The sequence below is a fragment of the Priestia megaterium genome (assembly GCF_023824195.1).
Taxonomy (GTDB): domain Bacteria; phylum Bacillota; class Bacilli; order Bacillales; family Bacillaceae_H; genus Priestia; species Priestia megaterium_D.
Genome location: NZ_CP085442.1, coordinates 698,358 through 929,043 on the forward strand (window position 1 = coordinate 698,358; position 230,686 = coordinate 929,043).

The 230,686-nt window shown below is 38.1% G+C and carries 228 protein-coding genes, 1 tRNA gene, 1 pseudogene and 3 riboswitches (1 of these 233 running past the window's edge); of the genes and pseudogenes, 157 read left to right on the forward strand and 73 right to left on the reverse strand.

What is annotated here, in order from left to right:
- Positions 1-279: 279 nt before the first annotated feature.
- From mecA to pepF, 4 genes are all read left to right on the forward strand, one after another.
- Positions 280-960 (forward strand): adaptor protein MecA, encoded by a 681-nt coding sequence (gene mecA / locus LIS78_RS03685; protein WP_013055427.1) that lies wholly within the window; start codon positions 280-282, stop codon positions 958-960.
- Between the two features lie 214 nt (positions 961-1,174).
- Positions 1,175-2,692, forward strand: a complete 1,518-nt coding sequence (gene cls / locus LIS78_RS03690) for a cardiolipin synthase (RefSeq protein ID WP_116076732.1) — start codon at positions 1,175-1,177, stop codon at positions 2,690-2,692.
- A 119-nt stretch (positions 2,693-2,811) separates the two neighbouring features.
- The gene (locus LIS78_RS03695) at positions 2,812-3,993 is read left to right on the forward strand and encodes a competence protein CoiA (protein WP_252284656.1); all 1,182 of its coding nucleotides are present in this window, start codon (positions 2,812-2,814) and stop codon (positions 3,991-3,993) included.
- A gap of 163 nt (positions 3,994-4,156) precedes the next feature.
- Positions 4,157-5,974 carry an oligoendopeptidase F gene (gene pepF, locus LIS78_RS03700; protein WP_116076728.1) on the forward strand — a complete coding sequence of 606 codons (1,818 nt, stop codon included), beginning with the start codon at positions 4,157-4,159 and terminating at the stop codon, positions 5,972-5,974.
- Between the two features lie 31 nt (positions 5,975-6,005).
- Here the strand turns inward: pepF and LIS78_RS03705 are convergent, their stop codons facing one another.
- From LIS78_RS03705 to LIS78_RS03725, 5 genes are all read right to left on the reverse strand, one after another.
- Positions 6,006-6,185, reverse strand: coding sequence for a hypothetical protein (locus LIS78_RS03705; protein WP_195781185.1), 180 nt, complete (start codon positions 6,183-6,185; stop codon positions 6,006-6,008).
- A 300-nt stretch (positions 6,186-6,485) separates the two neighbouring features.
- Complete coding sequence (locus tag LIS78_RS03710) at positions 6,486-7,337, reverse strand: ClpXP adapter SpxH family protein (RefSeq protein ID WP_028412354.1); 852 nt, start codon at positions 7,335-7,337, stop codon at positions 6,486-6,488.
- A gap of 26 nt (positions 7,338-7,363) precedes the next feature.
- Entirely contained in the window at positions 7,364-7,774 is a 411-nt protein-coding gene (locus LIS78_RS03715) for a globin domain-containing protein (protein ID WP_013055433.1), read from the reverse strand.
- Between the two features lie 286 nt (positions 7,775-8,060).
- On the reverse strand, positions 8,061-8,750 hold the full coding sequence (locus LIS78_RS03720) for a lytic transglycosylase domain-containing protein (protein ID WP_209150975.1): 690 nt from the start codon (positions 8,748-8,750) through the stop codon (positions 8,061-8,063).
- Positions 8,751-8,754: 4 nt separating this feature from the next.
- A complete protein-coding gene (locus LIS78_RS03725) occupies positions 8,755-9,345 on the reverse strand; it encodes a CYTH domain-containing protein (RefSeq protein WP_252284657.1) in 591 nt (196 codons plus the stop codon).
- A 216-nt stretch (positions 9,346-9,561) separates the two neighbouring features.
- Between LIS78_RS03725 and LIS78_RS03730 the strand changes: the two genes are divergently transcribed.
- The 4 genes from LIS78_RS03730 to LIS78_RS03745 all read left to right on the forward strand — a co-directional run bounded on the left by LIS78_RS03730 (position 9,562) and on the right by LIS78_RS03745 (position 12,378).
- Entirely contained in the window at positions 9,562-9,948 is a 387-nt protein-coding gene (locus LIS78_RS03730; RefSeq protein ID WP_014461567.1) for a UPF0738 family protein, read from the forward strand.
- Positions 9,949-9,975: 27 nt separating this feature from the next.
- Positions 9,976-10,611, forward strand: coding sequence for a GTP diphosphokinase (yjbM, locus tag LIS78_RS03735; protein ID WP_014461566.1), 636 nt, complete (start codon positions 9,976-9,978; stop codon positions 10,609-10,611).
- A gap of 61 nt (positions 10,612-10,672) precedes the next feature.
- A complete protein-coding gene (locus tag LIS78_RS03740; RefSeq protein ID WP_025749877.1) occupies positions 10,673-11,470 on the forward strand; it encodes an NAD kinase in 798 nt (265 codons plus the stop codon).
- Positions 11,471-11,484: 14 nt separating this feature from the next.
- Positions 11,485-12,378 carry an RluA family pseudouridine synthase gene (locus LIS78_RS03745; RefSeq protein ID WP_209150977.1) on the forward strand — a complete coding sequence of 298 codons (894 nt, stop codon included), beginning with the start codon at positions 11,485-11,487 and terminating at the stop codon, positions 12,376-12,378.
- A gap of 34 nt (positions 12,379-12,412) precedes the next feature.
- On the opposite strand, the gene prpE is transcribed toward LIS78_RS03745, so the two are convergent.
- The gene (prpE, locus tag LIS78_RS03750; protein ID WP_209150978.1) at positions 12,413-13,153 is read right to left on the reverse strand and encodes a bis(5'-nucleosyl)-tetraphosphatase PrpE; all 741 of its coding nucleotides are present in this window, start codon (positions 13,151-13,153) and stop codon (positions 12,413-12,415) included.
- Positions 13,154-13,330: 177 nt separating this feature from the next.
- On the opposite strand from prpE, the gene mgtE reads away from it, so the two are divergent.
- The 4 genes from mgtE (at position 13,331) to LIS78_RS03770 (ending at position 18,006) form a co-directional block, all read left to right on the forward strand.
- Complete coding sequence (gene mgtE / locus LIS78_RS03755) at positions 13,331-14,707, forward strand: magnesium transporter (protein WP_014461563.1); 1,377 nt, start codon at positions 13,331-13,333, stop codon at positions 14,705-14,707.
- Positions 14,708-14,865: 158 nt separating this feature from the next.
- A complete protein-coding gene (locus tag LIS78_RS03760; RefSeq protein WP_209150979.1) occupies positions 14,866-16,725 on the forward strand; it encodes a monovalent cation:proton antiporter family protein in 1,860 nt (619 codons plus the stop codon).
- A 355-nt stretch (positions 16,726-17,080) separates the two neighbouring features.
- Positions 17,081-17,593 carry a CotO family spore coat protein gene (locus tag LIS78_RS03765; RefSeq protein ID WP_209150980.1) on the forward strand — a complete coding sequence of 171 codons (513 nt, stop codon included), beginning with the start codon at positions 17,081-17,083 and terminating at the stop codon, positions 17,591-17,593.
- 77 nt (positions 17,594-17,670) lie between these two features.
- Positions 17,671-18,006: a DUF1360 domain-containing protein gene (locus LIS78_RS03770; protein ID WP_034267630.1), complete on the forward strand. Its 336-nt coding sequence runs from the start codon at positions 17,671-17,673 to the stop codon at positions 18,004-18,006.
- A gap of 47 nt (positions 18,007-18,053) precedes the next feature.
- On the opposite strand, the gene LIS78_RS03775 is transcribed toward LIS78_RS03770, so the two are convergent.
- Positions 18,054-18,884 (reverse strand): OmpH family outer membrane protein, encoded by an 831-nt coding sequence (locus tag LIS78_RS03775; protein WP_209150981.1) that lies wholly within the window; start codon positions 18,882-18,884, stop codon positions 18,054-18,056.
- A gap of 138 nt (positions 18,885-19,022) precedes the next feature.
- A complete protein-coding gene (locus LIS78_RS03780) occupies positions 19,023-19,760 on the reverse strand; it encodes a BMQ_0737 family morphogenetic spore coat protein (RefSeq protein ID WP_209150982.1) in 738 nt (245 codons plus the stop codon).
- A 261-nt stretch (positions 19,761-20,021) separates the two neighbouring features.
- Here LIS78_RS03780 and LIS78_RS03785 point away from each other — a divergent pair, with 261 nt between their 5' ends.
- The 5 genes from LIS78_RS03785 to spoVIF all read left to right on the forward strand — a co-directional run bounded on the left by LIS78_RS03785 (position 20,022) and on the right by spoVIF (position 21,501).
- A complete protein-coding gene (locus tag LIS78_RS03785; protein WP_209150983.1) occupies positions 20,022-20,408 on the forward strand; it encodes a hypothetical protein in 387 nt (128 codons plus the stop codon).
- A 70-nt stretch (positions 20,409-20,478) separates the two neighbouring features.
- A complete protein-coding gene (locus tag LIS78_RS03790; RefSeq protein WP_245210647.1) occupies positions 20,479-20,658 on the forward strand; it encodes a hypothetical protein in 180 nt (59 codons plus the stop codon).
- 61 nt (positions 20,659-20,719) lie between these two features.
- Positions 20,720-20,899, forward strand: coding sequence for a hypothetical protein (locus tag LIS78_RS03795; protein ID WP_209150985.1), 180 nt, complete (start codon positions 20,720-20,722; stop codon positions 20,897-20,899).
- 88 nt (positions 20,900-20,987) lie between these two features.
- Complete coding sequence (locus LIS78_RS03800; protein ID WP_013055448.1) at positions 20,988-21,110, forward strand: YjcZ family sporulation protein; 123 nt, start codon at positions 20,988-20,990, stop codon at positions 21,108-21,110.
- A 133-nt stretch (positions 21,111-21,243) separates the two neighbouring features.
- The gene (gene spoVIF, locus LIS78_RS03805) at positions 21,244-21,501 is read left to right on the forward strand and encodes a sporulation-specific transcription regulator SpoVIF (RefSeq protein ID WP_013055449.1); all 258 of its coding nucleotides are present in this window, start codon (positions 21,244-21,246) and stop codon (positions 21,499-21,501) included.
- Between the two features lie 47 nt (positions 21,502-21,548).
- On the opposite strand, the gene LIS78_RS31250 is transcribed toward spoVIF, so the two are convergent.
- From LIS78_RS31250 to LIS78_RS03820, 4 genes are all read right to left on the reverse strand, one after another.
- Positions 21,549-21,680 carry a hypothetical protein gene (locus LIS78_RS31250; RefSeq protein WP_280640302.1) on the reverse strand — a complete coding sequence of 44 codons (132 nt, stop codon included), beginning with the start codon at positions 21,678-21,680 and terminating at the stop codon, positions 21,549-21,551.
- 67 nt (positions 21,681-21,747) lie between these two features.
- Positions 21,748-22,341: a M48 family metallopeptidase gene (locus tag LIS78_RS03810; RefSeq protein WP_245210649.1), complete on the reverse strand. Its 594-nt coding sequence runs from the start codon at positions 22,339-22,341 to the stop codon at positions 21,748-21,750.
- Between the two features lie 175 nt (positions 22,342-22,516).
- Positions 22,517-22,660, reverse strand: a complete 144-nt coding sequence (locus tag LIS78_RS03815) for a hypothetical protein (protein ID WP_245210650.1) — start codon at positions 22,658-22,660, stop codon at positions 22,517-22,519.
- A gap of 117 nt (positions 22,661-22,777) precedes the next feature.
- Entirely contained in the window at positions 22,778-25,096 is a 2,319-nt protein-coding gene (locus tag LIS78_RS03820) for an ATP-dependent helicase (RefSeq protein WP_252284658.1), read from the reverse strand.
- Between the two features lie 378 nt (positions 25,097-25,474).
- On the opposite strand from LIS78_RS03820, the gene LIS78_RS03825 reads away from it, so the two are divergent.
- Positions 25,475-25,726, forward strand: coding sequence for a hypothetical protein (locus LIS78_RS03825; protein ID WP_209150987.1), 252 nt, complete (start codon positions 25,475-25,477; stop codon positions 25,724-25,726).
- Between the two features lie 76 nt (positions 25,727-25,802).
- Here LIS78_RS03825 and LIS78_RS03830 read toward each other — a convergent pair whose 3' ends face one another.
- The 5 genes from LIS78_RS03830 to LIS78_RS03850 form a co-directional block, all read right to left on the reverse strand.
- Complete coding sequence (locus tag LIS78_RS03830) at positions 25,803-26,480, reverse strand: DUF421 domain-containing protein (RefSeq protein WP_252284659.1); 678 nt, start codon at positions 26,478-26,480, stop codon at positions 25,803-25,805.
- Positions 26,481-26,569: 89 nt separating this feature from the next.
- Positions 26,570-27,004 carry a GNAT family N-acetyltransferase gene (locus LIS78_RS03835; RefSeq protein WP_209150989.1) on the reverse strand — a complete coding sequence of 145 codons (435 nt, stop codon included), beginning with the start codon at positions 27,002-27,004 and terminating at the stop codon, positions 26,570-26,572.
- A gap of 5 nt (positions 27,005-27,009) precedes the next feature.
- Positions 27,010-27,522 carry a YjcG family protein gene (locus LIS78_RS03840; RefSeq protein ID WP_013055455.1) on the reverse strand — a complete coding sequence of 171 codons (513 nt, stop codon included), beginning with the start codon at positions 27,520-27,522 and terminating at the stop codon, positions 27,010-27,012.
- Positions 27,523-27,604: 82 nt separating this feature from the next.
- Entirely contained in the window at positions 27,605-28,330 is a 726-nt protein-coding gene (locus LIS78_RS03845; protein WP_028407496.1) for an alpha/beta hydrolase, read from the reverse strand.
- Positions 28,331-28,492: 162 nt separating this feature from the next.
- Positions 28,493-28,879 carry a hypothetical protein gene (locus LIS78_RS03850; RefSeq protein ID WP_029324785.1) on the reverse strand — a complete coding sequence of 129 codons (387 nt, stop codon included), beginning with the start codon at positions 28,877-28,879 and terminating at the stop codon, positions 28,493-28,495.
- 173 nt (positions 28,880-29,052) lie between these two features.
- On the opposite strand from LIS78_RS03850, the gene LIS78_RS03855 reads away from it, so the two are divergent.
- Positions 29,053-29,589: a phosphatidylglycerophosphatase A family protein gene (locus LIS78_RS03855; protein ID WP_013055458.1), complete on the forward strand. Its 537-nt coding sequence runs from the start codon at positions 29,053-29,055 to the stop codon at positions 29,587-29,589.
- 125 nt (positions 29,590-29,714) lie between these two features.
- Here the strand turns inward: LIS78_RS03855 and LIS78_RS03860 are convergent, their stop codons facing one another.
- Together LIS78_RS03860 and LIS78_RS03865 are read right to left on the reverse strand one after the other, a co-directional pair.
- Positions 29,715-30,194 (reverse strand): GNAT family N-acetyltransferase, encoded by a 480-nt coding sequence (locus tag LIS78_RS03860; protein ID WP_195781172.1) that lies wholly within the window; start codon positions 30,192-30,194, stop codon positions 29,715-29,717.
- A 169-nt stretch (positions 30,195-30,363) separates the two neighbouring features.
- Positions 30,364-31,209: a MurR/RpiR family transcriptional regulator gene (locus LIS78_RS03865; protein ID WP_013055460.1), complete on the reverse strand. Its 846-nt coding sequence runs from the start codon at positions 31,207-31,209 to the stop codon at positions 30,364-30,366.
- Between the two features lie 150 nt (positions 31,210-31,359).
- On the opposite strand from LIS78_RS03865, the gene gnd reads away from it, so the two are divergent.
- From gnd to LIS78_RS03890, 5 genes are all read left to right on the forward strand, one after another.
- Positions 31,360-32,259, forward strand: coding sequence for a phosphogluconate dehydrogenase (NAD(+)-dependent, decarboxylating) (gene gnd / locus LIS78_RS03870; RefSeq protein ID WP_195781171.1), 900 nt, complete (start codon positions 31,360-31,362; stop codon positions 32,257-32,259).
- Positions 32,260-32,284: 25 nt separating this feature from the next.
- On the forward strand, positions 32,285-33,826 hold the full coding sequence (gntK, locus tag LIS78_RS03875) for a gluconokinase (RefSeq protein ID WP_209150991.1): 1,542 nt from the start codon (positions 32,285-32,287) through the stop codon (positions 33,824-33,826).
- Positions 33,827-34,104: 278 nt separating this feature from the next.
- Positions 34,105-35,631 carry an NCS1 family nucleobase:cation symporter-1 gene (locus LIS78_RS03880; protein WP_028412331.1) on the forward strand — a complete coding sequence of 509 codons (1,527 nt, stop codon included), beginning with the start codon at positions 34,105-34,107 and terminating at the stop codon, positions 35,629-35,631.
- Positions 35,632-35,900: 269 nt separating this feature from the next.
- A complete protein-coding gene (locus LIS78_RS03885; RefSeq protein WP_195781170.1) occupies positions 35,901-37,229 on the forward strand; it encodes a GntT/GntP/DsdX family permease in 1,329 nt (442 codons plus the stop codon).
- 152 nt (positions 37,230-37,381) lie between these two features.
- The gene (locus tag LIS78_RS03890; RefSeq protein ID WP_209150992.1) at positions 37,382-37,993 is read left to right on the forward strand and encodes a DUF1349 domain-containing protein; all 612 of its coding nucleotides are present in this window, start codon (positions 37,382-37,384) and stop codon (positions 37,991-37,993) included.
- Positions 37,994-38,032: 39 nt separating this feature from the next.
- Here the strand turns inward: LIS78_RS03890 and LIS78_RS03895 are convergent, their stop codons facing one another.
- Complete coding sequence (locus LIS78_RS03895; RefSeq protein ID WP_209150993.1) at positions 38,033-38,653, reverse strand: YitT family protein; 621 nt, start codon at positions 38,651-38,653, stop codon at positions 38,033-38,035.
- A gap of 172 nt (positions 38,654-38,825) precedes the next feature.
- On the opposite strand from LIS78_RS03895, the gene LIS78_RS03900 reads away from it, so the two are divergent.
- Complete coding sequence (locus LIS78_RS03900; protein WP_195781167.1) at positions 38,826-39,275, forward strand: Lrp/AsnC family transcriptional regulator; 450 nt, start codon at positions 38,826-38,828, stop codon at positions 39,273-39,275.
- A gap of 27 nt (positions 39,276-39,302) precedes the next feature.
- On the opposite strand, the gene LIS78_RS03905 is transcribed toward LIS78_RS03900, so the two are convergent.
- Together LIS78_RS03905 and LIS78_RS03910 are read right to left on the reverse strand one after the other, a co-directional pair.
- A complete protein-coding gene (locus LIS78_RS03905) occupies positions 39,303-40,058 on the reverse strand; it encodes an arylamine N-acetyltransferase family protein (protein WP_195781166.1) in 756 nt (251 codons plus the stop codon).
- A 20-nt stretch (positions 40,059-40,078) separates the two neighbouring features.
- Positions 40,079-40,690, reverse strand: coding sequence for a DsbA family oxidoreductase (locus LIS78_RS03910; protein WP_209150994.1), 612 nt, complete (start codon positions 40,688-40,690; stop codon positions 40,079-40,081).
- A 130-nt stretch (positions 40,691-40,820) separates the two neighbouring features.
- Between LIS78_RS03910 and LIS78_RS03915 the strand changes: the two genes are divergently transcribed.
- The 3 genes from LIS78_RS03915 to LIS78_RS03925 all read left to right on the forward strand — a co-directional run bounded on the left by LIS78_RS03915 (position 40,821) and on the right by LIS78_RS03925 (position 43,200).
- Positions 40,821-40,892, forward strand: a tRNA-Val gene (locus tag LIS78_RS03915).
- A gap of 168 nt (positions 40,893-41,060) precedes the next feature.
- Entirely contained in the window at positions 41,061-42,506 is a 1,446-nt protein-coding gene (locus LIS78_RS03920; RefSeq protein WP_209150995.1) for a DEAD/DEAH box helicase, read from the forward strand.
- Positions 42,507-42,570: 64 nt separating this feature from the next.
- Positions 42,571-43,200: a copper homeostasis protein CutC gene (locus tag LIS78_RS03925; RefSeq protein ID WP_209150996.1), complete on the forward strand. Its 630-nt coding sequence runs from the start codon at positions 42,571-42,573 to the stop codon at positions 43,198-43,200.
- Positions 43,201-43,232: 32 nt separating this feature from the next.
- Here LIS78_RS03925 and LIS78_RS03930 read toward each other — a convergent pair whose 3' ends face one another.
- Entirely contained in the window at positions 43,233-44,567 is a 1,335-nt protein-coding gene (locus LIS78_RS03930; RefSeq protein ID WP_209151704.1) for an amino acid permease, read from the reverse strand.
- A 506-nt stretch (positions 44,568-45,073) separates the two neighbouring features.
- Here LIS78_RS03930 and LIS78_RS03935 point away from each other — a divergent pair.
- The 12 genes from LIS78_RS03935 to lrgB all read left to right on the forward strand — a co-directional run bounded on the left by LIS78_RS03935 (position 45,074) and on the right by lrgB (position 56,647).
- The gene (locus tag LIS78_RS03935; RefSeq protein WP_252284660.1) at positions 45,074-45,412 is read left to right on the forward strand and encodes a YflT domain-containing protein; all 339 of its coding nucleotides are present in this window, start codon (positions 45,074-45,076) and stop codon (positions 45,410-45,412) included.
- Positions 45,413-45,696: 284 nt separating this feature from the next.
- Complete coding sequence (locus LIS78_RS03940) at positions 45,697-46,419, forward strand: MBL fold metallo-hydrolase (RefSeq protein ID WP_209150997.1); 723 nt, start codon at positions 45,697-45,699, stop codon at positions 46,417-46,419.
- A 4-nt stretch (positions 46,420-46,423) separates the two neighbouring features.
- The gene (locus tag LIS78_RS03945) at positions 46,424-47,002 is read left to right on the forward strand and encodes a TetR/AcrR family transcriptional regulator (RefSeq protein ID WP_195781160.1); all 579 of its coding nucleotides are present in this window, start codon (positions 46,424-46,426) and stop codon (positions 47,000-47,002) included.
- Positions 47,003-47,262: 260 nt separating this feature from the next.
- Positions 47,263-49,212 carry a BglG family transcription antiterminator gene (locus LIS78_RS03950; RefSeq protein ID WP_209150998.1) on the forward strand — a complete coding sequence of 650 codons (1,950 nt, stop codon included), beginning with the start codon at positions 47,263-47,265 and terminating at the stop codon, positions 49,210-49,212.
- 160 nt (positions 49,213-49,372) lie between these two features.
- Complete coding sequence (locus LIS78_RS03955; RefSeq protein ID WP_209150999.1) at positions 49,373-49,678, forward strand: PTS sugar transporter subunit IIB; 306 nt, start codon at positions 49,373-49,375, stop codon at positions 49,676-49,678.
- Positions 49,679-49,691: 13 nt separating this feature from the next.
- Positions 49,692-51,050 carry a PTS cellobiose transporter subunit IIC gene (gene celB, locus LIS78_RS03960; protein WP_195781158.1) on the forward strand — a complete coding sequence of 453 codons (1,359 nt, stop codon included), beginning with the start codon at positions 49,692-49,694 and terminating at the stop codon, positions 51,048-51,050.
- A gap of 13 nt (positions 51,051-51,063) precedes the next feature.
- Positions 51,064-51,393, forward strand: coding sequence for a PTS lactose/cellobiose transporter subunit IIA (locus LIS78_RS03965; protein WP_114894216.1), 330 nt, complete (start codon positions 51,064-51,066; stop codon positions 51,391-51,393).
- The gene (locus tag LIS78_RS03970) at positions 51,390-52,718 is read left to right on the forward strand and encodes a 6-phospho-beta-glucosidase (RefSeq protein WP_209151000.1); all 1,329 of its coding nucleotides are present in this window, start codon (positions 51,390-51,392) and stop codon (positions 52,716-52,718) included. Before LIS78_RS03965 ends, LIS78_RS03970 begins: the two co-directional genes overlap by 4 nt.
- Before the next feature lie 124 nt (positions 52,719-52,842).
- A complete protein-coding gene (locus LIS78_RS03975; RefSeq protein ID WP_195781155.1) occupies positions 52,843-54,594 on the forward strand; it encodes a sensor histidine kinase in 1,752 nt (583 codons plus the stop codon).
- A 1-nt stretch (position 54,595) separates the two neighbouring features.
- Entirely contained in the window at positions 54,596-55,336 is a 741-nt protein-coding gene (locus tag LIS78_RS03980; protein WP_195781154.1) for a LytR/AlgR family response regulator transcription factor, read from the forward strand.
- Between the two features lie 162 nt (positions 55,337-55,498).
- Positions 55,499-55,933 (forward strand): antiholin-like murein hydrolase modulator LrgA, encoded by a 435-nt coding sequence (gene lrgA / locus LIS78_RS03985; RefSeq protein ID WP_195781153.1) that lies wholly within the window; start codon positions 55,499-55,501, stop codon positions 55,931-55,933.
- A 33-nt stretch (positions 55,934-55,966) separates the two neighbouring features.
- Entirely contained in the window at positions 55,967-56,647 is a 681-nt protein-coding gene (gene lrgB, locus LIS78_RS03990; protein ID WP_013055484.1) for an antiholin-like protein LrgB, read from the forward strand.
- 51 nt (positions 56,648-56,698) lie between these two features.
- Here the strand turns inward: lrgB and LIS78_RS03995 are convergent, their stop codons facing one another.
- A complete protein-coding gene (locus LIS78_RS03995) occupies positions 56,699-57,133 on the reverse strand; it encodes a hypothetical protein (RefSeq protein WP_016763097.1) in 435 nt (144 codons plus the stop codon).
- 337 nt (positions 57,134-57,470) lie between these two features.
- Between LIS78_RS03995 and nirB the strand changes: the two genes are divergently transcribed.
- Both nirB and nasC read left to right on the forward strand, forming a co-directional pair.
- Positions 57,471-59,816, forward strand: coding sequence for a nitrite reductase large subunit NirB (nirB, locus tag LIS78_RS04000; protein ID WP_252284661.1), 2,346 nt, complete (start codon positions 57,471-57,473; stop codon positions 59,814-59,816).
- 19 nt (positions 59,817-59,835) lie between these two features.
- A complete protein-coding gene (gene nasC / locus LIS78_RS04005; RefSeq protein ID WP_195781151.1) occupies positions 59,836-61,986 on the forward strand; it encodes an assimilatory nitrate reductase catalytic subunit NasC in 2,151 nt (716 codons plus the stop codon).
- 50 nt (positions 61,987-62,036) lie between these two features.
- Here nasC and LIS78_RS04010 read toward each other — a convergent pair whose 3' ends face one another.
- Positions 62,037-63,218: an MFS transporter gene (locus LIS78_RS04010; protein ID WP_209151002.1), complete on the reverse strand. Its 1,182-nt coding sequence runs from the start codon at positions 63,216-63,218 to the stop codon at positions 62,037-62,039.
- A gap of 369 nt (positions 63,219-63,587) precedes the next feature.
- Between LIS78_RS04010 and speE the strand changes: the two genes are divergently transcribed.
- A complete protein-coding gene (gene speE / locus LIS78_RS04015; protein WP_042992322.1) occupies positions 63,588-64,475 on the forward strand; it encodes a polyamine aminopropyltransferase in 888 nt (295 codons plus the stop codon).
- 3 nt (positions 64,476-64,478) lie between these two features.
- On the opposite strand, the gene LIS78_RS04020 is transcribed toward speE, so the two are convergent.
- A complete protein-coding gene (locus LIS78_RS04020; RefSeq protein WP_195781149.1) occupies positions 64,479-65,153 on the reverse strand; it encodes an N-formylglutamate amidohydrolase in 675 nt (224 codons plus the stop codon).
- 245 nt (positions 65,154-65,398) lie between these two features.
- Here LIS78_RS04020 and LIS78_RS04025 point away from each other — a divergent pair, with 245 nt between their 5' ends.
- Genes LIS78_RS04025 through LIS78_RS04050 form a run of 6 tightly spaced genes read left to right on the forward strand, consistent with a single transcriptional unit; the run spans position 65,399 to position 74,344 of the window.
- Positions 65,399-68,020: a putative amidoligase domain-containing protein gene (locus LIS78_RS04025; protein ID WP_195781148.1), complete on the forward strand. Its 2,622-nt coding sequence runs from the start codon at positions 65,399-65,401 to the stop codon at positions 68,018-68,020.
- Positions 68,017-69,426, forward strand: coding sequence for a Mur ligase family protein (locus tag LIS78_RS04030; RefSeq protein WP_209151003.1), 1,410 nt, complete (start codon positions 68,017-68,019; stop codon positions 69,424-69,426). The genes LIS78_RS04025 and LIS78_RS04030 overlap by 4 nt, the downstream gene beginning before the upstream one ends.
- Positions 69,427-69,439: 13 nt before the next feature.
- Complete coding sequence (gene aepX, locus LIS78_RS04035) at positions 69,440-70,957, forward strand: phosphoenolpyruvate mutase (protein WP_209151004.1); 1,518 nt, start codon at positions 69,440-69,442, stop codon at positions 70,955-70,957.
- On the forward strand, positions 70,950-72,080 hold the full coding sequence (aepY, locus tag LIS78_RS04040; protein ID WP_252284662.1) for a phosphonopyruvate decarboxylase: 1,131 nt from the start codon (positions 70,950-70,952) through the stop codon (positions 72,078-72,080). The genes aepX and aepY overlap by 8 nt, the downstream gene beginning before the upstream one ends.
- A complete protein-coding gene (locus LIS78_RS04045) occupies positions 72,073-73,914 on the forward strand; it encodes a 2-aminoethylphosphonate aminotransferase (RefSeq protein ID WP_209151006.1) in 1,842 nt (613 codons plus the stop codon). The genes aepY and LIS78_RS04045 overlap by 8 nt, the downstream gene beginning before the upstream one ends.
- 7 nt (positions 73,915-73,921) lie before the next feature.
- A complete protein-coding gene (locus tag LIS78_RS04050) occupies positions 73,922-74,344 on the forward strand; it encodes an NUDIX hydrolase (protein ID WP_195781144.1) in 423 nt (140 codons plus the stop codon).
- A gap of 111 nt (positions 74,345-74,455) precedes the next feature.
- Here LIS78_RS04050 and budA read toward each other — a convergent pair whose 3' ends face one another.
- The 6 genes from budA to LIS78_RS04080 form a co-directional block, all read right to left on the reverse strand.
- Positions 74,456-75,169, reverse strand: a complete 714-nt coding sequence (gene budA / locus LIS78_RS04055) for an acetolactate decarboxylase (protein ID WP_209151007.1) — start codon at positions 75,167-75,169, stop codon at positions 74,456-74,458.
- Positions 75,170-75,185: 16 nt separating this feature from the next.
- On the reverse strand, positions 75,186-76,865 hold the full coding sequence (gene alsS / locus LIS78_RS04060; RefSeq protein ID WP_425334717.1) for an acetolactate synthase AlsS: 1,680 nt from the start codon (positions 76,863-76,865) through the stop codon (positions 75,186-75,188).
- 226 nt (positions 76,866-77,091) lie between these two features.
- Positions 77,092-77,256 carry an aspartyl-phosphate phosphatase Spo0E family protein gene (locus LIS78_RS04065; RefSeq protein WP_014461503.1) on the reverse strand — a complete coding sequence of 55 codons (165 nt, stop codon included), beginning with the start codon at positions 77,254-77,256 and terminating at the stop codon, positions 77,092-77,094.
- Positions 77,257-78,111: 855 nt separating this feature from the next.
- Positions 78,112-78,309 carry a YwbE family protein gene (locus LIS78_RS04070; protein ID WP_013055498.1) on the reverse strand — a complete coding sequence of 66 codons (198 nt, stop codon included), beginning with the start codon at positions 78,307-78,309 and terminating at the stop codon, positions 78,112-78,114.
- Positions 78,309-78,488: a hypothetical protein gene (locus tag LIS78_RS04075; protein ID WP_013055499.1), complete on the reverse strand. Its 180-nt coding sequence runs from the start codon at positions 78,486-78,488 to the stop codon at positions 78,309-78,311. Before LIS78_RS04075 ends, LIS78_RS04070 begins: the two co-directional genes overlap by 1 nt.
- A gap of 84 nt (positions 78,489-78,572) precedes the next feature.
- On the reverse strand, positions 78,573-78,935 hold the full coding sequence (locus tag LIS78_RS04080; RefSeq protein WP_195781141.1) for a winged helix-turn-helix transcriptional regulator: 363 nt from the start codon (positions 78,933-78,935) through the stop codon (positions 78,573-78,575).
- A 329-nt stretch (positions 78,936-79,264) separates the two neighbouring features.
- On the opposite strand from LIS78_RS04080, the gene LIS78_RS04085 reads away from it, so the two are divergent.
- The 9 genes from LIS78_RS04085 to LIS78_RS04120 all read left to right on the forward strand — a co-directional run bounded on the left by LIS78_RS04085 (position 79,265) and on the right by LIS78_RS04120 (position 87,976).
- The gene (locus LIS78_RS04085) at positions 79,265-80,464 is read left to right on the forward strand and encodes an MFS transporter (RefSeq protein ID WP_116076550.1); all 1,200 of its coding nucleotides are present in this window, start codon (positions 79,265-79,267) and stop codon (positions 80,462-80,464) included.
- Between the two features lie 57 nt (positions 80,465-80,521).
- Positions 80,522-81,478: an LLM class oxidoreductase gene (locus LIS78_RS04090; protein WP_209151009.1), complete on the forward strand. Its 957-nt coding sequence runs from the start codon at positions 80,522-80,524 to the stop codon at positions 81,476-81,478.
- Positions 81,479-81,599: 121 nt separating this feature from the next.
- Positions 81,600-81,722, forward strand: a complete 123-nt coding sequence (locus LIS78_RS31255; RefSeq protein WP_268241081.1) for a hypothetical protein — start codon at positions 81,600-81,602, stop codon at positions 81,720-81,722.
- Between the two features lie 156 nt (positions 81,723-81,878).
- Entirely contained in the window at positions 81,879-82,805 is a 927-nt protein-coding gene (gene mdcH / locus LIS78_RS04095; RefSeq protein ID WP_209151010.1) for a malonate decarboxylase subunit epsilon, read from the forward strand.
- A 37-nt stretch (positions 82,806-82,842) separates the two neighbouring features.
- A complete protein-coding gene (mdcA, locus tag LIS78_RS04100) occupies positions 82,843-84,495 on the forward strand; it encodes a malonate decarboxylase subunit alpha (RefSeq protein WP_252284663.1) in 1,653 nt (550 codons plus the stop codon).
- Between the two features lie 5 nt (positions 84,496-84,500).
- Entirely contained in the window at positions 84,501-85,367 is an 867-nt protein-coding gene (locus tag LIS78_RS04105) for a triphosphoribosyl-dephospho-CoA synthase (protein ID WP_209151012.1), read from the forward strand.
- Between the two features lie 23 nt (positions 85,368-85,390).
- The gene (locus tag LIS78_RS04110) at positions 85,391-85,693 is read left to right on the forward strand and encodes a malonate decarboxylase subunit delta (RefSeq protein WP_209151013.1); all 303 of its coding nucleotides are present in this window, start codon (positions 85,391-85,393) and stop codon (positions 85,691-85,693) included.
- A complete protein-coding gene (gene mdcD / locus LIS78_RS04115) occupies positions 85,680-87,380 on the forward strand; it encodes a biotin-independent malonate decarboxylase subunit beta (protein ID WP_209151014.1) in 1,701 nt (566 codons plus the stop codon). Before LIS78_RS04110 ends, mdcD begins: the two co-directional genes overlap by 14 nt.
- On the forward strand, positions 87,368-87,976 hold the full coding sequence (locus tag LIS78_RS04120; protein WP_209151015.1) for a malonate decarboxylase holo-ACP synthase: 609 nt from the start codon (positions 87,368-87,370) through the stop codon (positions 87,974-87,976). Before mdcD ends, LIS78_RS04120 begins: the two co-directional genes overlap by 13 nt.
- A gap of 39 nt (positions 87,977-88,015) precedes the next feature.
- Here LIS78_RS04120 and LIS78_RS04125 read toward each other — a convergent pair whose 3' ends face one another.
- Positions 88,016-88,954 (reverse strand): response regulator, encoded by a 939-nt coding sequence (locus LIS78_RS04125; RefSeq protein WP_252284664.1) that lies wholly within the window; start codon positions 88,952-88,954, stop codon positions 88,016-88,018.
- A 4-nt stretch (positions 88,955-88,958) separates the two neighbouring features.
- The gene (locus LIS78_RS04130) at positions 88,959-90,209 is read right to left on the reverse strand and encodes an ATP-binding protein (protein ID WP_195783325.1); all 1,251 of its coding nucleotides are present in this window, start codon (positions 90,207-90,209) and stop codon (positions 88,959-88,961) included.
- A gap of 281 nt (positions 90,210-90,490) precedes the next feature.
- Between LIS78_RS04130 and LIS78_RS04135 the strand changes: the two genes are divergently transcribed.
- Complete coding sequence (locus LIS78_RS04135) at positions 90,491-91,480, forward strand: glutaminase (RefSeq protein ID WP_195781132.1); 990 nt, start codon at positions 90,491-90,493, stop codon at positions 91,478-91,480.
- Positions 91,481-91,583: 103 nt separating this feature from the next.
- Positions 91,584-93,015: pseudogene (locus LIS78_RS04140) on the forward strand (alanine/glycine:cation symporter family protein).
- A gap of 30 nt (positions 93,016-93,045) precedes the next feature.
- Here the strand turns inward: LIS78_RS04140 and LIS78_RS04145 are convergent.
- From LIS78_RS04145 to LIS78_RS04155, 3 genes are all read right to left on the reverse strand, one after another.
- Positions 93,046-94,545, reverse strand: a complete 1,500-nt coding sequence (locus tag LIS78_RS04145) for a sodium:solute symporter family protein (RefSeq protein WP_209151016.1) — start codon at positions 94,543-94,545, stop codon at positions 93,046-93,048.
- Complete coding sequence (locus LIS78_RS04150) at positions 94,545-94,748, reverse strand: DUF3311 domain-containing protein (RefSeq protein WP_013055514.1); 204 nt, start codon at positions 94,746-94,748, stop codon at positions 94,545-94,547. Before LIS78_RS04150 ends, LIS78_RS04145 begins: the two co-directional genes overlap by 1 nt.
- Before the next feature lie 373 nt (positions 94,749-95,121).
- On the reverse strand, positions 95,122-95,721 hold the full coding sequence (locus LIS78_RS04155; protein ID WP_080754378.1) for a cupin domain-containing protein: 600 nt from the start codon (positions 95,719-95,721) through the stop codon (positions 95,122-95,124).
- A gap of 385 nt (positions 95,722-96,106) precedes the next feature.
- Positions 96,107-96,185: riboswitch (ZMP/ZTP riboswitch) on the forward strand.
- A gap of 55 nt (positions 96,186-96,240) precedes the next feature.
- Here LIS78_RS04155 and aimA point away from each other — a divergent pair.
- From aimA to LIS78_RS04185, 6 genes are all read left to right on the forward strand, one after another.
- Positions 96,241-97,836: a glutamate/serine transporter AimA gene (aimA, locus tag LIS78_RS04160; RefSeq protein ID WP_195781130.1), complete on the forward strand. Its 1,596-nt coding sequence runs from the start codon at positions 96,241-96,243 to the stop codon at positions 97,834-97,836.
- A 182-nt stretch (positions 97,837-98,018) separates the two neighbouring features.
- The gene (locus LIS78_RS04165; protein ID WP_229754660.1) at positions 98,019-99,059 is read left to right on the forward strand and encodes a DUF5105 domain-containing protein; all 1,041 of its coding nucleotides are present in this window, start codon (positions 98,019-98,021) and stop codon (positions 99,057-99,059) included.
- Positions 99,060-99,210: 151 nt separating this feature from the next.
- Entirely contained in the window at positions 99,211-99,720 is a 510-nt protein-coding gene (locus LIS78_RS04170) for an acyl-CoA thioesterase (protein WP_013055518.1), read from the forward strand.
- A 462-nt stretch (positions 99,721-100,182) separates the two neighbouring features.
- Positions 100,183-102,951 (forward strand): phosphoenolpyruvate carboxylase, encoded by a 2,769-nt coding sequence (gene ppc, locus LIS78_RS04175; RefSeq protein ID WP_252284665.1) that lies wholly within the window; start codon positions 100,183-100,185, stop codon positions 102,949-102,951.
- A gap of 217 nt (positions 102,952-103,168) precedes the next feature.
- Positions 103,169-103,612: a hypothetical protein gene (locus LIS78_RS04180; protein ID WP_209151019.1), complete on the forward strand. Its 444-nt coding sequence runs from the start codon at positions 103,169-103,171 to the stop codon at positions 103,610-103,612.
- Between the two features lie 391 nt (positions 103,613-104,003).
- A complete protein-coding gene (locus tag LIS78_RS04185; RefSeq protein WP_195781126.1) occupies positions 104,004-105,011 on the forward strand; it encodes an aromatic ring-hydroxylating dioxygenase subunit alpha in 1,008 nt (335 codons plus the stop codon).
- 30 nt (positions 105,012-105,041) lie between these two features.
- Here LIS78_RS04185 and LIS78_RS04190 read toward each other — a convergent pair whose 3' ends face one another.
- The 3 genes from LIS78_RS04190 to LIS78_RS04200 form a co-directional block, all read right to left on the reverse strand.
- Positions 105,042-105,797: an ABC transporter permease gene (locus LIS78_RS04190; protein WP_209151020.1), complete on the reverse strand. Its 756-nt coding sequence runs from the start codon at positions 105,795-105,797 to the stop codon at positions 105,042-105,044.
- On the reverse strand, positions 105,794-106,531 hold the full coding sequence (locus LIS78_RS04195) for an ABC transporter ATP-binding protein (protein WP_195781124.1): 738 nt from the start codon (positions 106,529-106,531) through the stop codon (positions 105,794-105,796). Before LIS78_RS04195 ends, LIS78_RS04190 begins: the two co-directional genes overlap by 4 nt.
- 97 nt (positions 106,532-106,628) lie before the next feature.
- Complete coding sequence (locus LIS78_RS04200) at positions 106,629-107,936, reverse strand: homocysteine synthase (protein WP_252284666.1); 1,308 nt, start codon at positions 107,934-107,936, stop codon at positions 106,629-106,631.
- Between the two features lie 344 nt (positions 107,937-108,280).
- Between LIS78_RS04200 and yknW the strand changes: the two genes are divergently transcribed.
- From yknW to LIS78_RS04220, 4 genes are read left to right on the forward strand one after another with little or no spacing between them, the layout of a single operon-like run.
- Positions 108,281-108,967 carry a YknW family membrane protein gene (yknW, locus tag LIS78_RS04205; protein ID WP_195781122.1) on the forward strand — a complete coding sequence of 229 codons (687 nt, stop codon included), beginning with the start codon at positions 108,281-108,283 and terminating at the stop codon, positions 108,965-108,967.
- A complete protein-coding gene (locus LIS78_RS04210) occupies positions 108,968-110,098 on the forward strand; it encodes an efflux RND transporter periplasmic adaptor subunit (RefSeq protein WP_195781121.1) in 1,131 nt (376 codons plus the stop codon).
- Positions 110,095-110,784, forward strand: a complete 690-nt coding sequence (locus tag LIS78_RS04215) for an ABC transporter ATP-binding protein (RefSeq protein WP_209151022.1) — start codon at positions 110,095-110,097, stop codon at positions 110,782-110,784. The genes LIS78_RS04210 and LIS78_RS04215 overlap by 4 nt, the downstream gene beginning before the upstream one ends.
- Positions 110,781-111,977, forward strand: a complete 1,197-nt coding sequence (locus tag LIS78_RS04220; protein WP_209151023.1) for an ABC transporter permease — start codon at positions 110,781-110,783, stop codon at positions 111,975-111,977. The genes LIS78_RS04215 and LIS78_RS04220 overlap by 4 nt, the downstream gene beginning before the upstream one ends.
- A 69-nt stretch (positions 111,978-112,046) precedes the next feature.
- Here LIS78_RS04220 and LIS78_RS04225 read toward each other — a convergent pair whose 3' ends face one another.
- A complete protein-coding gene (locus tag LIS78_RS04225; protein ID WP_209151024.1) occupies positions 112,047-113,033 on the reverse strand; it encodes a S8 family peptidase in 987 nt (328 codons plus the stop codon).
- Positions 113,034-113,386: 353 nt separating this feature from the next.
- On the opposite strand from LIS78_RS04225, the gene folP reads away from it, so the two are divergent.
- The 3 genes from folP (at position 113,387) to LIS78_RS04240 (ending at position 115,923) form a co-directional block, all read left to right on the forward strand.
- Positions 113,387-114,238 carry a dihydropteroate synthase gene (gene folP / locus LIS78_RS04230; RefSeq protein WP_209151025.1) on the forward strand — a complete coding sequence of 284 codons (852 nt, stop codon included), beginning with the start codon at positions 113,387-113,389 and terminating at the stop codon, positions 114,236-114,238.
- A 115-nt stretch (positions 114,239-114,353) separates the two neighbouring features.
- On the forward strand, positions 114,354-115,487 hold the full coding sequence (locus tag LIS78_RS04235; protein WP_209151026.1) for a zinc-dependent alcohol dehydrogenase: 1,134 nt from the start codon (positions 114,354-114,356) through the stop codon (positions 115,485-115,487).
- Positions 115,488-115,728: 241 nt separating this feature from the next.
- On the forward strand, positions 115,729-115,923 hold the full coding sequence (locus LIS78_RS04240; RefSeq protein WP_013055532.1) for a hypothetical protein: 195 nt from the start codon (positions 115,729-115,731) through the stop codon (positions 115,921-115,923).
- Between the two features lie 26 nt (positions 115,924-115,949).
- Here the strand turns inward: LIS78_RS04240 and liaG are convergent, their stop codons facing one another.
- Positions 115,950-116,819, reverse strand: a complete 870-nt coding sequence (gene liaG / locus LIS78_RS04245; protein WP_195781115.1) for a LiaG family protein — start codon at positions 116,817-116,819, stop codon at positions 115,950-115,952.
- A gap of 387 nt (positions 116,820-117,206) precedes the next feature.
- A riboswitch (purine riboswitch) is annotated at positions 117,207-117,308 on the forward strand.
- A gap of 138 nt (positions 117,309-117,446) precedes the next feature.
- On the opposite strand from liaG, the gene LIS78_RS04250 reads away from it, so the two are divergent.
- The 6 genes from LIS78_RS04250 (at position 117,447) to LIS78_RS31260 (ending at position 123,457) form a co-directional block, all read left to right on the forward strand.
- Complete coding sequence (locus LIS78_RS04250; protein ID WP_013055534.1) at positions 117,447-118,640, forward strand: NupC/NupG family nucleoside CNT transporter; 1,194 nt, start codon at positions 117,447-117,449, stop codon at positions 118,638-118,640.
- Positions 118,641-118,954: 314 nt separating this feature from the next.
- The gene (locus tag LIS78_RS04255) at positions 118,955-120,391 is read left to right on the forward strand and encodes an amino acid permease (RefSeq protein ID WP_013055535.1); all 1,437 of its coding nucleotides are present in this window, start codon (positions 118,955-118,957) and stop codon (positions 120,389-120,391) included.
- A gap of 138 nt (positions 120,392-120,529) precedes the next feature.
- Positions 120,530-121,093 (forward strand): biotin transporter BioY, encoded by a 564-nt coding sequence (locus LIS78_RS04260; protein WP_195781114.1) that lies wholly within the window; start codon positions 120,530-120,532, stop codon positions 121,091-121,093.
- Positions 121,094-121,124: 31 nt separating this feature from the next.
- The gene (bioD, locus tag LIS78_RS04265; RefSeq protein ID WP_195781113.1) at positions 121,125-121,847 is read left to right on the forward strand and encodes a dethiobiotin synthase; all 723 of its coding nucleotides are present in this window, start codon (positions 121,125-121,127) and stop codon (positions 121,845-121,847) included.
- Positions 121,828-123,201 (forward strand): adenosylmethionine--8-amino-7-oxononanoate transaminase, encoded by a 1,374-nt coding sequence (gene bioA, locus LIS78_RS04270; RefSeq protein ID WP_252284667.1) that lies wholly within the window; start codon positions 121,828-121,830, stop codon positions 123,199-123,201. Before bioD ends, bioA begins: the two co-directional genes overlap by 20 nt.
- 121 nt (positions 123,202-123,322) lie before the next feature.
- Positions 123,323-123,457, forward strand: coding sequence for a hypothetical protein (locus tag LIS78_RS31260; protein ID WP_268241078.1), 135 nt, complete (start codon positions 123,323-123,325; stop codon positions 123,455-123,457).
- A gap of 82 nt (positions 123,458-123,539) precedes the next feature.
- Here LIS78_RS31260 and LIS78_RS04275 read toward each other — a convergent pair whose 3' ends face one another.
- Positions 123,540-123,722 (reverse strand): YolD-like family protein, encoded by a 183-nt coding sequence (locus tag LIS78_RS04275; protein WP_060744868.1) that lies wholly within the window; start codon positions 123,720-123,722, stop codon positions 123,540-123,542.
- A 376-nt stretch (positions 123,723-124,098) separates the two neighbouring features.
- On the opposite strand from LIS78_RS04275, the gene LIS78_RS04280 reads away from it, so the two are divergent.
- A complete protein-coding gene (locus LIS78_RS04280; RefSeq protein ID WP_195781111.1) occupies positions 124,099-124,764 on the forward strand; it encodes a TerC family protein in 666 nt (221 codons plus the stop codon).
- 36 nt (positions 124,765-124,800) lie between these two features.
- On the opposite strand, the gene LIS78_RS04285 is transcribed toward LIS78_RS04280, so the two are convergent.
- Together LIS78_RS04285 and LIS78_RS04290 are read right to left on the reverse strand one after the other, a co-directional pair.
- Positions 124,801-126,069, reverse strand: a complete 1,269-nt coding sequence (locus LIS78_RS04285; RefSeq protein WP_013055541.1) for a dicarboxylate/amino acid:cation symporter — start codon at positions 126,067-126,069, stop codon at positions 124,801-124,803.
- A gap of 145 nt (positions 126,070-126,214) precedes the next feature.
- On the reverse strand, positions 126,215-127,228 hold the full coding sequence (locus LIS78_RS04290) for a DctP family TRAP transporter solute-binding subunit (RefSeq protein ID WP_434092355.1): 1,014 nt from the start codon (positions 127,226-127,228) through the stop codon (positions 126,215-126,217).
- Positions 127,229-127,381: 153 nt separating this feature from the next.
- On the opposite strand from LIS78_RS04290, the gene LIS78_RS04295 reads away from it, so the two are divergent.
- The 4 genes from LIS78_RS04295 (at position 127,382) to gdh (ending at position 131,532) form a co-directional block, all read left to right on the forward strand.
- Positions 127,382-128,950 (forward strand): ATP-binding protein, encoded by a 1,569-nt coding sequence (locus LIS78_RS04295; protein ID WP_195781110.1) that lies wholly within the window; start codon positions 127,382-127,384, stop codon positions 128,948-128,950.
- A 12-nt stretch (positions 128,951-128,962) separates the two neighbouring features.
- Positions 128,963-129,649: a response regulator gene (locus LIS78_RS04300; RefSeq protein WP_115653111.1), complete on the forward strand. Its 687-nt coding sequence runs from the start codon at positions 128,963-128,965 to the stop codon at positions 129,647-129,649.
- A 219-nt stretch (positions 129,650-129,868) separates the two neighbouring features.
- Positions 129,869-130,729 carry a RhaT/GlcU family sugar-proton symporter gene (locus LIS78_RS04305; protein WP_028407570.1) on the forward strand — a complete coding sequence of 287 codons (861 nt, stop codon included), beginning with the start codon at positions 129,869-129,871 and terminating at the stop codon, positions 130,727-130,729.
- Between the two features lie 17 nt (positions 130,730-130,746).
- Complete coding sequence (gene gdh, locus LIS78_RS04310; protein ID WP_195781108.1) at positions 130,747-131,532, forward strand: glucose 1-dehydrogenase; 786 nt, start codon at positions 130,747-130,749, stop codon at positions 131,530-131,532.
- Here the strand turns inward: gdh and LIS78_RS04315 are convergent.
- From LIS78_RS04315 to LIS78_RS04340, 6 genes are all read right to left on the reverse strand, one after another.
- A complete protein-coding gene (locus LIS78_RS04315) occupies positions 131,509-132,144 on the reverse strand; it encodes a ferric reductase-like transmembrane domain-containing protein (RefSeq protein WP_252284669.1) in 636 nt (211 codons plus the stop codon). The two genes, gdh and LIS78_RS04315, sit on opposite strands and share 24 nt — an antisense overlap.
- A complete protein-coding gene (locus LIS78_RS04320; protein WP_195781106.1) occupies positions 132,119-133,042 on the reverse strand; it encodes an FAD:protein FMN transferase in 924 nt (307 codons plus the stop codon). Before LIS78_RS04320 ends, LIS78_RS04315 begins: the two co-directional genes overlap by 26 nt.
- Positions 133,043-133,054: 12 nt before the next feature.
- Entirely contained in the window at positions 133,055-133,477 is a 423-nt protein-coding gene (locus LIS78_RS04325) for a hypothetical protein (protein WP_195781105.1), read from the reverse strand.
- Between the two features lie 214 nt (positions 133,478-133,691).
- Complete coding sequence (locus tag LIS78_RS04330; RefSeq protein ID WP_195781104.1) at positions 133,692-134,162, reverse strand: DUF2178 domain-containing protein; 471 nt, start codon at positions 134,160-134,162, stop codon at positions 133,692-133,694.
- On the reverse strand, positions 134,152-134,370 hold the full coding sequence (locus LIS78_RS04335) for a helix-turn-helix transcriptional regulator (RefSeq protein WP_013081870.1): 219 nt from the start codon (positions 134,368-134,370) through the stop codon (positions 134,152-134,154). The genes LIS78_RS04330 and LIS78_RS04335 overlap by 11 nt, the downstream gene beginning before the upstream one ends.
- Before the next feature lie 148 nt (positions 134,371-134,518).
- The gene (locus LIS78_RS04340; protein ID WP_013081871.1) at positions 134,519-134,701 is read right to left on the reverse strand and encodes a YolD-like family protein; all 183 of its coding nucleotides are present in this window, start codon (positions 134,699-134,701) and stop codon (positions 134,519-134,521) included.
- Positions 134,702-135,093: 392 nt separating this feature from the next.
- Between LIS78_RS04340 and ltaS the strand changes: the two genes are divergently transcribed.
- A complete protein-coding gene (gene ltaS / locus LIS78_RS04345; protein WP_195781103.1) occupies positions 135,094-137,022 on the forward strand; it encodes a lipoteichoic acid synthase in 1,929 nt (642 codons plus the stop codon).
- A 76-nt stretch (positions 137,023-137,098) separates the two neighbouring features.
- On the opposite strand, the gene LIS78_RS04350 is transcribed toward ltaS, so the two are convergent.
- Both LIS78_RS04350 and LIS78_RS04355 read right to left on the reverse strand, forming a co-directional pair.
- Positions 137,099-137,299, reverse strand: coding sequence for a YolD-like family protein (locus LIS78_RS04350; RefSeq protein WP_074893948.1), 201 nt, complete (start codon positions 137,297-137,299; stop codon positions 137,099-137,101).
- Between the two features lie 229 nt (positions 137,300-137,528).
- Complete coding sequence (locus tag LIS78_RS04355) at positions 137,529-137,999, reverse strand: GNAT family N-acetyltransferase (protein ID WP_252284670.1); 471 nt, start codon at positions 137,997-137,999, stop codon at positions 137,529-137,531.
- A 111-nt stretch (positions 138,000-138,110) separates the two neighbouring features.
- Between LIS78_RS04355 and pdxR the strand changes: the two genes are divergently transcribed.
- From pdxR to LIS78_RS04405, 10 genes are all read left to right on the forward strand, one after another.
- Positions 138,111-139,508, forward strand: coding sequence for a MocR-like pyridoxine biosynthesis transcription factor PdxR (gene pdxR / locus LIS78_RS04360; RefSeq protein ID WP_350495070.1), 1,398 nt, complete (start codon positions 138,111-138,113; stop codon positions 139,506-139,508).
- 135 nt (positions 139,509-139,643) lie between these two features.
- Positions 139,644-140,579, forward strand: a complete 936-nt coding sequence (mmuM, locus tag LIS78_RS04365; protein WP_252284672.1) for a homocysteine S-methyltransferase — start codon at positions 139,644-139,646, stop codon at positions 140,577-140,579.
- A gap of 111 nt (positions 140,580-140,690) precedes the next feature.
- Positions 140,691-140,936, forward strand: a complete 246-nt coding sequence (locus LIS78_RS04370) for a hypothetical protein (protein ID WP_252284673.1) — start codon at positions 140,691-140,693, stop codon at positions 140,934-140,936.
- A 45-nt stretch (positions 140,937-140,981) separates the two neighbouring features.
- Entirely contained in the window at positions 140,982-141,614 is a 633-nt protein-coding gene (locus LIS78_RS04375) for a fumarylacetoacetate hydrolase family protein (RefSeq protein WP_252284674.1), read from the forward strand.
- Positions 141,615-141,925: 311 nt separating this feature from the next.
- Positions 141,926-142,387 (forward strand): CBO0543 family protein, encoded by a 462-nt coding sequence (locus LIS78_RS04380; RefSeq protein WP_195781097.1) that lies wholly within the window; start codon positions 141,926-141,928, stop codon positions 142,385-142,387.
- Between the two features lie 226 nt (positions 142,388-142,613).
- Positions 142,614-143,177, forward strand: a complete 564-nt coding sequence (locus LIS78_RS04385; protein ID WP_195781096.1) for an ImmA/IrrE family metallo-endopeptidase — start codon at positions 142,614-142,616, stop codon at positions 143,175-143,177.
- Positions 143,178-143,504: 327 nt separating this feature from the next.
- Complete coding sequence (locus LIS78_RS04390; RefSeq protein ID WP_195781095.1) at positions 143,505-144,809, forward strand: CitMHS family transporter; 1,305 nt, start codon at positions 143,505-143,507, stop codon at positions 144,807-144,809.
- A gap of 152 nt (positions 144,810-144,961) precedes the next feature.
- Positions 144,962-146,551, forward strand: coding sequence for an ATP-binding protein (locus LIS78_RS04395; RefSeq protein WP_252284675.1), 1,590 nt, complete (start codon positions 144,962-144,964; stop codon positions 146,549-146,551).
- A gap of 27 nt (positions 146,552-146,578) precedes the next feature.
- On the forward strand, positions 146,579-147,250 hold the full coding sequence (locus LIS78_RS04400) for a response regulator (protein WP_195781093.1): 672 nt from the start codon (positions 146,579-146,581) through the stop codon (positions 147,248-147,250).
- Between the two features lie 24 nt (positions 147,251-147,274).
- Entirely contained in the window at positions 147,275-148,243 is a 969-nt protein-coding gene (locus LIS78_RS04405; RefSeq protein WP_252284676.1) for a tripartite tricarboxylate transporter substrate binding protein, read from the forward strand.
- 38 nt (positions 148,244-148,281) lie between these two features.
- Here LIS78_RS04405 and LIS78_RS04410 read toward each other — a convergent pair whose 3' ends face one another.
- Entirely contained in the window at positions 148,282-148,461 is a 180-nt protein-coding gene (locus LIS78_RS04410; protein ID WP_252284677.1) for a hypothetical protein, read from the reverse strand.
- A 129-nt stretch (positions 148,462-148,590) separates the two neighbouring features.
- Positions 148,591-149,463: a LysR family transcriptional regulator gene (locus LIS78_RS04415; protein WP_013055563.1), complete on the reverse strand. Its 873-nt coding sequence runs from the start codon at positions 149,461-149,463 to the stop codon at positions 148,591-148,593.
- A gap of 140 nt (positions 149,464-149,603) precedes the next feature.
- Here LIS78_RS04415 and LIS78_RS04420 point away from each other — a divergent pair, with 140 nt between their 5' ends.
- Positions 149,604-150,722, forward strand: a complete 1,119-nt coding sequence (locus LIS78_RS04420; protein WP_252284678.1) for an AbrB family transcriptional regulator — start codon at positions 149,604-149,606, stop codon at positions 150,720-150,722.
- Between the two features lie 64 nt (positions 150,723-150,786).
- Entirely contained in the window at positions 150,787-151,560 is a 774-nt protein-coding gene (locus LIS78_RS04425; protein WP_252284679.1) for a class I SAM-dependent methyltransferase, read from the forward strand.
- Between the two features lie 37 nt (positions 151,561-151,597).
- Here the strand turns inward: LIS78_RS04425 and LIS78_RS04430 are convergent, their stop codons facing one another.
- Genes LIS78_RS04430 through LIS78_RS04440 form a run of 3 tightly spaced genes read right to left on the reverse strand, consistent with a single transcriptional unit; the run spans position 151,598 to position 154,540 of the window.
- Positions 151,598-152,443, reverse strand: a complete 846-nt coding sequence (locus LIS78_RS04430; RefSeq protein WP_252284680.1) for an ABC transporter permease — start codon at positions 152,441-152,443, stop codon at positions 151,598-151,600.
- Positions 152,436-153,641 (reverse strand): quaternary amine ABC transporter ATP-binding protein, encoded by a 1,206-nt coding sequence (locus tag LIS78_RS04435; RefSeq protein WP_013081886.1) that lies wholly within the window; start codon positions 153,639-153,641, stop codon positions 152,436-152,438. The genes LIS78_RS04430 and LIS78_RS04435 overlap by 8 nt, the downstream gene beginning before the upstream one ends.
- Before the next feature lie 35 nt (positions 153,642-153,676).
- Positions 153,677-154,540 (reverse strand): glycine betaine ABC transporter substrate-binding protein, encoded by an 864-nt coding sequence (locus LIS78_RS04440; protein ID WP_252284681.1) that lies wholly within the window; start codon positions 154,538-154,540, stop codon positions 153,677-153,679.
- Between the two features lie 596 nt (positions 154,541-155,136).
- On the opposite strand from LIS78_RS04440, the gene LIS78_RS04445 reads away from it, so the two are divergent.
- The 14 genes from LIS78_RS04445 (at position 155,137) to LIS78_RS04510 (ending at position 171,157) form a co-directional block, all read left to right on the forward strand.
- A complete protein-coding gene (locus LIS78_RS04445; RefSeq protein ID WP_097824250.1) occupies positions 155,137-155,724 on the forward strand; it encodes a TetR/AcrR family transcriptional regulator in 588 nt (195 codons plus the stop codon).
- Between the two features lie 135 nt (positions 155,725-155,859).
- A complete protein-coding gene (locus LIS78_RS04450) occupies positions 155,860-157,347 on the forward strand; it encodes an aldehyde dehydrogenase family protein (protein ID WP_252284682.1) in 1,488 nt (495 codons plus the stop codon).
- Positions 157,348-157,372: 25 nt separating this feature from the next.
- Positions 157,373-158,749, forward strand: coding sequence for a putrescine aminotransferase (locus LIS78_RS04455; protein ID WP_057239260.1), 1,377 nt, complete (start codon positions 157,373-157,375; stop codon positions 158,747-158,749).
- Between the two features lie 122 nt (positions 158,750-158,871).
- Positions 158,872-159,828, forward strand: coding sequence for an agmatinase (gene speB / locus LIS78_RS04460; protein WP_195781085.1), 957 nt, complete (start codon positions 158,872-158,874; stop codon positions 159,826-159,828).
- A gap of 299 nt (positions 159,829-160,127) precedes the next feature.
- Positions 160,128-161,507: an APC family permease gene (locus tag LIS78_RS04465; protein WP_252284683.1), complete on the forward strand. Its 1,380-nt coding sequence runs from the start codon at positions 160,128-160,130 to the stop codon at positions 161,505-161,507.
- Positions 161,508-161,620: 113 nt separating this feature from the next.
- Complete coding sequence (locus LIS78_RS04470) at positions 161,621-162,280, forward strand: HAD family hydrolase (RefSeq protein WP_014461428.1); 660 nt, start codon at positions 161,621-161,623, stop codon at positions 162,278-162,280.
- A 307-nt stretch (positions 162,281-162,587) separates the two neighbouring features.
- Complete coding sequence (locus LIS78_RS04475) at positions 162,588-163,973, forward strand: LLM class flavin-dependent oxidoreductase (RefSeq protein WP_252284684.1); 1,386 nt, start codon at positions 162,588-162,590, stop codon at positions 163,971-163,973.
- Positions 163,970-165,151 carry an acyl-CoA dehydrogenase family protein gene (locus LIS78_RS04480; protein ID WP_252284685.1) on the forward strand — a complete coding sequence of 394 codons (1,182 nt, stop codon included), beginning with the start codon at positions 163,970-163,972 and terminating at the stop codon, positions 165,149-165,151. Before LIS78_RS04475 ends, LIS78_RS04480 begins: the two co-directional genes overlap by 4 nt.
- Positions 165,152-165,258: 107 nt before the next feature.
- Positions 165,259-166,392, forward strand: a complete 1,134-nt coding sequence (gene ssuD / locus LIS78_RS04485) for an FMNH2-dependent alkanesulfonate monooxygenase (protein WP_252284686.1) — start codon at positions 165,259-165,261, stop codon at positions 166,390-166,392.
- Positions 166,393-166,407: 15 nt separating this feature from the next.
- On the forward strand, positions 166,408-167,598 hold the full coding sequence (locus tag LIS78_RS04490; RefSeq protein ID WP_252284687.1) for an acyl-CoA dehydrogenase family protein: 1,191 nt from the start codon (positions 166,408-166,410) through the stop codon (positions 167,596-167,598).
- Positions 167,599-167,723: 125 nt separating this feature from the next.
- Positions 167,724-167,903, forward strand: a complete 180-nt coding sequence (locus LIS78_RS04495; protein WP_209151036.1) for a hypothetical protein — start codon at positions 167,724-167,726, stop codon at positions 167,901-167,903.
- 173 nt (positions 167,904-168,076) lie between these two features.
- A complete protein-coding gene (locus LIS78_RS04500; protein ID WP_209151037.1) occupies positions 168,077-169,021 on the forward strand; it encodes an ABC transporter substrate-binding protein in 945 nt (314 codons plus the stop codon).
- Between the two features lie 79 nt (positions 169,022-169,100).
- Positions 169,101-170,135: a FecCD family ABC transporter permease gene (locus tag LIS78_RS04505; protein WP_195781077.1), complete on the forward strand. Its 1,035-nt coding sequence runs from the start codon at positions 169,101-169,103 to the stop codon at positions 170,133-170,135.
- Positions 170,136-170,140: 5 nt separating this feature from the next.
- Positions 170,141-171,157 (forward strand): FecCD family ABC transporter permease, encoded by a 1,017-nt coding sequence (locus tag LIS78_RS04510; RefSeq protein ID WP_209151038.1) that lies wholly within the window; start codon positions 170,141-170,143, stop codon positions 171,155-171,157.
- A gap of 26 nt (positions 171,158-171,183) precedes the next feature.
- Here LIS78_RS04510 and LIS78_RS04515 read toward each other — a convergent pair whose 3' ends face one another.
- A complete protein-coding gene (locus LIS78_RS04515; protein ID WP_252284688.1) occupies positions 171,184-172,185 on the reverse strand; it encodes a DUF3231 family protein in 1,002 nt (333 codons plus the stop codon).
- Positions 172,186-172,434: 249 nt separating this feature from the next.
- Between LIS78_RS04515 and nei the strand changes: the two genes are divergently transcribed.
- The 13 genes from nei (at position 172,435) to LIS78_RS04580 (ending at position 184,945) form a co-directional block, all read left to right on the forward strand.
- On the forward strand, positions 172,435-173,253 hold the full coding sequence (gene nei, locus LIS78_RS04520; protein WP_252284689.1) for an endonuclease VIII: 819 nt from the start codon (positions 172,435-172,437) through the stop codon (positions 173,251-173,253).
- A 104-nt stretch (positions 173,254-173,357) separates the two neighbouring features.
- Positions 173,358-173,735, forward strand: coding sequence for an FAS1-like dehydratase domain-containing protein (locus tag LIS78_RS04525; protein ID WP_195781074.1), 378 nt, complete (start codon positions 173,358-173,360; stop codon positions 173,733-173,735).
- Positions 173,736-173,951: 216 nt separating this feature from the next.
- Positions 173,952-175,331, forward strand: a complete 1,380-nt coding sequence (locus LIS78_RS04530; RefSeq protein WP_252284690.1) for a DUF6612 family protein — start codon at positions 173,952-173,954, stop codon at positions 175,329-175,331.
- Between the two features lie 156 nt (positions 175,332-175,487).
- Positions 175,488-176,393, forward strand: coding sequence for an N-acetylmuramic acid 6-phosphate etherase (gene murQ / locus LIS78_RS04535; RefSeq protein WP_195781072.1), 906 nt, complete (start codon positions 175,488-175,490; stop codon positions 176,391-176,393).
- Between the two features lie 12 nt (positions 176,394-176,405).
- Positions 176,406-177,260 carry a MurR/RpiR family transcriptional regulator gene (locus LIS78_RS04540; protein WP_252284691.1) on the forward strand — a complete coding sequence of 285 codons (855 nt, stop codon included), beginning with the start codon at positions 176,406-176,408 and terminating at the stop codon, positions 177,258-177,260.
- 89 nt (positions 177,261-177,349) lie between these two features.
- Positions 177,350-178,711, forward strand: coding sequence for a PTS transporter subunit EIIC (locus LIS78_RS04545; RefSeq protein WP_252284692.1), 1,362 nt, complete (start codon positions 177,350-177,352; stop codon positions 178,709-178,711).
- A complete protein-coding gene (locus tag LIS78_RS04550; RefSeq protein ID WP_252284693.1) occupies positions 178,708-179,718 on the forward strand; it encodes a MupG family TIM beta-alpha barrel fold protein in 1,011 nt (336 codons plus the stop codon). Before LIS78_RS04545 ends, LIS78_RS04550 begins: the two co-directional genes overlap by 4 nt.
- A gap of 219 nt (positions 179,719-179,937) precedes the next feature.
- Positions 179,938-180,040: riboswitch (TPP riboswitch) on the forward strand.
- 114 nt (positions 180,041-180,154) lie between these two features.
- Positions 180,155-181,441, forward strand: coding sequence for an acetylornithine deacetylase (locus LIS78_RS04555; protein WP_195781068.1), 1,287 nt, complete (start codon positions 180,155-180,157; stop codon positions 181,439-181,441).
- Positions 181,438-182,109 carry a thiaminase II gene (gene tenA, locus LIS78_RS04560; RefSeq protein ID WP_195781067.1) on the forward strand — a complete coding sequence of 224 codons (672 nt, stop codon included), beginning with the start codon at positions 181,438-181,440 and terminating at the stop codon, positions 182,107-182,109. Before LIS78_RS04555 ends, tenA begins: the two co-directional genes overlap by 4 nt.
- Positions 182,102-182,866: an ABC transporter ATP-binding protein gene (locus tag LIS78_RS04565; protein WP_252284694.1), complete on the forward strand. Its 765-nt coding sequence runs from the start codon at positions 182,102-182,104 to the stop codon at positions 182,864-182,866. The genes tenA and LIS78_RS04565 overlap by 8 nt, the downstream gene beginning before the upstream one ends.
- Positions 182,863-183,606, forward strand: a complete 744-nt coding sequence (locus LIS78_RS04570) for an ABC transporter permease (protein WP_028407613.1) — start codon at positions 182,863-182,865, stop codon at positions 183,604-183,606. The genes LIS78_RS04565 and LIS78_RS04570 overlap by 4 nt, the downstream gene beginning before the upstream one ends.
- Positions 183,603-184,613, forward strand: a complete 1,011-nt coding sequence (locus LIS78_RS04575; RefSeq protein WP_195781065.1) for an ABC transporter substrate-binding protein — start codon at positions 183,603-183,605, stop codon at positions 184,611-184,613. The genes LIS78_RS04570 and LIS78_RS04575 overlap by 4 nt, the downstream gene beginning before the upstream one ends.
- A gap of 86 nt (positions 184,614-184,699) precedes the next feature.
- Positions 184,700-184,945, forward strand: a complete 246-nt coding sequence (locus tag LIS78_RS04580; protein WP_252284695.1) for a ferredoxin — start codon at positions 184,700-184,702, stop codon at positions 184,943-184,945.
- Positions 184,946-185,347: 402 nt separating this feature from the next.
- On the opposite strand, the gene hxlB is transcribed toward LIS78_RS04580, so the two are convergent.
- The 3 genes from hxlB to hxlR all read right to left on the reverse strand — a co-directional run bounded on the left by hxlB (position 185,348) and on the right by hxlR (position 187,179).
- Positions 185,348-185,905, reverse strand: coding sequence for a 6-phospho-3-hexuloisomerase (gene hxlB / locus LIS78_RS04585; RefSeq protein WP_195781063.1), 558 nt, complete (start codon positions 185,903-185,905; stop codon positions 185,348-185,350).
- Between the two features lie 10 nt (positions 185,906-185,915).
- Positions 185,916-186,545: a 3-hexulose-6-phosphate synthase gene (gene hxlA, locus LIS78_RS04590; protein ID WP_028407617.1), complete on the reverse strand. Its 630-nt coding sequence runs from the start codon at positions 186,543-186,545 to the stop codon at positions 185,916-185,918.
- 268 nt (positions 186,546-186,813) lie between these two features.
- Complete coding sequence (gene hxlR, locus LIS78_RS04595; protein WP_195781062.1) at positions 186,814-187,179, reverse strand: transcriptional activator HxlR; 366 nt, start codon at positions 187,177-187,179, stop codon at positions 186,814-186,816.
- Between the two features lie 262 nt (positions 187,180-187,441).
- Between hxlR and LIS78_RS04600 the strand changes: the two genes are divergently transcribed.
- Both LIS78_RS04600 and LIS78_RS04605 read left to right on the forward strand, forming a co-directional pair.
- Positions 187,442-188,023 carry a hypothetical protein gene (locus LIS78_RS04600; RefSeq protein WP_043980198.1) on the forward strand — a complete coding sequence of 194 codons (582 nt, stop codon included), beginning with the start codon at positions 187,442-187,444 and terminating at the stop codon, positions 188,021-188,023.
- 16 nt (positions 188,024-188,039) lie between these two features.
- The gene (locus LIS78_RS04605) at positions 188,040-188,363 is read left to right on the forward strand and encodes a DUF3243 domain-containing protein (protein ID WP_252284696.1); all 324 of its coding nucleotides are present in this window, start codon (positions 188,040-188,042) and stop codon (positions 188,361-188,363) included.
- Between the two features lie 43 nt (positions 188,364-188,406).
- On the opposite strand, the gene LIS78_RS04610 is transcribed toward LIS78_RS04605, so the two are convergent.
- From LIS78_RS04610 to LIS78_RS04620, 3 genes are read right to left on the reverse strand one after another with little or no spacing between them, the layout of a single operon-like run.
- A complete protein-coding gene (locus LIS78_RS04610) occupies positions 188,407-188,592 on the reverse strand; it encodes a FeoB-associated Cys-rich membrane protein (protein WP_013081918.1) in 186 nt (61 codons plus the stop codon).
- 15 nt (positions 188,593-188,607) lie between these two features.
- Positions 188,608-190,578: a ferrous iron transport protein B gene (feoB, locus tag LIS78_RS04615; RefSeq protein ID WP_252284697.1), complete on the reverse strand. Its 1,971-nt coding sequence runs from the start codon at positions 190,576-190,578 to the stop codon at positions 188,608-188,610.
- Positions 190,575-190,805, reverse strand: coding sequence for a FeoA family protein (locus LIS78_RS04620; RefSeq protein ID WP_013055605.1), 231 nt, complete (start codon positions 190,803-190,805; stop codon positions 190,575-190,577). The genes feoB and LIS78_RS04620 overlap by 4 nt, the downstream gene beginning before the upstream one ends.
- A gap of 175 nt (positions 190,806-190,980) precedes the next feature.
- Between LIS78_RS04620 and LIS78_RS04625 the strand changes: the two genes are divergently transcribed.
- The 3 genes from LIS78_RS04625 (at position 190,981) to LIS78_RS04635 (ending at position 194,936) form a co-directional block, all read left to right on the forward strand.
- Entirely contained in the window at positions 190,981-191,466 is a 486-nt protein-coding gene (locus LIS78_RS04625; protein ID WP_078081507.1) for a GNAT family N-acetyltransferase, read from the forward strand.
- Between the two features lie 187 nt (positions 191,467-191,653).
- The gene (locus LIS78_RS04630) at positions 191,654-193,987 is read left to right on the forward strand and encodes a YhgE/Pip domain-containing protein (RefSeq protein ID WP_043980187.1); all 2,334 of its coding nucleotides are present in this window, start codon (positions 191,654-191,656) and stop codon (positions 193,985-193,987) included.
- Positions 193,988-194,084: 97 nt separating this feature from the next.
- Entirely contained in the window at positions 194,085-194,936 is an 852-nt protein-coding gene (locus LIS78_RS04635) for a class I SAM-dependent methyltransferase (protein WP_252284698.1), read from the forward strand.
- 57 nt (positions 194,937-194,993) lie between these two features.
- On the opposite strand, the gene rpoN is transcribed toward LIS78_RS04635, so the two are convergent.
- Together rpoN and LIS78_RS04645 are read right to left on the reverse strand one after the other, a co-directional pair.
- On the reverse strand, positions 194,994-196,328 hold the full coding sequence (gene rpoN / locus LIS78_RS04640; RefSeq protein ID WP_252284699.1) for an RNA polymerase factor sigma-54: 1,335 nt from the start codon (positions 196,326-196,328) through the stop codon (positions 194,994-194,996).
- A gap of 215 nt (positions 196,329-196,543) precedes the next feature.
- Positions 196,544-196,891, reverse strand: coding sequence for a winged helix-turn-helix transcriptional regulator (locus LIS78_RS04645; protein ID WP_034668472.1), 348 nt, complete (start codon positions 196,889-196,891; stop codon positions 196,544-196,546).
- Positions 196,892-197,054: 163 nt separating this feature from the next.
- Here LIS78_RS04645 and LIS78_RS04650 point away from each other — a divergent pair, with 163 nt between their 5' ends.
- A complete protein-coding gene (locus LIS78_RS04650) occupies positions 197,055-198,038 on the forward strand; it encodes a zinc-binding dehydrogenase (protein WP_252284700.1) in 984 nt (327 codons plus the stop codon).
- 131 nt (positions 198,039-198,169) lie between these two features.
- On the opposite strand, the gene LIS78_RS04655 is transcribed toward LIS78_RS04650, so the two are convergent.
- Together LIS78_RS04655 and LIS78_RS04660 are read right to left on the reverse strand one after the other, a co-directional pair.
- Positions 198,170-199,954 carry an ABC transporter ATP-binding protein gene (locus tag LIS78_RS04655; protein ID WP_252285320.1) on the reverse strand — a complete coding sequence of 595 codons (1,785 nt, stop codon included), beginning with the start codon at positions 199,952-199,954 and terminating at the stop codon, positions 198,170-198,172.
- Positions 199,955-199,970: 16 nt separating this feature from the next.
- Positions 199,971-201,713 carry an ABC transporter ATP-binding protein gene (locus LIS78_RS04660; protein WP_286676941.1) on the reverse strand — a complete coding sequence of 581 codons (1,743 nt, stop codon included), beginning with the start codon at positions 201,711-201,713 and terminating at the stop codon, positions 199,971-199,973.
- Positions 201,714-201,839: 126 nt separating this feature from the next.
- Between LIS78_RS04660 and LIS78_RS04665 the strand changes: the two genes are divergently transcribed.
- Positions 201,840-202,325, forward strand: a complete 486-nt coding sequence (locus LIS78_RS04665; RefSeq protein WP_057239197.1) for a DUF6985 domain-containing protein — start codon at positions 201,840-201,842, stop codon at positions 202,323-202,325.
- 40 nt (positions 202,326-202,365) lie between these two features.
- Here LIS78_RS04665 and LIS78_RS04670 read toward each other — a convergent pair whose 3' ends face one another.
- Together LIS78_RS04670 and LIS78_RS04675 are read right to left on the reverse strand one after the other, a co-directional pair.
- On the reverse strand, positions 202,366-203,916 hold the full coding sequence (locus LIS78_RS04670) for a solute symporter family protein (protein WP_013081928.1): 1,551 nt from the start codon (positions 203,914-203,916) through the stop codon (positions 202,366-202,368).
- A gap of 16 nt (positions 203,917-203,932) precedes the next feature.
- Positions 203,933-204,268 carry a DUF485 domain-containing protein gene (locus LIS78_RS04675; protein WP_034275644.1) on the reverse strand — a complete coding sequence of 112 codons (336 nt, stop codon included), beginning with the start codon at positions 204,266-204,268 and terminating at the stop codon, positions 203,933-203,935.
- A 497-nt stretch (positions 204,269-204,765) separates the two neighbouring features.
- Between LIS78_RS04675 and LIS78_RS04680 the strand changes: the two genes are divergently transcribed.
- The 4 genes from LIS78_RS04680 to LIS78_RS04695 all read left to right on the forward strand — a co-directional run bounded on the left by LIS78_RS04680 (position 204,766) and on the right by LIS78_RS04695 (position 207,787).
- Positions 204,766-205,074 carry a hypothetical protein gene (locus LIS78_RS04680; RefSeq protein WP_195781055.1) on the forward strand — a complete coding sequence of 103 codons (309 nt, stop codon included), beginning with the start codon at positions 204,766-204,768 and terminating at the stop codon, positions 205,072-205,074.
- 215 nt (positions 205,075-205,289) lie between these two features.
- Positions 205,290-206,045, forward strand: a complete 756-nt coding sequence (locus LIS78_RS04685) for an IclR family transcriptional regulator (protein ID WP_045294925.1) — start codon at positions 205,290-205,292, stop codon at positions 206,043-206,045.
- 31 nt (positions 206,046-206,076) lie between these two features.
- Complete coding sequence (locus LIS78_RS04690; RefSeq protein ID WP_252284701.1) at positions 206,077-206,904, forward strand: aldo/keto reductase; 828 nt, start codon at positions 206,077-206,079, stop codon at positions 206,902-206,904.
- A 121-nt stretch (positions 206,905-207,025) separates the two neighbouring features.
- Positions 207,026-207,787 (forward strand): SDR family oxidoreductase, encoded by a 762-nt coding sequence (locus tag LIS78_RS04695; protein ID WP_252284702.1) that lies wholly within the window; start codon positions 207,026-207,028, stop codon positions 207,785-207,787.
- Between the two features lie 93 nt (positions 207,788-207,880).
- On the opposite strand, the gene LIS78_RS04700 is transcribed toward LIS78_RS04695, so the two are convergent.
- Positions 207,881-208,336, reverse strand: a complete 456-nt coding sequence (locus tag LIS78_RS04700; protein WP_016763199.1) for a MarR family winged helix-turn-helix transcriptional regulator — start codon at positions 208,334-208,336, stop codon at positions 207,881-207,883.
- A 352-nt stretch (positions 208,337-208,688) separates the two neighbouring features.
- On the opposite strand from LIS78_RS04700, the gene LIS78_RS04705 reads away from it, so the two are divergent.
- The 18 genes from LIS78_RS04705 to LIS78_RS04790 all read left to right on the forward strand — a co-directional run bounded on the left by LIS78_RS04705 (position 208,689) and on the right by LIS78_RS04790 (position 225,240).
- Positions 208,689-209,327 carry a biotin/lipoyl-containing protein gene (locus LIS78_RS04705; protein WP_028412179.1) on the forward strand — a complete coding sequence of 213 codons (639 nt, stop codon included), beginning with the start codon at positions 208,689-208,691 and terminating at the stop codon, positions 209,325-209,327.
- A gap of 42 nt (positions 209,328-209,369) precedes the next feature.
- Complete coding sequence (locus tag LIS78_RS04710) at positions 209,370-210,995, forward strand: DHA2 family efflux MFS transporter permease subunit (RefSeq protein WP_195781052.1); 1,626 nt, start codon at positions 209,370-209,372, stop codon at positions 210,993-210,995.
- An 18-nt stretch (positions 210,996-211,013) separates the two neighbouring features.
- Positions 211,014-211,544 carry an NAD(P)H-dependent oxidoreductase gene (locus LIS78_RS04715; RefSeq protein WP_013055626.1) on the forward strand — a complete coding sequence of 177 codons (531 nt, stop codon included), beginning with the start codon at positions 211,014-211,016 and terminating at the stop codon, positions 211,542-211,544.
- Between the two features lie 8 nt (positions 211,545-211,552).
- A complete protein-coding gene (locus LIS78_RS04720; protein WP_252284703.1) occupies positions 211,553-211,948 on the forward strand; it encodes a hypothetical protein in 396 nt (131 codons plus the stop codon).
- Positions 211,949-212,110: 162 nt separating this feature from the next.
- Positions 212,111-212,536: a MarR family winged helix-turn-helix transcriptional regulator gene (locus LIS78_RS04725; RefSeq protein WP_013055628.1), complete on the forward strand. Its 426-nt coding sequence runs from the start codon at positions 212,111-212,113 to the stop codon at positions 212,534-212,536.
- A gap of 116 nt (positions 212,537-212,652) precedes the next feature.
- Positions 212,653-213,642 carry a LacI family DNA-binding transcriptional regulator gene (locus LIS78_RS04730; RefSeq protein WP_252284704.1) on the forward strand — a complete coding sequence of 330 codons (990 nt, stop codon included), beginning with the start codon at positions 212,653-212,655 and terminating at the stop codon, positions 213,640-213,642.
- On the forward strand, positions 213,635-214,513 hold the full coding sequence (rbsK, locus tag LIS78_RS04735) for a ribokinase (protein WP_209151047.1): 879 nt from the start codon (positions 213,635-213,637) through the stop codon (positions 214,511-214,513). Before LIS78_RS04730 ends, rbsK begins: the two co-directional genes overlap by 8 nt.
- Positions 214,514-214,903, forward strand: coding sequence for a D-ribose pyranase (rbsD, locus tag LIS78_RS04740; protein ID WP_013055631.1), 390 nt, complete (start codon positions 214,514-214,516; stop codon positions 214,901-214,903).
- Between the two features lie 14 nt (positions 214,904-214,917).
- Complete coding sequence (locus tag LIS78_RS04745) at positions 214,918-216,399, forward strand: sugar ABC transporter ATP-binding protein (protein WP_195781050.1); 1,482 nt, start codon at positions 214,918-214,920, stop codon at positions 216,397-216,399.
- Between the two features lies 1 nt (position 216,400).
- Positions 216,401-217,360 (forward strand): ribose ABC transporter permease RbsC, encoded by a 960-nt coding sequence (rbsC, locus tag LIS78_RS04750; protein WP_025749709.1) that lies wholly within the window; start codon positions 216,401-216,403, stop codon positions 217,358-217,360.
- Positions 217,361-217,371: 11 nt separating this feature from the next.
- A complete protein-coding gene (gene rbsB / locus LIS78_RS04755; protein ID WP_014461376.1) occupies positions 217,372-218,292 on the forward strand; it encodes a ribose ABC transporter substrate-binding protein RbsB in 921 nt (306 codons plus the stop codon).
- Between the two features lie 439 nt (positions 218,293-218,731).
- Complete coding sequence (locus LIS78_RS04760) at positions 218,732-220,000, forward strand: 3D domain-containing protein (protein ID WP_025749708.1); 1,269 nt, start codon at positions 218,732-218,734, stop codon at positions 219,998-220,000.
- 116 nt (positions 220,001-220,116) lie between these two features.
- The gene (locus LIS78_RS04765) at positions 220,117-220,299 is read left to right on the forward strand and encodes a hypothetical protein (protein WP_195781049.1); all 183 of its coding nucleotides are present in this window, start codon (positions 220,117-220,119) and stop codon (positions 220,297-220,299) included.
- 107 nt (positions 220,300-220,406) lie between these two features.
- Positions 220,407-221,018, forward strand: coding sequence for a flavin reductase family protein (locus LIS78_RS04770; protein WP_195781048.1), 612 nt, complete (start codon positions 220,407-220,409; stop codon positions 221,016-221,018).
- A 355-nt stretch (positions 221,019-221,373) separates the two neighbouring features.
- Positions 221,374-222,651: an ABC transporter substrate-binding protein gene (locus LIS78_RS04775; RefSeq protein WP_195781047.1), complete on the forward strand. Its 1,278-nt coding sequence runs from the start codon at positions 221,374-221,376 to the stop codon at positions 222,649-222,651.
- A gap of 72 nt (positions 222,652-222,723) precedes the next feature.
- Complete coding sequence (locus LIS78_RS04780) at positions 222,724-223,578, forward strand: carbohydrate ABC transporter permease (RefSeq protein WP_195781046.1); 855 nt, start codon at positions 222,724-222,726, stop codon at positions 223,576-223,578.
- A 68-nt stretch (positions 223,579-223,646) separates the two neighbouring features.
- Complete coding sequence (locus LIS78_RS04785; RefSeq protein WP_013055640.1) at positions 223,647-224,453, forward strand: carbohydrate ABC transporter permease; 807 nt, start codon at positions 223,647-223,649, stop codon at positions 224,451-224,453.
- Between the two features lie 52 nt (positions 224,454-224,505).
- Positions 224,506-225,240, forward strand: coding sequence for a sugar phosphate isomerase/epimerase family protein (locus LIS78_RS04790; protein WP_195781045.1), 735 nt, complete (start codon positions 224,506-224,508; stop codon positions 225,238-225,240).
- 30 nt (positions 225,241-225,270) lie between these two features.
- On the opposite strand, the gene LIS78_RS04795 is transcribed toward LIS78_RS04790, so the two are convergent.
- Positions 225,271-225,786, reverse strand: a complete 516-nt coding sequence (locus LIS78_RS04795) for a GNAT family protein (protein WP_060744920.1) — start codon at positions 225,784-225,786, stop codon at positions 225,271-225,273.
- A 485-nt stretch (positions 225,787-226,271) separates the two neighbouring features.
- Between LIS78_RS04795 and LIS78_RS04800 the strand changes: the two genes are divergently transcribed.
- The 4 genes in view from LIS78_RS04800 to LIS78_RS04815 are tightly spaced (each overlapping or abutting the next) and all read left to right on the forward strand, a layout consistent with a single transcriptional unit that may run on beyond the window.
- Positions 226,272-227,879 (forward strand): GGDEF domain-containing response regulator, encoded by a 1,608-nt coding sequence (locus LIS78_RS04800; RefSeq protein ID WP_252284705.1) that lies wholly within the window; start codon positions 226,272-226,274, stop codon positions 227,877-227,879.
- Entirely contained in the window at positions 227,880-228,929 is a 1,050-nt protein-coding gene (locus LIS78_RS04805) for a HEAT repeat domain-containing protein (RefSeq protein ID WP_252284706.1), read from the forward strand.
- Positions 228,919-230,328 carry a glycosyltransferase family 2 protein gene (locus LIS78_RS04810; RefSeq protein ID WP_043980132.1) on the forward strand — a complete coding sequence of 470 codons (1,410 nt, stop codon included), beginning with the start codon at positions 228,919-228,921 and terminating at the stop codon, positions 230,326-230,328. Before LIS78_RS04805 ends, LIS78_RS04810 begins: the two co-directional genes overlap by 11 nt.
- Positions 230,325-230,686 carry the 5' end (the start) of a hypothetical protein gene (locus tag LIS78_RS04815; RefSeq protein WP_252284707.1) on the forward strand. The gene runs 2,887 nt beyond the window's last position, so only the first 362 of its 3,249 coding nucleotides appear in the window; the start codon lies at positions 230,325-230,327; its stop codon lies beyond the right edge, outside the window. The genes LIS78_RS04810 and LIS78_RS04815 overlap by 4 nt, the downstream gene beginning before the upstream one ends.

Consider the following 230,686-nt stretch of genomic DNA (forward strand, 5'->3'; position numbering starts at 1 on the left):
GTAAAGAGATTATGTATATAACAAAGTAAGGTGTAAGGTGGCTATGAGTTGTCAGAGTATTTTTTATTTCCTTTCTTTCGCATTTTGTCATAAAATAGATATACAAGGTTCACTCAAATAGTGTATGCTTGTATATCCCAAGTTAGAATGCTTTACAAAGTAAGAAAGTACATGTAATATTGCTTTAACACGGGGGTAAAATAGTCCCTTCATCGTTTAGGGGTAATGTTCGAAATGGCCGGATTACCTTCACTGATTTTTCCGAAGGGAGAGATGATAATGGAAATCGAACGCATTAATGAAAACACAGTAAAATTCTTTGTCACTTACGTAGATATTGAAGAACGTGGATTTGATCGCAATGAAATTTGGTTTAGCCGAGAGCGCAGTGAAGAGCTATTCTGGGAGATGATGGACGAAATTCATCAAGAAGAAGAGTTTGTAGCAGAAGGTCCTCTTTGGATTCAAGTACATGCGCTTGAGAAGGGGCTAGAGGTTATTGTAACAAGAGCACAAGTTTCAAAAGACGGTCAAAAGTTCGAAGTACCTGTTGGTGAAAATGATAAAATCGATATCCCTGTAGATGGAAAAATTGAAGCGTTGCTTGATCATCAAGCGAATCAAAATAAAAAAGCTGATTTTGAAGAAGAAATTATAGAAGACGAAGGGCTACAGTTCGTCGCACGCTTTCAAGACTTAGAACATTTAATTTCCTTAAGTCACCATTTAGAGTTAGATGATATCATCAACAGCATGTACGTGTTTGAAGGGAAATATTATTTATACGTTGAGTTTACAGATGATGAAGACTTTGTAGCTGAAATTGATAACATTTTAAGTATCATTTTAGAATATGCAAATGAATCAAATGTAACAGTTCATCGTTTAATGGAATATGGAAAAGAATTAATCAGTGAAAATGCACTTGAACAAGTAAAGCAGTATTTTCCTTTACGATAATAGCAGCCGATTTCATGTATATGAAATCGGTCTTTGTTTTGCCCTCTTTTTTGGAAATGCTCTCCGTTCATATCGAACAATATAGGTGGAAAAAGCAGGCGGCTGGTTCCTACACAGGAAAGTGTAGTGTTAAAATAACAAGTTTGAGGATAATAACGGTATAGAGACCTGTTATTAATGATGAAAGATTGGTTTTAGGATAGGTGAAAACAAGTTGAAAAATAGATTACAGCTTTTAATTTTTGTTATTGGTATTATTGCTTTGCTTTATTTTACAAAAGGGTATTGGGACGGTAAATTTATTGGCGTGCTAAGTATCTTAATTACGATTAGTGTTGTTTTCATCGGTCTTGTTATTTCATTAGAAAACCGTCATCCAACTCAAACGCTAACGTGGCTCGTAGTATTAGGCGGTTTCCCGGTAATAGGGTTCTTTTTTTATTTGTTATTTGGACGCAATACGCGAAAACGGCGTTTATTTGCTAAAAAAGCAAAGCTGGATGAACAGGTGCTTTTAAAGATGGAAAGAGATTCCGGTATATTAGAAAATCACTTTGAACAGTTGGGCACAAGTAGAAAGCAAATGCTGAAGCTAGCCGTCAGGCTTGGCAAGAGCCCAATTTCTTTTTCATCAGATACGCGCGCATTGACCAATGGAAAAGAGACGTTTCACGAAATTATGGAATCATTAAAGCATGCAAGGCATCATATCCACTTAGAGTATTACATCGTACGACATGATCACTTAGGAGAACAAATTAAAGATATTTTAATTCAGAAAGTACAAGAAGGAGTTTATGTACGTTTCTTATATGATGCCGTGGGCAGTTTTCAGCTTTCACCGCATTATATTCACGAGTTAAGAAACGCGGGCGTAGAAATGATTCCATTCTTGCCGGTCAGACTTCCATTTCTCAATAATAAAATCAACTTCCGTAATCATCGTAAAATTGTAGTCATTGATGGAACAATTGGATTTGTAGGGGGTTTGAATATTGGTGATGAATATCTCGGAAAAAGTCGGCATTTTGGTTTTTGGAGAGATACCCATTTGATGGTGAAGGGTGAGGCAGTCCGTTCATTGCAGCTTATTTTCTTGCAAGACTGGTATTATATGACAGGTCAGACGATGCTTACTCAAACGTATCTATCGCCTGATTTAATTGACATTGATATGGAAAAGTGCGGCGGTGTTCAAATGATTGCTGGCGGACCAGACCGTGAGTGGGAAATTATCAAACACTTATTTTTTGCGATGATTACGTCTGCGAAAGAGTCCATTTGGATTGCTTCTCCTTACTTCATACCTGATGAAGATATTTTTACTTCCCTCAAAGTAGCTGCTCTAAGCGGTATAGATGTAAGGCTTCTTGTACCTCAGAAGCCAGATAAAAAAATTGTTTTTCATGCATCACGCTCTTATTTTCCGGAGCTGCTAGAAGCAGGTGTGAAAATTTACGAGTATAAAAAAGGATTTATGCACAGCAAGATTGTGATTGTTGATAGAGAAATTGCCTCTATTGGAACAGCTAACATGGACATGAGAAGCTTTCATTTGAATTTTGAAGTAAATGCTTTTTTATATCGCACGGCTAGTACCCAAAAGCTCGTATATGAATATATGCAAGATTTAGAAGAAACGAGTGAGCTTCACTTTAAAGACTTTGAAAAGCGGCCATTTATACAGCGGCTATTTGAATCAACAGCCCGTTTGCTTTCACCGCTATTATAATTACTGTAAACCACATTGCGTATGCTGCAATGTGGTTTTTTTCTGAAAGAAAAGGGTTTAGTAGAAAGGTGTCGAATACAAGGATATAGCTCGCTACTATAGGAAGGAGAAATGTAAGATTGTTAGTTGCCCAAACAGAAGAAGGCCTCATTTCACTAGCTCAGCGCTTTTCGCTTGAACAGCTTAAGCTGTGGAAAAAAGAAAAGCAGTTCTACTGTCCCTCTTGTCAATCCCCTGTACAGTTAAAGGTAGGTACAAAAAAAATCCCTCATTTTGCTCACTTGAAAAAAACGTGCGTCGCTCAGCATGAAGGTGAAACAGATTATCATCTCGACGGAAAGCGAAAGCTGTTTCACTGGTTTAGTTCTCATCTTGAAGTCGAGTTGGAAAGTTATCTTCCTGAAATTATGCAGCGTCCAGATCTTCTTGTAGATACGCCCTCGCAAAAATATGCAATCGAATTTCAATGTGCTTCCTTATCCTCCTCAGTGCTAACCAAACGTTCTATTCATTATGAGAAAGGAAATTATATGCCCCTTTGGATTATGGGGGCAAAAAGAATGAAGCGCTTATCCACTTATATGTATCAGCTTTCTTTTCAAGAGTGGCAGTTTCTTACTCTTTCCGATTATACGCCCACACTTCTTTATTTTTCACCTTCTACTAATCAACTGTTGAAACTTGAACATCTTATTCCTTTTTCATCTCAGATTTGTTATGCACAGCTTGTCGTGCTCTCTCCTCACGAGCATACCTTTCATGATCTTTTTTCTACACATACACAACCTCAATTTTTCTCTTCATGGATAAAGAAAAAGAAGGCATGGAGAACGCATTATATCCTCTATCCTAATCAGAAGCTTCAGCCTTTTTTACACGCTCTTTATGAAAACAATATTCCTCCCTCCCATATTCCAGCAGAAGCAGGCATGCCGCTGACTTCTTTATACATGGTTGAAACGTCTGCTGCTATATGGCAAACGTGGCTGCTTCTTGATTTAATGCAGCAGAAGCAAGTAGGGGATTTAGTTACAGAAAAAGAGTTATGCCGGCTATGGCTCTACAGAATTCATCAGAGGCATATTGTATTTCGGTCTTTGCCGATGGCCCCTGTTGCTGTGGAACAGCCCCTGTTTGAGTATATAGAGGTATTATGCCGGCTAGGGATGCTAACGTATATAACTTCTGGGGTATACAAAATCAGAAGGTCCTACACGATTCCAAAGCAAACATCTGATGCTTTTTTAGAAGATGGACAAATGATGAAAAAGTGGTTAAATCAAGCAAAAGAAGTGACATAATCACTGAAAATCAGTACGCTTAAGAAAGAATCCTTTTTTCAAAAGCGTACTGACTTTTGATTAATTCTTTTAAAACAACATACAATAACGAAAGAAATAAAAAGGATTCGCCTTAGAAAAAGCGAACAGTTATAGACAGGTAGAAAAAGATGGAGGGATGACCATGAGTGAACAATCAAAAGTAAAAAAGTTACCAAGTAGAAGCGAGATAAAAGTAGAAGATACGTGGAAACTAGAGGATATTTTTGCTTCAGATGACGCATGGGAAAAAGAATTTGAAGAAGTAAAAGCTCTTATTCCGCAAATGGAAAAATTCAAAGGGAAGCTTGGAGAGTCGGCTCAAACTTTGTACGACGCTCTTCAAGAACAAGACGAGCTCACAATGCGCGTTAGTAAACTTTATACATATGCTCATATGCGCTACGATCAAGATACCACTAACTCTTTTTATCAAGGGTTAAATGATCGTATCAAAACACTTTATACCCAAATTGCAAGTGCACTATCGTATGTAACACCAGAAATTTTGTCTATTGAAGAATCAAAAATTAAACAATACATGACGGAACATAAAGAGCTAAAGTTATATGCTCACGCGTTAGATGAAATTACTCGCGAGCGTCCGCACATTTTATCAGAAAGTGAAGAAGCGCTTCTCGCTCAGGCTTCTGAAGTGCTAGGATCTTCAAGCAACACGTTTGGAATGCTAAATAACGCAGATTTAGAGTTCCCTTCCATTAAAGATGAAAATGGAGAAGAAGTAGAAATTACGCACGGGCGCTATATTCGCTTTTTAGAAAGCAGCGATCGCCGCGTACGAGAAGAAGCATTTAAAGCGGTGTATGAAACGTACGGTAAATTTAAAAATACGTTTGCAAGTACGTTAAGCGGCACGGTGAAAAAAGATAATTTTAGTGCCCGCGTTCGTCACTATAATTCAGCTCGTCACTCAGCTCTTAGCACAAATAATATTCCAGAAGAAGTATACGATAACTTAGTTAAAACAGTGAACGATAATTTGCATTTATTGCATCGATATATTGATTTACGTAAGAAAGTATTAGGAATTGAAGAGCTTCATATGTATGATCTCTATACGCCTTTAGTAAAAGACGTAAAAATGGAAGTAACCTATGAAGAGGCAAAAGATTATATTTTAAAAGGTCTGAAACCACTAGGTGAAGACTACCTTAACGTGTTAAAAGAAGGATTTGAAAATCGTTGGGTAGATGTTCATGAGAACAAAGGCAAGCGAAGCGGTGCTTATTCTTCAGGAACGTACGGCACCAATCCTTATATCTTAATGAACTGGCAGGATAATGTAAATAACTTGTTTACACTAGCCCATGAATTTGGCCATTCTGTACACAGTTATTACACAAGAAAAACGCAGCCATATCCTTACGGAGATTATTCAATCTTTGTTGCAGAAGTAGCTTCAACGTGTAATGAAGCGCTTCTAAACGATTATTTACTAAAAACGATTGATGATGAAAAGCAGCGCTTGTACTTGCTTAACCATTATTTAGAAGGATTCCGCGGTACGGTATTCCGTCAAACGATGTTTGCTGAATTTGAGCACGATGTGCACGTGCGTGCTCAAAACGGAGAGCCGCTTACACCTGAATTATTAACAAAATTATATTATGACTTAAATAAAAAGTATTTTGGAGACAACTTAGTAATTGACGAAGAGATTGGATTAGAATGGGCTCGTATTCCTCATTTCTACTACAATTACTATGTTTATCAATATGCTACAGGATTCAGTGCAGCAGCGGCATTAAGCAAGCAAATCCTTGAAGAAGGAGATGCAGCTGTTGAGCGCTATGTAGGTTTCTTAAAGTCAGGAAGCTCTGATTATCCAATTGAAGTGTTGAAAAAAGCAGGAGTGGACATGACAACATCTCAGCCTATTGAAGAAGCGCTAGCTGTATTTGAAGAGAAATTAACGGAAATGGAACGTTTATTAAATCAATAAAATTAAAATGAAGCAGGAGCTGTATCCTGCTTCATTTTTTAAATCCTCGAAATTTGTTGTGATTGTTAAGCAATGTAAAAATAATAAGAATAGCTAAAAATAAGAGAGGGCCTGCGATAATGAGAGGAACAAGCTGCATAAGAGATAAAATATAGAATAAAAAAGAAAACAAAAGGATAACGATACCTAGAGTAATTCCAGCAATTTTCATAGTTAACACCTCTATTAAAAGCATAATTGGTTGTACTATATGAGTGAATCTGGCTGTTTATGAAGTTTTTTTATAAAAAAGTGAATAAAATTGAAAAAAGGGGTTGCCAAAAGTCGACATAATTTGCTATAGTATTAATCGTGAAGTTTATCACAAAACAAACATATACCCCTTTGTTTGACCGTGAAAAATTTCTCCCATCCCCTTGTTGTCTTAAGACAAACGAAAAGACTTGGCGAAAGCCAAGTCTTTTTTGTTTAGTCGATGCTTATATATTGGATAAGTATCGATATTTAATGATTAACAGCTCTTTTCAGTACTTCTCCAAAAGGTTCCGTATTTGACAGGAACTCTCTCAACAACTTGCTGAAGCTGAAGTTTTTTCAATTCTTTTTCAGCCTCTTCTAATGATAAACCATACACAACCGCAACTTCTTTTGAAGCAACAAATTGAAAATAGCTTAAAAATGAACGAAGAGGCGGAAGACAAGCTGGATCTGGGTCAATTTCTAACATCTCTTTAATGATGTGTACATATGTTTCGTACGAATAATATCCTGATATCTTAATGCCTTCTTCTTCAACTTTTTCGTTAAAGAACACAAGAGTTGGAATCTCATCGACATCCATTTCCGACGTGATTTTTAAATCACATTGAAAGGCCTTCGCAGCGTAATCTGAATGCAAATCTTTTACAAATTCATTAACATCTAGCCCCACATGTTTTGCACATTGTATTAAGACAGATTCTTCTGTAACATTTTGTTTTTCTAAAAATACTACTTCTTGAAGTCTTCTCAAAAAGCGAATGCCCTGTTTCTTTCCTTGCAGCCCGGCCGCTTTAATTGCAATTGATGCAGCGTAAGGAGTATCGATTGGGTTTTCAAGCCACAGATTGCCGTCACATGACATACCGGAGCGGCTTCCAGTCTTCTCCCACGATTTTGCAATATGTTCAAATCTCTGCTGTGCTCCAATATTTAATTGCTGCAAGTTTCCGCCAAGCACATGCTTGAGGGATAACAGCTGACCATATTCTATTTGTAACTTCTTTAGAATAGGCTCGAGTGCCCAGCATTCCGGGCAAAGAGGGTCAACAAATACATAGATTTCAAGCGGTTTTTTATTTGAACCTTGACAAAGCTGATGCAAGGATGGGTATTGGCTATTTAGATTACTCAATGTGAAAATCCTTTCTCATCTGTCTGTTCCGGTGAATTAATCATGTGTTGGGCAGTTAAAATAAGACGATGATAAAGTTCATCTCTCTCAGGGCCTTCTAAATTAATTTCGTCCATTGCTTCATGCATACACGTCAGCCAGGCTTTGGCTCTTGACGGTGTAATTTCAAAAGGAAGATGCCTAGCTCTCAGCATAGGGTGACCATGCTCTTCAGTGTATAACGAAGGCCCTCCTAAATATTGTGTCAGAAATTGCTTTTGCTTTCGTGCTGTTTCTGTTAAATCATCAGGAAAAATTGGCGCGAGCTCAGGATGTTGTCCAACGCGTGTATAAAAAGCATCAACAAGTTTTGAAATCGTATGTTCACCGCCTAATAATTCGTAAGGGGAGTGGATTTTTTCTCTCATGTTGATAACTCCTTTGTTATAAGAAATATACGTCTTAACTCTTTGGTGTTTTTTACTTTCCTTAATTTTAGCAGTGTCATTTCGTTAACTCAAACTATCCGCTTACTTCTTCTACTGGAAAAGAGATAAAGTGGACTTTTACATAAGAAAAGTCTATGATGCTGTGGCGAATCACTAATTATGAGAAACAAAGGAATACTTCCACAAACGTTTCCTTCTATTTATATAGTGTAACCTCGACAAACTACAGCCATTCCATGTTCGAGTGGCGAATGATTGGACTCTTTTACACAAGATAAGAAGACATAATTTTATTTACATATTTTTGCGTTTCTTGAAAAGGAGGTACTCCGTCGTATTTATCGACATTACCTGGTCCAGCATTATAGGCCGCCAACGCTAATTTCACGTTTCCGTTGTATTTATCTAACATTTGTCGAAGATATTTGGCTCCTCCAAATACATTTTGCTTGGAGTCGTACGGATCTTCTACACCAAGAGCTTTAGCGGTTGCTGGCATTAGCTGCATAAGCCCAGCCGCTCCGACAGAACTTTTGGCAGATGGATTAAAGTTTGATTCTTGTTTAATAACAGAACGAATAAGTTTAGGATCCAGCTGATAGCGTGCAGCTGCTTCTGTAATTATCGTTTGTACATCCTGAGAACTGGCCTTTGCCGTTTCGTTTTTTTGTGCAGGTAAGGCAGCATTTGAAGCCACTGCCTTACCTGAGGAAGAAACAGATGGCTCGGACTGCATTTGAACCGCCGTAGATGGAAACATCTGCGCTGCCTTCAAGTAAAGATTGGTACTCATTTGAGGCTCTTGATTGACGTAGTCTTGAAAAAGCTGAGCAAATACAGAGAGTAAAGTTGTACCAAGCATCACGTTAGCTGTCGGCAGCTGGTTGTTAACTGAAAATGGCTGAGTTCCAGGAAATTGAACGGAAGACATGTAATTGTTAATATTCATGCTCATGAATTTATTCTCCATCCATTAACGTATACTTTCGCTTGTAAAACCGTCGAATTTTGTTTTCCGTTGGTTTCTTTTTAATATCAAGCTCCGTAAGCAATTGCTCAAAATATTTTGCTCCTTCATTGGCATCGGTTACTTCGTATTCAAGTTCATAATCCTCAGTACCTAGATAAAAGCTATGATCGAGTACAAGTAACCCGTTTTTATATGGAATTTCTGCTCGACTTGTACGCAAAGTGCCAAAATAAGTTAGCGCATGGCTATCGACTTGTAAATCAGTAATAAGCTGTTGAATTGTTGACGGAATCTTGGCGCTGCCATCTAGCAATTCTTTAGCTTGTTCATTTGTTAATGCTTCATGTGTTTCTAAAAGACCCTCTTGATGAGGCTGTTTGAGCGTGAGAACGGACTTATCCTTTTTGCTTCGAATTCGCAGGGCAGCCCCGCAGTCTTTTAACGAGAAAGCAGGTGTATCAAAATAGTGGTTTTCTTGAGAAACAAACTGATCTTCAGTTAATTGAAAGTGTGAGCGGAGACGACCAAACTCTTCTTTCGTTACTATATTTTTAAATTCAATTTCAATTTCTTGTTTCAATGAAATCATCCTTTTAATTTAGGTCTTTTGGTAAGGCACTTTCCATCTTAATTTATCACACTTTTTGAGACAGTAAAACTACATTTCCTAACAGGAATATCCATATGGGGAACTTGGAAAATGAAGAAATACGGATTGTTTAGGTTTTACCTTTATTAAACGTTCCTGGAATGTGTTAAAATAGTAACGAATTGTATAGTTGGAAGGAGTTTATTTATGCACAATCGAATTGACATCACTACCTGTGTGATGAAATCAAATGAATTACATTTAAAAGCAGACCCTATTGAGACGGAAATTGAACAATTGGAAGATACAAAACAAATGCTTGTTGACTCAGATAACATGTCATTTGTATATGTTGTAGATATTAATGATCAATTTATGTATGTTGGCCTTAGTGATAATATTTGGGCGAATTTAAAGCACGTCTTACATAAAGATATGAAAGTATTTTTAGAAATTAATAAGGAAGTAATTGAGCTATCAGCCGTTAAAGAAGAGCTATCTTATCTCATCAGTAACATCGAAGGAAATGTGAATTATGGAGACGAGATGGTAGCAAGAGTAGAGGAAGTTTTTTTAGATAAAGAAAATAAGTAATAGAGAGAAAAAAGGGGGGTGTTATTAATGATCAGGCATTGGGATTTATTTTTAGCACCGTATAAACAAGCCGTTGAAGAACTTAAGGTGAAATTAAAAGGAATTCGTTCACAGTATGATATGAAGTCTACGCATTCACCTATTGAATTCGTGACGGGACGAGTAAAGCCTATCGCCAGTATTTTGGATAAAGCGACTCGAAAAGGAATTTCTCTCGATCGCTTAGAGGAAGAGATGCAGGACATTGCGGGACTCCGTATGATGTGTCAATTTACGGACGATATTAAAGCGGTCGTAGAGCTCCTTCGTCAGCGCACAGACTTTGAATTGATTGAAGAAAGAGATTATATTCTTCATAAAAAAGAAAGCGGCTATCGTTCATATCATGTGGTCGTATGTTATCCTGTTCAGACAATTAAAGGTGAAAAGAAAATTTTAGTGGAAATTCAAATTCGTACACTGGCTATGAATTTTTGGGCTACAATTGAGCATTCTTTAAATTATAAGTACAGCGGGAAATTTCCTGAGAATATCAAAAAGCGACTTCAGCGTGCTTCTGAAGCGGCTACTCAGCTCGATGAAGAAATGTCTCAAATACGAGGTGAGATTCAAGAAGCCCAGGCTATTTTCTCACGAAAAAAAGAATCGGCGGAAGAATCTTAGGTATGACTCAGCAACAGCTTTGTACATTGGATGGATAGGGGGAGAGAATTAGGTGGAGAAAATAAAATTTGCTATTACATCAAAAGGCAACCAAATATCAAATACGCTTATGCAAAAAATGAAAACGTATTTATTAGATTTTCATTTAGAATATGATGAAAACCAGCCTGATATTGTAGTGTCAGTAGGAGGGGATGGAACGCTTCTCTACGCGTTTCACCGCTATCGAAACCGACTTGACAAGACGGCTTTTATTGGGGTTCATACCGGCCATTTAGGCTTTTACGCAGATTGGACACCTGATGAGATTGAGAAGCTGGTGATTGCTATTGCAAAGACACCCTATCAGACTGTAGAGTATCCACTGCTCGAAGTGATTATTCGCTATACAAACGGTGGACGCGAAGCTCGATACTTAGCTCTGAATGAATGTACGGTAAAAAGTGTAGAAGGTTCTTTAGTAATGGATGTGGAAATTAAAGGGCAGCGTTTTGAGACATTCCGAGGAGACGGCCTTTGCGTATCCACTCCCTCGGGAAGTACAGCTTATAACAAATCCCTTGGAGGCGCGATTTTACATCCTTCGCTTCAAGCTATTCAAATTGCTGAAATGGCTTCTATTAACAATCGAGTGTTCCGTACGATAGGTTCTCCATTGGTTCTTCCTGGACATCATACAGCGCTGTTAAAGCCTGTCAACGACGCAGACTTTCAAATTACCATTGATCATTTAACTCTTTTACATAAAGATGTAAAGTCGATTCAATTTCGGGTAGCAAGCGAAAAAATTCGATTTGCTCGCTTTCGTGCGTTTCCTTTCTGGCAGCGTGTCAGAGACTCTTTTGTATGTGATGATTAAAGGCAGGGAAGAGAATGAAACAAGTTTTTACGTTGAGTTGGACCGTAGATAATTCTTTCGAGGGTGTAGCGGTTCGTGAATTTTTAAAAGAACATGATATTTCCAAAGCTTCTCTGACGGACATTAAGTTCAGAGGAGGAGCAATTGAAGTAAATGGAAAGCATGCAACGGTTCGATATATTCTGCAAAAAGGTGACGAAATCAAGGTGGCGTTTCCACCAGAAAAAGCAAGTGAAAGTCTTCTTCCTAAAGCTATACCTTTGGATATTGTATACGAAGATGAGTATATATTAGTTTTGAACAAGCAGCCAAACATGCCAAGTATACCTTCTCGAGAACATCTAACGTGGTCACTAAGTAATGCTGTGCTCTATTATTATGAGAAAAATAACATTAACTCGACTGTTCATCTTGTGAATAGGTTGGACCGAGACACATCTGGGCTGCTTATTGTCGCTAAGCATAGGCACGTTCATTACTTATTCTCTAAAGCACAAAAAGAACATGAAATTAAACGCGTGTACCGAGCTTTTGTTCATGGTAAGCTTGTTGGCAAGGAAACGATAGAGGCACCGATTGGCCGAAAAGAGTCAAGTATCATCGAACGGGAAGTAAGAGAAGATGGGCAGTTTGCTATTACACACTATACGGCGCTTCGTCAGTATTCTTCTTTTACAGAAGTTGCTCTTTCGCTTGAGACGGGGAGAACTCACCAAATTCGTGTTCATATGGCTTATAAAGGATATCCACTGCTTGGAGATACCTTATATGGCGGAACGAATCATCTTATTTCTCGTCAAGCTCTCCACAGCTATGAGCTCACTTTTTTTCATCCTTTTTTACAAAAAACTTTGTCTTTTAAAGCACCTTTGCCGCCAGATATGCAGAAACTTCAAATCGTAAAATAAAAGTCGCTTTTTTTAATGAAAAGCGACTTTCTTTTTACACGAAGTGATTAAATTTTTCCTCTACATAAGGCATAGATGAAGGCACCGATATAATATTCCCTTCAGGATACTGAAACGCCGTTAAAGCCCCTCCAAAAACTGCGCCTGTATCAATATTAATGGTATTATGAATTTTTCTGGCTTTTACTACGGGTGTATGCCCATACACGATAAAAGGTTTTCCGTTATAATGTTTGGCCCAATCCCGTCGGACAGGCATGCCGTTTAGATGTTTTTCACCCGTAATATCTCCGTATAGCACAAAGGTTTTTACTTTTTTATCCGTTCTGCCGATGTATTCAGCTTTAAGACCGGCGTGAGCAATAATTAATTGGTTTTGATCAAGCTGCACATATAGAGGTGATTGTTCATAAAGCTCAATGAACTTTTTTTTAATGAATTTCTGTTCTCTTGAAGGCAAAGCTTCGTACTCAGCAACGGTCGTTTCTAACCCATGAGTAATTTGCACTTTGCTACCGCAAAAGAAGCGATATAGCTTATTGCAGTGATTGCCTGGACAGTAGTAAGCTTGCTGATGCTTTATTACAAGTGACCATACGAGCTCAATCACTTTTAGTGAATGAGGTCCTCGGTCTGTTAAATCACCTACAAATCCAAGGCGCCGTCCGTCAGAGTGGACAGGAATCCCGTCTTGCCACTCATAGCCAAGTTTTTCTGTTAACGCTTTTAATTCATCATAGCACCCATGGATATCGCCTATTATATCTACTTTCATCTTTTATCCACATCCTTAAAAGGTTTTTCCTTTGACGATATAAAATTACCCTTATATGGAGCAAACTATGTGTAGAACTTATATATTATTGGGAAAAGAGTAAAGAGCTGTGAGTTGAAAAAAAACAAAATTCATCATAAAGTTAAATGGGTTTTGTGCGACAAGGAGGTTGAAGACATGACAGATTCAATTGAAAAAGAAGAAAAGGCATGGTTCGCCGAACATTTATTATCACTTTTAGAAAAAAATGAAATCGATGCATTTCGTGAAGAATTTTTACATATGCATACGTATGACCAAGCTCAATTTTTTGAAGAATTAGATGAGCCTTCAAGATTTGCGCTGTACGAGATGTTATCTCCGGAAGAAATGGCGGATATCTTTGAAAATGTAGAGATACGAGAAGAAGATTATCAAGAAATTCTCTCAGAGATGCATCCCAATTTTGCAGCAGACATGCTGTCAGAAATGTCGGCGGATGATGCCGTTGACGTATTAAATGAATTGGATAAAGAACAGGTAGCGAGCTATTTAACGATTATGGATGAAGAAGCAGCCGATGAAATTAAAGAGTTGCTTCATTACGAGGAATATACCGCTGGAAGTATTATGACGACTGAGTTTGTGGCCATTCGTGAAAATCAAACCGTACATTCAGCTATGCACATTCTACGCAGGGAAGCTCCAGAAGCGGAAACGATTTATTATGTATTTGTTATTGATGAACAAAAGCATCTAGCAGGTGTTATTTCTCTTCGTGATTTAATTATAGCAGATGAAGATACGATGATAAGCGAAGTTATGAATGAACGAGTCGTATCCGTGTCAGTAGCAGAAGACCAAGAAGAAGTTGCGCGTATTATGCGCGATTACAACTTTCTTGCGCTTCCAGTTGTTGATTTTCAGCAGCATCTTCTCGGGATTATTACGGTTGATGATGTGATGGATGTTCTTGATGAAGAGGCATCGGATGACTATTCTAAATTAGCCGGTATTAGTGATGTAGATGATACGATTGACCACAATCCTTTAGTAGCGGCCAAAAAGAGGCTGCCTTGGCTTATCATTTTGCTGTTTTTAGGAATGATGACAGCGAGTTTAATTGGACGTTTTGAAGATACGTTGAATCAAGTAGCTATTTTAGCTGTATTTATACCTTTGATTGGCGGTATGGCTGGTAATACAGGAACACAGGCACTAGCCGTTGCGGTTCGCGGACTGGCGACGGGAGAAATTGAAGAAGAAAGCAAATTTAAGCTTTTAATCCGAGAAGCAGCTACCGGAATGATTACGGGCGCATCATGCGGACTTTTAGTTGTATTAATTGTTTATATTTGGCAAGGAGATCTTATTTTAGGCGCTTTGGTAGGCGTCTCTGTATTTTCAACATTGATTGTGGCTACACTCGCAGGAGCGTTTATCCCGCTTCTCATGCACAGGTTCAAAATTGACCCTGCAGTCGCATCAGGACCATTTATTACAACGATCAATGATCTTATCAGTATTTTAATTTACTTCGGTCTAGCGACAACATTTATGAGTTATTTAAAATAATGAAGGGACTTTAGAATTCGGCATGAGTAATCATGTCGGATTTTCATTATCAGTTCATATAGTTGACAGAGAACCTTCAAGCTTTTATGATTAACCTTTAATTTTGAATAGTAACGTCTTCGTTTTATAAATAGCGAAGGTAAAAGGAGGGGAATCTAATGGAACAGCACGCGTCTTTTACATCACTTGTTATCGTCATTAGTTTGGCCTTTTTAACGCCTATACTGTTGCATCGGTTTAAACTCAACATCATACCTGTAGTCGTAGCTGAAATTATTATGGGATTAATTATAGGGAAAAGTGGTTTTGATCTTGTGGAGCAGGATATGTGGCTTGAAACACTTTCCACTCTAGGCTTTATCTTTTTGATGTTTTTAAGTGGTTTAGAAATTGATTTTTCTGCTTTTGCTGTAGGAAATTCAAAAGACAAAAAGGCATCAGGAGCGAAGGTGCCAAACGCTTTTTCCATTTCTATACTAGTGTTTGCAGCTATCTTTGCGGTTTCACTATTTTTGTCCTATGTTTTTGTATGGACAGGTTTTATTGATAATGCCTTTTTGATGACGCTTATTATTTCTACCATTTCACTAGGAGTAGTAGTGCCCACATTAAAAGATGCACAGATTATGAAAAAGCCGATTGGACAAACCATTTTACTGATTGCGGTTATTGCGGACTTAGTCACGATGATTTTACTAGCCGTATTTGCTTCCGTCTATGATAAATCAGGAAATAGTAATACATGGTTGATTTTAATTTTATTTGGAGCAGGAGTGATTTTATACTTCATAGGGAAGCAGTTTAAAAACCGATCGTTTCTTGAGACAATGTCTAAAGGTACAATTCAAATCGACACGCGCGCCGTATTTGCACTCATTATCATTCTAGTGGGCCTTTCGGAGTCAATTGGTGTTGAAAACATTTTAGGCGCTTTTTTAGCGGGATCACTCGTTTCTCTTCTTGCGCCTAACAAAAACTTAGTTCATAAATTAGATTCGTTTGGCTACGGATTTTTAATTCCTATCTTTTTTGTGATGGTAGGGGTTAAGCTTGACGTTTGGTCATTGTTCAGTGATAAAAAAGTGCTGATTTTAATGCCTTTATTATTCATTGCCTTATTGATATCCAAGCTAGTCCCAGCGTTAATCTTAAAAAAATGGTATGATATGAAAACCGTTTTGGCATCGGGTTTTCTTTTAACATCGACTTTATCACTTGTTATTGCGGCAGCAACGGTTGGTGAAAATATCGGTGTTATTGATTCACAAATGTCCGGTGCGCTGATTTTGGTGGCGATTATTACATGTATTATTACACCTATTATCTTTAGAAAGCTGTTTCCAAAGCCAGAAATTAGTGACAAAAAGCTGAAGGTTAATATGCTCGGTGCAAATCAATTTACACTCCCGGTTATTCGAGAAATGGATCTTGATTTATATGATGTTACGATTTATCATCATACTCAGGACAAAATTGAAAACCGTACGTCGGATTCCATTTTTAATATCGTGGACATCGATGGATATAGTAAGGAAACTTTAATACGTATGGGAATTTTAGATGCGGATGTATTAGTTGTAACAACAGGGGAAGAAGAGAGAAATAGCGACATTGCTCTATTTGCAAAAGAATATGGTACAGAACGGGTTATTGCCCGCGTAGAGAGTCCTGTATTAGATGAAAAGATGAAAGAAAATAACATTGAAGTTTTTTCTGTGCTGTTATCTACGACTGCATTGCTAAAAGCTTTAATCGAATCGCCAAATATTTTAAATATCTTAACGAATCAAGAAACAGCACTTTATCAAATTAATATGCGTAACCCTAAATACGAGGGGGTAGAGCTTCGTAAGTTCCCATTTACAGGAGATGTGATTTTTGTTCGAATCTTTAGAGGCAAAGATTCCATTGTACCTCATGGCGATACAGAGCTTGAATTTGATGATCGTTTGATTGTAACGGGCTCTCGTTCGTATGTGAATGAATTGCGTATGCTTCTTGAGTATAAAATTAGATAAAGGTATCTAGGTAGGTTTAGTTTTCTACCTTATTGAATGAGAAGAAGAGGCTGGGACAAAAGTATTTTAGCTCAAGTGAAAAACGAACCACTGATCAAAATGTTTGATTAGTGGTTCGTTTTTTTTGTTGCGGTGTAACAAGCGGTTCAGCTCATGTATCTCATTTGTGCGTCTTTAGATTGAATTAATTTCGTTATGTCTCAACCTCTTTTATTGTGTTTTCTCAAATGCTGGAAACAAAAGTACAGCGCTGCTTTTGGTGTTGAAAAGGCTACCGCAAAAAAATAAACAAGTTTTTCCGTGTTCAAGCATACATTTTTAAAAGAACGATAACAAGCAATTGGAGGTATGCTTCATGACTAACTCAAAATCTAAGTCAGAAGAAAACGAGCCGTTAATGTACATTGTCCAGCCAAACGCTACGCAAAACCAGCGTTCTATGCAATATTATTTTAGTTCAAAACAGCAAGACAATAAAGGAATAGAGAAAGAGCATGTATTAAAAGAAGAGCCCAGCTTTTCTTCCATTCAAGAAGTCAAAGAGCCTGACGTAGAAAAAGTGGAAGAGATTAAGCAAGAAAAAGAGGGAGAGCGTTCAATTGTTCCCGTGGATATACCGCAGTCAGAGACTAAAAAGCCAAATAAAATGTTTCAGTCTATGACAATTAAAGAAAAAGTTGAATTTCTATGCAGCTTCCCGCCTCATATGTCTCAGCCAATTTGTGAAATTACGTGTCAAAACCAAAAATATATAGGAACAATTTTAGAATTAAAAGAAGGAAGTTTATATGTAAGCGTTCCTCCTAATAAAGAGAAAACAGTATTGGCATTTCATGATATTCAGACCATATCTATCATTAAAATTTAAGTAACTCTAAAAGCTAACAGTGAAGAAGCACGTTAGCTTTTATTTTCATAAGTTTGTGAATGCACGGAGGAATGAAGATGACATGGATTTATCTAACATTATTTGTCTTTGCGACGTTTCGACTTACTCGTCTAATTGTTTTTGATAAAATTACAGCGTTTATTCGTAAACCGTTTCATAAAATCGTAGAAGATCAAGATGAACAAGGAAATACGGTAACTTACCTAGAGATAAAAGGGAAGGGACTGCAAAAGTGGATTGGAGAGCTGCTCAGCTGTTATTGGTGTACGGGCATATGGTGTGCGGTAGGGATTTATTTTAGTTATGTAGCGGTCCCGCATATTGCTATTCCTATCATTACAATCTTAGCTATTGCAGGATGTGCAGGGATTATAGAATCGTTTATGAAATAAATGGACGAGTTAAAAGACATATTGAACATCAATATGTCTTTTAATAATTAAGGGAAATTTAGCACAACTTTATTTAAAAAAGGAATGCCTTCTTGCCACTCTTCGCTATAAAAAAACCCTTCTAGAATAAATGCAGTTGTATCAGAGGACAGCGGAATGACTACTTGAAAAGAGTCAAATAGTAATTTGTCTTTTGGCTTTAATACGGGCTTAATAGGTTTGATCCAATATTCACCGTCATTTTGAATTTTTTCGTTCCATTTTGGATGAGCATAGCGCCATTCTAAAGAAGAAGAGGGGATACTAGAAACTTCAATGTCTTTTTCATCAATGATCTTCCCGCTTAATATAGCCGAAGCAGTGGGTTTCATTTTTAAGCAAAGCACCGGAGAGCGTAAAGTACTGCTCGTTTGATTTTGAATAATTACGTTGCCGAATATCATCAGCTCGCTTTCATCTTGTTCTGGCAGCAGTATAGAATGTTGAAAGAAACAGAGGATATCACTCTTTTCAAACCTTTCCACAGGTTTTTCCACAATTTTTTCGATTACTTTTTCCACAATCTTTTCTTCAATAACGGGCTGTTTTCTCGAGGCTTTTTCCCGAAATGCTTCTGCAATAATTTTTTGTTCAGAAAGCTCGTTTCTTAGTAAATCCAGCTCTTTTTCTAATCCTTCAATTTCTACTTCTTTTTCAGATGTAGAAAGCGTCTCAGCGTGTTTTTTCTTCCAAAACGATGTATTTTCTTTTTCTCGTTCTAAAGCTCGTTCATAGCTTTTTAATTGGTTTTGTACGTGCCGAATTTCCGATTTATAGTGAATGAGCTTTTGTTTTAATTGAGTTAAATCATCTTTAGGGGAAGGGGAGTTACGACTCATCTAGTAGTCTCCTTTCCTGCTGAGCTATGAATTAAGTTTGTAAACCTGAGCTGCCCACAGCAGTTTTATTTATATGTATGCACAAAGCTTGTAAACGATGAAAAAAGAGGAGAAATATTCTCCTCTGAGGGTATCTAATTAATCAAAATCTGTTTCAAAAGAACTTTCGTAGCTACTACTTTCCTCATCATCGTGATGGCGTCTTCCAGGGAAGAGAGCTTCACATTGAGGTGGATATTCAATAGGTGCGCAACCACTGGCTGAATCTATAATATCAGGACGAGGATAGCAGAAGCTACCTTCCACTTCAATTTTTACATCTTTTTCAATTTGTACGCTGAAACATAATACGAGCTCAAAGCTTAACAGCTGTAAATCACAATGTGATAATCTGATAGAACCACCGGATCCTTCAAAAGAATCAAGGTGAACAACTGGCTCTGTACCTTCTGGAGCACAAAGGTAAAACGTTTGATGTGTCTTCCATGGAATATTACAAGAGGTAATGCTATGATGCTTGTGATGACCACCTAAATCAATTATCTTAATTTTATAGAAGCCACTGATCGATAATCTAACTTCATGAAGAATAACCACTTCTCCATCCGGTAAAACGATTTTTCTAGAGCGGCGACCACCGTGTGGTACAAGTTCAATTACTTTATCCAGTGCATCTTCATCTGAAGGATCCACAGGTTTACCGTCACTATCTGTTAAAATAATTTCAACGTCTGCGTCATGCCCTAAATCTTTAAGTGCTTCTTCATCAAATAATGAAGTGTCGTTAGTAAAGATTTGTGGTAAAACAACTTGACGTCTAACCCAGTCGTACACTTTAGGTACGCGGATACATAATGATTCAAAAAGTTCTCCCATTTTTAAACCTCCTAATTGTAATTGTCCTTCCTTTACGCTTTTCGTTACTAGGTATCGGACTACTATAGTGTATGAATGATCTGCTTTTATGTTCCTTAGTAAAAGCGGAATTTATCGGAATAAATTCTAGTGGGAACGAGCATAAAAAATGAAGGAAATAATAAACTCAATTACAGCATATTCATGTTAATAAAAAGTGTTATTCATCTTTAACTGATTTTTTAGAAGTGGTGGGTTATTTATAATGAAGGAGTGAAGGGCATGAGTGAGGAAAAAACAAAACAATATATTGCTTCATTGAAGTCAGAACTGGCTTTTTATAAAGAAGAATATCAAAAATTCAAGCATCAAGAATTTGAGTATGAAGATATTAAGGAAGAATTAGTGGAATTAAAGCAAAAGCATGAAGAAGAAAAAAGAAAACTAGAGGAAAAAATAGATTGGCTTAAAGCATGCGTCAATGAACAAAAATCAAAAACCGAACAGTCCATTGTACAGTACAATCATGAAGCGCAAGGAACCATTCGAGAGCTGCAAAATCAGCTGCGTGAAGTGACAGCGCAAAAAGGAGGAGAAAGATCGAGAGCAAGGAAGCCAAAAAACAGCACGGATTTATTTTTGTCCATGCAGCGCAAAATGGACAAATAAGAGAGAACGTCTTTCTTTAGTCCTGAATATAATGTTATAGATAGGATGCTGTGAAAAGGAGGGAAACATGATGTATTATCATTACAATTATAATCCTAATCATAATCAATACCCTCAGCCACTGCCTTATCATCCACAACCAATGAAAAAACAATCGGTGAAGAAAGGGCAGCCTATTCCTAAGCCAGTCCAGTACCCTTCTCCAAAACAAGGTGGTTGCGGCTGTGGTTCAAAGTTACCAAAGCGATAAGCAATAGAAGCATTGTCACTCCGACAATGCTTTTTTACATGGAGTGAAGAGAGGTTTAGATATGCCGGATTTTTTCGATGAATTTGAACGTTTTTTTGAACAACATATGATGGGAGAACATCGAAGAAGAATGAAAGAAGTAGAAAAAACAGAAAAGCAGATGGAACAGCAAGAGAGGAAACTGCAGCAAAATGTAAAAAGACTTGATGAGCAAGATGCTGAAGATCCGTTTGGACAATGAAATTTAATGTACACAGTTGAAAAGTCCATACAAAATCATTTGAGTGAACATACAGTATAGAGAGTAAAACAGAGGGGGGGGTAATATTATGGGCTGCGGATTTGGCTACGGTGGTTGTGGTTACGGTGGTGGCTACGGCGGTGGTTTTGCGTTAATCGTTGTATTATTCATTCTATTAATTATTGTTGGGTGTGTTTGTTTTTACAATTAATCCCTTCTATGAATAAGGCACCGAAAAGTGCGGGTGAAGTTTCACTCGCACTTTATTTTTTTATTAAATGTAAAGGGCACCATCTAGGCACATGGTGCATACGATAAAGTATAAATAAAGGAGGTCATGCAAAATGGATAATAATATGTTTAAAAATATAGAAAAGAAAACAGGCGTTAATATGAAGGATATTTTTGAACTTGCGAATTCTGTACAAAATGCTAATTTTAAAGATGAGCAAACGGTGCGTAATATTGTGAAGCGAGTAGCACAAATTGCGAATAAGCCAATTTCAAAACAAAAAGAAGAACAAATTGTTAAGGCGATTGCAAACAATAATCAATCCATTGATTTTGCGACCATCGCTAAAATGCTAAATGAGAAAAAATAATTTAATGTTTTCATATAAAGCCCTGACGTGTCAGGGCTTTTTTCCATTTATGCAGTTTCATTTGTTTGAAATGCGTTAGAATCAAGATCAAACAGTTCCGGATGCTGTGCTAAGTAATTAATTTCTTTAATACGATGAGCGATAGGGGGGTGAGTTGAAGTAGCTTGATTCAACCACATAAAAAAACCTTTTTCCTGTGAGTGCGTATGAACAAATTCCTCCTGATTTACTTTTTTATTTAGACAATTACCAACCGCAAGTATAGTGAGTGCTTGCGTGGCAGCTTTTGTTTGCATCACCAATCGCAACGGAAGCTATGCGATCACACGTATATTCACAGGCCCTAGAATAAGCTTTTCCTAAAAAAGGAACCCAAAGAGCAGCTAGAATAAGTGAGTGGTAGAGTATATGCTTACGTTTGATATGAACTAATTCGGGGGCAATAATAAAAGAAAGTTCTTTTTCTTGATTATCTTCAATCATTTCAACAATGTCGGAGTATAAAACGACAAAGTGACGTCCAAAAAAACGTGTAGCAAATGCGTTTAACAAGCAGCCTGATTGAACAATATAAATATCAGGCAGCTCTAAATCCAGCTCTAAAGATAAATGTTTTGCCTGATGATAAGTTTGCGGGAACTGCTTCTCTGTCAATCTAACCCCATTATTGCGAATTTGAGCAATAGAGAAACCGTGGAGTATAAATATAATTAAAAAACCGATTACAAGGTAGATAATACCAACGAGTGAAATAATTAAAAAGAAATAGGTTAATAAGCTGATAACCATACACAGAATGAAAAAAATCTTTTCATTTTCATGAATAAGCTTTGCGTTCAATAATGGAGCCCCCTAAAATATAGTAGTACAGTACATAACGTAGTGTAACGCATCTACTTATGAATATCTACCTCTTAATGGAACATTTGATTAATAATAGATGATGAGAATATTAGTTATGGACGCTAGCTTGAAGTAAGAAAAAGAGGTTGAAACATAACTACAGGAATCCAATTTAAAGACGAACAATCTGGATACATGATCTGGACTCCTTGCTCGACCGCTGTTGCTTTCCATGGGCTCCTCGTCGCTTGCGCTCCTGTGGGGTCTCATCTGTCCCGCTGTTCCCACAGGAGTCTTCGCCTTGCCCTCCAACCAACAGCTAGAAGCACCTGCGTTCACCATGAGTATAAAAAAACGAACTATTTATCCGTTTTTGATAGATAGTTCGTTTTTCACTTTAATGAAACTACTTTTGTCCCAGCCTGTTTTTCCTTTACACTTTTTTTATAAACGTCTTCAGGAATCTTGAAGGATAAGCAGTTTTACCTCTTCTAGTTTGCGGAACGGATAAGTAAAGTGAATTTTGTGCACGCGTCATTGCTACATATAAAAGGCGGCGTTCTTCTTGAAGCGGCATATCATCTCCGCCTCGATAAGCTTCGAGTGCATAATCATGAGGCAATCCTCCATCTACACTGCTCAGTACGTATACATGCTTATATTCAAGACCCTTTGCTCGGTGAATTGTGGTTAGCTGAATACTTTCATTAAATTGCTTGCTTAAAGCCTTCATCTCTGTGTTCATGGCAATCATATGATCCACATGCTCTAAGAGTTCAGGGACGGTTTTGAATTTACGTGCTACAACTTTTAAATCCCGCACGTCATCCGAACCTTTTTCCATCATATTTCCTTCATTTCCGCGTTTTTTAACAAAATCATCGAATCCCATATCTTTAGAAATGGTCTCAAGTGCCAAAGAAGGAGACATTGATTTTAGCGACTTGAATAAAGGAATTACTTTCTTGAGCTTTTTTTGCTGAAACGGTTTTAAATCTTGAAGATATTCAAGCGCATCAATAAATGTACCATCATGAAGAATACTTGCTGCTTTTAAGTCATTGACCGCTGTTTTCTTTAAAAAGAGCGCGTTTACTAAATCTTGTAGCGAACTTGCGTCATTTGGATTCACGCTCAAGCGTAGAAATGAAAGTAAACTTCGAACCATTCGTCTTTTATAAAACGAATCCGCATCTTGTTCGATTGAAAATGGCAGGTTTGACTGCGATAAACGTTCAAAGATGGCGCGTGAAGAAGCGTGAGTTCGGTACAAGACCGCGAAGTCAGTTGGAGAAGCCCCTTGCTTAATCTTTTCTTTCATATCCGTTACAATCATTGTTGCTTCTTCTTCTTCGTCGTATGGAAAGAAGAATGTAGGTCGCAACTCATTGTCAAACTGGGCAGCCATTTCTTTTTGTCGGCGCGCTGTATTTCGTGCAATGACTTTATTAGCGGAAGAAACGATGGCGTGAGCTGAACGATAATTTTGGTTTAACGTAATAACAGTTGTATTAGCAAAATCTTTTTCAAAGTTTAAAATGAACGAAGGGTCGCTTCCGCGGAAAGCGTAAATTGATTGATCATCATCTCCTACGACACACAAGTTTTTAGAGTCTTCACTTAGCATTTTCATAATTTTATATTGAACTTTATTGATATCTTGAAATTCGTCAATTAAAAAATAGCGAAACCTTTTTTGATAACGAGTTAGTAAATCGGGATTTTGTTTTAGCATTTCATAACATCCATACAGCATGTCATCAAAATCGAATAGCTGTTTTTGTTTTTTGACTTCTTCATAGCGACGATATAAAAAGTGCACATCTTGTTCCCATTTGTCTTTTGGGCGAACATCTTTCACGCCAACAAGCGTGTTTTTCCAATAGCCGATTTGCTGAAGTGCCTGATCAAACGGAAAATCTTTTTCATCCACGTGGAGCTCTCTTGCTGCTTCTTTCACAATCTGTTCTTTTTGCCAATCCCATTTTAGCAGGCGGTCCATTTGCCACGCTTGAGGATTATGATGAACAATCATACGTAAGAAAATGCTGTGAAAAGTTCCAACTAGCATTTGACGAAGATGTAAGCCGGACATCTTTGGGTATGTAGCCAATCGTTCTTTCATTTCTTTAGCTGATTTAGCCGTGAAAGTCACCAGCATAATGGATTTTGGATCAATTTGTTTTTCTTGTATCATATATGCGGTGCGAGCTGTTAATACACGCGTTTTTCCGCTTCCTGCACCGGCTAGAATAAGGAGCGGTCCTTCTGAATGTGTAACAGCTTTCCATTGGTTCGAATCTAATTCAATACCGCTCTCTTTAAATTCATTTAAATAAGGAGAGTCAGAGTGTTTAGGAACAGCTGGTTTTAAGCGAAAAGCAGGAACACTTGAAAAAGGTGCGGAAGACCTCCATGTCGCTTTCTCTTTTACAGTTGAACTTTTCTCACCAATAGCTCGTCCTTTAGGAATACGAAATCCATTGGTTTCTCTGTATTCAGCCGGATTTTCTTTTATTTGTTGTACAGCTGTTGTTTCTGATAGTGTGTCTGAACACTCTTCTCTTTCATGGGGAACTTGAGCATGATAAAAGTAAGGAGAATGCTCAATCCCCAGATATAATTTAACTGGTTCTCCGCAGTGAGCACATGTCATTTCTCCTCGGAGACTAGCTTCATATAAATATTGAAATCGGTCTCTAGCCGTTATAGCGAGATTAAGTATCTGATTTTGATAAAGTGCACGTTGCAAAAAACATGGCCTCCTTTTTAAAACATGAATAATCAATAGTAAATAAGAGGGAGTTAAAGCAAGAAGCCGCTCTCGTTCTACATCGATATAGATGTGTGTATACGCACAGTTTTTGTTTTATAGTCAAAGTCTATCATATCAAAATCATCTTTTTTTAAAAAGAGCACGGATATTTTTGGAGGGATAGGATGTAAAAAAGGGTATATATTGAATAAGACATCACATATGTTCAAAAAAGGCGGTATAGATACAAGGTGCCATCTGTTTTGAACAAGTCTAAAGTAGAGGGTTTAAGTGAGCTGTTTTAATGTCGATAATTCTTGAGAAAAATACTGAGGTCTGGGAGTAGAAGGTATCTTGAAAAAGAGGAGGGTCCATATGGGATATATACTGCCCGTCACACCTTATCAATCTATTCAATATGCAAATCGCCTTCAAAAAAATAATGCTTCTTTTTCAAATCGTATTTGGCCTATTGAGAAAAAAAGCTTTGACGAAGAGTTTGAATCGCGTTCTCACTCACTGGAATTGACGCCAAGTTCATTACAAAAGCGAAAAAAGCTTCAAGCAGCAGAGCGTGTATACAGCAAGCTAACAAATAAGGGCCTAGTGATTAATACACGTGTCTAATAGAAAAAATCGTGAACGCAGCAGAATGAATGCGCTCACGATTTTCTAACAAAGTAATGAACAAGTAAAAAACATCTTAGTAAGATTCAATAAAAAGTGTACTGCCCTCCTGCCATTCAGCATAAAGCACCTGTTTATAGTCGGTAAATCCCTGTTTTTTCAACTGTGTCTTTAACCAGTCTTCATCAAAACCTGACTGAATCAAGTTTTTCAAAAGCAAACGTCCATCACTGACGAAGGCGATAGATAAAACAGGTTCAGAAGGAGGCAGCTGTAGATCGCTTCTTGTTGGCTTAGCATAATCAGATTTTGGCAATACGCTTAGTGATCCATTTGTTTCTAAAATCGCATATTCAACTTCACGAATGGAAAATATGTCTTTTGAACGAAGCATATGAAGAAGCTGATCGATATCTAATCGATTTTTGCTAAGTTCTTTGTACGAAATTTTCCCTTTTCGAATAATAATAGATGGCCGTCCTTCTAAAAACAAACGCAGGCGAATATTTTTTTGAGTAATAACTTCGGTGACATAAATAAGCGCTCCCCAAAAGATAACAGAAAATAAAATTTTGCCTATTCCTACTTCTGAGTCATATAACGCATTTCCTACTAACTCTCCTAATACAAGAGCAGAGATAAAATCAAAAGTGGTAAGCTGAGTGATCGTCGCTCTACCTAAAAATTTAGTTAAAATAAACAAGCAGATAAATCCGATAAAGAGTTCTAATGCAATTCCGATAAGTTCATCCATATTTTCACCTAATTCACATGATTAGGTATTAGTATAAGCGAAGCAAAGGTTCTTATCCTTTAAAAAAGCAAAAACACCAGGTTCAATTCCTAGTGTTTTTTACTTAGTTTCTTTACCATCTCTACATGTGGAATTCCAGCATCCATAAATTCACCTGAAACCGTTACGTAGCCTAGCTTTTTATAAAATCCTTCCGCATGCGTTTGAGCATGCAGCTTAATCTTTTCAATCTCATGCTCTGCTGCGAGCGCTTCTAACTTATCCATCAAAAGCTTTCCTACACCGTCTTTTCGATAAGAAGAAAGAACGCAGATTCGTTCGGCTTTTCCATAGTCCTCTACCATACGGAAGCGTCCTGCCCCAATTGGTGCAGTTCCTTTGTATACAACTAAATGCAGGGCTTCGGAATCGTATTCATCGATTTCTTGCTCTACATCAACCTGCTGTTCTTCTACAAATACTTTTTGACGTACGAAGTAAGCATCAGAATGATCTTGCTTGTTCGTTAGTACTTTGATGTTCACGTATCTTATCCCTTTCCAAGACGAAATGTTTCAAACACAGTCCATGTTTCATTTTCAAGCTGGTACATTAAATGAAAGCGATCCACTGTTTCTTCATGAGCGACATCTACAAGCTTCAACTGGCTATACACGTCTAAGTGCTCATCATCTGAAAGGCGTTGACCAATAGTGATGTGCGGAATAAATGAATACTCAGTTGGCTGTTCGAGATTGCCTTCATGAAGTTTATTGTAAAGTGACGTCAGTTCTGGTTTTTGTTCCACTTTTAAGTAAATAACGTTATTGGCTGGTGAAAATGAGCTTACTTTCGTTACATTTAATGTAAATGGATTTGTTTCTTCGGCAATTTTACGCAAGTTAGCCGCAATTTCATCAATTTGGTCTTCTGTAGCTTCAAAGACTTCTTTTAATGTAAGATGAGGCGGAATTAATGAATAGTGAGAATCATAGCGCTTTCGATAAGAATTCGCTACATCTTGCAATTTTTTAGATGGAAAAAGTACAACGCCAAATTTCATAAAAAATCCCTCCAAAGTAAGATCATAAAATATGTATAAAGCGAGCTTATTATAACAAATTTTCAAAAAATATGATATCTTTCTACTTCAACATATATTGAAGCGAACGCTTTACGTCTTTTTGCCAGTATTTCCACGTATGATTTCCATTAAATTCTTCGTAGAAAACAGAATATCCACGCTGCTTCATTTGTTCGTGCAACAGGCGGTTAGGCTCAATAAAATTCAATATACCATCTTGTGTTGTTTTTACATCCGTTTCTTCAGTTCCAATAACATGATACAAATCCAGAAGTGAAGGAGAAGCAAATGAGTTGACCGTTTGTAATACAGCATCGTTCACGAAAGGAGAATGCATAATTACTTTCCCGAACGTGTGAGGATACGCAATTGCCGTCAGCAGGGAAACTGTAGCAGCAAGCGAATCACCAATTAGAACACGCGATTTTCCCATTTGATATGTAGGATATGTTTTGTCCAAAAATGGCACAAGTTCATGTGCTAAAAAGCGAATGTAAGCATCTACTTGATTTCCTTCTGGATGATACTTATCGCGTCTGTCTTCCACGCTTTTATATGGAATTCCAACAAAAATAGTACGATCGATTTCCGACTCGTTCATTAAATCATCAATTAAACGAGGTGTCCGTCCGTACATAACATAATCTTTTCCGTCTTGGGCAATAAGTAAGGAATACTTATAGAGCGTAGAATAGTTTGACGGCAAATAGACTAGTAACGTGACATCTTCTTGCAGTGCGTCACTATAAAAAGAAATTTCTTCTAACTTCCGCTTACTTTCTGACATGAATAATCGACTCCTATGCATTTGAATGAAAGCGTTACCTTTATTGTAACACATTTTCTAATAACCGTTCTTTATTTTATTGTAACGAATTTTTTAGCGAATGACGAGAAAGAGGCATGCATCATTAAAAAAGCGCTTCAGAATCGACTGAAGCGCTTTTGGTTAGTCTAATTTTTTCATTTTTTTAAACATAGCTTTTTCTGCTTGGCTGGCTTTTTCTAGCGGCTTCTTCGTATATTCCTCTTCTTTTTCATCAATCGAAACCAATTCTGTGTCATTTTTTACATAGCTTCGGATATTGCGAGCACCGAAATAGCCGTTTACATCTTCTAAAATAGGCTTGTTTTCTTTTTGATCATAAAGAGTATATGAATTCTCTTCCTTAACGATAGCGTAGTGATTCCCTGCTAGCAGAGCTACGGCTTCTTTTTCGCTTTTTCCAAAAGTAGACATGAGAAACAGAACGATTAAGACGATAAAGAAAAGGGCTGTTGCGCCAATGAAAAATAATAATAAGCCTCTGCTAAATTTACTTTGTTTTTCTTCCACAGTAGACAAACCTCCTGATTAGATAATTTCATTATAGCAAGTAAATGTAATGAGCGCCTAAAGAGATATGTGACGAGTTTATGAATTCAGGTGGATGAAACAAAAAAGGTTTTTAGCTCCTCTCATCGAATTTAATATAAAGAGAGACAACAACTTGAAAAGGAGAGAGAGACATGACAGCGAAAAAAATCCCAACGAGCAAAGAAGTAGCAAAGGCAACATTTGATTTGCTAGAAGAGCGTGGCGTAACAGTTTTGGATATTGCTGAAATTGTGTATGATTTACAGCTTCCTTATCATCCAGCTCTAACCATTCAGGAATGCGCTGAAAGCGTAGAAAGAGTACTGCAAAAGAGAGAAATTCAGCATGCGCTTCTAGTTGGAATCGAACTTGATAAGTTAGCTGAGCAAAATAAATTATCAGAACCTCTTCAAAGTATTGTAGAACAAGACGAAGGGTTGTTTGGTGTTGATGAAACGATTGCTTTAGGTGCCGTTTTAACCTATGGCAGTATCGCTGTTACGACCTTTGGCTATTTAGATAAAGTAAAAGTAGGCATTATTGAAAAGCTGGACTGTAAAAAAGAAAAAGGAGTTAATACCTTTTTAGATGATTTAGTAGCGAGCGTAGCTTCTAGTGCGGCAAGTCGTTTAGCTCACCGTCAGCGTGATGAACAAGAACAGCTGCAAGAAGGCAATCCGGCTACGTAATAAACTTCTTTTAGTATGTATATAAGCTGCGTAAATTAACACGTCGAAATGATTTAGTCTTTTATTTGAATAACGGAGACTAGGCACGTATCACCTACGTGTCTAGTCTCCGTTAACGGAACGATTTATGACTGTAGTGAAGTAGTCATAAGGTAGCTTAAGTTTTTCAGCCCAAGACTTTCATAAAAAGCACGTGCTTTCTCGTTAAATGCCCATACGGTAAGCTGGAGGTCATTTGCTCCTTTTTGTACAGCCCACTGTTTCGTAGCAGAAAAAAGACCTTTTCCTACGCCATAATTTTGAAAGCCTTTCTTAACGCCAAAATATTGGATGTACGCTGTGTAGGAAAGAGGAGCTAATGTGGTGGGAGGGTTATATTTTAATTCAACAACAGACGCCCCAATAATTTGATTTCGATATTGAGCTACAAGAATATCAATGGTTGCATAATAAAGAGTAGCTTGATATTGTTCAGGAGATAAAACAGCCATTTGATTATCAAACATAGAAGGAAGCGCATTTGCGTGGAGTTCTAGTGATTCCCCTAATATTTTATTTACTTCTGTATAATCATCTAGTTTTGCAGTGCGATAGATAATATCCATACACACTTCACCTACTTTTTAAAAGTTGTGCTTTATCATATGTAGCAACTTAGAAAATGTTAAATGAGAATTGAAACCTGAAAATTTTAAGCGAAGAACTGCACTAAACAGAGCATATATTCTATGCTCTGTTTGATGTTATAGTTGAAGAATATATAAGGGCGAAACATTAAATTCTAGTTTCAGCAATGGCATCGCGTACTTTTTCAAGTGAGTGTTTAGAGGCGTCTTTATTCGCAATCATCACATTAACGTACAAAGCATCAATGAGGCTTAGCTGTCCAATTCTCGAGGCAAGAGCTTCAGATCGATATTCTGTTTCTTCTGAACTCGTATAAAGAGAAACATCGACATTTTGGCTTAATGGAGATTTAGGAAAACCCGTAATACCGATCGTTTTGGCACCGTTCGCTTTTGCTGTATTTAAAATGTTCATCGTGTCTTTATTTGTTCCAGAATGAGAAATCACTACCGCTACATCTTGTTTCGTTAATTGAGAAGCGGACATAAGCTGGAAGTGGGAATCAATAAATGCAAACGTTTTAATTCCTGTTCGAACAAATTTATGAAAAGCGTCCATAGCCACCACTGAAGAGCCTCCCGTGCCATAAAACTGAACTTTATCCGCCTTCATAAGAAGTTTGACGGCTTTTTCAATAGCGTTGCTTTCTAGTATTTGTAATGTATTTTCAAGCGTTCGCACATTAGAACGAAAGATTTTTTCAGCAATCGTTTTTTCATTATCCGTTTCAGCAATTTCCTCGTGAATCTGCTGAATAGGCGTCATAATTTCAGCAGCCAGCGCTATTTTCATCGCTTGATAGCCCTTGAAGCCAATTCGTTTACAAAAGCGAAAGACTGTTGCATCAGCTACATTTAAATCATCTGCCACTTCGTTAATGGTACTGTGAATAATTTGTTCCGGCTGTTCTAAAATATAATTTGCTATTTTTTTCTCTTTTTCACTGAATCTAGCATAGTGAGAACGAATTTTTCCTAAGCAATTTTGCGTCATAACTGATGTTCCTTTCCACGAATTTAGTAGTAAAAAGAGTATAGCACAAAAATATGAGTGAAAAAAATTTTCTTGTAAACGATTGCAAAATGAAAAATAATTCGTATAATAGAGGTAATGTGAAATTTTTTTTCAAAGGGAGTTTGTAAAATGAAAATTGGATTAATCGGTTTAGGAAAAATGGGATATAATTTATCATTAAATTTAATGGACAACCATCATGAAGTAGTAGCTTATGATGTAAATAAAGAAGCGGTAGAAAAACTTTCAAATGAAGGAGCAGCTGGTGCCTTTACTGTTGAAGAGTTAGTCAATGAACTGCCCCCTTCACCTAAAGTTGTATGGATTATGGTTCCGGCTGGAGAAGTAACGGAAAATGTTATTACAGAACTAAAAGAACTTCTGTCAGAAGGAGATATTATAATAGATGGAGGAAACTCTAATTATAAAGAATCCGTTCGACGTGCTCATGATCTTCAGGAAAAAGGTATTTACTTCTTTGATGTAGGGACAAGCGGCGGAATGGAAGGCGCAAGAAACGGAGCGTGTACAATGATCGGCGGAGATGCGGAAGTATTCCGTACAATTGAACCGATTTTTAATGATATTTGCGTAGAAAATGGATTTATGTACGCAGGTAAAAGCGGAAGCGGTCACTTTTTAAAAATGGTTCACAATGGTGTAGAATATGGAATGATGCAATCCATTGCTGAAGGATTTGAAGTTCTGGAAAAAAGTCAGTTTGATTTCGACTATGAAGCCGTAGCGCGCGTTTGGAATAACGGATCTGTTGTTCGTTCTTGGTTAATGGAACTAACGGAAAATGCGTTTTCAAAAGATCCTAAACTAGATAGTATTAAAGGAGTCATGCAGTCTTCTGGTGAAGGGAAATGGACCGTAGAGACTGCTCTTGATCTTCAAACGGCAACTCCTGTTATTGCTTTATCGCTAATGATGCGCTATCGTTCATTAGAGGAAGATACATTTACAGGAAAAGTTGTAGCAGCACTTCGAAATGAATTCGGCGGTCACGGTGTTGTAAATAAGTAAAGTAGTAAAGTAGGGGGACAGCAGCATGAGCAAAAAATATGCAATAGGTGTAGATATCGGAACAACGAGTACAAAGTCTGTATTGTTTTCAGTAGACGGTACAGTCATTGCGAATCATGGGATTGAGTATCCATTATACTCGCCGACGCCCGCGATGGCTGAGCAAGATCCTGAAGAAATTTTTCAAGCAGTTGTACGTACAATTCAAACGGTTGTAAAAACGAGCGATGTAAAACCTGAGGATATTTTATGCGTTTCATTCAGCTCAGCTATGCACAGTGTTATTGCCGTTGATCAGCAGGGAAAACCGCTGACAAAATGTATCACGTGGGCGGATAATAGAAGTGCAGAATGGACGGAAAAAATTAAAAATGAATACAACGGTCATGAGATTTATTTACGTACGGGTACGCCTATTCATCCGATGTCGCCGCTTTCCAAGCTAACATGGCTTTCTAATGAACAGCCTGAATTAGTGAAGGGAACACATAAATTTATTTCGATTAAAGAATATGTATTCTTTAAGTTGTTTAACGAATATGTTATCGACTATTCGATTGCATCAGCAACGGGTTTGTTTAATCTGAAAAATCTTGCGTGGGATGAAGAAGCACTTAAAGTAGCAGGTGTTACAACTGATCAGTTATCCACTCCTGTTTCAACAATGCATCAGTTAAAAGGGTTAAACCCAGAACTTGCAGTTGACATGCATTTACTTCCAGATACGCCCTTTATTGTAGGTGCAAGTGACGGTGTATTATCAAATTTAGGCGTAAATGCAATTGAACCAGGCGTTGTTGCTGTGACAATCGGGACAAGTGGAGCTATTCGAGCAGTGACTGACAAGCCAGTAGTCGATCCTAAAGGTCGTATTTTCTGTTATGCGTTAACAGAAGACCACTGGGTAATTGGCGGCCCTGTAAATAACGGAGGCATGATTTTCAGATGGGCTCGCGATCAGTTTGGAGCGTCCGAAATAGAAACAGCTAAACGCCTTGGAAAAGATCCGTATGAAGTATTAACGGATATTGCGGCTTTAGTGAAACCAGGAGCAGACGGCTTATTGTTTCATCCATACCTTTCAGGAGAGCGTGCGCCGCTTTGGGATGCAAATGCTAAAGGCTCATTTTTTGGCCTAGGTTTGCATCATAAAAAAGAACATATGATTCGTGCCGTACTAGAAGGCGTTATTTTTAACTTATATACGGTGTTATTGGCACTTGAAGAGTTAATTGGAGAGCCTACAAAAATCCAGGCAACAGGCGGATTTGCACGTTCTGCACTTTGGCGTCAAATGATGGCAGATATTTTTAACCAAGAAGTGTCCGTGCCGGAAAGTTTTGAAAGTTCATGTCTAGGAGCAGTTATCCTTGGCTTATATAGCCTTGGCGAAGTTGACTCATTAAACGTTGTTTCTGATATGGTTGGAGCGACTAATCATCATTATCCAATCAAAGAAAACAGTGAAGTATATAAAGAGTTAACGGCTATCTATATTCGTTTGGCTCGCTTATTTAAAGAAGAATACGAAAGCATTACGGCTTTTCAAAAAAAATACGTACATTAAGTTCAAAGATCATCGCTTGAAGCTTTCAGGCGATGATTTTTTGTGTGTTAGGTTATCTAACAACCAAAAGAGTTGACACTACACAATATATAAAAGTTCCCTCAAATAATGTTACAATTTGTCCAGTGTATCCCCGTTTCTCATTAAATATAATAAGGGATAACGTTAGTATTTATCACATACTAGAAGGAATCGTCACAAACGCCTTTATATTTCAGAAAATTCAAACAAAATTTGTTTTTTGGAATGAACTTATTTTATGAAAAGGGGTTTTATGGATGAAAACACAAATCGAGCAAGATGGAATTGTGACGCTCACAGATGAGACGCACAATCAGCTGAGCGGCAGTGACCTTTGGAATGAGGATTTACGTCCGACTACGATGAAAGAGCATTCTTGGAAAGGAGTTAACTTTGCCACGCTTTGGATTGGGATGTGTCTGTGTATTCCAGCTTACACAATGGCGAGCGGAATGATGACGCTTGGAATGAACTGGTGGCAAGCAATTGGTACAATCTTTTTAGGAAATGTTATTGTTCTTATTCCTATTTTGCTTAATTCTCACGCTGGAACCAAGTTTGGCATTCCTTATCCAGTATTTGCACGCCTGTGGTTTGGAGATAAAGGAGCACATATCCCAGCACTGGCTAGGGCCATTGTGGCTGCTGGGTGGTTTGGAATTAATACATGGATTGGAACGGAAGCAATTGATACACTGCTAAGCGCTTCGTTTTCGTCTTGGAATGGTTTAGCTGGTCATACAGCCATTGTATTTGCTCTCTTTTGGCTTTTAAATGTAGGAGTGGCATATAAAGGACCGCAAGCGATTAAAGTATTAGGAGCGATTGCTGCTCCGGTTATTGGTATTTCAGCTATTATTCTTTTTATATGGGCTTATACAAACTCGGGAGGGTGGGGCCCCATTTTATCTACGCCTTCTAAATTTACATCAACCGGAGAATTTCTAGCTGTATTTTTCCCTGCTTTAACCGGAGTCATTGCATTTTGGGCGACGCTCGCTTTGAACATTCCTGATTTTTGTCGATATGCTAGAAGTCAGAAATCTCAAATGGTTGCGCAAACCTTCTCTTTGCCATTGACGATGAGTATTTTTTCATTTATTGGAATTGCTGTTACCTCAGCAACAATTGTTATATTTGGAGAAGCTATTTGGGATCCAGTGGCGTTAGTAGCTAAATTCCCTCCGTTTATCATTTTCTTAGGAACAATCGTTATCGTGCTTTCTTCTTTAACGATTAATGTGGGAGCAAATATTGTCGCGCCAGCCCGTGCAATTGAGAATCTGAATCCAAAGAAAATCACGTTTGCGATGGGGGCGCTAGTGACCGGTATTTTTGCTATTTTACTTCAGCCATGGTACATTATGTCTAATTTCGGGAACTATATCTTCGGCTGGCTTGGAACATACGGAGCGCTGCTTGGTCCTATAGACGGCATCGCCATTGCTGACTACTGGCTTGTAAGAAGGAGACAAATGGCATTAAAGGATTTATATGAGGTAAACGGTCGCTACAGTTATTCAACAGGTTTTAATAAAAATGGTATTTATGCATTAGTAATTGGCGTGGCCATACCCGTTTTAGGCTTACTGATTCCCGGACTGCGCTTTTTATGGGATAATGCCTGGACATTTGGTCTATTCATTTCTATCATTGCTTATACGTATCTCATGAGAGGAGATAAAAGTGTATTAGCGCCGGGGGAATATGAAGAAATAACGTTAAAAACAAGCGAAAAACCGATTATCGACAGTCAAACGGCTGATCCAACCATCACCAAATAAATAAGGTGAATCCAATCATTAACATGATTGGATTTTTTTATGTGTTAAAACTGTATGGAAGAAAATTGATAAAATTTTTTTGAGTTTTTTTATTGATTTAAGAATTTTTTTTTCATATAATTTAAGTAATAAAAAAATGAAATCGTTTTCTAAATTAATTAATGTAAACGATTTCGATAATTGGAACTTATTTTTAAAAAATTCACAGGGTGTAGAGCTTTTTTGCTACATAGAGAAAGCGTTTACTTAAAGGGAAGGTGGAAAGCAAGATGGATGCATACTTATTAGCTATTACAGTTGCCGCAATTGTTATTGTTATTGTAGGTGTTTCAGTTTTTAAATGGCATGCGTTTATTAGTTTAACGGTTGCGAGTTTGTTTTTGGCAATTGCTTCTGGGTTATCAATGGATAAAATTGTTGCCGCTTACGAAACGGGAGTGGGCGGTGTTTTAGGCCACTTAGTAGGAATTTTAGCGCTGGGAACAATTTTAGGTAAGCTGATGGCCGATTCAGGTGCTGGCATGCAGGTAGCGGATTATTTCGTAAGAATATTCGGTGTGAAAAGACTGCCATGGGCGATGCTAGTAGCAGGTTTCATTATTGGTATTCCTGTTTTCTTTGAAGTAGGAATTTTAATTCTACTGCCTTTAGTTATTTCCATTCATAAAACAACAAAACAAAATATATTATTGATTGCTCTGCCGGTTATTGCAGGATTATCAATTGTTCACGGTCTCGTTCCTCCTCATCCAGGAGCGATGGCAGCTATTAGTATTTACGGAGCAAATACGGGGAAAGTGCTTTTATACGCATTAATCATTTCAATTCCAGCTGCAGTTATCGCTGGACCAGTTTTTGCAAAATGGGTTCACAAACGAGTGATTCCAGAAGGAGAACCTGATCTAATTCGTATTACGACAACATCAAAAGATCTTCCTGGTACAGGCGTTTCATTCTTTGTCATTTTACTGCCCGTTCTATTAATGGTCTTAGCAGCTATAGCACCTGTTATTAGCGGATTGCCAAGCGGCGTAGTGAAGTTTGTAGAATTAATAGGAAGTCCATTAATTGCACTTTTAATTGCTTGTTTTGCAGCGTTTTACCTGCTTGGAAAACGTCAAGGTATGACAAAAGATGTGATTAAAAAACTAACGGAAGAATGTTTGCTTCCTGTAGGATCTATTGTCTTAATTATTGGTGCAGGCGGTGGCTTCAAACAAGTATTAATCGATAGCGGAGTAGGTACAACGATTGGTCAAATGTCTGAACATCTATCTCTATCACCACTTGTACTTGCATTTTTAATTGCTGGATTAATCCGTATTGCTACAGGTTCAGCAACAGTTGCATTAACAACAGCGGCTGGTATTGTCTCACCAATCATTGAGCACATGTCCGGTGTTAACTTAGAACTGCTTGTTATCGTTACGGGTGCGGGTTCACTAATGTTCTCTCACGTTAATGATGCTGGCTTCTGGATGGTGAAGGAGTACTTAGGGTTAACAGTAAAAGAAACGTTCAAAACATGGACCGTTCTGGAAACGCTTCTATCCTTTATTGCTTTTGCAGGAGCACTTATTCTAAATGCATTAATTTAAAAATAAGACTCTTTTACTCTATGTAAAAGAGTCTTATTTTTTATGAAAGAAAAGAATTTACTAGAAAATAATCAAAATATTTTATTTATTCGTTAAATTATGGCAAAATAGAAATAGAAGAATAATAGCTTCTAAGAAGGGAATGACAGAGAGTGAGTAATCAACTAGTATTTTTCACAAACTTTTCAGAAGGAAAATTAGATTCAGAAGTTTCTTGGTATTGTCCACCAGCTCAATTTCAAATTGATACAGAAACGAATCGATTAGTGATTAAAACAGACGCTAAAACAGATTTTTGGCAGCGTACTCATTATGGCTTTGAAGCGGACAATGGACACTTTCTTTACCGTGAAGTAGAAGGCGACTTTGAAATCATGACAAAGGTGCATACATATCCAGTTAATCGCTACGATCAAGCAGGTCTCATGATTCGTGTATCAAAAGATACGTGGATCAAAACGTCAGTTGAATACAATCCCGATGGTCCTAACCAATTAGGAGCAGTCGTAACCAACCAGGGCTTCTCAGATTGGTCCAGCCAAAATTTTACTCAAAACAAATCAGCGCTTTACTTTAAAATCCAGCGCAAAAACGATGATTACACCGTGTGTTATTCAAGTGATGGAGATTCTTGGACTCAGCTCCGACTCACTCACTTATTGCACTCAACCAAAGAACCTGTTCAAGTTGGCATTTATGCTTGTAGTCCTCAAGGAGAAGGATATGAAGCCCAATTTGATTTTATAAAAGTAGAAAAAATGTAAATAAAAAACACGATTTAGCCACAGCTAAATCGTGTTTTTTTATTTAGAAAGTACATTATCTAAAGGCTGTGTCGCAGAAGCGTATGTCGGTTGATTGTGTAAAGCAATCTTTTGCTTGAAATAGCTGATGACAAACCCTGTAATCGCAATGGACATAACCGAGAAAATTCCTTTTGAAAGTCCAATTGAATACATGCTCGACAGCACGACAAGGAAATCAAATGAAAAATTCACTTTTCCAGGGTCCCAACCGAATTTTCGCTGCGCGAATAATGCGAGAATATTAGCACCGCCGAGAGAAGCTCCGTTCATAAATAAAATGGATAAGCCAAGGCCGGCAATTAGTCCGCCCGTAACAGCACCCATCAGGCTGGGAAGTGTAAAAGAAGGAAGCAAGTGATCGAGTGAAGTGAGAAGTGATAGCAAAGACACTGACCCTATAGTTGTGGCGGTAAATTTCCATCCCATTTGAAAGAAGGAAAAGAGATAAAAAGGAATATTAATTAGAAAAAAGATCACCGCAAACGATAAGGGAAGGGCATATGACAAGCTAAGAGACAGACCAGCTGTTCCCCCCGTCACTACGTGAGAGTGCCGCAAGATAAGAACACCAATACTTGCAATCGTACATCCAAGAATAATCCATAAAACTTTTCGCATAAATAAACCCCTTTGTTTGTTTTTTCGGAATTTTCATTTTCAATCATCTACTTTAATGATAGGATATTAAATAAAGAAAACACATGTATAAATGAAGGAAATAATACTTGTTCTGTTATCAACTTGAATAAAGATTTTATTTATTATATTCATTTTGAAAGGAAAGGTTTGTATGGATCAAATCGATGCACAATTATTGTCTATTTTGCAAAGGGACGGGCGTATGACGATTAGTGATTTATCAAAAAAGCTGGCTCTTAGCCGTCCAAGCGTATCAGAAAGGCTGCAGCGTCTTCAGGAACGAGGAGTGATCCAGCGTTTCAGCGCTACGGTGTCTCCGAAAGCTTTAGGAAGAGATACACAGCTGTTTATTCAAGTAAGCGAATTAAAAAGAAAACCAGAGGAATTTGAAGACTTTATTGAGCAAAATGAAGATGTACTTGAATGTCATCGCGTAACGGGGCCGGTTTCTTATTTTATCAAAGCAGCCGTGTCTGGAATGGATGGACTTAGAATGCTAGTGGATGAACTGATTCCTTATGGAAATGTGAATACCTCAATTATTTTAAAGTCGCCTGTAGAAAACAGGATGATTACTCCTGTGCAAAAACCGACCCCATAAGAGGCCGGTTTTTCGTGTAAGGACATATTAATAAAATCCTTTAATAATATAAAAATGATTTTGTAAAATATCAGGTATTTCTTCTTCTGAAACGTTCCTTTTCGTCTTTTTTTCGCCATCTGTGACAGTTAGCGTTTCACCAGAGAGGGTAATGCGCCCTGTAGGTGTTGCAATCGTAACAAGACGTTTGTGTACAAACGGAGAATCGGCTGACGTTTGATTGAACTCACACATGGGAGTAAAGTCAGTCAGTTTCTTAGGAAGCGTAGACACACGGTACAACGTTTTCCATACATCATCTTCCCATCGCTGCAAATCATACGTATGTTCAGCAACGTTTGTCATACGATAAGAGCCGCTTACATCTTTCACTACTTCGCCATTTAGAGGCATTGGTTTGCGAACAGAATCCCCAAATCCAACGTCTACGATGTAAGACTGATTTTCAATCGTCACCAGGTTTGTAGCGTGACTTCCTTCAATGGTCCACGTGCCGTCGGGTTTTTTGACGGTAGCTGAAACGTAAGAGACTTTATATCCGCTTTCTTTTAACAGCCAGCCAAATAGACCGTTTAATTCGTAGCAGAATCCTCCACGCAAATTTACAATTACTTTTTGAAAAATTCGTTCTAAATCAATTATAATAGGGGTTTGAGACAGAACATCTAAGTTCTCAAAAGGAACATGAAGCATGTGTTTGTTCTGTAAAGCAGCTAAGCTTTCATACGTTGGGCTATCCGGTTTCTTAGCTAAAAACCGACTAAAATAATAATTAATATTCATCAAATGCACCTCTTAGTAAATCATTTCTCTCTGTCTTTAGCAGAACGTTCATGTAACAGCGCTTTTTCGATTGTCTCTTTGGAAGCGAATCCTTGAAGTACACGGCTGCCAATTTTTAAAGTTGGTACTTTCGTTACATGAGCATCTTCATACGCATGAACTAAGCTATCTTTATGAACTTGTTCGAACGTCCGGTCTTTTAAGATACGTGTAAATATTTCTTTATCTAAATGCAAGGAATCAGCGATTTCTGCTAAGACTTCAATCTGGCTAATATCTTTTTCATCTTCCCAATAAGCTTTAAAAACAGCATCTACATAGGCACTTTCTTGACCATGTTTTTTAGCAAAATGAAAGCCTTCATGCGCTAAATGAGTGCGCGGGACTGAGGACATGTCCGGCATATTTATTTCTATGTGTAGCTGTTGTGCTAAGGGAGCTATCGATTGATTCCAAGGTCTCTCTAAAAAATCTTCTATTTGCTCCATCTGCTGGGCTGGCTCAGGACAAAGTTCAAAAGGCTTCCATTTAATCTCAGCTTTTTGTTCTTTAATGACTTCTCTTAAAGGCTTAGTGGCTAGAAAACATAGTGGACAGACAAAATCAAAATAAAATTCAATATGCGCTTTCATACCGTCACGCTCCTTTATGGCATGTTCTTATTTTATCAAAACTAAAGACGATCCTTCCAACTTGGGAACTGTGGAAAAATAGTTGACAAAATTGGATAACTCTTTCTATAATATAGTCAATACATATCACGAGCGATTAGTTCAGTGGGAGAATACATCCTTGACAGGGATGGGGTCGGGGGTTCGAATCCCTCATCGCTCATACCAAAGCCGTTTTCTTATTAATAAGAGAGCGGCTTTTCTCTTTCGTTTGACAAACCAATGCTATATTAAATCTTGAGCGCGTATAGAAGAATTAAAGTATAATGAAACATAGTGCATCAGGTCATGATAAAGATAATCACTAATTTAAAATAAATGAGGGTACAAAATGAATCAAAGAAGTTTTAGTCAATATGGTCTTAGTGACAAGGTAGCTAAGGCGCTTTCTAGCCTGCAATACAACCATCCTACGGAAGTACAGAGCAAGGTGCTTCCCATTGCGCTAGAAGAAAGAGATGTTGTCGTGAAGTCTCAAACAGGAAGTGGAAAAACGGCTTCCTTTGGCATTCCACTGTGTGAATTAGTTAACTGGGAAGAAAATAAGCCCCAAGCCTTAGTGTTAACACCTACACGAGAGCTGGCTGCGCAGGTAAAAGAAGACATTACAAATATCGGCCGTTTTAAGCGAATTAAAGCAGCAGCTGTCTACGGAAAATCACCATTTGCCAAGCAAAAAGTAGAATTAAAGCAAAAAACACATATTGTTGTAGGTACGCCTGGACGAGTGCTTGATCATATAGAAAAAGAAACGCTTGCATTAGAGAAAATTCGTTATTTGGTTATTGATGAAGCAGATGAAATGCTAAATATGGGTTTTATTGACCAAGTGGAAGCAATTATTCAACATCTTCCTAGTGAGCGTGTAACGATGCTTTTCTCCGCTACGCTTCCTGAAGATATTGAAGAGCTTTCTCGCAAATATATGAAGAAGCCGGTGGATATTGAAATCAAAGCGAATGGATTGACGACAAGCACGATTGACCATTCTGTTATATCAGTAGAAAATGAACGTAAATTTGAACTGCTGAAAGACGTAACCACAGTAGAAAACCCGGACAGCTGCATCATTTTTTGCCGCACGCAAGAGCAGGTAAATACGCTGTTAGATGATTTAGATGATCTTGGGTATCCTTGTGATAAAATTCACGGGGCAATGGTGCAAGAAGACCGTTTTGAGGTTATGAATGATTTCAAAAAAGGTAAATTCCGCTATTTAGTGGCGACAGATGTAGCTGCGAGAGGCATTGATATTGATAATATCACACATGTTATTAACTACGACCTTCCGTTAGAAAAAGAAAGCTACGTTCACCGTACAGGAAGAACGGGACGTGCCGGTAAAAAAGGAAAAGCTATCACATTTGTAACGCCTTATGAAGAGAGAATGCTATCGGAAATTGAAGAATATATTGGTTTTTCGATTCCCGCATCTACTCCTCCTTCTAAAGAAGAAGTACAGCAGGCAGCATCCGCTTTTAACGAAAAAATCAATGAGCGTCCAGAAGTTAAAAAAGATAAAAGCGAGTCATTAAATAAAGACATTATGAAGCTGTATTTTAACGGAGGAAAGAAAAAGAAAATTCGAGCAGTCGATTTTGTAGGAACAATTGCGAAATTAGACGGAGTAACCGCAGACGATATTGGAATTATTACAATCCAAGAAAATGTCTCGTATGTAGAGATTCTGAATGGAAAAGGTCCCAAAGTGTTACAAGCAATGAAGAACAAAACAATTAAAGGAAAGAAATTAAAAGTTCATAAAGCGATTAAATAGCAGAAGGAAGTCCATCTTTTTAAAGATGGGCTTTATTTATACAGCCAATAAAGGAGTTGAGAGTATGAAGTACATAAAAGAAGCGTGTGTAGAAGGGTATGAGCAGGCAAAAAAAGCAGAAAAGCTAGGAGTAGACCGCATTGAATTATGTGACAATCTCAGTCAAGGAGGCACTACGCCAAGTTACGGCACCATTCAATATGCAAGCGAACATCTTGATACAGATATCAACGTGATTATTCGCCCAAGAAGCGGCAACTTTGTATATTCGGAAGCAGAATTTCAAATTATGAAAAAAGACGTTAAAGCATGTAAAGACCTTGGAGTAAATGGAGTAGTATTCGGCATATTAACAGAAAAAAGTGAAATCGACTACGGGCGTACTAAAGAGTTAATAACAGAAGCTCGTCCTTTAAGCATTACGTTTCATATGGCATTTGATGAGATTAAAGATAAATACAAAGCCATTGATATACTTAGTGAATTGGGAGCAGACCGTATTTTGACAAAAGGAGGGAAAGGATCTGCTTTGCAAAATCTGCATATGATCCGAGAATTGATTACATATGCTAATGACCGTATTATTATTTTGCCCGGCGGAGGAATTCATGAAGGCAACGCAGAGCGGGTTATGAAAGAAACAAAAGCAACTGAATTACACGGAACAAAAATTGTAGGAGATTTATCCTGTTAAATAAAAAAGCTGTTCCAAAAGGAACAGTTTTTTTATTTTGATGTATTTTCTTTTGCTGCTAAGCTGCTCGTCACTTTTGTACGTTGAAAGAAAAAAGAACCTACGACGAGTACAGCAATTAAAAGAGTTAAGAAGAACTGAGAACGTAATGAATCAATAAATGCCATGGCAATAAAAATACTAGTGATGGCAAGGATTGTAGCGTAAGTTAAGTAAGGAAATAACCACATTTTAATTTTTAATGCTTCGGGATTTTCTTTTTCATATTTTTTTCTCATTTTAATCTGTGAAAATGCAATAACAAGATATACAAGAAGCGCTACGCCGCCTGATGCATTGACTAAGAACAAAAAGATTTTGTCCGGTGAAATGTAGTTAAAGATGACGCTAACGTACGAGATAACTGTACATGCTAATATCGCGCTAACCGGCACGCCTTTTTTATTTAATTTTGAAAAGCTTTTTGGCGCATCACCGTTTTGAGACATGGAAAACAGCATGCGAGAACTTGTATACAGACCAGAATTCAGACAGGAAAGAACGGCTGTTAAAATAATAAAGTTCATAATTTGAGCTGCGGCCGGTATATTCACTAATTCAAGAATAGATACAAATGGGCTTTTCATTAGGTTTGACGAATTCCATGGAAGAACCGTTACTAAAATAAAAATAGATCCTAAATAGAAAAACAAAATGCGATAAATAACGGTATTGGTCGCAATGGTAATGGCTTTTTCAGGCTGAGACGATTCACCTGCTGCGGTTGCGACAATTTCTGTTCCCATAAAGGAGAACATGACAAGGGCAATTCCTAAAAATACAGAGCTAATTCCATTCGGTAAAAAGCCGCCTTTGTGCAAAAGGTTGGAAGTACCGGGAGAATCAATTCCTGGAATGAATCCACAAATAATAGCTATACCTAAAAGTAAAAAAAGAACGATACTGACGACTTTAATGAGGGAAAACCAATATTCAAATTCTCCGAAAGATTTAACAGAGTACAGATTGGTCATCGTTAATAAAAAAGTAAGAGCCAGGCTTACTCCCCAAGACGGTAAAGACGGGAACCAGTATTGAATAATATTTGCACCTGCAATGGCTTCAACAGCAATAACGATAACCCAGAAAAACCAGTAGAGCCAGCCAATCGTGTAGCCGGCCCAAGGACCTAATGCCTCTTTTGCATAAGTGGAAAAAGAACCGCTCGAAGGATTTGCAGTAGACATTTCGCCAAGCATTCGCATAACTAAAATAACGAGCAAACCGGCAAATGCGTACGAAAAAATAGAGCCCGGTCCAGCGGTGTTAATGAGTGATCCGCTTCCGATAAACAATCCAGCCCCAATAATTCCTCCAAGAGAAATCATGGTGATGTGCCTGATCTTTAACTCTTTTTTTAACTGTGGCTGTGTATCGCTGTTCAATCGTAAAACCCCCTAATGTAATCTGAATTTTTAGTTAATATAGAGAATTATAGTATGTTGTCAGGCATAAGGACAGGATATTGTTAGAAGTTCTTTCATATAAAAAACCGGATATGAATTGTTGCATTCATATCCGGCTTACTCTGACACAGACATTCATTATGCGTATAAAGTACCTGATTAGCGTCTTTTTTCTTTACTATGATAAGCAATCTAGATGAATGTCTTATGAATGTTAGCTGAAAATCAGCTGAATGATCGTTTTAGATATTTTAATCGAAAGAGGTATAAATCCAAGTAAAGGATACTGCAGAATAAGTTTCAAACTCTCTGCAAAGCGTTAAATGCGGGTTTCCCTTTCTGAAAACGGGTATATATAGTAGTAAGAAGTTTATTCTTTTGCTAAGTATAAAAGAAAGATGTGCGATAGAAACAGGAGGTTATAAATAATGAAACATGTTGAAGTAGTAGAAAACGGAGCGAATATTAACGAAGCAGTTAATCAATTTGCAGATAAAGGTTTTGAGAAAAATGAAGTATACGTGTTTACCTATGACAAGGAAAATTCTAAAAATTTAACAGAAGTAACGGACACAAATATTATTCGACTGTCTGAAGAAGGTCCTTTACATTCAGCAGCGAGTTTATTTTTAACAAGAGAAGATGAGCTTCGAACAAAAATGGCTTCACTAGGCTTATCAAAAGCCGAAACAAAAAAATATGAAGAAGAGTTAAAGAAAGGCAGTGCGATTGTAGTGGCTGCTACAGGAGAAAGAAAAGACGTTTAATTTTAATAGAGGCTAGGGCAAAAGTAGTTTAGTTGAAGGAAGATCCGAACGCGTTTGATTCTTGATGGAGAATCAAACGTGTTCGGATTTTTTTATGGGGACGGTGTAACAAGTGATCTATACGAGCTCCTTTATCCCATTTGTTCGTCTTTAGATTCAATTGATTTCGTTATGTCTCACACTCTTTTTTGTTTTTTCCAATATATGATTGATAAAACTAATGGTATTAGTTAAAATGAAAACTAATACCATTAGTTTTTATTTTGATAATAGGGGATGAGGAAATGAGAATAGTTCGTGAGAGAATGTTGTATCAACTGACGTTTTTGCCTCGCTTTTTTCCAGTGAATTGTTATTTAGTCGAAGAGAAAAACAGTCTTACATTAATTGATGCAGCTCTTCCTTACAGCGCGTCAGGTATTTTGAAAGCTGCAGATCAAATTGGAAAACCGATTACTCGAATTGTTTTTACACATACTCATGAAGATCACATCGGAGCGATTGATAATTTGAAGAAAAGTTTGCCGAATGCTTCTGTTTATATGTCGCAAAGAGATTATCGATTATTTTCAGGAGATTTCACACTCGATTCTGAAGAACCTCAAAACCCAATCCGTGGAGGAATACCAAAACTAGGAAAGATTTCAACTAAAATTGATCATTTCATCGAAGAAGAGTCTTATATAGGCTCACTTGCTCCTATTTTTACACCTGGACATACACCTGGGTCTATGTCTTTTTTAGACCAGAGAACGAACGCATTAATTGCCGGAGATTCTTTCCAAGTGCGAGGAGGAATTGCGGTATCAGGTCAGTTAAAACCGCTGTTTCCGTTTCCTGCCTTTGGAACGTGGAGCAAAGAGCTAGCGCTTAAAAGTGCAGAAAAGCTATATGAACTAAACCCGTCACTTCTTGCTGTTGGACACGGAAGAATTCTTTCTCAGCCGCTAAAATTGATGGAAAAAGCAATACAACAAGCAAAAGTAAAAATAGAAAAAAGGAGATGAAGGGATGTCGCCACGACAAGGACTAGATTTCAAAAAGGTTATTCAAACAGGTGAAAATTTAGCCAATCGTGAAGGATTTTATGCTGTTACAATTGCTTCATTAGCCAAAGAATTAAATGTTCGTCCACCGTCTTTATATAACCATATAAAAGGGTTAGAAGAGCTGCGCAAAGAACTGGCTTTAAGTGGACTGCAGCAGCTATATCATCTTTTAAAAAGTGCTGTTGAACATGCTTCTGCAGAAGACGCTGTTTATCAGCTAAGTAAAGCGTACGTTTCATTTGTAAGAAAGTCTCCGGGAATATACGAAGCAACGGCAACGGTAGCACCAAGGATACAGGATGAAGAAGTACAAAAAGCATCTGATAACATTGTGCTTTTAGTGCTGGATGTGTTGAAACCGTATCATCTTCCGGAAAATGAAGCCCTTCATGCTGTTAGAAGTCTTCGCAGCATTTTACATGGGTTTTCTTCTTTGGAGCAGAAAGGGGGATTTGGAATGTCATTAAGTACTGATGAGACACTAGATTTTTTAACCCGTACGTTTGTATTAGGGCTACATCGGTATAAACAGACCACATAAATTTCATTAATGCCACTAAGCCTAATGCTTTAGTTGAAATTGAAAAAAAAGAGAAAGAATGATAGATTACAAATAAAGACATTTATTCCTATCGTTTTAGGGTTGTTACTGATGAAGCAGGCAAAACCTAAGCTGCAAGGACAGAAAAAGGTAGTTTCTGTTTGTTGCTGTTTAGGTATTTTTTGTTTTTATTTAAAATAACCAGCCCTTTTCATTTGTTTTATAAGGGGGAAATCTTCTGAGAATGGAGAGAAGCAAACATGCTTAATTCAAGAATGATCGTCATATTAAGAGAACTAATGTCCGTACAGTCTACATTATCAACCGTTACGAGTGAATATTTAGCAACAGTAAATCAAGTATCTTCTCGAACTATTCGAACGGATATAAAACAGCTAGATGACATTTTGTCTCAGTACGGAGCTAAAATTAAATCAGCTCGAGGGACAGGATATGAACTTAGCGTTTTAGATGAAAAACAGTTCCATCACCTATTAAAAGAACTTTCGGCTAATCAATTATTTGATGCAACTTCTATTCCAACCGTTCCTGATGACCGCGTGCAGTATTTAATCAAAAGATTGCTGCTAGCAGACGAATATTTGAAGCTTGAAGATTTAGCAGACGAGTTGTATATTAGCAAGTCAACGGTTCAAAACGATTTAAGAGACGTTAAAAAACAGCTGTGTAAGTATGATATTCTTTTAGAAAAACGTCCTAACTATGGCTTGAAAGCTAAAGGGGACGAAATGAAAATGAGATTTTGTATGTCTGAGTACATATTCAACCGAAAAGATAAAGAAATAGATATGGTATACAATAAAATCTCTATCCTGCCCCAAGAATCAATCTTAACGATTAAAGCCCACATTTTAAATCAAATAAAACGATACAATATTATGGTTTCAGATATTGGATTAAACAATTTAATCATTCATTTAGCTATAGCTTGTAAGCGAATACAAGAAGAAAATTTTATCTCTTTGTATTCAGAAGATCTGCTCGAGATTATGGAGCACAAAGAATATGAAGTAGCAGCTGAAATTGTGCGAGAGATTGAAAATGCATTCAACATTCGTTTTCCGAAGTCAGAAACGGCATATATCGCCATTCATTTGTTAGGTACAAAAATGCTCAACAATAGCAATCATGAAGAAAAAGAAGTGAAGCAGTTTATTGACACAAATATTTATGAATTAACAGCAGCTATATTAGAAGCAATTGAAAAAGAGCTTCATTTAGGAATTAGTGAAGATTCAGAGCTGATCTTTGGCATGAGCTTGCATTTGAAACCGGCTATCAACCGCTATAAATATGGAATGAATCTGCGAAACCCGATGCTTGAAGGAATTAAGAGTCATTACCCTCTAGCTTTTGAAGCTGGGATTATAGCTGGGAAGGTTTTGAAAAATTGCCTTGAAATCGACATGCATGAAACGGAAATTGGCTATTTAGCTTTACATATTGGAGGGGCCATTGAACGTCGGAAAATTATCAATCAGCCTAAGCGCTGTTTGATTGTATGCGCATCGGGAGTAGGGAGTGCCAAGCTATTATCGTATAAGCTGCAGGCTACTTTTGGATTAAATCTGACTATTTTAGGAACAACGCAGTATTATAAGCTTCACCAAATGTCGCTGCACTCTTTAGATTTTATTGTTAGTACCATTCCAATTCCAGATCATCTTCCTGTTCCTGTAGTACAAGTAAGTACTATTCTAGGAAACAGTGATTTTAAAAAAATTGATTGTTTAATGAAGAACAAACCGCAGCCTTCATTAGAATACACAAAAAAAGAATTGGTATATTTACAGCAAGAATTTCAAACGAGAGAAGAAGTGCTTCATTTTTTAGGAGAGAAATTAACTCATCTAGGACTAGTTCCTTCTCAATTTATAGAATCTGTTTTTGAAAGAGAAGCTGCATCACCAACAAGTTTTGGCAATCTCGTTGCGATTCCTCATCCTATGGTTCCTCAAACGGATACGACGTTTTGGGCCATTTGTACGTTAAAAAAACCGATTATGTGGGAAGGAAACCTCGTACAATTTATTTGCCTTTTAAGTGTAAAAGCGAATAATCAAGGCGATTTGCAGAAGATGTACAGTTTGTTAGTCCGCGTTGTGGATGATAAGCAGGTCGTGCAGCGCTTAGTAAAGTGCAAGGATTATGAGGAATTTATAGAGGTGTTTATGAAAAATATTAGATAAAAAAAGAAGTCTAAGAGAGGGGCTTCTTTTTTATCTGAATGTTCAAACATAATTTTTCCGTTAGTAGCGGAAAAAGGTTGTGTATAAATGTAAGCGCTTTTATTTTAAGATAAAACTATCAACAAAACAGATAGCAAAATAAAAAACGGGGGAATGACAAATGAATATTCTATTATGTTGTGCAGCTGGAATGTCTACAAGTTTACTAGTAACAAAAATGGAAAAAAGCGCTCAGGAGCAAAGCACGGAGTATAAAATTTGGGCGGTTCCTGGTGACTCTGTTCGCAACCATATTGATCAAGCAGATGTACTTTTATTAGGACCTCAAGTGCGCTACTTATTGCCGCAGTTTAAGAAGCTAGGTGAAGAAAAAGGAGTGCCAGTTGACGTTATAAATCCTGTTCACTACGGAACGTGTAATGGAGAACAAGTGTTAAAATTTGCGGTTCAACTAGTTTCAAAATAGGAGTGTGGACTACATGAGCAAATTTAATAGTATGCTTGAAAGCAAAGTAATGCCTATCGCGGGAAAAATGGCGGGTCAACGCCATTTACAAGCACTTCGAGACGGTATTGTTCTGACAATGCCGCTCATTATTATCGGTTCAGTATTTTTAATACTGTCGAATTTACCGATACCAGGTTACAACGACTTTATGGCAGGGATTTTCGGAAAAGAATGGGCAACAAAAATGGCCTATCCAGTTGGAGCTACATTCGATATTATGGCGCTGCTTGCTTGTTTCGGAATAGCCTATCGGTTAGCTGAAAAATACGGAGTAGATGCTTTGTCCGCAGGGGCTATTTCACTTGCTGCTTTTTTACTTGCTACTCCGTATAAAGTGTCCTTTCTCCCAAGTGGAGCCAAAGAAGCTATTTTAGTAGACGGCGGAATTCCAACCGCTTTAATGGGAAGTAAAGGACTCTTTGTAGCAATGATTGTCGCGATTCTCTCTACGGAAATTTACAGATGGTTTATTCAAAAAGACATTGTCATTAAGATGCCTGATGGAGTTCCTCCCGCTGTTGGAAAATCGTTTGCTGCTCTTATTCCTGGCTTTACGGTAATAGCATTTATTTGGATTTTACGTTTGTTAGTAGAACAAACGCATTTTGGAAGTCTGCATAATATCGTTGGAGAATTGCTCGGAAAGCCTTTAGGTGTGTTAGGCGGCAGTTTAGGCGGTACGCTAGTTGCCGAGCTTGTTATTATGCTCATGTGGTCTTGTGGACTTCATGGAGCGAATATTGTCGGTGGAATTATGGCTCCCATTTGGTATGGAGCTATGGATGAAAACCGAATTGCATTTGCTAATCATGAAGCATTACCAAATATTTTTACACAGCAGTTCTTTGATATTTGGATCAATATCGGAGGCAGCGGAGCAACGTTAGCTCTAGTTGTAGCTATGATTTTAAAAGCACGCAGTCAACAAATGAAGCAGCTTGGTAAGTTAGGGATAGGGCCAGCTCTTTTTAATATCAATGAGCCGATCATCTTTGGACTTCCGATGGTGATGAATCCAATGATGCTTATTCCGTTTATTATTACCCCTCTTGTGACGGTAGTAGCAACCTATATTGCAATGTCGACAGGACTGGTAGCAAAACCAGCAGGTATTGCGGTTCCTTGGACAATGCCTCCGATTATTTCTGGTTATTTGGCAACAGGAGGGAAATTATCGGGTGCAGTTATGCAAGCTATTAACATCGGAATTTCTGTTTGTATTTATTATCCTTTCTTTAGAATGTGGGATAAACAAAAATTTGCCGAAGAAAATGGGACACAGCCTACAGTTGAAGAGGTACCAAGTGATACACAGAAAGATATTGTGTGAGGAGGGATAAAGAATGGAAAGCGTTCAAGAATATATTTTTAAATTAATCTTACACGGTGGAAACGGGAGAAGTTCAGCAATGGAAGCGATAGCAGCTGCCAAAAGCGGAAATTTTTCAGAAGCACGTGAAAAGCTTACACAAGCTGCGGAAGAATTAAATGCTGCTCATCATATCCAAACGTCGTTAATTCAAGGTGAAATTAGAGGGGAAAGCACAGAAATTTCTCTGCTCATGATTCATGCTCAAGATCATTTAATGAATGCGATGACAGTAAAAGAAATGGCTACTGAATTTGTAGATTTATATGAGGCAATCAAAATTTCCGGGGGGATTACATTATGACAAAAGGTATTAAGATTGTAACGATTGGCGGAGGTTCAAGCTATACGCCTGAACTAATAGAAGGGTTTATTAAACGATATTATGAACTTCCAGTTCGAGAACTGTGGCTAGTAGACGTGGAAGAAGGAAAAGAAAAATTGGAGATTGTTGGGAATTTAGCGAAGCGAATGGTGAAAAAATCAGGTTTGCCAATTGAGGTTCATTTAACGTTAGATCGAAGAGAAGCACTAAAAGATGCGGATTTCGTAACGACTCAATTTCGCGTTGGTTTGTTAGATGCACGAGCGAAAGATGAAAGAATCCCGCTTAAATACGGGGTGCTTGGTCAAGAAACAAATGGACCGGGCGGACTATTTAAAGGACTTCGCACGATCCCCGTTATTTTAGATATCTGCCGTGACATTGAAGAGTTATGTCCAGAAGCTTGGCTGATTAACTTCACAAATCCTGCAGGCATGGTAACAGAAGCTGTGCTCCGCTATAGTAACATTAAAAAGATTGTAGGGCTTTGTAATGTACCAATCGGAATGGAAATGGGGATTGCTAAGCTGCTTGATGTAGATCACTCTCGCATTCGAATTGATTTTGCTGGTTTAAATCACATGGTCTACGGATTAGATGTATATGTAGATGGTGTAAGTGTCAAAGATCAAGTTATTGATTTATTGAGTGATCCAACTAACAGCAGCTTTGTGAAAAATGTAGCGGGACTTGGATGGGAACCAGAATTTACAAAAGCGCTAAATGCGTTAACTTGTCCATATCACATGTACTATTATAAAACGCGTGAAATGATAGAAAAAGAGCTTGTTAATTATGAAAAAGGTGAAACGAGAGCAGAAGTCGTAAAACAGTTGGAAAAAGAGCTGTTCGAACTGTATAAAGATCCTAATCTAGACATTAAACCGCCTCAATTAGAACAGCGTGGCGGAGCCTATTATAGTGATGCAGCCGTTCGATTAATTACATCCATTTATACGGATAAAGGCGATATTCAGCCTGTAAATACTATCAATAATGGTGCCATAGCAAGCATTCCTGCTGATTCCGCCGTAGAAGTAAGCTGTATTATTACAAAAGATGGTCCAAAGCCAATTTCAGTGGGTGACCTTCCCGTACCTGTCCGCGGTCTTGTTCAAACAATTAAGTCTTTTGAGCGGATTGCAGCTGAAGCAGCAGTGACAGGAGATTATGACAAAGCTATTTTAGCATTAACCATTAATCCTCTTGTGGCTTCTGATAAACTAGCTAAGCAAATTGTTGATGAGATGCTAGAAGCTCATAAAGATTACTTGCCTCAATTTTTTAAAACTGTTCAAGCCTGAGAAAGAGCTGTTCGAATACGTTATGTATTCGAACAGCTCTCTTTTTTCTGTTTGTACAGCTAGATTTCTGGCATCATCAATGTAACAATATAAAATAGAAACAGACAGCAAAGGGTGGCTAGAAATGATTCATTTATTAATTATGATGGTAGAACGAGTCGGAGTTATTGTCATCTTAGGTTTTTTGCTGGCACATACAAAAGTTTTTCGGCAATTTCTCCGCAAACAGCAAGGTTATAAAGGAAAAGCTGTACTTATTTTTATTTTTTCTCTTTTTAGCATTATTAGTAACTACACGGGAATTGAAATTCAAGGAACAATTATTCGAAATGAAGATTTATTATTAAAAGTAGATCCATCAAGCTCGATTGCAAATACGCGAATTATGGGTGTGGAAATGGGCGGTCTGCTTGGCGGTCCTTTTGTTGGTTTAGGAGTAGGACTACTTGCTGGCGTTCATCGCTTTATGTTAGGAGGGAGTACGGCGTTTAGCTGTGCAGTTTCGTCCGTTTTAGCAGGGGTGTTAACTGGATATATCGGCTATGCCTACCGGAAACAACATCGAACGATTACACCGCGCTTTGCTGCACTTGTAGGCATAGCGATGGAAACGCTTCAGATGCTGATTATTTTGTTATTTGCTAAACCGTTTGATTCGGCATGGACGCTAGTGAGTATTATTGCTATTCCAATGATTATTGTAAATGGCACGGGAAGCTATATTTTCTTATCTATTATTCAGTCCATTTTACGGCAAGAAGAACAAATGAGAGCGCTTCAGACACACAAAGTATTATTAATCGCGGATCAAACTCTTCCACATTTTCGTCAGGGGCTCACTAGTGAATCATGTGAAAATGTTGCAAATATTATTCATCGCTTCACGGGTACGGATGCTGTTTCACTAACTGATACGCACAAAATTTTAGCTCATGTAGGGGAAGGAATTGATCACCACGTTCCTTCGCATAGTTTAATTACCGGGCTGTCTCACGAAGTGCTGAAGACAGGAAAAATTATGAAAGCAAAATCGAGAGAACAAATTGATTGTCAGCATAAAGACTGCCCGCTTCATGCCGCTATTGTGATGCCGCTTACTTCTCATGGTACTACCATTGGAACGCTAAAAATGTACTTTAAAGATGCAAGCGGGTTAAGCCGGGTGGAGGAAGAGCTGGCAGAAGGATTGGCTAAACTTTTTTCAACTCAGCTAGAGCTCGGGGAAGCAGAGCTTCGAAGTAAATTGCTAAAAGATGCGGAGATTAAAGCTTTACAGGCACAGGTGAATCCTCACTTTTTATTTAATGCCATTAATACGATATCGGCGCTGTGCAGACAGGACGTAGAAAAAGCCAGAAAGCTGCTTTTGCAGCTAAGCATTTATTTTCGTTCCAATTTGCAAGGTGCAAGGCAGCTGTTGATTCCGTTATCAAAAGAGCTTGATCATGTTCACGCGTACTTATCGCTTGAACAAGCCAGGTTCCCTAATAAATACGAAATTGACATGTATATTGAAGAAGGACTAGATGATGTCTTGCTTCCGCCGTTTATTCTTCAAGTGCTTGTGGAAAATGCCATTCGGCACGCGTTTCCGCGTAAACAAAAGCACTGTCGCGTAGAAGTTTATATTGAGACAAAAGATAAATATGTATACGTAAAGGTAAAAGACAATGGACAAGGTATAGACACAAAACGATTGCAAATGCTTGGCAATCAGCCCGTTTTTTCAGAAAAAGGAACGGGGACGGCTCTTTATAATATTAAACAACGTTTGCATGGATTGTTTGGAAAAGAAACAACACTGGAGTTTGACGTAACAGAAGGAACAGCGGTTTCGTTTGTTATACCAATTGAATTAAAAAGCGAGGATATGTAATATGCTGCGAGTATTAATAGTAGATGATGAAATGTTAGCGCGAGATGAATTAAAATATTTATTGCATCGAACAAAAGAAGTAGACTTCATTGAAGAGGCTGAAAGTATCGAAGAGGCGTTGGATAAAATGATGGATGAAAAGCCGGATTTATTATTCTTAGATATACAATTGTCAGATGACAGCGGTTTTGATATTGCTAAAAGGCTTAAAAAAATGAAAAATCCGCCAGCTATTATATTTGCAACCGCGTACGACCAGTACGCTTTACAAGCCTTTGAAGTAGATGCAATTGATTACATTTTGAAGCCTTTTGATGAAGAAAGAGTGGTGCAGGCCATTCATAAATATAAAAAAATGCGTGTTCCTCATCACGCTGTGAAAGAAGAAGACTCGATAGGAGAGTCTTCTTCTCAAACTGGAAAGTTAGCGATTTCTGTAGACGATTCGATTGTGTTAGTGAATATAAAGGACATCTTGTTTGTAGGATTAATAGAAGGAGAAGTCACCATTCAGACCATAACAGAATCCTACCATGCTGCTGATACGCTGGCTATGCTAGAAAAAAAGCTCCCTTCTCAGTCGTTTATTCGTGTGCACCGGGGGTATATCGTCAACGTACATCATATTTCCGAAGTACAGCCTTGGTTTAATTCTACGTATAATTTAGTAATGAAAAACGATGAGCGAGTTCCTGTCAGCCGTACATATGCTAAAGAATTGAAGAAACGTTTAGGAATTTAAGGGAAAAACAGCTTGCGTATGCATTTTGGCAAGCTGTTTTTTGCATTTCAAGGCTCGATTTTTGTAAGTGAGCACAAATATTTGACTCTTTAATTTGAAAACGCTTTCTTGTTGATTTTCATTTTATATAATGAAGTCAACAAACAGAGAGAGGTGAAAGAAATGAGTGCTAAAAAAGTGTATGGCTTTTTAACACAAGCATTTATTTTTTCCGTAATTATGTTGATTTCAGATTTTATTGCAGAGCATTTGCCTTTTCCAATGCCAGCTTCAGTCATTGGACTCGTGCTGTTATTTCTTGCGCTGTGCTTGAAAATTATTAAACTAGAGCAAGTTGAATCACTGGGAACGGCTTTAACTTCTTTGATCGGATTTTTATTTGTACCAGCAGGTATTTCTGTCATGAATTCATTAGGTGTTATGCAGCAGTATGGCATTCAAATTTGTTTAGTTATCATCGTAGCAACGATTATTTTGTTAGGCGTTACAGGCTTATTTTCACAGCTTATACTTGGCATGACAAAAGATAATAAAGTAAAAGAAGAAAGAAAAGATGTAGATATGAGTGAAAAAACGAAAAAACAAGGTATTGCTTAACATCAATTATAAAGAGACAAGGTGGTTGGAAAGATGAATCCGTATTTTGGAATCGTGGTTTCTTTAGCTGCGTACGGCATTGGAACGTATTTATTTAAAAAGTCAAAAGGTTTTTTCTTATTTACTCCTTTATTTGTGGCAATGGTACTCGGAATTGCTTTTTTGAAAATTGGTCACTTTTCTTATGAGGAATATAGCAGCGGTGGGAAGATTATCAGCTTCTTTTTAGAACCGGCAACAATTGCTTTTGCCATCCCTTTATATAAGCAAGCTGATAAATTAAAAAAGTACTGGTGGCAAATTCTTTCTTCTATTGCGGTAGGGTCAGTTTGTTCGGTAGCGATTATTTTTGCGATTGCTAAAGGTATTCATATGGATGAAGTCGTGATGAAATCAATGCTTCCACAAGCAGCTACAACAGCGATTGCGCTGCCATTGTCTCAAGATATTGGAGGGATTCCTGCTATTACTTCCTTTGCTGTTATTTTTAATGCAGTCATCGTATATGCGCTGGGCGCTTTATTTTTAAAAGTATTCAAGGTGAAAAACCCAATTTCAAAAGGATTAGCTCTTGGAACTTCTGGACATGCGCTAGGGGTAGCCGTAGGGATTGAAATGGGAGAAGTAGAGGCAGCCATGGCAAGTATTGCCGTTGTTATTGTAGGCGTCGTCACAGTTGCCGTTATTCCACTTTTTGTTCAGCTAGTCATGTAACAAAAGCCTGAAGAAGTCAGTGATTTCCTGACATCTTCAGGCTTTTGTTTGTTAATACACCACTCCAAAATGTCGTGATGCGCAGTTTTGACAGGTTGTATGGTCAAAAAGACTCTCAGGAATGATAAATTCAAAACAAAATTGACATTGTTTGAATTGACTTTGTCTATAAAACATTGTCTCTAAGAAAATAGCTGTAATATGTTCGGTTATGTGCTTATGGGAACGTTGTTCTAAAGTGGACCATGGAATAGACTGATGCTCTATGTAAATCGGACAGGAAGTATAGGGTGTATCCCATTGAATGGCTTGATATCCAAACGTAAGGCCATGATGAGCTGCTGATGTAAATATGATCAGGTTTTGATGGAATTCTGGCAGAGGTAATTCTAGTTTTTGATCTTTAAGCGATCTCGTTTTGGAATGAAGGTTATACAATTTAATTTGAAAATGAATCCACTGAGTGGCGTGAACAGTTATTGACATGTTTTAAACCTCCAATTCAGAATCTTTCTTTTATCATAATTGATTTCAAAATAAATAAATAGTAGGCAAAAAGAAGATAACAAAATTTTATATAGATTACTTATAAGGCGTAGGGAAAGGCGATATAAGCACAGCATCCTTTTTTCTACCCCTTTTTAAAGCATATTAATCTTCTATATAAAAGCTTGCTTTCAACGAATGGTATGGACGTACTCATACGCTTTAAACAGATTTTAATGTTAGAAGTTATAACAAGGTTCATTTCTTTTAGAGAAGTTTATGAAATAATAAAAAATGTATATTTTACGGTCTGAATCTATGTGTTGGAGGTTTTTATATGACGAAACAAAAGCTGATATTAATCGGAAATGGAATGGCGGGAATGCGCTGTATTGAAGAAATTCTTATTCATTCTCCAGATTGTTTTGATATTACTGTTTTTGGAAGTGAGCCTCACGTTAACTATAATCGAATTTTATTATCAACCGTTTTACAAGGCAGTACAAAGCTTGAAGATATCAATATTCATTCTTTTGCATGGTATGAGGAAAATAATATAACTTTATTTAAAGGAGAAAGCGTTACGCACATAGACACCAAGAGAAAAATAATAAAAACAGATAAAAACAGAGAGACGATGTACGACAAGCTTATTATTGCTACTGGTTCGAGCCCGTATATGCTCCCCGTTAAAGGGTCTGACAAAGAAGGTGTCCTCGGTTTTCGTACCATCGAAGACTGTCAGGAAATGATTAAAATTTCTAAACAGTACAAAAAAGCAGCGGTTATTGGAGGAGGTCTGTTAGGGCTGGAAGCTGCTAGGGGACTATTAAATTTGGGAATGGATGTTCAAGTCATTCATCATTCGAGTTTCTTAATGGAGCGACAGTTAGACAGAGCAGCATCTGCTATGTTAAGAGAAGAATTGGAAAAGCAAGGCATGAGTTTTCTATTAAACAAACATACGGATGAGATTATAGGGAAAAACCGAGCAGAAGGCGTCCGATTTAATGATAGCAGTAAAATTGCAGCTGATTTAGTTGTAATGGCTACAGGAGTGAGGCCAAATGTTAATCTAGCTAAAAAAAGCGGAATAGAAACAAATAGAGCAATCATCGTAAATGATTATTTAGAAACGAGCATCCCGGATATCTATGCAGTAGGTGAATGCGCTGAACATCGAGGGATGACATACGGACTTGTTGCTCCTCTTTACGAACAAGGAAAAGTCTTAGCGCGACACCTTTGCCAAATAAAAAACGATGGTTATCGGGGGTCCGTTCTTTCCACTCAATTAAAAATATCAGGAATAGACGTTTACTCAGTCGGAGAGTTTAAGGAAAATCAAGGTGCAAAAGCCATTACGATTTCCAATATGTTAGATGGTATATACAAAAAAGTAGTTTTTCGCGAAGGGAAAATAGTGGGAGCTGTTCTTTTTGGAGATACCAGTGAGGCTATAAAGCTATCACAAATGATTAATGAAAAAAAGGATTTGTCGCAAGCGGAAAAAGTACAATTATTTCCTTCTCAACATGAAAAAGAAAATGCGGTAACTTCTATGCCACTTACAGATATCGTATGCAACTGTAACGGAGTAACAAAGGGAGCCATTATTGAAGCAGTACAGAAAAATGATTTAGCGACAGTAGATGAAATAAAAAATTGCACGAAAGCTTCTGGTTCATGCGGAGGATGCAAACCCCTTGTAACAGACCTTTTAACATATATTCGAAGCGATGAGTTTGATGAAATCATTAAACAAAAAACCTTTTGTACATGTACACATTTATCAGAAGATGAGCTGGTAAGAGAAATGCAGCAATATCAATTTGAGACCGTTCAGCAAGTAAGAGAAATATTAAAGTTTAAAGACATGAAAGGCTGCTCGTTATGTGAAGGCGGTCTTCATTACTATTTAGATATGATGAATCCTCATTATGAAAACAATCGACATTCTTTATTTACTACGGAGAATGAACAGGCCGTTTTGCTTCACGATGGGACTTATGCAGTGGTACCGCAAATTCACGGTGGTCTGACAAATGTACAGGAATTAAGGAACATAGCAAATGTAGCTGAAAGGTACAACATCTCTAATATTCGTTTAACAAGTGATCAGCGCATTCAACTTATTGGAGTGAAAAAAGAATATCTTCCGTTGATAAGTGAGGAAATAGATAGAGGACTTCAGCAGCTATATGAACGTACAGTTAAAAATGTATCTGTTTATATAGGAAAAGGAACGTGTATTTGTCAGTATGAACCTGCTCTTGCTTTATCAAATGAATTAGATAAACAGCTTGAATATGTAAAGACCCCATGTGATATCAAAATCAGTATTGCTTCGTGTTCTCACATTGCAGAGAGTGTAACAACAAGTGATATAGGATTAAGAAGAATAGACAGAGGATGGGAAATATATGCTGGCGGAAGCAGCGCAGAAGCCAGAAGCGGGGAGCTGTTTTATGTGGCCGAAACGAACGAAGAAGCAGTAGAAATCAGCTGTTCTTTGATTCAATATTACCGTGAAACGGGGAACTATTTAGAAACTGTCGGGAGCTGGATCGAGCGAGTAGGAATTGTTCATGTCAGAGAAGTTTTGTTTGAGGTAGACAATCGAGAGTATTTAATGAAGCAGCTCAGCTCAGAGCGCTCTCGTGCAATCACATATTTATTATAGGAAAGAAGGGTGACCTACGATGACTGAGATGCTATTGAAATATTTTCGTGAGCAGCAAAAGCAAGTTGAAACCGAGCGTATCTATAATACTCAGTGTCCTTACTGCAGCATGCAGTGCAAAATGCAGTTAGTTGAACAAACACATGTGAAAAGGAAAACGTATAAAACAATTGGAACAGACAACCCTACTTCTCAAGGAAGGTTATGTATCAAAGGAATGAATGCGCATCAGCATCCTTTGCATAAAGATCGGATTCAATATCCTTTATTAAAAGTAAACGGAGAGTTTGTAAAGATTTCTTGGAAAGAAGCTCTTCACTATATTAAAGAAAACGTTACAGAGATTCAAGAGAAGAATGGAGCAGATGCGCTAGGTGTTTATGGAAGTGCCTCTATTACAAATGAAGAAGCTTATTTATTAGGGAAATTTGCTCGAGTTGCGTTAAAAACAAAGTATATTGATTACAATGGACGCTTATGTATGTCGGCTGCTGCTTCTGCTGCTAGTAAAACATTTGGCATGGACCGAGGATTTACGAATAGCTTGCAAGAGATTCCGTTTACTGAATGTATTATGTTAGCTGGAACAAATATTGCGGAATGTCAGCCAACGATTATGCCTTATTTTGAGAAAGCAAAAGAAAACGGAGCTTTTATTATTGCAATTGATCCAAGAGAAACAGCTACAACTAAAATAGCTGATTTACACTTGAAACTTAAACCGGGGAGCGACGCGGCACTAGCCAATGGAATCTTGAAGATCCTTATAGAAGAAAATTATCTAGATGAACGATTTCTACAAGAACGTGTCAATGGATTTGAAGAAGTAATTCAATATGTGGAGTCTCTGGAATTTAATGTCATTGAAGAAATAACGGGAGTGCCACTTGAGGAAATGTACCAAGCTGCCCGTATGTTTGGTCAAAGAAAAACGGGAATGATTTTTACTGCTAGAGGGGTAGAGCAGCAAACAGACGGAAGTGCTGCGGTGCGAAATTTTTTGAATATTCTACTTTCCGTTGGGAAAATCGGTAAACCTCGCTGCGGATATGGGGCCATTACTGGTCAAGGAAATGGGCAAGGAGCCCGAGAGCATGGTCAAAAAGCGGATCAGCTTCCTGGCTACCGTTCCATCGAAAATCATGAGCACCGGATGTATATAGCAGATGTGTGGAACATAGAGGAGAAAGATCTTCCTAGAAAAGGCGTTTCTGCATATGAGATGATTGAAAAAATTCATGACGGTGAAATTAAAGGGCTGTTTTTGATGTGTTCAAATCCAACAGTTTCAAATCCAAACGCTAATTTTGTTAAGAAGGCTTTTGAAAAGCTTGAATTTCTAGTGGTAGCAGATATGTTTGAATCAGAAACGGCAAAATTAGCAAACTTAATCTTACCAGCATCTTCCTACTTGGAAGATGAAGGAACCATGACAAATGTAGAGGGAAGAGTTACATTACGCGAAGCTAGCTTTCCATGCCGTGGCGAAATCAAACACGACTGGGAAATACTATGTGAAATTGCTACAGCTTTAGGGAAAGAGGAACATTTTTCGTTTTCATCAGCTGAAGAAATATTTAATGAACTGCGAATAGCAAGTAAAGGAGGGATCGCGGATTACTCCGGTATTACGTACGAACGATTACGAGCGGAAAAAGGAATTTTATGGCCATGCAGAAGCTTAACAGATAAAGGAACCGAGCGCCTGTTTGAAACGCGTTTTGCTCATAGTGATGGAAAAGCGATGATGGTCCCTGTCTCGAATCAAGCTATTGTTCCTAAAGCAAAAATAACGGAAAAATATCCTCTCTATTTAACAACGGGGAGAGTGATGTCGCACTATTTAACGGGTGTACAAACGCGAAAAAGTGCGTCTTTATCTGCGAGAAATTTCGAATCATTTATGGAAATCCACCCTTCAACAGCGAAAAAATATGAAATTTCGAATCAAGAATTAGTACAAATTGAATCTTCATATGGAAGTATTGTGGTAAGAAGCAAATTTTCAGAGGGCATTCGGCCAGATACCGTATTTGTTCCTTTTCACTGGGCGGATTCTCAAAATGTTAATAACCTTGTCTCTGAGAAATTAGATCCCGCCTGTAAGATGCCAGGGTTTAAAGTAAGTGCTGTGAAGATTACCCCTTCTGTAAAAAGAAGCAGCTATTAAAAATGCTGATGCAAAAAGCCTCTTGAAAAAAAGAGGCTTTTTACATGGAATCAGGCAAGGTGCTTTTGGTTAATACGTACATCTTGTTTTTTGAATCCAGAATAATTCAGTAAGAGACAGAATAGGGCAAAAAGCGCTAGTAAGGAAAAACCGACAACGTAATCTCCGCTTGTATCTTTTATAAAGCCTAGCACAATAGGGGGAAAGAAGCCGCCTACTCCTCCGAATGCTCCTACGATCCCGGTAACAGCTCCAATATTTCCTGTTGAAACAGATGGAACCATTTTAAAAACAGCTCCATTTCCGATGCCAAGAGTAATGGCTGCAAGTAAACAACCTACGCTAAATAGGGAGAAGGCAGTGATGGTAAATGCAATAAATACCCCTATTAGTAGCATTCCGGTAAAGACGAAGGTGAGTACTTTTTTTGCTCCGAATACATCCGATAAATATCCTCCAAGAGGCCGTACAAACGTTGCTAGTACGACAAAAACAGCTGTTTTCAGCCCACTGTCTACAGTTGAAGCATTAAATTGATCATGCAAAATGGTAGGGAGATAGATGCTGAACGTTACAAATCCACCAAATGTTAAAAAATAGAAAACGGATAAAAACCACGTTTCTTTAAATTTTAATACCGATAAAGATTCCTGCAGCGTTTTGGGGGAAGCAGCAGAAGGGTGGTCTGAAGTTCCTACCCATAATAAAAGAGCCATTAAGGCTACCGCAATTGCTAAACTCCAAAATACCCAAGGCAAGCCAAAAGAAGAAAAGATAAGTGGAATACTAAAGCTTGCTACCGCCGATCCTAAGTTGCCCATCCCGGCAATTCCTAAAATAAAACCTTGCTTTTGAGGTGAATACCATTTAGAGACATATGTAATGGAAATAGCAAATGTTGTTCCAGCCATGCCGATAAAAAATGCCCAAAAGAGCAGCATGGAATAAGAATGAGTAAAGCCTGCACAAATGGTAGGGAGTAAAAGAGCCAGCATAGTCAAAGAATACACTTTTCTTCCCCCGAAGCGATCTGTTAAAATCCCCATCGGAATTCGCATGAGGGAACCTAATAAGACGGGAGTGGCAATTAAGATACTTTTTTCAGCATTGGTTAACGAATACATCACTTGAATATCTGCAGCGATAGGTGCGAAGACAGACCATACTGAAAAAGCAATAATCATAGATAAAGTCGAGATAAGAAGTACAGATAAGGGCCGTTTAGAAAACATTGCTTAAAAACCTCCTTTTTTATATGCAGCGTAAAGCTGTTGCAATATGGTAATTATGATACTACGCTTTCTTTCTTATGTATCATTCTGTGTTAGGTTTTCTTCCGTACTTTTGCTGAAAAACGGATGCAGATAAAGGTGGAGAGATAACTTAGACTTACACTCTATCTAAGTGCTGATGAAGAAACGGTTAAAAAGCTTTGAAAGAACAGTAAGTAGAAATATTGTCGAAAGAATGGAAGGAAAATTGAAATTAGAAGAGATTAATAGAGTAAGCACCTATAAATTTGTGCTATCGAATTATAGCGAAATAAAAAATAATTCATATTTTATATAGAACACAAATTTTTGAAATAGAAGGTGGAAAAAGTGACAGAAAAGCATCCTCTTTCAGGTTATAAAAAGGATGATAATGGAGTTCTCTGGATATGGAGTTACGTGGGACAGGCTAGAGTGAAAATGGGGTATAAAGTAAAAAGTCTACTTCACTATGAGCAATCTTCCTATCAACAAATCAGTATTGTGGATACAAAATGGTATGGGAAAATGTTGGTGCTAGATGGTACTCCACAAATTTCAACAGGAGAAGGGTTTATTTATAATGAAATGATTAGCCATGTGCCAATTATAACGCATTCAAATCCCCAAAAAGTTGCGATGATTGGCGGAGGAGACTGCGGTCCTGCCCGGGAGGCAATGAAGTATGACGGAATTCAACAAATTGATGTAGTCGAAATCGATCCAAAAGTTACAGAAATCTGCCGCACATGGCTAACTCCGGCTTCTTGTTACGATGGTGAAACCAGGCTCAATATGATACATCGCGATGGAATAGATTGGATTCAAGAACAAAAGGGAGTTTATGATGTTCTCATAATTGATCGGCCTGACCCTGTTGGACCGGGAAAAAAACTATTTCAACCTGATTTTTATCAATATGTCTACAACAGCCTTAAGGATGATGGCGTGGTTGTTTTTCAATCAGGATCTCCTTACTACAATACTTCTACGTTACAAGGCACAATTAAAAATTTAAAGGAGCTATTTCCAATTGTCCGCACATATTTAGTGACTATACCTCTTTTCCCTTGCGGCATTTGGAGTTTTACGATTGCTTCTAAAAAAATGGATCCTCTTCAGGCCGATTTGACGAAGTTACAGCATACACATACTCAATATGTTGATCCTGAAATTTTCCGTGCATCATTTGTTTTACCTAAATATATAAAAGAAATAGTAGACGGAAAAGATTCCTAAAAACTAAGTAGCGACGAATGTTTGTTGAAAGTCATGAATAATCTCGGAAAATATATTTGCTATAGTAGTTCTGTGTTTGCTGCGCAGGGTCCGGGATAATTCAATTTGAAACGTATTAAAATTATGACTGTAACCTAGATAGCCGCTATTGTCACCTTGTCTGTGAAAGGCAATTGATTCGTTTCCAACAAATTTATTATCAAATATTACATGGATTTTCGGGAACGAATCTTCAGATTTTTTAGTCAGCGCTTGTTGAAACCAATCTTTAACTTCCTTTGAGCAAGATTGTCCATATAAAGTCCCCACTTCAATTGCATAAGGTCCGTAATGTGTATCCTTCATTCCATGAAAAGATAAATGCAAATAGGGCGTTAGAAGGCGATTATTACTATCTACTATCTTTAAAGATTTAACAATTTCTTGGATTGTTCTTCTATATTCATGTATCCCCTCATGGTTTGTTTCATTTAGATTTCTATTTAAATCTGCTACGGTTCTGGAAACCGTACTAACGATTCCTGCACATCCTGTTCTCTTTACTAAATTCTCTACAATTTTATCTGTAAACAAATCAGCAGCAGGTGGTTCTGCATGAAGTGCATCCACGTGACAGCTTATAAAACCAGTTCCTTTGTTGTATTTTAAGTAGTTTCCATGAATGAATTTTAATGTCATTGACTATTTCTCCTTTTATATCGTTTGAAATTTATTCTTTCTATAATAAATGCAGTAAAAATAAAATCGGTGAATTATTACACGAGTTAAATACATACATAAAAAGTTTTTAGAGATGGTGGGAATAAATAGATAAATGTACAGGATTATTTTGTATAGTTACATACTATATGAGTAGCTGATTATTGTTATAGGGCATTAAAGTAACAAAATACGATAGAAAGTTCTAATTAGGAGGCTTCAAAATGGATCCAATGAGAGAAGAGTTAGGGATATTATCTGATAAAGAAATGACGTTGCAAACTCTTAATCTGAATAATATACCGTCTGTTGAATTAGTTGACCCCAAAACCTGTTCATATCCAGTGATAGGGAGGAAGTATGGTCACCATAGCGGAAGAGATATTGTTATCGTAAATACAAAGGACCAAGCAATATATGAAGGATATGATTATTTTACGAAAATATATGCAATAGACAAAGAATATTGTCTAGAAGTAGAAGGACTGAGCGTAAAAACAGTACAAGTAGTGACCAGTGAACATGTTGTATTTAATGAAATACCCATTCGAACGCAAGCCTTCGGTTGGAAATTAGAACAGATAAACAGCATGGATGTACCGGAAATGCTGATGAACGTAGCCATTCGAGCGCTCTACGTAACGGGAGCTAAAAGCGGCTTTGTCAAAATGGGGGTATTAGAAAATGGAGAGTGTATCGTCACAGATATTAACTCATCAGAAAGTGAATGGATAGAAAATCCATTAAAGCCTAGTGTTCCTTTTAGCATGGGTGCTGATGTTGAGTTTATGTTAAGTTGTGATGGAGAGCTTCTACCAGCTTCTACTTTTTTTTCTGTTGAAGGTCCGGTAGGTTGTGATGAAAGACAAATAGAGCAAGATAGCGGTGAGTATGCATTAGTAGAAGTTAGGCCTGAAAAAGCGAATTCATCAACAGAGCTATTTGAGAATATCCAAAAATTAATAGAAAAAGCATCTGCACAGGTACCATATGAAAATGTTCATTTTCGGGCAGGCAGCATGCCGTTTTCAGGGTATCAATGTGGAGGACATATTCATTTTGGCATCCCGCTTTCTTTATCTTTATTAAGAGCTCTTGACCACTACCTTGCTATTCCAGTAGCGCTGATAGAAGAATCTAAGACCGCTAAACTTAGACGGAAAACGAACCATGGAGGTCTTGGACGCTATCGTGAGAAACCGTATGGATTTGAGTATTTAACTTTAAGCTCTTGGATTATCGACCCTAGAATTACTCTCTCCACTTTAGCTCTTGCTCAGCTAGTTGCTACCCATCATCATGAATTAAAAAGCGAATTTTTATTTCATCCACTTACGCAGCGTGCCTACTATCAAGGGAATAAAATCTTTCTTAAACGGATGTGGAAAGATATCAAGGCAAATCTTATAAAAACATCCAGCTATCCACACTATCAAAATGAACTATCTTTTCTATTTGAAATGATAGAAAAAGAAATTCCTTGTGATGAATCAAATGATATTCGCAGGAATTGGAATGTAAAGATTTCTAAAGAAGTCTATGACCGCGGACATATTATCCAAATCCCCAAAAAGCTCCGTTTAAAATACGGCCTCAAAGAGGGGCAGTCTACAATTGTTAGTGCAGGAAAGGCAATATCAACTGCAACTGTGCATTCTTATCCTTTTTCATTTCGCCATCCAAATATGGTTCAACTTTCTAAATCTCTCCGTGATAAACTATCTCTCCCAAAAGATTGGTGCCCCAAGCTATCAGCTTCAGAAGGCATCATAACTTTAGGTCCTATTATTGGCATTCTTGCTAACCGTCCTTTTGAAAGACAAACAACTTATTTCCACCATCTATGTCGCTTAGCAAATGAAAAGCGAATGCTTGTATATGTGTTTGAACCTGAAGATATTGATTGGGAGAAAAAATTGGTTAAAGGAACAACTATTAACGGTGAAGGGCTTTTTCCTTTTCCTGCTGTTATTTATGACCGTTATTTCATAGATGGTAGAAAAAATATTTTAATAGATGAAGTAAGGGCAAAACTTCAGGCGATTTATAAAATTCCTTTTGTTAATTCTTCAAACTTGTTTCAGCTTACGGGAGATAAGTGGGCAACATATGAACTTCTTATGAAAGAATATGAAGAATTTCTTCCAGAGTCACGTCTCGTACAAAATCCTGCTGACATTGCAGAAATGCTTGATAGCTACGGAGAAGTTTATTTAAAACCGCTTGGCGGGGCCTTAAGTAAAGGAGTCATGCGCATCGTTCGCCGACCAACAGGCATCTTTTGGTTTGATCTTAATAAAAAAGAGCTGCATCAATTCAGTAATATGGAAGAATTATTTACTTTGCTTTCTCCTTTGATGAAAAACAATCCTTATCTTGTTCAAGAAGGAATTCGCAGAAAACAGTACAAAGATAAAAATTTAGAAATACGGGTTTATATGCAAAAAAATGAAAAGCAAATTTGGCTTCGAACGGGGATGGTTGCGCGTCTCACCGGTGAAGATGTGCTAACGGAAGATTCTGAAACGAATATGCGCCTCAGTAAAATATTAAACAGTTTATATCCCGATCCAACAGACAGAAGGCTCATTATAAACCAATTAGCTAAAATATCTAAAAATATTGTTGCAACAGTAGAGGAAAAAGTGGGTCCTTTTGGGGAGCTGGCGGTAGATTTATGTATAGATCAGTACGGTTCCATAAAGTTACTTGAAATAAATGCAAAACCAGATAGTCTATTTTCACAAATTAGAGCCTACAAGCTGCGTACTTTGGCGGGGATTCGTCTGCTCAATTATGCGTCTTCACTGGCTGGTTACGAAGAAGAAAAGGAGGATTTAACATGAAGCACTTCACATTAAATGAAATCCTTAAACAAACGGGGGGAGACCTTTGTTATGGATCAGGAAATCCTGTTATTAAACACGCTATAAACTACGCTAAAAAAGATATAGAGGATCATACACTCATCTTTCATTTAGATAGAGAACCGATTAGAGGGAAGTATTGGAAAGAAAATCATTCAATTGTCGTTATAACAGATCACCCTGAGCTGTGCACGAACTTAGAAGGAAATATTATTCTTGTTAAAACAACTCAATTAGAAGAGGCTTATTGGAAATTTATCGAATACTATCGAGGGCTTTTTGATCTTCCTGTTATTGGTGTTACAGGAACTTGTGGAAAAACGACCACGAAAGAGATGATCCGACAAATATTAATTGAAGATTATAAAGTGAAAGCTACGTGGATGAGTATGAATTCTATGTCTGTAAATTTACGTTATTTAACAAGTATTGATGATACGACAGAAGTAGCTGTTTTTGAGATGCCGGTCGCTTATCCGGGCTATTTAAAAGTTGCGTGCCGCTACTTTCAGCCACAAATACGAATTCTATTAAATATAGGCGTGCACCATCTCGCTGATTGTGAAACACCTGAAGAATATATGAAAGCAAAAGCCGAAATTGTAGAAGGCCTAGATCCAGACAGCGGCATTTTGATTTTAAACGCAGATGACGAAAATATTAAGAGAGTGCTTGATGTGAGGCATCTTCAAAATATTGTATATATAGGGAAAAATGATGATTCCCAATTTCAAGCAAAAGATATTAAATATGCTAACGGAGGAATGGCTTTTACTTTAAAGTACCAAAACAAAGAGTACGATGCCTTTATTCCTGGATATGGTGAACATAATGTGTATAATGCACTTGCTGCCATTGCTGCTGTATTTTATGTGGGCGTTGATATTTCCGTTGCCATACAAAGACTTAGCTTATTTGAACAAGTAGAAGAACATTTGGAATTTAAAAGAGGAATGAATGAATGTACGGTAATTAATGATACATGGAACTCTTCGCCTTTATCGATGGCTACAGCTCTTGGAGTTCTCAGTGATATGTCAAAAGAGAAACAGTCTATCGCTTTATTAGGTTACATGCCTCAGCTAGGAGAAGGGCATCATGCAATTAAACAATATGAAGAGATGGGGAAAAAAGCAGCGGAATCAAAGATTGATATTTTATTGGTAGTAGGAGAAGAAGCAAAAGCTATTGGGACAGGAGCTTTAAAATGTGGAATGGATCCTAACAAGGTCTATTTTTGTAAGACCGGTGATGAAGTATACAATGTGCTAGCTCCATATTTAAATGAAAATACAATAATTTTATTAAAAGTAACGCATCGTGTTATGACAAAACCTACTTTTAAAGAATTAAGAAACAAACTTATTCCAGACAATGAAGAGTAAAAGGAGGATAGACATGAAGAAGACTAAACAGCTAAGAGAGTTGATAGAAAGTAAACAGCTAGAGTTTATTATGGAGGCTCACAGTGCGCTATCTGCAAAGATTGTAGAAGAAGCCGGATTCAAAGGGATATGGGCCAGTGGACTGTCTTTATCCGCAGCACTGGGTGTAAGAGATAATAACGAGGCTTCATGGACACAGGTATTAGACATCTTAGAGTTTATGAGTGACGCAACGTCCGTTCCAATTCTTCTTGATGGCGATACAGGCTATGGGAATTTTAATAATGCAAGAAGATTAGTTAAGAAATTGGAGCAGCGAGACATTCCAGGAGTGTGTATTGAAGATAAATTGTTTCCAAAAACAAACTCATTTATTAAAGGTGAAGCACAGCCGCTTGCAGATATTAATGAATTTTGCGGCAAAATTAAAGCAATGAAAGACAGTCAAAAAGATGAAGATTTTGTAGTGGTATCGCGCGTAGAAGCTTTTATTGCAGGGTGGGGGCTGAAAGAAGCTTTAAAGCGTGCAGAAGCTTATCGCCAAGCGGGAACTGACGCCGTTTTGATTCATAGTAAAAGGTCAGATATGACAGAGATTGAAGCTTTTATGAAAGAGTGGGGAAACAGGCTTCCGGTTATTATTGTTCCAACCAAATATTATTCGGTTCCAACTGATAAATTTAGTGATTTAGGAATTAGCTTGAGCATTTGGGCCAACCATAACTTAAGATCTTCCATTACAGCTATGCAAAAAACGTCCGCTCAGATTTATTACGATAAAAGTTTGATTAACGTAGAAAAAAATGTCTCTCCGCTTGAGGAAGTTTTCCGTCTTCAAAAAGCTGAAGAGCTCGATATTGCAGAGAAGCTTTATTTAAGCTCTGCCAATCATAGCACGAACGCTATGATTCTGGTAAAAGAATCAGCAAATGAAGCTTTAATAACTGAGCAGATAAATCAGTTAAAAAAAGTCGGCGTGACAAATAGTATAAAAGTAGATCGTAACAAAGCTATGGAAGATAAGGCGTTTCCTAATAAAGGAGAATTATATCATCTTTATGCTGCAAGAGATAAGCTAGGGACGGCTACTTTAATAAGCGATAGTAACATCGTGTATAAAACACATGTTTTTGAGGAGTTAATTCATGAAAGTGGCGATATCACTATCGTAGCAGGAGCTGATTATGAGCTAAAGGGGAATCAAACATCTTATGTAACTGCTAAACTTCCCTATTCCAAACAGCTGTATTCCAAAACAGTAGACTTGATTCAAATGTCGTGCAATCCAAACTTTAAAAACATTCATGGTGAATTCATTGGTCTTTGGAAAGTTTCCGGAAAAGGCACTGAGGTTGTAAAAAAAGCTTTGGAAGAACTGGCACAAAGAAAAGATTTTGCTCAGCTCACGTTTTCTGATTTCTTTAATTATATTAATCTAATTCACCCGGTTGCTGTTAAATATACGATGGGGTCATGGATAGATACCGAAACGTATACAAAGATTCAAAAAGATGGTGGGGAAAATGATTAGTACATCCGTATTTGGGACTCAATTAAAAAAACTAGGTTTTCAATTTTATAGCGGGGTTCCTTGTTCCTACCTTAAACATCTTATTAACTACGCTATCAACGAATGTGAATATGTTGCAGCAGCAAACGAAGGAGAAGCGGTAGCGATTGCTGCTGGCGCATCAATTGCTGGTAACAAAGCCGTTGTTTTAATGCAGAATTCCGGATTAGCAAATGCTGTTTCCCCTTTAACCTCTCTTATTCATCCGTTTAAAATTCCTGTCCTTGGATTTGTCAGTTTTCGCGGAGAACCTGGATGTCCAGATGAACCGCAGCATGAATTAATGGGAGAAATTACTCCTGCCCTGCTAAATACGATGAAAATAAAATGGGAATATTTATCTTTTGATTTTGCGGAAGTTAAAAAACAATTACAGCGGGCTAATCAAGCTGTTGAAAATAATGAAAGCTACTTCTTTATTGTAAAAAAAGGAACGTTTGAGCCAGTTAAGCTTTTAGAAAAATCGATGAAAAACGTTACTCCTAAAATGAAAAGTGAACAGATAACAGCCGACGAGTTACCTTCAAGGTATGAGGCATTACAAGTAGTTAATTCACTAAAGGACAATGATACCATTCAGGTGGCTGCTACAGGAAAAACGGGAAGAGAGCTTTACGAAATAGAAGACGCAAGAAATAATTTTTATATGGTTGGATCTATGGGGTGCGTTAGTTCCATTGGTTTAGGCTTAGCTTTGAGCAGAAATGAAAAGAACGTCATTACGATTGATGGAGACGGAGCTTTGCTTATGCGCATGGGAAATCTAGCAACCAACGGATACTATTGTCCAGCAAATTTATTACACATTCTTTTAGACAATCAAACCCATGATTCTACAGGGGGACAACATACAGTCTCTCATAACATTAATTTTGTAGATATTGCTTCTTCCTGTGGGTATCAAAATTCCATTCATGTTCATAACTTAAATGAGTTAGAGACGTATATAAAACAGTGGAAAAGTGATAAAAAATTAACGTTTTTATATCTTAAAATAGCGAAAGGATCTAAAAAGAACCTGGGGCGTCCTGAAATGAAGCCTTATGAAGTCAGAGAAAGACTGCAGGTGTTTTTAGATGATTAAAACAGCTGTTATTCTAGCTGCAGGGATGGGGAGCAGGATTCGTAAAAGAGCTGGAAACCGCCCTAAAGGTTTTTTGATGATTGATGAAAAATCGATTATTGAACATTCTATTTCGAAGTTAATAGAAGCAGGAGTTAAGACGATTTTTATTGGAACAGGCTATATGAAAGAAGAATATGAAAAGCTAATGGTTAGATACCCTCAAATAAAATGTGTTTATAATTCTAGATACGAAACAACGGGAAGTCTGTTTACGCTGTATCAATTTAAAAATTATATTAAAGAAGATTTTTTACTATTGGAATCAGATGTAATTTATGAAAAGAATGCGTTGAAAACATTAGTAACCCATTCGAGATCAGATGTCATACTAGCGAGTAAATTGAACGGTGCTGGCGATGAAGTTTATATTGAAGCTGATGAAAATAATAACCTTAAGAATATGTCAAAACAAAAAGAAGAGTTGAATAGTATCTATGCAGAACTAGTTGGTTTAACCAAACTCTCTTATGCTACATTTCAGAGACTTTGTGATGAAGCAAATACGCTGTTTCAGTTTAATCAAACGATCGATTATGAATATGGCCTCGTTAAAATTTCCGAAAAAGCAAATGTGTATGTTCATAAACTGGATAATTTGGCATGGTGTGAAGTAGATGATGAAGATCACTGGGCAAGAGCAACCACTATTGTTTATCCGATTATTAAAGCTCGAGAAGGTATTCCACATACTGTTAAGAGAAATATACTCCTAAACCCCGGACCGGCAACTACAACAGATACCGTCAAATATGCTCAAATAGTGGAAGACATTTGCCCGAGAGAAAAAGAATTTGGAGAGACGATGGAATTTATCTCTACTGAACTAACAAAATTTGTTGGGAATCCAGAGAAGTATACTACGGTATTATTCGGCGGATCTGGAACAGCGGCAGTGGAATCGATTTTAAGTTCAGTAATTGATAACGGTACGGTTGTTATTATCAATAATGGTCCATACGGTGAGAGAATGTGTAAAATCGCTGAAATTTATGGACTGAATTATTTAGAATATAAAAGCTCCGCCGAGCAGGCTATTGATATGAACGACTTAGAAATTTTTATAAAAAAGATTTCAACGAACGTTTCTTATCTGGCGCTTGTTCACTGTGAAACTTCCACGGGGCTTCTTAATGATATTGAACAAATTGGGGAATTTTGTGCAGTGAAAAATATCGAAATGATTGTGGATGCAATGAGTTCGTATGCAGCTGTTCCAATTGACATGCGAAAAATGAATATAAGCTATCTGGCCGCAAGTGCAAACAAGAACCTTCAAGGAATGGCAGGCGTGTCGTTTGTTATAGCAAATAAAGACCGGTTAGAAAAAACGGAGCAAATAAAGCCTCGTAACCTTTATCTTCATTTATATGATCAGTATCGATATTTCCAAATGAATAAACAAATGCGTTTTACTCCTCCTGTTCAGACTATGTATGCCTTAAAGCAGGCAATTATAGAAACTCAGTGGGAAGGAATTGAGAAACGATATGAACGCTACTCAAAATCATGGACTACTTTAACTCATGGAATTAATCGGCTTGGGTTAACCTATTTGGTTCCTGAAACACATCATTCTAAAATTATTACCTCTATCATCGAGCCTTCCGATAAAAAGTATAATTTTGATATTATGCATGATTTTTTTTATAAACAAGGATTTACCATTTATCCTGGTAAAATTGATAAATTAGAAACGTTTCGAATAGCAAATATTGGTGATATCACATATAGAGATATAGAAAGATTTCTTCACCTTCTTGAACAATATCTTAAAGCTTTAAAAGGAGAGTGAGAAAAAGTTGAATCAAAAATTAGCTGTAGCAGTTATGGTAATAAATCAAGATCATCACGTGCTTCTAGTCAAGAACCATAGACGGGGATGGGAATTTCCCGGTGGTTTTGTCGAAGTAGGTGAATCGATAAAAGATGCGGGTATACGAGAAGTTAAAGAAGAATCTGGAATTGTTATTGAAGTGACCAACTTTCTTGGAGTAGAACAAGATGTTAAAAGGTCTACTACTGTTATTTTATTAAAGGGAAAAGCGATTAGCGGAAAAATTTCTGTCTCCAATGAAACGCAGGATGTGGGATATTTTACGTTAGAAGAAGCAAAAAATATAATTAAATTAGATAACTTTAAGGATCGAATGGCTAGATGTCTAAAAGAGACTGAAACACCATTTTTCTATGTTTTAAAAGACACGGGCTCCTTTTACGTATAGGCGGAAGGTTTCTGTGTTGTGCTAGAAATGAAGCCTGAACTCGATTAAATAAAAAACTCTCATCGTCATGCGTGACGATGAGAGTTTTTTTATCAGTAAAAGTATCGTTGTTTATTCAGCCGTCGCAATTTCTTCTTCTACATCATGGTCTTCTAAATTAGCATTTAAAAATTCACTTGTTTCCGATAAATTGAGATTTAATTTCGTTTTTTTGCAGATTTGAATTGTAACATCCTGAACAGAGACATCTAAAACATGCCCCCCTTCTTTTTTATATTCATCAATAAAGTGCAGGTGGTAGCCGGGAACACCGATGCCTGAAGAATATTCTGGCGTGTAAAAACCTGCTAGTGTTCCATTTACATCTGAAGATGTAAATGTAGGCTGATCAGCAGCCGCATCTACCATAGAAGGATAGGGTTTCTCTTGCTTTGCAACAGTGCGAGTTTTTACTTCTTTAAACTTCCCGTCAATGCGAACTGCATAGAATAAATTCGGGCTAGGAATAAGCTCGTTCATTAAGGTTTCTAGTTGTTCACGATTCATGTCCTTTTCTACACGATAAGAGATATCTTCATAAAAGGTTGTCATAATGGCAAAAGGTGTTTTTGCATCTTCGCTAATAGGCGCGGCTTTCCCATCAGCAATATGATAAAATTCTCCGTCAAAGGCAATCATTTCACCATCCAATTGATTAAACGTACCGATGCCGAAATCACCTTTCTTAGCTAAATCCTTATATGTGACAACACCGTCAAATACTCCGTCTAATAAAGCGATCATAGTGGAAGTTTGGTGAATCGTTAATTTTTCTTTATTGCTCATTCTTTACTCAGTCCTTTCAGTTAATTTGATCTGGCAGTAGCTGTGTATTTAATTTTTCATTATCTTTATAATCTACAGGAACATCGATGATAACGGGGCCTTGTTCACGAAAAGCGTTTGCTAGAGTGTCCGAAAATTCTTCTGGTGAGTTAACTCTAAATCCTTTGGCACCAAAACTTTCAGCAAGCGTAACAAAGTCTACACTGCCAAACTCTACTGCAGATTTTCGGCCATATTTAATCTGCTGTTGAAAGCCAACCATATCGTAGGTTTGATCGTTCCAAATAATGTGAACAATTGGTAAGTTTAACCGAACGGCTGTCTCGAGCTCCATAGCTGAAAATAAAAACCCGCCGTCTCCAGACATGGACAGAACTTTTTTATGGGGGCGAACGAGTGCAGCTGAAATAGCCCAAGGCAAAGCAACACCTAGCGTCTGCATGCCGTTGCTGAATAGTAAATGCTGAGGTTCATAGGAACGAAAATAACGAGCCATCCATATGTAATGCGAACCAACGTCACATGTGATGGTAGTGTCATCTTCAACAAAGTTCTGCAGAGCTTCAATTAACTGTAGGGGATGAAGGTGAGTGTCATTAGAAAACTCGTACTGATCGTCAGGTTGTTCAAGTTTGCTTTTTAGCGTTTTTAAAAAAGAAGCACTTTCTTTTGAACGTATTAAATTTGGGAGTTTATCCGCTAATATGTCAATTGTGCTTGGAATATCCCCTACTAACTCAATTTCCGGCTGATAATGGTGGTCAGCTTGTGCTTGTAAATCATCTAAATGAATAATGCTTCTTTGACTTTCTGAGTTCCAAAGAGAAGGAGGGTATTCAACTGGGTCATATCCGATTGTTAAGACGACGTCAGCATGCTTCAATAAGACGTCTCCAGGCTGATTGCGAAAAAGACCTACTCGCCCAAAAAAGTGAGTTTCAAGCTCTCGTGAAACAGCTCCCGCACCTTGGAACGTTTCCACCACAGGAAGGTCATGTTCTGCTATAAGCTGACGGATTGATTCCACTGCTTTAGATTTACTTGCTCTCATACCTAAAAGTAAAACAGGTAGTTTTGCTGTGCGAATAGTGTGTATAGCTTGGGCAACAGCGTCTAAATTGGCAGTCCCAATCGTAGGAGTTTTTAAAACGGATAGAGTGGAAGCTGATGTTTCGCTATCCATTACATCCTGCGGCAAGCTGACAAAAGATGCTCCTGAAGGAGAAGAAACAGCTTCGCGAAAGGCGTCTGTTATCACTTCTGGAACGTTCGCAACGTCTTCTACCTCAACGCTGAATTTGGCGATAGATTTAAATAGTCCTTCATTATCCATTGATTGATGCGTCTTTTTTAATCGATCTGCTCTTGGAACTGCTCCTGCTAGGGCTACCACTGGATCACCTTCAGAAGTAGCAGTGACAAGGCCAGTGGCTAAATTAGCGGCACCTGGACCTGATGTGACAAGGCAAACGCCCGGCGTACCTGTCAGTCTTCCCATAGCAGCTGCCATAAACGCAGCATTTTGTTCGTGGCGGCAAACAATTACTTCTGGTCCTTTCTCTTTCAAAACATCAAATACGCCATCAATTTTGGCTCCTGGAATACCAAAAATATAAGGCACATTCTGACTTGCCAAACTTTCTACTAGTAAATCGGCGCCTTTTTTTGTTTCGGTAGTATCAGCATTACTCATCATGCATTCTCTCCTTTATGTTTCTTAGATAGGTTTTAAGGCCTACTGATTGAATACCCAATTTGTATGACAACTAACCAAAGGAAAGGAGAAGGTTTTAATTTTCTAAATAAAAAACTTCCCTATTAATTAGGGAAGCAGAGATGTACCTATTGCGAATAAAACATATCTGTTTTATTTGTAGGTTTATGGTACTTGAGGGATAGTAAGTGAAAGTCCTACGCGGCTCTTATTTGGTATGGTTAAAAAGCTTTTGGTAACTAACAATTTTTTGATCTAGCTTTTGACTTAATTTTAAAATCTCACCGTGAGAATAGCTGCTTGTTTTTTTAGCTAATTGATAAATATCTGATTGTAAGGCTCGAATTTCTTTTTCTAACTGAGGTTGCTTCATTGAAATCCTCTCCAAGTCAGAATACTTCTATCTTTTATCTAATAGTATGAAATTCCTTCATATTTGTAAAATGTTTTTTGTTTTGAAAAATATGAAATAGGTGAAGAGCTGCTGACAAGCTTTGTCGAACACTTTTTTTACCTGTTTTCAACAAATATGATATACTGAGGCTAGGAAAAATGACAATCTGGAGCGCACGTTCAGTTATTCTTAACAAGCGAATGAATTCTTAGCTTTGACAAGTTTAACTTGTAAGGTGAAGAAATTCATCACATAATCTTATTAGATCTGAACCTTGTTAGCCCGGATGAGGATTTGTCGAAAACGATTCACTAGAAAAAACCTTCGAGACCGCCAACTCGGAGGTTTTTTAATTTTTGTGTATGGGAAGTAAAAAAAGACATAGACTAATAAAGAAAAAGGTCCCGCACCCATAATCGGCCGTAGTTGATTACACCTTGTCCATTTCTGCAAGGAAGCTGTCTTTTTACTATAGGGAAGTGCCGCCAAACACCATTCCCTAAAGACAATCAGCACACGAGCCTTATGGATGAAGAACCTTTTAGACGATACTTATCGGTGATTACTTATTTTACTACTGGAAAAATAGCAAAATAAGAGCGACTATGGCTCCTAAAAGCTCCACGTAAGCCGTTAGGAGCTGAACATTCTCAGCATCTAGGAAAAATGACTTGAGGATTCGTCTCAGACTATCCACCACCTTTTTCATCCTTGCGTGAATTCCCAAGGGAAAGAAAGGGGACGACAGTGCTTCTTTATTTTAACAAAAGTAGGAAATGATAAGTAGATTTATTTGAAGTGTAAATTAAAAAAGCATGTAGAATACATGCTTTTTTAATTTGGGTAAATTTCTTTTATGCGTCCGACTTGTCCATCTGTTAAACGGACTTTGATGCCGTGTGGGTGAAAGCTTGAATTGGTCAGAATGTCTTTGACCGTTCCATGTGTAAGTTTTCCAGAACGCTGATCTGCTTTTAAAACAATGTCGACTTCAATTCCAGGAGCTACGTCTTTTCTATTTTGTCCGTTCATTATACACCTGTTCTCTTTCGCTGATTATTCGTTTTTTTTGTTTGTTGACTCGTCAGCTTTTTGGTTGCTTGATTCGTGCTGCTATTTTGAGCTTTACTTGAAGATTGATTTTTCTTATTAGCAAGCTGCTGTTTGATAGCATCTTGAAGACTAATTTTCTTTTTAAGTTGTTCTGTCATATGGGTTCCTCCTGAATACGTACATTGTCTGAAAAAACAAAGAAAGTAAGGGAATGAAAAAGCTGACTATCTAGTCAGCTTTTTTTAATTAGTGACTTCTTCTACAGGCTGCATAAGTACAGCTTCTTTATCAGGATACGTTTTTTCAATATGATGTTCTCCCCAAGAGCATAATGAATCAAGAATGCTTTTTAAAGACCATCCGTAATCTGTTAAAGAGTATTCTACTCGAGGCGGCATTTCATTGTACATTTTTCTAACAATGATGCCGTCTGCTTCAAGTTCGCGAAGCTGCTGCGTTAATACTTTTTGTGTAACGCGCGGCATAATTCTTTTTAATTCTCCAGGGCGCTTTGTCCCTTTAATTAAGTGGCAAAGAATAACGACTTTCCACTTGCCTCCAATGACTTCTAGTGCCGCTTCCACTGGAATGTTATATTTTTTCACGTTAACAACTCTCCTTGTTCTAGAGATAACGGTCAAATGCATGTTTTCGCATTTTTTCAGATGTTTATCATATCACTATAGAGCAAAATTTTCTAGGTGTAAGCATTTTTTTAGAATACTCAATAGTTCATGACTTTAGTATTTACGCTTATTGTAACCTCCAGGTGCCTATATCACTTGAAAGTGCGTACTTTTTCTTTGGTTTTACATCGCTCATAATAACAATTGTTGATGGCGAGTTAGCGAATATATGAAAGGTACCTAAGCTAATCAGCCGTAAGAGAAATTATTATAAAGAAGTTATTATAACGAACAGGAGGCGTTAAGAAGTGAACACACTTTCACAAACACAACAAAGTAAAAAAAGCGGTGCTTTGCCGCTATTAGCGCTAGCTATTAGCGCCTTTGGAATCGGGACTACAGAGTTTGTTCCAGTAGGTTTATTATCATCGCTTGCAGATGATTTAAATATTTCCATTACACTAGCAGGGTTATTAATTTCAGGATACGCAATGGGAGTTGCATTTGGAGCTCCCGTATTAACAGCTTTAACAAGTAAAATGAGCAGAAAATCATTGTTGATGCTATTAATGGTTATTTTTATCATAGGAAACTCAGTAGCAGCTTTATCAACAAGCTTTGGGCTGCTGCTTATAGCACGAATTATTACTGCATTTTCACACGGGATTTTCTTTTCCATCGGTGCGACTATCGCTGCTGATTTGGTGCCGGAAGATAAGCGAGCAAGTGCCATTGCTTTAATGTTTACAGGTTTGACAGTTGCAACTGTTACAGGTGTTCCGCTTGGTACATTTATCGGACAAGCTTTCGGCTGGAGAGCAACATTTTGGGGAGTAGCGTTACTTGGGGTTATTGCCATTATTGCAAGTGCTCTTTTAGTGCCTAAAAACTTAAAAGAAGCGCCGCCGGCAAAGTTTAGTGATCAATTGAAAATTTTGAAAAACGGGCCGCTTTTACTATCGTTTGCTATTACCGCCTTAGGATATGGCGGAACGTTTGTAGCTTATACGTATTTAGCACCTATTCTTGAAAAACTAACAGGATACGCACCAAGCGCGGTTAGTATCTTGCTACTGGTATACGGTGTAGCGGTAGCCATCGGAAATACGATTGGAGGAAAAGCTGCGAATAAAAACCCGTTAAAAGCATTATTTTGGATGTTTTTAATTCAAGCAGTTATCTTAGTTATTTTATCGTTTACTGCATCGTTTAAAGTAGCGGGAACAATTACGATTTTTGCCATGGGCTTATTGGCATTTATGAACGTACCTGGACTGCAAGTGCTGGTCGTGAACTTAGCTGAAAAGTATGTCCCTTCAGCAGTGAACGTAGCCTCTGCGCTTAATATTGCTGCATTTAACGTTGGAATTGCCATTGGTTCTTTTGTAGGCGGCCTGATTGTTGATTCGATTGGTCTTGTTCATACTCCTTGGATTGGAGGAGTAATGGTTCTAGGAGCGGTTTTATTAACGGCATGGAGCCGCTCAATAGAAGCAAAAGCAAAATAAAACAAGAGATCATCGCCTTTTGCGATGATCTCTTAGTTATAAAAGGAGAGGAAACAAATGACTACATTTCAACATCATAAGGCGTATCGTCGCATGTACAAGGAGAATGAGTTAACGTTAGGTTTGCATATGCCGCTTGAAAATTATCAATATGCCACGCCTACGATGGAGAAACAAGTAGAGCTCACGCAGCTTGCAGAACAATATGGATTTACAAGCTTATGGTTCCGCGATGTCCTTCTTCAAGATCCATCATTTGGCGATCCAGCAACGGGTCAAATTTATGATATGCTTATTTATTTGACTTATCTTGCCAGTCAAACAAAAGAAATTGCTCTTAGTACATCTGCTATTGTGCTGCCTTTACGCCATCCGCTTCGCGTAGCTAAAGAAATGGCAACCATTGATCAGCTTTTTCCTGAGCGTTTGATTATGGGCGTATCTTCTGGAGACCGTCAAGCAGATTTTCGAGGGTTAGGTATTCCTCATGAAGAAAGAGGAAAGCGATTTGCAGAGGCTTTTCATTATTTAGAAGAAGCGTTAAATAAAGAATTTCCATCTATCCAGTCTGCCTTGGGATCCATTCAAGGAGCAAATGTTGTTCCTAAGCCAACGAAACGTATTCCAACGATGATAACGGGATACAGTCAGCAAAATATGGAGTGGTTTGCACAGTATGGAGACGGCTGGATGTATTATCCTCGTCATCCCCATTTTCAAGCAGAAGCTATTACACAATGGAGGAAACTGGTTGACATCTATCATCCAGGCGTTTTTAAACCTTTTACACAACCTATGCATCTAGATTTGGCAGAAGATCCAAATGAAATGCCAACGCCGATTCGTTTAGGATTTCGAGCAGGACGCAATGCATTAGTTGAGCTTCTTTCTATTTATAAAGAAATAGGAGTTAATCACCTGTTTTTTGCTCTTTTTGATAGTAAGCGTCCGGCTGAAGAAGTCATACATGAGCTTGGTGAAGAAGTGCTTCCGCATTTTCCGTCTCATATGTAGCAAAAAGATGCTGGGACAAAAGTAGTTTAGTTAAAGGAAAATCCGAACGATTAATCGTTCGGATTTTTTCATTGTGTTGGTGAACGTAGGTTTCGCCTGTTTAGATCCTTCTAGCAGTTGATTGGAGCGCGAGCGACGAGGAGGCTCACCGGCCGCCCGCGGAAAGCGAAGTCTTGCACGGAAATCAACCGCGATGGAACAAGCGAGCCATATGAGCTCCTTTATCCAATTAGTTCGTCTTTAGATTCCATTGATTTAGTTATGTCCCAATCTCTTTTTATATAGATTTCAAGTTATAGGATATATAAGAAATATGTATTAGAGTTATTGATCCTATGTTCTTTATAATAAAATTATCCATTATCTCCTTGGATGATATAAAGTCGAAAGGAGAAACACGATGAGTGTTGCATTTCTATTTCCAGGACAAGGCGCACAATATGCTGGTATGCTTCATGATATAAAAAATAAATGGGGATTAGCGCCTACGTTTGAAGAAGCAAGTGAGGTTTTAAATCAAGACGTATTATCGTTAGATTCGTCAGAAAAATTAAAATATAATAAAAATGTTCAGATATGTCTTTTTATTGCAGGAGTGGCTACGGCTAGGTCGTTTAAAACCAAAGGATACTCGCCAGACGTGGTAGGAGGGCATTCAATAGGGGCGTTTGGAGCAGCAGTTACATCTGAAGTGTTATCTTTTAAAGAAGCTCTTCTTCTTGTGAAAAAAAGAGGGGAACTGATGGAAAATGCTTATCCTGATGGTTATGGTATGGGGGTTGTAATGGGACTGCGCGAACATCAGCTTCTCTCTATTGTACATGAACTATCAACTGATGCCGCTCCTGTGTACGTAGCGAATCTAAATGCTCCTGATCAAATAACGATTTCCGGCACCTTAAAAGCAATTGAGAAAGTTCTTGAAAAAGCATCTAAAAAAGGGGCTAGAAAAACTAAAATGCTTCATGTAACGGTGCCTTCTCACTGTCCTCTTATGGAAGGAGTTTCGAGTGAATTACGAGAAACAATAACGGAAGTGAAAGGAAAGGACCCGGTCGTTCCTTTTATAGGTAATTGTAAAGCTCGGAAATTATGGAAAGCTGCTGATATTAAGGAAGATCTGGCAGCGAGTGTTGCCCTGCCCGTTCGTTGGCATGATGCTACGGAAGTTATGTATGAAATGGGTACAAGATTATATATTGAAATGGCTCCAGGAAGAGTACTAACGGATTTGACTGCTAAGAGCTTTCCGGAAGCAAGGGCTATTTCTGCAGCCGAATCTACCATGAAGTCTGTGTTAATTTTAATGGAAAATGAAAAAATGTAAGCGCCTTAATTTAGAAGTAGAAGAAAGGAGCTAGAACATGAGTGGCATAAAAAAAACTTCAAAATCATGGACAACTCGCCGAGATCAAAAAGCAGCTCGCCTTGTGAAAATAGACCATCTTCTTAAAGGAAAGTTATTGGGTAATGAACACATTATTGAAGCGTTAGAATTGCTTATATCACCCGGAGATAAAGTAGTGCTTGAAGGAGACAATCAAAAGCAAGCATCTTTTTTATCAAAGGCGCTGAATGAAGTAAGCGCTGATAAAATAAACGGTCTTCATATGATTATGTCTAGTATTTCACGTCCGGAACATCTCGACATATTTGAAAAAGGAATTGCTGAAAAAATTGACTTTTCGTATGCCGGTGCTCAAAGCCTTCGCGTGTCTCAAATGATTGAAGATGGCACGTTGAAAATGGGAGAAATTCATACATATCTAGAGCTTTACGGACGCCTTTTCATTGATTTAATTCCGAACATTGCCTTAGTGGCTGCTGACAAAGCGGATGCACAAGGTAATTTATATACAGGAGCAAATACGGAAGAAACACCGACCATTATCGAAGCAACCGCGTTTAAGGATGGAATTGTTATTGTGCAGGTAAATGAACTTGTTGAAGAACTTCCGCGAGTTGATATTCCGGCTTCTTGGATTGATTGTATCGTCGTGGCGGATCAGCCCTATCAATTGGAAGCTTTATTTACGCGAGATCCTCGTCATATTACAGAGCTCCAAATTTTAATGGCTATGATGACGATTCGAGGTATCTATGAACGCCACAGCGTACAATCCTTAAATCATGGCATTGGCTTTAATACAGCTGCAATTGAGCTTTTGCTGCCTACTTATGGAGAAAAGTTAGGACTGAAAGGTAAAATATGCAAGCACTGGGCTCTGAACCCTCACCCTACGTTAATTCCGGCTATTGAAAGCGGATGGATTGAGAGCATACACTGCTTTGGCGGAGAAGTAGGAATGGAACAATACACAGCATCGCGTCCAGATGTGTTTTTTACAGGACGCGATGGCAGCCTGCGCTCAAACCGTGCGATGTGTCAAGTGGCTGGTCAATATGCGGTAGATGCTTTTGTAGGATCAACTTTGCAAATAGATGGAGAAGGAAATTCTTCTACCGTCACATCCGGACGTTTGTCAGGGTTTGGCGGAGCGCCTAATATGGGGCATGACCCTAGAGGCCGCCGACATTCTACGCCTGCTTGGTTGGATATGATAAACGAGCAGCACGAACTAGCAAGAGGCAGAAAGCTAGTTGTTCAAATGGTTGAAACCTTTCAATCAGGAAATGAGCCTGTTTTTGTGGAGTCTTTGGATGCGATAAAGGTAGCGAAACAAGCAAGCTTAACTACTGCTCCTGTCATGATTTACGGGGATGATGTGACGCATGTTGTGACGGAAGAAGGAATTGCTTATTTATATAAAGCACAAAGCTTGGACGAAAGAAAAGCAGCGCTTGAAGCAGTAGCAGGGGTAACACCTATAGGCCTGCGACACAGCCAAAATAAAGTGGAAAAGATGCGCAGAGATGGCCTAGTGGCTTTTCCGGAAGATTTACAGATTCGCCGTACAGAAGCAAAGCGTTCATTATTGGCAGCAAGAAGTGTCGAAGATTTAGTAGAATGGTCGGATGGCTTATATAATCCGCCTGCTAAATTTCGGAGCTGGTAAGGAATATGCTTATTCAGAGTATTCAAGAAGAGCCAAGACCAGCTGTGTTTTACTCATGTCTAATAGCTAAAATGGCAGTTACCGCTCTGGTTGATGAAGCGGTGCTTACACCTAAGCCTGGGCTTGTAGATGCAGCAACAACTGGATCTCATCAAGATATGAATATTGAGACGTTGTTAACTTCTGCTTATGCTTTACAACCGACCTTTTTACAGATTGCATTATATAGTCAAGGAAAGCAGCCAAGTCAGATGCTAAGGGAAGAAATTGCTCGAATTGGACGCGAGGGCGAACAAATTATGTACGCGGCTACGGATGGTATTAATACACACAAAGGAGCGATTTGGGCATTAGGTCTACTTGCGTCTGCAACAGCGGTTTGCGGCATTCAAGCATCACCTGCATCCATCGCAGAAGCTGCAGGACAAATTGCTCGTTATGCAGATCGTTTTTGTCCTCTGCATTCATCTAATGGACTTCGTGTGAAAAAGCAGTATGGCGCAAAAGGAGCAGCCGGAGAGGCGAAGGAAGGATTTCCCCATTTGATTCATATAGGCTTGCCTGCTTTACATAAGGCTCGCAAGCTAGGCATACATGAAACATCAGCGCGGATTGATACTTTAGTAACACTAATAGCCAATCTTGATGATACGTGTATTTTGCATCGTGCTGGTCCGGTAGTGTTAGAGGAGGTTAAAATGGCGGCATCCAATGTGTTAGAAGTTGGAGGGGTATCTACATCAATGGGAAAACAGCGGCTAAAAGCCTTAGATCATATTCTTCTATCATCTAACGCTTCTCCAGGTGGAAGTGCAGATTTGCTGGCTGCTGTATTATTTTTGGATCGAATATCTCTTTTTAAAGAATCGTAAACGTCTGCAAGGAGGAGTGGATAATGGAAACGTTAGTGTTTAAATACAAAGCCAATCGAAAGTTAACTCAGCGCGCACATGTAGGCGTTGTTGGTTCAGGGGATTTAGAAATTTTAATGGTTCCTTCTGATGAAGAACATGCTCACGTATCAGTACGAACAGGAAGTGAAGGGTTTAGTGAAACTTGGAAAGCCGTATTAGACCGGTTCTTTAGTGTTCATACGATTCAAGCGAAAATTGTAATTAATGATTTCGGTGCTACGCCTGGTGTAGTCGCCTTGCGTCTTGCACAGGCTTTGGAGGTGAGTGAAAATGGGAGTGAATAATCAAAGCTTTATTGAGTTAAATGGAAGAGAACGAGCGCAGGCAATCTTAGATCAAGGAACATTTCATGAGCTGCTCGGTCCTTTTGACGGGATCGAATCGCCTCATTTACCTAAGCAAAATATTGTCCCTCAAAGCGATGATGGTGTCATTATAGCAGGTGGGCTGATAGCCGGGGAGCCAGCCGTTGTCATTTCAATAGAAGGAGGGTTTCAAGGGGGAGGCATTGGTGAAGTATCGGGAGCTAAAATTGCAGGAGCTTTAGAACTAGCCCTTAATAATCACAAAAAGGGTGTTCCTGTTAGACCTGTTTTTCTATTCGATACAGGAGGGGTAAGGCTCCAAGAAGCGAATTATGGACTTTTGTCAATATCTGAAATCGGCTCAGCTGTGGTTGCTTTGCGTGAGCATACACCTGTTGTTGGAGTTATTTCAGGAAATGTAGGCTGCTTTGGAGGAATGTCTATCACTGCTTCACTCTTTAGTTATCTCATTATGACAAAAGAAGCAAGGTTTGGCCTTAACGGCCCTGAAGTAATCGAACAAGAAGCAGGGATTGAAGAGTTTGATGCAAGAGACCGAAGCTTAATCTGGAAAACGATTGGCGGTATTCAACGCTATGAAACCGGTTTTGCAGAGGCACTAGCGCCGGATGATGTTACTGCTATTCAAGAAGCAGTTCAAGAGACGTTTCAGAAGAAAGAAAAAGTAGCTAATAAAACAGAACAAGTAGATTTTTACAGACATTTGCTTAGTAAGGTTGATCCTTCAAAAAAAATGGCTCCTGATCAGTTTCAAGAATTGTATAAAGAAACCAAAAATGAAAATATCCCTTCAACAGTCTCTTACTCGCTGAATGAAGTTCAAGGTAACATGCCCAATAGCCGCGGTCGCGTGTGGATCAATGCTTTAATAAATAATGAAGAAGCAGATTTTGAAATTCCTTCCGTTCTTTATAAAGACGCGTTGCTAGGAAGAGAAAAGGTCCGGTATATATCGGTTGTACCTAACCCTTATAATCGTTTCTTGCGTGCGCGAAAAGGGGAAGTAGGGCTAGATGAAGGGTGGGCAATTGCCAAGCACGTTCGTGAAGTAATAAAAGAAGATCAAAATCAATCTCCGCGCCCTATAATTGCCATTGTCGATGTACCGAGCCAAGCGTATGGCTATCATGAAGAACTTCTAGGTATCCACTATGCTTGCGGTGCTGCAGCTGATGCTTATGCAGCAGCGCGCTTAGCAGGTCATCCAGTTATTACATTAATTGTCGGAAAAGCAATTTCAGGAGCATTCTTGGCTCATGGATACCAATCAAATCGGATATTGGCTTTGAAAGACGAAGGAGTAAATGTTCACGCTATGTCCAAACAGTCGGCAGCACGCATTACCAAAAGAAGTATCACAGAGCTTGAAGAAGCTTCAAAGAAAGTTCCTTCCATGGCCTATGATATTGAATCATTTGCCTCACTTGGCGCTTTATATGAGCTGATTAGCGGCATTCAAGCAGAGCAGCCCACAGAGCGCGACGTTCAAGCAATTCAAGATATTTTGACTGGAGCAGTAGAAGATGTACGCCGTGAAGGTGTATACGATTTAAGCACCCGGCTGCACAGTGAGCAAGCAAGAAAAGCAGGGCGAGAAGCTTCTTTATTAGTAAGGGCTGAGTTGGAAAAACAATGGAATATATAGCTCATGATCTGCTTCAGTTAAAAGAGAAAGCAAAGCTTATCAGTTATACACCTATCCCCGAGTGGGTGGAGCATTCTTTAGCTAAGGCTCCGTTTGTAGTTGTAAGGCGGGCTGTTCACCGAGATAGCCTGATACCTGTTGGAGTAAGAGGAGAAAGAAGAAATCAGCGTTTTGGAGCATTTGTATCTGAGCAGGCCGTTAAACAAAGAATTAGGCCGGAAGATCTCGTTTCTATTTTTCAAAACGGCCACTTTAGAAACATGCCAGCCATAGTTGCTTTAAAAGAAGTAGCTATTATTTTAAAAGATTTTGCGTGGGGACCAACTGGCAGTGTGGGATTCGAATTTGCAAGCGATGCCGAAGTTGTTACAACAACTAGTGATTTGGATATACTTATTCGCCTTTCTTCTTATTTGTCGGTGGAACAAGCGCAACTGATAGTTAATCAGTTAAAAGAGTATCCAGTTTCTGTAGATGTACAGGTAGAAACAGAAAAAGGAGCATTTTCTCTGGTGGAATATGCAAGGGGAGAAAAGACGCTGCTTCTGCGTACTGTATATGGACCTTCCTTAGTAAAACTGAATCAATTAGTATAAAAGACGGAAGAGGTATTTGCACCTTTTCCGTCTTTTCTGTCAATACCAGCTTTTTTCCTTGCTTAACAAGCGCTTTGCTTCAAAAAAGAATATTTGAATAAACTTTTTGGTGTTAATGCGAATCGGCAAAATTTTAGAATCTCCCTGTAATTCTTTCATTTTTTTACGAACAGCTGTAAAGTCAAAAAACTTAGAAGCATAATTTTCAAACTTTGGATTTGAAAAATCTGTTAATCCGATAGAAGCAAAGTGATTTAGTGAGTGAGTAACTGCTCGTCTTATTCGCTGTTCACAAGCTTTGGTTTCGCGATTAATTTCAATGGAAGACGCGTGAGCTCCTAATTTTTTTTCAGCAACATTCACAAAAATATTTTTTAGAGAAGGGAAATGTTTTTCCACACTTTCTCTTTGGTCATAAGTGTACAGAAACTGTAAAATATCCAGTAAATCTTTTGCACCATTTTCTCCTACAATACCCAATTCAGCTAATAAGAATTTACCCACATCGTATAGATGGGCTTGTTTCGTTACCGGCTGACTTGAAGAGAGGGGGTGATGAGCTGTCGCTAAACTATTCAAAGAGGTTTTAATATCATCGATTGATTTCTCAAGGGAGATTCGTTCGATTACTTTTCGAATAACCGTTAAAATTTCAATTCGATTAATTGGTTTTGTAATATAGTATTCAATTCCTAATGAATAGGCCTCTCCTATCAATTCTTTGGACTCTACCTGTGAAATCATAATCATTTTTCCTTTAAATGAATCTTTTAAATGACGGATCGTTTCGATTCCGTCTCGTCCTGGCATAAGTAAATCGATAAATAAAATATCAATTTGTTTTAAATTTAACATAGAAGCATCTAAAAAGCTTCCGTCGACGACTTCTTCTACAACTTCTCCTAAATCCTCATCTTCAACCAGCTGACTGAGCGTTGAACGAATAGCTGAATCGTCATCTGTAATACAAAATCGCATAAACTCATCCTTTCTGAATTAGATTACGAAGGGGGATTTGAATGATAAACGTCATTCCGCTGTCTTCTTGTGTAGCTTTAATCGTACCTTCAAGTTCTTGAACAATATCTTTTACATAAGAAAGACCAATGCCAGTAGAGGGGTTTCCAAACTGATCGTATTTTGAGGTGAAACCAGGTTCGAAAATAGCTTTTTCGTACTTTAAAGGTACTCCAGGACCGTTGTCTTGTACATGAAATTCTACATGTTCAGCTTGTCTATGTACCGATAAAACAATCCTTCCTTCATCTTTAATCGCTTCCACTGCATTTGCTACCAAGTTATTAATGATCGATAAAATGGTGTAAACGTGGTAGCTGAAATGTTCCCCGTTTACAGAGGAAAAAAAGGTAATTTGTTTGTGAAGAGAATCGGCATATTTTTTGTTGATACGTACGATCAGCTCGATTAATTCCTCTGCTTTCATATAATTTTGGAAACTTTCATTTGAAATTGTTTTAGATAAGCCCGCAAAAATACGCTGGTTGTCTTTTTTTACTTCGTGAATATCTCCGGCAATCCGAAGCGCTTTTTTACTGAGCGTTTGGTTTAGCACAGAATAATCTTTTTCCTGCTGATTTAATACACGGTATAAATCGTACGAAGCTTTTGTAATCGCTTCTGTATTATGAAGGGTCTTTTTTAAATGAACGGTTTCTTCATAAAGACTTGTAATGAGCATTAGCATGTGCTCATTTTGTTTGCGAATTTGACGTTCTCGTGACTGTGATTCATAAATCGTCATCATATTAAAAAAGCTAAGTACAATGAAGCTGTGAGCAAAAGCAATAACGGCCATGTCGGATAATGAATCGACATGGATTGTTGTGTGCAAAACTATATACTGCGCAGTTAGTTCCACTATATCAGCAGCAATTTCAATGATGAGTCCAATCAATCCAATTACAATAGCACTATAGTTCATGCGGCTTACTTTAAAAACAAAAAATAAAAGTGCATACGTAAAGTAGAAGAAAAACGTAGGGTAATGCGTATGTGCAGAAGCCGTAAATTGAAAATGATCGAGCATGATATAATCGAGCATGATGCGAAAGAGAACGACGCTTAAAGCGGTTAACAAGCCCCCGGCTAAAACGGTTTTCCGTTTTAAAAGCAACAGGAAAAAGAAAAATGTAGGAGCTCCGAATGTAATTCGAAATGTTTCATTTAACGGATAAAATTTTAACTCTCCCGCCAGCGGGACAGTAATGAGCATGAGCAATAAAATGTACGGATCTTTTCGAATGGAAGATTTAAAATTCAGATAATTCCACCTCCTGAAGTGATTCGTGAATTAGTATACATGGTGACAGCGTCCAGCACAATGGAGAAGAGTGCCAAAGATAAAAATATAATTCCAAAAAGTTTTGTAGGTTTTTGTATGCTCTCGTAGGTTGCATTGTACATTAAAAACGAAAATGAAATCGCGCTTTATGAAATCGCGCTTTATGAAAGCGCTTTAAAATAAAAAGTAAATTAAGTGATGAGGTGACTTTAATGAAAAGAGAAATAGAACAGGAAATGTCTTACTTACAGCTCACTGCAAAAGACCGATTACATGAGTGGGTGCAACAAACAAAAGAATTTTCGTCAGAAGGAAAAACGGCTGATTACATCCCCGCTCTGAAAGATATGGACTCGTCTCAATTAGGTATTTGTTTGATTGGTGCTGATGGAACAGTTATCCAATCTGGTGATTATGAAGCGGTATTCACTCTTCAAAGTATTTCTAAAGTCATTAGCTTTATAGCAGCTTGCTTATGCTGCGGCATTCCTTATGTGCTAGAGAGAGTGGATGTAGAGCCAACTGGAGATGCATTTAATTCTATTATAAGACTGGAAATGCATAAACCAGGAAAGCCGTTCAATCCTATGATTAACGCTGGTGCTTTAACGGTTTCATCTCTTTTATCTGGGGAGACGGCAAAAGAAAAATTAAGCTATTTGTTTGATGTGATAACAATGCTTACCGGGAAAACACCACTCATTAATGAAACGGTCTTTGAATCAGAATGGCAAACGTCTCATCGAAATCGTGCGCTTGCCTACTATTTAAAAGAAACGAACTACTTACAAGGAGAAGTAGAAGAAGTTCTAGAGGTTTACCTAAAGCAGTGCTCAATTGAAGTAACGACTGAAGATATTGCGCTGATCGGATTAATTCTGTCATTAGACGGATATCATCCAGTGTTTCACAAACAAGTAATTCCAAAAGAAGTAGCTAAATTAACAAAAGCGCTCATGCTTACATGCGGTATGTATAATGCTTCAGGAAAGTTTGCGGCATTTGTTGGTATGCCAGCTAAAAGCGGTGTATCGGGAGGAATCATGTCATTGGTGCCACCTAATACGAAAAAGCAGTCTCCATTTCCAGACGGATGCGGTATCGGAATATACAGTCCAGCTATTGATGAGTACGGGAATAGCGTAAAAGGCGTTACGCTGCTAAAAAAAATCGCAAAAGAATGGGATTTGAGTATTTTTTAGTCTATTTACGTACTCTTCATTCGCTTCAATAATATAAACACCAAGAGAAAAAACTTTCATGTTTTGCATTTGTTCTACCAAATTTTTTAATGAGGTGATAGGCATGCAACAGGCAATCGAAAGTGTAATTAGCGTCATCAATGATTTTTTTTGGTCGAATTTATTAATTATTTTACTTGTATCAATTGGTATTTATTTTACGATTCGCTCTCGTTTTTTTGCAGTTTCGCATGTTGAAAGAAATGGTGCTTGTTTTGAAAGAAGGACGAGCGGCTAAAGATGGAGGAGTCTCCCCGTTTCAAGCTTTTTGCATAAGCATGGCAGCTCGAGTAGGAACGGGAAATATTACCGGGATAGCGATTGCTATTGCACTCGGTGGCCCGGGTGCTGTGTTTTGGATGTGGATTATTGCCATTATCGGTTCAGTATCAAGTTTTGTAGAAAGTACACTCGCTCAAATTTATAAAGTAAAAGGATCAAACGGGTTTCGAGGAGGACCTGCTTATTATATGGAAAAAGGTTTAAATAAAAGGTGGATGGGCGGGCTATTTGCTGTACTCATTACCCTTTCATTTGGTCTTGTGTTTAACGCGGTGCAGTCTAATACGATTACGCTAGCATTTGAGAACTCTTTTGGGACGAGCCGTTTGTTGATTGGGATTATTATGACAGTTATATTTGCGGTAATTATTTTTGGCGGGATCAAACGCATCGCCAAGATATCGGAATACATCGTGGTCGTATTAGCCGTTTTATACATTGGAATGGCTCTGTTCATTATCTTTAAAAATATTGATCAAATGCCTGCGGTTCTATCTCTAATTGTGAAAAATGCATTTGGGTTTGAACAGGCGCTTGGGGGATCAATTGGTGCAACATTAATCAACGGAGTAAAGCGCGGACTGTTTTCCAATGAAGCAGGAATGGGAAGTGCTCCCAACGCCGCGGCAACTGCAGTGACGAGTCATCCAGTTAAACAAGGTCTTATCCAAGCATTTGGTGTCTTGACGGATACACTCGTGATTTGTACAAGCACAGCATTTATCGTTCTCTTATCCCCAGCCTATAAGCAGGGGCTAAGCGGCATTGAATTAACGCAAGCTTCTCTTAGTACCCATATCGGCTCTTGGGCATCAGGGTTTTTAGCTATCATGGTATTTCTATTTGCTTTTAGTACGTTAATTGGCAATTATTATTATGGAGAAACGAATATTGAATTTTTAAATTCAAATAAGATGTGGCTTTGGTCTTATCGTGTAGGTGTTTTAGCGATGGTTATTTTTGGATCGATCGCTCAGCTTCAGCTTGTATGGAATTTGGCAGACTTATTTATGGGGATGATGGTAGTCGTGAACTTGATTGCTATTTTTCTATTATCGAAAGTGGCATTTTCTGCCTTACATAACTATACTGAGCAGAAAAAGGAAGGGAAAAATCCAGTCTTTTATAGAGATGCGTTAGAAAACAATCAAAATATTGAATGTTGGGAAAGAGAATCTACTCCACCCCCTTCTGAAAAAGAGAATATTATCTAAAAAAAAGTTCAGCCAATTGGCTGAACTTTTTTATGCGTTTTTCTTTAATTCAGATTGCGCAGTGTCTTTAGAAAATAATGTTTCTTTCACACCGTTAGTTGCTGCTTTGGTTTTTGCAGCAAAGATTGGATTTAAAATAACAACTACCAGTAAGTTAGATAATAATCCCCAGAACCCTTCATAAAGACCAAATGAATTTCCTGTGGCATGGACGGTAAACGTTACAACCAGCCCTACTACTAATCCAGCAATCGTACTTTCTTTCGATTGATTTCTCCAAAACAGGCTGATAACGATAGCCGGGAAGATTTGTACCATACCGGATACCCCTAGTAACTGTAGGGAAACAAGTGCTTGAGGGAATAATAAACCGAATAAAAGTGCCAGTCCAATAACAACGAAAACCATAGAACGAGTAACCATTGTTAATGTTTTACCCTGTACATTTGGATTAATTAAATCTCTAAATATATTATTTGCAAATAAGTTAGACGCTCCGATAGCCATGATAGAACATGGAATTAATGAAGCAAGAGCAATCGTTGCATAAGCTAACCCTTGGCCAATGCCGCCATATGAATATTGAATTAAGGTTAATAATGCTAATCTAGGATCCGTTGTATCTTGAGGTAATACTTGATAAGCAATAAATCCTAAGAAGATGACTAGAATTAAAACAATATTGTAAAGCGGTAAGAAAATAGCATTTTTACGAAGCGAATCTGCACTTTTAGCAGTGAAAATACCTGTAGCAGCGTGGGCCCACATGAATAAAGCTAAAGCAGATACGAGTGATGCTGTAATAAACCATGGAATGCCTTTAGGTCCTTGTGTTGGGATCGTTAATAGCTGAGGTGCATCCTTTGCAACATTGTCGATCATGTTGCCCCAGCTTCCAAAATGCATAATTGGCAGAGAAACAACCATAAATAACATAATCGCCCATACTAAAATATCTTTAATAATTGCCGTATAAGTGGGACCTTTAATTCCGCTGAAAAAGGTATAAAGAGCCACAAGAAAGAATGAAAGAATAACGACAGCTTTTACGTTAATGTAGCCAGTTCCTGCAACGCGAAGAGTATCTTGAATACCGCTAAGCTGAAGATCAATATATGGAATGAGCATCAATACACCTACTATGGCAATTAAAGAGGAGAGAAATTTACTGCTAAAACGTTCTCTGGCATAATCAGCAAGCGTAGTAAGTTTGTGCTTTTTAGCAACAGTCCAAAGCTTTGGAAGAAAAAAGTATGAAATTAAAAAGGCTAAAACAGAGTAAGGAATCGCAAAAAATGCAATGCTTCCTCCTTGATAGGCTGTACTTGTAAGACCTAGGAATGTATAAGCAGTATATAAATCTGCTCCTACTAAAAGCCAGACGAGCAGGCTTCCAAAACGTCTTCCACCTACAGCCCACTCTTCAACTGAGCTTCTAGATGATTTGTCACGTCCTGCTATAAAGCCAATCGCGATAACGACAAGAACAATTGCTGATGTGATTAAAAGTGCGGTTAAATTTCCTTGCATTATTCAATGTCCCCCCAAGATTTTTGTAAACGATAAATGATAAAAGTACACACAGGTGTTAAGAAGACCCATAAAAATAACCATAAATGCAAAAGCGGTAACCCAAAAATAATTGGATGAATGTTATTTACAAAAGGTAAAAAAGCGAATTGAGCAATAAATGGAATAATGAATAAAATAAATATTATGAATTTTCTATTCAATTTTTACTCCTCCTACTAAAAATTTATCTAACAATGTTCACTATGATAGCAAGTCTGACATAGTAAAGCAATAAGTTTTTTGAAAATTTAGTTATAATCTATGAAAATTTTTTTAGAAAAACAAAAAAAACTTATGACGAGAGTGTATTTGGAATAAATATGGAAGGGGAAGGGAGATAATCTAAGCGAAGTTGCCTTTGAAGCAAAAAGAGAACGGAAAAGAAGAAATTTAGTTCTGCAAAGAAGTTTTGCTTTTTCGATGAGATAAAGTATATTGATATTGCATTAGGGGAAGAGGGTTTATATGTTCAAATAGAGATTCATGGAAGGCATAAAACAGAGCAAATAAAAAAACTAGACAATAAGTGCTTGTCTAGTTCCACCATTCTGTTAATGGTCCTTTGTCGCCATAAACAGGATCTGTTGTAGGAATAGGTACTTGTGCAATTTCATCAAATACATGAGGACGATCAGTTTGTTTTCCTGTTCGTAAATTGTAATCCATGCCTTCTGGATAAGCTCCAACCACTTTAAAATCAGCAGTTGATTGCAGACGCATATGCCCTGTGCCAGCAGGAAGTACGAGCACATCGCCAGCGTGCACCACAATATTTTCCCCCATATGTCCACCTAGTTTTAAACGGGCAGATCCGCTAATTACACCTAGTGCTTCATGAGAATTGCTGTGGTAATGGTGAAAATCATATATGCCGCCTACCCAGCTGTTTTTCCAGTTGTGAGAATTAAAAATGCTCTCTACTTTCTCTTTCTTACTGATAAATACGTGTTCATACAACAAAACCGGAAGACGAGGGTGATTTGGAATGGTTCCGTCGTCATCAAAATAAAGAACTTTTACATTTGCATAATTCATAAGCATCCCTCTAACAATCTTTTTTCGTAATTTTCCCTGTTTTTTGCTTGCGTAAACAGAGAAGTTTGCTCGAAGTACTTCATTAGTTGCGAAGTGCATGATATGTAGGTTTTAACGTTTTCCAAAAAGAAGTCTCCCACTTCAAGCGTCGCTAAGTGGTGGGCAGTTCATTTCAGTATCTTTTCTTCATATTGTATATAAGTAAAGGGCCTAGTGCAAGAATTCTATAGATATACAGCTGTTAATTCATGTTTTGTAAATGAGTAATATATATTAGTATAACTTATGAAAGAGAATCTACTCGTGAAGTAACAGAACCGAATAATAAACAAAGTTAGGATTTTAGTTCGTGTTTGTTGTATATAAGAGATTTTAAGAAAAAAATTCTTAATTTTACGAATAATTTATTATTTTTCGAAAATTAATGTAAGTGTTTTTGTGTATTGAGTAATAGTGATCAATGTTATATACTGATAAAAAATATATTCCTATATGTGACTGGCGCAACATGGATGACCATGGGGGAGCATATAGCGTATAAGCCGCGCGCCTGGGCAAACACTTGAGAAATTTTCGCAAGTGTTTTTTTATTTTCCTAGGGAAGAGGAGTAGATTTGGATGAGCAATATGCAAAGGAAGATGGGAACATTTGCTTTAACCATGACAGGAATAGGTTCGATTATTGGTTCAGGATGGCTGTTTGGAGCATGGAAAGCAGCTCAAATTGCGGGACCCGCGGCTATTTTTTCATGGGTTATTGGAATGGTGGTTATTTTGACCATTGCCCTATCATATGCTGAACTGGGCGCGATGTTTCCACAAGCAGGGGGAATGGTTAAATACCCTCAGTATTCACACGGATCATTTATTGGGTTTTTGGCTGCTTGGGCTAACTGGATTTCAATAGCTTCAACGATAACAGTGGAGGCTATTGCATCTGTACAATATATGAGTACGTGGCCGTGGAAATGGGCTCGCTGGACTCATGAATTAGTAGACAATGGCATTTTAACGTCCAAGGGACTGGCAGTTGCGTCTTTGTTATTATTCGTTTACTTTTTTGTGAACTATTGGACGGTAAACCTCTTTGCTAAAGCAAACTCATTTATTACGATTGTTAAATTAATTATTCCTGGTTTAACGGCAGGGGCTTTATTTTTTGCTGGTTTTCATAGTGGGAACTTTTCAAGTGAGCATGGGGTTGCCCCTTATGGGTGGGCCAGTGTTTTAACGGCAGTGGCAACATCAGGGATTGTGTTTGCATTTAATGGGTTTCAAAGTCCTGTAAATATGGCAGGAGAAGCAAAATCACCTAATAAATCGATTCCGGTAGCTGTAATTGGTTCAATTTTTATTGCTGGAATTGTATACATTATATTGCAAATTGTTTTTATCGGAGCAGTAAGTCCGTCATCAATTGCTGATGGATGGAATCATTTGAATTTTAATTCTCCTTTTGCTGATTTAGCGATTGCGCTTGGAATTAACTGGCTGACAATTGTGTTATACGCAGACGCATTTGTTTCTCCTTCCGGCACAGGTGCTACATATACGGCAACTACTTCTAGAATGTTATACGGGATGCAGCAAAATGGATACTTGCCAAAGATATTTGGTACCCTTCATCCACTTTACAATGTCCCGCGCCCAGCTATGTGGCTAAATTTAGCAGCTTGCTTTTTGTTTCTATTTTTATTTAGAGGATGGGGCGTCTTAGCAGAAGTCATCTCAGTAGCGACACTTATCTCTTATATTATGGGCCCTGTAGCGCTTATAACATTAAGAAAAACGGCTTCACACTTTTACCGTCCATTTTATTTAAAAGGGGCATCAATTATTGCGCCATGCGGCTTCGTTTTTGCTTCCTTGACGCTTTACTGGGCAAGGTGGCCTCTTACAGGTGAAGTGATCTTTATTATGGCAATTGGCCTGCCTGTTTATTTTTATTACCAAGCAAAAAATAAATGGGTTGGCTTTAAAAAAGAATTTTTAACCGGAGCTTGGATGCTTATCTATTTAGCGTGCATGATTTTTATTTCCTACATAGGAAGCGAAAAATTCGGAGGCAAAAATATTTTGCCTTTCGGATGGGATATGCTAGTGATTGCTTGCGTATCATTAGCTTTTTATTACTGGGGAATTAAAAGTGGCACATCTAACCGATATATGAAAGAAGCTGAACAAATCAATCAAGAAAATTTTCAATCTAAATAAAAAAACACGAGCACCGGCTCGTGTTTTTTTATTTAGATAAATGGAGAATTTAGACTTAGTTTTTATCAAAATATTGTAAAAAATATAGATTTTAAGGTTTAAGGATTTACACAGAGGGAAGCTTTATTTGGGATAAAGTTCTAAAAAAGAAAAATAAAGGGGATTAGGCAACTGTGAAAAAAATGAATGTTTTGGCTTTTGTACTTATGCTAGTATTAGCGGCTTGTAACAGTTCTAAGGAAACGGGAGGATCCACTTCGGCTAAAAATAAGGCGATTGAAGCATCCATTGACAGCGCTTCTTATATTTTAGTAGATAGTGATGAAGGAGCTGCAAGTGAAGAAAAAGGGCTGTTGAAAGTTGATTTAAAAGTGAAAAATGTCTCCAAAAACAGTATATCTTTATCGGATTACGACGGTGTTTATTTATACGAAGGAGATGAACAGTTGTCTCCAAAAACAGGAGTGAACAGTCGTGAGCTCGGACTAGAAAGCAGTGCATCTGACAAGATTGGCGCTGGAAAGCAAAAAAATTTAACGTTTGTCTTTGAAGTCAAAAAAGATAAAAAGTACAAAATTGGGCTTCAGTCAAAATCATCTGATTATGATGAAGAAATTGACGAAGTGACATTAACACTGGATACGAAGAAATACGCGAAAAGCTATAATAAGCTGCAAGACCCAGAAAAAGCTCTGCAAGCTTATACAGAAGTCCTTTACTTAAACAAAGAAAACGTAGACTATGATAAATATGTAACAGCAGACAAAACAGCTGTCATAGAAGAACAGAAAAAAGCGTTTAATGAGGAATTAAAAGGTGCGTTTTCTAACAGTTTAACCGACAAAGCAAAAAAAGATTTTTTTAACATGTATAAAGATGTTTTAAAAGAAAAAGCAAGCGTGAAAACAAATGTGATTGCGAATGCAAATAATAAAGCCGTAGTAGAAGTGGAGTACACCACTCTTAATTTATCAGACTTATATTCGTACGTATCGCAGCTTAAGCGAGCATATACAGATGAAACGAAAGATTACGATACAGAACACTCTGAAGAGTTTGCGGCTTCTAAATTCAAAGATATTGTAAATGACTTAGAAACGAAAGAAGGAAGTCGTCCCCTACGAATTTTTATGGTGAAAGAAGATGGGAAATGGACTGTGAAGTCAAGTGACCTCTACAGTGATTCTTTAGGTAAAACGTTTGGATCAAGCTATATTCGATAGACAAAAAAGAGAAGAATTTTTCTTCTCTTTTTTGTTTTCTGTAAATAAATCAACGAGTTTTTTGTAAAGCTAAATTTATCAAAATATGCTAGTATAGGTTCATTCATTCTTTTATTCTTATTATGATAGGCATCAATGGAGGTTCTTACTAATGAAAGCAAATTATTGTAAAGATACAAAGGCCGTTCGAACGAGCCGCATTTTTCCTAATGATATTAATAATCACAATACGTTATTTGGTGGAAAGTTAATGAGTGATATTGATATGATTGCGTCCATTTCAGCTTATCGTCACAGTCGTACAGAGTGTGTGACAGCTTCAGCAGACTCTATTCATTTTCTGCACCCTATTACGCCTCAGGATTCTGTATGCTTGGAGTCATACGTATCATGGACAGGTCGTTCATCCATGGAAGTATTTGTGAAAGTGATTAAAGAAAATTTAAAAACCGGGGAGCGTCAGATTGCAGCCACATCATTTTTAACTTTTGTGGCAATGGATGATGATGGAAAGCCCCGCGCAGTACCGGAGCTTATTCCAGAAACAGAAGAAGAAAAATACCTGTTTCAAACGGGAGCAGATCGCGCTGCCACGCGTAAACAAGTGCGTAAAAAAAGCAATGAACTAGCCTCGGTATTGGATTTAGGACAACCTTGGTAGCATAAAAGAGAGGCCGAGACAAAAGTATTTTAGCTCAAATAAAAAACGAACCATTGATCAAAATGTTTGATTAGCGGTTCGTTTTTTTTGTTATGGTGAACGTAGGTTTCATCTGTTTCGTTCCTTCTAGCAGTTGATTGGAGGGCAAGACGAAGACTCCCGGGGGAAAAGCGGAAGCGACGAGGAGGCTCATTGGCGCCCGCGGAAAGCAAAGTCTTGCACAGAAAATCAACTGCGGTGTCACAAGCGGTTCAACTTATGTATCCCATTTGTTCGTCTTTAGATTGGATTAATTTAGTTATGTCTTAACCTCTTTTTTATATTTGATGAATCTTCCCTCCTGAACGAGAGGAGGAAATAAAATTATATGAAATTTATTTTCGTTCATGGTAATATGAATTTAATATAATTTTCTAAAAAGTTTAAAAAGTAAAACATTTATAATGAAAGGTGTCGTGTCTAATGGTAACAGTAGAAGCAGCAGAAAGACAAAACAGCAGCACTGCCCTGCGCCGTGATGTAAAGTTTCTCGGTCAATTGTTAGGGAAAGTTCTGGTTCACCAAGGTGGAGAAGAACTGCTCAACAAAGTAGAAAAAATACGCGAAGTGGCAAAATCACTTAGAGAAAACAAAGATGAAGTTATCTATAAAGAAATAAAAAATGAAATCGTTACTCTTGAACAGCCGATGCGCGAGCAGGTTATTCGGGCGTTTGCAGTTTATTTTCATTTAGTTAATATTGCAGAGCAAAATCATCGAATTCGTCGCAGACGCGAATATCAGCAGCAAGAAGATTCTATTATGCAGCCGGGCTCATTGGAAAGTGCCGTTGTTTCGCTTAAAAATAATGGCGTGGCGCCAGATGTAATTGCTAACTTGCTTCAAACTTTATCCCTGGAGCTCATCATCACTGCTCATCCAACAGAAGCCACTAGACGAAGTGTTCTTGATATTCATAAACGAATGGCTGAGCTTCTGAAAAACTTGGATAATCCAACGTTAACAAAACGTGAACGTACAGAAATTGAAGAAAGACTGTTTAGCGAAGTATTAATTTTATGGCAAACAAATGAACTGCGAGATCGCAAGCCAACCGTAATGGATGAAGTATCCAATGGATTATATTATTTTGATGAAACGTTATTTGAAGTGCTTCCTCAAATTCATCAGGAATTGGAAAATTCATTGCAGGAGAATTATCCGGAAGAAAATTGGAAAGTGCCTAATATTCTTCGATTTGGTTCATGGATTGGCGGAGACCGAGATGGAAATCCAAACGTAACTCCAAAAGTAACGTGGCAAACGCTTGTCAAACAAAGGAAGTTAGCTATTCGTAAATATAAAGAGTCGCTTACTCAATTGAGACAAAGGTTAAGTCAGTCTACAAAAAGAGTCGCAGTTTCAGATAACCTTCTTGATTCTATTAATCAAGAAATATCGTTATTACCTGAGAATAAGAGATGGAGAATCAAACACGAAGTATATCGCTGCAAGCTTACGATTATGCTTCATAAATTAAATTTAGTTGGAGAATCGGAAGCAGGTTATCAAAGGTCAGAAGAACTTTTACATGATTTGTTTCTAATTAAAGATAGCTTGCAAAAGCACCAGCCTCAAGATTATCAGTTGAAAAGTTTGTGTAAATTAATTCGCCAAGTTGAGCTGTTTGGATTTCATTTAGCAACGCTTGATATCCGTAATCACAGCGGGGAACACGAAGCGGCAATCAAAGAAATTTTCCATGCTGTTTCTTTAGCTGAAGATTATTCAGCCTTAACAGAAGAGGAAAAAGTTGAGCTGCTGGGGAAAGTTCTTCAAGACCCAAGACCTGTAGTATCGTTTGTAGAGAATTACTCTAAAGAAACGCAGCAAGTAATTGAAGTATTTAATATGATACATCGAGCACATAAAGAATTTGGAGAAAGATCTATTGAAGTCTACTTAATCAGTATGACGCAGTCTGCAAGTGATTTGTTAGAAGTCATGGTACTCGCCAAAGAAGCGGGTATTTATCGCCTTCATGCAGATGGTCGTATTGAAAGCAAATTAAATATAGCTCCGCTGCTTGAAACGATTGATGATCTCACAGCAGGTCCTAAAATCATGGAACAGCTATTTCAATTAGATTTTTATCGAGAGCACTTAAGGAAACAGCAGGATTTGCAGGAAATTATGCTTGGCTACTCAGATGGAAGCAAAGACGGAGGAACGCTTACTGCTAATTGGAAGCTCTATAAAGCGCAGCAGGAAATTCACGATATGGCGAGGAAGTATCAAATTCGTCTGAAGTTTTTCCATGGCCGAGGCGGCTCACTAGGCCGAGGAGGTGGGCCGTTAAACCGAAGCATTTTATCTCAGCCTGTTGAGACGCTAGGAGACGGCGTTAAAATTACAGAGCAAGGCGAAGTTCTTTCTTCTAGATACTCTTTATATGACATTGCTTACCGAAGCCTTGAACAAGCGGTCTCAGCTCTTCTTACAGCGGCAGCAAATGTTTCTCAAGAAGCTGAACAATGTGATATTCGTACACATGAATGGGAAGAAACAATGGACGAGATTTCAACTGCTTCTTTACGTAAGTATCAAGAGCTTGTTTTCAAAGATCCAGACTTTTTAACGTACTTTAAACAAGCTACACCTCTTCCTGAGCTGGGGGCTTTAAATATTGGGTCACGTCCAATGAGTCGAAAAGGAAGTGATCGCTTTGAAGACTTGCGAGCAATTCCGTGGGTATTTGCATGGACGCAAAGCAGACAGCTGCTTCCAGCCTGGTACGCTGCAGGTACGGGCTTACAGCATTTGGTAGAGAAATCCGGAGATATACAGCTTCTTCAGCAAATGTATAAAGAATGGCCATTCTTCCGCTCGACCGTCGATAATCTGCAAATGGCCTTAACAAAAGCAGATTTAATGGCAGCAAAAGAATACACGGAAATGGTACAAGATCCGGTTATTTCAGAGCGGATTTTTACCGCCATTAAAAAAGAGTACAATCTCACAAAAGAAATGATTCTTCAAATCACGGGTCAAAAAGAATTAATGGATCACCTTCCTACAATTAAAGAATCTATTAAATTACGAAATCCGTATGTGGACCCTCTAACATTCTTACAAGTTAAGGTCATTTCCAAGCTGCGTGAAGATGAGGCTGGAACGTTAAATGAAGAACTTTTAAAAGAAGCGTTATTAACGATTAATGGCATTGCAGCAGGGTTACGTAACACAGGCTGATGATACCAAAAGACACCTCAAGAAAATAAAAGAGGTGTCTTTTGTTCATTCTTCTCACATAAAGAACTGCCTGTCAGTTCCCTCTCTTTTAAAGAGAACTTCCGCCTGCTAAATAGGCATTGAGAAAAATCAATGATAGAATAGAGAAGGGATGGAAATATTCTACAAATGAGTGCGAGCGATGGGGTAACTAGATTGAATATGGAGGACGAGGACAATGATAAAAAATTCGCAAATCTTCATTGAAGCTGACTCCGATAATTCTATATTTATTGGACTGGAATTTTGTGAGTATACACAAAAAATGAATCCTACTTGTTTGTCCAAACAGCATATAAATGTGTTTATTCATCCAGAAGAACTCACTGTGGAATTTAAGAAAACAAAAAGTGATAGAACTAGCGACGATTTTCATCTGATGCATATCGTTCCGGTTCATTGCTTTAATTATTTATTATGTTCGATTTCCCAGGGTATTGTTACAAATGTTCAGCTGAAAGCGGTCGGTCATCAAGGAGAAACGTTGTTTGAAGAAAATCTCACATTGAAGTTTCATGAAAAAGCGACGGATTATGAAGACACAATCTCGTTTTTCAAACATTTAAATCAAGAAATACAAAAACAGACGAAAAAATATACAGCCAGTTATATGAGCTCATAATAAAGAAAGCTGCGGTTTTAAAAACTGCAGCTTTTATTCGTTTAACCGAAAAAATTATGTTAGAGATGCTTACAAAGCAAGAGATTTTTCAGTGGGGAATTGATAAAGTAAAAATAAGAGAAATCAGTGGACAGAAAAGTTTTTAGCGGCTGGACGCTCTTTATTCAATATGTAAGGGTTAGGTATTGAGTTTAAAAAATAGCGATGAACACGTATTGTCATTGTAGATGAAGTGCTAAGGTCGCTCTATCTGCAATCATGTAGAATCTTCGCGCGCTTATAGTCTGTTTTACGGAACGAAAAAGCTGCGGAATTAGAAGCACTCCTTCTATTTCTGCGGTTTTTTTTATAAACAAGAAATAAATTTACTTATCGTACGGAGGCGATGCAGATGATTAAAGATTTAGTATTGGCTAAGGAATGGCTGCCTGCAGCTTATTCACATGATTTAACAGATCAGCCCTTGCAAGTAACGATTTTAGAAGAGCGAGTTGTGCTTTTTCGCACAACTAATGCCATTAAAGCATTTAAAGATTTGTGCATCCATCGCGGTGCAGCGTTATCTCTTGGAAAAGTGGTAGATGATTGCATTGTATGCCCTTATCACGGATGGAAATACGATGATGCCGGGGCTTGTGTGAAAATTCCTCAACAGCCGCCGGGAAGAGCTATTCCTTCAAAAGCAAAAGCACAGGTATATGACTGCGTTGAAAAGTACGGAATTATATGGGTGAAGATGAACAGCGAGGCAGGTGATACTCCTCTTCCCCTTTATGATGAACATCTTAACTCCGGATTCAAAACGGTTTGCGCTAACCCTCATACTCTGCAGGCAGCAGCTCCTCGTGTCGTAGAAAACTTTCTAGATGTAAGCCATTTGGCTTTTGTTCACGAAGGAAGCCTTGGGCACTCTGACTACGCTGAAATTCCTGATTATAAGGTGCATTGGAAAGATAACCGATACGTTTCTGATGAAATCGCTGTGTACGCAGATGCAGATGGTACGGGTAACTTTGCGACTATTTATTATACCTTTGAAATTCTTCGTCCTACCGTTGCAAGGCTGAAAAAAGTGAACTACAAAACGGGTGAAATCTTTTCAATGCTGTTTGCGGTTTTACCTGAAGAGGAAAGAAAGTCCACCGTGTTTGCACTGGTTTCTAGAAACTATTCGTTTGATGCACCTGATCAATATTTCCGTGATTTCCAGCAGCTTATTATTGAACAAGATACCAGTATTGTGGAAAGTCAAAAACCGGAAGAGCTGCCGCTTGACTTACAAGCAGAGCTTCATTTGAATCCGGACCGACTGAGTATTGCGTATAGAAGGTGGCTCGGCGATTTAGGAGTGACCTTCGGAAGTGACATAGGAACAAGATTAAAAAAAGCTGCTCAATAAAAAAAGAAGAAAGGAGTCTCCTTTCTTTTTTTATGTATGCTCACGGATAAGCTGCTGATAGCTATTAAAAAGAGTAGGGTATGTTAATCGGCTTAAGATGACGCAGGAAAGCGTAGCAGACGCTAGAATAGTAAAAACGATAAGCAGCTGGAATTTGACAGCTTGTATCGGATCTGCCCCTCCAATAATCTGGCCTGTCATCATACCCGGAAGCTGAACGAGTCCAATTGTTTTTTGACTTTCTACAGTAGGAATCATGCTAGCTTTGATTGCAACATTTAAAATGCTATGAATAGCTTGTTTGGGAGTGCCGCCTAGCGCCAGAATCAATTGAATTTCTTCTCGTCTTCTATTTACTTCAGCATCTAACCGATTTAAAAATAAATTGGCAAGAATCATCGAATTTCCAATAATCATACCGCTGACGGGAATGACATATCGCGGAGTAGCAGGGATAATATGTAGGCCGAGCATAATGCTTTGAGTCAAGATTTCTACAATAAAAAGAGTGATAAATACGCGTAAAAAGGCCTTGAATCCCTGCTTTTTTTTCTTTACCACGTTTTGGGAAGCGACCGTCAGCATAAGGAATAAAATGAGAATCATAAAAGCAGGGTGATTTGCATCAAAGATAAAAGATAAAACATATCCTATCACTAACAGCTGAACGGCAGCTCGAATACTAGCAATGATAATGTCTTTTTGGAGTCCTATACGAAAAGATTTTGATAAAAAAAGAGCAATAAAAACAAAAACAATGGTAAAAATCAGTGAAAGTGAACTCATAGAAAGGCTCCTTCAATAAATTGTTTTGTTTCAGCTTTTACAGGAGCATGAAAAAAAGTCTCTGTCTTCGCTTTTTCTATAATCACTCCGTTCATTAAAAGCCAGACTTCCTCTCCTAAACGTTTGGCTTGATCTAAATTATGGGTAACCCAAATAATCGTTTTATTCTGCTCTTTATGTAAATGAGAAATAAGCTGTTCAATTTCATGAGCAGAAGTGGCATCCAAAGCGGAAGTGATTTCGTCTAAAAGTAAAAGGTCAGATCCGTTCGACAGCGTGCGGGCTAATGATAACCTTTGTCTTTGACCACCGGATAAATCTCTTGCATCCTGCTCTAACAAGTCAGGGGAAAGACCGGTTAAGGCACAGAGTTCTTCAGGCATAATATCCTGTTTGCCATGCAGTTTTTGAACAAGCATCATATTATCTCGCACTGTTCCATCAATAACAGGAGCTGTTTGAAAAGCGATGCCCACTTTTTTTCGTAAATCAGAAATATTCCATTTGCTAATGTCTTTTCCATATACTTCAATAATTCCTTCATCAGGTGCAGAAAGTAAATTGCACATGGAAAGAAGGGTGCTTTTTCCGGATCCTGATGGTCCTACCATCATGACGAGCGAGCCTTGCATCACTGTACCGGATATGCCTTTTAAAACACTATGTTCTTTATCCTTAAATGTTTTATGAACGTCTGTAAATGTGATAGCAGGTATTGAATTGAACGTGTTCATAGTAACTCCTTTTTTATTCGTTTTGTTTATTGTAGCATAAGCGAAAGTATAAAAAGTTATTGGGTGATATAAAAAAAGCTGTGAAAAATCACAGCTTTTAAACAGTTGTATTCACTTTTTGGCTGGCTTTTAAGGCATAATCTAAATCTTCAAGAAGGTCGTCGATGGCTTCTGTTCCAACGGATAGACGAATGAGTTCTGGCGTCACACCCGAAGCTTTTTGTTCGTCTTGAGATAGCTGTTGATGAGTGGTGCTTGCCGGGTGAATAATGAGTGATTTAGAGTCGCCGATATTGGCTAAATGAGAAAATAACTGAACCGAATCAATTAACTTAGCCGCAGCGTTTTTTCCTCCCCTTACACCAAAGGTTAAAATTGCTCCTTGTCCTTTAGGCAAGTATTTTTGTACCAAAGAATAGGAAGGGTGGGAAGGAAGCCCCGCATAATTTACCCATTCTACTAATTCATGCTGCTCTAAAAATTTCGCTACCTTTAATGCGTTTTCGCTGTGACGCTCTAATCGCAGATGGAGTGTTTCTACCCCTTGAAGGAGTAAAAAGGAATTAAAAGGTGATAAAGCAGCTCCAATATCTCGTAAAAGCTGAACGCGCGCTTTTGTAATATAAGCAGCTTCACCAGCAGCTTCTGTGTATACGAGGCCATGGTAACTTGGATCTGGAGTTGTTAAGTCTGGAAATTTCCCGCTCGCTTCCCAATCAAATTTTCCACTGTCTACGATAACACCGCCAATTGCTGTTCCATGTCCTCCAAGAAACTTAGTAGCAGAATGAACGACAATATCTGCTCCGAAATCGATGGGACGAAGAAGGTAAGGGCTTGGAACAGTATTATCAATAATAAGAGGAATTCCATGTTCATGGGCAATGTCTGCAACTGCCTCGATGTCTAGCACATTTCCCTGCGGGTTTCCAACGGATTCAGCATAAATTGCCTTTGTTTTGGAAGTGATTGCACTTCTAAAATTTTCTGGATTATCAGCGTTTACAAATTTGACGGTAATGCCCAGTTTAGGAAGCGTAGACGAAAAGAGGTTATATGTTCCCCCATATAAACTGCTTGCTGATACAATTTCATCTCCTGCGGAAGCGATATTTAAAATGGAAAAGGTAGTAGCTGACTGACCCGAAGCTACTCCTAGAGCACCTACTCCGCCTTCTAACTCAGCAATTCGCTGTTCAAAAACGTCCGTAGTAGGGTTTACAATTCGAGTGTAGATGTAGCCTTGTTCACTTAAATTAAATAAAGATGCAGCATGCTCCGTATCTTTAAATCCAAATGAGCTTGTTTGATAAATAGGTACCGCACGCGAAAAAGTAGCTGGGTCAAGCTGTTGGCCAGAATGGATGGCTTGTGTTTCAGGACGAAATGGTTTCTTAGCAGACATTGAAACTCCTCCTTAGATATAAAACTTATAAAAAACATAGGAATAATAAACTTTAATCATAATATACGAATTCTATTGAATGATGTCAAATTATAATTAGAATATTTAGAAAATATAAATAAGACTAATACTGTAATTCAGCATTAAGACATCTCTTTAATTTCTAAAAATACCATAAAAAATATAAAATGTAAGAAAAATGTAAATTAATTTGTATAATTATGTTAGAATATTAGGTGTTTGAGAGTTTCTTAGAGAGAGCCGATTTTGCTAGAAGACATTAAAAAATAATAAAAGACGGGTCTTAAGAGCTAATAACGAAACAAAATAAAAGGAGTTTGATTATGAGCACAGAAGTCAATGTATCTTCGGAAGTCCAAGAGAAAGGAAAGCCTTCTATTCTTGGTTTTATTACGAGTCCGGTTGTACAGTTTGAGAAAATGAAAAGCAGCCCGGTCATCTGGGGACCTCTTTTACTTATCCTCATCTTAACAGCTGCAACAACGATTCTAGCCGTCTATACCCCTCAGGCACAAGAGGCCCTGCAACAGCAAAAAGAAGCTGGCATTGAAGTGAATTCAACATTTAGTATGATTGGCGGAGCGATTGGAGGAGTTATTGCAGTAGTTGCTACACTGGCATTCACAAGTTTGATTCTGTTTTTAATTGCAAAGTTAGGGACTGGAAAAACAACTTACCGCCAAATGTTTAGTTTGAATTTGTTTGTTACGTTCATCACAGCAATCGGTCAGCTAATTAATACGGGAGTAGCTGCACTAGCACATATTTCAGCTAATGTGACTTCGTTAAATGGAATGGTTGGTGCTAAAGGTGCTATGGGAGGAGTATTTACTTCCATTGAAATCTTTTCTATCTGGGGACTTATTCTGACAGCAGTAGGACTACAAAAAGTAGCAAATGTATCAAAAGCTGCTTCTATTATTACAGTGATTATTTTATTCATCTTAGGAGCGGCTATTTCAGGAGTTGGAGGAGCTGCTTCAGAAGCGCTTAAAGGAGCAGGATTGTAAATGAAAAAAGGGATAATTATTACAGCTGTAGCAGTTGTTATTGTTGCGGTTATTGGGATTAACGTATATCGTGCACAAAGTGTAAGTGGGAAAGCAGTCAATGTTCACGTAGCAAATATAAAGGAAAAAAAGTTAAGAAATACAGTTATGGTTCCGGGTACGTTAAAGCTTGCTGATGAACAATATGTCTATTTTGATGCTGAAAAAGGCGAGGTTGAACGATTCCACGTAACAGAAGGTTCTCGTGTACAGCAGGGAACCTCTCTTGTAACGTACGAAAGCGATGCGCTTGATTTAGAGCAAGAACAAAACAAGTTAGAAAAAAAATCCAGTCAGCTGCAAATTGACTCAGTAAGCAAACATCTTTCCAATTTAAATAAAAAACAAAAAGAATTGGAAAAAGAAATGAGTAAGCAAGAAGCGAGAGATCAAATCGATACAGAGCGTACGCAGCTCAATCTCGATTTAGAAACGGCTAAAATTGATTTAGAACGAAACAAACTAGAAGCCAAATCAATTGCTAAAAAAGAACGTAATTTAGACGTAGCGAGTGATATTAATGGGACGGTGCTAGAAGTAGATAAAGAAGCGGTTAATAACACAAGTGACGTTCAAAAACCGCTTATACATATTGGTAATACCGATGAATACTTAGCTACTGGCGTACTGTCTGAGTATGATGCATTAAAAATTAAAACCGGTCAAGCTGTTAAAATTACATCAGATGTGCTGCCTGATAAAGAATGGGCAGGGAGCGTCAAACAAATTGACTATCTACCTCAGCAGCAGGCATCAGCAGAAGCCGGCAATGATGCGGCTAATCAATATCCAGTTGAAGTAAAAGTAGATGACCAGAATATCACGATGATTAAGCCGGGATTTAAGCTGCTGCTTGAAATTGAAACAAGCAGTAAAAAAGCTTCATCTTTGCCGATAAAAGCAGTTGTAAATGAAGACGGAGAAAAATATGTATATGTAGTGAAAGATAAAAAGGCGGTTCGTAAGGAAGTAAAGATTGGAGAAACAACAAATAAATTTATTGAAATAAAAAGCGGCGTATCTTCTAAGGACAAAGTCATTACAAATCCTACAAAGAACTTAACTGACGGTGCGGAAGTGACTGTTCAATGATTGAGCTTGTGAATATTCATAAAAGTTATCATCTTGGCAAAGAGGAAGTGCCAATTTTAAAAGATATTAATTTGAAGATTTATGATGGGGAATTTGTTGCGATTATGGGACCTTCTGGCTCTGGTAAATCAACGCTAATGAACATTATCGGATGTTTAGACCGTGCGTCTTCAGGGTCCTATTTATTAAATGAACAAGAAATCTCCACTTATAGTGATGAGCAGCTTGCAAAAGTAAGAAATATTCATATCGGTTTTGTTTTTCAGCAATTTCAGCTGTTGCCGCGTTTAACAGCGGTAGAAAACGTAGAGCTTCCAATGGTATATGCCGGTGTAACGCGTAAGGAAAGACAAGCCAGAGCAGAAGCTGCGCTTGAAAAAGTAGGGCTGAGTGAGCGGATGAAACATTTACCGAGCGAGTTATCAGGAGGGCAAAAGCAGCGCGTTGCTATTGCTCGTTCTATTGTTAATAATCCGACGCTTATTTTAGCGGATGAACCAACAGGAGCTCTAGATACAAAAACAAGTGCTGATATTATGGAACAATTTTCTAAACTTAATGCAGATGGCACAACAGTGGTAGTTATTACCCATGAACCTGAAGTGGCAGAATACACATCGCGTACAGTTATCGTTCGTGACGGTAAAGTGCTAAGTCATAGCGATAAGGAGAACGATAGCTTATGAGTTTGATAGAAAATATTCGCATGGCTCTCTCTTCGGTTCTTGCTCATAAAATGCGCTCTATTTTGACGATGCTTGGTATTATCATTGGCGTAGCGGCTGTTATTATCGTTGTAGCCATTGGTCAAGGCGGAGAACAAATGATTAAGTCGGAAATAACAGGAGCAAGCAATACAGTTGATGTATACTATCAGCCTCCTGAAGACGAGATGCAAGCTGATGACCTTTCAATGACGGGTGAGCCCATCTTTACAGACGATGATATTAAAGCTCTTTCGACTATTCCCGGAGTGAAGAATGTGGTGGCTTCTAGCTCAATGGGAATGGGGATAAGATATAGAGACAAGGAATCTGATACGACTGTTAATGCTATTAACGAAGGATATATTGAAGTTAATCAGCTGGAAGTTTCAAAAGGAAGAATGTTAGACAGCTCTGACTTTTTATCAGGTAATCGAGTAGGTGTTATCACAAGCGATATGAAAAAAGAGCTATTTGATAAAAAAGAAGCCCTTGGACAAGTAGTGTGGGTTCAAGGACAGCCTATCAAAATTATTGGTGTGACAAAAAAGGCAACGGGCTTTTTAGCATTTGAAATACCAACCATTTATATTCCGAATAATACGTATAAATCAAGCTTCGGTAAGCTCGATTACACAAACCTTAGTGTTCAAGCAAAAAGCTCTGATCAACTAAAAAAAGTAGGCAATGACGCAACGGATTTGTTAAATAATTTGCATGATGCGGAAGATGCTTACCAAGTGCAGAACTTAGAAGAAATAGCAGATAGCATTGGAAATGTAACGCGAATTATGACAACGATTATTGGATCGATTGCAGGCATTTCCCTGCTTGTTGGCGGGATTGGCGTTATGAACATTATGCTGGTTTCTGTAACGGAACGTACAAGAGAAATTGGTATTCGTAAAGCATTGGGGGCATCTAAAAGACAAATTCTAACTCAGTTTTTGATTGAATCCATTACCCTCACGTTAATTGGTGGTTTGCTTGGAATTGGCCTCGGCGCGGGCGGGGCAGCTCTTGTTTCGGTATTTGCTGGCTGGCCGTCATTAATTTCGTGGCAAGTAGTACTTGGAGGAGTGTTGTTTTCCATGACGATTGGCATTGTATTCGGCATGCTTCCTGCAAACAAAGCGGCGAAGCTAGATCCAATCGAAGCATTAAGATATGAATAAAGACATGCGTTCGCATGTCTTTATTTCAAGTTAACGAGAACCAAGAAGATTTCTCGTTTTTCTTATTTATTACTTACTAGGGTTGATACGGGCTACGTTAATAATATCATGTATTTTTTCTACCAAATCGAGCATGAGAAATCCGTTTCCTTCAGAGCTTTTTCGATGTCCAAGAGGAAGCGTCCTTCTTACAAGTTGAGCATAGATTTCAGCTTCAATTAAAGACCGGCCAAATTCCTTCTCACATAAGTTAATTAATAGAGCTAAAGCTCCAGCCACGTGGGGAGTTGCCATTGAAGTTCCTGAAAGAGTCGCATATTTACCTTCTAAAAAAGTAGAGATGATGTTAACTCCCGGTGCGACTAAGTCCACTTCTTCATTGACATTGGTAAAAGGAGCTAAACTTAAGCTGCTGTCTACAGCTCCTACTTGAATGACTTCGTTATAACTTCCCGGATATGAATATTCAAAGGTTTCTTCACGGTCATCACCTTCATTTCCAGCTGCAACAACAACAGAAACGTCTTTATTCACAGCGTTTTGAACAGCTTCGTGAAGTTCTGGAACGTCTTGTGGTCCGCCGAGTGACATGGAAATCACTCGTGCTCGCTCATTGTTAGGGCCCCGCCATTCGACGGCGTAGTTAATAGCATCAATAATCCATTCGTAATTTCCGGATCCTTCACCGGTAAGTACTTTTAAGCTTAGAATTTTTGCTTTGGGTGCTACTCCTACTACCCCTTCATTGTTGAGCGCAGCAGCAATGGTACCAGACACGTGAGTGCCGTGCCCATTATTATCTTCAAATACAGAAGAATCTCCGCTATGATCCGAAGTGAAATTTCTTCCTCCGATAATACAATCTTTTAAGTCAGGATGATTGGTGTCAACACCAGTGTCGATAACTGCAATTACAATGCCTTCTCCTTGGTTGCTCTCTTCCCAAATAGCAGGCGCTTGAATTAAGCTTACTCCTTTAGGCGTTTCGTTTGTTGAGTCGATAATCGACTCAATTGTGTAAGGAATTAATTTGACTTGTAACGGTTGTCGAGTCATAGTCATCCTCCTTAAAATGAATTCCATAAAAATGGAAGTTGTTTAATTATAAATTCCCAACTATTGCTATAAATTAAACGCTTTTAATGCGAATCCTTTCTTTTTGAATAAAAAGACTCACAAAAGATGTGGGAAGAGGAAAAAAGACCCTGAAGACAAGCCCGATAGAGATTTTTAATGTTATCTGTGTATTCACTTTTAATGTTTATCTCACACTATACGAGAAAGAATCTCCAAGAAAAATCACATAGGACTGTTGACTTTTGATATAATTACGAACGGTATAACATTCTCAAAACACACGATATTTATAAATATACATCAATTGGCAAATTACGAAGGGGCTGAGGATAGTGTCAACTTTAACATCTCAATCCGTCATTAAATGCGGAAAGTATGAGCTGAATTATGCGGACCGTACGCTTATTATGGGGATTTTAAACGTAAACCCGGATTCATTTTCAGATGGCGGAAAGTACTACGATGTAGATAAAGCGGTTGCTCATGCTGAGGAAATGGTGAAGCAAGGAGCAGACATCATTGATATCGGAGGAGAATCAACTCGTCCTGGTTATACAAGAATTAGCGATGAAGAAGAGATTAAACGGATTGTGCCCGTTATTTCTGAAGTGGCTAAGCGCGTAGAGGTGCCGATTTCTGTAGATACATACAAGTCGGAAGTGGCCAAGCATGCGCTAGAAGCAGGAGCACATATTATTAACGATATATGGGGCGCAAAGGCTGATCCCAAAATGGCTCAAGTTGCAGCTGACTATAATGTTCCTATTATTTTAATGCATAACCGCCATGAGCCCAATTATACAAATCTGATTACAGATATGATAAGTGATTTGGAAGAAAGCATATCAATTGCAAAAGCTGCAGGAGTTCGAGATGATCAAATTATTTTAGATCCAGGCGTTGGCTTTGGAAAAACGGCTGCGCATAATGTAGAAGCAATTCAGCATCTAGATCAGCTGACAAATATAGGCTATCCTGTGCTGCTTGCTACATCTCGCAAAGGATTTATTGGACAAATAGTTGATGCTCCTCCTACGGAAAGAATGGAAGGAACCGCAGCTACTGTATATGCAGGGATTACACAAGGTGTTCAAATGGTTCGAGTTCATGACGTATTAGAAATCAAACGCTTTATAAAGATGGCGGATGTACTTGTAGGAAAACATATCTTTCAATTTCAATAATCATTGAAGCAGACGCGTAAGCGCTGCTTTTTTATTTTCCTTGATTTATCCGGATAGAATACATGCCTTTAGATAAATTTAAGTAATATCAAGGTTGTAAAAATGGAGGATGAAAATGAAAGCAGTAACATATCAAGGACCTAATCAGGTAAAAGTAGCAGAAGTGGAAGATGCTAAGTTAGAGAAGAAAGATGACATTGTCATTAAAATAACGTCAACGGCTATTTGTGGCTCTGATCTGCATTTATATCAAGGAAGCATGCCATTGCCTCACGGTTATATTATTGGTCATGAACCAATGGGAATTGTGGAAGAAGTAGGACCGGATGTTACAAAAGTAAAAAAAGGAGATCGCGTTATTATTCCGTTTAACGTAGCGTGCGGACAGTGTGCGTACTGTAAGGAGGATTTAACGAGCCAATGTGACAATTCTAATCCGCATTATGATTCTGGCGGTTATTTTGGATATACTGAAAAGTTTGGAAATCATCCAGGAGGTCAAGCTGAATATTTAAAAGTACCATTTGGGAATTTTACACCATTTGTTATCCCAGAGTCGTGTGAATTAGAAGACGAATCGCTTCTTTTTTTATCTGATGTGCTTCCAACTGCTTATTGGAGTGTTGAACATGCGGATGTTAAAAAAGGAGATAACGTTATCGTACTCGGCTGCGGGCCAGTGGGATTAATGGCTCAAAAGTTTGCTTGGATGAAAGGTGCCAAACGGGTTATTGCAGTAGATCATGTTCCATACCGAATGCAGCATGCAAAGAAAATGAATGCCGTAGAAATCTTTGATTTTACAGAATATCCAGATATGGGGGAGCATTTAAAAGAAATCACAAAAGGCGGAGCTGATGTGGTGATTGACTGTGTAGGTATGGATGGCAAAAAGTCCCCTCTTGAATACATTGAACAAAAATTAAAACTTCAAGGTGGAACGCTCGGACCTATTCAAATTGCGACAAAAGCCGTTCGTAAATGTGGAACCGTCCAAATCACCGGGGTATACGGAAGCAACTATAACAGTTTTCCGTTAGGAGCATTTTTTGCTCGAAATGTAACTCTCAAAATGGGGCAAGCTCCTGTCATTCCGGTTATGCCGAAATTATATGATCAAATTGTAAAAGGAGAATTCGATCCAAAAGAAATTATTACTCATAAAGTTGCTTTAGAAGACGCAGCTAATGCCTACAAAATTTTTAATGATCATCAAGATAACTGTATTAAAGTCATTTTAAAACCTTAAAATGTCATTTCTATTAGGTAAAGATTCCTGAGCAGTGAAGTTCGGGAATTTTTTATGTATGTAAAGTGGTGGAGGAAAATATTGCACGATTGGATGGTTGATTTTACATAATTTAGCTTTATGATAGAAAGAGAAGATATAAAGCTTTCATACTCTGATTAAATCGTGCTGCTTAAAATGAAATAAATAACATCTTGGTATTCAGTCTTATTCAATCACCGAAATATGGAGGAGAGAATGAATGAAACTAGCATTGCTTCTTGTCATTATCATCGGCGTTGCTGCCCTTGCAGGTACGATCAGTGCTGCGAAGAAAGTAGATGAAGATTACGGGAAATCTAAAAAGAAAAGTATAGTGAATTTATCTATTATTTACGGAGTCGTATTCATAGGATCAATCGTAGGAGTAGCATGGTATATTGCAGTGAGACCATAAATAAAACGAACACTTCCGTGTTCGTTTTATTTTGATTTTAACGTTAATTCTCCGCTTGAAACAGCTACATCAATAGGATATTTTCCATTTCCATGCTTTCCTTTTAATACATCTTCTGTTACGGTTGCATTGCTTAACTTAAAGTCATTGTTTATATCACCGCTGCTTACTTTTCCATTCACTTTAAAACCAGCGCTTTTCGGAAGAACCAACACGGCATCTCCAGATCCTACATCTACAGAAACGGCCTCTTCTAGCTTTTTAAAATCCATATAAAGATCACCAGATCCAATGCGCGCCTGAAGTTTTCCTTTATAGTTTGTTCCTTTAATTTCCCCAGATCCTACAGCAAATTTAGCCGTTTGGCTTTCAACATTACTCAGCTGTAAATCTCCAGAATTAACATCCGTACGAAGAGAGGTACTCATCAAGTTTGAAATGCTTGCATTTCCAGAACCTACTTTAATCGAAACATCTTTCAGTTGAAGCGCTTGTTCAGGATGCGTAGCAACTTGAAGGTCTCCGGAACCTACCGTAAGCGCAAGGTTATGGTGATAATCTTTAGGAATGTAGATTGTTACTTTTGTGTTTGAAAAAATAGAAAGCCATTGAAAGGGACTTTTTTTATACGTGACAACTAGGGTGTCTCCATTTTGCTTTACATCCACTTTTCCTTTACCTTCTACTTTTGTTTTAATATCTTGACGATCTTGCGGAACAACAGTTGTACTAATGCTTGGAGAGTCGATTTGAATATGTTGAATATCACTTGATAACGCCGCTTCAGACTTGAACGTCTTGAATGAACTTAACGACCAAGAGGAAGGCGCAAACGCAGTAGAAAAGAGGACTGCCGTACCACCTATCACCAAAATAAAAGCCAATATTTTTTTCACGTTATAACCCACTTTCTACATAAATTAAAGTTGTTTTCTTCTACCATAAAGTGTAAATTGAAAAGCGGTTAAATTCAACGAACAACAGGATTATTTTTTTCTGCGTCTCAAGTCGTAAAAACGAAACATTTTTTTGAGGAGTTAAATGAAAAGCGAAGTAGATATTTAAACATACTCATCAAAGAATCAATTTCTTTGCTTCAAAAATAGGAAAATAATTGAGTTAAAAGAACGATTAAATTCACTTTTTTTGTGTGATTTTCGGATGCGTAGTTCAAAAGAAGTAATAAATAAATAGAATTTTCATACCAATTTTATTATTCCGAAAAACTTTTAAAGTGTTGATTATTAAAAAAATAAAGGGTAGAATTTGTTCATATCAATTGAATACAGCTAAGATTACGATCTTGTATATTATCAGTAATATGGTCTGATAGTCTCTACCTAGTAACCGTAAAAAACTAGACTACAAGAAAGTTTGGATATAAGCAGCAAAAAGAAGGGCGTATTATCATAGATACAGCCTTCTTTCAAAGCTCTTACTTTTCATACTTTCTGTTATTGTCAGAATTTATGAAAAGTAAGAGCTTTTTTTGTTTTTCAAATACACACCTGGGAGTGGCTTGCATGTACTTTTTATTAAATTTATTAGGCGTTTTTGTAGTAATGGGTGTCGTCTTCTTATGTTCTCCTAAAAAGAAAGAAATAAAGTGGCGTCCGATTGCTTCACTGTTGGTCGTTGAAGTCCTTATTACTTGGTTTATGTTAGGAACTTCAATCGGAACATGGATCATTAATAAAATTGCTTCGTTCTTTACTTGGCTAATTTCTTGTGCTAACGATGGAATTGCTTTTGCGTTCCCATCCGTAATGGGAAATGAAACGGTTGACTTTTTCTTCAGTGCATTACTGCCTATCATCTTTGTCGTGACATTTTTTGATATTTTATCTTACTTTGGTATTTTAACGTGGATTATTGATAAAGTAGGCTGGGTCATTTCGAAAGTTTCTCGTTTGCCTAAATTAGAAAGCTTTTTCGCTATTCAAATGATGTTTTTAGGAAATACGGAAGCATTAGCGGTTATTCGTAATCAACTTTCTGTGTTAAAAGACAACCGTTTGCTTACGTTTGGAATTATGAGTATGAGCAGTATTAGCGGATCTATTATCGGTGCTTATTTAACGATGGTTCCCGCTACGTACGTGTTTACAGCAATTCCACTGAACTGTTTAAACGCGCTTATTTTAGTGAGCTTATTGAATCCAGTTCATGTTACAAAAGAAGAAGATATGATTTACGTACCGCCAAAGTCGGAGAAAAAAGACTTTTTCTCTACCATTTCAAACAGTATGTTAGTCGGAATGAACATGGTTATTGTTATTTTAGCGATGGTTATTGGGTATGTAGCTCTTACGTCTGCGCTTAACGGTATTTTAGGCGTTATCGTAGACGGCTTGACTGTACAAAAGATTTTCTCTTATATCTTTAGTCCATTCGCATTCTTACTAGGGCTAACGGGGCATGATGCAATGTACGTAGCTCAGCTGATGGGTATCAAGCTAGCAACAAATGAATTCGTGGCGATGATGGATTTGAAGAAAAATCTAGATACACTTCCACCGCATACAATTGCAGTTGCTACAACATTCTTAACATCTTTTGCTAACTTCAGTACGGTGGGTATGATTTATGGGACGTATAATTCTACGTTATCAGAAGGTAAATCAACAATTATTGGAAAAAACGTATGGAAGCTGCTTGTGAGCGGTATCGCTGTTTCGTTATTAAGTGCTATGATTGTTGGATTGTTTGTTTGGTGAAAAATGAAAAAGCTGTGCTTTCGTCTTCGAAAGCACAGCTTTTTTCTTGTTGCATCATCTATTCATTTGAAGAAAAACGGTTATGAATATCAACAGTAAAAGAAAATCACACTATTCAAGAAAAATTCATTTTACTTTTGCAGAAAAATATTTTAAATCTAGTGAGCATTATGTTAAGATTACAAAAGGCTGTTTCATTTAAATTGAGAACACCGCATAAATATGTAAGTAAATATGCATAGAAAACAAAGGTTTATTAATTTTTTTCTAGGTAATATCTCGTAATAAATAGGTTGAAAGGAAATGTCGTTAATATGATAGAAGGACAACAGCAAACAAATGAATTAAAAAAGACGATGAAAAGCAGGCATTTGTTTATGATTTCGCTCGGCGGGGTTATCGGTACAGGTTTCTTTTTAGGAACAGGATACACGATTAGCCAAGCAGGAGCGATTGGAGCTATCCTTTCGTTTATCGTAGGTGGCTTCATTATGTACTTAACAATGCTTTGCTTAGGGGAGCTTGCAGTAGCAATGCCAGTTTCCGGTTCGTTTCAGACATATACAACAAAATTTATTGGCCCTGGTGTTGGTTTCGCTTTTGGATGGTTATATTGGTTGGGCTGGGCTGTAACGGTTGCATTAGAATTCTTGTCAGCAGGTCAGCTTATGCAAAGATGGTTTCCTGATTCTCCTGTATGGATCTGGTGTGCTATATTTGCGCTTTTATTATTCTCATTAAATGCACTGTCAGCTAAAGCGTTTGGTGAAGCGGAGTTTTGGTTTGCCAGCATTAAAGTGTTAGCTATTATTTTATTTATCGTGCTTGGTGGAGCTGCTATGTTTGGTTTTCTTCCATTAAGTAATGGAGACAGCGCACCGCTTTTCTCTAATTATACGGCTCACGGCGTGTTCCCTCACGGAATTAGTGCCGTGTTGATTACCATGATTACAGTTAACTTCTCATTCCAAGGTACGGAGCTCATTGGTGTAGCGGCTGGGGAAAGTGAAAACCCAGACAAGACTGTACCAAGAGCAATTAAACAAACGGTATGGAGAACGCTTGTATTTTTTGTACTAGCTGTAGCTGTCTTAGCGGGTATGATTCCGCTTGAAAAAGCAGGCGTAGTTGAGAGTCCATTTGTTGTTGTATTTGACCAAATTGGTATTCCATATGCAGCAGATATTATGAACTTTGTTATCCTAACGGCACTGTTATCTGTAGCTAACTCAGGTCTTTATGCAGCAACGCGTATGCTGTATTCATTGTCAAAAGATAACATGGCAAGTTCAGCTTTCATGAAAGTAAATAAACGCGGTGTGCCGATGAATGCCCTGCTTTTAACATTAGGCATTGCGCTTTTATCTTTACTTTCAGGATTCTTTGCTCAAGAAACAGTATTTGTATGGCTCATTTCTGCAGCGGGTTTAGGTGCACAAATCGGCTGGATTACGATTGCTGCATCACTGCTTGCATTTAGAAAGAGATATATAAATCAAGGAGGGCAAATCGAGGATTTAAAATTTAAAGTCCCTCTTTACCCGGTATTACCTTTAATCGCGTTAGTATTAAATACGATCGTGTTGGGAAGCATGGCATTTGATGCAGAACAGCGAATGGCACTGTATGTCGGTATTCCACTAGCGCTGCTGTTTTATGCTTATTATCATGCACGTGTAAAAAAGAAAGTTGATTTATCTATCAGCCGTCAAGAAGTGCAGCTTAAAGACGACAAAAAAGTAATTTTATAAAAATCAAAAAGACGCAAAAGCCCAGGTTTTTGCGTCTTTTTTTATTGTTTTATTTGTCAACTTAAAATAAAATTAAGTTGACAAATAAAAAGAAATTATTGCAAACTTAAAGCAACGAAAAGAGAAAGGAGGGTGAATATGAAACCGAAAACAATGGCGTATGTTTCCTTATTTGCAGCTTTAACGGCGATTGGTGCATTTATAAAAATTCCTATTCCCTACATACCGTTTACTCTTCAAATTGTTCCTGTTTATTTAGCCGGTGCGCTGTTAGGTCCGCGTTTAGGTTTGTATAGTCAGCTATGCTACATAGGTATTGGGTTAATCGGTGTTCCGGTTTTTGCAGAAGGAGGAGGTTTAGGATATATCTTCAAACCAACGTTTGGCTATTTAATTGGCTATGCTGCAGGAGCATTTATGAACGGCTACCTTATTCAAAAATATGACTTAAAGAAACCTTTTTCTATCTTTTCAGCTAACTTATCTACGTTAGCTATTGTGTACGCGGTCGGCTGCTTCTGGCTTTACGGAGCAATGAAATGGATAATTGAAAAGCCTCTTTCACTGAGTGATACACTTCTTTTTGGAGCTGTTTTGCCAATGCCTGGAGATCTTTTATTGTGCCTTTTATGTTCAGTGCTGATTCACCGAATGCAGCCTCAATTTAGTCGTTTGTCATCAAAGCGAGTTAAAGCGGGGTAATTAAGACATAGAAAAAAGGAGAGAAAAGAAAATGGGTAAAGCGTATTTTATTACGGGAACTGGAACAGATATTGGCAAAACGCTGGTTACAAGTATTTTGTATAAAGTACTTAGTCGTCTAGGAATAAAAACGACAATTTGCAAACCATTTCAAACCGGCTACCAAGACGAAATTGGAGGTTATCCGGATATTCACTGGTTTGAAACAAGGCTCGGAGTAGCAGATACGGGTATTTATCAGTTAAAGCCGGAGACGTCTCCTCATTTGGCTATTGCACTGAGCAACAAGCAAGTAGAGCCTTCAATCGTCTTAAAACGCATTAATGAATTAAAAAAGAAATTTGATGTAGTGCTTGTGGAAGGAGCGGGAGGTCTTGCCGTACCTTTAATTGAGGAGGAAACAACGTTCTATATGACAAAAGATTTGATCATAGATGCACAAATGCCGGTTATTGCTGTTGGAACAACGGGATTAGGAGCTATTCACGATGCGCTTTCTACTTTTTCATATGCAAGTGAGCATCACCTTAAAATCAACGGACTCATTTTTAATCGTTTTAATCACAGCAGTATCATTCATAACGACAATGTTCGAACGATTGAAAAGCTGCTTCAAATATCATCTTTAATGACCGTTCCAGTATTCACACATATCGATGAAGAGTTAGATGCATATATTGAGAAAATGATGAGGCAAAAAAGTGTTATTCAACATATTCAGGAGGTGTTTGACTGTGCCGTATCAAAAAGCTGAGCTGGAGAAATGGGATAAAGAATATGTATGGCATCCGTTTACACAAATGAAAGCTTACCGTCAATCGAATCCTCTTATTATTGAAAGAGGAGAGGGAAGCTATTTATATGATGTAGAGGGAAACAAATATTTAGATGGATACGCCTCTCTATGGGTGAACGTGCATGGACATAATGATCCGGAATTAAATACAGCTTTACATATACAAGTGGGAAAATTAGCGCATTCTACGCTGCTTGGATCCGCAAACGTTCCATCCATTTTGTTAGCCAAAAAGCTAGCAGAAATTACTCCTGGCAGCTTATCGAAAGTCTTCTACTCTGATACAGGCTCCGCCGCTGTCGAAATTGCGTTGAAAATTGCCTATCAATATTGGCAAAATCTCGACTCTGTAAAGTACAAAAACAAAAGTAAATTTATCTCATTGAATGAGGCATATCACGGAGATACAATCGGGGCAGTCAGTGTGGGAGGCATGGATTTATTTCATCGCATCTTTAAGCCTTTGCTGTTTGAACGAATTCCCACACCTTCTCCTTATACTTATCGTATGGAAGGGTTCGAAAAGGAAGAGCAAGCTTCAGCTTACTGTATTCACCAGCTAGAGAAGCTCTTGCAGAACAAAGGAGAAGAAGTAGCCGGTTTGATTATTGAACCGCTTGTGCAAGGAGCAGCGGGTATTATTACACATCCTCCCGGTTTTTTAAAACAAGTAGAGCGTCTGTGCAAAGCGTACGGGGTATTGCTGATTTGTGACGAAGTAGCCGTTGGATTTGGACGAACAGGAACGCTGTTTGCATGTGAACAAGAAGATGTTGTACCGGATATTATGTGTGTAGGAAAAGGGATAACAGGAGGGTATATGCCGCTTGCTGCTACGTTAACAAGCGAAAAGATATTTAATGCTTTTTTAGCTCATCCAGATGAAAATAAAACGTTCTTTCATGGACATACGTATACGGGAAATCAATTAGCCTGTACAGTAGCGCTTAGAAATATTGAACTGATAGAAGAAAGAGAATTAATCCGTAGTGTAAAAGAAAAGGAAAAAGTTTTTAAACGTTATCTATTAAAGCTTTATGAGCTGCCTAACGTGGGAGACATTAGACAAAGAGGATTAATGGCAGGAATCGAGGTTGTGAAAGACCGCCAAACAAAGTCTATTTTTGAAGATAAAAAAGTGATGGGAGACATTATTTTAGCGGCTCGCCAAAAAGGTTTAATTATTAGAGAGCTAGGTCCTGTGATTACAATGATGCCTATTCTTTCAATGACAAACGAAGAATTAAAAACAATGGTTGAAATTGTATATGAATCAATTAAAGAAGTAATCGCACGCTATAAAGTGAGCTAAATAAAAAGAGGGCAGGACAAAAGTATTTTATTTAATTGAAAGAAGATCCGAACAATGAATCGTTCGGATCTTTTTATGGTTATGGTAACGTGAATTTACTCTATTTAGCTGCTTCTAGCGGTTGATTGGAGGGCAAGGCGAAGACTCCTGCGGGAAAAGCGGAACAGGTGAGACCCCGCAGGAGCGTAAGCGACGAGGAGGCTCACCGGCCGCCCGCGGAAAGCGAAGTCTTGCACGGAGATCAACCGCGGTGTAACAAGCAGTCCAGATCATTTGTCCAATTTGTACGTCTTTAGATGGGATTGGTGTAGTTATGTCTCAATCTCTTCTTTTTTCAATCAATAAATATTTTTAATACTTGATAGTCGAAGTGATCGCACATGCTGATTTTCATCTTTTAATAGAAGAGTTTGTTCGAACAAGTTTAAGTTTTGAATATAACCTTTTACCGTTTGAACAAAACCGTTGTTTTGATAGTTAATAGTTAATAATTTATTTGTTTTAAGCGCTTTTAAAATCATACCTATTTTCTCCCTTCTTATATCGTAGCTGACGAAAAACTACAAAATAACGAAGAAGCATTGGAGGCTTGTATTATTTATAAAAATTACTCTATTTTTTATAAATGCTCTCCTGCTACTAATAGTAGAGGGTGATGGTGAAAAACAGATGAAAGATAAAGAATAAGGTTTGATTTATTGTAATGAACTGACTTTTCCTTTACAAATCCCTATTTCAAATTTCTTTTTAGTGATAAAATACTGTTAGTGAAATAACTACTTCTCTTCATTAAAGGGTAAGAACGGGTTATATTGATAGAGTTTTAGTTCTCTATTTTTAGTAATGAAATAAGAGATAGAGAAATAGACTAATAAAAATCAATCAAGGAGTTTTTTTATGGATCAGAGTTTTATTTTAAATCTTTTAGAAATTTTACTGATTAACATTGTACTGAGTGGCGATAACGCAGTCGTGATTGCTTTAGCTTGTCGGAATCTTCCGGACGAGCATCGAAACAAAGCGGTTGTTTTCGGTACATTAGGAGCGGTTGTATTACGTGTAGGGCTAACGTTTGTCGCTGTATATTTATTAACAATCCCATTTTTAAATTTCATCGGAGGCCTGCTTCTTCTATGGATTGCTATTAGTCTTTTAAAAGGTGAAGATGACGGAGATATTAAAGCGAATTCAACTCTAGCAGGTGCTATTAAAACAATTATTATAGCGGATCTTGTTATGAGTTTAGATAACGTAGTAGCGGTTGCGGGTGCGGCTAACGGCAATATTCTACTCATTATCCTTGGTCTTGTTATCAGTATTCCGTTAATCATTTGGGGAAGTCAGCTTTTAATGAAAATTATGGAAAAATTCCCGATTATCATCATTGCCGGAGCAGCGCTTCTTGGCTATACTGCTGGTGAAATGATCTTTAAAGACAAAGCGGTGGGACATGTATTAGAAGGATTAAATCCGCATTTGCATACGATTGTTCCTATTTTGTTAGCTATTTTAGTTGTCGTTGTTGGGAAACTTAGCGGACGTTCTAGAAAAGAAACGCATTAATTCTAAAAAAGACCCCTGTAAGGGGGTCTTTTTTTATTACTTAGCTAATGGAGGTGCGGAATTAACGTCTTGTATCGTCTCTACAGGAGGATGAAATTCATTTTCCATTTTTGATACAACTACAGTTGCTACACCATTTCCAATTAAGTTTGTAATGGCACGAGCTTCCGACATGAAGCGGTCTACCCCAATTAACAGCGCGATTCCTTCAACTGGAATCATCGGGAATGCAGCAAGCGTAGCTGCTAGTGTAATAAATCCAGAGCCAGTAACTCCGGCAGCTCCTTTAGACGTTAGCATTAAAATACCAAGTAGCGTAATCTCTTGCATTAACGACAGGTCGACTCCATACGCTTGAGCGATAAAGATAGCAGCCATGGATAAGTAGATTGCTGTTCCATCTAGGTTAAATGAGTAACCAGTTGGAATGACAAGTCCTACTACAGATTTTGAACATCCGTACTTCTCCATTTTGTCCATCATTTTTGGCAGTGCAGATTCCGAAGAAGACGTACCTAATACAAGTAGAATTTCTTCTTTAATAAAAGCAATGAATTTAAAAATATTAAATCCATAAATCTTAGCAATGGTTCCAAGTACAAATACAATAAATAAGAACATAGTAATGTAAACAGATCCCATTAAGAAACCGAGTTTTTGAAGAGAGCCTATTCCAAAGTTACCGATCGTATAAGCCATCGCTCCAAACGCCGCAATAGGTGAAAGTTTCATAATCATATTAACAATTCCAAAGAAAATATCTGTACAGCGTTCAAAGAATGTAATGACAGGAGCCGCTTTTTCGCCGAGTGTAGCTGTAGCCATTCCAAATAGTACGGCAAAGAATAAGATTGGCAATAATTCACCATTTGCCATTGCGCCAAATACGCTGTCTGGAATAATTCCCATGATAAACTCCATAAATCCATGCTCCGCTTCAGCTGCTTGCTGCGTATATTGAGTAACATCAGCTCCGCTTGCGCCATTGATATTAAAGCCAGCCCCAGGTTTGATAAAGTTTACAACGATAATTCCAATTGCTAAGGCAAAAGTAGTGACAATCTCAAAGTATAAAAGAGCTTTACCTCCAATCCGTCCCACTTTCTTTAAATCTCCCATGCTTCCGATACCGATGACCACGGTTAAGAAAATAATTGGGGCAATCACCATCTTAATTAATTTAATGAAGATATCAGCCAATACTTTTAATTTAGCTCCAAATTCAGGAAACATGAAGCCAATTGCAATACCAAGAAGGATACCGATGACAACTTGAACAGTTAGATTTTTAAAACTTAATTTCATACGTAATGCTCCTTTCGAAAATGTTTTTGTTAACGCTTACATTATTCTTATCCTTATATTAACTGATAATTTTAACTATTTATATTTCTGGTGATAATGTTCTTTTTGGTCATTTTGATCAAAAAAAGTGATGAACATATAGTCATCACTTTTTGCTTTCGATATTTTTTATTTGCTGAATGATATCAAGCGTTTGTTTTGTTGCATTGTTTTCAAACGATTGATAAAGAGAGTTAAACTGTTTTTTCCATTCGGCTTTTTGTATATCATTTAAGTAATAAACGCGCATGCCAGATTTATTTTTTATTTGCTGCAGCTGTTCATCGTTCATCATTTTTGATTGAGTCCAAATCCAGTTAGTTGTTTCTACCATTGCATCACCTAATAGTTGTTTTACATCTTCAGGGAGGCTGTCCCAATACTTTTCATCCATTAAAACAGCATAGCCCAAGTATCCATGGTTGCTGATGGTCATATATTTTTGCAGCTCGTACAAACGTTTTGAATAAATATTAGAAATGGTATTTTCCTGTCCATCAAATTCCTGTCGTTCAAGGGATTGATATACTTTATTAAACGAGACAGCCTGAGGCTTGGCGTCAAGAAGTTCGAATTGTTTTTTGATTACTTCACTTGGCATAATGCGAAACGTTTGACCTTGAAAATCTGCTGGATGGAGCAAAGGTTTCGTATTGCTAGTCATTTGTTTAAAGCCGTTGCTCCATAAAGCAAGCCCTTTAATGTTTTTCTCTTGCAGCGTACTCAACAAATCCTGTCCGATTTTACCGGTAAACACTTGTTTTGCCTCGCTGTAATCATCGAAAATGAAGGGAAGATCAAAAAGTTGCCACGTAGGGGAGAGGTCGCTTAGCTTTGAAATGGAAGGTGCAATCATTTGTACATCATTTCGGCGAAGGGCGGCAAGTTCTTCGTCGTCTGAATACAATACACCGTTTGAATATACTTCAATTTTAACTTTACCATCCGATTTTTGATTAATGATTTCAGCAAATTTTTGAGCGGCTAAGCCTTTTGGAGTGTTTTCAGCTACAACGTGGCTAAAATTAATCACAATTTGCTTATTTAATCCTTTTTGCTCATCGTCATCATACACATTATCCTGATTTATAACCGTATACTGCAAAAAAACATAGATCATCAAGAAAACGCTAACAATTATACATGCCCCTATAAACATCTTCAAAATGTCCAACCCCGCGATTCAATAATTTTTCTCTACAAATATTCTAACACGCAATTTCTCAACGTGGTAAAATTAAAATAAACTTCAATCAGCAGTAGGTGTTCCGCTATGATGCGCTTATCGATGCAAACGAAAATGACGGGGTTAATCTTTTTTATCGTGGCCTTTTCGTTGTTTTTAGCAAGTATCGTGGTGATTAACAATTTTGTGCAGTCAAAAGAAAATGATTTAGAGCAAAGGGCTTTAATCACTTCGAGAACAGTTGCTGAAATGCCTGAAATTCGAGAAAAAATTGAAAAAGATAGTAAGAACATTAATCAAATTGTAGAGCCGATTCGCATTATTCACGGTGCTTATTATGTAGTGGTTATGAATATGAATCATGAACGTTTGTCTCACCCTTTGCAAAGCATGATTGGCCAAATCTCTAAAGGAGATGATGAGGGACAGGCGTTTGCAGAACATACCTATACCGATAAAGCAAAAGGAGAAGGCGGAATGGTCATTCGCTCTTTTGTACCCGTTGTAAACGATCAGCATGAACAAGTAGGAGTGGTTGTCTCAGGCTATCTTCTTCCCAAATTTACAGAGGTCATTTTAAGTTTAAAAAAAGAAATCTTTCTTATCTCAGGTCTTGCTCTTTTTTTTGGAGGATGGGGAGCGTGGGCGCTTGCATCTCGTATCAAAAAAGAGATGTTTGAGCTTGAACCTCATGAAATTGCTCGTTTGTTCGTAGAACGAACGGAGACCTTTAATGCCATGCATGAAGGAGTCATTGCCATTGATAAAGAGGAGAACATCACTATTTTTAATCATAAAGCGAAAATTATGATGGATGTACCCGATGAGGTAATTGGAAAAAAGATCTATGATGTGATTCCAGATACAAGACTTCCAGAAATTTTGCAGCTTAATCAGCCTGTTTATAATCGAGAGCTTCAAGTTCGAAATTTGAATATTTTAAGCAATCGTGTGCCGATTAAGGTTAATAATCACACAGTCGGTGCGGTCGCTATTTTTCAAGACAGAACAGAAGTTAAAAAATTAGCTGAAGAGTTAACAGGAGTTAAATCATTTGTAAGCGCTCTTAGAGTTCAAAACCATGAATACATGAATAAACTTCATACGATTGCAGGGCTTATCCAACTTGGAAATAAAGACAAGGCTCTTCAATACGTTTTTCAAGTGTCTGAACAGCAAGAAGAGCTCACCCAATTTCTTCATAAGCATATTAAAGATGAAAGTATATCGGGATTGCTGTTGAGCAAAGTCAGCCGTGCCAAAGAACTTGGAATTGAGTTAGCTATCGATCGCCACAGCGAGCTTCGCTCATTTCCTCCTTACTTAGATCATCATGATTTTGTGATTATTATTGGTAACTTAATTGAGAACGCTTTTGATTCGTATCAACATATGGAGCGTCGTGAACGGAAGATCTATATAAGTATGGAACAAAATGACGGCATTCTTTCTATCTTAGTTGAAGATAACGGATGTGGCATGAATGAGGATCAAGTAGAGAGAATCTTTGATGAAGGTTTTTCAACCAAAGCAAAGGAAAATAGAGGAATTGGTTTGCATTTAGTAAAACAAATTGTTGAAAAAGGAAACGGTCAGATCGAAGTAGAGTCAGAATTAGATGTTGGAACGACTTTTATCATTACATTCTTTTTATAGGGGGAGTGGGAAATGAATAAAAAAGAATGGACGGTGCTTCTCATAGAAGACGATCCTATGGTACAAGAAGTGAACCGCCAATTTATTGAACAAGTTGAAGGGTTCATCGTTATCGCTGCAGCTTCGAATGGTTTAGAGGGTATACAGCTCATTAAACAGCATCAGCCTGATTTAACGATTATTGATATGTATATGCCTAGTCAAGATGGCTTAACCACCTTACAGCAAATTCGAGCAAATGGCTATAAAACAGACGTGATAGCAGTTACGGCTGCAAGTGATATTGAAACCGTACGCAAAGTTCTTCAATACGGCGCGGTGGATTATATTATGAAACCGTTCAAGTTTGAACGAATGAAGCAAGCGCTTGAGCAGTATCGTTCGTTTCAAGTTAAAATAAGTCAAAAAGAACATATTACTCAGTCTGAATTAGATTCTATGCTGTTTCAGCAATTCGAAGAAAAAGCCGATTTGCTTCCAAAAGGGCTAAATGCGGTTACGTTAAGGAGGATACAACAATATCTTTCCGAACAAAATCATCCAATTTCTGCTGAAGAAGTGGCGGACGGCGTAGGAATTGCGCGTGTTACAGCAAGAAGGTATTTAGAGTTTTTAGAACAGGAAAACGAGCTGAAATTATCAGTTGAATACGGCAGAGTGGGGAGGCCTATTAATCGCTATATGTTAAAAATAAATTAAATCATACAGAACAGCTTTTATTTGGAAAAGCTGTTTTTTTGCGTTAGAAAGTATATCTTTTTCTCTCCTAGAACAAATTAAGGTATACAGTTTTCGCTATCCAAAGAATATTTCGTGCGGTCATTAATTCATACAATGTCCCTAAAAAAGGATTAATGGCGGAAAAATTGGGGAATATGCACTTTGACATTTAATTTTAGCACAGGAAGGTTTTGAAACATGGACATATTTTTAGCCGTCTTACCAGCCATATTTTGGGGAAGCATTGTGCTTTTCAATGTGAAACTAGGCGGAGGACCTTATAGTCAAACGCTTGGAACCACATTGGGAGCTTTGATTTTCTCCATTGGTATTTATATTTTTGTACACCCTACGCTTACACCTTTAATCTTTGGCGTTGGAGTTGTATCGGGGCTATTTTGGGCAGTTGGACAAAGTAATCAGCTGAAAAGTATTGATTTAATTGGAGTTTCTAAAACGATGCCTATTTCAACTGGGCTTCAGTTAGTTTCCACTTCATTATTTGGAGTAATTGTGTTTCACGAGTGGTCTACAAAAACTTCAATCATTCTTGGTGTGCTCGCTCTTATCTTTATTATTGTAGGGATTGTTTTAGCATCACTTCAAAGCAAAGAAGAGAAAGAGGCTGAAGAAGGAAAAGGAAACTTCAAAAAAGGAATTGTTATTTTATTAATTTCAACCGTTGGTTATTTAGTTTATGTTGTAGTAGCCCGTCTATTTAATGTAGACGGATGGTCGGCTTTATTACCTCAAGCAATTGGTATGGTTATTGGAGGAGTGTTGCTGACGTTTAAGCATAAGCCATTTAATAAATATGCAATTCGCAACATTATCCCAGGTCTTATTTGGGCCGCTGGTAATATGTTTTTATTCATCTCACAACCTAAAGTAGGCGTAGCGACAAGCTTTTCGCTTTCCCAAATGGGAATCGTCATTTCAACATTAGGCGGGATCATTATTTTAGGTGAGAAGAAAACGAAGCGTCAGTTAGTTGGGATTATTATTGGAATTATACTGATCATCATAGCAGGAGTCATGTTAGGGCTCGCCAAAAGCTAGCTAGGAGGGTATTAACAATGTATAAAGATTTAGAAGGAAAAGTAGTTGTCATAACAGGTTCATCTACAGGTTTGGGAAAATCAATGGCGGTTCGTTTTGCGACAGAAAAAGCCAAAGTAGTTGTGAATTATCGTTCGAAAGAAGACGAAGCTAACAGCGTCTTAGAAGAAATTAAAAAAGTTGGCGGAGAGGCAATTGCCGTCAAAGGTGATGTAACAGTTGAGTCTGACGTTATCAATTTAGTCCAATCTGCTATTAAAGAATTTGGAAAGCTAGACATTATGATTAACAACGCGGGGTTAGAAAATCCGGTTTCATCTCATGAAATGTCTTTAAGTGATTGGAATAAAGTCATTGATACGAACTTAACGGGAGCATTCTTAGGCAGCCGTGAAGCGATTAAATATTTTGTAGAAAATGATGTTAAGGGAACAGTTATTAACATGTCGAGTGTTCACGAGAAAATTCCTTGGCCATTATTTGTTCATTACGCAGCAAGTAAAGGCGGTATGAAGCTCATGACTGAAACACTTGCATTAGAATACGCTCCAAAAGGCATTCGTGTAAATAACATTGGACCGGGAGCGATTAATACACCGATTAACGCTGAGAAATTTGCTGATCCTGAGCAGCGTGCAGATGTAGAAAGCATGATTCCAATGGGATACATCGGAGAGCCGGAAGAAATTGCAGCGGTTGCTGCATGGCTAGCTTCTTCAGAGGCAAGTTATGTAACAGGGATTACGCTCTTTGCTGACGGCGGTATGACACAGTACCCATCATTCCAAGCAGGACGCGGATAAGAAAAAACGCACTCTATGATAGAGTGCGTTTTTTAGTTTTTCCTGAGCTTTTTTTTGGTTCTTAGGAGCTGACTGGTGTTGAATTCGTAAAAAAAGCAAAATCAAAACGATGCAGCCAGTGATGCTGTACATCCCAAGAATAAGCGGCTGATGTGTATCCGTTCCAGAAGTAATGCCGTGATACAGTGCTAGCAAATAGCCTGGAAAAGCAAGAAAATGAATGGCTTTCCATGTTTTTCTCCCAAGCTGTTTTATAAAATCGGATGTAATAATTAGTACGAATAAAATGTAGAGTGAAATAGTACCAAGACCTGTGCTAATTGGTTTGTAATCGGAAGTGAACGGAATTAAAATGTCAGAAAGTGAAAAATGAATAGATTGATCAAATGATAAAACAAGTCCGTGAATCATTCCGAATAATAACCCGAACCACCCCGATGATTGATGAACCAGCAAAAGCTGTTTTTTTCGTTTTGGTTTAAAAAACGAAAAGCTGTGAGAAATGCCAGCGGCAACCGATACAAACATTAGTAAACAAGAAGTTAAGCCGGCTGCCCGAATGGTATTCCAAACGGGAAAGTGGGCACTAAATTGCGCGAGGAGAGTAGCCATAATGGTATACCTGACCTTTCACATTTTTTTCGATTAACACCTTGCCTTCTTTTGTAACCGCAATTACCTCTAAAGAAGGGTGATGCATTTTAGCTAATCTTAATCCAGCGTCCCATCCGAGAATAAGCATGCATTTTGCATAGACTTCAGAAACGGTCAAGTCTTCTGAAACAACCGTTACTTGCAGAAGCTCTGATGAACTAGGCTTGCTGATTCTGCCGTCAATAATATGATGGTGAGTGTGTCCGTTTACTTTCCACAATCGCTTGCCTACACTGCTTGTGGCAATGCCGCTGTTGCTCTTTACTTTAATACTCATGAGATTTTTTGATAAATCAAATGGATGAGAGAGCGCAATGGACCAGTGCTTGCTAGCAGGCCCCCACGTTACAATATCGCCGCCTCCATCGATTGCCCCAAGTGAAGTTCCTTTTTTCTTTAATTGATTCGCCATTTGCTGAATGCTCCAACCTTTTGCAATTCCGCCTAAATCCAGACCGACATTAGAAGCAAGCTGAATACTTCTCATTCCTTTATGAATCATAATAGGGTTAACAGCATCAAAAGCTGCTACTTCTTGAGGAAGCTGATTGTTAGGCAGTTGTTCAAAGCTTTGGTCATATCCTAGAGTTTGAATAGAATGATACAGAAATGGGTTGAAAATTCCGTTTGTCTCATTGTAATAGTAAGAGGCTGTTTTTACAGCTTCATACAACATTTTTGACGGTAAAAATAATCTTCCGTTCAGTGAATTAAGCTGTGAAAGCTCGCTTGTTGGAAGAAAGCGGCTTAGTGTTTCTTCTACAAGGTAACACCAGCTCTCCACTTTTTGGCTGACAGGCGTTTCAAGCTGATATACATTAAATTCGGTATTCATTGCTTTAAATGAGTAGCTCATTACATCACATCCTTAAGAAGGTCTTGATTGGATAGAAGAATCATTATTATTGCCTCCGTTATCCTGACCATTTGTGGAATGGTCATTTGACCACTGGTCTTGCTGATTACTCGAATCATCATCTGACCACTGATCGTCTTGACTGCTTGAATTATCGTCTGACCATTGATCACTTTGCTCACTAGAACTGTCATTTGACCATTGATCTTGCCCGTTAGTTCCATTGTCCGTATTGGAGTCAGATCCTGAATCTGGAAATAGGTCCGTCTCATCTTCCGTTTGAGTTTGAGATGAATTATCGGCTGATGTATCGTTATTTAGTGCTGTAGCTGTTGAATTGGTTTGATCATATTTTTGAGAAAGCCCTACAAATGTTGTAAATGCAGCAACGCTCGATAAACCAACCATCCATTTTGTCCATTTATTAGCTGCCATTGATATGCTCCTTTTATCTTTCATATTTTGCAACTGAACACTGAAGAAAAACTGCAGTGGAAGGTAACATACATCGTTCAATTGTTATAGTTCAATATAGACAGAGAAAATGAAAAAATAGTGAAATAGATGTAGGGCGGATTATTTTTGTGGGGAATTCAATGAATTATTAGATTAAAAAAGGGTTGTTCTAAAAAGAACAACCCTTTTTTAATCAGCGATAAATCTTACTAATTGATACATAATACACCGTTAGCTGTACAAGAGAAAGAAGCAAAAGAACAGCAATGGGATAGAAGCTAAAAGAATTAGGTAACAGCGGATAAAAAGCTATTAATATAGCACCTATAGGAATAGAAAATAGGAGGAAAACAAAGGCTTTTTTACAAGCTTCTGCTGTTATCATCTTTTCACGTTCATCTTCTTCTGCAAATTCAAAAGGAAATAATAAAGGCGAAACATTCTTCGTCTTTTTACGCGCGCGGTAGTAAAAAAATGAGACAATTAAAAGAACAATTAAAGAAGCAAAAGAGCCTATAGACATAGTAACTTCCCACGGGGGTCCAGGGTGGGTCATAATTTCACTAAATTGAATATTTAGGCTTAAAAAATCGTATAAAAACCAACCTACGCATAACAGAGACACTACATTCAACAAATAAGATTTAATAACATTACTCAACATTTTTCTCCTCCTTTTGAAGTGTAAAAACATCTTCCATTTTTAATTGAAAGACATCACAAATTGTTAAACCAAGTAGTAGGGAAGGAACGTAATTTCCCTTTTCAATAGCTGCAATGGTTTGGCGAGTGGCTCCAACTTTTTCAGCTAAATCTCCTTGCGTATATCCATGTTTAGCTCTAAGCTCTTTTACGTGATTAATAAGAGTCAATATGATCACCCGCTGTCTTTTTAATAAATTTGTTAAGTTTATTTAACATTATGTAAAGTTAATTTAACAACAATTGGATGATTTTTCAATAATAAATGGATAAAAAATACAAAAAAGATCCTAGAAGAATTCTTCAGGATCTTTTTTGTTAATAAATTTCTTTAATGCCAGACAAACGAATGGAAAAAATGTTTTGTTTTTCATCTCGTAGGGAGAGGGTTTGGTCGGTTAGGTTTAAATTTTGGATTTTTCCTTTGAAGGTTTGAAGCAGGCCATTTTCGTAATAATTCACGGTTACATGTTTGTTTTTCTTTAACGCTTTTAAAATCATTTATTCATCTCCTTTCATGTGTGCATCTGTTATGAAAAGAAAGCTGTGGCTTAAGCATACGAATTTGGAGGATGCTCAAGGCAGAATTATTATTATACAGCAAGATGAGAATAGTTTGTAGATAAATTGTGAAAAAATGCACAAGTTTGCAGTACGGGAGTTGCAATAGAATACAGTATATGAGGGAGAAGGGATTTTATGATGAAAAAGGTGATTTTAGTTTATTTATTTGTGGGTATTAGGTAAACTAGTAGATGAATTTAAAGAATCTATCTATAGTTGTGAAGGCTAGGATTTCATTTAATTTTCATTTTCTATGAGTATAATGATAAAGGTTTTCTATATGTTCTTTGTGAATCTACTCATAAACTAATCGAGAAAGGAAAATCAAAATGAAGCGAATCGTTTCTAAGCCGCTGCACTATTTCATATTAGCCGCTGTTTTAATGTGGATAAAGTCGTACGTGGCTTATAAAACTGAATTTAACTTAGGCGTAAGCGGCGTAATGCAGCAAATGCTGCTGTTCATAAACCCTGTGAGTTCAGTGCTGATTTTTTTAGGAATCGGCTTATTTTTTAAAGGAAAGAAAGCAGGAGCTTGGATTCTTGCAGGCAGTTTCATTATGACGCTGCTGTTATACAGCAACATTCTCTATTATCGTTTTTTTAACGATTTTGTAACGCTTCCTACACTATTGCAGACAAGTAATGCAGGAAGTATGGGCGGAAGCATTATGGATTTATTAAAAGCACATGATGTTTTTTATTTTGTTGATTTTATTATTTATTTTTTCTTCTTTTTTAGTAAAAAAATTGACTGGCATAATGAAAAAGTATCGGTTAAGAATGCTGTAACTATTCTTTCTTTAGGATTCATGGTTTTTTCTGTCAACTTAACATTAGCAGAAATTGATCGCCCGCAGCTTCTATCTCGAACTTTTGACCGCAATTATCTAGTAAAGTATTTAGGCACCTATAATTATACGATGTATGACGGTGTTCAGACTGCTCAAAACTCTAAACAGCGAGCATTTGCAAGCAGCAATGATTTAACGAACGTCGTTAATTTTAAAAATAGTCACTATGCGGAACCAAATCCCGTTTATTTTGGAAAAGCTAAAGGGAAAAATATTATCAAAATTCATTTGGAATCATTTCAATCTTTTTTAATTGATTACAAATTAAATGGCCAGGAAGTGACACCTTTCTTAAATTCGTTGGCCCATGGAAATGACTTTACGTATTTTGATAACTTCTTTCATCAAACAGGACAAGGAAAAACATCAGATGCTGAGCTAATGATGGACAATTCTCTATACGGCCTTCCTCAAGGTTCTGCCTTTGTGCTGAAAGGAAGCAATACGTATCAGGCAGCACCAGCTATTTTAGATCAAAAAGCTGGCTATACGAGCGCTGTGCTGCACGGAGACTATAAGACGTTTTGGAACCGTAACGAAATTTACAAGCAGTTCGGTGTGGATAAGTTCTTTGATGCAAGTTATTACAATATGACGGGTGAAAATAAAATTAATTATGGCTTAAAAGACAAACCGTTCTTTAAAGAATCTGTTCCAATGCTGCAGTCTTTACCACAGCCGTTCTATGCGCATTTAATTACGTTAACAAATCATTTTCCATTTTTACTTGGAAACAATGAGGCAAGCATACAGCCGGCTAACACAGGCGATGCAACAGTTGACCGTTATTTCCAAACGGCTCGTTATTTAGACGAATCATTGCAATCTTTCTTCCAAGAACTGAAAGCTTCTGGGCTTTATGATAATTCTGTGATTATGATTTATGGAGATCACTACGGTATTTCTGAAAATCATAATGCAGCAATGGAAAAAGTAATGGGAAAAGAAATTACGCCTTATGAAAATGCTCAGCTGCAGCGTGTACCTCTATTCATTCACGTTCCTGGAGTAAAAGGCGGAGTTAATCATACGTACGGTGGAGAAATTGATGTTGTGCCAACTCTTCTTCATTTAGTAGGGATTGACAGCAAAGAGTTTATCCAATTTGGCACAGATTTATTTTCTAAAGAACATGATGATGTAGTAGCGTTCCGTAATGGCAACTACGTATCTCCGAAATATACATTAGTGGATGGAACGTATTATGATTCTAAGACGGGCCAAGCGCTTAAAGAAAATAATCAAATGAAAGCTTATAAACAGAAGGTAGCGAAAGAACTGGAGTTATCTGATCAAGTGCTTTATGGAGACTTACTTCGTTTCCACAAGCTGAAGGATTTCCAAACAGTCGACCCTTCAAAATATATGTACGGGAAAGAAGAAACAGAAACATCAGCTAAATAAAGCTAAAATCAAAAGAACATGATGACTTCTGCAAAGCAGAATGAGCATCATGTTCTTTTTTACTGTAAACTATTCATCAATAAATTTCTTTAATTCCCGACAAGCGAATAGAGAAAGTATTTTGCTGTTCATCTTTTAATGAAAGCGTTTGGTCTGTTAAATCTAGGCGCTGTACTTTTCCTTTAAACGTTTGAAGCAAACCGTTTTTATAATAGTTAATTGTAACGGCCCCGTTTTTTCTTAATGCTTTTAAAATCATTTTCAAAACTCCTTCCATATTTAAAATGTGTATGATTAACGAGCTGTAACATTCATTTTCATTTGCATATTTTTATTATACACAAAAATAGAAAGCGTTTTCACTTAAAGTTTGAACACTTTGTGAAAACTTTAACAGAGAATGTGACAAATACATACAGAAACTGATTTATTTGTCGTATTCATAATAAAACACATTTATGAAAGGAGTGTTAAGAACGTGTTAAAACTTTATGGATGGAAGAATATTATAAAATATCGTTTGAAATGTCGTAGTGAATCCATTCATCGTTCGTTACATTTCCGCCCATTTTCCTGTAAAGCGTTTGGGCTCTTGTATTATCATAAGCCGTTTCCCAAGACATAGCTGCATACTGATGTTTTTTTGTATACTGATGACTGGCCGAAAATAACTTTTCTCCAATTTTTTGTCCTCTTGCTTTTTCAGTAACGTACAAGTCATTTAAAATCGCTACAGGCTTTACACGCGTGGTGCTAAATGTAAAATAAAGCGTTGAAAAACCTACTGCCTCGTCATTTTGAGTCGCGATAAACTGAACGCCAGCATCGGAATGGTGAAACAAATGATTAATCAAATTTCTCAGCTGCTTTTTGGTAGGCTGAGGACGCTTGTAAAAATCAACAATGTATTCGTTCATTAATGAAATAAGTGCTTCCATATCAGCAGTATTAGCTTGATGAATTGTAATAGTAGTCATTAAATCTTCTCCTTTTTAATCAGATGATCTACACTTATAGTAAAAGAAATGTATCCCCTCTAAAAGAGCCAGATTTAAAAAATAAAATAGGGACAGATGAAAGGAGCTAGCTTGAAGTTCACACCTTTATTAAACCGCAAGGATGATATGCCTTTGTATCACCAGCTATATGAATATATAAAAAAAGAAATTGTATCCAGCAGGGTGGAAGTAAATGACAAACTGCCTTCTATCCGGTCTCTTGCTGATTACTTAAACGTAAGTCGAAATACTGTAGATATGGCCTATCAGCAGCTTTTAGCTGAAGGATATGTAGAAAGCAGGCCCAAAAGTGGACTGTACGTAACGAATACACAGTTTGATTTATTGCAAACAGATAAAAAGCCGACTGTATTTTTACACCCTCACTCAGAAACAAAGTCGTGTACCTATGATTTTCGGTATGGAAAAGTTGATAGCCGTTTGTTTCCCTTGAATGAGTGGAAAAAACGATACAATGAAAGTCTTCAAACTTATAGAGAAGCGCTGTTCACGTACCAAGAAAATCAAGGAGAAGAATCACTGCGAGAAGAAATTGCGACGTACCTTTATCAGTCAAGAGGAGTGGTTTGTTCGAAACATCAAATTATTATTGGAGCAGGTACGCAGCAATCACTCAGTTTATTAGCGCAGATGTTAAAGCAAAGCATCAGAGATATTGCCTTTGAAAATCCTTGCTATGACGGGGCTAGCTTTGTATTTAAGCAGCATGGATTTTCCTTAAAACCCGTGTCGCTTAATAATAAAGGCATAAACATCCAAGAGCTTTATGATAGCCAAGCACGAGCTGTTTATGTTACACCATCTCATCAGTTTCCATACGGAATGATCATGCCTGTTTCAAGAAGAATAGAGCTTCTTAAATGGGCGAATGACTGCAATGGATTTGTTATTGAAGATGATTATGACGGAGAATTTCGTTATAAAGGCTCTCCCATCCCTTCATTGCAAAGCTTAGACTCTAAGGGGCGCGTCATTTATACAGGGACATTTTCAAAATCTTTTATGCCTTCTTTAAGAATCAGCTACCTTGTATTACCGGAAGTTCTTCTAAAGGAATATCATGAACGTTTCTCTTTATACGAGCAAGCTGTTCCAGCCCTTCATCAGCGGACGCTCGGACTGATGATGAAAAACGGAGAGTGGAGTAAGCATTTAAGAAGAGTGAGAACTGCTTATCAACTGAAACACGATACTCTTTTGGCGGCTTTACAGAAGGAGTTTAACAAAAAAATCACGGTGTCAGGAGAATATGCAGGTTTGCATATACTTGTCCGCGTGCACAACGATATGAACGAACAGAAGTTAATTAGCGCAGCTCGAAAGCAAGATGTCTCTGTCTACGGCACTTCTCGTTATTGGCTTACGGAATCACCTCAACAAAAGACTCATCTATTATTAGGTTTTGGAAGTTTGGAGAGAGAAGAAATAGAAGAAGGAATAAGGCGGTTGAAAAATGCTTGGTTATAAGCCTCTCCTTATTTCTTCGGTTTCTTGACAAAAGTTGCCTAGTCCTTTAGACTTTTTTTGCATATATTTTAAATTATCTGAAAGGAGGATAGGGTAATCGAAGCTAACTGCTAGTGGACAACCCTAGATTAAACAATGAATCCTATCCAACAAATTTTACATACATTTCCTGTGATTGTACTAGATGGTGCAATGGCAACTGAACTGGAGAGATATGGCTGTGATTTGAACGACAGCTTATGGTCTGCAAAAGTGCTGATGGAGCAGCCTGAATTGATTAAGAGAGTGCATCAAGATTACTTTGCAGTAGGAGCTGACTGTGCAATTACAGCAAGTTATCAAAGCACATTTGAAGGTTTTGCTAAACGTGGCTTGAGTGAAGCAGAGGCTCGCGAGTTAATTCAAGCATCTGTAAAAATTGCGGCTGAAGCAAGAGATGAATTTTGGCAGCAAGAAGAGAATCGTCTTAATCGTCCAAAACCAATTGTCGCCGCTTCGGTAGGGCCTTACGGAGCATTTTTAGCAAACGGATCGGAATATACTGGACAGTATGATGTAACAGAAGAAGAGTTAATGGAATTTCATCGTCCTCGTATGAAAGCATTAATTGAAGCAGGAGCGGACGTACTAGCTTGTGAAACCATTCCTAATTTAATGGAAGCAAGAGCCATTGCGAGGCTGCTAGAAGAATTTGAAGGAGCGTACGCATGGATTACGTTCAGCGCAAAAGATGACCTGCACATTAGCAGCGGAACATTAATCTCGGAGTGTGCACGCTATTTAGATTCCTATGAGCAAGTAGCGGCTCTTGGAGTTAACTGTACGCCGCCTCAATATATTTCTTCACTTATTAAAGAAATTAAATCTCAAACGGATAAGCCAGTCGTTGTGTATCCAAATTCAGGGGAGCATTATGATGCTGAATCTAAAACATGGAACGGGACATCCGCGGGCGAAACGTATGGCTGCAGCGCTCACAGCTGGTATGAAGCAGGAGCTCAGTTAATTGGAGGGTGCTGCCGCACAACTCCAGATGATATTAAAGGCATTACAAAATGGGCTAGAAAATAACAGATTGACAGAAAGAGAATGTGACAAAAGTTGTTTCGTTAACGCTAAACACGGACTATCTATCAAAAATAGATAGTTCGTGTTTTTTTATGATCATGGTGAACGTAGATTTTGTGTGTGCAGGTCCTTCTAGCTGTTGGTTGGAGGCAAGGCGAAGACTCCTGCAGGAAAAGCGGAAGGAATGAGATTCCGCAGGAGTGTAAGCGACGAGGAGGCTCATCGGCCGACCGCGGAAAGCGGAGCCTTGCACGGAAATCAACAGCGGTGTCACAAGCAGTCCAGCTCATTTATCCCCATTTTCCGTCTTTAGATTGGATTCATTTTGTTATGTCTCAATCTTTTTTTCTTGTAAAATAAAAGAATACAAGTTGAAAAATCTTTATTTGAACGAAAGAAGGGATGATGAAAGTGAAAGATATTAAAAATGTTTATTGTGTAGGGCGAAACTACGCACTGCATGCAAAAGAATTACATAATGATATTCCAACATCACCTTTTTTATTTTCAAAACCTACTCACGCTCTCGTTGAAGCAGCTGGACAATTAATCACTCTTCCTAGCGACCAAGGAGAGGTGCACTTTGAAACTGAATTGATTCTTCATATTGGACAATCTTACAAAGAAGGCATAACAGTGGATGAACTTGTTAACGAGATGACGATTGGATTAGACTTGACCCTTCGAGACGTGCAGAGTGAATTAAAACAAAAAAAGCACCCTTGGCTCCTTGCAAAAGGATTCAAACATTCAGCGGTCGTGGGAAACTTTATTCCGTTTGAAGGAGTAGAAGCATCTAAGAAGAAAGACTTTTCGCTAGTGAAAAACAATGAACGCGTTCAGCTGGGGAATATTAAAGATTTGATTTTTGACTTACAAACGATTATTGATTTTACAGGAAAACATTTTGGTCTTGATAAAGGAGATCTTATTTTTACAGGTACACCTGAGGGAGTAGGTCCGCTTTCTCATCATGATGAGCTTTCACTTAAATGGGGACAGCAAGAGCTTGGTTCTTGCATTATTTCCTTTCGTTAAAAAAAGACGCTGGGAAAAAGTATTTTAGTTGAAGGAAGATCCGAACGAGTTTGATTCTTGATGGAGAATCAAACTCGTTCGGATTTTTTATTGGTAGAGTGAACGCAGCTTTCATATATGTCAGTGGATTCTAGCAGTGGAACAAGCAGTTTATACTAGCTCATTTAGCCCGTTTGTTCGTTTTTAGATTAGATTGATGTAGTTAGGCCTCAATCTCTTTTTTATAAAGCCTTAATTGTTAGTCTTCAGAATGAATTTAATATTCAATGGGAAAGCTGTTTTTATCTCCTATAGGAAACGAGGTCGTAAGTATGGTGCTATTAATCCTTACAACGGTGATTTCTATTCTGAGTGTACTAGTTATGCCAAAGCGTATCAGCTGGATGGAAATGTATACAACTTCTTTGTTTGTCATGTTTTTAGGATCGGTAGCAGATATATATCTTGATGTAAAATATGATCTTTATGGATTCTTTACAAAAGGAGTAGATTTTGAATATCTTTTAATTTTTATTTTTATTTATCCTGCGACGAATAGTGTATTTTTGAATTTTTATCCGCAGAGCAAGAGTTTGGCTAAAAAAGCTGTATATATTACAGTGTGGGTAATTCTTACAACACTGTTTGAGTACATTTCTATCCAAACAGAAGTGTTTTATTATAATGAATGGAAGATTCTATACTCGTTTTTTTGCTATCCTTTTCTTTATATAGCGATGGTTTTAAATCTAAAAATGATACGTAGGCTTCAGGTTATGGATAAACAAAAATAGAAATAAAAAAAAGTAATGGTAAATCATAAAAAAATGATATTTTATTAATGGCTAAATATGTAATATAGTAAAATAGAAAACAAACGAAGCAGCATATCAGCAGGGTTAAAAAACATCAAAACGGGAATCTTGACATTAACTTATGTTTCTAACCATGTATTGTGAATGAATATACTTATTAATAAATAATATGTTGTAGAAGGAATTTAGCAAAGGAGGCAAGAAGATGTTTAAACGTAGTGAAAAGGTCCAAATTCATGGCGTAACGTTTCATGGGATTATAAGTGCGAAGCAAAAAGCCGCCCTGCAGGAAATTGCTAATGTAACAGACGAAAAAGACTGGGATGGGCTAAAAGGTGTGTATTGCTTAGGCAGTGTAAAGGTGCAAGGAAAAGATGTGCTAGGTGTATACTATGGCCAATTTAATGATAACCTTCCAAAAGAGAAGCGCAAACTTCAGTTTGAAATTGACTATATTAAATATACAGTAACGGAATGTCCTATTGTCTTTATCGATACAACAAAAAATAAAAAGCCTCATCAATTTGCTTTTATCATTTTGCATGAATTAGGACATCATGTGGATCGTATGACAAATGGAACGCTTTTAAAAGAAGGAAATAGAGCACATGAAATGTTTGCTAATACGTATGCTTTAGAAAAATATTCAAAAATAGAAAAGTACCAAACAAAAAAATTAAAAAACATTCCATTTTTAGAGGAATCTCTTACTCAATGGAATAAAACTCCTCACCCTGGAGCTTATTCTCTTAGAGTTCAAATTGAATAATTCACGAGAATAGTTCCTCTCTCTCCGTTTTTCATTTTCCTATCTTTTTCCTCTTCCTTTCTTTTATCCTTCCAATGAACAAAAAGGATTTAATTACCCATAAAGTTTTAAAAGTTTTTATAGTACGAATTATTTACACTATACCCTCCTGTAAATTATGATTATTTTAAGAAAAGACAGAAAATTTTAACGTTTTAAGGTACAACTTAATAGTGAACAAGCGATGTTGTAATCGTATAGACGAACTGGCATACATATGCAAGTCATACATACAAACGAATCGCTTCCACTGTTATGAAAGCGGATTCAAAAATAGGAGGGGTAATAATGTTAGCTATTCTTGGGTTTTTGATGGTTTGTACATTTATGTTTCTGATTATGACAAAACGATTAACGCCGCTTATTGCTTTAATGGTTATTCCAGTATTGTTTGCAATCATAGGGGGATTCACAAGTGATATTGGAGAAATGGCTTTAAACGGTGTAAAAGAATTAGCGCCTACAGGCGTTATGTTAATGTTTGCTATTTTATATTTTGGAATTATGATCGATGCTGGTTTGTTTGATCCAGTCGTAGGGAGAATTTTAAAAATCGTAAAAGGTGATCCTCTAAAGATCACAATTGGTACAGCTATTTTAGTTCTTATTATCTCATTAGACGGAGACGGAACAACAACATATATGATTACGCTTTCAGCGATGCTTCCACTTTATAAAAAGCTAAATATGAAACCGATGATTTTAGCCTGTATCGCAATTATGGGTAGTGGAGTTATGAACTTAACACCTTGGGGTGGACCTACTGCTCGTGTAATGAGCGCATTGAAGTTAGATGCTTCACAGGTGTTTACACCAATGATTCCAGCTATGGTTGGCGGAGCTGTTTGGTTATTAATCACAGCTTACTACTTTGGGAAAAAAGAGCGCCAACGCCTAGGTGTTATTGATATTCAAGACGTCACAAATGCTCAAGTCGCTTTTGCAGAAGCAGCAGCTGCTGAAGGAATCGAGTACAAGCGTCCGAAGCTTTTATGGGTAAACTTTGCTTTAACAGCTCTATTATTAGTAGGATTGATTACAGGTGTTATGCCGCTTCAAATTCTATTTATGATTGGGTTTGCAATCGCTATTATGATTAACTATCCAAATTTAGAAGTTCAAAAAGAGCGTATCACAGCACATGCTGGTAATGTACTTGCTGTTGTATCTCTTGTATTCGCAGCAGGCGTATTCACAGGGATTTTATCAGGTACAAAAATGGTAGATGCAATGGGTAATAGCTTAGTAGGATTAATTCCAGATGCGTTAGGACCTTACATGTCTGTAATTACAGCTATCACAAGTATGCCATTTACATTCTTTATGTCAAATGATGCTTACTACTATGGGATTCTACCAATTATTGCTCAGGCAGCTTCCGCATACGGTATTGATGCTGCAGAAATTGGTCGTGCTTCATTGATTGGTCAACCTGTTCACCTACTAAGTCCTTTAGTTGCTTCTACGTATCTATTGGTCGGTATGGCAAAAGTCGAACTCGGTGAATTTCAGCGCTTTACTTTAAAGTGGACGATTGGAACAGCGATGATGATGCTTTTAGTAGCTATTATTACAGGAGTAATTACGCTGTAAAGATTATGAACCTAAAACTTATCAATTCCGCTTTTGGGATTGATAAGTTTTTTTGTCTAAAAAGCTTTTGGAATAAGAAGCGGATATACAAAAAATTTTGATAAAATAAAAGAGGAATAGAACTATAAGGTAAAGGCTAAAGGTGCGATGAAATGAAAAAATGGTTTCAAGTATCGTTGCAAACAAAAATCGTAGGTTTATCCGCAGCATTAATCATAACTGTTATTGTTCTTTTAGCGAGTATTTTCTCTTACATGCAGTTTGTAGAATCTAAAAGGCAAGCCGAGCAGCTGGCTCTTCAAGCAGCCAAATCAATATCATTTATGCCGGAAGTTAAAGCTGCTTTTCAAAAAAAACAGCCGAGTCGCTATATTCAGCCTCTTGCCGAGCAAGTGAGGGAACAAATCGGAGCAGCAAGTATTGTGGTTCAAAACCGCGGGCAAATCATCTATTCTCATTCTAATCAAAAATGGATAGGAAAGAAAAACAAAGAAGCGGTTAACGATCGAGCACTGCTGTTTGGCGGGTATTACACGCTTGATGGAGAGGGCACAACTGGCCCTGCTATTATGGGTAAAGCGCCTATTGTCATCAATCATGGAAAGTATACAGAGGTCGTGGGAGTGGTGACGGTTGAGTTTTTAAAGTCTCATGTTCATGCTCAGCTCATTACGCGTATTCAGCAAATTATCCTATTTTCTCTAGCTGTTTTATTGTTTGGAATGATGGGGGGCATTTTTTTAGCTAAAAGTATTAAAAAAGATACTCTCGGTCTTGAGCCGCATGAAATCGCTTCTTTGTACCGTGAACGAAATGCGATTTTACTTTCAATAAAAGAAGGAATTATTGCTATTGATCATCAAGGCTTTATTACGATGATGAATACATCAGCTAAAAATATGCTGGGGTTACAGACGGAATATTTACATCATCATATCATTGAAGTATTTCCTTATACGAATATGATTGAAGTGCTAGATACGGGAATAGCCCGAAGCGACCAAGAGATTTTTCTAAATGAAAAAACGTTTATCTTAAACTTAACACCTATTATCGAACATAAAAGAATTGTGGGAGTGGTCGCTAGTTTTCGTGATAAGACAGAATTAAAAAGCTTAATTAATACAATTTCAGAGGTACGAAAGTATTCGGAGGATTTACGAGCGCAAACGCATGAGTTTACGAATAAGCTGTATGTTTTGTCAGGTTTGCTGCAGTTAGGGCAGTACAAAGATGCACTTGAGTTTATTCAAAAAGAATCAGCCGTACACCAAACTCAAAATCGTATTCTCTTTGATCAGATATTAGATTCTAAAGTCCAAGCAATATTGCTTGGGAAGATTGGAAAAGCATCTGAAAAAAAAATTCACTTTTCGGTTGATTCGGAGAGTACGCTCGATACGCTTCCAGAACATATTGAAATTTCTCATCTCATTATCATTATTGGGAACTTAATTGATAATGCATTTGAAGCGGTGAGTCAGCAGTCTAAAAAAGAAGTGGCGTTTTTTATTACCGATCTTGGTCATGATTTAATTATTGAAGTAATGGATAACGGACCAGGTATATCAGAAGAAGTACTAAATCAAATTTTCACAAAAGGTTTTTCAACCAAAGGTACAGATAGAGGGTACGGACTGGCAAATATAAAGAAAATGGTAGATGAACTTGGAGGATCTATTGAAGTGTATAACCAGCCGGAAGGAGGAGCCATTTTTTCAGTTTACCTTCCAAAAAACTGAATCACGAGAAGTAAGGGGAGAGTCGAAATGTTACGAGTTGCAATTGCAGAAGACGATTTTCGAATTGCTCAAGTTCAAGAGCGGTTTTTATTAGAAGTAGATGGTGTAGAAGTTGTAGGCAAAGCTTTAAATGCAAAAGAGACGCTTAAAATGCTAAGGGAAAAGAAAGTTGATTTACTTCTTTTAGACATCTATATGCCAGATGAAATGGGAACGGATTTACTGCCAAAAATCAGAGCGCAGTTTCCGCATGTTGACGTTATCGTTGTAACGGCTGCAACAGAAAAAAATATTGTAGAAATCTGTTTGAGAAACGGGGTCGTCAATTACTTGATTAAGCCGGTTATGATGGAATCCTTCATTAATGCTATTAAACAGTATCAAGAGAAAAAGGAACTGTTTAGTAGGCATGAAGAAGTTGATCAATCATTTATTGATGCATACTTTGGACATACTAGAACAAAGCCAAAAGCGGATAAATCTCTTCCTTCAGGTATTGATGGTATCACATTACAAAAATCAAAAGACATTTTAAAAAGCATTAAAGGAATTACGATCGAAGAGATGGGACAACACATGGGAGTATCTAGAACGACCGCTAGACGATATTTAGAGTATTTAGTATCAACTGGTGAATGTCATGTTGAATATGATTATGGGATTATTGGACGGCCGGAGCGCAAGTACTATTTAGCGTAGCATTAGCCTTGAAGGATGGTATATATGATCAAAAAGCTCATGATAGTTTTTATAAGTGTAGTGCTTGTTAGCTGTTCTTCTCCTTCAAAAAAAGAACGTATTAATATGGAACAAATTGAAATTGTGGCAGCCGGTGCAAAAGGCGGAGGAGCAGACATAACAGTAAGAGCCATTCAACAAGTGCTAACGGAAAAGAAGATTGTGAAGGTGCCTGTTTCTGTTAGTAATAAAATAGGTGGTCAAGGTGAAGAAGGATGGAAATATATTAAACAGAGAAAAGAGGGGAGTGTTGTTTCCGGGAATTCTAGTTTGCTGATTACAAATAATTTGCTAGGGCAAAGTCAATTAACCTATAAAGACTTTACTCCGCTCGCTATTTTAACATCTGAATGGGAGGTCATCGTAGTCCCTGCTAACTCTCCTATATATAATTTAAAACAGCTCATACGCACGTTAAATCAAAGTGAATCCAGTATGAAAGTGGGAATATCACCTCGCTTAGGAAACGACGATCATTTATCGTTCATGCAGCTAAATAAAAAAGCAGGCGTAGACTCTTCCAAGCTTGAGTTTTTCGTTTACAACAGCAGTCATAAAGTGATCGATGCGCTCGTTCATCATCAGCTAGATGTAGCACCCATGTCATTATCAGAAGTAAAAAAGCAGTATGAACAAGGGCAGGTAAGAATACTCGCCGTTTCTTCTCCCAGCAGGCTAGAAGAGCTAAAAGAGATCCCAACGTGGAAAGAAGCGGGAATTGACGTAACATTTAGCCATTGGAGAGGTCTAATGGGACCGCCTAATATGACCAAAGAGCAGGTAGCATATTGGAATAAGACAGTGTATGAAATGGTTCATACAAAAGAATGGGAACAGCTGCTTAAAGATAACGATTTAACCTCTTTTTATAAAAATAGCAGCGGTGCTAAGGTGTTTCTTGAGCAGCAAAGCAAGCTGTATTCAGACTTAATGGGCGGAACAAATGACGAGTAGATATGATAAAGAAAAGGTTGAGACATGACGAAATGAATCTAATCTAAAGACGAACAAATGGGATATATGAGCTGAACTGCTTGAGACACCGCAGTTGATTTCCGTGCAAGACTTCGATTTCCGCGGGCGGCCGGTGAGCCTCCTCGTCGCTTACGCTCCTGCGGGGTCTCACCTGTTCCGCTTTTCCCGCAGGAGTCTTCGTCTTGCCCTCCAATCAACTGCTAGAAGGAACGAAACAGATGAAACCTATGTTCACTACAACAAAAAAATGAACCACTAATCAAACATTTTGATCAATGGTTCGTTTTTCATTTCGGCTAAACTACTTTTGTTTCAACCTCTTTCTATCAGTGTACATCTTTTAAATCCAAGTTTTGAATAAACTCAATAAAAGCTTTTACAATATTAATTTTTAAGGAATCCTCATGGTAAAACATCCATGTGCTGCGCGTTAAAGGCTGCTGGTCTTTTGTTTTTAACGTGTATCTGTAAATCTCTGCTGCGTCGTCAAGCAGCATACTCGGCAAAATCGCATAACCGAGTCCGTTTACAACCATCTTTTTGCACGTTTCTGCTTTATCCACTTCAATACTCACAAGGGGAGGCTGAGAGTAATTTTCAGCCCACCAGTTATCAACAGATGTTTTTAAAAAACGATCTTGATGATAGTCAATTCGAGGTATATTGGGAAGGTTGTTTATGTCAACAGGCTGTGCGGACGCAATGCAAATCGTTTCTTTAAAAAGCAGCTCTTTCTGATCTTGCCAGTTATAATCACCTTTGACAAACGCAATATGAACGTCGTGCTTATAAAGTAAGTGGGCCATGTCGCTGCTCCATCCGGTCGTGACTTTGAATTCAACGTCAGGAAATCGCTCTTTAAATAAGCGTAATAGTCCAGGGAGCTTGTAGTCAGTGAAAAAATTAGACACTCCTAGACGTAAAGTACCGGTTAATTGATCATCCATGTTTAACACATTTTCTTTTATTTTTTGAAGCGTGAGCAGCATTTCTTCTGCGCACTTGACTAAATATTCTCCCTGCGGTGTAAACTGAACTCCGCGGCGCCCTCTGTTCACGATCTGAACATGAAATTCCTTCTCCATCTGCTGCAGTCTATGCGTAAGCGCAGGCTGAGAGATAAACAGCTCCTTGGCTGCTTTTGTAATGTTTTTTTCTCGATACAACACTTGTAGAATAAGCCAATCTCGATCGTCCATACTATCCCTCCAGGAATAAAAAAAATGAATGGTTTATAATAAAATTTCGATATTTTAATTATCTCTAAAATTATACTATAGTTAAGAAGAAGAATGTTCGGTGTAAGAAAGAAAAGCCTTGTAGAAGGAAGGAAGTAGATATGAACGCAAGAATTATTTTTTTACAATCTATATTTTTTATTTTACTAACAAGCGTGGGAGGATTTCTTTTATCGTTAACAGGCTTATCCATTGGCTGGATGCTTGGGACCCTCATTTTAGCTGCTATTCTAGCTTTTCGAAAGCCGCGTTTTTTATCTCAAACAAGCAAAAAAGGTATTCCAAAATATTGGCTGTACGCAGGACAGTGTATTTTAGGGATTGAATTAGGTCAAAAAATTAACTTATCTGTGTTGACTACGTTTCAATCTCACTGGCCCACCATTACGATTATGCTTTTGCTGTCCGTTGTTTTTTCTCTTTTATCCGGTTATTTGCTATGGAAGTTCAGTTCCACAGACTTATTAACAAGCTTTTTCGGCACGACTCCTGGTGGAATGAGCGCAATGCCAGGCATGGCTGAAGAAGTAGGAGCCAATACGGCAGTTGTAAGCATTATTCAAACGATGCGCGTGTTTTTAGTTGTGCTTGCTGTTCCTTTATTTGTCGTCTATTGGGGAAGTAATACGGGACGGCATGCAGTGTCAGTTACTCCGAGTATTTTTCAATGGGAATCACTGTTATGGACAGGCGTTTTAATCGTTACAGCAGTAGTAGGCTATTATATAGGAAAAAAACTTAAATTTCCTGCTCCTTGGTTAGTAGGAGGAATGCTTACTGTTGCGATTGTTCAAACAGCAGCTTCATCGTACGTGGGCTATAATCTTCAAGCATACTGGCCTCATTCTGTGATGGTTTTATCGCAAATTTTTATCGCGTCAAGCATTGGTTCTCGCTTTCATAAAGAAATGTTTATTGGCGTAAAAAAAATTATAGTTGTGGCCCTTATTAATACAATCGGTTTAATCGCTGCTATGTTTGTCTGTGCACTAGCAGTCTCCAAAATAACTGGAATCGAGCTTATCACGTCTATTTTAGCGTTTGCTCCTGGAGGCATTGCAGAAATGGTAACAACATCAATTGTACTGCAAGCCGATTCGACGTTGGTAGTAGCGGTCCAAGTGCTTCGAATTTTAACCATTTGGCTGCTTCTTCCTCCGCTGTTTCGCATGTTTCATCAGTGGGGAGAAAGAAAAAGAATACATTCACACGTTTCATAATAAATATGTGAATGCACTAGGCAAAGTAAGAGAGAGTTTTAAAGAGGGAAATGGGGGAGAATAGATGAGTAATAAAGAAATGGTTGTCAGTCAGTTCGGGGGGAATGCCGGAAAGTATGTCAAAAGTAAAGGTCATGCGAAAGGCAAAGATTTAGCTGTTTTAGCGGAAATTGCTGAAGAAAATAGAGGAGGAAGGCTGCTTGATGTAGCAACAGGAGGAGGACACGTAGCAAATAAGCTAGCACCTGTCTTTCAAGAAGTAACGGCTTTTGACTTAACTCCTCAAATGTTGCAAAGTGCTGAAGGCTTCATTAAAGAAAATGGTCATGAAAATGTATCGTTTGTTCAAGGAGATGCTGAAGATATGCCATTTCAAGATGACGAGTTTGATACGGTAACGTGCAGAATTGCACCGCACCATTTTCCTAATATTAAACAGTTCATCAAAGAGGTATACCGAGTGTTAAAGCCAGGGGGACAGTTCTTGCTTATTGATAATGTAGCACCGGAAGTGAATGCTTATGACGAGTTTTATAATCGAGTTGAAAAGACAAGAGATCCAAGCCATTATCGTGCTTATAAAAAAACAGAGTGGCTTTCTATGCTTGAAATGCAAGGATTCCGTACGGAAGTGCTGACAACTTTTCCAAAGCGCTTTTTATTTGATGACTGGTGTGGGATGATGAATGTTCCTGAAGAGACAAAGCGTGAGCTTACTCAATATATGCTGAATATACCAAGCGGATTTAAGCAGTTTTTCGAAATTAAAACGAATCAACAAGGAATTGAATCGTTTCAAGGAGAAGCAATCTTTGTAGCGTGTTACAAAAATAAATAAAAAGAGGCCAACTCACCGGAGTTGGTCTCTTTTTTACTTATGCTCGTTGGTTTGAACGATTTCCAAAATATTGAGTAATACGGTCTAAAATAATCGCTAAAATAACGATTGAAATTCCGGCTTCAAAGCCCGTGCCGACTTCAAGTCGAGAAACTGCACGATATACTTCCGCACCAAGTCCCGGAGCACCTACAAGAGAGGCGATAACAACCATTGAAAGGGATAGCATGATGCTTTGGTTAATTCCTGCCATGATTGTTTTTGTAGCTAATGGAAGCTGTACTTTAAATAATTTTTGTTTTGTTGTTGAACCATACGCATTTGCTGCTTCTACTAAGTCAGCGGGTACTTCACGGATACCTAGGTTCGTTAAGCGAATTGTTGGAGGCATTGCAAAGATAACAGATGAGATAACACCTGGTACGACACCAATACCAAAGAAGAACAATGCTGGAATCAAATAAACAAATGCGGGCATTGTTTGCATAAAGTCTAAGATCGGCGTAATAATTCGAGTAACTTTCTCGCTTTGAGATGCCCAAATGCCTAGCGGGATTCCTACTATAATTGAAATCAGTACGCTTGTTAAAACGAGGGCTAGTGTATCCATGGTTTCTTGCCAGTAGTCAAGGTTAAGAATAAATAACAGGCCAATCATTGATAAAATAGTAAACGACCATTTTTTACTTGAAAACCAAGCAATGACTCCGACAATTAAGATTAAAATTAATGCTGGTGGAAAGGTTAGAACTAGTACAATAAAACTTACAATACCATCGACAATCGCTGAAATAACATCAAAAAATCCTTTAATATTATCGTTTAAAAACGTGACAAAATGGTCAATCCAATTGCCAACGGGAATTTTAGGAATACTATTCATTTACGTTCACCTCATTACTATCAGTACCGGCGAGTGCTTCAATCACTCGTTCTTTTTTTATGATGCCGCGCAGACGATGGTTTTCATCTACAACCGGCAGTGGGAAACGACTGATAACCATTTTGTCGTACAGGTTTTCTAGTAGCGTATCCGTTGTAACAGTCGGAATATCCGTATCTAATACGTCTGCTGTCAGTTTATCTTGTTTAATGGCGCGGCTAATATCATCTGCCGTTACAACTCCTAGAAGAGTTTTTTTCTTGTCTACGACGTAGATGCTTGAATAACCAGCTTCTTGCATAATTTTAAGAGCCACGCGCGGACCTCGGTCTACGGTAATGGATTCGGCACGATTCATCACGCTTTCAGCTGTGTATACTTTAGCTACATTAACGTCTTCCACAAAGCGCTCTACATAATCATTGGCAGGGTTTGTCATAATTTCTTCAGGTGTTCCTACTTGAACAACACTGCCGTCTTTCATTAAAACGATGCGATCTCCGATTCGAAGAGCTTCATCAAGATCATGGGTAATAAAAATGATTGTGCGTTCCATTTTTTCTTGAAGCTCCAGTAAGAAATCTTGCATGTCTTTACGAATAAGCGGATCTAGTGCACTGAATGCTTCATCCATTAATAAAATGTCAGGGTCATTAGCAAGTGCTCGGGCCAGCCCGACGCGCTGTTGCATACCGCCGCTCAGTTCACCGGGATATTGATTTTCGTACCCTTTCAAACCTACTAATTCAAGCGCTTCTTTTGCTTTCTTTTCACGTTCGGCTTTTGGTGTACCTTGAACTTCTAATCCGTATTCTGTGTTATCAAGAACCGTACGGTGAGGGAATAAGGCAAAGTTTTGAAAAACCATGCTCATTTTTTTTCGGCGCATGTCGCGAAGTTCTTCTTTGTTCATTTTTACTACATCGTCACCGTCTAAAATAAGGGATCCAGATGTTGGTTCCACAAGGCGGTTAAACATACGAACTAAAGTGGATTTACCGCTTCCAGACAGGCCCATAATGACGAAGATTTCACCGGATTTGATTTCGAAGTTTGCTTGATTAACCCCGATTGTCATTCCTGTTTCTTCTAGAATTTCTTTTTTTGTTTTTCCTTTTTGAAGTAAATCAATCGCTTTTGACGGATTCTTACCAAACACTTTGGTGATATTTTGTACTTTTAATTTTACGTGTTCCATATGTCCACCTCAATTGTTGTTTTCTTTTACCTTCATTACTCTTTTGTCCAACTGTCGATTAGCTTTTTATGTTTTTTTACCCATTCTTGCGCTGCTTCTTCAGGGTTTGAAGATTTTTCGACTTGTGACAGAAGAGGACTGATTAATTTATCATTCATCTGTGCATTATTCATCCATTTTATGACTTGAGGATTTGTCTTTTTAAATTCCTTGCTTGTCATTGTGTAAATATTGTCAGGGTCTCCAAACGAATTTTTAGGATCTTTTAAGTATTTGATATCAAAGTCTGCAAAAGCCCAGTGCGGATTCCACATGGTAACAACAATTGGTTTTTTGGCATCATAGGCTTTGCGCAGTTCACTGAGCATAGCTGCTTCAGAAGATTTTACAAGCGTGTAGCTTTTTAGGTTATAATCTTTTAACGCTTGTTCCGCTAATCCGTTAATACTGGAGCCTGGGTCGATCCCAATTACTTTGTTATCGACATCAGAAGCAACCTTAGCAAGGTCTTCCGTTGTGTTCACATCTTTCATGTAGCTGGGAACTGCAAATCCTAAGCGTGCGTTTTTAAGCCAAGGGTCTTCGATGTTTACTTGATCTTTATACTTTTTGTAAAAAGGCGCATCTGTTGTAGGAAGCCATGGTGCAAACGAAATGTCAATGTCGTCATTAGCTGTTCCTACCCAAACACCAGCTTTCTCTAAGAAAACGGTTCTGACTTTGTAGCCTCGATCTTCTAAAATGTGTTTCCACACGTACGTGTAGGCAATGTTTTCAGTATAGTTATTCATGCCAATGGTAATAGTTTTTTTATCTTTAAATGCGCCATTACCGTTGCCGCAAGCGGATGCAATAACTAGAAGAAAGCAAGTCATGCTGATTAACAATAGTTTCTTCATGAAATATAACTCCTTTATAAAGTTTTAACTCAACTGATTAATATGTAAAACGGATACTAAACACAACGAGATGTATACCCGCTTTTTCAAATGATAAACCTAGAAAATTTAAAATGTGAAATAAACATAGTGGATGATTTTAGATGATGTAAAGTTATTTTTAACTAAAAATGTACATCGTAGTTAAGAGAAATTATGGGAAATAAATGGATGAAATAAGTGACTGTTGAATCAGTTTTACATGTTACCACTCTTTTTTTTACTCCGTCAACTTCAAGTCAAGAGTAATTAAGCGATTAAGCTGTATAAATAAACGCAGAAAAGTATCTTTCTAATAAAGTTATTATTTCAGAAGATTGGGTGCTTAAAGTGCGTTGTATCAGCTTTTACTTTGGGGTATGAAAGGAAGAGAAATAGCAGTGAGACATATAAAAAGAGCGAGGGGAAATTGATAAAATAAAAAAATATTTTTGAAGCCGCCATACGGACAATTTTTTGATTAAATTTAAAGATTCAGAAAATTTTTTCTTGCGTAATTCTGGTTGCTTATAGTAAAATGAATGAAAGTCATTCATTTTATAGGTGGAGGGAAAGTTTTGGTTACAAGCACAAGTGAAAAATACGATAAAATTTTACAGGCAGCGATTGAAGTCATATCTGAAAAGGGACTTGATAAAACATCCATTTCAGACATTGTAAAGCGCGCAGGCGTAGCTCAAGGGACTTTTTATCTTTATTTCAGATCTAAAAATGCTCTCGTTCCTGCTATTGCAGAAAACTTACTTTCTTTGTCGCTTGAAAAAATCAAAGAACGAGCTAAAACAGCAACGGATTTTTTAAGTACATTAGAGGTAATGATCGACGAAACGTATAAAACAACAGATGAGTATAGGGATGTTCTTGTTTTATGCTATTCAGGGCTCGCTTTTGACTATTCATTAGAAACATGGGAAGCTATTTACTTACCTTATTACAACTGGTTTGAAGAGGTATTAAATGAGGCTGTTAGAAAGGAAGAAGTCATCAAGCAGCTTAACGTTAAATGGACAGCTAAGACAATGATTAACTTGATTGAAAATGCTGCTGAACTTTTTTACATCGGGCGAGAGCAAGATGTCACACTTGAGCAATCAAAGGAAGAACTTTTTCAATTCTTAAAGCGTTCTCTTGTGCCGTCCGTGTAATATTAGCAATGCTAATATTACACCTATTAAAATGACTGACATTCATTCAAATTATACAATTAATTATCAGAATTGTAAGTTTTTAAGAGTTTAAAATGACTGACAATCAGTCGTTATTTAATAAGGAGGTATCTTATGGATCGTACAGCCGTTAAAACTTTAACTTTGAATATGTACATAAACGGAGAGTGGAAAAAAGCAGAGAAGCAGCGTCCTACTGTTAATCCAGCTACAGGTGAAGTGATTGGATATGCTGCAGAAGGCAGCATAGAAGATATGAAAACAGCGATTGGAGCAGCACGAGAAGCTTTTGACAGCGGAATTTGGTCTGAGACTTCTGCATCTGAAAGAGCAGCCATCTTGTTCAAAATTGCCGATAAGCTTGAGGAAGCGAAAGAAGAATTAGCAGCACTAGAAACAATGGATAATGGAAAGCCATATCGCGAAGCTGAGGCCGATGTGGAAGATGCAGCTGCTTGTTTTAGATATTACGCTGGATTAATTACAAAGCCAGACGGTCAAACCTACAGTGTTCCTGCACCTATGCAAGCAATGGTTATAAAAGAACCAATCGGGGTGTGCGGATTGATTGTACCTTGGAATTATCCGCTGTTGATGAGCGTGTGGAAAATTGCACCTGCTTTAGCTGCAGGAAATACGATTGTATTTAAACCTTCTGAAGTAACACCGGTTACTCCTACAAAACTTTTTGAGATTTTAGAAAGCTTAGGATTGCCAAAAGGTGTCGCAAACCTTGTTATGGGAGCCGGAGATACTGTGGGAAATACGCTTATTCAAGATAAGCGTGTTGATAAAATTTCCTTTACAGGCGGAACGGTAACTGGAAAACACATTATGCGTCAAGCAGCAGAAAATGTAACAAAAGTCTCTTTAGAACTTGGAGGAAAGTCCCCGAACATTATATTTGCTGACGCTGACTTTGAAACAGCCGTAGATTATGCATTATTTGGAATTTTTGCAGGAAGCGGCCAAATTTGCGCTGCAGGCTCTCGTATTTTAGTAGAAGAAAGCATTGCTGAGAAATTTATCGAACGTTTTGCAGAGCGTGCTCAAAAAATTAAAGTAGGCAATGGAATGGATCAAGAGATTGAAATGGGTCCTCTTGTAAGTGAAGAACATATGAAAAAAGTATTAAAGTACATCGAAATTGGAAAGCAAGAAGGCGCCCGTCTTGTATGCGGAGGCAATCGAATCACCAGCACTGGATTGGAAAAAGGTTTTTTTGTAGAGCCCACGGTTTTTAGTAACGTTACGTCAAATATGAAAATTGTGAGTGATGAAATCTTTGGACCCGTTGTCGTTATTCAAACGTTTAAGAACGAAAAAGAAGCTATTAAGCTTGCAAATGATACGGAATATGGTTTGGCAGGCAGTGTTTTTACAAACGACGGTGCAAAAGCTCTTCGGGTGATTAAAAAGCTGCGTGCAGGTATCACTTGGGTAAACACGTATCATTTTACGTTTAATGAAGCGCCTTGGGGCGGATATAAGCAGAGCGGAATTGGCCGAGGGCTAGGCACGTTTGGTTTGGAAGAATTTCAAGAAGTAAAACAAATTAACATTAACTTACAAGTAGAGCCAATCGGCTGGTTTAAAAATTAAAAAGTAGAGAAGGAGCGATATTGAAATGAATACAGTAACGAAAAATCAAGAGGTAAACAAAGCATATGGTGAAGTAAACGAATATATCAACAAAGTGCTAGGACTTATTGAAAAAAGCGAAGTGTCAGCTGAAGAAGCACAGTGGATTACGAAAGAAACAGTAGAGGGATTTCGTGAACATGTCAACCCAGGCTTTTTAGAATATCGTAAAACAGTAACGGTGGATACGCAGTTTGCAGCTGTTGAATGGTCAGATGAAGGTTCTTGTTTTACTGATGTAAACGGCAAAAAATACATTGATTGTTTGGGCGGATTTGGAATTTATAACGTGGGGCACCGTCATCCTAAAGTAGTCAAAGCTGTTCAAGATCAGCTTCAGCGCCAAGCGCTTCATAGCCAAGACTTATTAGATCCACTTCGTGCGATGCTTGCTAAAATTTTAGCAGATATTACACCGGGGGATTTGAAGTATTCCTTTTTCACAAACAGCGGAACAGAAAGTGTAGAAGCCGCTTTAAAATTAGCGAAAATGTATAGTGATCGAACAACGTTTATTTCCACAACACGTTCTTTTCATGGAAAAAGTCTAGGTTCTTTATCAGGTACTGCAAAAGGAATGTTCCGTAAACCATTTCTGCCGTTAATTCCAGGTTTCCGTCACGTGCCGTTTGGTGATATTGACATGATGCGTAAAACATTTGAAACGTGCGCGCTTGTAGGGGAAGATGTGGCAGCTGTTTTATTAGAACCAATTCAAGGAGAAGGTGGCATTATTCTTCCTCCTGAAAATTATTTAAAAGAAGTGCGTGCACTATGTGATGAGTACGACGCTATCTTAATTTTTGATGAAGTTCAAACAGGTATGGGACGTACCGGTGAAATGTTTGCATCAGAACTATACGATGTTGTACCAGATATTTTATGTCTTGCTAAAGCATTTGGAGGGGGAGTTATGCCTGCTGGAGCGGTTGTAGCAAAAGAAAAAGTGTTTTCAAGCTTCTTTGATAATCCGTTTATGCACACAACAACGTTTGGAGGCAACCCGCTTGCCTGCGCAGCCGCTATTGCAACCATTAACGTGTTGATTGAAGAGCAGCTGCCAAACCGTGCAAAAGAGCTAGGAGAATATTTCCTTGCTGGTTTAAAGAAAGCAGCTGAAAAACATGGAGATAAAGTACTTGAAATCAGAGGGCAAGGTTTAATGATTGGAATTGAGTTTCACCAAGATGAAATTGGCTACGCGCTTTCTAAAGGCATGTTTGACGAAGGAATTCTAGTAGCTGGGACGCTTGTAAACTCTAAAACAATTCGTATTGAGCCACCGTTGACTATTTCAGCGGAAGAAGTAGATCAAGTCATTTCTACATTTGAAAAAGTATTAAATGAGCTGAACCACCAATAAATGTAACAAGGAGCAATGAATATGAGTCGGCAAACGTTTCTTATTCCCGTATTGCTTTCAATGATTTTAGTAGTGGAAATGCCTAGCGACTAACTGAAATCATTGAAACGGAGGAGTAAATTATGAAATATCCATTGTCCCCAGATGTCAAACCAGAATTTTGTACAACGGGATCATTTATGAGGCTGCCAGCAGAAAGAGAAAATGCAAAAGTAGGGCTAGTAGGGATGCCGTTTGATACGGCAGCATCTTTCAGAGTAGGTGCGCGCTTTGCACCTCAGGCAATTCGGCAAGCTTCCATGACGCTGTTTCCTTATCACCCGGTACACGATGTATATCCATTCGATGATACAAATGCTATCGATATTGGTGATGTGCCTGTTATTCCGCATAATATTCACAGAAGCTATGAATTAATGGAAGAAGCGGTAGGCACTCTTATGGATAGAGGAATTGTCCCAATTGGAATTGGAGGAGATCATTCAATTACTTTAGCAAGCCTACGCGCTGCTGCTAAAAGATATGGTCCGGTAGCTATGATTCATTTTGATTCCCATACAGATACGTGGGATACGTATTATGATGAAAAATATTGGCATGGATCTCCTTTTATACGCGCATATGAAGAAGGACTAGTGAATCCGAAGAAGGTCTTTCAAATTGGTATCCGCGGAACATTAAATCATCCGGGAGATGTTCAAGAAAGCAAAAATCTCGGTTATCATGTAGTGACAGCAGGGGAGCTTGAACATAAGGGATTTTCAGTGATTCTAGAGCAAATGAAGAGAGCGATTGGAGATACACCGTGCTTTTTAACGTTTGATATTGATTTTGTTGATCCTTCTTGTGCACCAGGAACGGGAACGCTTGAAGTAGGCGGATTCAGCAGCAGAGAAACACTGAAAATGATCCGTTCTCTGACGGGATTTAACTATGTTGGATTTGACTTGGTAGAAGTGCTGCCTTCTTATGATCCAACTCAGATAACCTCTTTGCTTGCAGCTACAATCATTCATGATTTTGCTAGTTTAGTTGCAGTGAAAACGAAAAGAAAGTCATTGGATACGGTGATTGAATAACGGCTTGTAAGCAGAAATCCCTCTTATTCAGAGGGTATTTCTGCGTTGATATAGCAGGAGATTAGGAATATATAGCTATTTAAAATGAAGCGCTTTCATAATATGATAAAAGAAAAAGATAGTTTGTTAGCAACCCTTACCAACTTAAAGAAATAAATCATATATTTGCTATAGTAAATGTAACAAATCTTCGTATAAAAATGAATGAAAGTCATTCATTTTTATACGAAGAAATTAAATACAGGTATTTATGGGTTTAATTGTCAGAATGTTCTTAATAAATCGAAGGGGGAAGATAAATGAAACATGAAACAGTAACATTAAAAAGGTCGTTGAAATTATGGCAGATTGTATTAATGGGGATCGGGTATATGACTCCGATGGTAGTGTTTGATACGTTTGGGATTGCGTCTGATATGACGAATGGACACGTTCCCACGTCTTATATCATAGCCCTTGTCGGGATGCTTCTCACGGCAGTAAGCTACAAAAAGATGATTCAAGTGTTTCCAAATGCAGGGTCAGCTTATACATATACGCAAAAGACAATCAATCCACATTTAGGGTTCTTAGTTGGCTGGTCTGCACTAATGGATTATCTCTTTTTACCGATGGTTAACGCACTTATTTTTCAAATTTATTTATCATCTATTTTTCCTTCGGTACCATCGTGGATTTGGGTTGTCAGCTTCGTCATTATCGTTACGCTGCTAAATTTACGAAGCGTTAATTTCACCGCCAATTTCAATACGTTTCTTGTTGTATTTCAAATGACGATTTTAGTATTGTTTGTTACTGTTTCAATCAAAGCCTTGCTAGGCGGAATGGGGGAAGGTACTCTTTTTTCTATGAAGCCTTTCTTTAATCAGAACATGACGTCATCAGGGCTAATAGCGGGAGCTACACTTATGTGTTTTTCCTATTTAGGATTTGATGCAGTGGCTATGTTATCAGAAGAAACGACTAATCCTAAAAAAACGATTCCGCGAGCTATTTTTTTAGTTGCGTTAATCGGAGGAGTCATGTTTACCGTGACATCTTATTTTATTCAAGCGGTTTTTCCGACGCTAGAAGGATTCAAGCATCCAGACGCTGCCGCTCCTGAAATTGCTATGTATGTGAGCGGTACGCTGTTTCAAATTGTCTTTTTAGCTGGAGGAATTGCAGGAACATTATCATCAGGCATGTCATCGCATGCAAGCGTTTCGCGTTTATTGTACGTAATGGGACGCGATCGAATTTTACCTCAGTCATTTTTTGGTTATGTTCATCCTAAGCTGCGCACTCCCTCGCGAAATATTGTATTAGTCGGAGTTGTATCAGCAACTGCCATTTTCTTCAGTCTGGCAACGGCTACGTCATTTATTAATTTTGGAGCACTTATTGCGTTTTCTTTTGTTAATATTTCGGTTATTGCGCACTATGCTGTTCATCAAAAGCAGCACCGGTCGGCTAAGGGTTTTTGGTCATACATTATTATGCCACTATTAGGAGCAGCGGCGATTGGCGTTTTATGGCTTAACTTGGAGCGCAATTCATTTTTACTTGGTATTGGCTGGGCGATTGCTGGTTTAGTTTATTTAGTGTATGCAACGAAAGGTTTTAGAAGGCAGCTGTCTTCCATTGAGTTTAAGGAAACAGAAGAAATGTCACCTTTGATGAAAGCCGGAGAAAAGTAAGGATAGAAACTACCTGTTTAAGCCTATCTTATTAAGGAAGCCACATTTATGGATTACGTATTTTGAACGTGTTACTATGTAAGAACGATAAGATAGAAAAAGGTAGGTAAATTATGATTAAAGCAGTTGTGTTTGATTTTGATGGATTAATTATTGATACAGAATCTGTGTGGTACGAGGTGTACCGCGAAATGTTAGAAGACAGGGGAGTAGATCTACCGATTGCAACGTTTGCTTCTTATGTGGGAACGGATGCTACGGCACTTTACGATTACTTGCTTCAGCAGTTTAACAATGAGTTCACAAAAGAGGAACTGGCTCAAGAATCGTTAAGACGTCATCAAGAAAAAATGAAATCATTAGTAGCTCGAGAAGGTGTAGCGGAGTATTTGGCAGAAGCAAAAGAACTTGGATTAAAAATTGGTTTAGCAAGCAGCTCATATCGCGACTGGGTAACAGCATTTTTAAAAGAGCTAGATTTGCTGCACTACTTTGAAGTCATTCAAACGCGCGATGATGTAGAAAAAGTGAAGCCAGATCCCGCTCTTTACCGAAATGCAATTGAAAAGCTAGGAGTAGAGCCCTCTGAAGCTTTAGCATTTGAAGATTCTTCTAATGGAGCAAAAGCTGCTATGGCAGCAGGCTTGCGCTGTGTGATTGTACCAAATCCGTTAACTAAACATCTGTCATTCGAAAGATATCACTTACACATCGAATCGATGAAAGAAAAAAGTTTAAAAGAAGTGATTCAGTATCTTTGTATTGAAGACTAACGCTAAAAGCGCCACATTTTTCAAAAGAAAATGTGACGCTTTTTTTATTGTTTTACTGCTTCTTCAGTCAAATCAAAAGGATTATCTACAGGGTTATAGACGCCGTCGTAGTGTTTTTTTAGTTATTGCAATAATAAGTCAATAACCTTTAAAGAAATCCTAATTCAGCATTATTAATAGCTTCATTTACGTTTCATTATAAAGAGAGAAGTTTCATTGACACTCTGGAAGAATATGTTTTAAGATTACTTCCAAACAGTTTTAATTCTTAGTTAATTTATGTATTTAATTAGTCTTGGAGGTTTCTATGGGGAAACATATTTATTTAAATGCGTTTGATATGAATTGTGTTGTACATCAGACACCTGGTTTGTGGACGTACCCAAGTGATGAGGCATCCGAATATAAGTCGCTAGATTACTGGGTGAAGTTAGCTAAGCTATTAGAAAAAGGAAAGTTTGACGGTTTGTTTTTAGCCGATGTATTAGGTATTTATGACGTTTATAGGAAAAGTAATGAAGGAGCTCTTAAACAAGCTGCTCAGCTTCCGGTGAATGAACCAACTGCGCTTATTTCCGCTATGGCGTATGCCACAAAGCATTTAGGGTTTGGGGTAACGGTGTCTACTACTTATGAGAAGCCTTATGCGTTTGCGCGAAAATTTTCGACGTTGGATCATTTAACAAATGGACGTATTGCATGGAATATTGTGACTTCATATCTTGAAAGCGGGTCAATTAATCTAGGATTAGAAGAACATTTTACGCATGAAACCCGCTATGATATTGCCGATGAATTTTTAGAAGTTTGCTATAAATTATGGGAAGGAAGTTGGGAGGAAGGAGCTGTTGTAAAAGATAAAGAAAAAGGGATCTTTACACTTCCAGACCGGGTTCATCCGATTAATCATAAAGGGAAGTGGTTTAGTGTTCCAGGCGTACATTTATCAGAACCTTCCCCGCAGCGAACTCCAGTTTTATTCCAAGCAGGAGCTTCTGCCCCAGGAAGAGAATTTGCCGCCAAACACGCTGAGTGTATCTTTACAAGTTTTCCTACTAAAAAAGTAGCCGCAGATTATGTGGAAAAAATGCGCACTCAAATTGCTGCAGAAGGCAGAGACCCACAGAGCGTATTAATTTTTAATTTATTTACACCAATTGTTGGACGAACTGAAAAAGAGGCTGAGGAGAAGCTTGCTCAGTTTGAGAGCTATGTCAATTTCGAAGGAGCAGCCACGCTGTTTAGCGGCTGGACAGGAATTGATGTTTCTGTCTATGAGCCAGAACAGCCTATTGAATTTATTGCAACAAACTCGGTTCGTTCCGCTTTAGAGAAATTTACAATAAGTGATCCCGATAGAAAGTGGACGGTAGAAGAGGTAGTGAAATTTGTCAGTATCGGAGGAATGGGACCGGTTACTGTGGGGAGTCCGGAACAAGTAGCTGATTTTATGGAAGAGTGGATAGATGATACAGGCATGGATGGATTTAATATGGCTTATGTGACCACCCCGGGAACATTTGCTGATTTTATTGATTTAGTTATTCCTGTTTTGCAGAAAAGAGGCTTATTCAAAACGGATTACAATGAAGGAACATATAGAGAAAAGCTATTTAAAAAATCACATTTCTTGCCTGATGAACACTATGGTGCTCAGTATCGAAAGACGAGCCAAAAGGAGAGTTTAACATGACTGCGACTACTGTAAAGGAAGAAATTTATCTTGATCAAGCAAAAAAGCTGTCCGTTTCTTTTGCAAAGGATGCGGCACAAAGAGATAAAGAAGGCGGAACACCTAAACAGCAAAAAGATGCTATTCGCCAAAGCGGGCTGTTAAATTTATTAATTCCTCAAAAATATGGCGGAGAAGGCGCGAAATGGTCAACGGCGTTGGCTATTGTTCGGGAGTTGGCGAAAGGCGATGCAGCATTAGGTCACTTATATGGCTATCACTCCTTGTTTGTCTCAGATGTTCGAATCAAAGGTACAGAAGAACAGCAGGCCTATTTTTATCCTTTATCTGTTCAGCAGCAAGCTTTTTGGGGAAATGCCTCTAATCCTTTAGTAGAAAGCCTAAAAGGTGACAAGCAATCACAAGGTTATCTGTTAAATGGAACGAAAGCGTTCGGTTCTGGTTCACCTGATTCTCAGTACTTATGGCTATCATTTAATGACAGAGAAACGGGGCAATATTTAAACGGCGTCGTGCCTACTGACAGAACAGGCATTACCGTCAAAGATGACTGGAATGCGATGGGACAGAGACAGACCGGAAGTGGAAATGTAGATTTTGAAAATGTACAAATAGAAGAACATGAAGTGATTCAAGATTTTGTTGAAAATCCTACTCCTTTTTCAACTATTGGAGCCTCGCTGTCGCAAATTATTTTAACGAATGTCTTTATAGGAAGCGCTTTTGGAGCAATTGAAGAAGCACAAAACTACACGGCTTCTAAAACAAGGCCTTGGTTAACATCAGGAGTAGAAAAAGCTTCGGATGATCCGGGTATACTGCGAAAATACGGTGAACTCTGGATTCAAGCAAAAGCGGCCAGTGCACTTGCAGATGAAGCAGCTCTCATATTGGATGAAGCGTGGGAAAAAGGCAAAAAATTAACGGAAGAAGAACGTGGAAACCTAGCAGTTCACGTAGCGGCTGCCAATGTTTTTGCTGGTAATGCCGCACTGGATATCACAAGCAAGATATTTGAAGTTATGGGAGCGCGATCGGTTCATGCTGAATACGGATACGACCGATTTTGGCGTAATGTAAGGACTCATACCCTTCATAATCCAGCTGAATACAAGCTTCGAACGGTTGGGAGTTGGGTGTTGAATCAGCAGTACCCTATACCTAATCCGTATGCTTAATCTAACAATAGAAAAAAATGAAGCTATCAGACAACTGAGGCTCCTTATTGAAGTTTATTTGTAATAACGGAGTTTTTTTATGTAGCTTTAAAAAGGGGCGAATATAAGTGGAGTTATTTTGGTTTATTCCAACGTATGGAGATGGACGTTATTTAGGAAGCCATGAAGGAGCCAGGGCTGCAAGCTATTCTTATTGCAAACAAGTTGCACAAGCTGCGGATGAGCTAGGCTATAGCGGGGTCTTGCTTCCGACGGGAAAGTCATGCGAGGATGCGTGGATTGCTGCATCTACTTTAGTGCCAGTCACTGAAAATCTGAAGTTTTTAGTAGCGGTACGCCCGGGTTTAATGTCGCCTACACAAGCCGCAAGAATGGCTGCAACATTTGACCGCTTTTCTAAAGGAAGGCTCCTTATTAATGTCGTAGCAGGAGGAGATCCCGTTGAGTTAGAAGGAGACGGAGTATTTTTAAACCATCATGATCGCTATGAGCTGACAGATGAATTTTTAACCATATGGAGAAGGGTATTAAATGAATCCGATGTTCACTTCGACGGAGACTACTTGAGTGTTAAAGGTGGAGACGTACTTTATCCGCCAATCCAAAAACCGTATCCTCCGCTTTATTTTGGAGGTTCTTCTCTTGTAGCGATGGACGTTGCCTCAAGGCATATAGACGTCTATTTGACTTGGGGAGAGCCTCCTGCACAAGTAAAAGAAAAAATTGAACGAATGAAAGAAAAAGCAAAGCAGACAGGAAGAGAAATTCGATTTGGCATCAGGCTTCATGTCATTGTTCGTGAAACGGAAGAAGAAGCCTGGAAAGCTGCAGATGAACTGATTCAACATGTAGATGAAGAAGCTGTTAAATCAGCTCAAAAAGTATTTGCTCGAATGGATTCAGAAGGTCAAAAACGTATGAATGCATTGCATCAAGGTAATCGTTCAAACTTAGAGGTAAGCCCTAATCTATGGGCTGGTGTAGGGTTGGTTCGAGGAGGAGCAGGTACTGCTTTAGTAGGAGATGCTGATACGGTGGCACAACGAATCAAAGAATATGCAGAGTTAGGTATCGAAACATTTATTTTATCTGGATATCCTCATTTAGAAGAAGCATATCGAACAGCAGAGCTTTTGTTTCCAAGGCTTCCAGTTAAGCGTAAGCAAGATGAGAATGACCGTACATTTATCAGTCCATTTGGTGAAGTGAAAGTGAATGATAAAGCACCCGCTAAAAGGTGAGAAAGGAGGGTAATCATGAACAACACCCAAACGATTGCAGCGTCTCAAGAGAAGATCCTTGAATTGGCTAACCAGTTGGCTAAAGAGTTTTCCAAAACTGCTGTAAAAAGAGATAGAGAAGGTGGAACGCCTCTACATGAGCGTAATCTGCTTAGAAAAAGCGGTCTTTTAGCCCTCCCGATTCCTAAAGAATACGGAGGTTATGGAGCCGGCTGGCCGATTGTTTTTAAAGTCGTGAATATCATTGCGAAAGCGGATAGTTCACTTGCACACTTGTTGGGGTATCATTATTTGACGGTTTGTTCGACGTTTCTGTTTGGAAGTACTGAGCAGTACAAAACTTTTTACAAAGAAACAGCAGCTCACCAGCTATTTTGGGGCAATGCCTTTAATCCTAGAGATTCAGGACTAAAAGCAGTTCGAGAAAATGGACGATTAATGTTCAGCGGAAGCAAGAGTTTTTGTTCCGGGGCAACCGATTCAGACCGTTTGTTAGTATCGGCTCAAGAGGAGGGAAGCGGTGAGGTATTGCTATGTGTGCTTCCTACTCATAGAGCCGGAATCGCTACTGAAGATAATTGGGACGGATTTGGACAGCGCCAAACGGACAGCGGAAGTGTAAAGTTTGAAGAAGTTATTGTTTATGAAGAAGAAATATTGTATCAAGCAGCTGAAGATCAAAAGGTTTTTCCTACGGTACGAACGCATTTGGCTCAGCTTATGCTCACTCACTTATTGTATGGTATTGCTCAAGGCGCTTTGGAGGAATCAAAAGCTTATGTGAAGGCTCATACAAAGCCGTGGTTAAGTTCAGATGTTGAAGCAGCGGAGCAAGACCCTTACATTATTCAGCAATACGGTGAAATGAGTTTAAATCTTCATGCTTGTTCAGTACTTATAGAAAAAGCTGTTACAGAATTTGATCATGCATGGAAAAAAGAAGATGCGCTAACGAAACAGCAGCGGGGCGAGTGCGGAGTCGCCATTGCGATGGCTAAAACATTTACTGTCAAAACGGTCTTACATATTACTTCTACTATATTTGATGGGATGGGAGCGAGAGCCACGTCTGATCAGTATAAATTTGATCGATACTGGCGCAACGCCCGAACAATTAGCTTACACGATCCTATTGCTTATAAGCTGCGTGACATAGGTAAATGGTGTCTTAGCAGTGAACTGCCGCCTATTACACCATATTCATAGAAAGTCTGCTAAAAAGAGGCTGGGAGAAAAGTAGTTTAGTTGAAGGAAGATCCGAACGATTCATCGTTCGGATTTTTTATTGGTAGAGTGAACGTAGGTTTCATATATTGAGTTGCTTCTAGCTGTTGATTGGAGGGCAAGACGAAGACTCCTGCGGGAAAAGCGGAATAGGTGAGACCCCGCAGGAGCGTAAGCGACGAGGAGGCTTATCGGCCGCCCGCGGAAAGCGAAGTCTTGCACGGAAATCAACAGCGGTGGAACAAGTGATCCCTGCTAGCTGGTTTATCCCATTTGTTCGTCTTTAGATTGGAATGATGTAGTTATGTCTCAATCTCTTTTTTTGTAGAATAGATATAATTTTTTTAATTAAAAAATAACGAATTAGCTTGTTTAAATAGATAAAACTGATATAATGATAACGATTATCAGTTTCAAGAGTCGATTATCTACATAAAGATACAAGCAGGAGGAATGACATTTGAATAAGAAAAAAATAGGACTGCTGGCTTTTATTACAATGCTGGCAATCGGAATGCTTATCGGCTGCAGCAGCACGAATAAGGAAAATTCAGCTGATGAAAAAAGTGAAAAAACAAGAGTGGTCAAACATGAGCTTGGAGAGACAAAGGTAAAAGAAAATCCAAAGCGAGTAGTCGTATTAGAGTTAGGTTTTATTGATGAATTGTTAGATGCTGGTATCAAACCTGTAGGAGTAGCTGATGATGATAAAGCAGAACAGCTTATTGATAAAGATGTACTAAAAGAAATCAAAGGATACAAATCAGTTGGCACGCGAGCACAGCCAAGCTTGGAATCGATTAAACTGCTGAAGCCAGATTTGATTATCGCTGATTCAGAACGTCATAAAAATGTATACAAAGAATTATCGAAAATTGCGCCAACGATTGAGTTAAAAAACTTAAATGCTAATTACGATGATTTACTAAATACAGAGTTAAAAGTAGGAGAAGCGGTTGGCAAGAAAGCAAAAGTTGAAAAAGTGGTAGAAGAGCATAAGCAAAAAATGAAGGATTTAAAAGCAAAAGCACCAAAAAATCCGGGCAATGTACTTGTTATCGCTGATGCAAATGGTAATATTAATGCTAGAACTTCAAATTTCTTTACAACGGGTGTTCTTGAGCAATTAGGCTTCAAAAATGCATTAACAGATCCTACAAAAGAGTACAGTGTAAAAATGACAATGGAACAGCTCGTAAAAGCAGATCCGGACAAACTCATTGTTATGCGAAATGAAAAAGGTCATACGCCTTTAGCAAAACAGCCATTATGGAAAGAGCTAAAAGCGGTTAAAAATAATCAAGTGTATGAAGTTGATGTATTTAAATGGTCTCTTCGCCGAAGTGTACAAGGTGCAAATGGTATTGCAGATGAAGCAGAAAAGTTATTATTTGAAGGCAAATAATAACGAAGAAAAGAACAATCCAGCGGGATTGTTTTTTTCTTTTTATTGAACTTTCAAATGAAAGGAGGCGCAGCCTACTATGAAAGCTGTTCACGGTTTATCCGAAAGAAACAAATCGCCACTTCGTATAATAGCTATTTTTCTTGCGGTTATTATTCTTTTACTGATTTCAATGTTTTTATCTATTTCCATCGGTTCTATACATATTTCTTTTGGAACGATTAAGCAAGCTATACTAAATTTTGACGGATCAAAAGAACAATCTATTATTCAAACTGTCCGTCTGCCTCGCTTACTGGTAACGGCATTTGTTGGCGCTAATTTGGCTGTCGCTGGAGCGTTGATGCAAGCATTAACTAGAAATCCATTAGCTTCTCCTGGTATTTTTGGTATTAATGCCGGGGCATCGGCGGCGATGGTATTTTTAACGGTTTTAGTGCCGAGTGTAAGCATGATTGGCGGGGTATTTGGTGCGTTTTTAGGAGGCGCATTTGCTGCTGTTATTGTTTATGTCATGAGTTCGTTAATTAAAGGAGGCGACAGTGATGTAAAGCTTGCTTTAACAGGTGTTGCTATACAAGGTATGCTTATGTCTCTCACGCAAACGCTGCTGATTTTTAATGAAAGCAAAACAGAAGGCGTTATGTTCTGGCTCACCGGTTCAGTTATTGGGCGAGATTGGGGGCATGTTCATGTATTGGTTCCTTTTAGCATCGTGGGTCTGCTTATTGCGTTTGGTCTGGGAAGAGCGTCTTCTTTGTTATCTTTAGGAGATGACGTAGCTAGAGGACTCGGGCAGCGCGTCTTTGCCATTAGAGCATTCACTGCAGTTGTTGTGATTGTATTAGCAGGTGTTTCAGTGGCAATTGCGGGTCCCATTGGCTTTGTAGGGCTTGTTGTTCCTCATATGGTACGCTATTTAATAGGTGTAGATTACCGGATCGTTTTACCAATGAGCGCGCTGCTTGGTGCATCTTTATTGCTGTTAGCAGACGTATTGTCACGATTTATTACATACCCGTATGAGACTCCTGTAGGTGCAGTAACAGCATTGCTCGGAACGCCGTACTTTATTTACTTAGCGAGACGCAAAAAAACAGAAAGGAAGGCATGAGTTATATGCAGACTGTCAATAAAACAAAAAAGCAGCCATCTCGATTCAAGTCTGTCGGCCTGTTTATCATTCTTTCTGTCTTAATTATAGCGCTGAGTGTGATAAGCCTTAGCTTAGGAGACATTAACATACCTCCTCTAGACATTATTACGTCTTTTATTGGTATTGGCGATCCTGACTTGACGTCCATTTTAGTAGAATTTCGTCTGCCTCGTATTTTGCTGGCTATTTTAACGGGAGTCGGCCTAGCTGTGTCCGGAGTCGTCGTACAGTCCATTATGAGAAATCCGCTCGCTAGTCCAGATACATTAGGTCTATCAAGCGGATCAGGATTAGCAGCTGTTGCAGTCACTATTTTACTGCCTTTAGCAAGCCCATCTGTTTTATCAGCCGCTGCGTTTGCAGGAGGCTCTCTTGTCTTTGTAATCGTCTATTTGCTTGCTTATAAAAAAGGAGTAGAACCTATTCGATTTGCATTAATAGGTGTAGCAGTCAGCGCTTTTTGTTCATCCGGTATTCACTTGTTAATTTCAAAAGCGAATCCAAACGTAAATGCGGCACTGATTTGGCTGAGCGGCAGCTTATGGGGAAGGACATGGGATCAATTAATTGGTTTACTTCCCTGGGTGGTTATATTATTACCGCTGATTTGGCTGTTAGCTGCCCGATTAGATTTAATTCATTTAGGTGATGAAGTGGCTCGAGGACTAGGGGCTAGAGTAGAGTTAATTCGTCTAGTATTACTAGCAAGCGCAGTGGCAATGACAGCTGCCGTTGTATCGGTTGTTGGCACCATTGGCTTTGTAGGGCTTATTATTCCTCATGTGGCCAAAAGGTTAGTGGGACCGAGACATAAAAAACTAATTCCTACAGCCTCTTTGCTTGGAGCTTTGTTTGTACTAGCAGCAGATTTAATTGGGCGAGGAGTTGCTCCTCCGATTGAAATTCCGGCTGGATTAATCATTGGCATTATCGGCGCTCCGTATTTTCTTTATTTGCTGTGGAGAGAATCTAAAAAATAAGCTTGCGCTTTAGCGCGAGCTTATTTTTATTCCAAATGAATTTTTGGGAATGGAATATGCGGAGGCTCTTCTAGCCATCCTTGTTCAATACTTATTCTTGATACTTCTTTGGCGTATTCCAAAATTTCATTCGTGAAGTTCGTATAGTTTAAAGCGAGATCTAAACGCGGGCTTGTTGACATTGCAAGCCCGTATCCACGTACATTTTCAGTAATCATCGCAGCTAGGTGAAACATCATGAGTTTTTCTGAAAATGGAGGAATGGAAGACTTTTCTGCTCCGTAATCCCACTTCATTGTGACCGGTATGTTTTCTACCATTAGCGGTTGTGACAGGGATTCAATGTGCTGCTGTACCTGCTCTCTACCCTTTAACAAAAAAGCTTGAATGTCCTGAGAAGGAGCTGTTTGAGCAAACCCTAAAATTAAATCCTTTGCAATTAAGTTCGTCTGTATGCTTGACACGATATGAGAAATTTCAATGACGGTTAACGGCCGCTTTTCATCAAAATAGCTTCCCAAGAAGAGTTCTTTATCGTTCATATCAGACGCATCTGCAATAGGAATAGGAGGAAGCTCTATAAAAATTTGTTTTTCTAACAACAAATCTGTAATCGTTTGGTTAAGTTTTTCTGCTTTTAATAGCAAGCTGCGAAAAAAAGATCGTACATCACTTCTTGCGGCAACATCGACGCCCGTAGTTGCTGATAGCAGAAGGACATTTGAAATATGCTTCAAATAAAGCAAATAAAAAGAATCTGAAAATAGTTTTGGAGCTTCAGTATCAAGGTCTTCTTCTCCGAAACCGAGCGGGATTGGCATATTTTCTTTTAAAAAGATAGCAGTGAGCGCATCACTGTTTTTTGTTGTGATGTGCAGTGTACCTTGAATCGCTTTTTGAATATTTAAATCGTCTACATGATACAGAAAATGTTTGAGCATACAAGAAATCGCTTTATCGTTCATATATTGCTTCCAAATAACAGCCATCTCGGCGGCTGATAGTGGAGAAAATGATTGATTATTCATAATAAACTCCTCATATATAGATAATTAACAAGTTTCTAAAAGGTTATCAACTAGTATAAGTCAAAGGAAGTAAGATAAACACTATAGAAAGTAAAAAAAGGTATCAACATTTTACTATAAGAGTAACCGTCATGCATAATTTAAAGGTTCTTTTAGGAAAAGAAGAGCGCAACCGCTTCTTTCTTGCAAAGCAGAAATAAAACCGAAATAATAAATGAAGAAAGTTAGGCAGGAAAGGAGTTTCATTATATGCCAGAAGGTCCAGAAATTAGACGAGCAGCCAATGAAGTGGAAAAAGCGATTATCAGTCTTCCCGTTAGAGAGATATGGTTTGCTTTTCCATCTTTACAGCATTACGAAGAAGTATTAACGGGTGCTCGTATTAAAAGGGTAGATACAAAAGGGAAGGCTATGCTTATTCGTTTTGACAACGGCTATACCATTTATTCACATAATCAGCTTTATGGAAAATGGTATGTACGTTCATCTTACAATTATCCATCTACAAACAGACAGCTGCGCCTTGCAATTCATAATGAAAAGAAATCAGCGCTTCTTTATAGCGCTTCTGATATTGAAGTATTGCGTGATGAAGAAGTTCCAGCCCATCCTTTTGTATCAAGGGTTGGCCCTGATATCTTAAGTGAAGAAGTAACGGCAGGTGAGCTTTTAGATCGTTTTTATTCTAAGCCATTTTACCGCAGAAAATGGGCGTCGCTGCTGCTAGACCAAAGCTTTATAGCGGGGATTGGAAATTACTTGCGCAGTGAAATCCTATTCGTAGCGGGAATTAACCCTACAGCTCGTCCGGTAGACTGCACGGAAGAACAGCTTAAAAAGGCAGCGGAAGCAATCATTTCTCTTGTAAAACAGTCCTATGAAACAGGTGGCATTACAAATGATGTAAAGCTTGCTGAAACGTTAAAAAAGAAAGGCCAAAAGCGCTCTGAATACCGCCACTGGGTTTTTAACCGTGAAGGAGAAGCTTGCCGAATTGACGGCACGCCTATCTTAAAAGTGCAAGCTGCTTCTAGAAGGCTTTATTACTGTCCTACTTGTCAAAAATAGCAGGATATATTTATTCTGCTATTTTTTTGATGTGGAAATGAATGACTGTTCATTTTTGTGATATAGTTAAACAGTAAAGTCATAATCTTAAGGGGAGGGATAAGATGGAATGTAAAGCAGGAGATACATTTACGTGGCAAAGAACGTTTCAAGAGAAAGAAATCATGCAGTTTGCGGAGATGACTGGAGACCGGGGCAAACATCATATAGAACGTGACGAAAAAGGGCGGCTAATGGTGCATGGACTTATGACTGCTAGTATTGGGACAAAAATAGGAGGAGACTTAAACTACATTGCAAGAGAAATGGTGAGTGAATTTCTTCGTCCAGTTTTTGCAGGAGATACGGTTACCTGTGAATGCGTATTAACTGAAGTAGAAAAAGCAGATGGTTTTCAAAAAGTGAAAATCAAATCGGTTTATCGAAATCAACAAGGTAAAGAAGTACTGATAGGGACAAGTAATGGAATTATTAGAGATTAAAATGAAAGCGTAAACAAAATATAAGTTATGAATGTTGTTAGAAAAGTCACGGATTCGTGACTTTTTTTATTGTGCAATTTCCTTCTTTTGTTGGTTACCATTTAAATGTAAATATGGTAATTTAGTAAAGTTGAGTTTCGTAAATGGTAAAAATGTGTATTTACTAAGTACATAGATTCTTATTTTTGGAAAAATATTTAAAAAGGAGTTTCTTACATGAAAAAAATAATGAATACAGGCTTAGCACTATCATTCGCTCTATTGCTTTCGGCATGTGGGATGCCGTCTTCAGAGGAATTAACGGGTGACGTGAAAGAAGCACAAGAAAAGGTGAAAAATGTTCAAGTGAAGGTCACTGGGAAAGAAGAAGGATCCTCTGATTACCAAGTAAACGGAGTACAAGAGTTTGATTTCAAAAATAAAGCAGGTTATGTAAACACAAAAATGGACGGCGAAGAATTGAAGATGTATCATGACGGTGATGAAACGTTAGCTGTGGCTGGAGAAGAAAGCACAAAAGTACAGGGAGAAGAAAAAAAGTACGTTACGGCTTTAATTAATAACGCCATGGAGCTTCAACAAAATCCAATACGCTACTATCAAAAATATGATAAAAATCTTCCAAATGAATTTGAAGTCACCGAAAAAGACAAAGATTATGTATTAACGTTTAACGGAGACAAAGACAAAAAGCAAAAAATTGTAGCAGATGATGCCAAAGCTTATTATAAAATAATAAATCAAGGCAGCGATACTGCTGTAGACCTTGACCAAATTAAAGGAAAAGATTTTTCGCTTGTTGTGACAATTGATAAAGAAACGAAGCAAGTAAAGAAAGTAGTAAAAAATCAGTCGTATTCAGTTAAAGTAGACGGAAAAACAGAAAACTCAAAATCTAAGCAAACGTATACGTATACATATAACCAATTAGACAATGTAACAAAACCAAAAGTGGAAGCAAAAGCCGCTGCTGCTTCTAAAGATAGCGGCACCGAAACGCCAAGTAAAGAAAAGCAAGCTGCCTATGCCAAGGAAGCGGGACAATACGTGGATGCTTTAATTCAAGCAACTGTTTATCAAAATACAGATCAATTTGTTGCTAAACATCCGAATCAGGAAGATAAGAAACAGGTAAAAGAAAAAGGGGAGTTCCAAAAGAGTTCGTTTGTAGAGTTTTTTGAAACGAATTTTAAAGGTGCTTTATCATCAGTGAGCTCAAATATAACCGATGAGCAGTTAAACGAAGTAAGCAGCGCTTTTCTAAAAGCTCTTTCATCTACAAAATATAAAATTAAGGATGCAGCGTATAGTGCTGAAGATGATGCGTACGTCGTACAAGTCGAAATTCAAGGATTTAACGATGCAAGTGTATTAGCGGAAGTCATGACACCACTTGCAGAAAAATATCAGGCGGGTGAGTTGAGTAACGAGCAGTTAGTAAACGAACTTATTGACGGAGTAGCAAAACGCTATCGTGAGCCAGTTGAATTACTTCCGGCAAAAACAGTCCCTGTACACGTCGTAAGAAATGGTGAAAAAGATTACGAAGTTTTAATGCAAGATGAGTATCTGTTAACATTTGCTCAACAATCATAAATAGATATAAAAAAAGATTTCAGCTATATGCCTGAAGTCTTTTTTTATATTCATTTGAAATATAATTTTAAAAAATAAAATAAATTATTGAAATTATATTTCAAACGAATTATAATAACCATAACTTCACTACATGATGAAAAAGGAGCCCAAAAGATGAATGAACAGCTTACGTTATTAACAACAGAGTCCCAAAACGAACAGACAATGAAGATAGATACAGCTAGTACAAAAGAAATTTTAAACATAATGAATAAAGAAGATCAAAAAGTGGCGCTGGCTGTACAAAAAGTACTTCCAGACGTAGAGGTGGCAGTTGAATTTGTAAGTGAATCGTTTCAAAAGGAAGGTCGCCTTATTTATGTCGGAGCAGGAACAAGCGGAAGGCTGGGAGTATTGGATGCTGTTGAATGCCCGCCTACTTTCAGTACCAATCCCGATCAGGTACAGGGATTGATGGCTGGAGGAGAAAAAGCATTCGTTAAAGCAGTTGAAGGTGCTGAAGATAAAGAAGAATTGGGAGCAGCAGATTTACAAAAAATTTATTTGAATGAACGAGACACAGTCATTGGAATTGCTGCAAGCGGACGCACTCCTTATGTGATTGGTGCATTAAGATATGCAAAATCTGTAAAAGCTAAAACGGTGGCGCTGTCTTGCAATGGTAATTCTCTTATTGGAAAAGAAGCGGACCATAGTATTGAGGTAGTAGTAGGTCCGGAAGTGCTAACAGGTTCCACAAGGTTAAAAGCAGCAAGCGCTCATAAAATGATTCTCAACATGATTTCTACAGCGGCTATGATTAAAGTAGGAAAAGCGTATGAAAACTTAATGATAGATGTTCATGTGAGTAATGAAAAGCTTAAAGAACGAGCGATAGGTATTATTTGTAAAATTACAGGTGTTTCTTATGAACAAGCAAGTCAAACGCTTGAAGAAGCAAATAATGAGGTAAAAACAGCAGTGGTTATGATCAAAACAAATGAAAATTACGACACCGCGAAGATGTTACTGAATGATGCGGGCGGTTATGTGAGAAAAGCGATTGAACATTACGTATAAAGGAGAGAAACGATGTCAACAGGCGGATTAACAATGATTAAAAACACGGTGGCTAAGCTTCCTGATTCGGAGAGGAAAATTGCTGAATATATTTTAAATAATCCGCATACTGTGGTAAACAGTACGGCTGGGGAATTAGGTAGACTAGCGAATGCTAGCAGTGCTGCTGTTATTCGTTTGTGTAAATCTATCGGGGTTAGCGGGTTTCAAGAATTAAAAGTAAGAGTAGCCGGAGATTTAGCTAGAGATACGGAGCAAGGATACCGCGATATTGAAACAAATGAAACGATTCAATCTATTGTCAAAAAAACGGTAAGCAACAGCATTCAAAGTCTAAGTGATACGGCCGAGCTTGTGAATTATAAAGAAGCAGAGCGGGCTGTTTTGGCACTGATTGAAGCCAAAAATATTCATTTTTTTGGAATCGGTGCTTCACATATTATTGCTATAGATGCACAGCAAAAATTTCTTCGAATTAATAAAAATGCTACGGCTTTTGCAGATAGCCATCTAGCAGCTACACTCATCGCAAATGCAAGTAAAGACGATGTAGTTGTGGGTATCTCTTTTTCAGGGGAGACTCCTGAAGTAAGCAATGTCTTATCTTTAGCTAAAAATCGCGGAGTAAAGACGATTAGCTTAACCAAGTATGGACAGTCTACCGTTTCGTCTTTAGCTGATATTTGTTTGTATACGTCTTATTCTCAAGAAGCGCCGTTTCGAAGCGCAGCTACATCGTCTCGTTTAGCCCAGCTTTATGTGATTGATGTGTTATTTTTAAGTATTGCAGCGCAGCAGTATGACCAGACGATTGAGTATATTGATAAAACAAGGGATGCCATTCAGTTTTTGAAAACTAAGAAATAAAAAAAGAAAGCGATTACAAAAAGGGGATTTTGTGGTCTGTTTCCTCAGTACCGTATCCATCTAAGAGGAAAATACAAAGGGGGATTAACATGTCTTTAGATAATCATCAATTAGCAAAGGTTATTTTGGAGATGCTTGGGGAAGCATCGAATATTGAAGCGTATACGCATTGTATGACTCGGCTGCGCGTGACTGTAAAAGATGATTCAATTGTAAAAAAGGCAGATATACGAAAGCTTGAAGGCGTGCTCGGATTAGTTGAAGAAGAAACGCTGCAAATCATTATTGGTCCTGGAAAAGTAAACAAAGTAACAGAGGAATTTGGAAAGTTAATTGATGAATCCGGCGGTATTAATTTAGAAAATCGTGCGGCTCAGCGGAAATCGGAGCTGAAAGAAAAAAATGCAACTCCGTTTAAGCTCTTGCTTCGCCGAATTTCGAGTATTTTTATTCCGTTAATACCTGCTCTTGTAGCATCCGGACTTATCACCGGAGTGACAAAAGCAGCTGTTCAAGCGAAGTGGCTTCCGGCAGATTCACAGATTGCTATTCTTTTAACCGTTATCGGAAGCGGCTTATTTGCTTATCTTGGTATTTTAGTAGGTATTAATGCCGCAAAAGAATTTGGTGGTTCGCCGGCTCTAGGAGGCTTAGCTGGTATTTTAGTCATTAATCCTGCCGTAGCTGATATTAAACTTTTTGGTGAAGCACTTTTGCCGGGGCGGGGCGGCTTAATAGGCGTGTTGCTTGCAGCAATCTTCATGGCCGTAGTGGAAAAACGAGTGCGTAAATTTGTCCCTCAGTCACTGGATATTATTATTACACCGACCGTTACGGTATTAATTACAGGCATTATTACGTATGTAGTCTTTATGCCACTCGGTGGCTTGATTTCAGACGGAATCACAAAAGGCCTTTTAGGAATTTTAGAGGTTGGAGGAGTTGTAGCAGGCTTTGTTTTAGGAGCAACGTTCTTGCCGCTCGTCATTACAGGACTGCATCAAGGTCTTACTCCTGTTCATTTAGAGCTTATCAATTCAATTGGAGATGATCCGCTTCTTCCTATACTAGCAATGGGCGGAGCCGGTCAGGTAGGTGCCGCTTTTGCTATTTATATCAAAACAAAGAAAAAACGTTTAAAGCGAGCAATTGGAGGCGCTCTTCCTTCAGGGCTGCTCGGAATCGGAGAGCCGCTTATTTTTGGAGTCACACTTCCTTTAGGGCGTCCATTCTTAACCGCTTGTCTCGGAGCTGGAATCGGCGGAGCGTTTCAGGCGCACTTTCATATTGCAACTGTAGCAGTGGGAGTATCAGGTTTGCCGCTTACGTTTTTAGTTCATGCGCATCAAATTCTTCTTTATTTACTTGGATTAGTTATTGCTTACGCAGCAGGCTTTATTTGTACCTATTTCTTTGGATTTAACGATGAAATGGCGAGGGAGTTTGAATGATCGGTATTTCGTTTTATTTAAATGATAGTGATGCCAAAAAAAGATTAATAGAAGCGAGTGAGTGCGGAGTTACACGTGCATTCACTTCGCTTCACCTTCCAGAAGAAAAAGGAGATTTGGCTGAACGGGCAAAAGAGTTGCTTCATGCGGCTAGAGATTGTGGAATAAGCGTGTATGCAGACGTATCCAAGCATACGCCGGTTCATTTAGGTATTGAAAGCCTTATGACGCTATCTTCACTTGGCGTATCGGGTATTAGACTAGACGATGGCTTTAGTGTAGAAGAAACTCTTTCGCTTGCGAATGAATTTTATATTGCTGTTAATGCAAGTACGTTATCCAAACAAGAAATAGAATCGCTGTTATCTGCAGGCCTTCATCATCATCAGCTGCTTGCATGGCATAATTTTTATCCGCGGCCTGAAACAGGACTTGAAGAAACGTTTTTTCAACAGCAGACAGATTTATTTAATGAACTTCGTATTCCAGTCTGCGCTTATATTCCTGGAGAAGGCGAAAAAAGAGGCCCTTTTTATCAAGGTCTTCCTACTAGAGAAAAAGACCGTAATAGATGTCCTTTTACCTCTGCAGTAGATTTATACGGATGCGGAGTAACGGAGGTTTATATTGGAGATCCATACGCCGGTTCAAGTTTATTAAAGCGTTTAGTTCGATATCAAGAAAACCGCATTCTTCCGCTACGCATTCGTTCACTTCATATAGAGGGAACGTACAGCGTGCGTCCGGATGTATCAAGAGACGTTCTGCGTTTGGTTGATACTCGATCTGTAAAACCAGTGCCGCCATTTCATACAGTAGAACGCAGAATCGGAGCAATTACAATGGACAATGATGGCTACGGACGCTACAGAGGAGAGGTTCAAATAGCTAAAACGAATTTGCCTGCAAATGCTAATGTGAACGTGATTGGGTATGTAATAGAAGAAGATCATGAGCTGCTTTCATTAGTGAGACCGGGGCAAAAACTTGAGCTTGTCACTGTCTAAATGGAAAAATCGCGTATTTTTAAAGAAGCCGATAGCTAACTAGTAATCTTATAAAAGTAAAGAGCACACACTGCTTGAAAAAGATGTGTGCTTTTTATTTTACTAAAAAGGAAACTATTTTCATTGCTGAATCATGAACCTTTCTATTGAATAAAACGCTTTACTATGATAAAACTATTAAAGGTAAACATATGATAATAGTTTAATTTCATAGAGATACAACACCACTAGGGGTGCTTTCGAAGCTGAGAGAGACGAGAAGTCTTAACCCTTATAACCTGAACTAGGTAATACTAGCGTAGGAAAGAGGTATTGTAATGGATGTTTTGTATGGGATTTCCTTACGAACTCGTTATAATAATTTTGTGTATATAAACAAAAACACTTCTTTCCTGCGAAAGAAGTGTTTTTTTATGCGTAAAGGAAGGTGTCATACATGGAAGAAACAATTGATTTGCTTGTCAAACAGGTAGAGGAGCGCAAAGGGGAGCTAATCCAGTTATTAACAACGCTTGTTTCATATAAAACGCCGGCGCCTCCTGCACGAAATTCCCATGAAGCGCAGCTGTACGTAGCGGATTTCCTTAAAAACTGCGGTTTTTCCATCGATATGTGGGACTTATATTCCAACGACCCCATCGTAGTGGGTACGTTAAAAGGACAAAAATCAGCTGACTATCAAAGCTTAATTATTAACGGGCATATGGATGTTGCTGAGGTACAAGAAAATGAAAAGTGGGAGACAAATCCGTTTGAAGCTGTGGTAAAAGACAATATGATAATCGGACGCGGAGTTGCTGATATGAAAGGCGGCTTGGCAGGAGCATTATTTGCAGTGCAGCTTTTAACGGAAGCAGGAATTGAACTGCCGGGAGACTTGATTTTTGAATCCGTTGTAGGAGAAGAAGTGGGAGAAGCAGGTACGCTGCAATGCTGTCAGAAAGGATATACAGCTGACTTTGCGCTTGTAGCAGATACGAGTGATTTACATATTCAAGGTCAAGGCGGAGTTATCACAGGATGGATTACGATAAAAAGCAGCAAAACCTATCATGACGGTACACGCCGAAGTATGATTCATGCTGGAGGAGGGCTGTTAGCTGCGAGCGCTATCGAAAAGATGGCAAAAGTGATCGGAGGGCTGCAAGAATTGGAGCGCCACTGGGCTGTTACAAAGAGCTATCCAGGATTTTTGCCAGGAACAAACACGATTAACCCAGCAGTAATCGAAGGCGGAAGGCATGCTGCGTTTATTGCAGATGAATGCAGGCTATGGATCACCGTTCACTATTATCCTAATGAATCATACGACCAAGTATCAAAAGAAGTGGAAGAATACATTTTAGCTATTGCAAAAGCAGATCCATGGTTAAAAGATAATCTGCCAACCTTTGAATGGGGAGGCACATCAATGATTGAAGACAGAGGAGAAATCTTTCCGTCATTAGAAATTGATCAAGGTCATGCAGGAGTGCAGCTGCTTGCACATACTCACGAACAAATTGAAGGGAAAAAGCCTCCAATTGATGTGTCAACTAGCGTAACAGATGGCGGTTGGCTAGCTGATGCGGGTATCCCAGCAGCTATTTACGGTCCGGGGAATTTAGCAAATGCACATGCTGTGAATGAACAATTAGATGTGAATCAGCTTGTTCAATATACAAAAGTGATGGTGCAGTTCATTTACACATGGCTGCATACGCATAAGGAGTGGTCATCATGAAATTTAGTGAACGATTATATGAAAAGCTTCAGCCGATTTGGCGTCAAAATCATAATCATCCCTTTGTACAGGGAATGGGAGACGGGACGCTTGAAAAGGAGAAGTTTCGCTTTTATATGATTCAAGATTACCTTTACCTAATTGATTATGCCAAATTATTTGCGATTGGAGCCATGAAAGCTACCGATGTTCAAACGATGGGGAAATTTGCTGCACTTTTAGATTCTACATTAAACGAAGAAATGAGTTTGCACCGTGAGTATGCCAAGAAATTTCAAATCAGCGAAAAAGAATTAGAAAAAGCGCAGTCATCTCCTACAACATTGGCATACACGCACTATATGCTGCACGTTGGTCAAAGCGGAACATTAGCTGAATTAGTGGCGGCTCTTTTACCCTGCATGTGGAGTTACTGGGAAATAGGAAAAGAGCTCAGTGAAAAGCCTGGAGCTAACAATGAGTTTTATCGTGAGTGGATTGAAATGTACAGCTCAGAAGAATTTGGGGAACTAGCGACATGGTGCATTAATTTATTCGACTCACTTACTGAAGACAAATCAGAAGCGGAATTAGAAAAACTCGAAGAAATTTTCTTAAATACAACGCGTTTTGAGTATATGTTCTGGGATATGGCTTATAACGAAGCGATGTGGCCGATCCATGAATAAGTCTGTGTTATCTTTTCAAAACGTCAGTTTTACGTATAAAAACGGTGATCAAGCGATTTTAAAATCATTAAATTTAGACGTGAAAGAAGGCGAGTTTGTCAGTATCGTTGGAGCAAGCGGATCTGGAAAAAGTACGTTGTTTCGTCTCATTACAGGTCTTGAACAGCAGAGTGAAGGTGATATCCTTATTAACGGACAGTCTTATGAAAAACGTCTTGGAAAAGTAGGCTACATGCCGCAGCAAGATTTGCTTCTTCCGTGGCGCACGATTCTAGACAATGCAGCACTGCCTCTTGAGCTTCACAATGTGTCAAAAGCAAGTGCTCATAGGAAAGTATCTCAGCTGCTCGAAGAGTTTGGGTTAAAAGGGTATGAAAACCGTTTTCCAAGTGATTTATCCGGAGGGATGAAGCAGCGCGTTTCTTTTCTGCGGACGGTATTAAGCGGTTCTAACGTGCTGCTTTTAGATGAGCCTTTCAGTGCGCTTGATGCCATTACGCGTTTAGCAATGCAGGAATGGCTGCTTGAACAATGGCAAAAGCGTAAACATAGCATCTTATTTATCACTCATGACGTAAACGAAGCGCTTTTTTTGTCAGATCGTATTTTTATCTTTTCAGACAAGCCGGTAAGTCATCTTGAAGAGATTCAAGTGCCGCTTAGCAGGCCTCGAACGCAAAAAGATTTGAATCAACAGCGTGTGCTTGACGTGAAAGATTATTTAATTGAACAGCTCAGATCGAAGGTGAACACATGAAAAAGTACGGAGCTTCAGTGATTTTAGTAGTCATTTTGCTGGCTGCTTGGGAAATTGGAGCACGCATTGTAAACTATCCGTTTATTTTACCAACGCCCACTGGTATTTTAACGAAGCTTTGGGAGCTGCGAATGGATTTATTGTTTAAGCATTTACCAGCTACGTTATCTATTGTTGTAATTGGGCTGGTTATATCCGTTGTGCTAGGAGTTATGCTGGCTGTATGGATGAATTGGAGTCCGCTTATTGAGCGTGCTTTCTATCCGCTTATTATTGCGTCGCAAATGATTCCGACCATTGCCATAGCTCCTGTATTTGTTCTGTGGTTTGGCTACTCTATTTGGAGCAAAGTGATTGTGACCGTATTAATTACTTTTTTTCCTATTACGGTTAGCACATTCGACGGGCTTCGTTCCACAAACAAAGAGTTAAAAGAACTCATGCTAACGATGGGAGCAACAAAAAAAGATATTTTCTTTAAGTTGAACATTCCTTCTGCACTGCCTCATTTTTATTCAGGGCTCAAAGTAGCGGTTACCTTTAGTATAATAGGTGCTGCCATCGGCGAATGGTTAGGTGCACAAGCAGGCTTAGGATATTTCAGTCGTCGCATGATGACACAGTTTGATGCAGCTGGTGTATTTGCACCAATTGTGATTTTATCCGCGCTTGGTATTTTATTCTTTATTATTGTAGTAGGTTTCGAAAAACGTTCATTAAAGTGGAGGAAAACAGAATGAAAAAATGGTTTGTAATTGGCTTAAGCCTGGTGCTTGTTTTGATGCTCGCTGCTTGCGGTCAGGACAAGGAAAATAAAGCTGGTGACAGTAAAAAATTAAAAGACGTTACAATTATGCTTGATTGGTACCCAAATGCAGTGCACAGCTTCATTTACGCTGCACAAGAAAAAGGATATTTTAAAAAAGAAGGGCTGAATGTAAAGGTACAGTTTCCTGCTAATCCAACAGACTCGCTTAATTTAGCAGCTGCGGGGAAAGTTACGCTCGGCCTTTACTATCAGCCTGATGTAGCAATGGCACGAGCAAATGAAGATGTGCCGGTAAAGTCGGTAGGAGCGATTGTAAGGTCTCCGTTAAACCGAGTTGTGGCGCTGAAGGATAGCGGTATTACGCGTCCTAAAGATTTAGAAGGAAAAGTAGTAGGCTACAGTGGAACACCATTAAGCGAGTCTGTTCTAAAGAAAATGGTAAAAAGCGATGGAGGAGATCCTAATAAAGTAAAACTAGTAGACGTAGGATTTGAGTTGAATTCATCGCTGATTAGTAAAAAAGTAGATGCCGTAATAGGTGCGTATATTAACCACGAAGTACCATTGCTTCATAAAAAAGGATATAAAACGGTCGACATTGATCCTTCAGATTACGGTGTACCATCTTATTATGAGCTAGTGGCAGTTACTGGGGATCAAACGTGGGCAAAAGATTCTGATACGATTAAAGCGTTTTGGCGTGCTGCGACAAAAGGGTATGAGTACACAGAGAAGCATCCAAAGGAATCACTTCAAATTTTGTTAGATAACCAAGATAAATCAAACTTCCCGCTTGAAAAAGACGTGGAAACAAAAAGTTTGAATATTTTACTTCCGAAAATGAAGTCTGAACACGGATTTGGCAGTCAAACGAAAGAATCATGGCAGTCAAATGTGGACTGGTTAAAAGAGTCGGGATTAATTAAGAAAAAGCCAAATGTAGATGAAATGTTTGAGAATATCGGAGAATCCAAGTAAATAATTTAAAACAAATTTTAAAAAACCTTCTTATACTGAACGTAACTTTCTGAACGAGAAAGTGAAAAGGTAAAGGAGGTTTTTTTATGGCTTTTACGATAGTAAATAAGGAAACATGTATTGCTTGCGGAGCATGTGGAGGGAGCGCACCAGATCTTTATGATTATGATTCAGAAGGTCTTGCTTATGCCGTGTTAGATAACAACGAAGGAACAAAAGAAGTTCCTGAACATCAGCAAGATGAGATGATGGAAGCGTACGAAGGATGCCCAACAGAATCGATTAAAGTTGCAGAGCAGCCCTTTTATGGAAATGCAACAAAATTCGAATAGAGTTTTTGAAAAAAGGTAACGATAAAGTACATTTAGTTATGACATAAGTCAATATTTAGTTATATAGAAAGTGCCAAAACAAGAAGAGGGTTGAGACATAACCAAATGAATTCAACCTAAAGACGAACAAATGGGATACATGAGCTGAACCGCTTATTACACCGCAGTTGATTTCCGTGCAAGGCTTCGCTTTCCGCGGGCGGCCGCTGAGCCTCCTCTGCGGGGTCTCATCTGTTCCGCTTTTCCCGCAGGAGTCTTCACCTTGCCCTCCAATCAACTGCTAGAAGAAACGAAACAGATGAAACTATATTCAACATAACAAAAAAAACGAACCACGAATCAAACATTTTGATTAATGGTTCGTTTTTCACTTGGGCTAAAATACTTTTTTTAGCCTCTTTTTTATTCTAAATTTGCATGCTTTCCGTACATTGTATGGGTATCAAGTTCTTTTTTCTCCATGAAGCGAAGAATCAGCGCATCGTAAAAGAGAAGAAGCGTTTGTTCAAACAGTGACGCCATAGGCTGCACTGTTTGATAACTGCTTTGTTCTTGATCCTTCGGAGCACCGGGCAGCTTCACAATAAAGTCAGCCAGCTTGCCAAGCATGGAGTCGGGAGAAATTGTGACTACTCCAACTTTTCCCCCAAGTTCTTTTGCTTTTTGAGCGATGGGAATCAAGCTCTTCGTCTCGCCAGAACCTGATCCGATGATTAATAAATCATCCTGCGTGAAAGTGGAAGTTACGGTTTCTCCAATGACATAAGCATCAATGCCCATATGCATCATACGCATAGCAAACGACTTGCCCATAAGACCTGAACGGCCTGCTCCTGTGACAAACACTTTTTTAGATGAGATGATGCCATTTACAAGCTGTTCAGCTTCATCGTCAGCGATTAGAGCCGTTGTTTGTAAAAGTTCATTCATAACCGTTTTTAAATGTTCGTTCGTCTGCATAGAAAGCTCCTTAATTTGTAATAAGCTCTTTCATTTGAGAAGCAACTGATTTTTTATCGTCTTGGCTCGTGATTCCTCCGCCAACGATAACAAGATCAGGCTGTGCTTTTACTACTTCAGGTAAAGATTCTAATTTAATGCCGCCAGCAACGGCTGTTTTTGCATTTTTTACAACGCTTTTGATTGTTACTAAATCTTCAAAAGAGTTTTGGCCAACTGCTTGAAGATCGTATCCTGTGTGTACACAGATATAGTCAACGCCAAATTCGTCTAGCTCTTTTGCGCGTCCTTTAATATCTTTTACACCAATCATATCGACTAGAATTTTTTTACCTTGTTTTTTAGCTTCTTCAACTGCACCTTTGATTGACATATCTTCAGCAACACCTAAGATAGTAATGATGTCTGCTCCAGCTTGAGAAGCTTGCTGTACTTCATAGCCAGCTGCATCCATAATTTTTAGGTCAGCTAATACTTTTAAGTTAGGAAATGCTTCTTTAATTTCTTTAACGGCGCGAAGCCCTTCATTGATTACAACAGGCGTACCGATTTCCACGATATCAATATGTTCTTCAACTTCTTTTACTACCTCTTTTGCTTGAGCGATATTAACAAGATCTAATGCTAATTGTAATTCCATTCTACTCCACTCCTTACAGAAATCTATAAATACCTTTTGTGCTTTTTTACATAAAAAGCAGCTGGTGTAGTTATTGTACCCGCAGTTTGAGCTTCTTAAAAGTACGCACTTTTCCCACAAATAGTGTGGGGAATGATAGTATACAGAAGTATACTAATGGACATATCAGTCTTGTAACCGCTTAATTTTCATTAAAAATGCGGATGATATTGAGTAACATCATCCGCATAAAAAAATAAAAACTATGGAATAGAAGGAGTAGTTTCCATCATTTAATTAACGTTTCCGCCGTTTGTTCTTGATTGATCAGCACTGTATCACGGTAATTTTTACCCCAATCATACATGGCCGTCAAAATGGGCATTAAACTTTCTCCTTCTTTTGTAAGTGAGTATTCGACTTTAGGTGGTACGACAGGATAAACTTTACGGTTAACAATTAGATCTTCTTCCAGTTCCCGTAGCTGGTTAACCAGCATGCGCGGCGTAATATCAGGAATAAGCGATTTTAGTTCCCCGAACCGTTTTGTTCCTTCGCGTCCTAAGTGCCATAGTATCAGCATCTTCCACTTTCCACCGATAATAGCAAGCGTTAATTCTTTTTCACAGTTAAATTCCTTATTAAGCTGGCTCAATTGCTTCACCCCTATGACCAATAGTATAAAATTTCTTTTAAAGTACTTCTTATTATACCGGTGCTGACAATCCTTTTACAAAAATCCGGCTTGTATCTTTCCATTAAAAAAGTTCAGCTTTTCTTACTATATAGTTATTCTTGACTAGTAAGGTATAAAAGGTGGCCTTTAGTCATGTTTTTTATTTTTAAGGAATTCAATTGTTTAAATATAAAAAAAGATGGGAAATCACTCAATAACAATGCTAAAGGAGGCAGTAAAAATGGAAAGAAGCCGATCTGAATTACAAAACCCTGCTTTAAGCAACAGCGCAGGCATTAATAACGATGTAGGAATCAATAACAATCCACAGACAGCTAATAGCACTACTGCTGTTAGCACTGGAAAAAGCTGCAGCAGCAAGCTAGTAAAAGGTGTTGTTGTCGGGGCAGTTGTGGGTGGATGTATAACATTACTTGATAATAAAACTCGCTCATCTGTTAAAAGAAGAGCCGTTACATTAAAGGACTCTTCTGCAAACATGATTAATCAAGTAAAAGAGAACCCTCAAGAAACAAAAGAAAAAATGGTGCAACAAATGAAAAACGCATCGAATCTTTTAAAAGATGCAATTAATGATGCCAAACATTTGTACGAGCGTGTAAATGAAGATTTCTTTAAGCAAGCAGAAGATGTGAAAAGCGTTACGCATGATGCAAAATCGACGGTAGAAGATGCTAAAAGTGATTTACAGCAAATTGGTGAAAAAGTGAAAGATGCAACTTCTGAAATAAGTAAGGAAAAGATGACGCCAGACGAAAAACCAGAAGCTGAGCGTGAAAGAACATACCAATCTATTCACTAAAAAGGAGATATTAACTGTGAGTCAAATGAATGAAGGAACTACAAAAGACATGAATAAAATTGAAGAAACGGTAGATAATTTAGGGACGGAGAAAAAAGAAGCAATTTTGCAGAATTTTGATACGTTTACTGATTATTTAAGTCAAAAAGTCCATGTCGGTAAAAAGCTCGGGTTAAATGAGGAACAATTAGCAGTTGCTACAAAAAAAGTGGCTAGCTATTTAGCCAAAAATGAGGAGCCTCGAAACCGAGAAGAAAAAGTCCTTCATGAATTATGGAAAGTCAGCAGTGAAGAGGAAAAGGAAGTCCTTTCTCATCTCATTTTAAAACTAGTTGCGTAACATTAAAAAAGCATCCCATCTATCAGGATGCTTTTTTAATGTATTAAGATGATTGATTTTGAGCTTCTTGAATCGTTTTATCCCAGTCAATACCGCAATCATCCGTTGCACAAGAAGATTGCTGTGCGCAGCTTGCACATTTTCCCTGAGTACTCTTGCGGAAGAATTTTGTCATATGATAAAGGGCATATCCAAATATCAAAACCCCAATTAAAATGTTAATAATCAATATTATTCACTCCTTTTAAGAAAAACCAAGTACTTTTCCAATAGTGTGTACAAGCAAAGCTACGAGATAAGCGACAACCAAAGGGTAGGCTACAGCAAATGCTGTCCATTTCAATGAGCCGGTTTCTCGTCGAATAACAGCGACGGTTGCTAGACACGGAACATAAAGAAGAACAAACACCATAAACGTATAGGCTGTTAGCGGTGTAAAGAATGTCTTCATTGTGTCGCCAAGCTGTCCTTCTTGTACTTTATAAATGATGCTCATAGTCGAAACAACCACTTCTTTCGCTAGGAAGCCTGTAATCAGTGATGCTACAGCTTGCCATGTCGCAAAACCTAAAGGGATAAATAGAGGAGCGATAGCACCTCCAATAATAGCCATAAAGCTATTTTCCATATCTACTCCAAAACCGCCAGGGCCAGCGTAAGATGATAGCCAGATAAATACAGAACCAGCTAAAATAACCGTGCCTGCTTTTCGGACGAAATTTCGGCCTTTTTCCCACGTGCTTCTCCAAAGAGTCTTGGCTTGAGGTACGCGGTAAGGAGGAAGTTCAACAATAAAAGTTGATTGTTCGTCTTTAAGAAGCGTTACTGATAAAATTTTCGTTACAACAAGTGCTAAAATAATGCCAAGCAAGTACATAGAAAACACCACAGTTGCTCCGTTTTGCACAAAAAACGCACCTACAAACAAAGCGTATACAGGAAGGCGTGCTGAGCAGCTCATAAATGGATTTACTAAAATGGTCATAAGGCGCTCTTTTCGCTGTTCAATTGTACGCGCGGCCATGATCCCCGGTACGTTACATCCAAAGCTAATAATCATCGGAATAAATGCTTTTCCGTTCAAACCGAAAAATTCCATGATACGATCCATTACTACAGCAATTCGAGCCATGTATCCTGAATCTTCAAGCAGTGAAATGAAAAAGAACAGGACAAAAATTTGTGGTACAAATACTAGTACGCCGCCTACGCCTGCGATGATGCCGTCCACAATTAAATCATGAATAAATGGAGCAGCACCAGCTGCATTTAGAAGAGAATCAGCGCCTTTACTGAGCGTTCCGCCAAAAAAACCGTCCAGTTTATCAGAAAGAGGAACGCCAATCCAAGTAAACGTAATATTAAAAATCAAATACATTAAGCTAAGAAAAATAGGGAGACCGAGCCACTTATGCGTCACAATTCGATCGATTCGATCTGTGAAGGTTAGAGGTGTTTCGCTGCCCTTTACGATACACTCGCTGGAAATGCGCTCAATAAATGCTGTACGCACGTCGAAGAAATGCTCGCTAAGCGGCTTGTTTAATTTTTGTGCAGCCGCTTTTCGAAGCTCAAGCAGCTCTGAGTAACTCGTTTTTTCTTTTAATGTTGATTCGATTACGCTATTTTCCGCTAAAAATTGAATGGCAATCCATCTGCTGACATCCGCTTTTGTTTGAATCATATGAATTGCTTGTTCAGCGGTTTCCCCGTAATTTAATTGAAATAACGGGGCTTTTAAATCTTGCTTTAAAGTGGAGAGAAGCTCATTAATTCCTTTTCCATTGCGGGCAATAATTGCAGAAACCGGAATATGTAATGATTTGCTAAGCTTCTCCAAATTAAAAGTCAATCCGCGTTTTTCTGCTACATCAATCATATTTAAGCCGATAACTAATGGCTTTCCATATTCCAATGCTTGAATAGTGAGATGCATGCTTCTTTCAAACTGAGAAGCGTCTACAATATTCAGCATACTGTTAAATTCTCCGGTTAACAAAAAGTTAGTTACCACTGCTTCATCTGAAGAAAGAGGAGTAAAATCATACACACCCGGCAAATCAACCAGCTGGCTGTTTTGCTTTTTAATAGACCCAACTTTCTTTTCAACGGTTACACCGCTCCAGTTTCCTACGTATTCATAGGAATCTGTTAATATATTGAATAAAGAAGTTTTTCCTGTGTTTGGATTTCCTAAAAGTGCAATTGTACTCATGCTGTCTCAACCTCAATTTTAGCCGCATCGCGTTTTCGGATGCTAATCATTTGACCTTGACATTCAATAATACAAGGTCCTCCTAGGATGGTTTTTTGCTTCATGCATAGTTCGCAGCCTTTTTTTACTCCAAAAGAAAGCAGGCGGCGTTCTAATGATCTATCTAAAAATTCAATGTTTTTAACTTTTACTTTGTCGCCAATACTCACGGTAGTTAAATTCATCATTCAGCACTCCTGTTAATGATAATCATTTTCAATTTGTATCTATCTCGATTATACATAAGGTTCTAAAATCAATCAATGCTTCTAGAGCGTTACAATTAAAAATATATATTTATAACTATATTTTTCAGGTGAAATTATGTACGATTTTAGCAGCAAATTGTCAGGAGGGGTGTGAGTGGAGGTAATCATTCGTAAAATGAGAAAAGAAGATATTACGTCTGTTCAATACGTCGCAAAGATGAGCTGGTATGATACATATGAAGGAATTATTCCTAGAAGCGTTCAGAATCGGTTTCTTTCAGAAGCATACTCCAATAAAAGGCTGCTGTGGCGCTTGCGCAATTCGTTCATTTATGTAGCAACTATTGATGAGAAAATCGTAGGATACGCTAACTTTTTTCGACTACAAAACAGAGGGGAAATAGAACTAGGATCTATCTATATACTGCCTGCTTATCAAGGGAAAGGAATCGGTTCGCAATTGTTAGAAAAAGGAATGAAGCGCTCGAAGGAATTAAAAATCGTTTACATTAACGTAGAAAGGGAAAACGGAATAGGCCGTGCTTTTTATCAATCAAAAGGTTTCCAGCTCGTGGATGAATTTGATGATGAATTTGAAGGGCATTTGTTAAAAACGATGCGGATGAAGTTAATGATTTAAGCCTATAGCATGAACGTTATCTTAAAAAAGCTGATTTTAAACTTTCTGCTAAAATCAGCTTTTAATTACAGAATAACGATTGACCTTATTCTTGTGAATATGGTAACATTAATCAGAACTTAATGACCGAAAATGTTTTTCGGTCAAACAGTCAGGCAGAAGTAAGGATTATTGGAGGCTAAAAAACATGAATATGATTAAAGGAGAATGGAAAAAAATCTTTTCCAAACCAATGACTATTGTTGTGATTTGCGGATTGTTATTTGTTCCATTACTTTATAATGTCATCTTTTTATCTGCTTACTGGGATCCATATGGAAAAACAGATCAAATTCCAGTTGCAGTGGTAAATGAAGATAAAGGTGCTACGTTAGATGGAAAGAAATTGAATGTTGGTCGTGATTTTGTTGATGATTTAAAGAAAAACGATAAATTTGACTGGAAATTTACGAACAAAGAAAAAGCGTTAGAAGGCTTAAAAAATGAGGATTACTATTTAGTTTTAGAAATTCCAAAGAATTTCTCCAAAAATGCAACAACATTAATGGATAAAGATCCTAAAAAAATGAAATTTATCTATCATACAAATGCCGGAAAGAACTATTCAGGCGCTCAAATTAGCTCAAATGCAGTGGCTAAAATCAATGATCAGATTAAAGAAGCAGTCACAAAGCAGTATGCTGAAACGGTATTTGACAGCTTTAAACAAGTAGCGGACGGTCTTCAAAAAGCAAGTGACGGTGCAGGAGAACTCGAAAACGGCTCGAAAACGCTGCGAGATAACATGAAGAAATTAGCAGACAGCACGGTTACATTCGAAGACGGTACAGCTAAATTAGCAAGTGGGTTAACGGATGCACGAAAAGGAGCAACAGATTTAAATGCAGGTGCCGCTAAGCTACTAAACGGTGCGGACACAATTAATGAAAACTTAGGCAGCCTAAACAGCGGTTTAGGGAAGTTAGAAAGTGGAAGCAGTCAATTATATAGCGCTTCTAGTCAATTAGAAACTGGAGCTGTTGGTGTTCGAGATGGATTGTCAAAGTTACAAAGTGCAACCAAACAACTTAATGATGGAACGCAGACACTTCAAGGAAAGCTTCCGCAGTTCACGAGCGGCTTAAACCAAGTGGACGCTGAAGTGAGCAGCGTTACGCAGCAAATTAATCAAGCGGAACAGGAAATTACGCAGATTAAACAGCAGGTCGATTCAAAAAAAGCAGAGTTTGAACAGCAGCAGCAAGCTCTCATTGACAGTATTAACAGCAATGAGTCCATTCCTGATGAGCAAAAACAAACGCTGATTGCAGGAATTAAAAAACTCACGTCTCAGCAGTTTATGGATGAACAGCAGCAAAAAGCAGAGCAGCTAAAAGCAAAAGTAGATAAAGTGCAAGAGTTATCTGCGGCGCTGCAAAAGCTTTCTAAAGGCGGAGAAGATATTCAAAGCGCTATTAATAAAATTGCTGATGGACAAAGTCAGCTGTACGATGGACAAACGAAAGTATATAACGGTGCTGTTAAATTAGCGGACGGAGAAAAGCAGTTCAACAGCAAATTTGCAGAGCTAAACAGCGGTATAGCTGACGCTCATACAGGAGCTGGAAAGCTTGCTGACGGGCAGCAGCAAATTGTGGATGGACTTAAGAAGTCTGAACAAGGAAGCGCAGCGCTAGCAAATGGTTTAACACAGCTAGAAAACGGGGCAACCAAATTAGCAAATGGTTCTAAAGAGTTAACAAATGGTTCGTCCAAACTATATGATGGTTCATCTAAATTATCAGATGGAACAAGCGAGCTTCATTCATCTTTAGCAGATGGTGCAAAAGATGCAAAAGATGTTAAAGCGGATGATAAAACATATAGCATGTTTTCAAATCCAACGGATTTAAAATCAGATAAACAAAACAACGTAGATAAGTACGGTGTCGGATTAGCTCCATACATCTTGTGTATTGGCTTGTTTGCGGGAACGTTAATGTTTTCGGCAGTATATCCAATGAAAGAGCCATCAATTCGACCGACATCAGGCATTTCGTGGTTCTTAAGTAAGTTTAGTGTCATTACTATTGTAGGTATGCTGCAGGCAGCGATTGCTGTTACAGCTCTTCTATGGGGCTTGCATTTAAACGTAACAAGCATTTGGCACTTCTATATCTTTACCATGATTACAGGTGTGACGTTCTTTACACTTATCTTGTTCTTAACAACAGGGTTAGGAAAAGTAGGGCAGTATTTAGCCTTTATTATTCTGCTGCTTCAAATTGGCGGCAGTGCAGGTACATTCCCTAAAGCACTTGTGCCGGAATTCTTCCAGGCAATCAATCCATACTTGCCTATGACCTATGCAATTCGCGGTTTCCGTGAAATCATTTCAATTGGTGATGATTTCGGCTATGTATGGCATCAGGCTGGCGTACTTGGAATCTTTGCAGCAATCTTCATCACTCTTTCATTGATAATGTTTTATATCAATGCCAGAAAAGAGAAGCATCACACAGAGGAAGAGGCAGCAGCATAATTTAATTAATAGAAAAAGAGAGTTCCAGTTTAAAAAGGAATTCTCTTTTTCTTTATGATAGTATAGGTTTACGTATAAAAGAGGGGAACGTGAATGCATGCAGCTTATAAAATTTTCGGTATATGAAAGTGATCGTGTGAAAAAGTGGCAGGAAGGGCTGAAAGAATGGGACGGTTCAATATCGGAACGGATGATAAATGACCGAGCTGAAGATGAATTTTGGCAGCGGTATATAGAAAAAATGTCTTTTAATTCAGAAAATGACTCTGTAGTCAAACAGCTTCAACAAGAACTTCTTGCTTTTTTGAATCCAAATGACTCTGTTATGGAAATTGGCCCTGGCTGGGGGAATTATACGTTTTCGATTGCTGATTATGTAAAAGAACTTACGTGTATGGATTGTTCGCCAAGCATTATTCGCTACTTACAAACGCAATCGGATGCCCGCTCTAATCTAAAGTTCATAGAAGGTAAATGGGAGTATAAGCGTCTAACAGATAACTATGATGCCGTAGTAGGAATAAATTGTTTTTACCGTATGCATAATATTGTCGATGGTCTCTTAAATATGAATGATTCGGCTAATCGTTTGGCGGTTATTGGCATGTCAGCGGGTCCAGAAAAGCCTCATTACGTAGAGTTACATAGAAAACTTGGGTACGAGATTAAATGGCGCCGTAAGGAATATATTGACTTACTAAATATTTTATATGAACTGGGCATTTATGCAGATTGTAAGCTGGTTCCTATAACCAAAACGGTAACCTATGAGACATACGAAGATCTCATCAAGAAGAACTCGACAAAGGTGCTTTCTAAAGATATTGACAAGTTAGAAACTGAGAAGATTATTTTACAGCATGTAAAGAAAATAAATGGCACATATGAGTATACGTATCAATATCATATGGCTTTTATTTATTGGAAACCGATAAAAAGAACCCGTTGAGTAAAATCAACGGGTTCTTTTTAGTAGTGGTAAAGCTGTAATTTAGAATAAGCAATATTAAAATCGTCGCCGCTTAGAAGAACTTTCAATTCCTGCTTCTTCACGGTATTTAGCTACTGTTCTTCTTGAAATTTGAATTCCTTCGCTGGAAAGAAGAGACATGAGCTTTTGATCTGAAAGAGGTTTTAATTTATTTTCTTCGGCAATTAATGTTTTAATTTTTTCTTTTATAAAGGCAGTAGAATTGCTTTGTTCGCCATCAGTTCGCTCTAAAGAATTGGTGAAAAAGTATTTTAACTCAAACAGCCCGCGTGGCGTTTGAATATACTTTCCGTTAGTCGCACGGCTTACCGTTGATTCGTGACAGTCTACTTTTTGAGCAATATCTTTTAAGGTAAGCGGCTTTAGCCCCGAAATACCCATTTCGAAAAAATCTTGCTGATGTTCCACAATGGCTTTGGACACGTTGTAAATCGTCGCATTACGCTGCTCAATACTATTGATTAGCCAAGTAGCTTCATGCATTTTTTCCTGCACGTATCGATCCGTCGTTACGCATGCGGAACGATGAACCAGCTTTTGATAGGTGCTGTTAATCTCGATGGGCGGAAGCAGCTCGCTATGAAGAATGACATGATAGCGGCCATCAATTTTTTGGACCGTTACATCAGGTGAAATATACTTCGTAAGCGGGACGTGGAAATCTCCTGCCGGACGAGGATTTAATGTCCGGAGACAGTCTACAATTTCTTGTACTTCACGCATCGAAATAGAATATTTTTTTGAAATGTTCCGATATTTTTTGTTAGCAATATCTTCAATATCATGTTTTACCACATCGTATAAAAAGGGAGGCTTCGACTTTTTGGCCTTAATTTGAATAAGCAGTGAATCAACAAAATTTTGAGCGCCTACTCCAATTGGATCAAAGCTTTGTAAAACGTGAATCATATCGTTGACTTCGTTAATTGAAACATTCAGCAGTTCGGCTGCCAATTTTGGCTCAATTGCTAAAAAGCCGTTTTTATTTAAGTTTCCAATTAGAAATTGAACGATGTGTTTTTGGTGTGAGTGTAAATGATTTAGCATAGACAGCTGCTCTAATAAATGACTCTCTAATGTCACAGTTTGATCAGATATATAATTAAACGGATTATACTCGTCATCGGTATAACCTTTTGAATATGAACGCTGTTCTCGAGTATCAAATGAATCTTTTTGCTGAGAGTCGCCAGCAGACAGTTTAATTACAGGATTTTCATTGACTTGCTGATGAAGATAATGAACTAAATCGGCCGTAGAATAATTTAAAATGTTGATAGACTGACGTAATTCAGGTGTCATGGCCAATTTTAATAGTTGTTTTTGGGATAAATCTAAACCTAATTGCATCATTGAATCACCTATCATTCTTGAGTTTTATTTCGACAATTCTGGCTGCATCGTTCGACATCATCATAGCTGAAAATGCGAAAGAATTCTATAGTGTTGTCAGATGTTCTTACACAGGGGCGAATCGCAAGAAAGAGTAGGAGAATAGATAAAACAAAAACGAATAGTTCCTGACAACAGCTATTCGTTTGTTTTAACAGAGCCGCTAGGAGAACTTAGCTGCAATTTGGGGTGTTTCCCATTCTTCTATCTCCCCATGCGCACATCATATTTAAAATTTCTCGTAAGGTTTCGCCTTCTTCACTGAGTGAGTACTCTACTTTAGGAGGAACTTCATTGTATACTTTTCTATTAACCACACCGTCTTTTTCTAATTCTTTTAGCTGTTGAGACAGCATTTTTTTGGTAATAGCAGGCATAGCTCGCTGAAGTTCACTAAAACGTTTTTCGCCTTCTTTTAATAGGCATAAAATAACGACTTTCCATTTCCCGCCGATTACTTCAAGCGTTGCTTCAACAGGTACATTATAGTGGGGTGCTTTCACCGTTAATCCTCCATTCATAAACAGATATGAAATATGGATATAATAATTTAATATCCATAGACCTAGGTTACCGGGAAGGTACCTGGTTACATGAAAGTGCCGTCTTTTGTAAACAACATGTATTTATTATACTGAAAAAGAACTTTTAATTGAAGGAAGAAATGTAAAAGGGGAGATCTTGATGAAAGCTTTACTGCTAGAAGGCAAAGGGAAAGTAAGTGAGATGAAAGTCGGAGATATCCAAAAGCCGCATCCAGCTAAAGGTGAAATTTTAGTTAAAATTAAAGCTACTGCCCTGAACCCTGTAGATTATAAAACAGGAAACGGCGGTAATCCTAGTTGGACATATCCTCACGTATTAGGACTTGATTCAGCTGGCGTTGTCGAAGAAGTGGGAGAAGAAGTCACAACTGTCAAAGTCGGAGACCGCGTTGTATATCATAGCGATTTATCAAAAAAAGGCGGGTTTGCACAATACGGAGTGACAACAGCTCACACAGTTTCTCTTATTCCGCAAGGAGTTTCATTTGAAGACGCTGCGGCTATTCCATGTGCGGGGTATACAGCATATCAAGCATTGTTTCACAAAATGAACGCTTCAAAAGGACAAACGATTTTAATTCACGCAGGTGCTGGAGGGGTTGGAGGGTTTGGCATTCAGCTTGCCAAAAATGCAGGCCTTACAGTGCTCACAACCGCATCTTCTGCCAATCATAAGTTTGTGAAAAGTTTAGGTGCTGATTATGTAATCGACTACCGTAAAGAAGACTTTGTGAAAAAAGTGCTGGAGCTTACCGATGGAATCGGTGTAGATTTAGTCTTGGATACCGTTGGGCGTGACAATGCAGACGAGTCGGTGAAGGCTCTTGCTTTTAATGGTCAAATTGCATTCATCGCAGGACCGCCTAATGTAAACGATGCGATTTCGTTTGCGCACCCACTATCGTTTCATCAAGTTGCATTAGGAAGTGTACATCAGTCTAATAACGTAAAAGAACAGCGAAAACTTGCTGACATGGGAAATAGAATGCTTTTGCTTTTACAAGAAAATAAGCTAAATGCACTCGTGGAAAAAGTCATTTCACTAGACGAAGTGTCAGCAGCATTAGATGAACTGGCGGCTCGTCGAGTAAAAGGGAAAATTGTAGCTGTAATAGATAAATGATAGAACGAAAAAGAGATTGAGACAAAAGTATTTTAGTTGAAGTAAAAAACGAACTATTGATTAATAGTTCGTTTTTTTTTGTTATTATGATGAATATAGGTTTCATGTATTTAGTTGTGTTCCAGCCTCTTTTAAATCGTAAACTGCTGCGTATAGAGCTTGTGGTAAAAACCTTGTTTCTCTAGCAGCTCGCGATGATTTCCTTCTTCAATAATTTGTCCGTCTTTTAAGACAAGAATTTGATCTGCATTTTCAATCGTTTTAAGGCGGTGGGCAATCACAAAGCTTGTTTTTCCTTTTAATAGATTACTCATTCCTTTTTGAATATCAATTTCTGTTTTTGTATCAATATTGGAAGTAGCTTCGTCTAAAATTAAAATATCACAGTCAGAGAGCATGGCTCGAGCAATCGATAAAAGCTGCTTTTGACCTTCACTTAAATTTCCTCCACCAGCTGAAATCACGGTATCGTATTGCTGCGGCAGGTGCTTGATAAAAGAATGAGCATTGGCCATCTTTGCTGCGCTTTTAACTTCTTCATCGCTGGCATCTAGCCTGCCAAATCGAATGTTATCCGCAATCGTACCGGAAAATAAATAGGTATCTTGAAGAACAATGCCGATTCGGTTTCGTAAATCATGGATGTTATAGTCACTGATGGAGCGGCCGTCAATTTTAATTTCTCCGTTTGCGATGTCATAAAATCGTGTGAGCAAGTTAATGATTGTTGTTTTACCAGAACCTGTCGGACCGACCAAAGCAACCATTTCACCTTTTTTTGCTGTAAGTGTAACATTTTTTAAAATCATTTTTTCGTCAGTATAGCCAAATGATACGTTCTCAAAAGCAACGTCTCCTGCAAATTTTGTAACAGAAAGAGCGTTTGGCTTGTTTGTGACGTCCGGCTGCTCATCCATAATCGCAAACACGCGCTCTGCGCCGGCAATAGCCGAAAGAATGGTGTTTACTAAGTTTGCCATTTGACTAATTGGGCGAGAGAACTGACGTGAGTAGTTAACAAATGAAGCGATCATCCCAACTGTAACGCTACCTTGAACAGCCATAAATGCTCCCGCTCCAATCACTAGTGCTAAGCCTAAGTTGTTAATAAAGTTTGTGACAGGACCTAAAAAGCCTGAAAATGTTTCCGCTTTTGTTGCTGAACTTCTCAGCTGTTCATTTCGTTCATTAAAAACAGTTAAAAAGTCTTTTTCCTTACTAAAAAGCGTAACAACTTCTCCTCCAGAGATTGCTTCTTCTACAAAGCCGTTTAGCTCACCTAAGTCTTTTTGGCGTTTGACAAAATTTTCACTGCTTCGTTTTAATATTTGTCGAACGATTATAACCATTAATGGAATGACAATCAGCGTGATAATGGCAAGAATCCAGTTGAGCGAGAACATCGCAATAGTAATGCCGACTAAAGACAAAATAGAGGACAGAGCCTGAATAACGCTTTGACTCAGAGCGTTGTTTAGATTATCAATATCATTTGTGACTCTGCTCATTAACTCTCCGTGAGCTCGCTTGTCAAAAAAGCGAAGAGAGAGAGTCTGAAGCTTTGCAAATAAATCTTGTCGAAGCATTCCAATAGTCGTAAACGAAACGTTCACCATTAAATAGGTTTGCAGCCATGTTAACAAAGATGTCGTAATATAAATTCCTGCAAGAATAAGTGACATTCGTATCGTTCCGCTGATATCTTTGGGGATAATATGCTCATCAATAATAACCCCAATTAAATAAGGACCTAATAAATTAAGCAGGGAAGTCACAATAACTAAGATTATCGCAGCCGCAAGCGGAGATTTTCGTTTCCCCATATATGACCAGATTCTGTGCAGTGTTTTTTTCGCATGCTTTGGCTTAACTACAGGGCCTTTCATCATTCCTCTAGGGCCGCGAATAGAGCTCATTTGATTTTTACCTTGATTATTCACTAGGCAACACCTCTTTTCCGCCTTGTGCAAGATAAATGTCGTAATAAAGAGAGCGATAACGAAGCAATTCTTCATGAGTCCCTTGTTCAGCAATTTTGCCTTCATCCATGACGATAATATGATCAGCGTGGAGAAGAGACGAAATTTTAGAAGCAATAATGATAACGGTCGCATCAGCAAACTCTTCTTTTAAATGTTTTAGTACCTGCGCTTCTGAGACAGCGTCTAATGCCGAAGTTGCATCATCGATGACCAGGATAGCGGGCTTTCTAACAAATGCACGCGCGATTGAAACACGCTGCTTTTGCCCTCCTGATAAATTGGTTGCTCCCCGCGTTAAAGGATACTCATATCTTTCTGGGAGTTTTTCAATAAACTCCGTTGCGCATGCAAAATCTGCAGCATCTTCAATTTCTGAGGAAGAAGCATGATCTTTTCCCATTCGAATATTCATATCAATCGTGCCGGTAAACAGCGTAGCTTTTTGAGGAATAAACCCAATGGATGAGCGAAGCACTTTTACGTCATAGTCCGTAAGATTTTTTCCATCCACGAAGATTTCGCCGTCATCAGGATCATATAAGCGGGAAATAAGTTTTGCAAGCGTCGACTTTCCGCTTCCAGTAGAGCCGATAATGCCAATGGTTTCCCCGTGTTTAGCAGTAAATGAAATATCTTTTAATACGTTTTCGCCATTTTTACTATAGCTGTATGTAACGTTTTGAAACGATAAATCGCCTTTAAGTCTGTTGATTTGAGCAGCAGAGTTTGCTGGAGGAATATCTATTTTTGTTTTTAAAACAGAATCGATTCGTTCAGCTGAAGGGAATGCGCGTGTAATTTGCATCAGCACCATGCTGCTTGACATAAGTCCGTTTAAAATAATCGTTAAGTAATTAATAAAAGCTAAAATCACACCTGCTTCAATTTTTCCTGCTTCGACTTGAAGTCCTCCCAGCCATAGAGTAGCTACCATTCCGATATTTACTACAAATAAAATAACGGGCATTAAAAGCGAAATAAGCTGAACAGCACTCATATTAGCGCGCGTCAAGGAGCTGTTTGCTTCTTTAAACTGATTGATTTCATATGATTCTCTTACATACGCTTTTACTACACGCATCCCTGATAAATTTTCTTGGACTTTTGTGTTTACACGATCAACGCTTTGCTGAACTTTTTTAAAAAGTTTTCCAGCTTTCGTGATCACAAACCAAATGCATAAAAATAAAATAGGGACGACCACGACGATAATAGGAAACAAAGAACGAGCGGTTAATAACACGATCACAATACTTCCTGCAAAGAGTAAAGGACCTCTAACTAATACTTTTAGCGTCATATTCAATGCGTTTTGAACACTCGTTACATCATTTGTCATGACGGTAATTAAGTGACCAGTCCCTAGTTTGTCTCTGTTGCTGTTTGAGAGGTTTTCAATCTTTTCAAAAAGTGATTTCCGAATATCGGTAGAAAAATTCACTGCCGCTTTTGTGCTAAGGATGGCGCAGACGATACCGGCAGCTAAGCCAATGATTGCTAACATGAGCATAAGGATACTTCGGGTGATAACATATGTTTGATTGTTGTTTGCAATGCCATAATCAATGATATGCTGCATAATAGTAGGCTGAAGAAGGTCAGCTAACACTTCAATTACCATCAATAGCGGGGCAAACAGCGCGAGCCATTTGTAAGGTTTTAAGTAAGGGTACAAAGATTTAATTGTATTCACACATTGTGGCACTCCTTTCTGTAAAAAATATGGTAACATAGAATAAGTTTAGAAGTTTGTTTCAAGCACCATTTATTATACGCCAATGCAAGCAGAAATCCACTTTTTGAGAGGGTCAGGTATGCAATGAATCAAACATTACGAGTACATCATCCACTTTTTGGATCTTTGTTATATGACTCGGCCTGGGTTGGAGAAAAACAGGTCACTTTCTTTGGACAAAAACAACACGTGTTGCTGACAATTGATGGAGATAAAGAGAAGCCATTTCAAAAACGCCAAGAAGAGGCCTTTCAAGCATTTTGGCTTCAAGGTGAATTATTGTTAAAGAGGACGGAAAAAGCTCTTTTTGATTATTATCAACAGGTGCGAGATGAATACAGAACTCAAGTTGAAAAAGACGTGGTAGACTTATTAGTTCCGAATGTAAAAAAGCGAAAAGACATCGGTTTTTTAGTTGAGTGTATTCAAATCTTTGTCCCTGAAGCACCTCATGATACAAGAGAACTTGGTTTGTTTTTTGAATGTACGTGGGAAGAAGAGCATATGTTAGCTGTAAAGTTTAGAAATGAACAAATTGCCGCTATTGGTTTACAAGAAGATTTATTCTAGTAAAAAGCCTTGAAGCAAACTGCTTCAAGGCTTTTTGGCATTAGTGTTTGACAGGCTCTTCGATTCCCATACCTGTATTTGCTTTTACTAAAATCTCATCAAATTTCTTTTCGTCTGCTTTTTTAGACGAAAGAAGTGTTCCTATAAAAGCAGCTAAGAAGCCTAGAGGAATAGAGATAATACCAGGGTTTGTTAGCGTGATGAGCGGTTCACCTACAAAGATAGCAGCTCCCGGCTCAGGTGCCCACACGTTTGGACTAATGGCAACTAAAAACAGCGAGCTGAATAGTCCAACCAGCATGCCAGTGACTGCTCCTGCTGTATTGAAACGTTTCCAAAAAATAGTGAGAAGAATAATTGGCAAGTTAGCGCTCGCTGCTACGGCAAAGGCAAGTGCCACTAAAAATGCCACGTTCATGTTTTGAGCAAATAATGCAAGAATAATAGATAGAATGGATACCCCAATAGAAGCCCATCGTGCAGCTACTACCTGTTCTTTTTCAGTAGCAGCTCCTTTACGGAGAATATGACTATAGAAGTCGTGCGCGAATGCTGAAGCTGCTGAGAGCACCAGTCCAGCTACAACAGCTAAAATTGTAGCAAAAGCTACAGCTGAGACAAACGCAAAGAGAAAGTCTCCGCCAAGAACTTGAGCGAGCAGGGGAGCTGCCATGTTTCCTGCTGCGTTTGCTTTGATAATATCATCGTATCCTACAAATGCAGCAGCACCGAATCCTAAAAAGATTGTCATAATGTAAAAAACGCCAATGATCCACGTTGCATAAATAACAGACTTTCGTGCGGTGATGGCATCTTTTACTGTAAAGAAACGAATAAGGATATGAGGCAGGCCTGCTGTACCAAGAACAAGAGCTAAATTCAACGAAATCATGTCCAGCGGATTTTTGAATTTATTTCCTGGATTTAAAAAGCCGTCACCAAGAGGAGTTGCGGTTTTCATCTCAGAAAACATTTTAGCTAAGCTAAAATCAAATTTTGAAAATACGATAATGGAAATAATGAACGTACCAATCATCAGAAGCAAGGCTTTGACAATCTGCACCCAGCTAGTGGCTGTCATTCCTCCAAATACAACGTAAACCGTCATCAAGACGCCGACAATCAAGACAGAGTACACGTAATCTAGACCAAGTAATAAATGAATTAATGCTCCTGCTCCAACAAGCTGCGCAATCATATAAAAAATGGAAATAGTGATCGTGTTTAACGCAGCAACTCCCCGCACTTTCTTTTCGTTAAAACGAGCTGCTATCATATCTGCCATTGTGTACTTTCCTAAGTTGCGAAGTGGTTCAGCTACAATGTATAACACAACGAGGTAGGCAACTAAAAAGCCGATGCTGTAAAAAAAACCGTCAAATCCAGAAAGCGCTACCATTCCAGCTATACCTAAAAATGATGCAGCAGACATATAATCTCCAGCAATCGCCATACCGTTTTGCCAGCCGGTTAAACTTCCATCTGCTGTATAAAAGTCACTGGTCGTTTTTGTCCGCTTGGATGCCGCATACGTAATGATTAGCGTAAGACCTACAATGGCTAAAAAAAGTGAAAAAGCTAGTACGTTCATTCATTTAACCCCCTATTCAATTTGCAGCTTCTTTTTTAATCGTGTCAACAAGTTCATCAAATTTCGAGGCTCTTTTTGTGTATAGAATGCATAGGGTCCAGGTCATCACAAACTGTGCAAAAGCAAATACCCACGCCCAAGTCATAGAAGCAAAAGCTGGTTTGTTTAAGACGGTTGTGTAAGCCGTTAAGATAGGCAAGGTAAAATAAAAAGCAAGAAAAAACAGAGAGAGCGGTAAAATAAAATTGCGTTTTTGTTTCAAAAGCTTTTGAAATGAAGCAGACTGTACAATTTCTGTGTAATCAGGAGAGGAAGAAGCATTGTTTACCTTCTTTAAAGAATTTTCATTCATCGCCAAGCGGAATTCCCCCTTTGATAATAAATAGATGAAGCAAAAAGCTTCATATCACTTGAATTATATTATTTTCGGAATAAAAAGTAAATTCTGTCTTTTTGTGAGAATGGTAACTATGGAAGTTTTTTAATATACTAAAGGTTCAAACTAAATGCATACTGCCATAATAAAAACGAACAACATTCAATACAAAGGAAAAATCATTCGCAAAAGAAATGTTGAAATTAATCCTTAGTTTCTTTTACATATAAGGCTTTTCTTTATTATTTAAACGTTATTTTTTTGTTTGATCTTTTGAAAAGTAAAAGAAGATGATGATAAAATCATAAGCACACAATAATACTTAGATAGGAAACAGATTGAGAAAGTACGCTATTATTTAGAGATGGTTATAAATAGACAAGATATTATGAAAGATTTCTATATGAATGATATTTTTTCTTTATAGTAAACAAATCATGTGACTACTTATATAAAAGAGAAAAGGTGAAATAATGGCATTTGGAATCAAACGCCCGGAACTAAACGTATGGAAAGCAGCTGTTAAGCGAGGAGAGATCGCCTTTTTAACTCATTACTGGCTTGATGAGCGTTTTCCAAATGCAACTACCGTAACAAAAGTAGGTTGCAGTGACTTAAATAAGCTGATTAAGTGGGGAGAAAAGTATGGTATTCCCGCTAAGTATATTGATAATCGATCCGGCTATCCTCATTTCGATTTACTAGGCGAGCGTCAGAAAGAAATTATGAAAAAGGAAAATCAGCTGGAGCAGCTGAAGCGATTTGAAGAAGTTAACGAGTGAAAAGCAAAACTAATTTAAAAAACTGTAAAAAAATTCTATTGTTAAGGCTTTTTTTATGTTTAAATAGAAAAAACAGTGGAATAGATTAAGAAGAACAATTATGTCATACATTCTCTCATATAGGGAAAAATCTTAGGTGAGTTTCCTTATTTGATACGATAAAGAGCTTTGTTTTATAATAAAATTGTTGTTCGGATAAAAGGAGGAAGAAGGGCATGTCCGAGGTTGGAACTTTAAAAAAAGGATTAGATATCTTCTCTTTGCTTTTAAACCGTCCGAATATGACTATTCCAGAAATGATGGAAGCGCTCGGTTTTAATAAGAGTACGATGTATCGTCTTGTGAGCACGCTTGAACAAAACGGATTTATTGTAAGAAACCCGTCTAACCGCTATACGGTTTCACCACAGCTGGTGCTGGCACTCGTGCAAAATACGATGCATACGAACTATGAAATGAATTGGCTCTCTGTTCCTGCTATGCAAAAGCTGAGTGAAGAGACCAATGAGACCATTTACGCGGGAATTCTCCATCATAAACAAATGGTTACAACTCAGGTGGTGAACGGGCAATATAGCACTCGTACGCATTCCGAAGTAGGAAATAAAAAGCCGCTTCATGCAAATGCTATTGGGAAGTGTATTCTTGCTTATCAAGAGGACAGCGTGCAAAAATCTATTCTTCACGAACTTTCGCTTGAAGCTTATACAGATCGAACGATCACCGAGCTGGACGAGCTTGAAGCTGATTTGGCTTTAAGTAAGGAAAGAGGATATGCTGTCGATGATGAAGAACGGGAGCCTGGCGTTCGCTGTATTGCAGCCCCTATTTTCAGAAAAGGAAAAATAATGGCGGCTATTGCTTTATCAGGTCCATCCGTTCGTATTTCACAAGAGAAAGACGAAGAACATGCTGCGCTTGTTAAACAGTGCGCAGAACAAATTTCACAAGCAATTACTCTTTACGAATAATTCAACAGTAAAAAAGGGGATGAACAGCAACATGGAAAACTTACAGTCAACGACGACCTTAGCAAACGGCGTTAAAATGCCTTGGTTAGGTTTAGGTGTTTATAAAGTAGAAGATGGTCAAGAAGTTGTAGATTCAGTTAAATATGCAATCAAAGCTGGATATAAAAGCATTGATACGGCTAAAATTTATGAAAATGAAGAAGGCGTTGGACAAGCGATCAAAGAATCAGGTGTTTCTCGCGAAGAACTATTTGTTACATCAAAAGTGTGGAATGCAGATCAAGGATATGACACAACTCTTCAAGCATTTGAAACAAGCTTAAACAAGCTAGGTCTTGAATATTTAGATTTATACTTAATTCACTGGCCAGTTGAAGGTAAGTATAAAGATACGTGGAAAGCACTTGAAAAGCTTTATAAAGACGGGAAAATTCGTGTAATCGGCGTATCGAATTTCCAAGTTCATCATTTAGAAGACTTAATTGCAGATGCAGAAGTTAAGCCGATGGTAAACCAAATCGAATTTCATCCACTTTTAACACAAACAGAAGTGCGTGAATACTGCAAAAAACAAGGAATCCAGGTGGAAGCATGGTCACCGCTTGCACAAGGTGAGCTGCTTGATAACGAAGTGTTAACTCAAATTGCTGAAAAGTACGGAAAATCAACTGCTCAAGTTATCTTACGTTGGGACTTACAAAACGAAGTAGTAACTATTCCTAAGTCAACAAAAGAACATCGTATTATCCAAAATGCAGACGTATTTGATTTTGAATTAAATGCAGAAGAAGTTGAAAAAATTAACGCATTAAATCAAAATCATCGCGTAGGTCCAGATCCGGATAACTTTGACTTTTAATTTTAAAGCAAGACTAAAACGTCTTGTAAGATAAATAATAAACAAAGCGCTATTGTCATTCATGCAGTAGCGCTTTGTTTATTAAAAAATAAATGTGATGGTTGAACGAGGAGGAAAAGTAATGAAAATGTCAGGAAACACTATTTTAATTACGGGCGGAGCGTCCGGAATTGGGTTGGCGCTTGCAGAACGTTTTTTAAATGAAGGAAATGAAGTCATTATTTGTGGAAGAAGGGAATCAAAGCTGCAAGAAGCAAAAGAAAGATTCCCTTCGTTACATACAAAAGTGTGCGACGTATCAATAGAAGAAAGCAGAGTAGAGCTAGTAAAATGGGCGACTGAAAGGTTCACAAAATTAAATGTTATTGTGAATAATGCAGGCATTCAGCAGCGCGTAAATCTTTTACACATGCACGAAGAGTGGCAGTATTACGAAAAAGAAATAATGAGTAATGTAAGTGCTCCTATTCATTTAACTTCGTTATTGATTCCTCATTTCGTTCAACAAGAACGAGCTGCGGTTATTAACGTAACGTCCGGGCTGTCTTTAACACCTGGAGCATGGGTGCCAATCTACAGCGCAACAAAAGCGGCGTTAAGGTCGTTTACGATTAGTTTAAGACATCAAGTAGAAGAAACAAATACCGAAGTGATAGAAATTCTTCCTCCAGCCGTGAACACGGATTTAGGAGGACCGGGACTTCATACATTTGGAGCATCGCTTGATGACTTTACTGATTCAATATTTGAAGAATTGAAAAAAGGTAAAATCGAAATTGGCTATGGAGATAGCGCTAAGAGGCTTCATGCTTCCAAAGAAGAAATTGAAAAAGCTACAGCACAGGCTTGGAATGGATTTTTGAAAAATAATCCTGAATTTTAAAGGCAGCAAACAAAAAGCTTCCTAAACTCGTCAGTAGTAGCGGGTCATAAAAAGCGTGTGTCCATAAAATAAATGAACACACGCTTTTTTGCATTAACGATCCACAGTTTGTCTAATTCGTTTTTCCATTTTTTCAAGCATGCGGAGGTACTCATCCTGTTCTTCAGGAGTTAGAGCAAAAAGCATGTCTTGCCAAAATAAATTTCGCTGCTCAATTACATAGTTCACTAATGTTTCGCCAGCCTCTGTTAAGGATATCCATACAATTCGGCGGTCTTTTTGGTCACGTACGCGCTTAATGAGTGCATCATCTTCTAATTGATTTAATAAAATGGTAGTAGCCCCGGAGGTTAGCTTTAGATTTGAAGAAATTTCGGCTACCATACGTTTAGAGCTGACTCCAATGAATTTTAGAATTAAAAATTTCGTAATGGTCAAATTATAGGGCTGCTCACTGATTTTATCTTCCAAGAGCTTTCGCTTGAGTTCAAATAATGAGGTTTTGACTTGGTCAAGTTTTTCTAGTTTATCTATTAACTGCTGATCCATTATAATCACCTTTTCTTTATCATTATAGGTGTTAAACAATTGCTGCTAGTTACCTATTGTGGTTTATGTATATAGGGAGTTTGTTCCAAAAAAAGGAGCTGTTTTTGTGTATAACCCTATGCTTATATATCTAACTTTAAAGTAAAGTAAAGTACTTGTAAAGAAACCAAAACTTTTAAGTTGTATTTCAGTTAAAGATGTAGTAAAGTATTCAGTCGGGAAAACTTTATGAAACATAAATGTTTAGTTTTAAAAATAAATTAAAATCAAAGTTATTTACAACTAAATATCTTTGTGATAAAGTTATCTAGCGTAATACTTAACTGAATGAAATATTAAGGAGGTAAAATAAATGTCAAGAGGGCGTTTAATTTTAATGAACTTTATCGGAATTATTGTAGTATTAGCTTTAATTATTGGTGGGGGATACTATTATATTCAAAAATCTAATTATGTATCCACAGACAATGCAAAAGTGTCCGGCGACCTTTATACAGTAGTAGCGCCAGCGGCAGGTAAAGTAGCAAGCTGGAACATTGAAGAAGGTAAAGATGTTTCAAAAGATGATGAGGTAGCTAAAATCCAATCAGAAGATGGAGAAAAAACAGTTACAGTACCAGAAGATGGTAAAATCATCAAAACACAGGTAAAAGAAAATCAAATGGTTCAAGCTGGTCAACAAATTGCTAGCGAAGTAGATATGAATAACTTATTTATCATTGCAAACATTAAAGAAGACAAATTAAAAGATATTGAAGCTGGCGATGACGTTGATGTAACAGTTGACGGAGATACTAAAACAACAATCGATGGAAAAGTAGAAGAAATCGGTTATGCAACAAACTCAATTTTCTCATTAATGCCAAGCTCTAATTCAGACGGTAACTATACTAAAGTATCACAAACAGTTCCTGTTAAAATCTCTATTTCTAACTACTCTGAAAACGTACTACCAGGTATGAACGCAGAAGTTAAAATCTCTAAAAACTAAGAACGTACATGATTAAGAAGAGAAGAAAGGAGGAAGGAACTGATGTCAGCAAACACGATACAACCAGAGGAAAGCTCAGTTAAAAAGCATATCCCGCTGCTAGTCGTACTTATGCTTGGATTATTCTTAGCAATTTTAAACCAAACGCTGCTAAATGTTGCGATTCCGCATCTGATTACAGAGTTTGGCGTTACGGCTAATACCGCACAGTGGTTGCTTACAGGATATATGCTTGTAAATGGTGCACTTATTCCATTATCAGCCTATTTAATTGAACGTTTTGGAGTTCGTCGCTTATTCTTATTTGCAATGGCCTGCTTTACAATAGGGGCACTTGTCTGCGGAATTGCGCCTACTTTCTCGATTATGCTAATCGGACGTCTGGTTCAAGCAGTCGGAGGCGGAGTGCTAGCACCTCTAGTTATGACCATTATCGTATTTATTTTCCCTCCTCATATGCGCGGAAAGGGAATGGGTATCTTTGGTTTAGCCATGATGTTCGCTCCGGCAATTGGACCGACGCTTTCAGGATGGGTTATTCAAAACTATGACTGGCACATTTTATTTACGGGAATGGTGCCACTAGGTGCGCTCGTACTTATTATTGCAGCTTTTAAATTAAAAGATATTAAACCACCTCAAAATGTAAAAGTAGATCTAATTTCTGTGTTTACATCTCTTGTAGGTATGGCTTTACTTCTATACGGCTTCAGTGAAGCTGGAAACGATGGCTGGACGGATTCAGTTGTATTGTCAACGATGATTGGCGGTATTGTATTATTAATCATCTTTGTCGTGCAGCAGCTTCGACTTAAGAGTCCATTACTTGATGTGAGAGTATTTAAATACAGTATTTTCTCATTATCTAATATCATTAGTATTGCCATCACAATTAGCATGTATGCTGGTATGTTCTTATTGCCAATTTACTTGCAAAATATTCGTGGCTATTCCGCATTTGATTCAGGTTTATTAATCTTGCCTGGTGCACTTGTTATGTTAGTTATGTCACCAATTTCTGGTACGCTGTTTGATAAATTAGGACCGCGTCCACTAGGGATTGTCGGGATGTTGATTACAGTTGTGACAACATTTGAATTTACAAAATTAACGCTTGAAACACCGTTTAGTCATATTGTTATTATTTATATGATCCGTGCATTCGGTATGTCATTATTGATGATGCCAATTATGACGGCTGGTTTAAATCAGCTGCCGGCAAAATTAAGCAGCCATGGTACATCAATGGCGAACACGCTTCGTCAGGTGAGTGGTTCAATCGGTATCAGTTTAATGACTACAATCTTTACAAATCGCACAACATATCATGTGAATGAAATGAGCAGTTCAATGACTACATCGGATCCATTCTTTATGAATAACTTCCAGGTATTTGTTCAAAAGATTGCTCAAACGCTTCACCTTTCTCAAACAGAAGCGCAAAAACAAGCTTTAACAACATTAGCTGGAAAAGTTCAAGCGCAAGCAACTGTACAAGGAATTAACGACGCGTTTTACTGGACAGTTATTATTGCCATTATTGGATTGATTTTAAGTTTCTTCCTACGTGATGTTCGTAAAGATGCAGTAGTAGAAGTAGAAGAGACAGAAAAAGAAACAACAGACGATATTCGTATGTTACCGGCACCAAAAGATATGAACTCATAAGCAACGGAGGGATAAAGGATGAAAATTTGTATCGTATATGATAGTGAAGGCGGACATACAGAGGCATTAGCAAAAGCGATTGCTTCTGGCGCCGAGCTGTCTGGAGAAGCAACCGTATATGTAAAGCATGTCGAAGATGCAGATGTACGTGAACTGCCTGAAATGGATGCTATTATTTGGGGCTGCCCAGGGCATTTTGGAACAATTAGTTCAGGGTTAAAAACGTGGATCGATAAATTAGGTTATCTATGGGCAGAAGGTAAATTAATTAATAAAGTAGGTGCGGTGTTCTGTACAACAGCTACAACGCATGGTGGCTTAGAAGCGACGCTTTTAAATTTAATTACACCTATGCTTCATCAAGGTATGATTATTGCTGGGTTACCAGGTAACATCCCAGAAAATGCGCTTTACGGTACTTATTACGGTGTTGGAATTACTTGTCCAATCGAAGGTGACGAATTATTAACAGAGAACGACCAAGCGCTAGGTAAAGCATTAGGAGAACGTGTTGTTCAAGTGACTAAACGAATGACACAAGGACAGTAGGTGACGGTATGTTAGGTATTTTACTGATCGTTGTAGCTGTGATTCTGGTTGTACTAATTATTACAATGAATGCCAAAGCATCATCTTCTAAGCGCCAGCGTACAGTTCCACCTAAAAAAGAAGCGGCTGCTTCAAATGCTCCTAAAGAGCCAAAAGTAGCAGAAGAAAAACCTGCAGCACCAAAAGAAGAGCCAAAAGAGCCGCAGGCGAAGACGGAAACAAGAACATCTAGACATAAGAGAGAAAAAGATGTCATGAACGATGATATGTATCGTCAAGTGCTGCAAAAGTTTAGAGAAGGCGAAAAAGACGACACGGTTTTTACAAAAGAAGAACGTGACGTTATGAATGATGACGCTTTTCGTAAGGCTTTAAGATCGTTTAAGAAAAACGATAGTGAATGAGTTTCTTCTATTATAATAGTACGGAATAAAGTAGATAGAAAATAGGTTATAAGCATTCCGCGAAACCAGCCGCTCTCCCCAGGTTAGGTTTCGCTTGGAGTGCAGCAGGGGGCTGACATGTTAACATCGACTCCCTGATTATAAGAAAGGGGACGTCAAAACATGGAACAGCTCACATTTATTGAAGAGGTCCAGAGAATTTCGATATCCCTTAACAAAAAGGTAATGACAGAGATAAAAGAAAGGTTACTTTCACAAGGGATTACACCTTTTCAATATCATATCTTATTAATTATCGGTAAGTGCAGTCACATTGGGGTAACCAAGCTGGCAGAAGAGATGCGTGTCAAGCCTAGTGCGATTACTCCTGTTATTAATCGTTTAATAGACTTAGAGTTAGTTTCACGCTATCACTCTAAAGAGGATCGTCGTAAGGTAAACATTGAGTTAACTGCTAAAGGTGAACAAGTGATTGAAGAAGCAAATGAAATTGTGCAAAAGATGATTGCTCATTTCTTTTCTTGCTATGAACCGAAAGATCAAGAGCAATTTTTGAAATTATTTAAGAAACTAGACGCTAATATCTAATGAAAGAAAAATCACTTCTTAATGGAGTGATTTTTTTTAATAAAAAGATTGTCAACTTCACTTTTCCATGTTATTATTTGTGTAAACGGTTACATATATGAAGGGAGGGAAATAAAGTGGTAACAATTCGCGATGTAGCAAAAGAAGCAGGCGTGTCCGTTGCGACCGTTTCGCGCGTTTTAAACAGTACAGGATATGTAAAAGAAGACACGCGTGTGCGAGTAATGAATACAATTCAAAAATTAAACTACAGCCCTAACGAGGTAGCCCGTTCGCTTTATACACGTGAATCGCGTTTGATTGGTCTCTTGCTTCCAGACATTACAAACCCTTTTTTCCCTCAGCTTGCACGAGGAATAGAAGATGAAGTACATAGCCATGGATTTCGTTTAATTCTTGGCAATAGTGATGAGCAGTTAGAGAAAGAATTAACCTATCTCCAAACGTTTACGCAAAACCATGTAGTAGGGATGATCACGGCAACAACAAGTCTAGCTCAGAAACTATATGAAGGTCTTACATTTCCCGTCGTGTTTTTAGATAGAAGTTCTGATCATTATCCATCCGTTTATGCTGATGGTTTTGAAGGTGGAAAACTTGCTGCAGAAGAAATAATCAAAAGAGGAAGTAAAAGAATTACACTTATCAAAGGTCCAGTAAATGTAAAGCCTGCCCAAGAACGTTTTCAAGGCTCTCTGTCTGTTTTGAGTCAGTCTGATGCAGACTTTTACGTATTAAATACAAATTCTCTAGCGTTTGACGATGCGCAGAAATGGGCAAAGGAAATCTTTCAAAAGTACCCTGAAACGGACGGGATTATTGCAAGTAATGACATTGTAGCCACAGCCGTTTTACACGAGGCGTTTCGATTAGAAAAAAGCGTGCCTGATGATCTACAAGTAATTGGTTTTGATGATATTCCGCAAAGCCGCTTTTCTTTTCCAGCGCTGTCTACAATTCGTCAGCCTGCTTATGAAATGGGCAAGCAAGCAGCAGGTCTGTTAATGAAATGCATTAAGAAAGAACCTTTAATTCAAAAGCAAGTACAACTACCCGTTACGTTTATTGAACGAAATACGACACGAAAGGTTGAGGAACATGGCTAAAGTAACTGTGATTGGAAGTTCATCAATGGATTTAGTAGTAACATCAAATATTCGTCCTGGAGCTGGAGAAACAGTGTTAGGAGAATCATTCAAAACCGTTCCTGGAGGAAAAGGAGCGAACCAAGCTGTTGCAGCAGCCCGTCTTGGAGCTGATGTGAGTATGATTGGGTGTGTGGGCGAAGATCATTACGGAAAAGCAATCCTGGAAAATTTCAAATCAAACGGTGTATCTGTGGAAAATGTGAAACCGGTTACAGATTCAGATAGCGGAACAGCTCACATTATACTCGCTGAAGGAGACAACAGCATTGTAGTTGTCAAAGGAGCAAACGATTATATTACTCCAGACTACGTAGAAAAAGCAAAAGAAAAAATTAAAGAAGCTGATATCGTACTTATTCAGCAAGAGATTCCAGAAGAAACGATTGAATATGTTGCTCAGCTTTGTCAGGAACTTAAAGTACCGCTTTTGTTAAATCCAGCGCCTGCAAGACCATTAAAAGCAGAAGTGATTGAACAAGTTTCTTACATCACTCCAAATGAACATGAAGCAGAGCTTTTATTTGAAGGAAAAGAAAAAGAAGAAGTATTAAAACAATATCCAAATAAATTGTTTATTACAGAAGGAAAACAAGGTGTACGCTATTTTAACGGCGAGAAAGAAGTATTGGTTCCTTCTTATCAAGTAGAAACGATTGATACAACAGGAGCAGGAGATACATTTAACGCAGCGCTTGCTGTGGCACTTGCCGAAGGGATGGGTTTTGAAAAAGGAATTCAGTTTGCTAATCGCGCAGCTTCGCTATCCGTCACTAAATTTGGTGCGCAAGGCGGTATGCCGACTCGAAAAGAAGTGGAGGAGAGTCTGTAAATGAAACGTCACGGAATGATTAACAGTCATATTACGAAAATACTCACAGATCTAGGTCATACAGATACTATTGTCATTGCAGATGCAGGGTTACCTGTTCCTAGTGACGTGCCTAAAATTGATTTATCTTTAAAGCTAGGAGTGCCTAGCTTTGAAGACGTAGTAGTAGCTGTGTTAGAAGATATGGCTACAGAAAAAATAGTGATTGCTTCTGAAATGAAAGAAAGAAATCAAAAGGCTTACGAGTTGATGGAGAAGCAAAACATCTTAGTAGAAGAAGTATCGCATGAACAATTAAAAATGCTGACAAGTAAAGCGAAAGTTGTGATTCGTACAGGAGAAGCAACTCCTTATGCAAACTGCATTTTACAAGCGGGAGTTATTTTTTAAAAGAGGTGAACAGCATGCATATTGCAATGAGAGGGATTCATAAAGCCTTTGGAGCAAACCGTGTACTAAGGGGCGTGGATTTTGAATTACATGAAGGTGAAGTTCACGCACTAATGGGGGAAAATGGAGCGGGGAAATCTACGCTGATGAATATTTTAACCGGCCTTCATAAAAAAGATGAAGGGCAGATTCTGATTGATGGCAAAGAGACGTATTTTCAAAATCCAAAAGAAGCAGAACAAAACGGAATTACCTTTATTCATCAAGAGCTGAACGTTTGGCCTGAAATGACGGTGCTTGAGAACTTATTTATCGGCAAAGAATTAAAAACGCCTTTAGGTTTTTTAAAAACAAAAGAAATGAAAGCGTTAGCAAAGAAGCAGTTTGAAAAATTATCTGTGACCATTCCTCTTGATCAAGAAGCGGGACTTTGTTCTGTCGGACAGCAGCAAATGATTGAGATAGCCAAAGCGCTGATGACGAATGCAAAAGTCATTATCATGGATGAGCCAACTGCAGCGCTTACTGAAAGAGAAATTCAAAAGTTATTTGACGTAATTAATGCGCTGCGAAAACAAGGTGTATCGATTGTCTATATTTCACATCGTATGGAAGAGATTTTCGCTATTTGTGATTCCATTACGGTCATGCGTGACGGACAGACGGTAGACAAAAAGCCGATTCCAGAAACCAGCTTCGATGATGTTGTTCGCAAAATGGTAGGAAGAGAGCTAACGGATCGATTTCCTGCTAGGACATCTCCTAAGGGAGACGTTGTATTTGAAGCAAAAGGCTTGGAGAGAAAAGGTGTATTTCATGACGTTCATTTTTCAGTGCGATCAGGAGAAATTGTCGGTGTTGCGGGGCTAATGGGAGCTGGCCGAACCGAAATTATGCGCGCTATCTTCGGGCTTGATCCGTTAGAAAAAGGCGAAATTGTATTAAATGGCAAACGGGTCAGTATCACAAAGCCCGACCAAGCCATTAAATTAGGTCTCGGGTTCATTACAGAAGATCGTAAAACAGAAGGGCTCGTCCTGGATTTTTCTATTCGAGAAAATATTGCGCTTCCAAGTCTATTCAGCTTTTCGCCAAAAGGCTTTATTGAACAAAAAAGCGAGCAGCAATTTGTAGATTTACTTATTAAACGTTTAACGATCAAAACCGAGTCGTCTGAGACGAGTGCGGGTAACTTATCAGGAGGAAATCAGCAAAAAGTAGTTATTGCCAAGTGGATTGGCATTGGACCAAAAGTGCTGATTTTAGATGAACCAACTCGAGGAGTTGACGTCGGGGCAAAGCGTGAAATTTATCAGCTTATGAATGAACTGACAGACAGAGGCGTGGCTATTATTATGGTGTCTTCAGAGCTTCCGGAAGTACTCGGCATGAGCGATCGCATTTTGGTTGTGCATGAAGGAAAAATAACAGGTGAACTGACAAGTGAAGAAGCAACTCAAGAAAAAATTATGACATTTGCAACAGGAGGTCAGTAAAATGAAAGCAAACACAGCGATAAAAGAAAATCGCGTTGATAACGTGATGCAAAAACTAGGTCCGTTACTAGGTCTATTTATTCTTATTGTCATTGTATCGATTTTAAATCCAAGCTTTTTAGAACCTTTAAATATTTTAAACTTGCTGCGTCAAGTAGCCATTAATGCCTTAATTGCATTCGGTATGACATTTGTCATTTTAACAGGCGGAATTGATTTATCGGTTGGCTCTATACTTGCTTTATCAAGTGCGTTAATGGCAGGTATGATTGTGTCAGGTGTAGATCCTATTTTAGCTATTTTAATAGGATGTGTGTTAGGAGCTGTAATGGGTATGATTAACGGCTTGCTTATTACAAAAGGAAAAATGGCGCCGTTTATTGCAACGCTGGCGACGATGACAATTTTTAGAGGGTTAACGCTTGTTTATACAGATGGAAATCCAATTACGGGCTTAGGCGAAAACTATTACTTCCAGTTATTTGGCCGCGGCTATTTTCTAGGTATTCCTGTTCCGGCAATTACGATGGTACTAGCTTTTGCTGTCCTATGGGTGATTTTGCATAAAACGCCGTTTGGCCGTAGAACATATGCAATCGGGGGAAATGAAAAAGCAGCATTTATTTCAGGAATTAAAGTACCAAAAGTTAAGGTTATGATCTACTCACTAGCAGGATTATTGGCAGCGCTATCAGGAGCGATTTTGACTTCTCGTTTGAACTCTGCTCAGCCAACGGCAGGTACGTCTTACGAGTTAGATGCTATCGCTGCAGTAGTACTGGGTGGAACAAGCCTTTCAGGCGGACGTGGACGCATTGTTGGAACGTTAATTGGTGCGCTGATTATCGGAACGTTAAACAACGGTTTGAACTTACTCGGCGTTTCGTCATTTTACCAAATGGTCGTAAAAGGAATTGTTATTTTAATCGCGGTATTAATTGATCGCAAAAAGTCAGCTTAGGAGGGAAAAACATGAAGAAAATTTGGCTCGTGCTATTATCATTTTCATTATTACTGTTAGGGGCTTGTTCACTTCAGCCTCCTGAGTGGGCGAAACCATCTGAAAGTAAAAATTTAAAAGATATTAAAATTGGTTTATCCGTTTCTACATTAAACAATCCGTTCTTTGTTTCGCTAAAAGAAGGGGTACAAAAAGAAGCAAAAAAACTGGGCATGGAAGTAGTTGTAGTAGATGCTCAAAATGATTCAGCAAAACAAATTAACGATGTAGAAGATTTAATGCAGCAAGGTGTTAACATTCTGCTTATTAACCCAACGGATTCAGCTGCTATTTCAACAGCTGTACAATCGGCTAATAATGTAGGTATTCCAGTTATTACGCTAGATCGTTCAGCAGAAAAAGGAAAGGTAGAAACACTGGTAGCTTCAGATAATGTAAAAGGTGGTCAAATGGCTGCTGATTACATTGTGAAAAAAGTAGGGGAAAAAGCTCAAGTAGCAGAACTTGAAGGCGTGCCGGGAGCTTCAGCAACTCGTGAACGAGGAAAAGGGTTCCACAACGTTGCAGACCAAAAGCTAGATATTACGGCTAAACAGTCAGCTGATTTTGACCGTACAAAAGGCTTAAACGTTATGGAGAATGTTCTTCAAGGAAACCCTGGTATCAAAGCCGTATTTGCTCACAATGATGAAATGGCATTAGGAGCTATTCAAGCTATTAACAGCTCAGGAAAAGATGTGTTAGTAGTAGGGTTTGATGGAAACGACGATGCAATTAAAGCGGTAAAAGAAGGGAAACTAGGAGCAACTGTAGCCCAGCAGCCTGTTTTAATTGGTAAACTTGCCGTAAAATCTGCTAAAAATGTTCTTCAAGGCAAAAAGGTAGATAAGCAAATTCCAGTGCCTTTAAAACTAGTAACCTCTGAAAAATAATGGATTTATACGTGTGGAGAAAAAAGATGCTCATTTGATTTATGGGCGTCTTTTTATGTATATAAAGTGTAAAAAAGAAGTGAAAAAGTCACAACTTTATAAATAGTGTAGGAATTATGTAGGTGGAATTTATGTAATAAAAAGTAAAAAACACCGAAAAAAGACGGTAAAACACATAATTTTCTGTGAAAAATTTGTAATATACCTGTAATAATAAGCGTTTATTTCTATTTTTAAAGAGCAATTTTGCCCTGTTTATGACAAAAATATATCTTTTTTAATAAACAGTAAACCTCTCTATCAAGGGATTTTGGTGATGAATTTCCAGAAAGAGATTCTTGGTTATACAGATTATGGGAAACTTTTAACTGTATTGTAACATAAACAGATAGTTTTTTATGGTATAACTATGTCTATGAGGAAAGGGGACTATTACTTTATGAAAATTTTTAAGCGTATGACTCTTGCAGCAGTCACAGGAATTTTCTTCATGACCGGCATTACAGAGACTCACGCCCAATCGAATGAAGAAGCGCTCCAGAGTACTGAAAATAAAATTAAAGAAACAGAAAAGGCTGTTCAACAAAAAGAGAAAGAGAAACAGTCTATCAATTCAGATGTTCAAAACATTCAATCACAATTAAATTCATTACATACAGTAATCTCTAGCAATAAAAAAGAGTTAGCATCGACTGAAAAGCAGATTTCAGAAGCGAACAAAATGATTGAGAAAAAGAAAAAAGAGATCGTTTTGCTTCAGGAAAAAGTGTTAAGTCGTAAAGATATTATTGAAAATCGATTAGTTGCTTTACAGCAGGACGATAAAACAAGCGTTGTTATTGATACATTAATGAATGCTGATAACTTTGGAGATTTTGTTGCACGTATGGGTGCTGTCACAACTTTATTGTCAGCAGATAATGATATTTTAAAGCAGCATCAAAATGATTTAGATCAAATTGAAAAAGATAAAAAAGAAATTGATAAGCAAGAAAAAGTATTAGAAGCAGCAAAAGGTAGCTTAGCGGCTAAACAAGCTGAATTAGATAAAAACGTTGCCAAACAAACAGCAACGTTAACAACTATGCAAGAAAAATACAGCACGGTCGTAAATGAAATTGATGCAGCTTCTTCAGAAAAAGCAAACCTTCAGTCTGAATTAACAGGCATTCAAGATAAGATTGCAAAAGAAAAAGAAGCAGCTCAAAAGCAAGCTGAGCAAGTGGCGAAACAGCAGGCAGCTGAAAAGGCTGAGGCTGATGCAGAAGCAAAGCGTCAAGCTGAACTAGCAACTGCTAAAAAAGAAGTAAAAACAGAGCCAAAACAAGAAGTAAAAACAGCTGCGGCTACGGAGAAGAAAGCAGCCGTTTCTTCAGAAGCAAAAGAAACGAAAAAAGAAGAAAGCACACAAAAGCATTCTGGAAAAGAAATGTATGTAGAAGCAACAGCTTATACAGCTAATTGTGCAGGCTGTAGCGGCGTAACAGCCACTGGACAAAATGTAAGTTCAGGCACTCATAAAATTATTGCGGTAGATCCATCCGTTATTCCATTAGGTTCGAAAGTATATGTAGAAGGATACGGAGTGGCAACAGCAGGTGATACGGGCGGTGCGATTAAAGGATATCGAATTGACGTATTAGTACCTTCTGAGTCAGCTGCAAAAGCATTCGGACGTCGTACAGTGAAAATTACGGTGTTAAATTAAAGAAATAGGCTGGAATAAAAATATTTTAGTTGCAGGAAAATCCGAACGATGAATCGTTCGGATTTTTTCATTGTTGTACTGAACGTAGGTTTCATCTAGTTAGTTGCTTCTAGCTGTTGATTGGAGGGCAAGGCGAAGACTCCTGCAGGGATGAGACCCCGCAGGAGCGTAAGCGACGAGGAGGCTCATCGGCCGCCCGCGGAAAGCGAAGCCTTGCACGGAAATCAACAGTGGTGTCACAAGTGATCTATACTAGCTCATTACTCCCATTTGTTCGTCTTCGGATTAGGTGGATGTAGTTATGTCTCAATCTCTTTTTTTGGATGTTGGTGAGCAAGTTGCTAGCTAATCTATATTCTTTTCGTTACCATACAATAAAGTAAATGGAAGAAAAGGAGTGGGTAAAATGAAGATAGTCGATCCAGCGGTACAAAGTGCAAAAGACAATTATCATTTGCTAACAGGTGTCGTCATTCCCCGGCCGATTGCGTTTATTACAAGTCAAAATGATGACGGTGTAGTGAATGCCGCGCCGTTTAGTTTCTTTAATGTAGTTGCGGCAGAGCCTCCGCTGATTGCCGTTTCGGTTTCGAGAAGTGAAGGTCAAATGACGAAAGATACGGCCAAAAATATTAGTGCATCTAAAGAATTTGTAGTTCATCTTGTAGACGAAAACTTAGTGGACCAGGTGAATCAAGCGGCATCTTCTTATCCTTCTTCCGTGAGTGAAGTCGAAGAAACAGGGTTAACACTAGCACCGAGCAAAAAAGTGCAGGTTCCCGGAATTCAAGAAGCCAGCATTCGGATGGAATGTAAGCTTCACCAAATTGTTCCATTAGGAACGGATGAGGCATACAGCTCAGATTTGTTTATCGGTGAAGTTGTGATGTTTCATATTAGTGAAAAAGTGATAGAAAACGATCGCGTTTCTGCAGAACGTGTGAAGCCAGTCAGCCGACTTGCGGGTTCTAACTATAGTAAATTGGGGCAATTATTTTCCTTAGAACGTCCCAAATAAGCAAGAAAGTGTTACTTATGTAGCAAAAAAATAGTATACATTGGATTTTTTTAAATAAGCGATTGTGTTCTGTTTCAACAACGACAGTACATTCGCTTTTTTTCATGAACGAAAAAGTTAATAGAAACCATAATAACAAAATCAATTTAGAAAAAGGCAAAAATGTAAGGTTTTTGCCTTTTATATTTACCATTGAGGAAAAAGGTATTCATTCATATAATTTAGATTAAGTAAATTGTATACGCTTTCAATATACAGAATTATTTTTCAATAATTCTCTTGAGGAAGAAAGAGTCATGAGCGTTTACAAAAAAACTTGCCACACTAGGAGACGAGATTATAGGAGGGGTATTCATTGAAACGTTGGTTTAGTTTAATCAGTTTTGCACTCATTTTAACCCTAGTACTTGCAGGATGCGGAGGAAAGTCCGCTAATGAAACAAGTGGTAGCGGTGGAAAAGAAGTTGTTGCATGGGCTTGGAATATTAACGTACCGGTATTAAAGAAAGCAGCAGCAGAATATCAAAAGGAGAATCCAGGTTTTAAATTAAAAGTAGTGGATATGGGACGTGAAGACGTTTATTCTAAACTAACAACAGGATTGCAAGCTGGCGGAAAAGGCCTTCCTGATATTGTATTAGTAGAAGACGATCGTTTCCAAGGATATTTAGATGCATTTCCAAAAGCATTTTTAAACCTATCTAAAAAAGGATTTGATAAGCAAGAAGATAAATTTCCTGAGTTTAAGAGAGCCCTTTTATCAAAGAATGGAGATATGTACGGCTTCCCGTTTGATGCAGGTCCAACAGGCGTTTTCTACCGCACAGATTACTTTGAAAAAGCAGGCGTAGATCCAAACAGTATCAAAACATGGGATGATTATATTGCGGCTGGTAAGAAAATTAAAGAAAAAGTTGGCGTTGATTTACTAGGTTTAGATTTTAATAATGACGATGGCTTATTCCGAATGGCGCTGACACAGCAAGGTACGTTCTATTTTAATAACAAAGGTAAGCTAAATTTAACTTCTAAAGAAGCGAAAAAAGCGATGGAGTTAAATAAGAAGTTAAAAGAAGCAGGCATTGTTAAAAATACAGTGGGCTGGGATGCTTCAATCAGTGCTTTAGCAGAAGGTAAAGTAGCAAGTTCACCATCTGGTGCTTGGCTATCCGGTTCTATTACACAGCAGGCTCCGGATTTAAAAGGAAAATGGGGAGTGTTTCTATTACCTTCGTTTGAAGAGGGAGGCAACCGTGCTTCTAACTTAGGCGGAAGCAACTATGTGATTTCAGCAACTAGTCAAAAAGCAGATGAAGCGTACAAATTTATGGAGTATTTCTCAACAACGGATAAAGTTCAAGAAGAAGCGATGAAGGGCGGATTATTCCCATCATTAAATACCGTATATTCTTCAAAATTATTCACTGCACAAGATGAGTACTTTAACAATCAAACGATTTGGAAAACATTCGCAGATGAAATGAAAGATATTAAGCCGGTTAACTTTACGGGCAATTACTCAGTTGCAAACAGTGAAGCAGTCAAAGCTGTGTCAGAAGTAACAAATGGTAAGGGCGTTACAGACTCGCTTGAAGCAGCTCAAAAACGCTTAGAAAACCGAATTAAAAAATAATCAAGAAGCATAGAAGGTGATTTCTGGAAAATTGCCTTCTATCTCTTCTTCTTGCGGTACTAGGAGGTCATCATGAAGACAAATAAATCGTTGCCTTACTTATTTATTGCTCCAGCACTTTTGCTGTTCGCGCTGTTTACAATCTACCCTATTTTTTCATCGTTTGTTCTAAGCTTTCAGAGTATGGAAGGCGGAAAGTATGTATTTACCGGGTTATCAAACTATACACGTTTGCTCGGAGATGATATTTTCTGGAAAGCGCTTGGAAATACGGGTATTATTTTAATCGTCCAAGTACCCGTTATGATTTTATTAGCGCTTGTACTAGCTAACGCGTTAAACAGTCAGCTTTTAAGACTAAAAGGTTTTTTCCGAGTTTCATTTTTCTTGCCGGCAGTAACGTCACTAGTTGCATACTCTATTTTGTTTTCAATCATTCTTCAAGATGAAGGAATTATGAATACTGTTTTAGGATTTTTCGGTATCGATGCCATTCAGTGGCTGGGAGATCCATTTTGGGCTAAAGTCTCAATCATCGTTGCGATGACTTGGAGATGGACAGGTTATAACATGGTTATTTTTCTAGCAGCTCTTCAAAGTTTATCTCATGAAGTTTACGAAGCAGCTGATTTAGACGGAGCAAATCGTATTCAAAAGTTTTTCCACGTAACGGTTCCACAATTAAAACCCGTTATCTTGTTTGCTACTATTTTATCAACAATTGGCACGCTTCAATTGTTTGACGAACCTTTTAACTTAACAAAAGGCGGCCCTGCTGATTCCACGATGACGCTAGGCTTATATATTTATCAAAATGGCTTTAAATACTTTGATTTTGGATATGCTTCAGCCATTGCGTACGTTGTTGTATTATTAGTTGGTATTTTAACGTTCTTCCAATTTAAATTTACGGGTGATAAATCATGAGTGTATTAGAGAGAGTAGAAGCAACCGCAGTAGCTACCGTGCCTAAGGTTAAAAAGAAAAGTAACATCATGCGCAAAATAGGATTATACAGCATGCTTGGGCTGTTCACGATTATTTCTATTTTTCCTTTTTACTGGATGATTATCGGCGCTACGAATGAATCAGGGAAAATGTTTACAAACCCTCCAACGCTGAAGCCTGGCGATCAATTTATGACAAATCTACAAAATTTAAATGCTTCAATTGATTTAGGACGCGTCTTTTTTAACTCAGTATTTGTTTCAGTAGTGTATGTGATTGTAGCTTTAATGGTCTGCTCTACAGCTGCATATGCGCTATCTAAATTTGAATTCAAAGGCCGAAACGCAATTTTTACTACGCTTTTATTGTCTATGATGATCCCATATCAAGCAACGCTCATTCCGCTTTTTCAGCTGATGTCGAATTTTAATTTGCTTGATACGTATTTTGCTCTTATTGTTCCGCAGCTGTGCTTTCCGTTCGCTATCTTTTTATTACGTCAGAACTTTTTAGCTTTTCCAACGGAACTTATTGAAGCAGCTCGTTTGGACGGTGCTGGAGAGATGAGAATCTTTTTAACCATTGTGCTTCCTTCTATGAAGCCTGCTATGGCTGCAGCAGCTATTTTCTTATTTATGACGCAGTGGAATAACTTTATGTGGCCGTTAGTTGCGACTACATCTAACGAAATGGCTACATTACCGGTTGCTCTTTCAAGCTTAATTGGATTATCGATTATTGATTACGGTCAAGTAATGATGGGAGTAACCATTGCAACCATTCCAATCATTGTCTTCTTCTTGGCACTTCAGCGTCATTTTATTTCAGGAATGCTTGGAAGTGCAGTAAAATAAAAAGCAGAAGCTCCTATTATAGGAGCTTTCTTAATGAACAGGAGGAGAGAAGATGGGAGAAATACCTGTAGGAGTTCAGCTTTATACGCTGCGTGAAGAAACGAAAAAAGACTTCAAAGGAACTCTTCAAAAAGTAGCTGCATTAGGCTATCAAGGGGTAGAGTTTGCAGGGTATGAAGGACATACAGCGCAAGAAGTAGGAGCGTGGTTAACAGATTTGCAGCTGAAGCCAGCTTCTAGTCATGTGCCGCTTGAACAATTAGAATCTAATTTAGAGCAAGTGATTCACTTTGAACAGCAAGTTGGAAATTCACATATTGTTTGTCCTTATTTAATGCCTGAACGTCAAACGGAAAAAGGATATCACGTGCTTATTGATTCTTTAAATGATATTGATACGTATTGTAAAAAAGAAGGCATGTCGTTTAGCTATCATCATCATGATTTTGAGCTCAAGAAATTGTCAACTGGAAAGTCAGCTCTCCAAACAATCTTAGAAGAGACTGGTGTAAACGTCGAACTGGACATTTATTGGCTAACTAAAGCAGGCGAAGATCCAGTGGAGTGGATGAAGCATTATCAAAATCGTACGCCGTTTATTCATTTAAAAGATATGACCACAGACGGCGAGCAATTTTTTGCTCCTCTTGGTACCGGAGGAGTAGATGTGAAGGCTGTCATGCAAGAAGGACATAGAGCAGGTGTAAAATGGTGGATTGTTGAACAAGACCATTGCAAAGAAAATCCTCTTAGCAGCATTGAAAAAAGCTTAGCATATATCAAATAAAAAACGAACAGACGCTGTCTGTTCGTTTTTTTATTGATAAGCTGGAGTCCACTCAATTTCTCCGCACTTATTCGTATAATCAATATTTACCTCAAAGTTATGTTTTTCATAAAAATGAATCAATCTTTCGAGATGATCCCAGTCGCGCTCAGCGATATCGCCTTTAATGACATGAACATTTTGATCAACCGCTACTTCTTTTAAATAATTCATACATACAGAGCCATATCCTTTATTAGCAGGCCCTTTAATGTCACCGATAAAAATAGTGTGATTATCTTCATATACGCCGTCGATAGCAAAATCCCAAGCCCCTCTATAGGCTTTTGTGCATTCATTTAGCATAATTTTACATGCGCTTCCGTCATTTTGTGCCGATACAATAACTAACTGATTATCTTCAGGCTGATCGACACCAATAACTTCATACTTTTTAGCAATTTCTTTTAAATTATCCTGCATACGAAATAGCTGAAACTCTAAATCATCAAGTGTTTCTTTTAGTTCTTCTGCATTCTGGTTTTTTTCTGTAAGCTGAGTAAACATTTTATACTCCTTTCCGTCTGTTTTCGGTCTAAGTGCGCCTATGACAAAGAGGACACGGTGTATAAAGCGAAACTTTATTTAGCAAAGTATCTACCTTAGTAAAAATATAAAAAGGAAAGAACCTGATTTGATTGATTATTCATCAAAACGGCTGCTTTCCTTAACATTCACTTTTAAATTTTTCACAACGTGTATAAGGGTAACAAAGACTGATTAATTTTGTCAATAAGGTTGTAGGTCTATTTATAAAGAAGATAACAGGTCATTTTGCTTATTGAGGAGAAAAAATAATGGGTGAAAAAAGAATCATTTTAAAGTAAAATCATTGGAGGAAAAGTATGGTTAAAGAGTAATTACTTTTCATTTGGAAAAAACATACTTAAAATAAATCAAGAAAATATTTCATTTACTTACAAAATATTATAGAAAAATGGATGGAGTAATATGGGGTAAGTGTTAACTATATCGAACAAAGGGTGTATAAGATGGATAAATATCAAATTGCATTGTTAGCTAATGTCCGCAAGCAGCTGCAAGAGTGGACTGATCAAAATGAAGAAATACCTCATGAAGAGGTCTATCGCTTTTTGCATTCAATTTCTGGAACCTCTGCGACCATTGGACTGCATTATTTAGGAGATCGTTCCCGCGAGTTAATGGAAGCCGTTGAAAAAAACCAGAAAAAAACTTGGGATTACTCAGAGTTGAATACTTTTTTATTAGATATTATTAAAATTTGTTATCAAGATGAAATTCAATCGGTAGAAGATATAAATAAACCGATAGAAATCAGTGAAAAAACAGCTAATATTTTACTTGTGGATGATGATCTTTCAATGCTGATGTATTTAAAAGAACAGTTTGAAAAACAAGGCTGGTACGTATTAGCAACAGCTTCTAAAGAAAAAGCCATTACGGCTTTTTACGAATTAAAGCCGGATTGTTTTGTTGTTGATGTACATATGAAAGACGGTACGGGCTTTGACATTCTTTCATTTTTACGTGATAAAACAAAGCAACTGTTCGTCCCGATTGTCATGATGAGCGTTGATAATCAAAGGGAGACGCGTTTGAAGGCTTTTAAATTAGGGGCCGATGATTTTTTTGTTAAACCTCTTGATATGGAAGAAAGTCTACTTCGAATTGGTCACCATATTGAACGAAAGCAGATGTTTAACTCCTATTTAATGTTTGATGAATTAACAGGAGCCTATAACCGAACGTATTTAAAAGAAGTCTACAGTCAGCAGCTATCTAGCTACGACCGCTTGAAAGAGCCTTTTTGTTTAGCGATTTTAGATTTAGATTTCTTTAAAAGAATAAATGATCAGTATGGACACCTTATGGGAGACCGTGTGCTGCAAGCATTTGTAGAGTATATGAAGCATGAAATTCGTCCAACAGATTACATCTTTAGATATGGAGGCGAAGAATTTATTCTTTTACTTCCAAAAACCAATATAAAAGAGGCAGAAACAGTATTAAATAGACTGTTGGATTTGTTTGTGAAAAAAGTGTTCACACATCAAAGCAATTCGTTTTATTGCAGCTTTTCCGGCGGAGTTGTAGAAGTTCATAACACTGAATGGCCGTTAGAAAAAGCTCTTCATCAAGCTGATGAAGCATTATATATAGCGAAGGAATCAGGGCGTCAAAAAATTGTAGCTTCTTCTCAAAGCAAGCTGGTTAAAAAGCGAACGCTTCGTATGGCTATTATTGATGATGATTCTATCATTCGAACGATGCTGAAAGAGCTTTTAAGTAAGATTGATGTAGGAGATCGCTATGAAGTGAAAATAGAAGTGTTTAAAGACGGCATCGAATTTTTTGAATCCCAATGGATTCACTCTAGTGATCAGTACTTTGTTATTTTAGATGGAATGATGCCTAAAATGGATGGCTTGGAAGTTCTGCAAAAATTAAGACAGCATAAACGTCACGATCAGTACACGGTTATTATGCTTACATCACGAAACAGCGAACAAGATATTCAAAGAGCATTAGAACTTGGGGCAGACGATTACATGACAAAGCCATTTAAGTTAATGGAGCTTGAAGCGCGCGTGCGTCATTTAATGAAGAAGGTGAAATAAATGGCGATGTCAATTCAAGTGGTATATGTCTTATTTGGCGGATTGCTATTGCTTTTAGTCTGTTTTCTGAGTTATTTATTTATTCAAAAAGCGCGTTTAAACGCTTTTCGAGCAAAAGTAGAATCCTATAAAGAGAGTATGAAAGAATCTCTTTTTATTTATTTATACAGAAAAGATGAAGAGCATCGCGTCGAGCCTAAAAATAAAATAGAGCTGGCGGGTGTAGAAGAACTATTGAGCGGTTTTTCTGCAGCCGTGCAAGGCGATGACATTTTAAATAACATTACGGTCTATGCGGAGAAGGCTTTTACACCCAAATATAAAAAAGAGCTGCATCATTCTAGATGGAGTGTCAGAATGAATGCCCTTTATGCTATTGAAGACTTTGGTATAACTATGCTAACAGACCAATTAGTAGAAATGTATGAGAAAAAAAATAGTACAGCGGCTGAAAAAAATCAAATTTTAAAGATTTTAGTTAAGCTGAACCGTCCTGAGTTTGTTGTGTACATGACGCACGCTTCTAGACCGCTGTCTGAATTTATGTACCGCTCTTTATTTGGAACTATGAACAGTGAGCAGTTTCAGGAATTTATTAATAAATTTGAAGACCTGCGAGAAGAAATTCAGCTGCCTCTTATCGATATGATCGGTATCAATCATAAATTAGAGTATATAGATTTCTTAAAAGTGCACATGAAAAGTTCATCAGAAGAACTGCGAATTCGTTCGTTGAAATCACTAAACGCTTTATCTTTTCCATTAAAAATAGAGGAGCTCACGAAACATCTTCAGTCCGATATTTGGCAAGAAAGAATGATGGCTACAAAACTAGTAGGCAAAACGAGAGATGAAAAGGGACTGTCACTTCTTGAGCAGTCGCTAAAAGATTCTCACTTTCTTGTGCGTTCGAATGCTGCTCAGTCAATGATGAAAATCCCAACAGGTACAGAATACTTAGTTCATGTATACGAAACGACTGATGACAAGTTTTCAAAAGATATGGCAGCAGAGTGGCTTGAAAAAGGAGGAATTACGGTTGTGGAATAGTGTTTGGCATCTTTTATTGTCCATTTGCGGGTGGGCTGTATTTGCTTATATGATTTTTGTGCTTTGTTTTTATTTTATGATGTTTATCATCTCTGCTTTTCAACTGCGAAAGCAATATCAATTAAATGATGAAGAGCCTTATGAAGATTTGCTTGCGGTTAGCTATACAACGCCGTTATCTATATTAGTTCCCGCTTATAACGAATCTGTCGGGATTATTGGAAGCGTGCGTTCACTGCTTGGAATTGAATATCCGGAATATGAAGTAATTGTAGTAAATGACGGATCTTCAGATGATACGTTAGAAAAGCTCATCGAAGAGTTTTCTCTTGTGAAAATGAATCGAGTTGTGAGAAAGCAAGTGGAAACGAAAGAAGTAAAAGCTGTATATCGTTCTAAATTATACGATTATTTATATGTAGTCGATAAACAAAATGGGGGAAAGTCAGATGCATTAAATGCAGGAATTAATTTATCCAACTATCCTTATTTTTGTTCGATCGATGGCGATTCAGTGTTAGAAAGAGACGCTTTTTTAAAAGTTATGAAGCCAATTATTGATTCAGACGGAGAAGTAATTGCTTCAGGAGGGAGTATTCGAATTGCAAACGGATGTAAAATCGAAAACGGTGCGGTCGTATCTATTGGACTTGATACGCAGCCGCTTGTTGTGATGCAGATTATTGAATATTTACGTGCCTTTCTTATGGGGCGCATTGGTCTCAGTCGCCATAATTTATTACTTATTGTGTCAGGAGCATTTGGCGTATTTTCTAAACGCTGGGTGATTGAAGCTGGGGGGTATTCTCATACAGTCGGCGAAGACATGGAGCTTGTTGTCCGCCTGCACCGACTGATTAAACAGAAAAAAACCAACAATCAAATTGTTTATATTCCAGATCCCGTATGCTGGACAGAGGCACCCGATGAAATCAAATATTTGCGAAGACAGCGGAACCGCTGGCACCGCGGTTTATTTGATAGTCTTTGGAAGCATAAAGAGATGCTGTTTAATCCGAAATACGGAAGTATCGGAATGATTTCTATGCCTTATTTTGTGTTTATTGAACTAATCGGGCCGGTCATGGAAATGTTAGGGTATTTGTTTATTGTCATTTCTCTAGTTGTAGGCGGGATTTATGTAGAGTTTGCTTATTTGCTTTTTCTCTTAATGGTTGTATATGGTTCTCTTTATTCGATGGCGGCCGTTTTGCTAGAAGAGTGGAGCCTTCGCAAATATCCAAAAGTATCTGATATCGCTAAGCTGTTTGTCTTTTCCCTGACCGAATCCTTTTGGTATCGCCCTCTAACTGTTATATGGCGCTGTCATGGATTGTTGGATGTTATTCGCAATAAAAAAGGCTGGGGAGACATGCAGCGAAAAGGAGTTTCACAATGAAAAAATGGTTATTAATTGGCGGCATTATCTTGGTTATTGCCGTAACGGCTTCTCCGTTTCTTATTTGGCAGCTAAAGAAACCAACTGATTTAAATATGCTTGTCATTGATAAAACAGTTCCAGATCAAACGTTTCGAGAGCATCAAGGTTTAATGTGGATGTTGAATCAAGCGAAAGTACGCAAAGGTGGAAAGCCTTATGAAATCTCAAAAGATTATGCAGGGTTTTACCCGAAAGGAGATAAAACATACAGCATTAAATCTCTGCCAAAAACAAACTCTGCAGATATGATTTATATCACGGACACTTATGGCGTATATAAAGAAGATTTAGGCGTAAAAGCTAAAAAAGGAAATCG

Coding starts and splice junctions, on each gene's coding strand:
- LIS78_RS04385 (WP_195781096.1), top strand. CDS start 142,614: ATGTTTAAACGTAGTGAAAAGGTCCAAATTCATGGCGTAACGTTTCAT.
- mecA (WP_013055427.1), top strand. CDS start 280: ATGGAAATCGAACGCATTAATGAAAACACAGTAAAATTCTTTGTCACT.
- LIS78_RS04455 (WP_057239260.1), top strand. CDS start 157,373: ATGAATACAGTAACGAAAAATCAAGAGGTAAACAAAGCATATGGTGAA.
- ltaS (WP_195781103.1), top strand. CDS start 135,094: ATGAAGCGAATCGTTTCTAAGCCGCTGCACTATTTCATATTAGCCGCT.
- LIS78_RS04620 (WP_013055605.1), bottom strand. CDS start 190,805: ATGATGAATTTAACTACCGTGAGTATTGGCGACAAAGTAAAAGTTAAA.
- nasC (WP_195781151.1), top strand. CDS start 59,836: ATGACTGAGATGCTATTGAAATATTTTCGTGAGCAGCAAAAGCAAGTT.
- LIS78_RS03720 (WP_209150975.1), bottom strand. CDS start 8,750: ATGAGCATGAATATTAACAATTACATGTCTTCCGTTCAATTTCCTGGA.
- LIS78_RS04135 (WP_195781132.1), top strand. CDS start 90,491: ATGAAAAGAGAAATAGAACAGGAAATGTCTTACTTACAGCTCACTGCA.
- LIS78_RS04390 (WP_195781095.1), top strand. CDS start 143,505: ATGTTAGCTATTCTTGGGTTTTTGATGGTTTGTACATTTATGTTTCTG.
- LIS78_RS04800 (WP_252284705.1), top strand. CDS start 226,272: ATGGATAAATATCAAATTGCATTGTTAGCTAATGTCCGCAAGCAGCTG.
- spoVIF (WP_013055449.1), top strand. CDS start 21,244: ATGGATAATAATATGTTTAAAAATATAGAAAAGAAAACAGGCGTTAAT.
- nirB (WP_252284661.1), top strand. CDS start 57,471: ATGACGAAACAAAAGCTGATATTAATCGGAAATGGAATGGCGGGAATG.
- LIS78_RS03910 (WP_209150994.1), bottom strand. CDS start 40,690: ATGAAAGCGCATATTGAATTTTATTTTGATTTTGTCTGTCCACTATGT.
- LIS78_RS04300 (WP_115653111.1), top strand. CDS start 128,963: ATGAATAAAAAAGAATGGACGGTGCTTCTCATAGAAGACGATCCTATG.
- LIS78_RS04505 (WP_195781077.1), top strand. CDS start 169,101: ATGAAAGCTGTTCACGGTTTATCCGAAAGAAACAAATCGCCACTTCGT.
- LIS78_RS03765 (WP_209150980.1), top strand. CDS start 17,081: ATGACTAACTCAAAATCTAAGTCAGAAGAAAACGAGCCGTTAATGTAC.
- LIS78_RS04770 (WP_195781048.1), top strand. CDS start 220,407: ATGAAGATAGTCGATCCAGCGGTACAAAGTGCAAAAGACAATTATCAT.
- LIS78_RS04490 (WP_252284687.1), top strand. CDS start 166,408: ATGAACAACACCCAAACGATTGCAGCGTCTCAAGAGAAGATCCTTGAA.
- LIS78_RS03895 (WP_209150993.1), bottom strand. CDS start 38,653: ATGCGAAAAGTTTTATGGATTATTCTTGGATGTACGATTGCAAGTATT.
- LIS78_RS04470 (WP_014461428.1), top strand. CDS start 161,621: ATGATTAAAGCAGTTGTGTTTGATTTTGATGGATTAATTATTGATACA.
- LIS78_RS04070 (WP_013055498.1), bottom strand. CDS start 78,309: ATGAACGGACAAAATAGAAAAGACGTAGCTCCTGGAATTGAAGTCGAC.
- LIS78_RS04480 (WP_252284685.1), top strand. CDS start 163,970: ATGACTGCGACTACTGTAAAGGAAGAAATTTATCTTGATCAAGCAAAA.
- LIS78_RS04065 (WP_014461503.1), bottom strand. CDS start 77,256: ATGAAGCAACCTCAGTTAGAAAAAGAAATTCGAGCCTTACAATCAGAT.
- LIS78_RS04210 (WP_195781121.1), top strand. CDS start 108,968: ATGAAAAAAGGGATAATTATTACAGCTGTAGCAGTTGTTATTGTTGCG.
- LIS78_RS04745 (WP_195781050.1), top strand. CDS start 214,918: ATGCATATTGCAATGAGAGGGATTCATAAAGCCTTTGGAGCAAACCGT.
- LIS78_RS03930 (WP_209151704.1), bottom strand. CDS start 44,567: ATGATTTCTCTTGGAGGAATTATTGGGGCTGGATTGTTTATCGGAAGC.
- feoB (WP_252284697.1), bottom strand. CDS start 190,578: ATGAGTACAATTGCACTTTTAGGAAATCCAAACACAGGAAAAACTTCT.
- ppc (WP_252284665.1), top strand. CDS start 100,183: ATGGTAACAGTAGAAGCAGCAGAAAGACAAAACAGCAGCACTGCCCTG.
- LIS78_RS04540 (WP_252284691.1), top strand. CDS start 176,406: ATGTCAACAGGCGGATTAACAATGATTAAAAACACGGTGGCTAAGCTT.
- LIS78_RS03775 (WP_209150981.1), bottom strand. CDS start 18,884: ATGAGTCGTAACTCCCCTTCCCCTAAAGATGATTTAACTCAATTAAAA.
- LIS78_RS04805 (WP_252284706.1), top strand. CDS start 227,880: ATGGCGATGTCAATTCAAGTGGTATATGTCTTATTTGGCGGATTGCTA.
- celB (WP_195781158.1), top strand. CDS start 49,692: ATGAGCAAATTTAATAGTATGCTTGAAAGCAAAGTAATGCCTATCGCG.
- LIS78_RS04795 (WP_060744920.1), bottom strand. CDS start 225,786: ATGTTTACTCAGCTTACAGAAAAAAACCAGAATGCAGAAGAACTAAAA.
- LIS78_RS04200 (WP_252284666.1), bottom strand. CDS start 107,936: ATGTCTGCTAAGAAACCATTTCGTCCTGAAACACAAGCCATCCATTCT.
- LIS78_RS04120 (WP_209151015.1), top strand. CDS start 87,368: ATGGAATATATAGCTCATGATCTGCTTCAGTTAAAAGAGAAAGCAAAG.
- LIS78_RS04225 (WP_209151024.1), bottom strand. CDS start 113,033: ATGACTCGACAACCGTTACAAGTCAAATTAATTCCTTACACAATTGAG.
- LIS78_RS04025 (WP_195781148.1), top strand. CDS start 65,399: ATGGATCCAATGAGAGAAGAGTTAGGGATATTATCTGATAAAGAAATG.
- LIS78_RS03950 (WP_209150998.1), top strand. CDS start 47,263: ATGCTTAATTCAAGAATGATCGTCATATTAAGAGAACTAATGTCCGTA.
- LIS78_RS04600 (WP_043980198.1), top strand. CDS start 187,442: ATGGAAAGAAGCCGATCTGAATTACAAAACCCTGCTTTAAGCAACAGC.
- LIS78_RS04580 (WP_252284695.1), top strand. CDS start 184,700: ATGGCTTTTACGATAGTAAATAAGGAAACATGTATTGCTTGCGGAGCA.
- LIS78_RS04045 (WP_209151006.1), top strand. CDS start 72,073: ATGATTAAAACAGCTGTTATTCTAGCTGCAGGGATGGGGAGCAGGATT.
- yknW (WP_195781122.1), top strand. CDS start 108,281: ATGAGCACAGAAGTCAATGTATCTTCGGAAGTCCAAGAGAAAGGAAAG.
- LIS78_RS04170 (WP_013055518.1), top strand. CDS start 99,211: ATGAAAGCAAATTATTGTAAAGATACAAAGGCCGTTCGAACGAGCCGC.
- LIS78_RS04285 (WP_013055541.1), bottom strand. CDS start 126,069: ATGAAATTAAGTTTTAAAAATCTAACTGTTCAAGTTGTCATCGGTATC.
- LIS78_RS03860 (WP_195781172.1), bottom strand. CDS start 30,194: ATGGATATTATCTATCGCACTGCAAAACTAGATGATTATACAGAAGTA.
- LIS78_RS04075 (WP_013055499.1), bottom strand. CDS start 78,488: ATGACAGAACAACTTAAAAAGAAAATTAGTCTTCAAGATGCTATCAAA.
- rbsD (WP_013055631.1), top strand. CDS start 214,514: ATGAAACGTCACGGAATGATTAACAGTCATATTACGAAAATACTCACA.
- LIS78_RS04420 (WP_252284678.1), top strand. CDS start 149,604: ATGAACGCAAGAATTATTTTTTTACAATCTATATTTTTTATTTTACTA.
- yjbM (WP_014461566.1), top strand. CDS start 9,976: ATGATCAGGCATTGGGATTTATTTTTAGCACCGTATAAACAAGCCGTT.
- LIS78_RS04020 (WP_195781149.1), bottom strand. CDS start 65,153: ATGACATTAAAATTCATTCATGGAAACTACTTAAAATACAACAAAGGA.
- LIS78_RS03925 (WP_209150996.1), top strand. CDS start 42,571: ATGAAGTACATAAAAGAAGCGTGTGTAGAAGGGTATGAGCAGGCAAAA.
- LIS78_RS03970 (WP_209151000.1), top strand. CDS start 51,390: ATGACAAAAGGTATTAAGATTGTAACGATTGGCGGAGGTTCAAGCTAT.
- LIS78_RS04305 (WP_028407570.1), top strand. CDS start 129,869: ATGGACATATTTTTAGCCGTCTTACCAGCCATATTTTGGGGAAGCATT.
- LIS78_RS04570 (WP_028407613.1), top strand. CDS start 182,863: ATGAAAAAGTACGGAGCTTCAGTGATTTTAGTAGTCATTTTGCTGGCT.
- LIS78_RS04545 (WP_252284692.1), top strand. CDS start 177,350: ATGTCTTTAGATAATCATCAATTAGCAAAGGTTATTTTGGAGATGCTT.
- LIS78_RS04375 (WP_252284674.1), top strand. CDS start 140,982: ATGAAAGTGAAAGATATTAAAAATGTTTATTGTGTAGGGCGAAACTAC.
- mdcD (WP_209151014.1), top strand. CDS start 85,680: ATGGGAGTGAATAATCAAAGCTTTATTGAGTTAAATGGAAGAGAACGA.
- LIS78_RS04155 (WP_080754378.1), bottom strand. CDS start 95,721: ATGCACTTCGCAACTAATGAAGTACTTCGAGCAAACTTCTCTGTTTAC.
- LIS78_RS04215 (WP_209151022.1), top strand. CDS start 110,095: ATGATTGAGCTTGTGAATATTCATAAAAGTTATCATCTTGGCAAAGAG.
- LIS78_RS03920 (WP_209150995.1), top strand. CDS start 41,061: ATGAATCAAAGAAGTTTTAGTCAATATGGTCTTAGTGACAAGGTAGCT.
- LIS78_RS04665 (WP_057239197.1), top strand. CDS start 201,840: ATGAATCAAACATTACGAGTACATCATCCACTTTTTGGATCTTTGTTA.
- LIS78_RS03855 (WP_013055458.1), top strand. CDS start 29,053: ATGACAGCGAAAAAAATCCCAACGAGCAAAGAAGTAGCAAAGGCAACA.
- LIS78_RS03705 (WP_195781185.1), bottom strand. CDS start 6,185: ATGAAAATTGCTGGAATTACTCTAGGTATCGTTATCCTTTTGTTTTCT.
- LIS78_RS04630 (WP_043980187.1), top strand. CDS start 191,654: ATGAATATGATTAAAGGAGAATGGAAAAAAATCTTTTCCAAACCAATG.
- mdcA (WP_252284663.1), top strand. CDS start 82,843: ATGAGTGGCATAAAAAAAACTTCAAAATCATGGACAACTCGCCGAGAT.
- LIS78_RS04165 (WP_229754660.1), top strand. CDS start 98,019: ATGAATGTTTTGGCTTTTGTACTTATGCTAGTATTAGCGGCTTGTAAC.
- LIS78_RS04090 (WP_209151009.1), top strand. CDS start 80,522: ATGACTACATTTCAACATCATAAGGCGTATCGTCGCATGTACAAGGAG.
- LIS78_RS03885 (WP_195781170.1), top strand. CDS start 35,901: ATGGATGCATACTTATTAGCTATTACAGTTGCCGCAATTGTTATTGTT.
- LIS78_RS04450 (WP_252284682.1), top strand. CDS start 155,860: ATGGATCGTACAGCCGTTAAAACTTTAACTTTGAATATGTACATAAAC.
- LIS78_RS04405 (WP_252284676.1), top strand. CDS start 147,275: ATGATCAAAAAGCTCATGATAGTTTTTATAAGTGTAGTGCTTGTTAGC.
- alsS (WP_425334717.1), bottom strand. CDS start 76,865: ATGATGAGTAATGCTGATACTACCGAAACAAAAAAAGGCGCCGATTTA.
- budA (WP_209151007.1), bottom strand. CDS start 75,169: ATGAGCAATAAAGAAAAATTAACGATTCACCAAACTTCCACTATGATC.
- LIS78_RS04260 (WP_195781114.1), top strand. CDS start 120,530: ATGAAACCGAAAACAATGGCGTATGTTTCCTTATTTGCAGCTTTAACG.
- LIS78_RS03980 (WP_195781154.1), top strand. CDS start 54,596: ATGCTGCGAGTATTAATAGTAGATGATGAAATGTTAGCGCGAGATGAA.
- LIS78_RS04575 (WP_195781065.1), top strand. CDS start 183,603: ATGAAAAAATGGTTTGTAATTGGCTTAAGCCTGGTGCTTGTTTTGATG.
- LIS78_RS04690 (WP_252284701.1), top strand. CDS start 206,077: ATGGAAAACTTACAGTCAACGACGACCTTAGCAAACGGCGTTAAAATG.
- LIS78_RS04715 (WP_013055626.1), top strand. CDS start 211,014: ATGAAAATTTGTATCGTATATGATAGTGAAGGCGGACATACAGAGGCA.
- gdh (WP_195781108.1), top strand. CDS start 130,747: ATGTATAAAGATTTAGAAGGAAAAGTAGTTGTCATAACAGGTTCATCT.
- LIS78_RS04030 (WP_209151003.1), top strand. CDS start 68,017: ATGAAGCACTTCACATTAAATGAAATCCTTAAACAAACGGGGGGAGAC.
- LIS78_RS03935 (WP_252284660.1), top strand. CDS start 45,074: ATGAAACATGTTGAAGTAGTAGAAAACGGAGCGAATATTAACGAAGCA.
- LIS78_RS03785 (WP_209150983.1), top strand. CDS start 20,022: ATGAGTGAGGAAAAAACAAAACAATATATTGCTTCATTGAAGTCAGAA.
- LIS78_RS04235 (WP_209151026.1), top strand. CDS start 114,354: ATGAAAGCAGTAACATATCAAGGACCTAATCAGGTAAAAGTAGCAGAA.
- hxlB (WP_195781063.1), bottom strand. CDS start 185,905: ATGCAGACGAACGAACATTTAAAAACGGTTATGAATGAACTTTTACAA.
- LIS78_RS04220 (WP_209151023.1), top strand. CDS start 110,781: ATGAGTTTGATAGAAAATATTCGCATGGCTCTCTCTTCGGTTCTTGCT.
- LIS78_RS03795 (WP_209150985.1), top strand. CDS start 20,720: ATGCCGGATTTTTTCGATGAATTTGAACGTTTTTTTGAACAACATATG.
- LIS78_RS04785 (WP_013055640.1), top strand. CDS start 223,647: ATGCGCAAAATAGGATTATACAGCATGCTTGGGCTGTTCACGATTATT.
- LIS78_RS04675 (WP_034275644.1), bottom strand. CDS start 204,268: ATGAATGAAAATTCTTTAAAGAAGGTAAACAATGCTTCTTCCTCTCCT.
- LIS78_RS03730 (WP_014461567.1), top strand. CDS start 9,562: ATGCACAATCGAATTGACATCACTACCTGTGTGATGAAATCAAATGAA.
- rpoN (WP_252284699.1), bottom strand. CDS start 196,328: ATGCAATTAGGTTTAGATTTATCCCAAAAACAACTATTAAAATTGGCC.
- LIS78_RS03790 (WP_245210647.1), top strand. CDS start 20,479: ATGTATTATCATTACAATTATAATCCTAATCATAATCAATACCCTCAG.
- LIS78_RS04525 (WP_195781074.1), top strand. CDS start 173,358: ATGGAATGTAAAGCAGGAGATACATTTACGTGGCAAAGAACGTTTCAA.
- LIS78_RS04670 (WP_013081928.1), bottom strand. CDS start 203,916: ATGAACGTACTAGCTTTTTCACTTTTTTTAGCCATTGTAGGTCTTACG.
- LIS78_RS04465 (WP_252284683.1), top strand. CDS start 160,128: ATGAAACATGAAACAGTAACATTAAAAAGGTCGTTGAAATTATGGCAG.
- LIS78_RS04195 (WP_195781124.1), bottom strand. CDS start 106,531: ATGAACACGTTCAATTCAATACCTGCTATCACATTTACAGACGTTCAT.
- LIS78_RS04550 (WP_252284693.1), top strand. CDS start 178,708: ATGATCGGTATTTCGTTTTATTTAAATGATAGTGATGCCAAAAAAAGA.
- gntK (WP_209150991.1), top strand. CDS start 32,285: ATGAGCAAAAAATATGCAATAGGTGTAGATATCGGAACAACGAGTACA.
- LIS78_RS04760 (WP_025749708.1), top strand. CDS start 218,732: ATGAAAATTTTTAAGCGTATGACTCTTGCAGCAGTCACAGGAATTTTC.
- LIS78_RS04725 (WP_013055628.1), top strand. CDS start 212,111: ATGGAACAGCTCACATTTATTGAAGAGGTCCAGAGAATTTCGATATCC.
- LIS78_RS03940 (WP_209150997.1), top strand. CDS start 45,697: ATGAGAATAGTTCGTGAGAGAATGTTGTATCAACTGACGTTTTTGCCT.
- LIS78_RS03825 (WP_209150987.1), top strand. CDS start 25,475: ATGGGATATATACTGCCCGTCACACCTTATCAATCTATTCAATATGCA.
- aepX (WP_209151004.1), top strand. CDS start 69,440: ATGAAGAAGACTAAACAGCTAAGAGAGTTGATAGAAAGTAAACAGCTA.
- LIS78_RS04330 (WP_195781104.1), bottom strand. CDS start 134,162: ATGTTGAGTAATGTTATTAAATCTTATTTGTTGAATGTAGTGTCTCTG.
- LIS78_RS03715 (WP_013055433.1), bottom strand. CDS start 7,774: ATGAGAGAAAAAATCCACTCCCCTTACGAATTATTAGGCGGTGAACAT.
- LIS78_RS04425 (WP_252284679.1), top strand. CDS start 150,787: ATGAGTAATAAAGAAATGGTTGTCAGTCAGTTCGGGGGGAATGCCGGA.
- rbsB (WP_014461376.1), top strand. CDS start 217,372: ATGAAGAAAATTTGGCTCGTGCTATTATCATTTTCATTATTACTGTTA.
- LIS78_RS04295 (WP_195781110.1), top strand. CDS start 127,382: ATGATGCGCTTATCGATGCAAACGAAAATGACGGGGTTAATCTTTTTT.
- LIS78_RS04790 (WP_195781045.1), top strand. CDS start 224,506: ATGGGAGAAATACCTGTAGGAGTTCAGCTTTATACGCTGCGTGAAGAA.
- LIS78_RS04380 (WP_195781097.1), top strand. CDS start 141,926: ATGGTGCTATTAATCCTTACAACGGTGATTTCTATTCTGAGTGTACTA.
- LIS78_RS04250 (WP_013055534.1), top strand. CDS start 117,447: ATGTACTTTTTATTAAATTTATTAGGCGTTTTTGTAGTAATGGGTGTC.
- LIS78_RS03995 (WP_016763097.1), bottom strand. CDS start 57,133: ATGTCAATAACTGTTCACGCCACTCAGTGGATTCATTTTCAAATTAAA.
- LIS78_RS03900 (WP_195781167.1), top strand. CDS start 38,826: ATGGATCAAATCGATGCACAATTATTGTCTATTTTGCAAAGGGACGGG.
- LIS78_RS04145 (WP_209151016.1), bottom strand. CDS start 94,545: ATGCAAGGAAATTTAACCGCACTTTTAATCACATCAGCAATTGTTCTT.
- LIS78_RS04130 (WP_195783325.1), bottom strand. CDS start 90,209: ATGCTCATTACTGTCCCGCTGGCGGGAGAGTTAAAATTTTATCCGTTA.
- LIS78_RS04655 (WP_252285320.1), bottom strand. CDS start 199,954: ATGAGCTCTATTCGCGGCCCTAGAGGAATGATGAAAGGCCCTGTAGTT.
- LIS78_RS04280 (WP_195781111.1), top strand. CDS start 124,099: ATGGATCAGAGTTTTATTTTAAATCTTTTAGAAATTTTACTGATTAAC.
- LIS78_RS03955 (WP_209150999.1), top strand. CDS start 49,373: ATGAATATTCTATTATGTTGTGCAGCTGGAATGTCTACAAGTTTACTA.
- LIS78_RS31250 (WP_280640302.1), bottom strand. CDS start 21,680: ATGTGGTTGAATCAAGCTACTTCAACTCACCCCCCTATCGCTCATCGT.
- LIS78_RS04650 (WP_252284700.1), top strand. CDS start 197,055: ATGAAAGCTTTACTGCTAGAAGGCAAAGGGAAAGTAAGTGAGATGAAA.
- LIS78_RS04685 (WP_045294925.1), top strand. CDS start 205,290: ATGTCCGAGGTTGGAACTTTAAAAAAAGGATTAGATATCTTCTCTTTG.
- aepY (WP_252284662.1), top strand. CDS start 70,950: ATGATTAGTACATCCGTATTTGGGACTCAATTAAAAAAACTAGGTTTT.
- gnd (WP_195781171.1), top strand. CDS start 31,360: ATGAAAATTGGATTAATCGGTTTAGGAAAAATGGGATATAATTTATCA.
- rbsK (WP_209151047.1), top strand. CDS start 213,635: ATGGCTAAAGTAACTGTGATTGGAAGTTCATCAATGGATTTAGTAGTA.
- LIS78_RS04720 (WP_252284703.1), top strand. CDS start 211,553: ATGTTAGGTATTTTACTGATCGTTGTAGCTGTGATTCTGGTTGTACTA.
- rbsC (WP_025749709.1), top strand. CDS start 216,401: ATGAAAGCAAACACAGCGATAAAAGAAAATCGCGTTGATAACGTGATG.
- LIS78_RS04475 (WP_252284684.1), top strand. CDS start 162,588: ATGGGGAAACATATTTATTTAAATGCGTTTGATATGAATTGTGTTGTA.
- tenA (WP_195781067.1), top strand. CDS start 181,438: ATGAAATTTAGTGAACGATTATATGAAAAGCTTCAGCCGATTTGGCGT.
- LIS78_RS04325 (WP_195781105.1), bottom strand. CDS start 133,477: ATGGCAGCTAATAAATGGACAAAATGGATGGTTGGTTTATCGAGCGTT.
- LIS78_RS04430 (WP_252284680.1), bottom strand. CDS start 152,443: ATGAATAGTATTCCTAAAATTCCCGTTGGCAATTGGATTGACCATTTT.
- LIS78_RS04180 (WP_209151019.1), top strand. CDS start 103,169: ATGATAAAAAATTCGCAAATCTTCATTGAAGCTGACTCCGATAATTCT.
- LIS78_RS03770 (WP_034267630.1), top strand. CDS start 17,671: ATGACATGGATTTATCTAACATTATTTGTCTTTGCGACGTTTCGACTT.
- LIS78_RS03845 (WP_028407496.1), bottom strand. CDS start 28,330: ATGTCAGAAAGTAAGCGGAAGTTAGAAGAAATTTCTTTTTATAGTGAC.
- LIS78_RS03830 (WP_252284659.1), bottom strand. CDS start 26,480: ATGGATGAACTTATCGGAATTGCATTAGAACTCTTTATCGGATTTATC.
- LIS78_RS04705 (WP_028412179.1), top strand. CDS start 208,689: ATGTCAAGAGGGCGTTTAATTTTAATGAACTTTATCGGAATTATTGTA.
- LIS78_RS04780 (WP_195781046.1), top strand. CDS start 222,724: ATGAAGACAAATAAATCGTTGCCTTACTTATTTATTGCTCCAGCACTT.
- LIS78_RS04710 (WP_195781052.1), top strand. CDS start 209,370: ATGTCAGCAAACACGATACAACCAGAGGAAAGCTCAGTTAAAAAGCAT.
- speB (WP_195781085.1), top strand. CDS start 158,872: ATGAAATATCCATTGTCCCCAGATGTCAAACCAGAATTTTGTACAACG.
- mdcH (WP_209151010.1), top strand. CDS start 81,879: ATGAGTGTTGCATTTCTATTTCCAGGACAAGGCGCACAATATGCTGGT.
- LIS78_RS04110 (WP_209151013.1), top strand. CDS start 85,391: ATGGAAACGTTAGTGTTTAAATACAAAGCCAATCGAAAGTTAACTCAG.
- LIS78_RS04510 (WP_209151038.1), top strand. CDS start 170,141: ATGCAGACTGTCAATAAAACAAAAAAGCAGCCATCTCGATTCAAGTCT.
- lrgB (WP_013055484.1), top strand. CDS start 55,967: ATGAATCCGTATTTTGGAATCGTGGTTTCTTTAGCTGCGTACGGCATT.
- LIS78_RS04530 (WP_252284690.1), top strand. CDS start 173,952: ATGAAAAAAATAATGAATACAGGCTTAGCACTATCATTCGCTCTATTG.
- LIS78_RS04105 (WP_209151012.1), top strand. CDS start 84,501: ATGCTTATTCAGAGTATTCAAGAAGAGCCAAGACCAGCTGTGTTTTAC.
- LIS78_RS04400 (WP_195781093.1), top strand. CDS start 146,579: ATGTTACGAGTTGCAATTGCAGAAGACGATTTTCGAATTGCTCAAGTT.
- pepF (WP_116076728.1), top strand. CDS start 4,157: ATGAGTGAACAATCAAAAGTAAAAAAGTTACCAAGTAGAAGCGAGATA.
- LIS78_RS03965 (WP_114894216.1), top strand. CDS start 51,064: ATGGAAAGCGTTCAAGAATATATTTTTAAATTAATCTTACACGGTGGA.
- LIS78_RS03745 (WP_209150977.1), top strand. CDS start 11,485: ATGAAACAAGTTTTTACGTTGAGTTGGACCGTAGATAATTCTTTCGAG.
- LIS78_RS04635 (WP_252284698.1), top strand. CDS start 194,085: ATGCAGCTTATAAAATTTTCGGTATATGAAAGTGATCGTGTGAAAAAG.
- LIS78_RS04515 (WP_252284688.1), bottom strand. CDS start 172,185: ATGAATAATCAATCATTTTCTCCACTATCAGCCGCCGAGATGGCTGTT.
- LIS78_RS04415 (WP_013055563.1), bottom strand. CDS start 149,463: ATGGACGATCGAGATTGGCTTATTCTACAAGTGTTGTATCGAGAAAAA.
- nei (WP_252284689.1), top strand. CDS start 172,435: ATGCCAGAAGGTCCAGAAATTAGACGAGCAGCCAATGAAGTGGAAAAA.
- LIS78_RS04010 (WP_209151002.1), bottom strand. CDS start 63,218: ATGTTTTCTAAACGGCCCTTATCTGTACTTCTTATCTCGACTTTATCT.
- LIS78_RS04275 (WP_060744868.1), bottom strand. CDS start 123,722: ATGATTTTAAAAGCGCTTAAAACAAATAAATTATTAACTATTAACTAT.
- mgtE (WP_014461563.1), top strand. CDS start 13,331: ATGACAGATTCAATTGAAAAAGAAGAAAAGGCATGGTTCGCCGAACAT.
- LIS78_RS04435 (WP_013081886.1), bottom strand. CDS start 153,641: ATGGAACACGTAAAATTAAAAGTACAAAATATCACCAAAGTGTTTGGT.
- bioD (WP_195781113.1), top strand. CDS start 121,125: ATGGGTAAAGCGTATTTTATTACGGGAACTGGAACAGATATTGGCAAA.
- murQ (WP_195781072.1), top strand. CDS start 175,488: ATGAATGAACAGCTTACGTTATTAACAACAGAGTCCCAAAACGAACAG.
- LIS78_RS04645 (WP_034668472.1), bottom strand. CDS start 196,891: ATGAATGGAGGATTAACGGTGAAAGCACCCCACTATAATGTACCTGTT.
- LIS78_RS04555 (WP_195781068.1), top strand. CDS start 180,155: ATGGAAGAAACAATTGATTTGCTTGTCAAACAGGTAGAGGAGCGCAAA.
- LIS78_RS03905 (WP_195781166.1), bottom strand. CDS start 40,058: ATGAATATTAATTATTATTTTAGTCGGTTTTTAGCTAAGAAACCGGAT.
- LIS78_RS03945 (WP_195781160.1), top strand. CDS start 46,424: ATGTCGCCACGACAAGGACTAGATTTCAAAAAGGTTATTCAAACAGGT.
- LIS78_RS04440 (WP_252284681.1), bottom strand. CDS start 154,540: ATGAAGAAACTATTGTTAATCAGCATGACTTGCTTTCTTCTAGTTATT.
- LIS78_RS03840 (WP_013055455.1), bottom strand. CDS start 27,522: ATGAAATTTGGCGTTGTACTTTTTCCATCTAAAAAATTGCAAGATGTA.
- LIS78_RS03975 (WP_195781155.1), top strand. CDS start 52,843: ATGATTCATTTATTAATTATGATGGTAGAACGAGTCGGAGTTATTGTC.
- LIS78_RS03800 (WP_013055448.1), top strand. CDS start 20,988: ATGGGCTGCGGATTTGGCTACGGTGGTTGTGGTTACGGTGGTGGCTAC.
- LIS78_RS04700 (WP_016763199.1), bottom strand. CDS start 208,336: ATGGATCAGCAGTTAATAGATAAACTAGAAAAACTTGACCAAGTCAAA.
- mmuM (WP_252284672.1), top strand. CDS start 139,644: ATGAATCCTATCCAACAAATTTTACATACATTTCCTGTGATTGTACTA.
- LIS78_RS04320 (WP_195781106.1), bottom strand. CDS start 133,042: ATGAGCTACTCATTTAAAGCAATGAATACCGAATTTAATGTATATCAG.
- LIS78_RS04190 (WP_209151020.1), bottom strand. CDS start 105,797: ATGAGTTCACTTTCACTGATTTTTACCATTGTTTTTGTTTTTATTGCT.
- LIS78_RS04340 (WP_013081871.1), bottom strand. CDS start 134,701: ATGATTTTAAAAGCGTTAAAGAAAAACAAACATGTAACCGTGAATTAT.
- aimA (WP_195781130.1), top strand. CDS start 96,241: ATGAGCAATATGCAAAGGAAGATGGGAACATTTGCTTTAACCATGACA.
- prpE (WP_209150978.1), bottom strand. CDS start 13,153: ATGAAAGTAGATATAATAGGCGATATCCATGGGTGCTATGATGAATTA.
- LIS78_RS04565 (WP_252284694.1), top strand. CDS start 182,102: ATGAATAAGTCTGTGTTATCTTTTCAAAACGTCAGTTTTACGTATAAA.
- lrgA (WP_195781153.1), top strand. CDS start 55,499: ATGAGTGCTAAAAAAGTGTATGGCTTTTTAACACAAGCATTTATTTTT.
- hxlA (WP_028407617.1), bottom strand. CDS start 186,545: ATGGAATTACAATTAGCATTAGATCTTGTTAATATCGCTCAAGCAAAA.
- LIS78_RS04290 (WP_434092355.1), bottom strand. CDS start 127,228: ATGATCTATGTTTTTTTGCAGTATACGGTTATAAATCAGGATAATGTG.
- LIS78_RS04185 (WP_195781126.1), top strand. CDS start 104,004: ATGATTAAAGATTTAGTATTGGCTAAGGAATGGCTGCCTGCAGCTTAT.
- LIS78_RS04355 (WP_252284670.1), bottom strand. CDS start 137,999: ATGACTACTATTACAATTCATCAAGCTAATACTGCTGATATGGAAGCA.
- LIS78_RS04240 (WP_013055532.1), top strand. CDS start 115,729: ATGAAACTAGCATTGCTTCTTGTCATTATCATCGGCGTTGCTGCCCTT.
- LIS78_RS03865 (WP_013055460.1), bottom strand. CDS start 31,209: ATGACGCAAAATTGCTTAGGAAAAATTCGTTCTCACTATGCTAGATTC.
- LIS78_RS04315 (WP_252284669.1), bottom strand. CDS start 132,144: ATGGCTACTCTCCTCGCGCAATTTAGTGCCCACTTTCCCGTTTGGAAT.
- LIS78_RS04395 (WP_252284675.1), top strand. CDS start 144,962: ATGAAAAAATGGTTTCAAGTATCGTTGCAAACAAAAATCGTAGGTTTA.
- LIS78_RS03760 (WP_209150979.1), top strand. CDS start 14,866: ATGGAACAGCACGCGTCTTTTACATCACTTGTTATCGTCATTAGTTTG.
- LIS78_RS04680 (WP_195781055.1), top strand. CDS start 204,766: ATGGCATTTGGAATCAAACGCCCGGAACTAAACGTATGGAAAGCAGCT.
- LIS78_RS03780 (WP_209150982.1), bottom strand. CDS start 19,760: ATGGGAGAACTTTTTGAATCATTATGTATCCGCGTACCTAAAGTGTAC.
- LIS78_RS04695 (WP_252284702.1), top strand. CDS start 207,026: ATGAAAATGTCAGGAAACACTATTTTAATTACGGGCGGAGCGTCCGGA.
- LIS78_RS04125 (WP_252284664.1), bottom strand. CDS start 88,954: ATGCGATTTTGTATTACAGATGACGATTCAGCTATTCGTTCAACGCTC.
- LIS78_RS03880 (WP_028412331.1), top strand. CDS start 34,105: ATGAAAACACAAATCGAGCAAGATGGAATTGTGACGCTCACAGATGAG.
- LIS78_RS04255 (WP_013055535.1), top strand. CDS start 118,955: ATGATAGAAGGACAACAGCAAACAAATGAATTAAAAAAGACGATGAAA.
- LIS78_RS04350 (WP_074893948.1), bottom strand. CDS start 137,299: ATGGAAGGAGTTTTGAAAATGATTTTAAAAGCATTAAGAAAAAACGGG.